Annotated in this window: 227 protein-coding genes, 1 tRNA gene, 3 pseudogenes and 1 CRISPR repeat array (2 of these 232 running past the window's edge); of the genes and pseudogenes, 120 read left to right on the top strand and 111 right to left on the bottom strand. The window is 66.1% G+C overall.

All coding sequences use genetic code 11. The features are described from left to right. The 6 genes from mihF to ACFC0O_RS03290 all read left to right on the top strand — a co-directional run. Positions 1 to 293 carry the 3' portion of an integration host factor, actinobacterial type gene (gene mihF, locus ACFC0O_RS03315; protein WP_067571887.1) on the top strand. 31 nt of this gene lie to the left of the window's left edge, so 293 of the gene's 324 nt are visible here — the last part of the coding sequence; its start codon lies off the left edge, out of view; it ends in the stop codon at positions 291 to 293. A 7-nt stretch (positions 294 to 300) separates the two neighbouring features. Next, on the top strand, positions 301 to 882 hold the full coding sequence (gene gmk, locus ACFC0O_RS03310) for a guanylate kinase (RefSeq protein WP_375953417.1): 582 nt from the start codon (positions 301 to 303) through the stop codon (positions 880 to 882). A gap of 89 nt (positions 883 to 971) precedes the next feature. Further along, entirely contained in the window at positions 972 to 1,238 is a 267-nt protein-coding gene (gene rpoZ / locus ACFC0O_RS03305; protein ID WP_375955921.1) for a DNA-directed RNA polymerase subunit omega, read from the top strand. 79 nt (positions 1,239 to 1,317) lie between these two features. Further along, positions 1,318 to 2,538, top strand: a complete 1,221-nt coding sequence (gene coaBC, locus ACFC0O_RS03300) for a bifunctional phosphopantothenoylcysteine decarboxylase/phosphopantothenate--cysteine ligase CoaBC (protein ID WP_364632498.1) — start codon at positions 1,318 to 1,320, stop codon at positions 2,536 to 2,538. 196 nt (positions 2,539 to 2,734) lie between these two features. Beyond that, positions 2,735 to 3,949: a methionine adenosyltransferase gene (metK, locus tag ACFC0O_RS03295; RefSeq protein ID WP_375953414.1), complete on the top strand. Its 1,215-nt coding sequence runs from the start codon at positions 2,735 to 2,737 to the stop codon at positions 3,947 to 3,949. Next, a complete protein-coding gene (locus tag ACFC0O_RS03290) occupies positions 3,950 to 6,877 on the top strand; it encodes a primosomal protein N' (RefSeq protein ID WP_375953412.1) in 2,928 nt (975 codons plus the stop codon). Positions 6,878 to 6,922: 45 nt separating this feature from the next. On the opposite strand, the gene ACFC0O_RS03285 is transcribed toward ACFC0O_RS03290, so the two are convergent. Genes ACFC0O_RS03285 through ACFC0O_RS03275 form a run of 3 tightly spaced genes read right to left on the bottom strand, consistent with a single transcriptional unit; the run spans position 6,923 to position 8,702 of the window. Then, positions 6,923 to 7,363 (bottom strand): MarR family winged helix-turn-helix transcriptional regulator, encoded by a 441-nt coding sequence (locus ACFC0O_RS03285; RefSeq protein WP_375953410.1) that lies wholly within the window; start codon positions 7,361 to 7,363, stop codon positions 6,923 to 6,925. A gap of 10 nt (positions 7,364 to 7,373) precedes the next feature. Then, a complete protein-coding gene (locus ACFC0O_RS03280; RefSeq protein ID WP_375953408.1) occupies positions 7,374 to 7,805 on the bottom strand; it encodes a hypothetical protein in 432 nt (143 codons plus the stop codon). 51 nt (positions 7,806 to 7,856) lie between these two features. Beyond that, a complete protein-coding gene (locus ACFC0O_RS03275) occupies positions 7,857 to 8,702 on the bottom strand; it encodes an SDR family oxidoreductase (RefSeq protein ID WP_375953406.1) in 846 nt (281 codons plus the stop codon). A gap of 74 nt (positions 8,703 to 8,776) precedes the next feature. On the opposite strand from ACFC0O_RS03275, the gene ACFC0O_RS03270 reads away from it, so the two are divergent. Next, a complete protein-coding gene (locus tag ACFC0O_RS03270) occupies positions 8,777 to 9,349 on the top strand; it encodes a TetR/AcrR family transcriptional regulator (protein WP_375953404.1) in 573 nt (190 codons plus the stop codon). 47 nt (positions 9,350 to 9,396) lie between these two features. Here the strand turns inward: ACFC0O_RS03270 and ACFC0O_RS03265 are convergent, their stop codons facing one another. After that, positions 9,397 to 10,197 (bottom strand): ABC transporter ATP-binding protein, encoded by an 801-nt coding sequence (locus ACFC0O_RS03265; protein WP_375953402.1) that lies wholly within the window; start codon positions 10,195 to 10,197, stop codon positions 9,397 to 9,399. Positions 10,198 to 10,284: 87 nt separating this feature from the next. Here ACFC0O_RS03265 and ACFC0O_RS03260 point away from each other — a divergent pair, with 87 nt between their 5' ends. The 6 genes and pseudogenes from ACFC0O_RS03260 to ACFC0O_RS03235 form a co-directional block, all read left to right on the top strand. Further along, positions 10,285 to 10,980, top strand: coding sequence for an HAD family hydrolase (locus tag ACFC0O_RS03260; protein WP_375953400.1), 696 nt, complete (start codon positions 10,285 to 10,287; stop codon positions 10,978 to 10,980). A gap of 117 nt (positions 10,981 to 11,097) precedes the next feature. Continuing rightward, the gene (locus ACFC0O_RS03255; protein ID WP_375953398.1) at positions 11,098 to 11,802 is read left to right on the top strand and encodes a PadR family transcriptional regulator; all 705 of its coding nucleotides are present in this window, start codon (positions 11,098 to 11,100) and stop codon (positions 11,800 to 11,802) included. A gap of 60 nt (positions 11,803 to 11,862) precedes the next feature. Then, complete coding sequence (locus ACFC0O_RS03250; RefSeq protein WP_375953396.1) at positions 11,863 to 12,903, top strand: lipase family alpha/beta hydrolase; 1,041 nt, start codon at positions 11,863 to 11,865, stop codon at positions 12,901 to 12,903. 86 nt (positions 12,904 to 12,989) lie between these two features. Continuing rightward, the gene (def, locus tag ACFC0O_RS03245) at positions 12,990 to 13,550 is read left to right on the top strand and encodes a peptide deformylase (protein ID WP_375953394.1); all 561 of its coding nucleotides are present in this window, start codon (positions 12,990 to 12,992) and stop codon (positions 13,548 to 13,550) included. Continuing rightward, positions 13,550 to 14,473 (top strand): methionyl-tRNA formyltransferase, encoded by a 924-nt coding sequence (gene fmt, locus ACFC0O_RS03240; protein ID WP_375953392.1) that lies wholly within the window; start codon positions 13,550 to 13,552, stop codon positions 14,471 to 14,473. The genes def and fmt overlap by 1 nt, the downstream gene beginning before the upstream one ends. 758 nt (positions 14,474 to 15,231) lie before the next feature. Further along, positions 15,232 to 16,551, top strand: a pseudogene (locus ACFC0O_RS03235) (RsmB/NOP family class I SAM-dependent RNA methyltransferase); the annotation flags it as partial. A gap of 64 nt (positions 16,552 to 16,615) precedes the next feature. Here the strand turns inward: ACFC0O_RS03235 and ACFC0O_RS03230 are convergent. The 3 genes from ACFC0O_RS03230 to ACFC0O_RS03220 all read right to left on the bottom strand — a co-directional run bounded on the left by ACFC0O_RS03230 (position 16,616) and on the right by ACFC0O_RS03220 (position 18,773). After that, entirely contained in the window at positions 16,616 to 17,242 is a 627-nt protein-coding gene (locus ACFC0O_RS03230; protein ID WP_375953390.1) for a hypothetical protein, read from the bottom strand. Between the two features lie 86 nt (positions 17,243 to 17,328). After that, entirely contained in the window at positions 17,329 to 18,117 is a 789-nt protein-coding gene (locus ACFC0O_RS03225) for a SigB/SigF/SigG family RNA polymerase sigma factor (protein WP_364632839.1), read from the bottom strand. Between the two features lie 233 nt (positions 18,118 to 18,350). Next, positions 18,351 to 18,773 (bottom strand): anti-sigma factor, encoded by a 423-nt coding sequence (locus tag ACFC0O_RS03220; protein ID WP_375953389.1) that lies wholly within the window; start codon positions 18,771 to 18,773, stop codon positions 18,351 to 18,353. A 194-nt stretch (positions 18,774 to 18,967) separates the two neighbouring features. Between ACFC0O_RS03220 and rpe the strand changes: the two genes are divergently transcribed. Then, positions 18,968 to 19,633 (top strand): ribulose-phosphate 3-epimerase, encoded by a 666-nt coding sequence (gene rpe, locus ACFC0O_RS03215; RefSeq protein WP_364632841.1) that lies wholly within the window; start codon positions 18,968 to 18,970, stop codon positions 19,631 to 19,633. On the opposite strand, the gene ACFC0O_RS03210 is transcribed toward rpe, so the two are convergent. Then, positions 19,619 to 19,930 carry a hypothetical protein gene (locus ACFC0O_RS03210; RefSeq protein WP_364632527.1) on the bottom strand — a complete coding sequence of 104 codons (312 nt, stop codon included), beginning with the start codon at positions 19,928 to 19,930 and terminating at the stop codon, positions 19,619 to 19,621. The two genes, rpe and ACFC0O_RS03210, sit on opposite strands and share 15 nt — an antisense overlap. A 579-nt stretch (positions 19,931 to 20,509) precedes the next feature. Between ACFC0O_RS03210 and ACFC0O_RS03205 the strand changes: the two genes are divergently transcribed. The 4 genes from ACFC0O_RS03205 (at position 20,510) to ACFC0O_RS03190 (ending at position 23,655) form a co-directional block, all read left to right on the top strand. Continuing rightward, positions 20,510 to 21,136: a riboflavin synthase gene (locus ACFC0O_RS03205; RefSeq protein ID WP_364632529.1), complete on the top strand. Its 627-nt coding sequence runs from the start codon at positions 20,510 to 20,512 to the stop codon at positions 21,134 to 21,136. 85 nt (positions 21,137 to 21,221) lie between these two features. Then, positions 21,222 to 22,481: a bifunctional 3,4-dihydroxy-2-butanone-4-phosphate synthase/GTP cyclohydrolase II gene (locus tag ACFC0O_RS03200; protein ID WP_364632531.1), complete on the top strand. Its 1,260-nt coding sequence runs from the start codon at positions 21,222 to 21,224 to the stop codon at positions 22,479 to 22,481. 37 nt (positions 22,482 to 22,518) lie between these two features. Continuing rightward, on the top strand, positions 22,519 to 22,998 hold the full coding sequence (gene ribH, locus ACFC0O_RS03195; protein ID WP_364632533.1) for a 6,7-dimethyl-8-ribityllumazine synthase: 480 nt from the start codon (positions 22,519 to 22,521) through the stop codon (positions 22,996 to 22,998). 3 nt (positions 22,999 to 23,001) lie between these two features. Beyond that, entirely contained in the window at positions 23,002 to 23,655 is a 654-nt protein-coding gene (locus tag ACFC0O_RS03190) for a PH domain-containing protein (RefSeq protein ID WP_375953386.1), read from the top strand. On the opposite strand, the gene aztA is transcribed toward ACFC0O_RS03190, so the two are convergent. Further along, positions 23,656 to 24,348, bottom strand: a complete 693-nt coding sequence (aztA, locus tag ACFC0O_RS03185; RefSeq protein WP_375953384.1) for a zinc ABC transporter ATP-binding protein AztA — start codon at positions 24,346 to 24,348, stop codon at positions 23,656 to 23,658. 51 nt (positions 24,349 to 24,399) lie between these two features. Here aztA and aztB point away from each other — a divergent pair, with 51 nt between their 5' ends. Genes aztB through aztD form a run of 3 tightly spaced genes read left to right on the top strand, consistent with a single transcriptional unit; the run spans position 24,400 to position 28,551 of the window. Beyond that, positions 24,400 to 26,433, top strand: a complete 2,034-nt coding sequence (aztB, locus tag ACFC0O_RS03180; protein WP_375953382.1) for a zinc ABC transporter permease AztB — start codon at positions 24,400 to 24,402, stop codon at positions 26,431 to 26,433. Then, positions 26,430 to 27,344, top strand: a complete 915-nt coding sequence (locus ACFC0O_RS03175; RefSeq protein WP_375953380.1) for a metal ABC transporter solute-binding protein, Zn/Mn family — start codon at positions 26,430 to 26,432, stop codon at positions 27,342 to 27,344. The genes aztB and ACFC0O_RS03175 overlap by 4 nt, the downstream gene beginning before the upstream one ends. A 43-nt stretch (positions 27,345 to 27,387) precedes the next feature. Continuing rightward, positions 27,388 to 28,551, top strand: coding sequence for a zinc metallochaperone AztD (gene aztD / locus ACFC0O_RS03170; RefSeq protein WP_375953378.1), 1,164 nt, complete (start codon positions 27,388 to 27,390; stop codon positions 28,549 to 28,551). 160 nt (positions 28,552 to 28,711) lie between these two features. Here the strand turns inward: aztD and ACFC0O_RS03165 are convergent, their stop codons facing one another. Continuing rightward, on the bottom strand, positions 28,712 to 30,676 hold the full coding sequence (locus tag ACFC0O_RS03165; RefSeq protein WP_375953376.1) for a gamma-glutamyltransferase family protein: 1,965 nt from the start codon (positions 30,674 to 30,676) through the stop codon (positions 28,712 to 28,714). Positions 30,677 to 30,905: 229 nt separating this feature from the next. Between ACFC0O_RS03165 and ACFC0O_RS03160 the strand changes: the two genes are divergently transcribed. Beyond that, positions 30,906 to 32,375: an amino acid permease gene (locus ACFC0O_RS03160; RefSeq protein WP_364632547.1), complete on the top strand. Its 1,470-nt coding sequence runs from the start codon at positions 30,906 to 30,908 to the stop codon at positions 32,373 to 32,375. Positions 32,376 to 32,787: 412 nt separating this feature from the next. After that, positions 32,788 to 33,114 carry a hypothetical protein gene (locus ACFC0O_RS03155; RefSeq protein WP_375953374.1) on the top strand — a complete coding sequence of 109 codons (327 nt, stop codon included), beginning with the start codon at positions 32,788 to 32,790 and terminating at the stop codon, positions 33,112 to 33,114. 55 nt (positions 33,115 to 33,169) lie between these two features. On the opposite strand, the gene ACFC0O_RS03150 is transcribed toward ACFC0O_RS03155, so the two are convergent. After that, on the bottom strand, positions 33,170 to 34,834 hold the full coding sequence (locus ACFC0O_RS03150) for an FAD-binding dehydrogenase (protein ID WP_375953372.1): 1,665 nt from the start codon (positions 34,832 to 34,834) through the stop codon (positions 33,170 to 33,172). Between the two features lie 80 nt (positions 34,835 to 34,914). Here ACFC0O_RS03150 and ACFC0O_RS03145 point away from each other — a divergent pair, with 80 nt between their 5' ends. Beyond that, complete coding sequence (locus tag ACFC0O_RS03145) at positions 34,915 to 36,165, top strand: winged helix-turn-helix domain-containing protein (RefSeq protein WP_375953370.1); 1,251 nt, start codon at positions 34,915 to 34,917, stop codon at positions 36,163 to 36,165. A 71-nt stretch (positions 36,166 to 36,236) separates the two neighbouring features. Here ACFC0O_RS03145 and ACFC0O_RS03140 read toward each other — a convergent pair whose 3' ends face one another. After that, the gene (locus ACFC0O_RS03140; protein ID WP_364632555.1) at positions 36,237 to 36,569 is read right to left on the bottom strand and encodes a hypothetical protein; all 333 of its coding nucleotides are present in this window, start codon (positions 36,567 to 36,569) and stop codon (positions 36,237 to 36,239) included. Between the two features lie 117 nt (positions 36,570 to 36,686). Continuing rightward, positions 36,687 to 36,899, bottom strand: a complete 213-nt coding sequence (locus ACFC0O_RS03135; protein WP_375953368.1) for a hypothetical protein — start codon at positions 36,897 to 36,899, stop codon at positions 36,687 to 36,689. 187 nt (positions 36,900 to 37,086) lie between these two features. On the opposite strand from ACFC0O_RS03135, the gene uvrC reads away from it, so the two are divergent. From uvrC to tpiA, 7 genes are all read left to right on the top strand, one after another. Further along, on the top strand, positions 37,087 to 39,087 hold the full coding sequence (gene uvrC, locus ACFC0O_RS03130) for an excinuclease ABC subunit UvrC (protein WP_375953366.1): 2,001 nt from the start codon (positions 37,087 to 37,089) through the stop codon (positions 39,085 to 39,087). A 171-nt stretch (positions 39,088 to 39,258) separates the two neighbouring features. Next, the gene (gene rapZ, locus ACFC0O_RS03125; protein WP_375953364.1) at positions 39,259 to 40,209 is read left to right on the top strand and encodes an RNase adapter RapZ; all 951 of its coding nucleotides are present in this window, start codon (positions 39,259 to 39,261) and stop codon (positions 40,207 to 40,209) included. Beyond that, on the top strand, positions 40,206 to 41,276 hold the full coding sequence (gene yvcK, locus ACFC0O_RS03120; RefSeq protein WP_375953362.1) for a uridine diphosphate-N-acetylglucosamine-binding protein YvcK: 1,071 nt from the start codon (positions 40,206 to 40,208) through the stop codon (positions 41,274 to 41,276). Before rapZ ends, yvcK begins: the two co-directional genes overlap by 4 nt. Further along, a complete protein-coding gene (gene whiA / locus ACFC0O_RS03115) occupies positions 41,267 to 42,250 on the top strand; it encodes a DNA-binding protein WhiA (RefSeq protein WP_364632565.1) in 984 nt (327 codons plus the stop codon). Before yvcK ends, whiA begins: the two co-directional genes overlap by 10 nt. A 227-nt stretch (positions 42,251 to 42,477) precedes the next feature. Next, positions 42,478 to 43,494, top strand: a complete 1,017-nt coding sequence (gene gap / locus ACFC0O_RS03110) for a type I glyceraldehyde-3-phosphate dehydrogenase (RefSeq protein WP_364632567.1) — start codon at positions 42,478 to 42,480, stop codon at positions 43,492 to 43,494. Between the two features lie 5 nt (positions 43,495 to 43,499). Next, positions 43,500 to 44,714: a phosphoglycerate kinase gene (locus tag ACFC0O_RS03105; protein WP_375953360.1), complete on the top strand. Its 1,215-nt coding sequence runs from the start codon at positions 43,500 to 43,502 to the stop codon at positions 44,712 to 44,714. Positions 44,715 to 44,717: 3 nt separating this feature from the next. Continuing rightward, positions 44,718 to 45,503 (top strand): triose-phosphate isomerase, encoded by a 786-nt coding sequence (gene tpiA / locus ACFC0O_RS03100; RefSeq protein WP_364632571.1) that lies wholly within the window; start codon positions 44,718 to 44,720, stop codon positions 45,501 to 45,503. Positions 45,504 to 45,581: 78 nt separating this feature from the next. On the opposite strand, the gene ACFC0O_RS03095 is transcribed toward tpiA, so the two are convergent. From ACFC0O_RS03095 to ACFC0O_RS03080, 4 genes are all read right to left on the bottom strand, one after another. After that, positions 45,582 to 46,196, bottom strand: coding sequence for a methyltransferase family protein (locus ACFC0O_RS03095; RefSeq protein WP_375953358.1), 615 nt, complete (start codon positions 46,194 to 46,196; stop codon positions 45,582 to 45,584). Between the two features lie 86 nt (positions 46,197 to 46,282). Continuing rightward, on the bottom strand, positions 46,283 to 46,660 hold the full coding sequence (locus tag ACFC0O_RS03090; protein WP_375953356.1) for a hypothetical protein: 378 nt from the start codon (positions 46,658 to 46,660) through the stop codon (positions 46,283 to 46,285). A gap of 141 nt (positions 46,661 to 46,801) precedes the next feature. Further along, positions 46,802 to 47,395 (bottom strand): DUF4291 domain-containing protein, encoded by a 594-nt coding sequence (locus ACFC0O_RS03085; protein WP_375953354.1) that lies wholly within the window; start codon positions 47,393 to 47,395, stop codon positions 46,802 to 46,804. A 7-nt stretch (positions 47,396 to 47,402) separates the two neighbouring features. Beyond that, a complete protein-coding gene (locus tag ACFC0O_RS03080; RefSeq protein WP_375953352.1) occupies positions 47,403 to 48,233 on the bottom strand; it encodes a TIGR02452 family protein in 831 nt (276 codons plus the stop codon). Between the two features lie 133 nt (positions 48,234 to 48,366). Between ACFC0O_RS03080 and ACFC0O_RS03075 the strand changes: the two genes are divergently transcribed. From ACFC0O_RS03075 to ACFC0O_RS03040, 8 genes are all read left to right on the top strand, one after another. Continuing rightward, entirely contained in the window at positions 48,367 to 48,855 is a 489-nt protein-coding gene (locus ACFC0O_RS03075) for a hypothetical protein (RefSeq protein ID WP_375953350.1), read from the top strand. Between the two features lie 4 nt (positions 48,856 to 48,859). Beyond that, positions 48,860 to 49,996: a sensor histidine kinase gene (locus ACFC0O_RS03070; protein WP_375953348.1), complete on the top strand. Its 1,137-nt coding sequence runs from the start codon at positions 48,860 to 48,862 to the stop codon at positions 49,994 to 49,996. Beyond that, complete coding sequence (locus tag ACFC0O_RS03065) at positions 49,963 to 50,619, top strand: response regulator (RefSeq protein WP_375953346.1); 657 nt, start codon at positions 49,963 to 49,965, stop codon at positions 50,617 to 50,619. The genes ACFC0O_RS03070 and ACFC0O_RS03065 overlap by 34 nt, the downstream gene beginning before the upstream one ends. Positions 50,620 to 50,721: 102 nt before the next feature. Continuing rightward, complete coding sequence (locus ACFC0O_RS03060) at positions 50,722 to 51,084, top strand: ACT domain-containing protein (RefSeq protein WP_375953344.1); 363 nt, start codon at positions 50,722 to 50,724, stop codon at positions 51,082 to 51,084. Between the two features lie 253 nt (positions 51,085 to 51,337). Next, on the top strand, positions 51,338 to 51,709 hold the full coding sequence (locus tag ACFC0O_RS03055; RefSeq protein ID WP_375953342.1) for a BlaI/MecI/CopY family transcriptional regulator: 372 nt from the start codon (positions 51,338 to 51,340) through the stop codon (positions 51,707 to 51,709). Positions 51,710 to 51,883: 174 nt separating this feature from the next. Beyond that, positions 51,884 to 52,309, top strand: coding sequence for a hypothetical protein (locus tag ACFC0O_RS03050; RefSeq protein ID WP_375953340.1), 426 nt, complete (start codon positions 51,884 to 51,886; stop codon positions 52,307 to 52,309). Positions 52,310 to 52,408: 99 nt separating this feature from the next. Further along, positions 52,409 to 53,533: a PLP-dependent cysteine synthase family protein gene (locus tag ACFC0O_RS03045; protein WP_375953338.1), complete on the top strand. Its 1,125-nt coding sequence runs from the start codon at positions 52,409 to 52,411 to the stop codon at positions 53,531 to 53,533. A 47-nt stretch (positions 53,534 to 53,580) separates the two neighbouring features. Next, positions 53,581 to 54,831: an MFS transporter gene (locus ACFC0O_RS03040; protein ID WP_375955917.1), complete on the top strand. Its 1,251-nt coding sequence runs from the start codon at positions 53,581 to 53,583 to the stop codon at positions 54,829 to 54,831. Here the strand turns inward: ACFC0O_RS03040 and ACFC0O_RS03035 are convergent. The 5 genes from ACFC0O_RS03035 to ACFC0O_RS03015 all read right to left on the bottom strand — a co-directional run bounded on the left by ACFC0O_RS03035 (position 54,740) and on the right by ACFC0O_RS03015 (position 61,164). Continuing rightward, positions 54,740 to 55,702, bottom strand: coding sequence for a M56 family metallopeptidase (locus ACFC0O_RS03035; protein WP_375953336.1), 963 nt, complete (start codon positions 55,700 to 55,702; stop codon positions 54,740 to 54,742). The genes ACFC0O_RS03040 and ACFC0O_RS03035 overlap by 92 nt on opposite strands. 288 nt (positions 55,703 to 55,990) lie before the next feature. After that, positions 55,991 to 58,204 (bottom strand): thiamine pyrophosphate-dependent enzyme, encoded by a 2,214-nt coding sequence (locus ACFC0O_RS03030; protein ID WP_375953334.1) that lies wholly within the window; start codon positions 58,202 to 58,204, stop codon positions 55,991 to 55,993. A gap of 139 nt (positions 58,205 to 58,343) precedes the next feature. Next, entirely contained in the window at positions 58,344 to 58,898 is a 555-nt protein-coding gene (locus ACFC0O_RS03025; RefSeq protein WP_375953332.1) for an exonuclease domain-containing protein, read from the bottom strand. 58 nt (positions 58,899 to 58,956) lie between these two features. Next, the gene (locus ACFC0O_RS03020) at positions 58,957 to 59,739 is read right to left on the bottom strand and encodes an META domain-containing protein (RefSeq protein ID WP_375953330.1); all 783 of its coding nucleotides are present in this window, start codon (positions 59,737 to 59,739) and stop codon (positions 58,957 to 58,959) included. Between the two features lie 18 nt (positions 59,740 to 59,757). After that, positions 59,758 to 61,164, bottom strand: coding sequence for a lipase family protein (locus ACFC0O_RS03015; RefSeq protein WP_375953328.1), 1,407 nt, complete (start codon positions 61,162 to 61,164; stop codon positions 59,758 to 59,760). 167 nt (positions 61,165 to 61,331) lie between these two features. Here ACFC0O_RS03015 and ACFC0O_RS03010 point away from each other — a divergent pair, with 167 nt between their 5' ends. The 3 genes from ACFC0O_RS03010 (at position 61,332) to ACFC0O_RS03000 (ending at position 63,902) form a co-directional block, all read left to right on the top strand. After that, positions 61,332 to 61,964 (top strand): TetR/AcrR family transcriptional regulator, encoded by a 633-nt coding sequence (locus ACFC0O_RS03010; protein WP_375953326.1) that lies wholly within the window; start codon positions 61,332 to 61,334, stop codon positions 61,962 to 61,964. An 85-nt stretch (positions 61,965 to 62,049) separates the two neighbouring features. Beyond that, a complete protein-coding gene (locus tag ACFC0O_RS03005) occupies positions 62,050 to 63,669 on the top strand; it encodes an MFS transporter (RefSeq protein ID WP_375953324.1) in 1,620 nt (539 codons plus the stop codon). Positions 63,670 to 63,828: 159 nt separating this feature from the next. Then, a tRNA-Met gene (locus ACFC0O_RS03000) sits at positions 63,829 to 63,902 on the top strand. A 13-nt stretch (positions 63,903 to 63,915) separates the two neighbouring features. On the opposite strand, the gene ACFC0O_RS02995 is transcribed toward ACFC0O_RS03000, so the two are convergent. Beyond that, positions 63,916 to 64,524: an NAD-dependent epimerase/dehydratase family protein gene (locus tag ACFC0O_RS02995; RefSeq protein ID WP_375953322.1), complete on the bottom strand. Its 609-nt coding sequence runs from the start codon at positions 64,522 to 64,524 to the stop codon at positions 63,916 to 63,918. A 33-nt stretch (positions 64,525 to 64,557) separates the two neighbouring features. Between ACFC0O_RS02995 and ACFC0O_RS02990 the strand changes: the two genes are divergently transcribed. Continuing rightward, positions 64,558 to 64,923 (top strand): HIT family protein, encoded by a 366-nt coding sequence (locus ACFC0O_RS02990; RefSeq protein ID WP_375953320.1) that lies wholly within the window; start codon positions 64,558 to 64,560, stop codon positions 64,921 to 64,923. A 3-nt stretch (positions 64,924 to 64,926) separates the two neighbouring features. Here ACFC0O_RS02990 and ACFC0O_RS02985 read toward each other — a convergent pair whose 3' ends face one another. The 6 genes from ACFC0O_RS02985 to ACFC0O_RS02960 form a co-directional block, all read right to left on the bottom strand. Beyond that, positions 64,927 to 66,123 (bottom strand): alpha/beta hydrolase family protein, encoded by a 1,197-nt coding sequence (locus ACFC0O_RS02985; RefSeq protein WP_375953319.1) that lies wholly within the window; start codon positions 66,121 to 66,123, stop codon positions 64,927 to 64,929. A gap of 418 nt (positions 66,124 to 66,541) precedes the next feature. Further along, positions 66,542 to 66,736: a hypothetical protein gene (locus ACFC0O_RS02980; RefSeq protein WP_375953318.1), complete on the bottom strand. Its 195-nt coding sequence runs from the start codon at positions 66,734 to 66,736 to the stop codon at positions 66,542 to 66,544. Positions 66,737 to 66,936: 200 nt separating this feature from the next. Continuing rightward, positions 66,937 to 67,194: a hypothetical protein gene (locus ACFC0O_RS02975; protein ID WP_375953317.1), complete on the bottom strand. Its 258-nt coding sequence runs from the start codon at positions 67,192 to 67,194 to the stop codon at positions 66,937 to 66,939. 99 nt (positions 67,195 to 67,293) lie between these two features. After that, a complete protein-coding gene (locus tag ACFC0O_RS02970) occupies positions 67,294 to 68,157 on the bottom strand; it encodes a helix-turn-helix domain-containing protein (protein ID WP_375953315.1) in 864 nt (287 codons plus the stop codon). Continuing rightward, a complete protein-coding gene (locus ACFC0O_RS02965; protein ID WP_375953313.1) occupies positions 68,154 to 68,684 on the bottom strand; it encodes a DUF6879 family protein in 531 nt (176 codons plus the stop codon). The genes ACFC0O_RS02970 and ACFC0O_RS02965 overlap by 4 nt, the downstream gene beginning before the upstream one ends. After that, positions 68,668 to 69,006 carry a hypothetical protein gene (locus tag ACFC0O_RS02960; RefSeq protein ID WP_375953312.1) on the bottom strand — a complete coding sequence of 113 codons (339 nt, stop codon included), beginning with the start codon at positions 69,004 to 69,006 and terminating at the stop codon, positions 68,668 to 68,670. The genes ACFC0O_RS02965 and ACFC0O_RS02960 overlap by 17 nt, the downstream gene beginning before the upstream one ends. A 463-nt stretch (positions 69,007 to 69,469) precedes the next feature. Here ACFC0O_RS02960 and secG point away from each other — a divergent pair, with 463 nt between their 5' ends. From secG to ACFC0O_RS02915, 9 genes are all read left to right on the top strand, one after another. Next, a complete protein-coding gene (secG, locus tag ACFC0O_RS02955) occupies positions 69,470 to 69,703 on the top strand; it encodes a preprotein translocase subunit SecG (RefSeq protein ID WP_067564549.1) in 234 nt (77 codons plus the stop codon). A 79-nt stretch (positions 69,704 to 69,782) separates the two neighbouring features. Next, positions 69,783 to 70,469, top strand: a complete 687-nt coding sequence (locus ACFC0O_RS02950; RefSeq protein ID WP_375953310.1) for a DUF1361 domain-containing protein — start codon at positions 69,783 to 69,785, stop codon at positions 70,467 to 70,469. A 123-nt stretch (positions 70,470 to 70,592) separates the two neighbouring features. Beyond that, positions 70,593 to 71,318, top strand: coding sequence for a response regulator transcription factor (locus ACFC0O_RS02945; protein ID WP_364632618.1), 726 nt, complete (start codon positions 70,593 to 70,595; stop codon positions 71,316 to 71,318). Continuing rightward, positions 71,318 to 72,106: a sensor histidine kinase gene (locus ACFC0O_RS02940; RefSeq protein ID WP_375953308.1), complete on the top strand. Its 789-nt coding sequence runs from the start codon at positions 71,318 to 71,320 to the stop codon at positions 72,104 to 72,106. The genes ACFC0O_RS02945 and ACFC0O_RS02940 overlap by 1 nt, the downstream gene beginning before the upstream one ends. A gap of 115 nt (positions 72,107 to 72,221) precedes the next feature. Continuing rightward, positions 72,222 to 72,764, top strand: coding sequence for a diaminobutyrate acetyltransferase (ectA, locus tag ACFC0O_RS02935; RefSeq protein ID WP_375955914.1), 543 nt, complete (start codon positions 72,222 to 72,224; stop codon positions 72,762 to 72,764). Further along, positions 72,764 to 74,035 carry a diaminobutyrate--2-oxoglutarate transaminase gene (gene ectB / locus ACFC0O_RS02930; protein ID WP_375955911.1) on the top strand — a complete coding sequence of 424 codons (1,272 nt, stop codon included), beginning with the start codon at positions 72,764 to 72,766 and terminating at the stop codon, positions 74,033 to 74,035. Before ectA ends, ectB begins: the two co-directional genes overlap by 1 nt. A gap of 1 nt (position 74,036) precedes the next feature. Next, positions 74,037 to 74,426, top strand: a complete 390-nt coding sequence (locus ACFC0O_RS02925; RefSeq protein ID WP_375953307.1) for an ectoine synthase — start codon at positions 74,037 to 74,039, stop codon at positions 74,424 to 74,426. Between the two features lie 23 nt (positions 74,427 to 74,449). Next, positions 74,450 to 75,328, top strand: a complete 879-nt coding sequence (gene thpD / locus ACFC0O_RS02920; RefSeq protein ID WP_375953305.1) for an ectoine hydroxylase — start codon at positions 74,450 to 74,452, stop codon at positions 75,326 to 75,328. A gap of 97 nt (positions 75,329 to 75,425) precedes the next feature. Then, complete coding sequence (locus tag ACFC0O_RS02915) at positions 75,426 to 75,806, top strand: hypothetical protein (protein WP_375953303.1); 381 nt, start codon at positions 75,426 to 75,428, stop codon at positions 75,804 to 75,806. 77 nt (positions 75,807 to 75,883) lie between these two features. Here ACFC0O_RS02915 and ACFC0O_RS02910 read toward each other — a convergent pair whose 3' ends face one another. From ACFC0O_RS02910 to ACFC0O_RS02895, 4 genes are all read right to left on the bottom strand, one after another. Continuing rightward, positions 75,884 to 76,312 (bottom strand): hypothetical protein, encoded by a 429-nt coding sequence (locus tag ACFC0O_RS02910; RefSeq protein WP_375953302.1) that lies wholly within the window; start codon positions 76,310 to 76,312, stop codon positions 75,884 to 75,886. Between the two features lie 200 nt (positions 76,313 to 76,512). After that, positions 76,513 to 78,120, bottom strand: coding sequence for a fatty-acid--CoA ligase FadD8 (gene fadD8 / locus ACFC0O_RS02905; protein ID WP_375953300.1), 1,608 nt, complete (start codon positions 78,118 to 78,120; stop codon positions 76,513 to 76,515). Between the two features lie 23 nt (positions 78,121 to 78,143). After that, a complete protein-coding gene (locus ACFC0O_RS02900; RefSeq protein WP_375953299.1) occupies positions 78,144 to 79,337 on the bottom strand; it encodes a beta-ketoacyl synthase N-terminal-like domain-containing protein in 1,194 nt (397 codons plus the stop codon). Between the two features lie 44 nt (positions 79,338 to 79,381). Then, complete coding sequence (locus ACFC0O_RS02895; protein WP_375953297.1) at positions 79,382 to 80,230, bottom strand: SDR family NAD(P)-dependent oxidoreductase; 849 nt, start codon at positions 80,228 to 80,230, stop codon at positions 79,382 to 79,384. A 54-nt stretch (positions 80,231 to 80,284) separates the two neighbouring features. Here ACFC0O_RS02895 and ACFC0O_RS02890 point away from each other — a divergent pair, with 54 nt between their 5' ends. Then, the gene (locus ACFC0O_RS02890; protein ID WP_375953295.1) at positions 80,285 to 81,268 is read left to right on the top strand and encodes an alpha/beta fold hydrolase; all 984 of its coding nucleotides are present in this window, start codon (positions 80,285 to 80,287) and stop codon (positions 81,266 to 81,268) included. Between the two features lie 141 nt (positions 81,269 to 81,409). Then, the gene (locus ACFC0O_RS02885; protein WP_375953293.1) at positions 81,410 to 81,958 is read left to right on the top strand and encodes a hypothetical protein; all 549 of its coding nucleotides are present in this window, start codon (positions 81,410 to 81,412) and stop codon (positions 81,956 to 81,958) included. 47 nt (positions 81,959 to 82,005) lie between these two features. On the opposite strand, the gene ACFC0O_RS02880 is transcribed toward ACFC0O_RS02885, so the two are convergent. Beyond that, a complete protein-coding gene (locus ACFC0O_RS02880; protein ID WP_375953291.1) occupies positions 82,006 to 82,677 on the bottom strand; it encodes a class I SAM-dependent methyltransferase in 672 nt (223 codons plus the stop codon). A gap of 73 nt (positions 82,678 to 82,750) precedes the next feature. Here ACFC0O_RS02880 and ACFC0O_RS02875 point away from each other — a divergent pair, with 73 nt between their 5' ends. Next, entirely contained in the window at positions 82,751 to 83,653 is a 903-nt protein-coding gene (locus ACFC0O_RS02875; protein WP_375953289.1) for a helix-turn-helix transcriptional regulator, read from the top strand. Between the two features lie 3 nt (positions 83,654 to 83,656). On the opposite strand, the gene ACFC0O_RS02870 is transcribed toward ACFC0O_RS02875, so the two are convergent. Beyond that, positions 83,657 to 84,802, bottom strand: a complete 1,146-nt coding sequence (locus ACFC0O_RS02870; protein ID WP_375953287.1) for an FG-GAP repeat domain-containing protein — start codon at positions 84,800 to 84,802, stop codon at positions 83,657 to 83,659. Between the two features lie 154 nt (positions 84,803 to 84,956). Further along, positions 84,957 to 86,117, bottom strand: coding sequence for an alpha-hydroxy-acid oxidizing protein (locus ACFC0O_RS02865; protein ID WP_375953285.1), 1,161 nt, complete (start codon positions 86,115 to 86,117; stop codon positions 84,957 to 84,959). 125 nt (positions 86,118 to 86,242) lie between these two features. Here ACFC0O_RS02865 and ACFC0O_RS02860 point away from each other — a divergent pair, with 125 nt between their 5' ends. The 3 genes from ACFC0O_RS02860 (at position 86,243) to ACFC0O_RS02850 (ending at position 88,667) form a co-directional block, all read left to right on the top strand. Continuing rightward, positions 86,243 to 87,253 (top strand): Lrp/AsnC family transcriptional regulator, encoded by a 1,011-nt coding sequence (locus ACFC0O_RS02860; protein WP_375953283.1) that lies wholly within the window; start codon positions 86,243 to 86,245, stop codon positions 87,251 to 87,253. Between the two features lie 211 nt (positions 87,254 to 87,464). Further along, a complete protein-coding gene (locus ACFC0O_RS02855) occupies positions 87,465 to 88,124 on the top strand; it encodes an RraA family protein (RefSeq protein WP_375953281.1) in 660 nt (219 codons plus the stop codon). Between the two features lie 99 nt (positions 88,125 to 88,223). Next, on the top strand, positions 88,224 to 88,667 hold the full coding sequence (locus ACFC0O_RS02850; RefSeq protein ID WP_364632650.1) for a hypothetical protein: 444 nt from the start codon (positions 88,224 to 88,226) through the stop codon (positions 88,665 to 88,667). A 49-nt stretch (positions 88,668 to 88,716) separates the two neighbouring features. On the opposite strand, the gene ACFC0O_RS02845 is transcribed toward ACFC0O_RS02850, so the two are convergent. Genes ACFC0O_RS02845 through ACFC0O_RS02835 form a run of 3 tightly spaced genes read right to left on the bottom strand, consistent with a single transcriptional unit; the run spans position 88,717 to position 91,058 of the window. Continuing rightward, positions 88,717 to 89,370 (bottom strand): L,D-transpeptidase, encoded by a 654-nt coding sequence (locus ACFC0O_RS02845; protein ID WP_375953279.1) that lies wholly within the window; start codon positions 89,368 to 89,370, stop codon positions 88,717 to 88,719. Positions 89,371 to 89,401: 31 nt separating this feature from the next. Continuing rightward, the gene (locus ACFC0O_RS02840; protein WP_375953278.1) at positions 89,402 to 89,875 is read right to left on the bottom strand and encodes an NUDIX domain-containing protein; all 474 of its coding nucleotides are present in this window, start codon (positions 89,873 to 89,875) and stop codon (positions 89,402 to 89,404) included. A gap of 13 nt (positions 89,876 to 89,888) precedes the next feature. After that, positions 89,889 to 91,058, bottom strand: coding sequence for a glycosyltransferase (locus tag ACFC0O_RS02835; RefSeq protein WP_375953276.1), 1,170 nt, complete (start codon positions 91,056 to 91,058; stop codon positions 89,889 to 89,891). Positions 91,059 to 91,119: 61 nt separating this feature from the next. On the opposite strand from ACFC0O_RS02835, the gene ACFC0O_RS02830 reads away from it, so the two are divergent. Further along, positions 91,120 to 91,758, top strand: a complete 639-nt coding sequence (locus tag ACFC0O_RS02830; protein WP_375953274.1) for a TetR/AcrR family transcriptional regulator — start codon at positions 91,120 to 91,122, stop codon at positions 91,756 to 91,758. Here the strand turns inward: ACFC0O_RS02830 and ACFC0O_RS02825 are convergent. The 9 genes from ACFC0O_RS02825 to tkt form a co-directional block, all read right to left on the bottom strand. Continuing rightward, on the bottom strand, positions 91,752 to 92,171 hold the full coding sequence (locus tag ACFC0O_RS02825) for a tautomerase family protein (protein WP_364632660.1): 420 nt from the start codon (positions 92,169 to 92,171) through the stop codon (positions 91,752 to 91,754). The two genes, ACFC0O_RS02830 and ACFC0O_RS02825, sit on opposite strands and share 7 nt — an antisense overlap. Positions 92,172 to 92,199: 28 nt before the next feature. Beyond that, on the bottom strand, positions 92,200 to 92,901 hold the full coding sequence (locus tag ACFC0O_RS02820) for an SDR family oxidoreductase (RefSeq protein ID WP_375953272.1): 702 nt from the start codon (positions 92,899 to 92,901) through the stop codon (positions 92,200 to 92,202). 88 nt (positions 92,902 to 92,989) lie between these two features. Further along, a complete protein-coding gene (locus tag ACFC0O_RS02815) occupies positions 92,990 to 94,483 on the bottom strand; it encodes a carboxylesterase/lipase family protein (RefSeq protein ID WP_375953270.1) in 1,494 nt (497 codons plus the stop codon). A gap of 760 nt (positions 94,484 to 95,243) precedes the next feature. Beyond that, positions 95,244 to 96,056: a CPBP family intramembrane glutamic endopeptidase gene (locus ACFC0O_RS02810; protein WP_375953268.1), complete on the bottom strand. Its 813-nt coding sequence runs from the start codon at positions 96,054 to 96,056 to the stop codon at positions 95,244 to 95,246. Between the two features lie 195 nt (positions 96,057 to 96,251). Continuing rightward, positions 96,252 to 96,986 (bottom strand): 6-phosphogluconolactonase, encoded by a 735-nt coding sequence (gene pgl, locus ACFC0O_RS02805; RefSeq protein WP_375953266.1) that lies wholly within the window; start codon positions 96,984 to 96,986, stop codon positions 96,252 to 96,254. Continuing rightward, entirely contained in the window at positions 96,979 to 97,887 is a 909-nt protein-coding gene (gene opcA, locus ACFC0O_RS02800; protein WP_364632848.1) for a glucose-6-phosphate dehydrogenase assembly protein OpcA, read from the bottom strand. The genes pgl and opcA overlap by 8 nt, the downstream gene beginning before the upstream one ends. After that, positions 97,884 to 99,449, bottom strand: coding sequence for a glucose-6-phosphate dehydrogenase (gene zwf, locus ACFC0O_RS02795; protein ID WP_375953264.1), 1,566 nt, complete (start codon positions 99,447 to 99,449; stop codon positions 97,884 to 97,886). Before zwf ends, opcA begins: the two co-directional genes overlap by 4 nt. Positions 99,450 to 99,451: 2 nt before the next feature. Then, complete coding sequence (gene tal, locus ACFC0O_RS02790) at positions 99,452 to 100,585, bottom strand: transaldolase (protein ID WP_364632670.1); 1,134 nt, start codon at positions 100,583 to 100,585, stop codon at positions 99,452 to 99,454. 6 nt (positions 100,586 to 100,591) lie between these two features. Then, the gene (gene tkt / locus ACFC0O_RS02785; RefSeq protein ID WP_375953263.1) at positions 100,592 to 102,736 is read right to left on the bottom strand and encodes a transketolase; all 2,145 of its coding nucleotides are present in this window, start codon (positions 102,734 to 102,736) and stop codon (positions 100,592 to 100,594) included. A gap of 392 nt (positions 102,737 to 103,128) precedes the next feature. On the opposite strand from tkt, the gene ACFC0O_RS02780 reads away from it, so the two are divergent. Beyond that, positions 103,129 to 104,115, top strand: a complete 987-nt coding sequence (locus ACFC0O_RS02780) for a heme o synthase (protein WP_375953261.1) — start codon at positions 103,129 to 103,131, stop codon at positions 104,113 to 104,115. Positions 104,116 to 104,172: 57 nt separating this feature from the next. Here the strand turns inward: ACFC0O_RS02780 and ACFC0O_RS02775 are convergent, their stop codons facing one another. Next, positions 104,173 to 104,742 (bottom strand): hypothetical protein, encoded by a 570-nt coding sequence (locus ACFC0O_RS02775; RefSeq protein ID WP_375953260.1) that lies wholly within the window; start codon positions 104,740 to 104,742, stop codon positions 104,173 to 104,175. A 131-nt stretch (positions 104,743 to 104,873) separates the two neighbouring features. Next, positions 104,874 to 105,566: an LppP/LprE family lipoprotein gene (locus ACFC0O_RS02770; RefSeq protein WP_375953258.1), complete on the bottom strand. Its 693-nt coding sequence runs from the start codon at positions 105,564 to 105,566 to the stop codon at positions 104,874 to 104,876. Between the two features lie 399 nt (positions 105,567 to 105,965). Here ACFC0O_RS02770 and ACFC0O_RS02765 point away from each other — a divergent pair, with 399 nt between their 5' ends. Then, the gene (locus ACFC0O_RS02765; protein ID WP_375953256.1) at positions 105,966 to 106,268 is read left to right on the top strand and encodes a hypothetical protein; all 303 of its coding nucleotides are present in this window, start codon (positions 105,966 to 105,968) and stop codon (positions 106,266 to 106,268) included. Here the strand turns inward: ACFC0O_RS02765 and ACFC0O_RS02760 are convergent, their stop codons facing one another. Beyond that, positions 106,269 to 106,979 carry a MerR family transcriptional regulator gene (locus ACFC0O_RS02760; RefSeq protein ID WP_375953254.1) on the bottom strand — a complete coding sequence of 237 codons (711 nt, stop codon included), beginning with the start codon at positions 106,977 to 106,979 and terminating at the stop codon, positions 106,269 to 106,271. It abuts the gene before it with no gap. Between the two features lie 62 nt (positions 106,980 to 107,041). Between ACFC0O_RS02760 and ACFC0O_RS02755 the strand changes: the two genes are divergently transcribed. Together ACFC0O_RS02755 and ACFC0O_RS02750 are read left to right on the top strand one after the other, a co-directional pair. Further along, on the top strand, positions 107,042 to 107,506 hold the full coding sequence (locus tag ACFC0O_RS02755) for a DUF6194 family protein (RefSeq protein ID WP_375953252.1): 465 nt from the start codon (positions 107,042 to 107,044) through the stop codon (positions 107,504 to 107,506). An 82-nt stretch (positions 107,507 to 107,588) separates the two neighbouring features. Further along, positions 107,589 to 108,098, top strand: coding sequence for an HD domain-containing protein (locus tag ACFC0O_RS02750; RefSeq protein ID WP_375953250.1), 510 nt, complete (start codon positions 107,589 to 107,591; stop codon positions 108,096 to 108,098). 35 nt (positions 108,099 to 108,133) lie between these two features. Here the strand turns inward: ACFC0O_RS02750 and ACFC0O_RS02745 are convergent, their stop codons facing one another. The 3 genes from ACFC0O_RS02745 to ACFC0O_RS02735 form a co-directional block, all read right to left on the bottom strand. Further along, positions 108,134 to 108,586, bottom strand: coding sequence for a flavodoxin domain-containing protein (locus tag ACFC0O_RS02745; RefSeq protein ID WP_375953248.1), 453 nt, complete (start codon positions 108,584 to 108,586; stop codon positions 108,134 to 108,136). 62 nt (positions 108,587 to 108,648) lie between these two features. Next, positions 108,649 to 110,160, bottom strand: a complete 1,512-nt coding sequence (locus ACFC0O_RS02740; RefSeq protein WP_375953246.1) for a hypothetical protein — start codon at positions 110,158 to 110,160, stop codon at positions 108,649 to 108,651. 211 nt (positions 110,161 to 110,371) lie between these two features. Beyond that, entirely contained in the window at positions 110,372 to 111,958 is a 1,587-nt protein-coding gene (locus ACFC0O_RS02735) for an FAD-dependent monooxygenase (RefSeq protein ID WP_375953244.1), read from the bottom strand. Positions 111,959 to 112,048: 90 nt separating this feature from the next. Here ACFC0O_RS02735 and ACFC0O_RS02730 point away from each other — a divergent pair, with 90 nt between their 5' ends. Next, positions 112,049 to 112,654: a TetR/AcrR family transcriptional regulator gene (locus tag ACFC0O_RS02730; protein ID WP_375953242.1), complete on the top strand. Its 606-nt coding sequence runs from the start codon at positions 112,049 to 112,051 to the stop codon at positions 112,652 to 112,654. A gap of 1 nt (position 112,655) precedes the next feature. On the opposite strand, the gene ACFC0O_RS02725 is transcribed toward ACFC0O_RS02730, so the two are convergent. Beyond that, positions 112,656 to 113,621, bottom strand: a complete 966-nt coding sequence (locus ACFC0O_RS02725) for a quinone oxidoreductase (protein WP_375953240.1) — start codon at positions 113,619 to 113,621, stop codon at positions 112,656 to 112,658. Between the two features lie 80 nt (positions 113,622 to 113,701). On the opposite strand from ACFC0O_RS02725, the gene ACFC0O_RS02720 reads away from it, so the two are divergent. Together ACFC0O_RS02720 and ACFC0O_RS02715 are read left to right on the top strand one after the other, a co-directional pair. Next, positions 113,702 to 114,052, top strand: a complete 351-nt coding sequence (locus ACFC0O_RS02720; RefSeq protein ID WP_375953238.1) for a hypothetical protein — start codon at positions 113,702 to 113,704, stop codon at positions 114,050 to 114,052. A 60-nt stretch (positions 114,053 to 114,112) separates the two neighbouring features. Beyond that, on the top strand, positions 114,113 to 114,808 hold the full coding sequence (locus ACFC0O_RS02715) for a GntR family transcriptional regulator (protein ID WP_375953236.1): 696 nt from the start codon (positions 114,113 to 114,115) through the stop codon (positions 114,806 to 114,808). A 64-nt stretch (positions 114,809 to 114,872) separates the two neighbouring features. Here the strand turns inward: ACFC0O_RS02715 and ACFC0O_RS02710 are convergent, their stop codons facing one another. Together ACFC0O_RS02710 and ACFC0O_RS02705 are read right to left on the bottom strand one after the other, a co-directional pair. Continuing rightward, the gene (locus ACFC0O_RS02710) at positions 114,873 to 115,322 is read right to left on the bottom strand and encodes a PTS glucose transporter subunit IIA (RefSeq protein WP_375953234.1); all 450 of its coding nucleotides are present in this window, start codon (positions 115,320 to 115,322) and stop codon (positions 114,873 to 114,875) included. Positions 115,323 to 115,327: 5 nt separating this feature from the next. After that, positions 115,328 to 115,558: a PTS glucose/sucrose transporter subunit IIB gene (locus tag ACFC0O_RS02705; RefSeq protein WP_364635894.1), complete on the bottom strand. Its 231-nt coding sequence runs from the start codon at positions 115,556 to 115,558 to the stop codon at positions 115,328 to 115,330. Between the two features lie 111 nt (positions 115,559 to 115,669). On the opposite strand from ACFC0O_RS02705, the gene ACFC0O_RS02700 reads away from it, so the two are divergent. From ACFC0O_RS02700 to ACFC0O_RS02665, 8 genes are all read left to right on the top strand, one after another. Then, on the top strand, positions 115,670 to 116,890 hold the full coding sequence (locus ACFC0O_RS02700; protein ID WP_375953233.1) for a PTS transporter subunit EIIC: 1,221 nt from the start codon (positions 115,670 to 115,672) through the stop codon (positions 116,888 to 116,890). After that, the gene (locus ACFC0O_RS02695; RefSeq protein WP_364635888.1) at positions 116,890 to 117,153 is read left to right on the top strand and encodes an HPr family phosphocarrier protein; all 264 of its coding nucleotides are present in this window, start codon (positions 116,890 to 116,892) and stop codon (positions 117,151 to 117,153) included. The genes ACFC0O_RS02700 and ACFC0O_RS02695 overlap by 1 nt, the downstream gene beginning before the upstream one ends. Further along, the gene (gene ptsP / locus ACFC0O_RS02690; RefSeq protein WP_375953231.1) at positions 117,143 to 118,798 is read left to right on the top strand and encodes a phosphoenolpyruvate--protein phosphotransferase; all 1,656 of its coding nucleotides are present in this window, start codon (positions 117,143 to 117,145) and stop codon (positions 118,796 to 118,798) included. The genes ACFC0O_RS02695 and ptsP overlap by 11 nt, the downstream gene beginning before the upstream one ends. Before the next feature lie 46 nt (positions 118,799 to 118,844). Further along, entirely contained in the window at positions 118,845 to 120,011 is a 1,167-nt protein-coding gene (locus ACFC0O_RS02685; RefSeq protein WP_375953230.1) for an N-acetylglucosamine-6-phosphate deacetylase, read from the top strand. Further along, positions 119,999 to 120,781 carry a glucosamine-6-phosphate deaminase gene (gene nagB, locus ACFC0O_RS02680; protein ID WP_375953228.1) on the top strand — a complete coding sequence of 261 codons (783 nt, stop codon included), beginning with the start codon at positions 119,999 to 120,001 and terminating at the stop codon, positions 120,779 to 120,781. The genes ACFC0O_RS02685 and nagB overlap by 13 nt, the downstream gene beginning before the upstream one ends. A gap of 67 nt (positions 120,782 to 120,848) precedes the next feature. Further along, positions 120,849 to 121,727 carry a serine hydrolase domain-containing protein gene (locus tag ACFC0O_RS02675; protein WP_375953226.1) on the top strand — a complete coding sequence of 293 codons (879 nt, stop codon included), beginning with the start codon at positions 120,849 to 120,851 and terminating at the stop codon, positions 121,725 to 121,727. A 27-nt stretch (positions 121,728 to 121,754) separates the two neighbouring features. After that, positions 121,755 to 122,369, top strand: a complete 615-nt coding sequence (locus ACFC0O_RS02670; protein ID WP_375953225.1) for a hypothetical protein — start codon at positions 121,755 to 121,757, stop codon at positions 122,367 to 122,369. A 55-nt stretch (positions 122,370 to 122,424) separates the two neighbouring features. Continuing rightward, entirely contained in the window at positions 122,425 to 123,399 is a 975-nt protein-coding gene (locus tag ACFC0O_RS02665; RefSeq protein ID WP_375953223.1) for a tellurite resistance/C4-dicarboxylate transporter family protein, read from the top strand. Here ACFC0O_RS02665 and ACFC0O_RS02660 read toward each other — a convergent pair. After that, positions 123,332 to 123,703: a DoxX family protein gene (locus ACFC0O_RS02660; protein WP_375953222.1), complete on the bottom strand. Its 372-nt coding sequence runs from the start codon at positions 123,701 to 123,703 to the stop codon at positions 123,332 to 123,334. The two genes, ACFC0O_RS02665 and ACFC0O_RS02660, sit on opposite strands and share 68 nt — an antisense overlap. Positions 123,704 to 123,828: 125 nt before the next feature. On the opposite strand from ACFC0O_RS02660, the gene ACFC0O_RS02655 reads away from it, so the two are divergent. Further along, a complete protein-coding gene (locus tag ACFC0O_RS02655; protein ID WP_375953220.1) occupies positions 123,829 to 124,704 on the top strand; it encodes a class I SAM-dependent methyltransferase in 876 nt (291 codons plus the stop codon). A gap of 77 nt (positions 124,705 to 124,781) precedes the next feature. Here ACFC0O_RS02655 and ACFC0O_RS02650 read toward each other — a convergent pair whose 3' ends face one another. The 4 genes from ACFC0O_RS02650 to mptB form a co-directional block, all read right to left on the bottom strand. After that, complete coding sequence (locus ACFC0O_RS02650) at positions 124,782 to 125,756, bottom strand: heme A synthase (RefSeq protein WP_375953218.1); 975 nt, start codon at positions 125,754 to 125,756, stop codon at positions 124,782 to 124,784. Between the two features lie 90 nt (positions 125,757 to 125,846). After that, entirely contained in the window at positions 125,847 to 126,629 is a 783-nt protein-coding gene (locus ACFC0O_RS02645) for an ABC transporter permease (protein ID WP_375953216.1), read from the bottom strand. After that, positions 126,626 to 127,558 carry an ABC transporter ATP-binding protein gene (locus tag ACFC0O_RS02640; RefSeq protein WP_375953214.1) on the bottom strand — a complete coding sequence of 311 codons (933 nt, stop codon included), beginning with the start codon at positions 127,556 to 127,558 and terminating at the stop codon, positions 126,626 to 126,628. Before ACFC0O_RS02640 ends, ACFC0O_RS02645 begins: the two co-directional genes overlap by 4 nt. Beyond that, positions 127,555 to 129,237: a polyprenol phosphomannose-dependent alpha 1,6 mannosyltransferase MptB gene (gene mptB / locus ACFC0O_RS02635; RefSeq protein WP_375953213.1), complete on the bottom strand. Its 1,683-nt coding sequence runs from the start codon at positions 129,235 to 129,237 to the stop codon at positions 127,555 to 127,557. Before mptB ends, ACFC0O_RS02640 begins: the two co-directional genes overlap by 4 nt. Before the next feature lie 352 nt (positions 129,238 to 129,589). Here mptB and ACFC0O_RS02630 point away from each other — a divergent pair, with 352 nt between their 5' ends. Both ACFC0O_RS02630 and ACFC0O_RS02625 read left to right on the top strand, forming a co-directional pair. Beyond that, positions 129,590 to 130,183, top strand: coding sequence for a TetR/AcrR family transcriptional regulator (locus tag ACFC0O_RS02630; protein ID WP_375953211.1), 594 nt, complete (start codon positions 129,590 to 129,592; stop codon positions 130,181 to 130,183). 41 nt (positions 130,184 to 130,224) lie between these two features. After that, a complete protein-coding gene (locus ACFC0O_RS02625; RefSeq protein WP_375953210.1) occupies positions 130,225 to 131,247 on the top strand; it encodes a zinc-binding dehydrogenase in 1,023 nt (340 codons plus the stop codon). A gap of 4 nt (positions 131,248 to 131,251) precedes the next feature. Here ACFC0O_RS02625 and ACFC0O_RS02620 read toward each other — a convergent pair whose 3' ends face one another. Beyond that, positions 131,252 to 131,923, bottom strand: coding sequence for a GAP family protein (locus ACFC0O_RS02620; RefSeq protein WP_375953208.1), 672 nt, complete (start codon positions 131,921 to 131,923; stop codon positions 131,252 to 131,254). Between the two features lie 184 nt (positions 131,924 to 132,107). Between ACFC0O_RS02620 and ACFC0O_RS02615 the strand changes: the two genes are divergently transcribed. The 8 genes from ACFC0O_RS02615 (at position 132,108) to ACFC0O_RS02580 (ending at position 139,414) form a co-directional block, all read left to right on the top strand. Next, positions 132,108 to 132,908 carry a helix-turn-helix transcriptional regulator gene (locus ACFC0O_RS02615; RefSeq protein ID WP_375953206.1) on the top strand — a complete coding sequence of 267 codons (801 nt, stop codon included), beginning with the start codon at positions 132,108 to 132,110 and terminating at the stop codon, positions 132,906 to 132,908. Continuing rightward, on the top strand, positions 132,905 to 134,341 hold the full coding sequence (sufB, locus tag ACFC0O_RS02610; RefSeq protein WP_375953204.1) for a Fe-S cluster assembly protein SufB: 1,437 nt from the start codon (positions 132,905 to 132,907) through the stop codon (positions 134,339 to 134,341). Before ACFC0O_RS02615 ends, sufB begins: the two co-directional genes overlap by 4 nt. Further along, on the top strand, positions 134,341 to 135,519 hold the full coding sequence (gene sufD, locus ACFC0O_RS02605; RefSeq protein WP_375953202.1) for a Fe-S cluster assembly protein SufD: 1,179 nt from the start codon (positions 134,341 to 134,343) through the stop codon (positions 135,517 to 135,519). Before sufB ends, sufD begins: the two co-directional genes overlap by 1 nt. Positions 135,520 to 135,558: 39 nt before the next feature. After that, positions 135,559 to 136,329, top strand: coding sequence for a Fe-S cluster assembly ATPase SufC (sufC, locus tag ACFC0O_RS02600; RefSeq protein WP_364635846.1), 771 nt, complete (start codon positions 135,559 to 135,561; stop codon positions 136,327 to 136,329). A gap of 12 nt (positions 136,330 to 136,341) precedes the next feature. Beyond that, positions 136,342 to 137,595 carry a cysteine desulfurase gene (locus tag ACFC0O_RS02595; RefSeq protein WP_375953200.1) on the top strand — a complete coding sequence of 418 codons (1,254 nt, stop codon included), beginning with the start codon at positions 136,342 to 136,344 and terminating at the stop codon, positions 137,593 to 137,595. 3 nt (positions 137,596 to 137,598) lie between these two features. Further along, positions 137,599 to 138,087 carry a Fe-S cluster assembly sulfur transfer protein SufU gene (sufU, locus tag ACFC0O_RS02590; RefSeq protein ID WP_364635840.1) on the top strand — a complete coding sequence of 163 codons (489 nt, stop codon included), beginning with the start codon at positions 137,599 to 137,601 and terminating at the stop codon, positions 138,085 to 138,087. Then, positions 138,080 to 138,496: a metal-sulfur cluster assembly factor gene (locus ACFC0O_RS02585; RefSeq protein ID WP_375953198.1), complete on the top strand. Its 417-nt coding sequence runs from the start codon at positions 138,080 to 138,082 to the stop codon at positions 138,494 to 138,496. The genes sufU and ACFC0O_RS02585 overlap by 8 nt, the downstream gene beginning before the upstream one ends. A gap of 66 nt (positions 138,497 to 138,562) precedes the next feature. After that, positions 138,563 to 139,414 (top strand): alpha/beta fold hydrolase, encoded by an 852-nt coding sequence (locus tag ACFC0O_RS02580; protein ID WP_375953196.1) that lies wholly within the window; start codon positions 138,563 to 138,565, stop codon positions 139,412 to 139,414. Here ACFC0O_RS02580 and ACFC0O_RS02575 read toward each other — a convergent pair. Both ACFC0O_RS02575 and ACFC0O_RS02570 read right to left on the bottom strand, forming a co-directional pair. Further along, positions 139,398 to 140,462, bottom strand: a complete 1,065-nt coding sequence (locus tag ACFC0O_RS02575) for a fatty acid desaturase family protein (protein WP_375953194.1) — start codon at positions 140,460 to 140,462, stop codon at positions 139,398 to 139,400. The two genes, ACFC0O_RS02580 and ACFC0O_RS02575, sit on opposite strands and share 17 nt — an antisense overlap. A gap of 98 nt (positions 140,463 to 140,560) precedes the next feature. Further along, entirely contained in the window at positions 140,561 to 141,553 is a 993-nt protein-coding gene (locus ACFC0O_RS02570; RefSeq protein WP_375953193.1) for an alpha/beta hydrolase, read from the bottom strand. 255 nt (positions 141,554 to 141,808) lie between these two features. Between ACFC0O_RS02570 and ACFC0O_RS02565 the strand changes: the two genes are divergently transcribed. Continuing rightward, complete coding sequence (locus tag ACFC0O_RS02565) at positions 141,809 to 142,336, top strand: hypothetical protein (protein WP_375953191.1); 528 nt, start codon at positions 141,809 to 141,811, stop codon at positions 142,334 to 142,336. A 12-nt stretch (positions 142,337 to 142,348) separates the two neighbouring features. Here ACFC0O_RS02565 and ACFC0O_RS02560 read toward each other — a convergent pair whose 3' ends face one another. Then, a complete protein-coding gene (locus ACFC0O_RS02560) occupies positions 142,349 to 142,975 on the bottom strand; it encodes a hypothetical protein (RefSeq protein ID WP_364635821.1) in 627 nt (208 codons plus the stop codon). Between the two features lie 88 nt (positions 142,976 to 143,063). Between ACFC0O_RS02560 and lexA the strand changes: the two genes are divergently transcribed. From lexA to ACFC0O_RS02545, 3 genes are all read left to right on the top strand, one after another. After that, positions 143,064 to 143,726, top strand: a complete 663-nt coding sequence (gene lexA / locus ACFC0O_RS02555) for a transcriptional repressor LexA (protein ID WP_375953189.1) — start codon at positions 143,064 to 143,066, stop codon at positions 143,724 to 143,726. 87 nt (positions 143,727 to 143,813) lie between these two features. Beyond that, complete coding sequence (locus ACFC0O_RS02550; RefSeq protein ID WP_364635815.1) at positions 143,814 to 144,269, top strand: DUF4189 domain-containing protein; 456 nt, start codon at positions 143,814 to 143,816, stop codon at positions 144,267 to 144,269. A 126-nt stretch (positions 144,270 to 144,395) separates the two neighbouring features. Then, entirely contained in the window at positions 144,396 to 145,019 is a 624-nt protein-coding gene (locus tag ACFC0O_RS02545) for a hypothetical protein (RefSeq protein WP_375953187.1), read from the top strand. Positions 145,020 to 145,024: 5 nt separating this feature from the next. On the opposite strand, the gene ACFC0O_RS02540 is transcribed toward ACFC0O_RS02545, so the two are convergent. Continuing rightward, the gene (locus ACFC0O_RS02540; RefSeq protein WP_364635809.1) at positions 145,025 to 145,597 is read right to left on the bottom strand and encodes a GNAT family N-acetyltransferase; all 573 of its coding nucleotides are present in this window, start codon (positions 145,595 to 145,597) and stop codon (positions 145,025 to 145,027) included. A 44-nt stretch (positions 145,598 to 145,641) separates the two neighbouring features. Beyond that, on the bottom strand, positions 145,642 to 146,559 hold the full coding sequence (locus ACFC0O_RS02535; protein WP_375953185.1) for a Ku protein: 918 nt from the start codon (positions 146,557 to 146,559) through the stop codon (positions 145,642 to 145,644). A gap of 36 nt (positions 146,560 to 146,595) precedes the next feature. Here ACFC0O_RS02535 and ACFC0O_RS02530 point away from each other — a divergent pair, with 36 nt between their 5' ends. Beyond that, a complete protein-coding gene (locus ACFC0O_RS02530; RefSeq protein ID WP_375953183.1) occupies positions 146,596 to 147,753 on the top strand; it encodes a lipase family protein in 1,158 nt (385 codons plus the stop codon). Between the two features lie 6 nt (positions 147,754 to 147,759). Here ACFC0O_RS02530 and ACFC0O_RS02525 read toward each other — a convergent pair whose 3' ends face one another. Next, positions 147,760 to 149,019 (bottom strand): hypothetical protein, encoded by a 1,260-nt coding sequence (locus ACFC0O_RS02525; RefSeq protein ID WP_375953181.1) that lies wholly within the window; start codon positions 149,017 to 149,019, stop codon positions 147,760 to 147,762. 78 nt (positions 149,020 to 149,097) lie between these two features. Beyond that, positions 149,098 to 149,739, bottom strand: a complete 642-nt coding sequence (locus tag ACFC0O_RS02520) for an SRPBCC family protein (RefSeq protein WP_375953179.1) — start codon at positions 149,737 to 149,739, stop codon at positions 149,098 to 149,100. A gap of 127 nt (positions 149,740 to 149,866) precedes the next feature. On the opposite strand from ACFC0O_RS02520, the gene ACFC0O_RS02515 reads away from it, so the two are divergent. Both ACFC0O_RS02515 and ACFC0O_RS02510 read left to right on the top strand, forming a co-directional pair. Then, positions 149,867 to 150,541, top strand: a complete 675-nt coding sequence (locus ACFC0O_RS02515; RefSeq protein ID WP_375953177.1) for a TetR/AcrR family transcriptional regulator — start codon at positions 149,867 to 149,869, stop codon at positions 150,539 to 150,541. Positions 150,542 to 150,567: 26 nt separating this feature from the next. Next, a complete protein-coding gene (locus tag ACFC0O_RS02510; RefSeq protein ID WP_375953175.1) occupies positions 150,568 to 151,374 on the top strand; it encodes a maleylpyruvate isomerase N-terminal domain-containing protein in 807 nt (268 codons plus the stop codon). A gap of 6 nt (positions 151,375 to 151,380) precedes the next feature. On the opposite strand, the gene ACFC0O_RS02505 is transcribed toward ACFC0O_RS02510, so the two are convergent. Next, complete coding sequence (locus ACFC0O_RS02505) at positions 151,381 to 151,788, bottom strand: nitroreductase family deazaflavin-dependent oxidoreductase (RefSeq protein WP_375953173.1); 408 nt, start codon at positions 151,786 to 151,788, stop codon at positions 151,381 to 151,383. A 273-nt stretch (positions 151,789 to 152,061) separates the two neighbouring features. On the opposite strand from ACFC0O_RS02505, the gene ACFC0O_RS02500 reads away from it, so the two are divergent. Then, positions 152,062 to 153,489: an amino acid permease gene (locus ACFC0O_RS02500; RefSeq protein ID WP_375953171.1), complete on the top strand. Its 1,428-nt coding sequence runs from the start codon at positions 152,062 to 152,064 to the stop codon at positions 153,487 to 153,489. Here the strand turns inward: ACFC0O_RS02500 and ACFC0O_RS02495 are convergent. The 4 genes from ACFC0O_RS02495 to ACFC0O_RS02480 form a co-directional block, all read right to left on the bottom strand. Further along, entirely contained in the window at positions 153,398 to 154,387 is a 990-nt protein-coding gene (locus ACFC0O_RS02495; RefSeq protein ID WP_375953169.1) for a DMT family transporter, read from the bottom strand. The two genes, ACFC0O_RS02500 and ACFC0O_RS02495, sit on opposite strands and share 92 nt — an antisense overlap. Positions 154,388 to 154,546: 159 nt before the next feature. Further along, the gene (locus tag ACFC0O_RS02490) at positions 154,547 to 155,215 is read right to left on the bottom strand and encodes a hypothetical protein (RefSeq protein WP_375953167.1); all 669 of its coding nucleotides are present in this window, start codon (positions 155,213 to 155,215) and stop codon (positions 154,547 to 154,549) included. 56 nt (positions 155,216 to 155,271) lie between these two features. Then, positions 155,272 to 156,309 (bottom strand): cupin domain-containing protein, encoded by a 1,038-nt coding sequence (locus ACFC0O_RS02485; protein ID WP_375953165.1) that lies wholly within the window; start codon positions 156,307 to 156,309, stop codon positions 155,272 to 155,274. Positions 156,310 to 156,369: 60 nt separating this feature from the next. After that, positions 156,370 to 157,668: an alpha/beta fold hydrolase gene (locus ACFC0O_RS02480; RefSeq protein WP_375953163.1), complete on the bottom strand. Its 1,299-nt coding sequence runs from the start codon at positions 157,666 to 157,668 to the stop codon at positions 156,370 to 156,372. A 65-nt stretch (positions 157,669 to 157,733) separates the two neighbouring features. On the opposite strand from ACFC0O_RS02480, the gene ACFC0O_RS02475 reads away from it, so the two are divergent. Beyond that, a complete protein-coding gene (locus tag ACFC0O_RS02475; protein ID WP_364635776.1) occupies positions 157,734 to 158,276 on the top strand; it encodes a helix-turn-helix domain-containing protein in 543 nt (180 codons plus the stop codon). 3 nt (positions 158,277 to 158,279) lie between these two features. Here ACFC0O_RS02475 and ACFC0O_RS02470 read toward each other — a convergent pair whose 3' ends face one another. Both ACFC0O_RS02470 and ACFC0O_RS02465 read right to left on the bottom strand, forming a co-directional pair. Then, positions 158,280 to 159,959, bottom strand: a complete 1,680-nt coding sequence (locus ACFC0O_RS02470) for a bifunctional metallophosphatase/5'-nucleotidase (RefSeq protein WP_375953160.1) — start codon at positions 159,957 to 159,959, stop codon at positions 158,280 to 158,282. A 78-nt stretch (positions 159,960 to 160,037) separates the two neighbouring features. Then, positions 160,038 to 161,546, bottom strand: a complete 1,509-nt coding sequence (locus ACFC0O_RS02465) for a PucR family transcriptional regulator ligand-binding domain-containing protein (RefSeq protein ID WP_364635770.1) — start codon at positions 161,544 to 161,546, stop codon at positions 160,038 to 160,040. Between the two features lie 162 nt (positions 161,547 to 161,708). Between ACFC0O_RS02465 and uraD the strand changes: the two genes are divergently transcribed. The 16 genes from uraD to alc all read left to right on the top strand — a co-directional run bounded on the left by uraD (position 161,709) and on the right by alc (position 177,461). Further along, positions 161,709 to 162,245: a 2-oxo-4-hydroxy-4-carboxy-5-ureidoimidazoline decarboxylase gene (gene uraD / locus ACFC0O_RS02460; protein WP_375953158.1), complete on the top strand. Its 537-nt coding sequence runs from the start codon at positions 161,709 to 161,711 to the stop codon at positions 162,243 to 162,245. Beyond that, a complete protein-coding gene (uraH, locus tag ACFC0O_RS02455) occupies positions 162,242 to 162,541 on the top strand; it encodes a hydroxyisourate hydrolase (protein ID WP_364635764.1) in 300 nt (99 codons plus the stop codon). Before uraD ends, uraH begins: the two co-directional genes overlap by 4 nt. Before the next feature lie 2 nt (positions 162,542 to 162,543). Then, positions 162,544 to 163,416, top strand: coding sequence for a factor-independent urate hydroxylase (pucL, locus tag ACFC0O_RS02450; RefSeq protein ID WP_364635760.1), 873 nt, complete (start codon positions 162,544 to 162,546; stop codon positions 163,414 to 163,416). 16 nt (positions 163,417 to 163,432) lie between these two features. Continuing rightward, complete coding sequence (locus tag ACFC0O_RS02445) at positions 163,433 to 164,305, top strand: FAD binding domain-containing protein (RefSeq protein ID WP_375953155.1); 873 nt, start codon at positions 163,433 to 163,435, stop codon at positions 164,303 to 164,305. Then, entirely contained in the window at positions 164,305 to 164,778 is a 474-nt protein-coding gene (locus tag ACFC0O_RS02440; protein WP_364635755.1) for a (2Fe-2S)-binding protein, read from the top strand. The genes ACFC0O_RS02445 and ACFC0O_RS02440 overlap by 1 nt, the downstream gene beginning before the upstream one ends. After that, a complete protein-coding gene (locus ACFC0O_RS02435) occupies positions 164,775 to 166,157 on the top strand; it encodes an 8-oxoguanine deaminase (RefSeq protein WP_375953152.1) in 1,383 nt (460 codons plus the stop codon). The genes ACFC0O_RS02440 and ACFC0O_RS02435 overlap by 4 nt, the downstream gene beginning before the upstream one ends. Then, entirely contained in the window at positions 166,154 to 168,487 is a 2,334-nt protein-coding gene (locus tag ACFC0O_RS02430; protein WP_375953150.1) for a xanthine dehydrogenase family protein molybdopterin-binding subunit, read from the top strand. Before ACFC0O_RS02435 ends, ACFC0O_RS02430 begins: the two co-directional genes overlap by 4 nt. 120 nt (positions 168,488 to 168,607) lie before the next feature. Then, on the top strand, positions 168,608 to 170,053 hold the full coding sequence (locus ACFC0O_RS02425) for an NCS2 family permease (RefSeq protein ID WP_375953149.1): 1,446 nt from the start codon (positions 168,608 to 168,610) through the stop codon (positions 170,051 to 170,053). A 1-nt stretch (position 170,054) separates the two neighbouring features. Beyond that, positions 170,055 to 171,263, top strand: a complete 1,209-nt coding sequence (locus ACFC0O_RS02420; protein WP_375953147.1) for an XdhC family protein — start codon at positions 170,055 to 170,057, stop codon at positions 171,261 to 171,263. Then, positions 171,211 to 171,561, top strand: a complete 351-nt coding sequence (locus tag ACFC0O_RS02415) for a gamma-glutamylcyclotransferase (RefSeq protein ID WP_375953145.1) — start codon at positions 171,211 to 171,213, stop codon at positions 171,559 to 171,561. The genes ACFC0O_RS02420 and ACFC0O_RS02415 overlap by 53 nt, the downstream gene beginning before the upstream one ends. Further along, positions 171,558 to 172,355 (top strand): hydroxypyruvate isomerase family protein, encoded by a 798-nt coding sequence (locus tag ACFC0O_RS02410; RefSeq protein WP_375953143.1) that lies wholly within the window; start codon positions 171,558 to 171,560, stop codon positions 172,353 to 172,355. Before ACFC0O_RS02415 ends, ACFC0O_RS02410 begins: the two co-directional genes overlap by 4 nt. Then, entirely contained in the window at positions 172,352 to 173,227 is an 876-nt protein-coding gene (locus ACFC0O_RS02405; RefSeq protein ID WP_375953141.1) for an NAD(P)-dependent oxidoreductase, read from the top strand. The genes ACFC0O_RS02410 and ACFC0O_RS02405 overlap by 4 nt, the downstream gene beginning before the upstream one ends. Then, positions 173,224 to 173,424: a hypothetical protein gene (locus ACFC0O_RS02400; protein WP_375953139.1), complete on the top strand. Its 201-nt coding sequence runs from the start codon at positions 173,224 to 173,226 to the stop codon at positions 173,422 to 173,424. The genes ACFC0O_RS02405 and ACFC0O_RS02400 overlap by 4 nt, the downstream gene beginning before the upstream one ends. 1 nt (position 173,425) lies before the next feature. After that, the gene (gene gcl, locus ACFC0O_RS02395; RefSeq protein WP_375953137.1) at positions 173,426 to 175,228 is read left to right on the top strand and encodes a glyoxylate carboligase; all 1,803 of its coding nucleotides are present in this window, start codon (positions 173,426 to 173,428) and stop codon (positions 175,226 to 175,228) included. Then, positions 175,225 to 176,400 carry a glycerate kinase gene (locus ACFC0O_RS02390; RefSeq protein WP_375953136.1) on the top strand — a complete coding sequence of 392 codons (1,176 nt, stop codon included), beginning with the start codon at positions 175,225 to 175,227 and terminating at the stop codon, positions 176,398 to 176,400. Before gcl ends, ACFC0O_RS02390 begins: the two co-directional genes overlap by 4 nt. A gap of 38 nt (positions 176,401 to 176,438) precedes the next feature. Then, on the top strand, positions 176,439 to 177,461 hold the full coding sequence (alc, locus tag ACFC0O_RS02385) for an allantoicase (RefSeq protein WP_375953134.1): 1,023 nt from the start codon (positions 176,439 to 176,441) through the stop codon (positions 177,459 to 177,461). Positions 177,462 to 177,495: 34 nt separating this feature from the next. Here the strand turns inward: alc and ACFC0O_RS02380 are convergent, their stop codons facing one another. Then, positions 177,496 to 178,350 carry a glycosyltransferase family 2 protein gene (locus tag ACFC0O_RS02380; RefSeq protein ID WP_375953133.1) on the bottom strand — a complete coding sequence of 285 codons (855 nt, stop codon included), beginning with the start codon at positions 178,348 to 178,350 and terminating at the stop codon, positions 177,496 to 177,498. Between the two features lie 93 nt (positions 178,351 to 178,443). Further along, a complete protein-coding gene (locus tag ACFC0O_RS02375) occupies positions 178,444 to 179,544 on the bottom strand; it encodes a lycopene cyclase family protein (protein ID WP_375953131.1) in 1,101 nt (366 codons plus the stop codon). Between the two features lie 93 nt (positions 179,545 to 179,637). Between ACFC0O_RS02375 and ACFC0O_RS02370 the strand changes: the two genes are divergently transcribed. Further along, positions 179,638 to 180,615, top strand: coding sequence for a hypothetical protein (locus tag ACFC0O_RS02370; RefSeq protein ID WP_375953129.1), 978 nt, complete (start codon positions 179,638 to 179,640; stop codon positions 180,613 to 180,615). A gap of 1 nt (position 180,616) precedes the next feature. Here ACFC0O_RS02370 and ACFC0O_RS02365 read toward each other — a convergent pair whose 3' ends face one another. From ACFC0O_RS02365 to ACFC0O_RS02270, 20 genes are all read right to left on the bottom strand, one after another. Then, positions 180,617 to 180,838, bottom strand: coding sequence for a hypothetical protein (locus tag ACFC0O_RS02365; protein WP_375953127.1), 222 nt, complete (start codon positions 180,836 to 180,838; stop codon positions 180,617 to 180,619). Positions 180,839 to 180,993: 155 nt separating this feature from the next. Beyond that, entirely contained in the window at positions 180,994 to 181,710 is a 717-nt protein-coding gene (locus tag ACFC0O_RS02360; RefSeq protein WP_375953125.1) for a 2-hydroxychromene-2-carboxylate isomerase, read from the bottom strand. A 16-nt stretch (positions 181,711 to 181,726) separates the two neighbouring features. Further along, complete coding sequence (fabG, locus tag ACFC0O_RS02355; protein WP_375953123.1) at positions 181,727 to 182,464, bottom strand: 3-oxoacyl-ACP reductase FabG; 738 nt, start codon at positions 182,462 to 182,464, stop codon at positions 181,727 to 181,729. Continuing rightward, the gene (locus tag ACFC0O_RS02350) at positions 182,461 to 183,303 is read right to left on the bottom strand and encodes a hypothetical protein (RefSeq protein WP_375953122.1); all 843 of its coding nucleotides are present in this window, start codon (positions 183,301 to 183,303) and stop codon (positions 182,461 to 182,463) included. Before ACFC0O_RS02350 ends, fabG begins: the two co-directional genes overlap by 4 nt. Continuing rightward, entirely contained in the window at positions 183,300 to 184,289 is a 990-nt protein-coding gene (locus ACFC0O_RS02345) for a beta-ketoacyl synthase N-terminal-like domain-containing protein (protein ID WP_375953121.1), read from the bottom strand. Before ACFC0O_RS02345 ends, ACFC0O_RS02350 begins: the two co-directional genes overlap by 4 nt. A 31-nt stretch (positions 184,290 to 184,320) precedes the next feature. Next, complete coding sequence (locus ACFC0O_RS02340) at positions 184,321 to 185,556, bottom strand: beta-ketoacyl-[acyl-carrier-protein] synthase family protein (protein ID WP_375953119.1); 1,236 nt, start codon at positions 185,554 to 185,556, stop codon at positions 184,321 to 184,323. After that, positions 185,553 to 185,813: an acyl carrier protein gene (locus ACFC0O_RS02335; RefSeq protein WP_375953117.1), complete on the bottom strand. Its 261-nt coding sequence runs from the start codon at positions 185,811 to 185,813 to the stop codon at positions 185,553 to 185,555. The genes ACFC0O_RS02340 and ACFC0O_RS02335 overlap by 4 nt, the downstream gene beginning before the upstream one ends. 33 nt (positions 185,814 to 185,846) lie before the next feature. Continuing rightward, on the bottom strand, positions 185,847 to 186,278 hold the full coding sequence (locus ACFC0O_RS02330) for a MaoC/PaaZ C-terminal domain-containing protein (RefSeq protein WP_375953115.1): 432 nt from the start codon (positions 186,276 to 186,278) through the stop codon (positions 185,847 to 185,849). Further along, complete coding sequence (locus ACFC0O_RS02325; protein ID WP_375953114.1) at positions 186,275 to 186,745, bottom strand: MaoC family dehydratase N-terminal domain-containing protein; 471 nt, start codon at positions 186,743 to 186,745, stop codon at positions 186,275 to 186,277. Before ACFC0O_RS02325 ends, ACFC0O_RS02330 begins: the two co-directional genes overlap by 4 nt. Positions 186,746 to 186,751: 6 nt before the next feature. After that, on the bottom strand, positions 186,752 to 187,645 hold the full coding sequence (locus ACFC0O_RS02320) for an ACP S-malonyltransferase (protein ID WP_375953112.1): 894 nt from the start codon (positions 187,643 to 187,645) through the stop codon (positions 186,752 to 186,754). Further along, complete coding sequence (locus ACFC0O_RS02315) at positions 187,642 to 188,358, bottom strand: hypothetical protein (RefSeq protein WP_375953110.1); 717 nt, start codon at positions 188,356 to 188,358, stop codon at positions 187,642 to 187,644. Before ACFC0O_RS02315 ends, ACFC0O_RS02320 begins: the two co-directional genes overlap by 4 nt. After that, on the bottom strand, positions 188,351 to 189,154 hold the full coding sequence (locus ACFC0O_RS02310) for an aminotransferase class IV (RefSeq protein ID WP_375953108.1): 804 nt from the start codon (positions 189,152 to 189,154) through the stop codon (positions 188,351 to 188,353). Before ACFC0O_RS02310 ends, ACFC0O_RS02315 begins: the two co-directional genes overlap by 8 nt. Further along, positions 189,147 to 191,240, bottom strand: a complete 2,094-nt coding sequence (gene pabB / locus ACFC0O_RS02305) for an aminodeoxychorismate synthase component I (protein ID WP_375953106.1) — start codon at positions 191,238 to 191,240, stop codon at positions 189,147 to 189,149. The genes ACFC0O_RS02310 and pabB overlap by 8 nt, the downstream gene beginning before the upstream one ends. A 38-nt stretch (positions 191,241 to 191,278) precedes the next feature. After that, the gene (locus tag ACFC0O_RS02300) at positions 191,279 to 192,268 is read right to left on the bottom strand and encodes a diiron oxygenase (protein ID WP_375953104.1); all 990 of its coding nucleotides are present in this window, start codon (positions 192,266 to 192,268) and stop codon (positions 191,279 to 191,281) included. Positions 192,269 to 192,303: 35 nt separating this feature from the next. Further along, a complete protein-coding gene (locus tag ACFC0O_RS02295) occupies positions 192,304 to 193,668 on the bottom strand; it encodes an aldehyde dehydrogenase family protein (RefSeq protein WP_375953102.1) in 1,365 nt (454 codons plus the stop codon). Then, on the bottom strand, positions 193,668 to 194,771 hold the full coding sequence (locus ACFC0O_RS02290; RefSeq protein WP_375953100.1) for an AMP-binding protein: 1,104 nt from the start codon (positions 194,769 to 194,771) through the stop codon (positions 193,668 to 193,670). The genes ACFC0O_RS02295 and ACFC0O_RS02290 overlap by 1 nt, the downstream gene beginning before the upstream one ends. 77 nt (positions 194,772 to 194,848) lie before the next feature. After that, positions 194,849 to 195,211 carry a nuclear transport factor 2 family protein gene (locus tag ACFC0O_RS02285; RefSeq protein ID WP_375953098.1) on the bottom strand — a complete coding sequence of 121 codons (363 nt, stop codon included), beginning with the start codon at positions 195,209 to 195,211 and terminating at the stop codon, positions 194,849 to 194,851. A gap of 50 nt (positions 195,212 to 195,261) precedes the next feature. After that, positions 195,262 to 196,170 carry a fumarylacetoacetate hydrolase family protein gene (locus ACFC0O_RS02280; protein WP_375953096.1) on the bottom strand — a complete coding sequence of 303 codons (909 nt, stop codon included), beginning with the start codon at positions 196,168 to 196,170 and terminating at the stop codon, positions 195,262 to 195,264. 72 nt (positions 196,171 to 196,242) lie between these two features. Further along, the gene (locus ACFC0O_RS02275; RefSeq protein WP_375953094.1) at positions 196,243 to 198,969 is read right to left on the bottom strand and encodes an AAA family ATPase; all 2,727 of its coding nucleotides are present in this window, start codon (positions 198,967 to 198,969) and stop codon (positions 196,243 to 196,245) included. Between the two features lie 350 nt (positions 198,970 to 199,319). Then, positions 199,320 to 200,084, bottom strand: coding sequence for an SDR family oxidoreductase (locus tag ACFC0O_RS02270; protein ID WP_375953093.1), 765 nt, complete (start codon positions 200,082 to 200,084; stop codon positions 199,320 to 199,322). Positions 200,085 to 200,863: 779 nt separating this feature from the next. Here ACFC0O_RS02270 and ACFC0O_RS02265 point away from each other — a divergent pair. Further along, positions 200,864 to 201,043: a hypothetical protein gene (locus ACFC0O_RS02265; protein WP_375953091.1), complete on the top strand. Its 180-nt coding sequence runs from the start codon at positions 200,864 to 200,866 to the stop codon at positions 201,041 to 201,043. Then, positions 201,040 to 201,639, top strand: coding sequence for a DDE-type integrase/transposase/recombinase (locus ACFC0O_RS02260; protein WP_375953090.1), 600 nt, complete (start codon positions 201,040 to 201,042; stop codon positions 201,637 to 201,639). The genes ACFC0O_RS02265 and ACFC0O_RS02260 overlap by 4 nt, the downstream gene beginning before the upstream one ends. Before the next feature lie 77 nt (positions 201,640 to 201,716). Here ACFC0O_RS02260 and ACFC0O_RS02255 read toward each other — a convergent pair whose 3' ends face one another. The 5 genes and pseudogenes from ACFC0O_RS02255 to ACFC0O_RS02235 form a co-directional block, all read right to left on the bottom strand. Continuing rightward, positions 201,717 to 203,573 carry a UvrD-helicase domain-containing protein gene (locus ACFC0O_RS02255; protein WP_375953088.1) on the bottom strand — a complete coding sequence of 619 codons (1,857 nt, stop codon included), beginning with the start codon at positions 203,571 to 203,573 and terminating at the stop codon, positions 201,717 to 201,719. Positions 203,574 to 203,582: 9 nt separating this feature from the next. After that, on the bottom strand, positions 203,583 to 205,688 hold the full coding sequence (locus ACFC0O_RS02250) for an ATP-dependent endonuclease (protein WP_375953086.1): 2,106 nt from the start codon (positions 205,686 to 205,688) through the stop codon (positions 203,583 to 203,585). A 257-nt stretch (positions 205,689 to 205,945) separates the two neighbouring features. Next, positions 205,946 to 206,261: pseudogene (locus ACFC0O_RS02245) on the bottom strand (DUF4192 family protein). A gap of 87 nt (positions 206,262 to 206,348) precedes the next feature. Beyond that, positions 206,349 to 206,777 (bottom strand): DUF4192 family protein, encoded by a 429-nt coding sequence (locus ACFC0O_RS02240; RefSeq protein WP_375953084.1) that lies wholly within the window; start codon positions 206,775 to 206,777, stop codon positions 206,349 to 206,351. A 28-nt stretch (positions 206,778 to 206,805) separates the two neighbouring features. Next, positions 206,806 to 206,916, bottom strand: coding sequence for a DUF4192 family protein (locus tag ACFC0O_RS02235; protein WP_375953082.1), 111 nt, complete (start codon positions 206,914 to 206,916; stop codon positions 206,806 to 206,808). 314 nt (positions 206,917 to 207,230) lie between these two features. Here ACFC0O_RS02235 and ACFC0O_RS02230 point away from each other — a divergent pair, with 314 nt between their 5' ends. Genes ACFC0O_RS02230 through cas2 form a run of 3 tightly spaced genes read left to right on the top strand, consistent with a single transcriptional unit; the run spans position 207,231 to position 208,826 of the window. Beyond that, complete coding sequence (locus tag ACFC0O_RS02230) at positions 207,231 to 207,710, top strand: hypothetical protein (protein ID WP_375953080.1); 480 nt, start codon at positions 207,231 to 207,233, stop codon at positions 207,708 to 207,710. Next, entirely contained in the window at positions 207,688 to 208,536 is an 849-nt protein-coding gene (gene cas1, locus ACFC0O_RS02225) for a CRISPR-associated endonuclease Cas1 (protein WP_375955908.1), read from the top strand. Before ACFC0O_RS02230 ends, cas1 begins: the two co-directional genes overlap by 23 nt. Beyond that, entirely contained in the window at positions 208,521 to 208,826 is a 306-nt protein-coding gene (cas2, locus tag ACFC0O_RS02220; protein ID WP_375953078.1) for a CRISPR-associated endonuclease Cas2, read from the top strand. The genes cas1 and cas2 overlap by 16 nt, the downstream gene beginning before the upstream one ends. A 426-nt stretch (positions 208,827 to 209,252) precedes the next feature. Here cas2 and cas7c read toward each other — a convergent pair whose 3' ends face one another. From cas7c to ACFC0O_RS02190, 6 genes are all read right to left on the bottom strand, one after another. After that, the gene (cas7c, locus tag ACFC0O_RS02215) at positions 209,253 to 210,128 is read right to left on the bottom strand and encodes a type I-C CRISPR-associated protein Cas7/Csd2 (RefSeq protein ID WP_375953077.1); all 876 of its coding nucleotides are present in this window, start codon (positions 210,126 to 210,128) and stop codon (positions 209,253 to 209,255) included. A 25-nt stretch (positions 210,129 to 210,153) separates the two neighbouring features. Beyond that, positions 210,154 to 211,911, bottom strand: coding sequence for a type I-C CRISPR-associated protein Cas8c/Csd1 (cas8c, locus tag ACFC0O_RS02210; protein ID WP_375953075.1), 1,758 nt, complete (start codon positions 211,909 to 211,911; stop codon positions 210,154 to 210,156). Between the two features lie 4 nt (positions 211,912 to 211,915). Continuing rightward, on the bottom strand, positions 211,916 to 212,596 hold the full coding sequence (cas5c, locus tag ACFC0O_RS02205) for a type I-C CRISPR-associated protein Cas5c (protein WP_375953073.1): 681 nt from the start codon (positions 212,594 to 212,596) through the stop codon (positions 211,916 to 211,918). Continuing rightward, the gene (cas3, locus tag ACFC0O_RS02200; protein ID WP_375953071.1) at positions 212,593 to 214,815 is read right to left on the bottom strand and encodes a CRISPR-associated helicase Cas3'; all 2,223 of its coding nucleotides are present in this window, start codon (positions 214,813 to 214,815) and stop codon (positions 212,593 to 212,595) included. The genes cas5c and cas3 overlap by 4 nt, the downstream gene beginning before the upstream one ends. A gap of 383 nt (positions 214,816 to 215,198) precedes the next feature. Then, a CRISPR array of direct repeats spans positions 215,199 to 216,195; the repeat unit is 22 nt; unit sequence GCAGCGTTGGACCGCAGGGTCC. Between the two features lie 163 nt (positions 216,196 to 216,358). Then, positions 216,359 to 217,450, bottom strand: coding sequence for a tyrosine-type recombinase/integrase (locus tag ACFC0O_RS02195; protein WP_375953069.1), 1,092 nt, complete (start codon positions 217,448 to 217,450; stop codon positions 216,359 to 216,361). Further along, the gene (locus ACFC0O_RS02190) at positions 217,447 to 217,785 is read right to left on the bottom strand and encodes a hypothetical protein (RefSeq protein ID WP_375953067.1); all 339 of its coding nucleotides are present in this window, start codon (positions 217,783 to 217,785) and stop codon (positions 217,447 to 217,449) included. The genes ACFC0O_RS02195 and ACFC0O_RS02190 overlap by 4 nt, the downstream gene beginning before the upstream one ends. A gap of 385 nt (positions 217,786 to 218,170) precedes the next feature. Between ACFC0O_RS02190 and ACFC0O_RS02185 the strand changes: the two genes are divergently transcribed. Continuing rightward, positions 218,171 to 220,114: a potassium transporter Kup gene (locus tag ACFC0O_RS02185; RefSeq protein ID WP_375953066.1), complete on the top strand. Its 1,944-nt coding sequence runs from the start codon at positions 218,171 to 218,173 to the stop codon at positions 220,112 to 220,114. A gap of 124 nt (positions 220,115 to 220,238) precedes the next feature. Continuing rightward, a complete protein-coding gene (locus ACFC0O_RS02180; RefSeq protein ID WP_375953064.1) occupies positions 220,239 to 220,997 on the top strand; it encodes an SDR family oxidoreductase in 759 nt (252 codons plus the stop codon). Positions 220,998 to 223,030: 2,033 nt separating this feature from the next. On the opposite strand, the pseudogene ACFC0O_RS02175 reads toward ACFC0O_RS02180, so the two are convergent. Next, a pseudogene (locus ACFC0O_RS02175) lies at positions 223,031 to 224,152 on the bottom strand (BTAD domain-containing putative transcriptional regulator); the annotation flags it as partial. A gap of 130 nt (positions 224,153 to 224,282) precedes the next feature. Here ACFC0O_RS02175 and ACFC0O_RS02170 point away from each other — a divergent pair. Beyond that, positions 224,283 to 225,044, top strand: coding sequence for an SDR family oxidoreductase (locus tag ACFC0O_RS02170; RefSeq protein ID WP_375953063.1), 762 nt, complete (start codon positions 224,283 to 224,285; stop codon positions 225,042 to 225,044). 24 nt (positions 225,045 to 225,068) lie between these two features. Further along, positions 225,069 to 225,566: the 5' portion of an NAD(P)H-binding protein gene (locus tag ACFC0O_RS02165; RefSeq protein WP_375953061.1), read on the top strand. It continues 333 nt past the right edge of the window; only the first 498 of its 831 coding nucleotides appear in the window; the start codon lies at positions 225,069 to 225,071; its stop codon lies beyond the right edge, outside the window.

Raw genomic sequence — 225,566 nt, 5'->3', positions numbered from 1 at the left:
GCGCCGCTGCTTTGGAGAAGGCGGCTGCCGCTCGCCGTGCTCGGGCGGAGCTCAAGGAGCGCCTGAAGCGTGGCGGTACCGATCTGAAGACGGTCCTTGCTGATGCCGAGAAGGACGAAGTTCTCGGCAAGATGAAGGTGTCGGCACTGCTCGAGGCTCTGCCGAAGGTGGGCAAGGTCAAGGCAGCCGAAATCATGAGCGAGCTCGAAATCGCTCCCACTCGCCGCCTGCGCGGACTGGGTGACCGGCAGCGTAAGGCGCTGCTGGCCCGGTTCGACTTCACGGCAGATTAATCCGAGGGTGGTCGAACACACTCGGAAGGGACGACTGGTAGTACTGGTCGGCCCCTCGGCCGTCGGCAAGTCCACTGTCGTGCGCTGCGTGCGCGAACGACTGCCCGAACTGGTTTTCAGTGTTTCGGCCACCACCCGGGCCCCCCGGCCCGGGGAGGTCGACGGTCGCGACTACCGGTTCGTGTCCCGCGAAGACTTCGACGCCATGATCACGGCGGACGAGCTCCTCGAATGGGCCGATATCCACGGTGGACTACAGCGGTCGGGTACCCCGGCCGCACCTGTGCGTGAAGCGCTCGCGACCGGACACCCGGTCCTGATCGAGGTAGACCTCGAGGGAGCGCGCTCGATCCGCAAGGCGATGCCGGAAGCCACCCTGGTCTTCCTGGCCCCGCCCAGCTGGGAGGAATTGGTCTCCCGGCTCACCTCGCGAGGCACTGAATCGCCCGAGGTCATAGAGCGAAGGCTGCTCACCGCCAAGACCGAATTGGCGGCCTGTGACGAGTTCGACATCGTCATAGTGAACGACGAGGTGACGACTGCCTGTGAGCAGTTGGTATCCTTGTTCGTTAGCACAATTTCGAGGTAGTTCTCGAAAGAACAACCGGCTCATCTTCGAAGTGAGCCGGTTTCACCCTTTCAAACCAACCCGCAGGAGCCTTCCTAGTGAGTACGGACATGAAGACCGTCCCCGCCTACGACACTCCGGTCGGCCTCACCAACCCGCCGATCGACGAACTGCTGGAACGGACCTCGTCCAAGTACGCGCTGGTCATCTACGCAGCCAAGCGGGCCCGGCAGATCAACGACTACTACAACCAGCTCGGCGACGGCATTCTCGAATACGTCGGCCCGCTGGTCGAGCCGGGTCTGCAGGAGAAGCCGCTGTCGGTGGCCATGCGTGAGATCCACGCCGATCTGCTGGAGCACTCCGAGGGCGAATAAGCCCCCGAGAGAGTAAGAGCCAGGCAACTCTCTACGGCGCTGGAGGCGTAGTGACGACAGAATCCACCCGGGGCATGCGGTGACCCGGGTCATCGTCGGTGTCGGCGGCGGTATCGCCGCATACAAGAGTTGCGCCCTCGTGCGCCGGTTCACCGAAACCGGCCACGAGGTGCGCGTCATCCCCACCGAGGCGGCGTTGAATTTCGTCGGCAAGGCCACCTTCGAGGCGCTGTCCGGCCATCCCGTGCACACCGGAGTCTTCTCCGATGTGCCCGAGGTGCCGCATGTGCGACTCGGTCAGGAAGCCGAATTGGTGGTCATCGCCCCCGCGACGGCGGATCTCATGGCGCGTGCCGCTTCCGGCCGCGCGGACGATCTGCTCACCGCCACACTTCTCACCGCCCGATGTCCCATCCTGTTCGCGCCCGCGATGCACACCGAAATGTGGGAGCATCCCGCGACGATCGCGAACGTGGCCGCCTTGCGCGCGCACGGCGCCACCGTGATGGAGCCCGCGCACGGGCGGCTCACCGGATCCGATTCCGGCGCAGGGCGTTTGCCCGAACCGGAGGAGATCTACGCGCTCGCGGCACTGCTGCTCGAGCGCAAGGACGCGATCCCGCGTGATCTCGAGGGCCGTCGCGTCGTCGTATCCGCCGGCGGCACTCGTGAACCCCTGGACCCGGTGCGGTTCCTCGGCAATCGCAGCTCCGGTAAGCAGGGGTATGCGATCGCCCGGGTGGCCGCGCAGCGCGGTGCCCAGGTGACGCTCATCGCGGGCAACACCATCGGTATGCCCCCGCCCGCCGCGGTCGAAGTCGTGCACATCAATACCGCCGAGCAGTTGAAGGTGGCGGTCGACAAGCATTCCATCGGTGCGGACGCGGTCATCATGGCCGCCGCCGTCGCCGACTTCCGGCCGGTGAACGTGGCCGCCGCGAAGATCAAAAAGGGTGCGGACGAACCGAATTCGATCGAACTGACCAAGACCCCGGACATTCTCGCGGGTCTGGTGCAGTCGCGCCGGGACGGTCAGCTACCGGGCACCGCGATCGTGGGCTTCGCCGCCGAAACCGGTGATGAACACGCCGATGTGCTCACCCACGCGCGCGCCAAACTCGCCCGTAAGGGCTGTGATCTTTTGGTGGTCAACGCAGTTGGTGAAGGCAAAGCCTTCGAAGTAGACCATAATGATGGTTGGCTGCTCGGTGCCGATGGCACCGAGATCGCCTTGGACCACGGATCCAAGGCACTGCTGGCCAGTCGAGTGCTGGATGCGCTCGGCCCCTTGCTCCGCTGAAGCCTCGGCACCGCAGGGTTCGGACGGCTGCCACATGACGGCAGCTGTCTGAGTCACGATATGTTCGTCACCGGAGCGTCCTCGCGCCTTGTGACGAATTTATTGGCATAACCTGAGACAAAGGGTTGTGCGGTGGTGGAGAAGCGCTACCGTGGCAGCCCGATACGAGAAACCCGTTGAGGGAGAGGGAACAACTGTGCGCACGACTGGCAGCCGCCTATTCACCAGTGAGTCCGTGACCGAAGGTCATCCGGACAAGATCTGTGATGCCATCAGCGATTCCATCCTCGACGCGTTGCTCGCGGCCGATCCGCGCAGCCGTGTCGCGGTGGAAACCCTGGTGACCACCGGCCAGGTGCACGTGGCCGGTGAGGTCACCACTTCGGCCTACGTCGATATCCCGACGATCGTCCGCGAAAAGGTGCTGGAGATCGGATACGACTCCTCCGCAAAGGGTTTCGACGGCGCGTCCTGCGGTGTGAACATCGCCATCGGCGCGCAGTCGCCCGATATCGCGCAGGGCGTGGACACCTCGCACGAGGCCCGCGTCGGCGGCGAGGACGATGACATCGCGCGCCAGGGCGCGGGCGATCAGGGTCTGATGTTCGGTTACGCCACCATCGAGACCCCCGAGCTCATGCCGCTGCCGATCTCGCTGGCGCACAAGCTTTCCCGTCGCCTGACCGAGGTCCGCAAGTCCGGTGTGCTGCCGTACCTGCGTCCCGATGGCAAGACCCAGGTCACCATCGAATACGAGGGCGATATCCCCAAGCGCCTGGACACGGTCGTCATCTCGACCCAGCACGCGGCCGATATCGACCTGGACAACCTGCTCACCCCGGACATCCGCGAGAAGGTCGTCGACTCGGTGCTCGCCGAGCTGTCGCTGCCGAATCCGTTGGACACCTACAACATTCGGCTGCTGGTGAACCCGACGGGCAAGTTCGTGCTCGGCGGTCCGATGGGTGATGCCGGCCTGACCGGTCGCAAGATCATCGTCGACACCTACGGCGGCATGGCTCGCCACGGTGGCGGTGCGTTCTCCGGTAAGGATCCGTCGAAGGTGGACCGTTCGGCCGCCTACGCCATGCGCTGGGTCGCCAAGAATGTCGTCGCCGCCGGTCTGTCCGAGCGCGTCGAGGTTCAGGTCGCCTACGCCATCGGCAAGGCCGCCCCCGTCGGCCTGTTCGTGGAGACCTTCGGCACCGAACTGGTCGATCCGGCCAAGATCTCGGCCGCCATCGGCGAGGTCTTCGACCTGCGTCCCGGCGCGATCATCCGCGATCTGGACCTGCTGCGCCCCATCTACGCGCCCACCGCCGCGTACGGCCACTTCGGCCGCACCGATGTGGATCTGCCCTGGGAGCGCACCGACCGCGCGGAGAAGTTGCGCGCCGCCGCCGGTCTGTAATTGGCCGACACGGGACAGGCATCGACGGGAGCGCCGAGCACGGAGACCATCTCCGAGCCCGGCGCTCCCGCCGTCGTAGCCGCCCCCCGCCCCATCGCCCGGGTCCTGCCCCTGCTCGAACCCGCGCACCTGGACCGGGATTTCGACTACCTCGTTCCCCCTGAGTTCGACGCCGACGCCCAACCCGGCGTCCGAGTCCGAGTCCGCTTCTCCGGCCGCCTCATCGACGGCTACATTCTCGAACGCCTCGAAAAGACCTCCCACACAGGCAAACTCGTCCGCCTCGACCGAGTGGTCTCCCCAGAGAAGGTCCTCACCCCGGAGATCCTGCGCCTCGTCACCGCCGTGGCCGCCCGCTACGCGGGCACCCGAGCCGATGTCCTGCGCCTGGCCATCCCACCCCGCCACGCCAAAGTCGAATCCGAGGGCGCGACCCCCAAACCCGCAGCTCCGAAGAAGCGCCGCGGTAAGGCCGCCGCGAAAGCCGTTGCCGCCGAACCCGCCCCGATCGACCTCGACGACCCGGCCGACCCGATCCCGGACAGCGCGCCCGATCAACACGACGCTCTCCCGGAAACCGCTCCGGCAGCAGTCGAATCATCACTGGACACGGGAATCACCGAGCAGCCCACGACTGCTGTTGCGCTGGAGGTACATTCACCGGCCGCGTCCGGGTCGGACGTGGTGGAGGGCGACGCGGAATCGGACCCCGGTCTTGCTGAAGCTGTGGCGGGGCAGGAAGTTTCGGAGTTGTACCCCGAATGGGGTCGGTATGCGCATGGGCATTCGTTCCTCGGTGCGGTGGCTGCTGGGCGGGGGCCGCGGGCGGCTTGGCAGGCGCTGCCGGGGGAGGATTGGGCGCGGCGGTTGGCGGAGTTGGCGGCTACGACCGTGGGGAGTGGGCGCAGTGCGATTCTGATGGTGCCGGATCAGCGGGATCTGGATCGCGTGCTGACGGAATGTGTTGCGCTGGTGGGGGAGTCGGCGGTTGGGTTGGCGGCCGGGTTGGGGCCTTCGGCGCGGTATCGGCGATGGCTGGCCGCTTTGCGCGGGACGGCTCGGGTGGTCGTCGGCACTCGCAGTTCGGTGTTCGCGCCGGTGAAAGACCTCGGGCTCATCGCTATTTGGGATGACGGGGATGACACCTACGCGGAGCCTCGCTCGCCCTATCCGCATGCGCGGGAAGTGGCGATGTTGCGCGCGCATGAGACCGGGGCGGCATTCGTCGCGGCCGGGTTCGCGCGCACCGCCGAGGTGCAGGCCATCGTCGAATCCGGTTGGGCCCATGACCTACTCGCCGAACGCAGTCTGCTCCGCCAGGTGATGCCCCGCCTCATCGCGCCCGGCGACACCGATGCCGCACTAGAGCGGGATCCGATGGCGCGCGCGATCCGCATCCCGGCCGCTGCCTTCATGGCCGCCCGCCGCGCCCTGGCCGCAGGCGAACCCGTCCTGGTCCAGGTCCCCCGCCGCGGCTACATCCCCGCCCTGTCCTGCTCGAAATGCCGCACCCCGGCCCGCTGCCGCCACTGCAACGGCCCATTGGCTCTGCCGGACAACAACATCCGCGCTTCGACGGCGGCTAAAGCCACGACGGCGCGCGGTACCGCCGCCGCATCGGATGCGGGCCGAGGTGCCGGTCGCGGGACGACCTCTGATCAGCGCGGCGCGAGTCCGGCCGGTCGGGGCCGCGCCGCCTCGCAGGGAGCGTCGGGCGCGCAGGGCCGGGGACCCCAGCAGAGCGGCGAGTACGAGCAGCAGGGGCTGAATTTCGAGAACGATTGGGGTGCGCCCGGTCCCGGCGCGCAAGGACGCGACGGCCGAGCGCGCACGCACGGTTCCGGTGGGCGCGGAAATACCACCGCGTGGGCGCAGACGGATGATCGCGGGGCCTCCGGCGCGTGGAGCGACCCGGGTGACCGCGGGGTTTCCGGCGGCCGGGCCGCCGCGGGCGGCTGGGGCAACCCGGGTGACCGCGGATCTTCCGGTGGCCGGACCGACGCGGGTGACCGTGCGGCCGCGGGCGGCTGGGGGAATCCCGGACGCGATGGTGGCGGGCGCGGTCACGGCACGGGAGCGCAGGCCCGGGGTGCGCGGGATCGGGTTGATCTGGGCGTGGCGGTGGGGGTTGGAACACCGCGTGGCGGTTCGGAAGTGGCGCACAGTCCGGCGTGCCGGTGGTGTGGGATCACCGAGGCGGCATTCCGGTGCGGGGCTTGCGGTTCGAGGGCATTGCGGGCGGTTGTCATCGGTGCCGCGCGAACCGCTGAAGAACTGGGACGGGCCTTTCCGGGTGTGCCGGTGCGGGGGTCGGGTGGGTCGACCGTATTGAGTTCGGTGCCGGAGGGGCCACAGGTGGTGGTGTCCACTATTGGGGCGGAACCGTCTGTGCCGGGCGGGTATTCGGTGGCGATGCTGCTGGACGGGTGGGCGCTGCTCGGGCGTGAGGATTTGCGGGCGGCGGAGGATGCGATGCGACGGTGGATGTCGGCCGCGGCGTTGGTGCGTTCCGGTGGGCAGGTGATCGTCATGGCGGATCCGGCGTTGGCGACCGTGCAGGCGTTCTTGCGCTGGGATCCGGTGGGGCACGCCCAGTTCGAACTGGGGGAGCGGATCGATGTGCGGTTCCCGCCCGCCGTTCGGCTGGCCGCCATCGACGGTACCGCCGATTCGATCGCCGAATTGCTCGCCGAGGCAAAGCTTCCCGACGTGGTCGAGGTGCTCGGCCCGGTGCCGCTACCGCCCGGTGCGCGAAAGCCGTTCTCCTCCGGCGATTCTCCCGCTGAAGTGGAGCGGATGATTCTGCGCGTGGACCGCTCGGCCGGATCCTCGCTGTCCAAAGCATTGAGCATCGCCCAGGCCGTGCGCAGCACCCACAAGTCCGACGACCCGTTGCGCGTGCAGATCGATCCGGTCGATATCGGCTGAGAGCCCGTGCCGGACAGTGGAATACGGCCGCTGCCGCATTCGGCGCTACTCGCCGGTGACCTCGTGACGTGGAAGCGCGGCCAGCGCGGTCAGCGCGTTGAGGAAGCCACGGCGGTCGGCGGCCGGGATGCGGTCGAGCAGACGGTCTTCGCGAGCCTGGATATCGGCTTGGGCCGCATCGCGTAGTCGGCGTCCGGCCGGGGTGAGGGCGAGTAGGCGGGCGCGGCGGTCGGCCGGGTCGGGGGTGCGTTCGATGAGGCCGCGGGCTTGCAGGTCGTCGAGTACGGCGATGATGCGGGTCTTGTCCGCGCCGATCTCCTGGGCGAGCACCCCCTGTCCGCGTGCGGGTCCTTCGCCGAGGGCGAGCAGTACGACGTACGCCCACATGCTCACCCCGTGTGCCGCCAGGATCGGCTGCTCGGCCGCCATCAGCGCGCGGCCGAGGGGAACGATCATCGCTGCCAGATCCGGGCGGGTTGTCCTCATGCGGACAAGATTATGCGGCGGTGCGGTGCGGCCGTTCGATCGTGTCCGCGGCGCGGGTCAGAATCTGTTCCGCGTCGAACCGTTCGGCCGGCCACGAATCGGTTCCGATACCGACCCTGCCTCGCCACGCCTTGACGATCGCGGTGTGCACCGGCCAGCGCACGAATCGCCGCATATCGCGTTCGGATTCCCACACCGTGATGGATCCGCCACGCCGTTCGGCGGGCCTGCCCCACAGCCACAGCCCGACCGCGCCCTGCATGACCGGCCAGGTCCGGCCCAGTTCCAGCCCGATCTCGTAGATGGTTCGAACCTCCTCGTCCGACCCCGCCAGGAAGTCGGTCACGCTGACGAAAACGTCACCGGAGAGGTCTTGGCGGGGTCCGGGATTCCACGGCATCAGCACGGTGCCGTCGGAGAAGAGGTCAGATTTAGTATGCATGTGTAGACGATAAGCGCGTGCATACTAAATCGGCAAGGGGTTGTGTCGGCTTCAGCGGTACGCGGGCGCGACGCGCCGAGCCCATTCGGCATAGCTGGTCGCCGGGCGGCCCAGGACGCGCTGCACGTCGGAGCTGACCTCCTGCTCGGCCGCGGTCGGCTCACCGAGAATCGAAAGCGTGTGATCCGCAACGGATTCCGGCATGAAGCGCAGCATGTTGACCTTGGCCTCGTCGCGCGTCAACTCGACGAACCGCAACGGCTCCCCGAGCGCGGCCGCCAGCGCCTCCGCCTGTTCCCGCGGCGTGATCACCGCGGGCCCCGTCACCGTGTACGCCTGCCCGTGATGCCCGTCCTCGCGCAGCGCGGCCGCTGCCACCGCCGCGATATCGCCCGGATCGACCACCGGCAGCCCCACATCCCCGAACGGTGCGGGCACCATGCGCTGGGTCCGCACGGGTTCGATCCACGCGAAGGTATTGCTGGCGAACGCACCCGGCCGCACCGAGGTCCACTCCAGATCCGATGCCGCCAAAGCCTTTTCGAATGCGATGGTGCGGGCATAGCCCGCGCTCTCGGCCCGTGTCACCGCACCCTGTGAGGACAGGAACACCACCCGCCGAACACCCTGCGCGGCAAGGGTTTCGAGAATCTCCTCCGGTTCGGGCCCGGACGCCAGCTGCTCACCGGTGATGAGCAGGAACAGTGCGTCCGCTCCGGCCGCGACCTCGGCCAGACTGGCGAGATCGCCCACATCGCCGGTGCGGTGCTCGACGCCTTCGGGCAGTTCCACCGGCTTGGTGCCGCGCGATACCGCGACTACCTTCTCGCCCGCATCGGCGAGGATCCGCACCACTGTGCTGCCGACATTGCCCGTTGCCCCGGTTACCACGATCATCTTTGCTCCTGAGTTAGTTGACTGACTAATAAGACCGTAGGGCATTCGACCGGCGATTGTCTATAGTGAGTTGTATGACTAACTCAGTGGGTCGCGGCGCGGGTAAACGCGAGCGGCTGGCCGATGCGGCCGCCAAGGTCTTCCACGAACAGGGCGTGGAGAAGACCACCATCGCCGATATCGCGCGCGCCGCCGAGGTGCCGGTGGGAAACGTCTACTACTACTTCAAGACCAAGGATCAGCTGGTCCAGGCGGCGATCGGCGCGCACGACCGCACCGCGAAGGAGATCATCGCCGCGCTGGAACAGTTCGACAGCCCGGCCGAGCGACTCAAGGCGCTGGTGCGCGGCTGGGTAGACCAGCGCGATACCGCCGTCCAATTCGGTTGCCCTTCCGGCAGTCTCGCCACCGAACTGGATAAGCGCGCCGACGGCCTGGATCGGGAACTCGCCGATGTCATGCGCGCCCTGCTGGACTGGATCGAATCCCAGTTCGCGGCAATGGGTCGCGAGGACGCCCGTGAACTCGCGGTCGCGCTCTTCGCGTCCTATCAGGGAATCTCACTGCTCACCAACACATTCCGTGATCCGGACATGATGGCGGGGGAGGGGCATCGCCTGGAGCGCTGGATCGATTCCCTGGCTTGAGCGCCGCAATCCTCCGAGCCCTGGAATTGGGTTGTGGGAGAGTCGGCTCAGCTCAGCGCGGGTTGCGCCGGGCGCACACTCCAGCGGCCGTCCGAGCGAACGATCCGCACGGGGTGATCGAAGGCGTCGCTGATGTGCTCGGTCGTGACCACCTCATCAACGTGTCCGCTCACCAGCGCGCGACCATCGCGCAGCAGCATGGCATGCGTGGTCCCCGGCGGGAGCTCTTCGAGATGGTGAGTGACCAGCACCGACGCGAGCTCGGGGTGCGCATGCTGAAGCACGTCGATCCGCTCCAGAAGTTGTTCGCGCCCAGCGAGATCGAGCCCGGTGGCGGGCTCGTCCAACAGCAGCAGTCGCGGTCTCGGCATGAGCGCGCGTGCGATGAGCGCTCGCCCGCGCTGCCCCTGCGACAGAATCGGCCAGGGCGCGTCATGTCGATGTGCGAGGCCGAGCATCTCGATCAGCCGATCGGCTTCGGCGAGCTGTTCGGCGCTGGGCTGCCAGCGCGGCACCAACTCCGCGGTGTTGGTGATGCCGGTGAGCACGACCTCGTGCACGGTCAGCGGACTGCGCGGCGCATGCCGCGGATCGACATGCCCGATGGCCGTGCGCAATTCGCGCATATCCACCCGCCCGAGTCGTTTGCCGAGCACTTCGACGGTCCCGCGCGTGGGATGCTCGAACGCGCCCAGCATGCGCAGCAAGGTGGTCTTACCCGCCCCGTTCGGCCCCAGCAGCGCCCAGTGCTCGCCCGCGCGCACGGTCAGTGAAACCGCTTGCAGGATAGCGTTTCCATCCCGCACGACATCGACCGCGTCGACCTGGAGCACCGGGGAGTCCGTCATCCCTCCACCGTAGCAAACTCCTCAGACAAGTTGAGGAGTGCGAGCAACGCCACAGTGCGCCGGAAACCCGCTGTGTAGGGTGGCGATATGGCGATCGAGGCGGTTCTCTTCGACTTCTCCGGCACCGTATTCCGATTCGAGGAATCGGAATACCAGAACGCCGATCTGACCGACGGCGACGGTCGTCCCCTCGATACCCACGAGGTCGCCGCGATCATGCGCGCGATGACCGCCCCGGTCGGCCAATTCGTCGAACTCGACGAGGAGGGCCAATATGCCTGGGAGCGAAGGGATCTCGATCCCGCCCTGCATCGCATCGCCTATATGCAGACGCTCATCCGCAAGGGTGTGCCGGAGGTGCCGGCCACGCAGATCTACGAGCGGATGCTCGACGCGGTGATGTGGACCCCCTATCCCGATACCGGTGAGGTCCTGCGCGCACTGCATGAGCGCGGCGTGCCGGTGGCCATCGTCAGCAATATCGCCTGGGATATCCGCCCGGCATTCAGCAGCCGGGGCTGGGACGGCTATATCGACGAGTTCACCCTGTCCTTCGAAGTGGGTGCGGTGAAGCCGGACCCGCGCATCTTCGAATCCGCTCTCACCAGCCTGGGTGTTGCCCCCGAGAAGGCCCTGATGATCGGTGACAGCGCCGAAGCCGACGGCGGCGCAACGGCTCTCGGCTGCGAGTTCGCGCTGGTGGATCCGGTGTCGGTGCTGGATCGCCCGAGCGCCCTGCGCGATATCGTCGCCTCGCGCGGTTTGATCGCCCGTCCCGCCTAAAAGACCAAACCGGCAGGTTCGTGTCCCACGACACACTTGCTGTCGACAGATTGCCGATATATCGTTGATAGCGTCAAGAACAACGACGAAGCCTTTAGGAGGCACACCATGGAACGCATGGAGAACTTTGACAACAGGGGCCGCGGGCCCTGGCGGCGACTGCGTAGCGATGAGCAGCAGGGCCCCGAACACCCGCGGATGCGACGCGGTGGACGCGGCGAATTCGGCCCGCGTGAGAACGGTCCGCATCGCCACGGTCACGGCCGTGGTTTCGGCCCGGAATTCGGTCCCGGCGGTTTCGGCCCGGGCGGTTTCGGTCCCGGTGGCGGCCCGCACTTCGGTCGTGGACGCGGTCGCGGTGGACGTGGTCGTCGCGGTGATGTCCGCGCCGCCATCCTGCTGCTGTTGCAGGAGCGGCCCATGCACGGCTACGAGCTGATCCAGCAGATCCGCGAGAAGAGCCAGGACGTATGGCGTCCGAGCCCGGGTTCCATCTACCCCGCGCTGTCGCAGCTCGAGGACGAGGGTCTGGTCATCATTGAGAAGGTGGCCGGTCGCAAGACCGCCAAGCTCACCGAGGCCGGTACCGCGTACCTGGAGGAGAATCGCGCTGAACTGGGCGATCCCTGGCAGGACGTCAAGGACGGCGTCGGCGATCAGGCGCTCGATCTGCGCGCGCTGATCGGTCAGCTCATGGGTGCGGCCGCACAGGTCGCCGCGGCGGGCACACCGGATCAGGCCGCCAAGGCCGCGGAGGTACTCACCGAGGCGCGCCGGTCGCTCTACCGGATCCTCGCCGAAGACGACACACCCGAAAAGTAGTGGGGTCACAACACCGCAACCAGGTAGGCATTGTGACCCCTCACAAGCGATCATTCCTATATGGGAATTCGGAGGAGCCGGTCGCGAAAGTCGCTGTTGCGCAGCGTCGCACCGGTCGGGGTGATGGTGCTCGGGGTTATTGCGGGTATGACGGCGATGCCGGTCGAATCGGCGGCACAGCCCTCGGGGCAGCCGGTGGCAGGGACGATCTTCTTTCTGCCGCCGGTGGTGCCGACCGAACCCGGCCCGCCGCAGGACGGTCCGCTCGCCGCGGCCAACTATTTGAAGCTGCATCCGAACGCCACGCCGGAGGGGACGAACAACTTCGCGTGCAAGCCGAACGCTGACCATCCGCGTCCGGTCGTTCTGGCACACGGCACAGATTCCTCGGCCTATTCCGACTTCTCGGTCATCGGCCCGCAACTCGTACAGGCCGGATTCTGCGTTTTCGCGGTGAACTACGGCGGTAAGCCGGGCGGTAAGAGCTACGGCACCGAGGATGTGTGGGCCAGTTCGGCGCAGATCGGCGCGTTCGTCGATCAGGTGCTCGCAGCGACCGGGGCCGCCAAGGTCGATATGGTCGGATTCTCCCAGGGCGCCAGCGTAACTCGCTATTTCATCAACAAACTCGACGGCGCGGCGAAGGTCGGCCAGTGGGTCGGCGTGGCCTCACCCAGCTACGGCGGTGTCATGTACGGCCTGGTGCCCGTGGCCCAGCAGGTGCCCGCGCTCTACACCGTCGCCGAACTGTTCAGTTCCGTCGCGGCGGTCCAGCAGGCGGCCGGTTCGGCATTCATCAGTGAGCTGAACGCGGGTGGCGACACCGTCCCCGGCGTGCGCTACACCACAATCGGCAGCCGGGTCGATGAGATGATCCAGCCCTTCGAGAACATCGCCCTGCGCGGTGCCGACGCGACCAATGTGGTGTTGCAGGACCTGTGCGCGGTGAACAAGACCGGACACTTCCACGAGGTCTACGACCCATACGTGCAGCAGTTGGTGCGCAATGCGCTCGATCCGGACCATGCGGTGACACCGGCCTGCGTGCCCGTCGCGCTGGGCACCGGTATCAGTGAAGTGGTGCTGGCGGCACATTCCTGAGGTGGTCGCGGCCCGGTGCGCGGCGTGGCGGTTCGTTCTTATCCGTAAAATGAGACGACCGTATTCGTTCGCACCGGGAGTAGTCCGTGACCATCCAGCCCGTCCGCCTGTTCGGCGATCCGATCCTGCGCGCTCGCGCGGCGGAGGTCGAGACCTTCGATCCGCAGGTGCGTCAGTTGGTGACCGATCTGCTCGACACCATGTACGAGAGCGGTGGGGTCGGCATGGCCGCGCCGCAGATCGGGGTGGGGTTGCGGGTGTTCGTATACGACACCGGGGACGCGCAGGGGCATCTGATCAATCCGGTCTTCGAGGTGATCGGCGATGAGACGCAGATCGGGCCCGAGGGCTGCCTGTCGATTCCCGGTGTGCGCGAGGATGTTTCGCGAGCGAATACGGTGATCGCGCGCGGCGTCGATATGGACGGCGCGGCGGTCGAGTTCCGGGCGGAAGGGCTGCTGGCCCGATGCGTACAGCATGAGACCGATCATCTCGACGGTGTGCTGTTCCTGCAGCGGCTGGATCCGGCCGTTCGTAAGGAGGCGATGCGCACCCTGCGTGAATCGTCTTGGTTCACACAGGGAATCACGGTGCTGGCCGCGTCCGAGATCGGCGGCGGCCGTCGCACCAGGGAACGGAGTCGTTGATGCGCTTGGTCTTCGCTGGCACGCCCGAACCGGCGGTGCCGTCGCTGCGGCGGCTCATCGAATCGGAGCGGCACGAAGTGGTCGGGGTGGTGACCCGGCCGGACGCGGTGGCCGGGCGCGGGCGCAAGGTGACGCGTTCGCCCATCGGACTGCTCGCCGATGAGTACGGGATTCCGGTGTTCACGCCGCGTAAGCCGTCCGAACCCGAATTCATCGAGCAATTGACCGAGCTCGCGCCGGACTGCTGCCCGGTGGTCGCATACGGTGCGCTGCTGCCCGAGCGGGTGCTGGCGATTCCCCGGCACGGGTGGATCAACCTGCATTTCTCACTGCTGCCCGCCTGGCGCGGCGCGGCCCCGGTGCAGGCGGCGATCCTGGCCGGTGACGAGATCACCGGCGCGTCCACCTTCCTGATCGAGAAGGGACTCGACACCGGGCCGGTGTTCGGCACCGTCACCGAAAAGGTCCGGGTCACCGATACTTCGGGCATTCTGCTCGAGCGCCTCGCCGAAAGTGGCGCGCACCTTTTGGAATCCACCCTCGACGGGGTGGAAGCCGGTGCGCTGCACTCGGTTCCGCAATCCGCCGATGGCGTTTCCTACGCCCCCAAGGTGGAAGTCGAAGCGGGCCGCGTGCGCTGGGACGAACCCGCCCTCGCCATCAACCGCCGTATTCGCGCGGTCACCCCCAACCCCGGAGCCTGGACGGAGGTCGACGGTAAGCGCATCAAGCTCGGCCCCGTCGAAATGGTGGAGGAAACCCTCCCCGTACGCGAGATCGAGGTCCGCAAGTCGGGCGTCTTCATCGGCACCGCCACCACAGCCGTCCGCCTCACCGAGGTCCAACCCCAAGGAAAGCGCATGATGCCTGCCCTCGACTGGGCGCGCGGCGCCCGCCTCCAGCCCGGCGCGGTCACCGAATGACCCGCCCCGAGCGGGACGATTCCACCGGCAAACGCAGCCTCCGCCAAAGCGCAAGCCGCGCCGACGGAAACAGCCAGCGCCGCGACAACGGCACTCCCCGCACCGGCGGCACCGACCGCCGAGACAGCGGCACCGCCCGCACCGGCGGCACCGACCGCCGCGATACGGGCACACCTCGTTCCGCCGGCACCGACCGTCGCGATAACAGCGGCGCTCGCGCCGCTCGCGACGACCGCCCCGCCAAGCCCGTGCGCCGCGACTGGCGTCCACGCGCGGCCAACGCGCCATACGGCAAGCCCGCCACAGCATCCGGCGAGCCGACCCGCGGCGACAACACCGGCGGATCCCGCCAATACAAGTCGGCGCGCCCCGACAGCGACACCAAGCGGCCCTACAGCGCGGGCAAGCCCGATTCTCCGCGCGGCACCTCCGAACGCTCCGGCTCTGGCCGTGCGTCCGGCGAGCGTACGGCTCAGTCCGGCCGCCAGGACTCCCGCGCAACCGGCGGAAAGTCCGGTGGTGCGGGTGCCGGATTCACTGCCCCGAGCGGTAAGCGCGACGATGCCGGACGTCCTCGTGGTAAGCGGGAATCTGTTGCGGCGCCGCGTGATCAGCAGCGCGGCAAGGCCGTTTCCAGTGGGCGTGATTCCGCTGGGTCGGGTGCGAAACCGCGTGCGGCCACTGGCAAGTCCGGTGGGTCCAAGTCCGGTGCTGCGGGTGGGAAAGCCGCTGCGGCCGTGCACGGGGTGGATCCGGTGCGGGTTGTGGCGCGGGATGTGTTGCGGGCGGTGCGGGAGCGGGATGCTTACGCGAACTTGGTGCTGCCGGGGTTGTTGCGGGAGCGGAAGATCAGTGGGCGGGATGCTGCGCTGGCCACCGAGTTGACCTATGGGGCGGCGCGGTCGCTGGGGTTGCTGGATGCGGTGATCGAGGCGGGTGCGGGGCGGTCGGTCGAGGAGATCGATGGGCCGCTGCTGGATGCTTTGCGGTTGGGGACCTATCAGCTGTTGCGGACCCGGATCGGGGCGCATGCGGCGGTGGATACCTCGGTCGCGTTGGCTCGGGCCGAATATGGCGCGGGGCGTGCGGGTTTCGTGAACGCGGTGCTGCGGCGGGTGGCGGAGAAGACGGCCGAGGAATGGGTCGAGCAGCTCGCGCCGCAGGACACGCTGGGGCACTTGGCTTTCGAGTACGCACATCCGGTGTGGATCGCGCAGGCGTTCGCCGATGCGCTCGGCGCGCGGGCGGGGGAGTTGCAGGAGGTGCTCGCGGCCGATGACGCCCGGCCCACCGTGCATCTCGTCGCCCGGCCGGGTGAGATCAGTGCCGAGGAGTTGGCGCTGGTCAGCGGTGGCGAGGAAGGTAAGTGGTCGCCGTACGCCGTCTATCTCGAGAGTGGCGATCCGGGCAAGCTGGAGCCGGTGCGCGAGGGTATGGCCGCCGTGCAGGACGAGGGCAGTCAGCTTGTCGCGCTTGCGGTAACGCGCGCACCCCTGGAAGGCCCCGATGGCGGCCGCTGGCTCGATCTGTGCGCCGGACCCGGCGGTAAGACCGCACTGCTGGGCGCGATCGCCGATATCGACGGCTTCCACATCGATGCTGTCGAACCCGCCGAACATCGCGCCGACCTGGTGCGGCAGGCGGCTCGTGGACTGCCGGTCGATATCCATATCGCCGACGGCCGCGAGAGCGGACTCACCCCGGGATACGACCGAATCCTGGTCGACGCCCCGTGCACCGGACTAGGCGCGCTGCGCCGTCGCCCGGAGGCACGCTGGCGCAGGCAGCCCTCGGACGTCAAGGATCTGGTCAAGTTGCAGCGCGAATTGCTGAGCGCCGCATGGGATCTGGTCCGCCCCGGCGGCGTGGTCGTCTACTCGACCTGTTCCCCGCACCTCCCAGAGACGGTCTCGGTGGTCTCCGATATGGTGCGCCGCACCGGCGCGGAACAGCTGGACACCCGCGAATTGCTCCCGGGCGTACCGGATCTCGGCGACGGCCCCGGCGCACAGCTGTGGCCGCACCGCCACGGCACCGACGCCATGTTCGTCGCGGCCCTGCGCAAACCGCTCGAATGAATCGGATGTAGTCGAGGAATGCGGCCCGTGAATCGCGGGCCGCATTTTCAGTCCTGCGCCTTCCTCATTGCCGCGCGGGCGGATTCGGCCGCCATGACACCCATACGCCCGCCCGCGGCGCGCGGCGGCAGCGGATCGCCATCCACTGCGGCCGCTCGGTGTCATCCGGTCCGAGATCGGTGCGCCCGAGCATGCAGCTGCCATCGGAATCCGGTATCAGCTCGATGGTTTCGCCATTCACCTCGAGGAACCGCTGCGGCCGCCCACTGCCGTACCGAATCACCGAGTTGATGGTCAGATCCGCGATATGGAAGCAGCACCACCATTGCGGCTGGGTCCGGGTGCGCCGGGTGATGGTGCGCGCCGCCGACACCGTATGCCGCAGCTCGGCCAGCGCCCGGAATCGATCGGCGGGTGTGAAATCGCCCGGATCATCGGATCCGGGGCACAGTACCGGCGACTGATCATCGGGATATCGATATCCGGGATCCACCTCACCGCGCCATCGCATTTCGGCCATGCGCGTGGTGATCGGCAGCCCATGCCATTCCTCATCGCACCAGGGGTGCGGGCAGCGTGGGAAATCCGGATCGCCGTAGTCGTAGCCGGTGCGTGGTTCTCCGTCGGCCAGCTGTTCGTTCACGAGCTGGTCGATCTGATTCACGATGTGCTGATCGCGGTACTGCGTCATGGTCCCGCCAGGTTGCGGTGCGTGCCGAGTGGCCTCGATCGTTCCACCGGCGGCGGGCGCAGGCAAGCCCATTGCTTGCCCGGCACTCATTCGCGGGCGGACTGCTCCCGCAGGCGCGCAAGGGTTTTCGCGAGGATTCGGGACACATGCATTTGTGAGATCCCCATCTGCTGGGCGATCTGGGTCTGGGTCATGGATTCGAAGAACCGCATGGTGAGGATGCGCCGCTCGCGTTCGGGCAGTCCGGCGAGCAGCGGCCGGATGGCCACGTACTCCTCGACCCGATCGAATTGGGATTCCTCCTCGCCGAGGGTGTCCAGCAGTGAGGCTTCGGTATCGCGGCCGACCGAGACCGCGTCGATGGAGCTGGGCTGGTAGGCGTTTCCGGCGATGACGGCCTGGGTCACCTCATCCGGATCGATGCCGAGTTGGGCGGCGATCTCCTTGGCGGTGGGGGAGCGGCCGAGCTGCTGGGAGAGCGCGTCGATGGCCGCGCCGATGCGCAGGTGAGTTTCCTTGACCCGCCGCGGAACTCGCATGGCCCAGGTATTGTCGCGGAAGTATCTGCGGACCTCGCCCATGATGGTGGGCACCGCGAAGGACAGGAAGTTGGAGCCGCGCCCGATATCGAATCGATCCACCGCGTGCACCAGGCCGACCCGGGCGACCTGGGTGAGATCGTCGAAGGGTTCACCGCGCCCGCTGAATTTGCGGGCGATGTGATCGGCAAGCGGTATGCACCGATTGATCAGCTGGCCGCGTAGTGCGGCGCGGCGCGCGGAATCCGGTTCGGTGGCGGCCAATTGCTCGAACAGCGCCGCCACATCGTCGTATCCGGAGCCGCTGCGCGCGACTTCCTCGGCGACCTCTTCGATTTCCTCGGCGTCGACCGCGTCATCGTTATCGGCCGCTTCGTTGTTCTCGGTGTCGTCCTCGGTGCCGGTCGACGCGTCCTGCGCGGCGGCGGCAGCCGAGGCAGCGTCCGCTGCTGTGGTGTCCTGCGGGGATTTCGCTGCGGTGGCAGCGGTTTCGGGGGCGCTGTGCCCGGAATCGGGCGAATCGGGCTGCGACGCGTCTGGCGAGGCGAACACCATGTCCTCGTCGGTCACTACGCCTTCCCCCGGACCCGCCGGAACTCCACCGTCGTCGGGTATCCGGAGATTGCCGGATCGTATGCGCCCTGGTTGGCCGTCACCTCATCGGCCAGGGTGCGCAGTACGTGCCAGCCGAAGCTGTGCTGGTTCGGCAACCCTTCCGAGCCCGCGATTCCGCTGACCCGAATCACCAAATCGCTGTCACCCACGGTGAACACGCACTGCAGTGTCGACCCGGGTACGGCCAGCGCGATGACCGTGGAGGCGGCCTCGTCCACGGCGAGCCGGATGTCGGCTACCTCGTCCAGGGTGAATTCGCTGAGTAGCACCAGGGTTTCGGCGAGTCCGCGCACGATGGGCAACTGGGAGACGGACGCGGCGACACCGATCTCGACCGGTGTGGCGCGGACCCCTTTTTCCGCCGAAATGTTGATCACCTGCACTAGGCTACCCATTTCCGCGCCCCGCAATCAGCGCAATGGCCGCGATCCACCACCCGGATCCGTACTCACCCCGCTCGATCGAGTTCGCCGGCGGGCTGCCACGCGACTATCCGGGGTTCGAGGGTGCGGCGACCGTTAGACTGCCGCGTGTGTGCACCCCATCCTCTCCTTTCACGCGGCCCGCGCCCATGATCGCGCCGTCCATCCTGTCCGCCGATTTCGCGCGCCTCGGGGATGAGGTGAAGGCCATCGCGGGAGCCGATTGGGTGCACGTGGATGTGATGGACAACCACTTCGTGCCGAACCTGACGCTGGGTCTGCCGGTGGTGCAGAGTCTGTTGAAGGCCACCGACATTCCGCTGGACTGCCATCTGATGATCGAGGATCCCGAGCGCTGGGCGCCGGGCTATGCGGAGGCGGGCGCGTACAACGTCACCTTCCACGCCGAGGCGACCGATAACCCGATCGCCGTTGCCCGCGATATCCGCGCGGCCGGTGCGAAGGCCGGGCTGTCGGTGAAACCCGGCACCCCGATCGAGCCGTACCTGGAGATCCTGCGCGATTTCGACACCCTGCTGGTGATGAGCGTCGAACCCGGTTTCGGCGGTCAGTCCTTCATCGCCGAGGTGCTGGAGAAGGCCCGCATCGTGCGCCGCCTGGTCGATTCCGGTGAGCTGCGCCTGGTGGTGGAGATCGACGGCGGCATCAATATGGACACCATCGAGCAGGCGGCCGAAGCCGGAATCGACTGTTTCGTAGCGGGTTCCGCCGTCTACAACACCGCCGATCCGGCCGCGACGGTGGAAGCCTTGCGGCAGAAGGTGATTGCGGTGGAGGCGTCAGCGGCCCAGTAGGGCCTCGACCACCGCTTCCAGCGGCGGCACCGAGCTGACCGTCTCGGGCGGCTGAATCCAGGTGCGGTAGCCCGTCCGCTCGTCATCGGCGGACGGCAGCACCACCTGGGCTCCGGCGCACGCGACGGTGGCGTACATCCGGAACAGTGCCGCGCCGACCGGGGTGCTGAGGGTCTCCGGCCGGGCGGGACCGGTGATGAAGGTCCAGCGCCGCGCGCGGGGATGATGTACGACCGGCCCGGCCAGTTCGGCCTGGGTGAGCCGTGCGAGCACGCGTTCGCCTAGTTCGGCGGGCATGGTGACGGCGCCGTAACGGCTGCCTATCTCCAGAAGAATGTGTCGTGACGTGGGATCTATCGATGCCGGGAGATGAAATTCGCGCCGGTACTGCACGCAACGAACTTCGAGGGTGGTATCGAGAAGCGTGGTCACGCTGCACTCCCAATTGTGTTGTAGTCCACCTGGATCCGACCCGCGCGGGGTCCAACCTTCCTTCGGTTCGACGTGGCGAAGATTCACCCGCGCCGGACACGGCGGCGGATGCGGGACTGTTCTGCGCTGAACTGCTCGCGAGATGTAAAACTGAGCGAAGTTGAACTGTAGGAATCAGCTGCATAACAATCTTGCGACCATTTCGTCAGATGCGCAAGATTCTGGTGTAAGCGAGTCGGAATTGGGTACGACGCGCCGACGATCTCGGGACACAGCTGTCTGAAGTGTGATGTTCGGGCGAGTGAGGCGCTCTGCCTCCTACGACCGCCTGTCGTTAGGCTGGTGTCGAACGCCCGCTCATCGGGGAATATCACCGATGGTCCGGGCTGTTGGCGCAAGCGAAGGGCCGGATGCACGGTCCGAGGCGACTGGGAGAGGTTGGGCATGTTCACAGGCATCGTTGAGGAGCTGGGCGAGATCGTCGCCACCGAGCAGCTGGCCGATGCGGCCCGGCTCACCATTCGGGGCCCGCTGGTGACCTCCGATGCCGGACACGGTGATTCGATCGCGGTCAACGGCGTCTGCCTCACGGTGGTGGACCAGCAGGTCGAGGGCGACACCTTCACCGTCGACGTGATGGCCGAGACCCTCAATCGCTCCAGCATCGGCGGCCTCGCCAACGGCGCTCGGGTCAATCTGGAACGCGCCGCCGCGGTGAACAGCCGCCTCGGCGGACATATCGTGCAGGGCCATGTCGACGGCACCGGCACCGTGCTCTCCCGCACCCCGTCCGAGAACTGGGAGGTGGTGCGAATCTCGTTGCCCGACAGCATCGCCCGCTATGTCGTGGAGAAGGGCTCCATCACCGTCGACGGCATCTCGCTCACGGTCTCGGGTCTGGGCCTGGCCGATGAGGTCGCCGCGGACGGCAGCAAGGACTGGTTCGAGGTCTCGCTCATCCCGACCACCCGCGAACTCACCACGCTCGGCACCGCTCCGGTGGGCGCCACGGTGAACCTGGAGGTGGACATCATCGCTAAGTACGTGGAGAGGCTCGTTCAGCGCGGCTAGCGCAAGACGAAGCCGGAGGCGGCGCAAAACGGACGCTGGCCTACTGTAGGTAGCGGCACCTAATTCGAGATGGAGCACAACAGACGTGACCAGGTTCGACACCATCGAGCGCGCAGTCGCCGACATCGCAGCCGGTAAGGCCGTTGTCGTCGTCGACGACGAGGGCCGGGAGAACGAGGGCGACCTCATCTTCGCGGCGGAGAAGGCGACACCCGAGCTCGTGGCCTTCATGATCCGCTACACCTCCGGTTACATCTGTGTACCTCTCACGGGTGAAGACTGCGACCGCCTGGGCCTGCCGCCCATGTACGCGGTCAATCAGGACAAGCACGGCACCGCGTACACCGTGTCCGTGGATGCCCGCGAGGGCATCAGCACCGGTATCTCCGCCGCCGATCGCGCCGCCACCATGCGGGTGCTGGCCGATCCGCTGGCCAAGTCCGATGACCTGACCCGCCCGGGCCACGTGGTTCCCTTGCGCGCCAAGGACGGTGGCGTACTGCGCCGCGCCGGGCACACCGAGGCCGCGGTCGACCTATCCCGGATGGCCGGGCTCAGCCCCGCCGGCGTCATCTGCGAGATCGTCAGCCAGAAGAACGAAGGCGATATGGCGCGCACCGAGGAGCTGCGCGTCTTCGCCGACGAACATGATCTGGCGCTCATCTGCATCGCCGACATGATCGCCTGGCGGCGCAAGAACGAGAAGCACGTCCGGCGTGTCGCCGAGGCCCGCATCCCCACCTCGTTCGGTGACTTCAAGGCCATCGGCTACGAGAGCGAATACGACGAGTCCGAGCATGTGGCCCTGGTCATGGGCGATATCGCGGGTGCGGACGGCAAGGGTGAGGACGTGCTGGTGCGCGTGCACTCCGAATGCCTCACCGGCGATGTCTTCGGTTCGCTGCGCTGCGACTGCGGTCCGCAGCTGAACGCGGCATTGCAGCTGGTGGCCGATGAGGGCCGCGGCGTGGTGCTGTACATGCGCGGTCACGAGGGCCGCGGTATCGGCCTCATGCACAAGCTCCAGGCGTACCAGGTGCAGGATGAGCAGCAGCTGGACACCTATGACGCCAATATCGCCATCGGCCAGCCCGCCGACGCCCGCGATTACGGTACGGGCGCACAGATTCTGGTGGATCTGGGCATCACCTCGATGCGGCTGCTCACCAATAATCCGGATAAGCGCGCCGGGATCGAGGGCTACGGCCTGAGCATCACCGAACGCGTGCAGATGCCGGTGCGCGCCAATTCGCACAATCTGCACTACCTGCGCACCAAGCGGGATCGCATGGGCCACGACCTGGTCGGCCTGGACGATCTCGACCTGGGCGAAACCGCGAACTGACCGACTGTTCCCGAGCACTGAGAAGGGCGGAAAACCGATGAGCGGCACGGGCGTACCCACGTTCGAGCTCGCCGATGCCAAGGATCTCAAACTTGGCATCGTGGCGTCGCGCTGGCACACCACCATCTGCGATGCGCTGGTCGCCAACGCGGAGCAGACCGCGCGGGACGCGGGGGTCTCCGATATCACCGTGGTCCGCGTCGCGGGCGCGATGGAATTGCCGGTGGTGGCGCAGGCGCTGGCCCGCAGCCATGACGCGGTGGTCGCCCTTGGCGTCGTAATCCGTGGCGAGACACCGCATTTCGAGTACGTATGCGATTCGGTCACCGCCGGGCTGACCCGGGTCTCGCTCGATGAGAGCGTCCCGGTCACCAATGGCGTGCTGACGGTGAACACCGAACAGCAGGCCCTGGATCGCGCCGGGCTGCCCGGTTCGTTCGAGAACAAGGGTGAGCAGGCGTCCGCCGCCGCCCTGGATGCCGCGCTCACCCTGCGCGAACTCTCGCAGACAGTCTGAGTCATGCCAGTCGTCCGGATCTGGAAGCGGGACGGCGGAGCGGAAGAACCGCCCCGCCGCACCGAACCGTCCGCGACACCGGCGACCCCACCGTCGGCACCCGAATCGAAGGCCGGTGAAACCGAAGTGTCTGGCACCGAAACCGCTGGCGCGCAGTCGAAATCGACCGCGGACGCCGCCGAGGAGACCGAGAACCCCGCGCCATCGGGCGGCGAATGGGATCTCGAGGTGCGCCCGCAGCACGCCATCATGACCGCGCGCATCGTCGCGGCGGTGCTGGCGCTCATCTTCATCGTCGCGGGCATTCTGCTGCGCCGGGGATCGACGGGCGTGAATTTCCGTCTCGCCGATCAATTGGGTCTCGCGGTCTTCGGCCTGCTGCTGGGCGGTGCGGTCCTGCTGCTCACCAGGCCCCGGGTGCGAGTCGGTAAGCGCGGCGTCTCGGTCCGGAATATCCTGGGCGACAATGAGTTCCGCTGGCAGGATATTCGCGGCATCTCCTTCGCGGATAAGAAGTCCTGGGCCCGGCTGGAATTGGTGCACGACGAATACGTGCCCATGATGGCCATTCGCACCAATGACAAACTGCGCGCGGCCGGTGCGATGGATCGTTTCCGTGAACTGGGTGCGAAATACACTGCCGCGAACACCAACTGACTAATTCCGTCCGGTGGCGCGGGCATTCATGACATCGTGCGGTAGGCCGATATCGGCCACCGTGCCGTCGCGAAGCAGTACGCAGTGATCGGCGTCGAGTGCCTCGGCTCGGTCGTGCGTGGCGTGCACGACCGTGACACCGGCGGCCGCCGTCTCGCGTAGCGTCCGCGAGATCTCCTGCTGCGCTTCGATATCCAATCCCGTCGTGGGTTCATCGAGCAGCAGCAGGTCCGACTCCTGAGCCAGGGCCCGGGCGAGCAGCGCGCGCTGCCGCTGCCCGCCGGAGAGATCGGTCAGGCGGCGATCCGCGAGACCGGCGATCCCCATGCGATCCATACAGTCGCGCACCACCGCTCGATCATCGCGCGTGAGTCGCCGCCACGGACCCCGATGCGCCCAGCGGCCCATGGCGACCGTGTCGCGCACGGTGATCGGCAGCGTCGCGGGGACGCCGCTGTGCTGGACGACCAGTGCGGGCCGCCGTGCGCCGGTGCGCGCGATAGTGCCTGCGGCCGGGCTGATTACGCCCGCCAGCACGCCGAGCAGGGTCGACTTGCCGGACCCGTTCGGCCCCACCAGTGCCGTCACTCGCCCCGCCGGAATCTCGGCGGTGATCTCGCGCAGCACCGTGCGCGATCGGTATCCGGCGGTCAGAGCGTCCAGCCGCACGGCCGGGGTGGATGAACTGTGCACTGCGTCACCTAACTTGTATTGAAAATCGTTTTCATAATAGCGTGCCGTCCCATGGAGTGGCTGATCGCCCCGTTGGAGGTTTCATTCGTACAGCGCGCGCTGTGGGGAGGACTGCTCGTCTCGGCCGTCTGCGCGGCGGCGGGGACCTGGGTTGTGGTGCGCGGCATGGCCTTTCTGGGCGAGGCGATGGCGCACGGGCTGCTGCCCGGCGTGGCCATCGCCTCACTGCTGGGCGGAAATCTGGTGCTGGGCGCGGCTTTCAGCGCCGGAGCCATGGCGGCGGGGGTGACCGCGCTGGGGAGGAGTCCGCGATTCGCGGCGGATACCGCGATCGGGCTGCTGTTCGCGGGCATGCTCTCGATCGGCGTGCTCATCGTCTCGCGGTCACAGTCCTTCGCCGTGGATGTGACCGGGCTGCTGTTCGGTGATGTGCTCGCGATCCGTGCTCGAGATATCGCGTACCTTGCTGTCGCGCTGGGTGTTTCGCTGACCGTCGCGGTGCTCGGTCACCGCGCGTTCGTGGCCCTGGCCTTCGATCCGCGCACCGCGCATACGCTCGGGCTGCGACCTCGCTGGGCGCAGGCGGCGCTGCTCGGACTGCTGACGCTCGCGATCGTCGCGTCCTTTCACGTCGTGGGAACGCTGCTGGTCTTCGGGCTGCTCATCGCACCGCCCGCGGCGGCCACCTATTGGTCGCATCGCATTCCGGTGATCATGGTGCTGGCCGCTCTCTTCGGCGGATTCGCCACCGTCGCCGGACTATTGGCCTCCTGGCATGCGGGGACCGCGGCCGGGGCGACCATCTCCGCGCTCGCGGTCGCGCTGTTCTTCCTCTCGGCGGTCGCGGCGCGATTGCGTGCGCCGGTCGTCGCACGGATGGCGCGACTTCGGGGGACGGTGCCCGTACCGAGTGCGAACGGCGTTGTGCTGCTCATGGTTCTGGCCACAGCGCTGCCATTGGCCGGGTGTGGTGCGGATGCCGAGGAACCTGCGCCTGCCGAGCCGCCGCCGCACGGGTATGTGGCGGGAGCCGAGGAAACCGATTCGCCTCAGTCGCGATTGGTGGTGGCCGATGCCGAGGGTGCGATTCGGGTGATCGATCTGATCACCGGGCAGATCTCCGAGGCAGGGCGTGTACCCGGCACGGTGCGGCTGGCCGGTGACGATCGCTTCGGATATCCGGTCACCGCTGATACCACCCGGGTGGTGGACGGCGGCGGTTGGACCGTCGATCACGGCGACCATATGCACTACTACCGCACCACGATTCGCGATATCGGCGGCGTGGCACACGGCGGCGTGACCGCCGTGAACAGCGACAAGATGGTCACCGCCATGGTCGTGGGCTCCGGGGCGGCGGCGCGGACACTGCTCCTGGACCGTGCGGCATTGGATACCGGCACCGTCACCGTGCGCGGAATCGTCGACGGCATCGCGGTCCCGTACGCGGAGCACCTCATCGCGGTAACCGGTTCCGGGAGTCCGGAAGTCCGCGCACGCGACGGCGGCGTTGTCACTCCGCTCACCGAACAGTGCCTCGAACCACGCTCACCGGTCGTGACCCGTCGTGGCGTCGTATTCGGTTGTGCCGATGGGGCTTTGCTGATCGTGGCGGACGGCGGGTTCGCCGCGACCAAGATCGCCTATCCGACCCCGGTGCCCGCGGCCGAACGCGCGACCGAATTCACCCATCGCGCGACCAGCACCACGCTCGCCGCGCGGGCCGGTGATCGCGGTGCCTGGGTGCTCGATATCGATGCCCGCGCTTGGCGTTTCGTCGAGACAGGTCCGGTGCTCGCGGTCAACACGGCGGGGTCGGGCAGTTCACTGCTCGCCTTGACCCGTGACGGTGTCCTGCACGCCCACGACATCGCGACGGGCGCGGAAACCGCACGGGCGCAGGTACTCATCGAACCCGTCTCCGGTGCTGTCCGCCCCGTGATCGAGATCGACACCAACCGCGCCTACCTCAACGATGCGACCGGACGCGCGATCCATGAGATCGACTACCGCGACAATCTGCGTCGCGCCCGCACCTTCCCCCTCGATATCGCCCCCGCGCACATGGTGGAGACCGGCCGATGAAATCCCTGTTCCGCCTCTGCGCCGTCAGCCTGGTCGCCCTCGCGGCGCTGCTGCCGGTGTCCGGTTGCTCGTCCTCCGATACCGCCAAGGTTCAAATCGTCGTCACCACGAACATTCTCGGCGATATGACGAAGGCCATCGCCGGTGCCGCCGCCGATGTCCTGGTGCTCATGCCCGCCGGTGCGGATCCCCACCAGTTCGCCATCTCCGCCCAGCAGGCGGCTCGAATCGAGCGGGCGACACTCCTGGTCCACAACGGGCTCGGGCTGGAGACCGGCGTGCAGCGTCAGGTGATCGCGGCCCAAGACTCCGGTGTCCCTACGCTTTCCGTGGGCGAACGGGTTGACCCGATCACCTACCGCAACAGCGACCGGCCCGATCCGCACTTCTGGACCGATCCGGCCCGGGCCCGCCGCGCCGCCGAAGTGATCAGCGCCCGCATGCTCGAGATTCCCGGCATCGACACCGACGCGGTGCGCGGTAACAGCGCCCGCTATCTGACCGAGCTCTCCGCCCTCGACACCTGGATGACCCAGCGCTTCGCCACCCTTGCCCCGGAGCAGCGCCGACTGGTCACCAATCACCACGTATTCGGCTATCTGGCACAGCGTTTCGACTTCCGGGTGATCGGCGCGATCGTCCCCAGCGGTACCGCGCTCGCCTCTCCGAGCGCCTCGGACCTGGCCGAGCTGGCCACCGCGGTACGGGAGTCCGGGGTACCCACGATTTTCGCCGACTCCTCCCAGCCGGACCGTCTGGCTCGGGTCCTGGCCGAACAGGCGGGCGTGCACGTGAAAGTCGCAGCCCTGCATACCGAATCGCTGACCGCGCCGGGCGGGGGAGCGGCGACCTACCTGGAAATGATGCGCGCCAACACCGAAGCCATTGTCACCGGCCTGACCCCGCCGTGACCCCTATGCGTTGCGCAACAACCGAAGATGATGAGGAGCAATAATGACGACCCGCACCAGAGTCGCCTCCGCGACGGCGCTCACCGGCCTCCTGGCATCGGTGGTCGCCCTGAGCGGCTGTAGCACGGACAGCAAGGACGATCGGCTCGTGATCGCCGAACCGCTCGCGGTGACGTATGACGGCGGTATCTACCTGCTGAACGGCCGAACCCTCACGGTGGCAAAGGATCTCCCGCTGGCGGGGTTCAACCGTGTCAATCCGGCCGGTAACGACACCCACATCATGGTGTCCACCAAGGAGGGTTTCCAGGCCCTCGATGCGGTGCGCGGCGAGTTCACCGATATCAAATTCCCCGGGGCCAAACCCGGCCACGTGGTGCGGCACGCCGATCGCACCGTGTTGTTCACAGACGGCACCGGCGAGGCCACCATCTTCGATCCGCGCGAGCTCGACCACGGTCAGCCCAAGGCAGAGATATACAAATCCGCCGCCGCGCATCACGGCGTCGCCGTCGAACTCGCGAACGGGCAATTGGTCACCACCCTCGGCACCGAGGAAAAGCGCACCGGCATAGTGGTTCTCGACAAGGAGCGCCGCGAGATCGCGCGCAATGAGGACTGCCCCGGTGTGCACGGCGAATCCACAGTCGCGGGCGAAGCGGTCGTCATCGGCTGCCAGACCGGCGCGCTGGTCTACCGCGACGGTGTCATCACCAAGGTCACCAGCCCGACGCCGTACGGCCGCATCGGCAATCAGGCGGGCAGCGACGCCTCACCGATCGCCCTCGGCGATTACAAGCAGGACAAGAACGCCGAACTGGAACGCCCGCAACAGATTTCCCTGATCGACTCGCGTAACGGAAGCATCCGCCTGGTCCCGATCGGCACCAGCTACACCTTCCGCTCACTGGCCCGGGGCGCACAGGGCGAGGCCCTGATCCTCGGCACCGACGGCCGCATCCACGTGGTGGACCCGTTGGCGGGCACCGAAACCCGCAGCTTCCCGGTCCTGCGCGCCTGGGAGGAGCCCCTCGAATGGCAGCAGGCCCGCCCGTCGATCTTCGTGCGCGGCGCGAACGTCTTCGTCAGCGATCCCGCCACCAAACAGATTCACCACATCGACCTGGCAGCGGGCACCATCGCCGCCTCGGTAACCCTGGACCACGCGCCGAACGAACTGAGCGGCGTCGTGGCCCAGGCACACTGATCGCTAGCACCACAGGTGCCGTGTCCAGGCGCGTTGTGTGGCAATCCTTTCACCACCCCGGACACGAACGCGCCTGGATGATGGGCCGGTGTAGTGCGGTGTTTCCTGGACGCGGCACCAGCGGCGACGTCGTGGCGGTGGGATCAGGGTGAGGCGAGGGTCAGTTGGGGTCGCCCAGCACCGCGCCTTCGCGGCGTGGATCAGCTCCGCCCACCCAGCCGTTCCCGTCGCGCACCAATGCGGACAGGCCGCTGGATTGCGGCAGCACTGATACCTGGTGCCCTAGTTGGCGTAGCTGCTGGACGAGTGCGTCATGATCGCCGTTGTCGGCGGCATTGATCGCCGGATGCTCCCCACCCACGTTGGTGGTGGGGGAGTTGGCCGCGCCGAATGCCACCATGGACACCGCCTGCTGCGGGTTCAGGCCCCAATCCAGCATGGCCACGAGGGTTTTCACCACGAACTGAATGATCACCGCGCCGCCGGGGGATCCGGTGACGTACGTCAGCTGTCCACGAGAACCGTCGGCGGCGCGGTCGAAGACCAGCGTCGGAGCCATGGAGCTGCGCGGCCGCTTCCCCGCGTCGATCCGATTCGCCACGGGCAGGCCATCTTTGCCGAGCGGTTCGGCGGCGAAGTCGGTGAGCTGGTTGTTCAGCACGAACCCGTCCACGATATGGAAGGAGCCGAACGCCGATTCCACCGTCGTGGTCATGGACGCGGCGTTGCCGTACTCGTCCACGATGGAGATATGGCTGGTGCCGTGCTCGGGCTGCGGTGCGGCGGTGCCCAGCGGCACCGGCCCGAAGTCGCCGGGCTGTGCGGTGCCCATGCTGTGATTGCGATCGATCAGCCCGGCACGCTGCTTCAGGTAGTCCGGATTCAACAGTGCCTGCGGTGAATTGCCCGGCATCGGAATGAAATCCGAGTCCGCGATGTACTTATCGCGATCGGCGTAGGCGAGCCGCTCCGCCTCGGAGATGATGTGCACCGCCTCCGCGGTGGGCTTACCGCCATTGCGGGCGGTGTCATTGTCGCCGGTGGTGTCCGTCGGCTTCATGGACGCCAGATCGAAGTTCGACAGAATGCCCAGCGTCGCCTCGACGGTGATCCCGCCCGAGGACGGATTGGGCATACCGCAGACCTCGTGCGTGCGATACGGCGCGCACACCACGGTGCGCTTCTTCGGCTGGTACGCGGCCAGATCGGCGAGCGTGGTCAGACCCGGCGTGCGCCCGCCCGAGGTGGTGTTGATGGCGTCGACGATGTCCTTGGCGATGGCCCCGGTGTACAGCGCGTCCGCGCCGTCGGTGGCAATCGCGTTGAGCGTCTTGGACATCGCGGGATTGGTGAGTGTCGTCCCGGCGGTCTTCGGGCTGCCGTCGGGCTGCAGGAAGTACGCGCTCGCGTTCTCATCGCGCTTGAGATCCGCTGCGCTGTCGGCGATTTGGCCCGCCATCCGCGGACTGATCTGGAAACCCTGATCCGCCAAGGCGATCGCCGGGGCGAACAGATCACGCCAGGTTTGCTTACCGTGTTCGCGCTGCGCCAGCTCCAGCATGCGCAGTGCGCCCGGGGTGCCGATGGAGCGGCCGCTGGCCCGCGCATTGGGTTGCGGTGTGGTGCGGTCGGTATCGCTTATCCAGCGCAGATAGTCCTGTGTCGCCCCCGCCGGCGCGGTTTCCCGGCCGTCGTAGGCGTCGATCTGCTTACTCGCGGCGTCGTAGTAGAGCAGGAACGCGCCGCCGCCGAGTCCGGACGCCTGCGGTTCCACCAGGCCGAGCACGGTCTGCGCCACGATGAGCGCGTCCGCGGCCGTTCCGCCGTCGTGCAGCACCTTGCAGGCTGCCGCGGTGGCGATGGGATTGGCGGTGGAGACCGCGAAGGTCTTGGTGTGCACCGGTTTCATACCGGTCCGGTACCCGGTGGCGATCTCCGGGTGCAGGCTCAGATTCGTGCTGGTGGGGCCGCTACCCGCACTGGCACTGATGGGGGTGCCGTTGGGGGAGGTCTCGCACACGCCCAGTTTCGAGTCCGAATCGGACGAACAGGCCGTGGCCGCTCCGAGTAGCAGCAGCAGGGCGGCCGCGGCGCCGCTCCAGGTATGCCGTCGCATGCGCCTCATGGTCGGACTCTAGCGCCGGGGCGCGATGCCGACAGGATTTTGCGTTGCTCGGGCGATATGCCGACTATCGGCGTCGCGCTGGTTATCAGCACTGGGAAGCCGGTCATATCGGCTGAAGTGCCCTGACCATGAGTAACTCACCCAGCTCGGAGCGGCGATGTGGTTCTCAGTTATTTGCAAGGTACTGTCGGACCGCCTCAACACACGATTGCGGAGGGTTAACCGGCATATGACCGAGATCCGGACACAGGCCACAAATCTGACTGCCGAGGACAGCGGCTATCACAAGGCGCTCAAACCTCGTCAGTTGCAGATGATCGCCATCGGCGGCGCCATCGGCACCGGCCTGTTCCTCGGTGCGGGCGGTCGCCTGCACAGCGCGGGCCCGTCGCTGTTCGTGGTGTACCTGGTCTGCGGAGTTTTCGTCTTCTTCATCCTGCGCGCCCTGGGCGAGCTGGTACTGCATCGCCCCTCCTCGGGATCGTTCGTCTCCTACGCTCGCGAATTCTTCGGTGAGCGAGCCGCGTTCGTCGCGGGCTGGATGTACTTCCTGAACTGGTCCATGACCGGCATTGTCGACACCACCGCGGTGGCCACCTATCTGCACTACTGGGGCCCGTTCGAGCCTGTGGCGCAATGGATTCTGGCCCTGGGCGCACTGATCATCGTGCTCGGCATCAACCTCGCCTCGGTGAAGTGGTTCGGCGAGATGGAGTTCTGGGCCGCCATGATCAAGGTGCTGGCTCTGGTCACGTTCCTGGTGGTGGGCACCGTCTTCCTGGCCGGGCGCTTCGATGTCGACGGCGCGGCCACCGGATTCCGGATGGTCAGCGATGCGGGCGGCTGGTTCCCGACCGGTGTGCTGCCGCTCATCACCGTCACCTCGGGTGTCGTATTCGCTTACGCCGCGGTCGAAATGGTCGGCATCGCGGCGGGTGAGACGGAGAATCCGGCCAAGATCATGCCGCGCGCCATCAACTCGGTGATCGTGCGTATCGCGGTGTTCTACTGCGGTTCGGTCATCCTGCTGGCGCTGCTGCTGCCGTACACCGCCTACAAGGCCGGTGAGAGCCCGTTCGTCACCTTCTTCAGCAAAGTCGGTGTGGCGCACATGGGTTCGATCATGAACTTCGTGGTGCTCACCGCGGCGCTGTCCTCGCTGAACGCCGGTCTCTACTCGACCGGGCGCATTCTGCGATCGATGGCCATGAACGGCAGCGCGCCCAAGTTCACCGCGCGCATGTCCAGTGCCGGTGTGCCCTACGGCGGCATCCTGCTCACCAGCACCATCGCGCTGTTCGGCATCTGGCTGAACTACATCGTCCCCGAGGACGCCTTCGAGATCGTGCTGAATGTGGCCTCGCTGGGCATTCTGGCGTCCTGGGCCACCATCGTGCTGTGCCAGCTCAAGCTCTGGTACTGGTCGCGCGACGGCCGCGCCGAGCGACCCGCCTTCCGCATGATCGGCGCGCCCTACACCGGTATCGCCACGCTGGTGTTCCTGTTCGCGGTGCTGGTGCTGATGGCCTTCGACCGGCCGGTGGGTACCTGGACCGTCGCCAGCCTGGTGATCATCGTGCCCGCCTTGATGATCGGGTGGAAGTTCGCCGCACCGCGGGTGCTGGCCATCGCGCAGGAGCGGGCCGGATACACCGGGGAATTCCCGGTGATTCCGCCGATCCCGATGGACGACAAGTAGTTTCCGGCTTCCGGCGCTATACTGGAAAATCGCTGGGGGACCTGCGCTTACAACGGCCGCACACGCAATTCGTGTGCGGCCGTTATGTGTTCGATATCACTGTTTGCCGTGCGTGCTATGCGCTGTGGCCATGGTCATAACTTCCCGAACTCGATTGTCTCGCAGCAAAACATTTGGTTAGCGTCAGGTTCTGCGCGTTCGCAGGGGGCGCGCAACCAGGGGTTACTCGATGAGGAGTGCTGTGAGTTCGACTTCGGCTGTGGTCGACGAGGTGGACATCTCGTCGACGGGTGCCGGGAACAGTGTTCCTGCCACGATTTTCGAGCGATTGACACAGGTTCTACGAATTATTCGCCGTAATAGTTCCGAGATCGAGTTGCCCGCACAGGTGCGGGAAACTCGGAACGCGGCTTTGTTCGCTGCGGGATTCGCGTTTCTGCACGTGCTGCTGGCGGCGACCGACGGATTCGGCGAGATGCTCGGCAGCGCCGGGCACTTCTGCGCCGCCTGGATAACCGGTGGTGTGGCACTGTTTTTCGGCCTGCGCTCGCAATGGGTCTGGATCGCGGCGCTGGGAGTGGCCAGCCTGCAGGCGTTCTTCGGGGTCTTCACGCTGGTATCGGCCGAAATGCCCACGGGGGTCGGGCCTTTCACCGTGCTGTTCGGCGTGATGGCGTCCAGTGTGGTGCTGGCGCTGCTGCTGCGCCGGGACTGCTATCGGTGGTTCGTGGCGGCCTGAGACGGAATTGCCGCCCACGCATCGGCCTGGGCGGCAAGAACTTCCGATCGGTGCGCTACTTCAGGCTGCGGCCCAGCGCTCGTCCGGCGGCGCGGCCGGAGAAGATGCAGCCGCCCAGGAAGGTGCCTTCCAGGGCGTTGTAACCGTGTACGCCACCGCCACCGAAACCGGCGACCTCACCCGCGGCGTAGAGCCCCGGGAAGGCGGTGCCGTCCGGGCGCATGACCTGGGAGTCGAGGTTGGTCTGCAAGCCGCCCAGCGTCTTTCGGGTCAGGATGTTCAATCGCACCGCGATGAGCGGGCTGTGCGCGGGGTCGAGGATCTTGTGCGGGGTGGCGACGCGGCCCAGTTTGTCGCCGAGGTAGCGGCGGGCATTGCCGATGGCCATGAGCTGGCCGTCCTTGCTGAACTTGTGCTCGGCATCGCGATCGCGGGCCACGATCTGGCGTTCGATATCGGCCGCGTCCAGATGCGGTCCGCGGGCGATCTTGTTCATGCCAGCGACGAGATCCGAAAGGGTATCGGCGACAATGAAGTCCACGCCGTGCTGCTTGAAGGCTTCCACCGGCCCCGGCGCGCCCTTGGCCACCCGGCTCTTGAGCGTGAGCTTGAGATCCTTACCGGTGATATCGGGATTCTGCTCCGAACCCGAGAGCGCGAACTCCTTCTCGATTATCGACTGATCCAGGATGAACCAGGAGTAGTCGTAGCCGGTCGAGAGGATCTGCTTCATGGTGGCATTGGTGTCGAAACCCGGGAAACACGGTGCGGGCATACGCTTTCCATTGGCATCGAACCACAGCGACGACGGACCCGGAATGATGCGAATGGCGTGATCGGGCCAGATCGGATCCCAGTTGTGAATGCCTTCGGTGTAGTGCCACATGCGATCCCGGTTCACGATGCGCCCGCCCGCGGCCTCGGTGATGCCGAGCATGCGCCCGTCCACGTGCGCGGGCACACCCGAGATCATGTGCTCGGGGCAGGGGCCCAGGCGATCCACCGGCCAGTTGGCGCGAATCAGGTCGTGATTGTGGCCGATGCCGCCGGAGGTGACGATCACGGCCTTGGCGGCGAGTTCGAAGTCGCCCACCACATTTCGTGAGGATGCCACACCGCGCGCTTCGTCCGAGGGCTCCAGCACGCTGCCGCGAATACCGGTGACCGCGTCATCGGCGACCACCAATTCGTCCACGCGATGGCGGAAGGCGAAGCCGACCTGCCCGCGCTGTTCGGCAGCCAGCACCGGCTCCAGGAATACCCGCACCACCTCCGGCCCGGTACCCCAGGTGAGATGGAAGCGCGGTACCGAATTGCCGTGCCCGTCGGCGAATTCGCCGCCGCGCTCGGCCCAGCCGACCAGCGGCGTCACCCGGAGTCCGAGATCGTGCAGGTACTGCCGCTTCTCACCGGCCGCGAATTCCACATAGGCGCGCGCCCACTGGCGGCCCCAGTGGTCCTCGTCCTCGCGGTCGAAGCCCGCCGAGCCCAGCCAGTCCTGCATGGCCAGCTCCAGGGAGTCCTTCACGCCCAGGCGGCGCTGCTCCGGACTGTCCACGAAGAACAGGCCGCCCAGCGACCAGAACGCCTGCCCGCCCAGGTTGGCGCGGTTCTCCTGATCCACCACCAGCACCCGGCGTCCCGCCTTGACCAGTTCGTGGGTCGCGACGAGACCGGCCAGACCGGCGCCGACGACGATGACATCCGGGTTCTCGATCATGCCCAATTCCTAGGGTTGTAGAAGTTCGATACACGAGTGTATCGAACTGATCTGTCGGTGCGGCGTGGCATTGTTCTACTGTGCCGATTTCCTCCAATGGATCTGCTGCTCTGACCGTCGCTGCGGCGCGTCGCATCGCCCTGGGCGCACAGGGCTTCGCCACCGCCCGCCCGAGCGGTCCGCCCACCCGCCGCACGCTGGCCAAGGTGCTGGACACCACCAAACTGCTACAGATCGATTCGGTCTCGGCGGTGGTGCGCGCGCACTACGCACCGGTGTTCAGTCGCATCGGTGCGTACGACCGGGCGCTATTGGATGAGATGGCCTGGAGCGATACCGCGCGGCGGCCGCGCAAACTGGTCGAATACTGGGCGCACGAGGCCGCGCTGCTCCCGGTCGAGGATTGGCCGCTCATGCGCTGGCGCATGATCAAATACCGGCACGGCCGCTGGGCGGGCCTGGGCCGCCACCGCGATGAGAAGCTGGCCGACGAGGTGCAGAGCGTACTGCGCGAATTCGGCCCCAGCACCGCCGGTGAGATCGAGAAGCATCTGGAGCTGGATCGGCCACGCGCCAAGGACAATTGGGGCTGGAACTACAGCGAGACCAAGGTGGTGTGCGAGCAGCTCTTCGCCTCCGGTGAACTCTCGGTCCCCAAACGCGTTGCCTTCCAACGTCATTACGACCTGACCGAACGCGTCCTGCCCGCCGAGGTCTGCGCCCGCGAGATCGATGAGCCCGACGCCGTCCGCGAACTCGTCCGCCGCTCGTCCGCCGCGCACGGCATCGCCACCGAAACCGACCTGCGGGACTACTACCGCCTCAAGCGCACCCAGACCGAGCCCGCCATCGCCGACCTCATCGCCGCGGGTGAACTCGAACAGGTCGCCGTCGAAGGCTGGGACAAACCCGCGTACCTGCACACCGCGGCCCGCATCCCGCGCCGCGTCACCGGCTCGGCCCTACTGTGCCCCTTCGACCCGCTGATCTTCTTCCGCGCCCGCACCGAACGCCTCTTCGACTTCCACTACCGCATCGAGATCTACACCCCCGAGCACAAACGTGTGCACGGCTACTACGTCTTCCCATTCCTCCTGGACGGCGAGATCGTCGCCCGCGTGGACCTGCGCGCCGACCGCACCACCGGAATCCTCCGCGTCCCAGGAGCATTCCTCGAACCGGGCCACGACCGTACCCGCGTAGCGGTGGAACTCGCTGCGGCACTTCGCGAAATGGCCGACTGGCTCGAACTCGACACCCTGGAAATAGGCACCCGAGGCGACCTCGCCACCGCCCTGTCCAAGGCAGCCCGAATCCGCGTCAGCGCCTGACAGGTGTGCAACCACACCCTCTGCGCCGCAACATGTTTCGGCGCAGAGGGGGTGCGACGGCTAACCGAGTGTCAGAACGGCCCGTCCGTATAGGCGTTCAATACGATGCCCTGCTTGCCCTCGCCATTGCATTCGATGGTCATGGGAATCATGGGGCGCGGTGAGTCGCCGACGATGTACGTCGGGGACTGGAAACCGTGGCCGACCTGGCGGGTGCCGAGGCATTCGACGACGGCGGCGTACCACATACCCTCCGGGCAGGTGTAGGTCGCGGTGTCGAGGGTGCGGTCGATCCGGCAGGGCGCGTCGGCCTGCGTGGCCGGTGCGCCCAGGGTGACCAGGGCCGCCGCGCCCAGGCTCAGGGCCGAGCCGGTGGCGAGCGAACGGAGGTGGGGACGGTTCATCTTCAATACTCTCCCGTTGTTGCGTGGACAGCTGGTCCGATGACAGTGCGCACCCATACTGGCCTCAGTCGGCGGCGGTACGTGGGAGTACGCGCGCGAGCGGTCGGCGTGGCGCGGTTATGCGACGAGCAGGGGCGCGGGCGCGGTGAGCACCGGACCGCCGCAGATCACGACGGTCGATTCGTGAATCAGGTAGTCGCCGTACACGAATATGGTGCCGTCCGCGGACTCGGCGGCCGCCGGTACGGAGACCCCGACCAGCGCGGCGGCGGCCAGCGTCAGTGCGGCCCCTATCGCGAGCGACCGGCGCCGGCGGCGAAGGCGAATCATGGTTCTGCTCTCCTCTGGGTTCGCTGATCAGGCAGTTCGGTGATCTTGCCCGTACCTTCGGAGCCGTCGTGCCCGCGGATGAGTCTTCCGGCGTGGCGCGTCCTACATGAGTGTCGTGTCGCGTTCGCCGGATTGGTCGTGTGATGGGCGCGGGGGAGCTGTCGGAGGGGCTCGTTAATCTGGGTGCGTGCCAGATCCCGCGACGTACCGGCCCGCGCCGGGGACCATTCCTGTTGAGCCCGGCGTCTACCAGTTCCGGGATGTCCACAAGCGGGTCATCTACGTCGGTAAGGCGAAAAGCCTGCGCAGCAGGCTGAACTCGTACTTCGCCGATATCTCCGGATTGCATCCGCGCACCCGCCAGATGGTCACCACCGCCGCCAGCGTGGAGTGGACCGTCGTCTCCACCGAGGTCGAAGCGCTACAGCTGGAATACAACTGGATCAAGGAATTCGATCCGCGCTTCAATGTCCGCTACCGGGACGACAAGTCGTATCCGGTGCTCGCGGTCAGCCTCAACGAGGAGTATCCGCGGGTATTCGTCTATCGCGGCGCGCGCAAGAAGGGCGTGCGGTACTTCGGCCCGTACGCGCACGCGTGGGCAATTCGCGAAACCCTGGATCTGCTGCTGCGGGTCTTCCCGGTGCGCACCTGTTCGGCCGGAGTCTTCAAGCGGCACAACCAGATCGGCCGTCCCTGCCTGCTCGGCTATATCGACAAATGCTCCGCGCCGTGCGTCGGCCGGGTGAGCGCCGATGAGCATCGGCAGATCGTCGAGGACTTCTGCGACTTCCTCTCCGGTAAGACCGACCGATTGGTCAAGGAGCTGGAGAAGCGGATGCACGCCGCCTCCGAGGAGCTCGATTTCGAGACCGCCGCACGCCTGCGCGATGACGTCCAGGCACTGCGCCGCGCGTTGGAGAAGCAGGCCGTGGTGCTCGGCACCGGCACCGATGCGGACGTAATCGACTTCGCCATAGACGAATTGGAAGTCGCCGTGCAGATCTTCCACGTCCGCAACGGCCGCGTGCGCGGTCAGCGCGGCTGGGTGGTCGACAAATCCGGCGATGCCATCGACGAGGTCGAATCGGGCGGTGAACTGCCCGCCCTGGTGGAGCAGTTCCTCACCCAGTTCTACGGTGAGCAGTCCACCCTGGCCGAGCAGACCGGTGAGGAACAGCCCGGCAATGTGGTGCCGCGCGAAGTCCTGGTCCCCGCCCTGCCCCGGGACGCCGAACAGGTGCAGCAGTGGCTCTCCACCCTGCGCGGTTCGGCCGTGCAGCTCCGCATCCCGCAGCGCGGCGATAAGAAGGCCCTCGCCGAGACCGTGCAGCGCAACGCACAGGAGGCGCTGCAACAGCACAAGTTAAGGCGCGCAGGCGATCTCACCGCCCGCTCGGCCGCGCTCCAGGAGATCCAGGACGCCCTGGATCTGGACAGCGCACCGCTGCGCATCGAATGCGTCGATATCAGCCACGTGCAGGGCACCGATGTGGTGGCCTCGCTGGTCGTGTTCGAGGACGGCCTGGCCCGCAAGTCCGAGTACCGGCACTACGCCATCAAGGAGGCCGCCGGTGACGGCCGCTCCGACGATGTGGCCAGCATCGCCGAGGTCACGCGCCGCCGCTTCGCCAAACTGCGCCGCGACCTGGATGCCGCCGAAGCCGCCGAGCTCGCCGAATCCGATTCGGACGCAATGGAACCCGGCCTGCCCGGCATCGACCCGAAGACCGGTAAACCGCGCCGCTTCGCCTATCCGCCCAACCTGTACGTGGTCGACGGCGGCGCGCCGCAGGTGAGCGCCGCCGCCGAGATCCTGGACGAACTGGGCATCACCGATGTCGCGGTCATCGGCCTGGCCAAGCGCCTGGAAGAGGTCTGGGTGCCGAACGAACCCGATCCGGTCATCATGCCGCGCACCAGTGAGGCGCTCTATCTGCTCCAGCGGGTCCGCGATGAGGCACACCGTTTCGCCATCACCTTCCATCGCAGCAAACGTTCGCGCCGGATGACCGCCTCGGTGCTCGATACCGTGCCGGGCCTGGGCGAAACCCGGAAAACGGCGCTGGTGACGCACTTCGGATCGGTCGCGAAGCTGAAGGAGGCTACGGTGGAGCAGATCACCGAGGTCCCGGGCATCGGGATGGCTACGGCCAAGGCAGTGCTCGCTGCTTTGCATACCGACTAGTTCATCCCCGGTCAGTGGCGCGACACGCCGAGAGCGAGTCGCGCGACACGCCGACTGTGCAGGTCGGGAGGGAGAATTACATCTGTGTCTCTCCTCGAGCGTGCGCCTGCGCGGCAATCGGGTATCGGTGCAGGATGATCGAGGGACCCTCAGAGACGAACCCGGTAGGACATGACGCGCGTCGAAGCCAGCAGCAATGCGGTCGCAGAATCCAGCAGTACGACCGAGATCGGTGAGCAACCGGTGGAGGTGGTCATCGTCACCGGTTTATCCGGAGCGGGGCGTGGTACCGCTGCGAAGGTGCTCGAGGATTTGGGCTACTACGTGGCCGATAATCTGCCGCCCGAGTTGATCGGCCGCCTGGTCGAACTCGGCGAGAGCGCCGATCCGCCGATTCGCAAGCTCGCCATGGTCATGGATGTGCGCAGCAGGTTCTTCACCGGAAATCTCTCGGCGGTCACCGAACAATTGCGCGCCGCGGGCGTGCCCACCCGCATTCTCTTCCTGGAGGCCTCCGACGATGTCCTGATCCGTCGTTACGGGTTCGCCCGGCGGCGCCATCCGCTGCAGAGCGAGAGCGCCGACGGCACGCTGACCGCGGGCATCGCGGCCGAGCGGGCGCGGCTTTCCTCGGTGAAGACCGCGGCCGACCTGGTTATCGACACCACCGCGCTATCGATTCATCAGCTGCACCGAAAGCTGGAAGAGGCCTACGGCGGGGCCACCCCCACCGCCCTCCAATTAACAATCCAATCGTTCGGTTTCAAGTACGGAGTACCACTGGACGCCGATATGGTGTTGGATTTGCGTTTCCTGCCCAATCCGCATTGGGTCCCGGAACTCCGCGAACAGACCGGACAGGATGCCCCGGTCAGTGAGTACGTGCTGTCACGTCCGGGTGCCCAGGATTATCTGGGTACCGGCCGCCACCTCATCGATCTCACCACCGAGGGCTACCGCCAAGAGGGGAAGCGATACATGACCGTGGCAGTGGGCTGCACCGGCGGTAAGCACCGCAGTGTGGCAATAGCGGAGGCCCTGGGTGAACTACTCGGCGCCGGCGCGAACAACGGATCGGGGGACGTTGTTCGCGTGGTTCATCGGGATTTGGGGCGGGAATGAGTGCGCGCGACACCGACACCGCGGCGAGCCGGGGCGCCAACCCCGCGATCGTCGCGCTGGGTGGCGGACACGGTCTGTACGCGACGCTGACGGCGGTGCGGCGGCTGACCCGCAAGATCACGGCGGTGGTGACGGTCGCCGATGACGGCGGGTCCTCCGGACGGCTACGGGCGGAACTCGGCATGCTACCGCCGGGTGATCTGCGAATGGCGTTGGCGGCCTTGGCCGAAGAGTCCGACGGGGTCTGGGCGCGGACGCTCCAGCATCGCTTCGGCGGCTCCGGCGCGCTCGCCGGGCATTCGGTCGGCAACCTGATCCTGGCGGGCCTCACCGAGGAGCTCGGGGATCCCGTTGCGGCCCTTGACGAAGCGGGCAGGATCCTGCGGATCACCGGTCGCGTGCTACCCATGTCGCCGATCGCGCTGACCATCGAAGCCGATGTCGCCGGCCTGGAGGGCGACCCCCGGGTGAGCCGTTGCATTCGAGGTCAGGTGGCCGTGGCGACGACGCCGGGCAAGGTGCGGCGGGTGCGGCTGATTCCGTCGGATCCGCCCGCGTGCACCGAGGCTACCTCGGCAATCGAGCATGCGGACGTGGTGGTGCTGGGCCCCGGCAGCTGGTTCACGAGCGTGATTCCACACGTACTCGTGCCCGATTTGCACGAAGCTCTACTGCACACTCGGGCGCGGAAAGTGTTGGTGCTCAACCTAGCTGCGGAACCGGGCGAAACGGCCGGATTCTCCGCGGAACGGCATCTCCATGTATTGTCCCAGCACGCACCGGATTTCACGGTCGACCATGTTTTGGTGGATTCCGGATCCGTACCCGAGGGTAGGGAGCGCGAACATGTGGCAAGAGCTGCCGAACAGCTGCGAGCACGAGTAACCTTCGCTGATGTCGCCGAGGCCGGGACAGACCGGCACCACCCCGGAAAGCTTGCCGCCGCACTGGATCAGGTGATCCGGCAACCTCGGCCGGAATCAGCAGGGCTTCGAGTCGAAGGACGGCATATGGGCCAACATGTGCGCACCGGGTTGGGTGGAAAGGAGCGCGTCTCGTGGCGATGACAGCGGAAGTGAAGGACGAGCTGAGCCGGCTCACCATTTCTCAGGTGAGCTCGCGCAAGGCGGAACTGTCCGCGCTACTGCGGTTCGCCGGTGGATTGCACATCGTCGGTGGTCGCGTGATCGTTGAGGCAGAGGTGGACATGGGTTCCATCGCACGCCGACTGCGACGCGAGATCTTCGAGCTGTATGGATACGGCTCCGATGTGCACGTCCTGGGTGCGGGCGGACTCCGGAAAACCTCCCGGTACGTGGTACGGGTTTCCAAGGAAGGCGAGGCGCTGGCGCGTCAGACCGGCCTACTCGATGTGCGCGGTCGCCCGGTGCGGGGTCTACCCGCCCAGGTGGTCGGCGGCAGCATCGGTGATGCCGAAGCCGCCTGGCGCGGAGCGTTTCTCGCGCACGGTTCGCTCACCGAACCGGGCCGCTCCTCCGCGCTGGAGGTCAGCTGCCCCGGACCGGAGGCCGCGCTGGCCCTGGTCGGTGCGGCTCGCCGCATGGGCATTTCGGCCAAAGCGCGCGAAGTGCGCGGTACCGATCGCGTCGTGGTGCGCGACGGTGAGGCCATCGGCGCCCTGCTCACCCGGATGGGCGCGCAGGACACCCGGCTCACCTGGGAGGAACGGCGCATGCGCCGCGAGGTCCGGGCGACGGCCAACCGGCTCGCGAACTTCGACGACGCGAACCTGCGTCGTTCGGCCCGGGCCGCGGTCGCCGCCGCCGCCCGCGTGGAACGCGCGCTGGAGATATTGGCCGACGATGTGCCGGATCATTTGGCCGCCGCGGGCAAACTGCGTGTGCTGCACCGGCAGGCGTCGCTGGAGGAGCTCGGCCAGCTGGCCGATCCGCCGATGACGAAAGACGCTGTGGCAGGCCGTATTCGACGCTTGCTGTCGATGGCTGACCGGCGCGCCAAGGAACTTGGCATACCGGACACCGAATCCGCTGTTACCGCGGAGTTGTTGGAAGAGGCGTGATCATGTCCTGAAATCGGACATAATGATCCGATGGCGCTGCACCTCGAAAAGGGTGCGGTGCCATCGGTGTTTCAGTGCACCCTCGCAGACCGTTCCGTATGGACTGTGCCACCTGCTCACACCGGGCCCTACGGCCGTGAGAGGGGCCTGTCCGTTACATCCTCGTGACGGTCTAGGGTGAGGGGTGCAACAGAATAAGTTCCGCGACACAACTGAGGAGCGATAACGTGACTGTCCGGGTAGGTATCAACGGCTTCGGCCGCATCGGACGTAACTTCTTCCGGGCCGTAGAGGCGCTGAAGGCCCTCGGCACCACCGACATCGAGATTGTCGCGGTGAACGACCTGACCGACATCCAGACCCTGGCGACGCTGCTGAAGTACGACTCCATCCTGGGTCGCCTGCCGCAGGACGTCTCGGTCGACGGTGACTTCATCGTCGTCGGTGAGCAGCGCATCAAGGCGCTCGCCATCAAGGAGGGCCCGTCCGCCCTGCCGTGGGCCGAACTGGGTGTCGACGTGGTCGTCGAGTCCACCGGTATCTTCACCGACTCCGCCAAGGCGAAGGGTCACCTGTCCGCCGGCGCCAAGAAGGTCATCATCTCCGCCCCCGCCTCGGGTGAGGACATCACCATCGTGATGGGCGTGAACGATGACAAGTACGACGGTTCGCAGAACATCATCTCCAACGCGTCGTGCACCACCAACTGCCTGGGTCCGATTGCCAAGGTGCTCAACGATTCCTTCGGCATCGAGCACGGCCTCATGACCACCGTGCACGCGTACACCCAGGACCAGAACCTGCAGGACGCCCCGCACAAGGATCTGCGTCGCGCCCGCGCCGCCGCGCTGAACATCGTGCCCACCGGCACCGGCGCCGCCAAGGCCATCGGCCTCGTGCTCCCCGAACTGCAGGGCAAACTCAACGGTTACGCGCTGCGCGTGCCGGTTCCGACCGGTTCGCTCACCGACCTGACCGTCGTGCTGAAGAAGGCCGCGACCGTCGACGAGATCAACGCCGCCATGAAGGCCGCCGCCGACGGGCCGCTCAAGGGCATCCTGAAGTACAACACCGATCCGATCGTCTCCACCGACATCGTGACCGACCCGCACTCCTCCATCTACGACGCGCCGCTGACCCAGGTCATCGACAACCAGGTCAAGGTCGCCTCGTGGTACGACAACGAGTGGGGCTACTCCAACCGCCTGGCCGACCTCATCGGTCTCGTCGGCAAGTCCCTGTAAGCGCGATGGCGATCAAGACACTCCAGGATCTGCTGAGCGAGGGTGTCGAGGGTCGGGGCGTACTCGTGCGCTCCGACCTGAACGTTCCCCTCGACGACAACGGTGTAATCACCGATCCGGGCCGCATCATCGCGTCGGCTCCGACCATCAGGGCGCTCGCCGAGGCGGGCGCGAAAGTGGTTGTGACCGCGCATCTGGGCCGCCCGAAGGGTGAGCCGGATCCGAAGCTCTCGCTCGCTCCCGTGGCGGCGCGTCTGGCCGAAGAGCTGGGCCGCAATGTGCAGCTCGCCGGTGATGTGGTGGGGCAGGACGCGCTCGCGCGGTCCGAGGGCCTCACCGACGGTGATGTGTTGCTGCTGGAGAACATTCGCTTCGACGCGCGTGAGACCAGCAAGGACGACGCGCAGCGGGCCAAGCTGGCCGCGGCGCTGGTCGAGCTGGTCGGCGATGACGGCGCGTTCGTCTCCGACGGTTTCGGTGTCGTGCACCGCAAGCAGGCGTCGGTTTTCGATGTGGCCAAGCTGCTTCCGCATTACGCGGGCGGACTGGTCGCGGCCGAGACCGAAGTGCTGCGCAAGCTCACCGAGAACGCGGAGCGCCCGTACGCGGTCGTGCTCGGCGGTTCCAAGGTCTCCGACAAGCTGGCGGTCATCGAGGCGCTCGCGCCGAAGGTCGACACGCTGGTCATCGGCGGCGGCATGTGCTTCACCTTCCTTGCCGCGCAAGGGCTTCCGGTCGGCGGTTCGCTGCTGCAGGAAGAGATGATCGACACCTGCAAGGGTCTGCTCGACAAGTACGCCGATGTGATCCACCTGCCGCGCGATATCGTGGTGGCGGATAAGTTCGCCGCCGACGCGGAGTCGAAGGTGGTGCCCGCCAACGAGATTCCCGAAGGCTGGATGGGTCTGGACATCGGTCCGGAGTCCACCGATCGGTTCGGCGCACTGCTGACCGAGGCCAAGACGGTGTTCTGGAACGGGCCCATGGGCGTGTTCGAGTTCGAGAAGTTCGCGGCCGGTACCCGCGGCGTTGCCGAGGCGATCGTGGTCGCCACCGGTAAGGGCGCGTTCACCGTGGTCGGTGGCGGCGATTCGGCCGCGGCCGTGCGCACCCTCGGCCTGCCCGATGAGGGTTTCTCGCATATCTCCACCGGTGGCGGCGCGTCGCTGGAGTACCTGGAGGGCAAGGAACTCCCCGGCATCGCGGTACTGGAGGACTGAGCAATGGCACGTAAGCCGCTTATCGCGGGCAACTGGAAGATGAATCTGAACCACCTGGAGTCCATCGCTCTGGTGCAGAAGATCGCTTTCGCCCTGCCCGAGAAGTACTTCGCGAAGGTCGATGTCACGGTGATCCCGCCGTTCACCGATCTGCGCAGCGTGCAAACCCTCATCGAGGGCGATCGCCTTCTGCTCACCTATGGCGCGCAGGATGTCTCGACCCATGACGAGGGTGCCTACACCGGCGAGATCAGCGGTTCCATGCTGGCCAAGCTGGGTTGCACCTACGTGGTCGTCGGTCACTCCGAGCGTCGCCAGTACCACCTGGAAGATGACGCGACAGTGCTGGCCAAGGCCAAGCAGGCGCTCAAATACGGCATCACCCCGATCGTCTGCATCGGTGAGGGCCTGGGCGTCCGCGAATCCAAGACCCACGTCGAGTACAACCTCGAACAGCTCCGCGGTTCTCTCAAGGGCCTGACCGCCGAGGAAATCTCCAAGGTCGTCATCGCCTACGAGCCCGTCTGGGCCATCGGCACCGGCAAGGTAGCCACCCCCGCCGACGCCCAAGAGGTCTGCGGCGCCATCCGCAAGGAACTCGCCGACCTGGCGAATCCCGAAGTGGCAGCCGGAGTCCGAGTCCTCTACGGCGGCTCGGTCAACGCCAAGAACGTAGGCGAACTGATCAGCCAAACCGATATCGACGGAGCCCTCGTAGGCGGCGCCTCCCTGAAGGGCGACGAATTCGCCACCCTCTCAGCCATCGCCGCCGGCGGCCCCCTCCCGTAACGGTCGCTACACCCCCCGATGGGGCCGGACATCACCAGATGTCCGGCCCCATCGGCATTTTCACGTCGTTCGTCGGGCTCACTGGTGAATCATGCGGTGGGGCAGGGGGATCAGGGTATTGACCTGTTGTTGGTAGGTGCGGTAGTCGTTGCCGAAGGTGTTGATCAGGATGCGGTCTTCCTCGTGGACTCGGTGGAGCAGCCAGGCCAGGACGAAGGCGAAAGTCACTGTGGAGGGGCCGAATCCGGCCATGAGGGTGAGGCCGAACATGACGCCGAGGATGCCGGTGTAGATCGGGTGTCGTACGAGCTGGTAGGGGCCGCCGGTGCGTAATTCGTGTTCCTGCTGGATCATCGGGCGTCCGGCCCACATATTGCCCAGGGCCAGTCGTGCCCAGATCATGAGGGCGGACGAGGCGATTACCAGGACCGATCCGAATTCGGTCAGGGCGGGGTTGTGCCAGCTGATCGGGTGCCAGATCGAGGCGGGGAGCAGGTTCAGGATGATGATCAGGGCGGCCAGGCCGATGATCATCCAGGGTTCGGGGAGCAGGGTGCGCGCGAAATGCCAGAGTTTGCCGCGCAGCGTGTCCCGGCGTTGCGCCGCGAACCAGACGGCGGTGACGAGCCAGACGATCCCGACCGCCTGCAGGCTCCAGCCCGCGATATTCGGCAGTAGATGAATGATGACCATGTGTTTCAGCGTGCTCCCGGACCGCCGTCGCGACCACCACCTCGGGGCCGGACCGTGTCCACCCGGGGGTGGACACGGCGGGCAGCCTAGGACGAGCCGGTCCCGGATCCGCTGCCGCCGGACCCGGTGGAGATATTGGTGGTGGTCTGCAACTTCCAGGTGCCGCAGCCGGTGGTGAAGAACGCGATATCGCCGGATTTGATCTCGACGGTGACCTTGCCGTTGATCGCGCCGCCGCTCTCCAGCACCGCGCTGAGATCGTCGGTGATGGCCGAGAGCCGCGCCCAGGCGCAGATGGTGGCGGCGGTGGTCGTGGTGTAGACGCCGGGCTTGATATCGACGCCGACCTTGAAGGTGGAGTCGTAGCCCATGGTGTCGGACACGGTGGCCGAGGCGGGTCCGGCGGCGCTCATGAGCGCGGCGGCGGTGAGGGCAATGCCATTGACCCACAGGGATTTACGCATACAGCAGGGTCCTTCCGGCGGATCCGCCAGCACGAAACCTGACGACTGTCGCGACCCACGTCGAAACTGAAATGAAAACGTTTCGCAGGGTAATCGGCGCGCGCCCGGACGGTGGCGCTTTCGCCGGATCTCACGCGGCGGTCAGCGCACTCCGATTCGGTGTGCCAGCTCGGCATCCAGCGGATACGGCCGTTCCGGCGGCAGTAGCGCCTTGGCGCGATCGACGTGGCCCGCGCGCAGATGAGCCGACATCTTGTGCACCAGCGGCGTCACATCGCGGATCTCCACGGTCCACTCGTCGACGTAGCGATCGATAATGTGCCGGGACAGTCCGACCTGAATACTGCGATGGTCGAGCTTGGCGGCCCGCAAGGAGTACTCCGGATCCCACTGCACGTGAACCACCGCGTGCGAGAACGCTTTTCGCCAAGCCGTCGAGTCGGCGTACACCCGCCGGTCATGACCCGTGAGCACCGCCTGTCCCAATGCCTCCTCCCAACCGGCCCGCGAAATCCGCACCGCGAGAATGCATTCCTGCCCGGGCTTGCGCGCCCAGTTGCTCCGATGCATCAGCCATCGGAAGGACGGTTTGATCCAGGTCATGCGATTGGTGGAGAACGGCGGCACGAACCGCTGCGCCGCCACGGCGGGTGCGGCGATCTGCTCCCGGAATGCCTGATAGACGACGATGCTGTCGCGGTCGTAATCGGCCCTGATCTCGAAGTTGTTCGTCATTGTCCTGCTATCCCGATTGTCTTGTGGGGGAGAGGAATCTGTCCTCGAACGCGGTGCGATTGGCGGAGACAGCGGCCCGATCCCAGACGGCGAACACCACCCGGTCGAAGGCCGCGCCGTGGATATCGAGCGCATGGGCGAATGCGGCGGCGACCTCGGCGGGATCATTGCGGAAGACCCCGCAACCCCACGCGCCGAGCACCAGATCGCGGATGCCATGCCGCGCCGCGACGGCAAGGACCTTGGCCGCACGCGTATTCAGCACCTCGCGCACCGAAACGGGTTGTTCCGAACGCAGATTCAGCTGACCGGCATTCGGTGCGGGCGAGGTAAGGAACGAAACCGGGTACGGATCCGTGCGCAACTCAGCACTCCGATCGCGAATAACCGGCACACCGGGCGAGAAGATCACCCGATCGCTGTATCGAAGATCCGTCGAATCACGATGCGCCGCATAATAATCCGGTGCCTCCAGCAGGCATCGGTACAGCAGCGCACTGCGGCACAGATCCTCCTCCTGTGCCCGCGCGCCACGCAGATACCCACCGCCCGGATTCCGCGCCGATGCGAAATTCAGCACCCCGACCGATCGCCCGCCACTCTCGAACAACCGTCGTGCCGCGTCGATACTGCCCTCATCGGTGACTTCGGGCCGCCCGGCGAAACTTCCGCGTTCGACCCCGGCGACGACGTCTTCCGGTGCGTACGAAACGGTTCCGGCCCGCGCCGCCGCCAGCGCCGCGCGAATATCGACCTCGACGCCGCCGGCCGTCCGATAACCGCCCGCGTCCGCGATCTCCTCGTTCCGCACCGCCATTTCCCTGGGACTACTACTCATGACCCAAGACCGTACGGCGCGCGCCGCACCCCGTCATTCGAATTTTGGTCACCACTACTAAATCCCTGGATTTCCACCCGCACTCCACCCCGGGGTGGTGGGACGCGACCCGCTTCTGACCGACGCTCGAATCATGAACTTGCAGAACGCGGTAGTCGAAGGCGCGATCATCGTGCTGGTGGTCGGTTGGATCATGCTCCGCCAGACCCGCTGGCAGGACCTGGACCCGATGCGCATGTGGCGCGGCCCCATCATCCTGGGCGTCGTCGGATTCGTTCAACTGAAATCCGCGATCCCCGCGGCGGGCATCAGCGCAGTCGCGGTCGTCCTGCTTGCGGTGTCGGCCGTACTGAGCATCGCGGTCGGACTCGCCATGGGCGCGCTGTCCCAGGTCCGCCGGACCGGTGATGGATGGCAGGCGCGCACCGGCTGGCTCGGCTCGGCCCTGTGGCTGATACTGCTGGCGGTCCGCATCGGCGTCGATATCGGAGCCAAGCACCTCGGCGCGGATGTCGTGGCCTCGGTGGGTGCGATCCTGATCATGCTCGCCCTGAATCGCGCGGGCCGCGGCGTCGTCCTGGCCCGTCGCGCCGCACACCCGCACCTGGTTACGGCAGACTGACCGAATGCTGCTCGGAACGCCCCCGACTCGCCTGACCAGGCTCTTCCGCCTGATCGGGCTGGTCGCGGTGATCGCGACCTCCTGGCATGATGCGAGCCTGCACCAACCGTGGGTCGCGGTAGCCGCGATCGTGTCCTGGATCGGCTGGACGGGTTGGCTGCTGACCCCGTTCGATGCCCGGCGCACGGAGCGAATCTTCCTGTGCGCCATGGCCATCGGCGGCGGATTGACCGCCGTGCAGCTGACCGGATCGATGATCACGGCCCTGGTACTGGTGGTCCTGTCGGTGGCGGTGCTGACCGACCCCCTGTGGTTCGGTATCACCATGGCGGCGGTGACCGTGACCGCCATGTGCGTGTCCGCGGTGCTGGCCGGATCCACCGCGACCGGTTTCCTGGGCATTGTCATCTCCATCGTGGTCGTCGCCCTGATGGGCTGGAACCGGCGGCAAACCCGCATCACCAATGAGCAGAATCGACTGCTGCTGGAGCAGAGCCGGGTGATTCGCGCCGAACGCGATCGCGCCGCCGCGCTGGCCGAGCGCGGTCGCATCGCCCGCGATATCCACGATGTCCTCGCGCATACCCTGGGCGGCTTGGTGTTACAGCTCGACGCCGCCGACGCCCTGCTCGAGGCGGGACAGGCGGATCAGGCCGCGGAACGGGTGAAAGCCTCACACGCACTGGCGGTTTCGGGCCTGGCCGATGCTCGCCGGGTCGTGGGCACGCTCCGATCGGAGGATATCGACCTGGGTGCCGAACTGCACCGGCTCGCGGCCGAGCATCGCGCCGCGGGCGGGGCGGTCGAGATGCCCGGTGGGAGTGAGCAACCCGCGGTCGGCACCGATGCCGTGAGCGAACAGGTGGCGGTGGCGCTCGCGCGGGCGGTGCAGGAGGCGCTGACGAATGCCCGCAAACACGCTCCGGGACAGCCGGTTACGCTCATTCGGCGTGACGATCCGGCGGAGCTCGAATTGACGGTGTCGAATCCGATCACCACGCAATTCGGCGCACTGGCCCGATCCGGTTCGGGTGCCGGTCTGCTCGGTATGCGCGAACGCATCGCCGCGGTGGGCGGCACGGTGACGGCGGGGAAGGAGGACGGTCGATGGACGGTGCGAATCCTGGTGCCGCGCAGGTGATCACGGTGGTGGTCGCCGATGATCAGACCACGGTGCGCGACGGTCTCAGCACGGTGCTGTCACTGCTCCCGGATGTCGAGGTGGTCGGCGAGGCCCGCGACGGCGCGGAAGCCGTCGAGCTGGTGCGCCGCCTGTCACCCCGCGTGGTGCTGATGGATCTGCGCATGCCGGGCATCGACGGCGTATCCGCGACCGCGACGATTACCGCCACCCATCCCGAGACCGCGGTGCTGGTGCTGACCACCTACGCCGATGACGCCTCCATCGCGGGCGCACTGCGTGCCGGTGCGCGCGGTTACCTCACCAAGGACGCGGGCCGCGCCGAGATCGCCGCCGCGATTCGCTCGGTGGCCAGCGGTCACACCACCCTCGCCGCCGATGTGGGCGCACGCCTGGTCGCGGCCCTCGAAACCCCCTCGGCTCCCGCCGCCGATCTCACCGATCGCGAACTCGATGTGCTGCGCCTGATGGCGAAGGGCCGCAACAACACCGAGATCGCCCGCGAATTGTTCATCGGTGTGAGCACCGTCAAGAGCCATATCAATTCGCTCTTCGGCAAGCTCGGGGTGAGAGATCGTGGACAGGCCATCGCCTACGCGCACCGCGCCGGTCTGGCTCGCTGAGCCCGTACGCCGTCACCGGCCGCCCGGGCGACACGCCACCTGGCTGCCGGTCGGTCCGCGACCGCCCGGTATTCAGTCGGTGGTCGCCTCTACGATGCAGCTATGTCAGCCCGCCAGCGTCTGCGCATAGTCCCGTCCCAGTTCGTGGTCGAACATCTGCCGAATTCGACCTTCCCCGAGGATGACGACTGGATCGCGCTGGTGCGAGCGCCGGAGGGCCTCACCGCGATTCGCGAGGCGCCGGGCTGGGTCGAGGGTGAGCGCTGGAAGGGTTTCTACGGCGACGGCTCGCACGCCCTGGACAAACCCGGCATGCTGGCCGCGCTCGTCGGCCCGCTGGCCGACGCCGCCATCCCGGTGTTCGTGGTCTCGACCTATCACGCGGATCTGGTGCTGGTCCCGGATCATCGGCTGGTGGAAGCCTCCGAGGTGCTGCGCGAAGCCGGGCACCGCATAGCCGACTAGACACTCCCGCCGGGGTGTTCGCTGTCCAGTAGGTGAACCACGGGTGTACATTTCCCGCCCAGTTGCGTGGAATCCCGCACGGGTGCACGATACTACTGTCTACGTACGTAGAACGTATGTGAGGGCATACGCTGCGGACCAGTGGACACCGGCTCGAGCAGGTACGGGCGTCCCCCCTATTCCAAGTACCACGCACCAGGACTTCGAGCCCAGGCACGGCGTATGAGGCGTCGTGAGATGAGGAGTGACACGCATGGGTGCGCGAGGTTTCGGCGACCTGGAAGCGGTCGTGATCGAACGGATCTGGGATCGCAATGAGAAGACAACCGTCCGTGAGGTGTTCGACGGCCTGGCCGCCGAACGCGATATCGCCTATACGACCGTCATGTCGACCATGGACAACCTGCATCGCAAAGGCTGGCTGGAGCGCGAACGCGCAGGTAAGGCCTACCGCTACTGGCCGACCCTGAGCCGCGAGGAATACAGCGCCCGGCTCATGCGCGAGGCGCTGGGTAGCGGAGGCCGATCCGATTTGGTACTCGCCCATTTCGTCGAGCAGATGAGCGCGGAGGAGTCCGAGGGCCTGCGCGCCGCGCTGCGCAAGCTGACCCGCGGTAAGCGTTGACCCGCCACGCCGATCCCCGCCGCGCCGCCGCCACCGTCTGCTAGCTCACACCGTTCCGACTAAGTACGTACGGAGATAGTAGATTGTTTCCGGACGGTGTCGATCATGTCGCCACGGCGTACGTGATCCCTCGGAACCAGCATCCGGTCAACCGGATTCGAGTCGGGAGGTGGTGTGCGGCGAGCCCGGTTGCGGCCCTCGGTGGTGCTGACGGCACTGCTGGCCGCCGTACTGCTGCTGGTGGCAGTGGCCGCCGACTGCACGCTCTCGCACCGCGACGCACACCACCACGGCGGCACGCCGCTCGCCGAGGAAGCGATCGCACCGGCGGCCTTCATTCACCTCCCGGGCGAATTCCGGAGTCCCGCCGCGCAAGTCATGGATTGCGGACCGCATCAGGAGCACTGTCTCAAGGTCTCGCTGCCCGCCAGCCCGGAGATCTCGCATTCGCAGCTGATGCTGCTCATCGCGGCCGCGCTGGCGGTGCTCGGCACGGCGCGATCCTCCGGCGCGGATTCCGGGCGCGGCCCGCCGAATCCGGTCTTCTCCGTCGTCAGCGGCCGAATGCTGTTGACGCGCCTGTGTATCGCCCGGCGCTGATCGGTCAGCGTCAGGCCGGTGTGTGTTCGCCATCGGCCGGTGTCCGCTGCCCGCGTCCTTCGGCCGCCCCCGGCGGCTCGATACCGAAAGCGATACGCAATGGACAAGATCATGCTCGGCAAGATCGCCGCCCTGGTCGATGAGCAGGTGATCGCCGCACCCGGTGCGGCGCGCCGCCCGCGCGGCCTGGTCGGCAATACCCCGGTGCTGTGGGTGGGGGAACCGTTCGCGCCCGGCGGCCTCGGCTTCTGGGCGAAACTCGAGGGCTTCAATCCCGGCGGTATGAAGGATCGTCCGGCCCTGCACATGGTGCGGCGCGCCGAATTGCGCGGTGATCTCGCGCCCGGTGCGCGGATCATCGAATCCACCAGTGGGACTTTGGGTCTCGGACTGGCACTGGCCGGACTGGTGTACCGGCACCCGGTGACCCTGGTGACCGACCCGGGACTGGAACCGATCGTCGCGCGCATGCTCACCGCCTACGGCGCGCGGGTGGAAGTGGTTGCCGCCCCGCATCCGGACGGCGGCTGGCAGCAGGCGCGCCGCGATCGGGTCGCCGAACTGCTTGCGGCCGAACCGGATTCGTGGTGCCCGGATCAATACAGCAATCCCGACAATGTCGACGGCTACGAATCCCTGGCTCTGGAGCTCATCGAACAGCTCGGCACCGTCGATGTGCTGGTGTGCGCGGTGGGCACCGGCGGGCATTCAGCGGGTGTGGCGCGAGTACTGCGCCGGAGCAATCCCGCACTGAAGCTCATAGGCGTGGATACGGTGTCCTCCACCATCTTCGGGCAGCGGGCCGGGACCCGGCTCATGCGCGGACTCGGTTCGAGCATCTATCCGCGCAATGTGGATTACGCCGCCTTCGCCGAAATCCATTGGGTCGCACCGGCCGAGGCGGTCTGGTCCTGCCGCACCCTCGCCGCCACCCACCTCGCCAGCGGTGGCTGGAGCGTCGGTGCGGTCGCGCTGGTGGCGGGCTGGGCGGCCCGCACGTACGGTCCGGACGCCACGGTCGCGGCGGTGTTCCCCGATGGCCCGCACCGTTATTTCGACACCGTCTACAACGACGACTACTGCGCCGAACACGGCCTGCTGGATGTCACCCCGCCCACCGAGCCCGACGTCCTGACCCATCCGGCGCAACGTCAGGTCGAGTCCTGGACCCGCTGCGACACCGTGCTCGATCCCAGCGCGTTCACCGTGGAGCGCGTCCGGTGAGCGTGCTCACCAAGTTCCGCGGTTTCGACCGCGCTGCACAGCTGCTCATGGTCAACCAGTTCGGCATCAACCTCGGCTTCTACATGCTGATGCCGTACCTGGCCGGATACCTCGCCGGGCCACTGGGTCTGGCGGCGTGGGCGGTCGGATTGGTGCTCGGGGTGCGCAATTTCTCCCAGCAGGGCATGTTCCTGCTGGGCGGTACGCTCGCGGACCGGCTCGGTTACAAACCCCTCATCGTGGCCGGATGTCTGCTGCGCACAGGTGGTTTCGCGCTGCTGGCCTTCGCCTCATCGCTGCCCGGTCTGCTGATCGCCTCGGCCGCGACGGGATTCGCCGGTGCGCTGTTCAATCCGGCGGTGCGCGCGTATCTGGCCGCGGAGGCGGGGGAGCGGCGCGTGGAGGCGTTCGCGGTCTTCAATGTCTTCTACCAGGCGGGCATTCTCGCGGGACCGCTGGTGGGACTCGCGCTGCTGGCCTTCGATTTTCGCGTCACGGCGGCCGCGGCGGCGGTGGTCTTCGCGGCGCTGACGATGGCGCAGCTCTTCGCCCTGCCCACGCGCAAGGCGGCGGCTCCGACCGGTGCGTCGGTACTCCAGGATTGGCGCACCATCGTCGGCAATCGCCGTTTCCTGGCCTTCTCCGTGGCCATGATCGGCTCGTATGTGCTGTCGTTCCAGGTGTATCTGGCGCTCCCGTTGCAGGCGGGCTATATCGCCGGTGCGAGTGCGCAGACGGTGACCTCGGCACTGTTCGTCATCTCCGGCGTGGTCGCCGTCGCGGGGCAGTTGCGCATCACCGCCTGGTTGCGTGCCCGCTGGGGTTCGGGCCGCAGCCTGGTGGCCGGTATGGCAATGCTGTCGGTGGCCTTCTTGCCGCTCGTAATCGTGCCCGGCACACAGCCTTTCGGTCCGGTGGCCGCCATTGTCGCGTTGCTGGTCGCGGCGGCGCTGCTGGCGGTCGGCACGGCGGCGGTCTTCCCCTTCGAGATGGATACGGTGGTCTCGCTGTCCGGAGACCGCCTGGTGGCCACCCACTACGGCTTCTACAACACCATCGTGGGCGTCGGCATCCTGATCGGCAATCTGGCCACCGGCGTCATCGTGGGCGCGGCCCGGGCCGCGGGTATGGATCGCGCGGTGTGGATCGGCCTGATCGTCATCGGCGGTATCGCCGCGACGGCGCTGTATCGGCTCGACCGGAGCATCACCCCACCGGCGGGCAGATCACCAGACCGATTACCCCCACACCCACCGCTGCCAGCGGAATCAGCACCGCCGCTCCCGCCGCGGCGGTGAGCGTGACCCGCGCCCGGGTGCGCTGGGCCGGAGCGGCTGGCTCGGCCAGCCGTTCCACCCGCACCGCCAGCCCGACCTCGGCGACGCCGAGCGCGCCCGCCGGTCCGTCGGCGATGCCGGAGAGGGTGAGCAGCGCCTGAAGTACGGTGCCGCGGCCGTGAATTCGCGCCGCGGCATCATCAGCGATCATCTCCAGCAGACGCGCCACCTCGGCCGCACCGTGAGTGAACAATTCGATGCGCGGCATGACGGTGGCCAGGCCCCGGGTGAGCGCAAGGACCAGGTGATGCCTGCCCTCCAGGTGTGCGCGCTCATGAGTGAGCACCGCTTCGAGATGATCGTCCTCGAGCGCGCTGAGCACGCCGCGACTGACCACGACCGTATGTGGTTTGCCCGCAACGCAATACGCGGCGGGCTGATCGACCTCGAGGATGACCGCGTCCAGTCCGGCATGGTGCCGGCCCGCCAGACGCGCCATCCGCGCGTGCTCATGCGTGGTGCGCCGGGCCTTCAGCAGCGTCCGCACCAGTCTGGCCGCCACCAGCCCGGCGGCCAGGGCGGCGAATCCGGAGAGCAGCAGCAGTCCGGTCTGTACCGGCAGGCCGTAATCGCCGAGCACCGCATCGTGCAGATGCACCAGGCAGCTGTCCATGAAGCGGTGTGGCGCACTCGAAACCCGGTGTGTGGCAAGGTCGAGAATGAGAATCGCGAGCGCCACCGTCCACGCCAGGACGGTCGACGCCATCGCGGACAACCAGGCGGCCAGGGCCACCCGGGGTGTGGCACCCCCGTGTTCCACCAGGCGCAGTAGTCGCGGCGCGAGCACCGCGACGGCGAATCCGTAGAGCGCCAGGCACGCGGCGACGCTCACCGGACCGACCACCGTCCATCCGCCCGCATCGAACTCCTCCCGTTGGTCGGCCCGAGTGTACGGACGAAACCTGAGGGAACCCTTACTGTCACACCCGGGTATTGCCATGTAGGACCCTCGTACGGTAATACTATCTACGTACGGAGATAGTAGATAAAGCTTGTGCCGCCCCCTCATCGGCACAGGGGCGCCGACCGGACCGGCGCCGGCAACGAGCGGACGGGGGACCACCCCTCATCGGGCTCGCTCCGCTCGTTGCCACCCTCCGTATCCGAGGAATTCTGGCCGTCAGAGCGCCGCGAGCAGTTTGTCCGCCGCCGCCTCGATACGGTCCTCATCGAGCAGTACGACATTCGCCGCGGGACCCAGTGGAATGAAGCTGTCCTCGCTGGTGACCCGCGCGATACGGCCGTCGAATCCGGCATCGAGCAACGCCGTGCACACCGCCTCGGAAACGCCTCCGCCGCGCCTGGTTTCATCGGCGACCAATACTCGCCCGGTGGCGCGGGCATTATCGAGCAGATCCTCGACCGGCAGCGGCGAGAGCCAGCGCAGATCCAGCACCCGCGCGTGCACGCCGCGCTCGGCCAGCCGCCGCGCGACCCGCAGGCTCATGGGCACGCCATTGGCGAAGCTCACAATCGTGAGATGCGTCCCGGTGCCGTGCACCCGCGCTCGGCCGATCTCGGCGTGACGCACCGCCGCGGCGGGGGCGAGCCAGCCGCCGTCACCGCTGCGATGCAGATCACGGGTGTGATAGAGCGCGATCGGCTCCAGATACACGCAGACCCGACCGTCCACCCGCGCCGCCGACACACAGGTGCGCAGCATGGCCGCCGCGTCATCGGCGCGAGACGGCGCGGCGATCACCACGCCGGGGATATCCCGCAGTGCCGCAATGGAATTGTCATTGTGGAAGTGGCCGCCGAAGCCCTTCTGATAGGCCAATCCGGCGATGCGCACCACCAGCGGATTGCGATACTGCCCATTGGAGAAGAACGACAGCGTCGACGCCTCACCGCGTAGTTGATCCAGGGCGTTGTGCACGTACGCCAGATACTGGATCTCCGGAATCGGCACGAAGCCCGCCAGCCCCGCGCCCAGGGCCGTGCCGAGCACGCTCTGCTCATCGAGCAGGGTGTCGAAAACCCTTCGCACACCGAAGGTCTGCTGCAAACCCTTGGTGACGCCGTACACCCCGCCCTTGCGGCCGACGTCCTCGCCGAAGACCAGCACATCGGAATCGCGGGTGAGCAGCTGTGCGAGGGTGTGATTCACGGCCTGCGCCAATGTCATTGGGGTACCGGCGTCGGTTTCCGCGGTCGACGGGGCCGCCGGACCCGCGCTGCCGCGCAGGGCGTCGGTGCGGACCACCGTCGGCCGCGCGGGCGCGAGCGGGGCCATGATCGCGGCGGCGGAGGTGAGTTGTGCTTCGCCCCTGACGCTTTCGGCGGTCGCCGTGACCCGCAGACCGATATCGGAGTACCTGCGCAGCATTTCTCCCGGCGTGGCGAAACCCGCGCCGATGATCAGTCGCGCGGTACGCGTCACCGGATCGCCGCGCAGATCGGCCGCGATGTCGGCGGGCCGCCGGTACGCCGATTCGACATCGGAGCCCGCGTGTCCGAGCAAGCGCACGGTACGCAAGCGCAGAAATGCCGGTTTGCGGTGTGCGCGAACCCAATTCGCGGCCTCCCGGGCGGTGGCGAACGCATCGGTCAGTTCGGCCCCGTCGGCCTCGAAATACCGCAGTCCCGGGCGCGCGCCGTAGGCCTGTTCGATCCAGGTGCGCGAGGTGGGCACGCTGATGCCGATCCCGTTGTCCTCGCAGACGAACAGGATGGGCGCGGGGACGCCCAATTGCGCGGTGTGTACGGCGGTATTGATCGCCCCGGTGGCGGTGGAGTGATTGGCCGACGCGTCACCGAAACTGCACACCACCACCGCGTCCGACGGCCACGGGCAGGCCACCTTCATTTGCGCGGCGCGCTCGAGCGCGAACGCCAGCCCGACCGCGCGCGGCAGATGCGAGGCGATGGTGGAGGTCTGCGGAATGATGTGCGCGGCCTTACTGCCGAAAACCTTGTGCCGCCCACCGGAAATCGGATCCGCGATCGCCGAGGTGATGCCCAGCAGCACATCGCGTATCGGATCGATGCCGCCCACCTGCCGGGTGCGCTGGACGAAGAACCCGCCGGAGCGATAGTGCAGCAGTGCGGGGTCGTTCACACGCAATGCCGCGGCTACCGCCGCATTGCCCTCATGCCCGGAGGATCCGATGCTGTAGTACCCGACCCCGTCGCGGGCGAGCTGTCGCGCCGCCAGATCCAGATGTCGCGAGGTGGCCTGCGCCTCGAATAATTCGAGCGCCCGCGCACCGGTGAGCTCGCTGCCCGGTTCGAGCGATTCCTGTTGTGGCCGTGTGGGTCCCGGTCGCGTCGCCGCGACTTCCGCCCGGAACCAGCCGTCGAGTTCGGCCTCCCGCTCGTTGATGCGACCCACCCTCTCCCGTATGTCCGATATGTCGCGTACGCCGGGTCATCAGAGTAGAGGTGGAATGCGCAGGTCCGGCGCAATTCCGGTGGCCTCGGCTGGTCGCGAACCTCCCTCGATTGTGCCGCGTCGGCGAACTTCCGGCGGGCTATTCGGGCCAGCGGTCGCGGCGCATCATGTCGAGGATCAGCGCGGCGATATTCCAGGCGTCATCGCCGCCTCGATGGTGGGTACCCTCCAGCGGGATATCCGCGGCCTTCAGCGCACCCGCCATGCCGAAGCGATGCCCGGTATCGCGGGACTCGGAGAACGCGATCTTGGCATTGGTGTGCTTCGATCCGAACGGATAGCGCACTTGGGTTGCGGCGCACTGGCGTTCGAACTGCTGCCGGTCGTACGCGCCCCAGCTGGCCCACGGGCGGGAATCGGCATGGAATTCGGTGCGCAGCAGCTCGCAGGCTTCGGCGAAGGACACGCCGGTCGCCACCATTTCGGGCGTGAGGGTGGTCAATTGGGTGCAGAACTCGCTCACGGTGGACCGATCCGGGCGCACCAGAATGCTGTGCTTGGACACTCGCTCCCGGGCCTCGAGGTCCAGCACGCACAGGCCGATCTCGATGATCTCCATCGGCTGTCCGGGTGGATTCGGGCCCTGCCAGCAGGTGGCCTCCACATCCACCACATTGAGGTATCTCGTATGCATAGCGCCGGACGGTACCGCTCCGATACCGTCCGGCGACAACGAATTTCGGCGTGTGCGCCTACTCCGCGCGCAGGTTCAGGCCGGTGCCGTTGCCTGCGTTGCGCAGCGTCAGGGTGTTGGAATCGACTGTGGCGGTGACGTTTCCGTCCAGTGCCTGGAGTACCGCCCGTTCCACGTCCATCACCTGCGGATCGCACATCATCTTGGTGGTGGCGATATGGAAGCTGATATCGGAACCGGTGATCTCGGCACGGCCGGTCATGCTGTTGCAGCCCGCGCTGCCGGACACGCTGCCATCGGGTGCGATGGTCAGGGTCGGGCGCACCTCGTCGAGGGTCTGGGAGCGTTCCACGCCGTTATTGCGCACGAGCGCGTCGACGATCCACGGGGTGCCGGTGAGTGACTTATCCGGATGCGCGACCTTGCGGTCGAGCATGGTCACCGTATTGCCGTTTCCGGTGAGGGTGAGATCCGATCCGTCGAGTTTCCAGGTGGGGGAGGAGTGCAGCAGTCCCGCCACCCAGCCATCCGCCCCGGCGACATCGCCCGGGCAACCCATCATGGTGGTCGCGAGTTCGCCGACCTTCAGGGTGTTCCCGTCCAGGGTGACCGGTCCGGTGGCGGTATTGCAGCCCGCGTTCGCGGTCACCCGCCCGTCCTGGAAGCGCAGGGTCAAAGGCCCGCCGCCGGGAATGGCGGTGCCTTTGACCTCGGTCGATACGAACGCTCGTCCCATCGGCGTCACCGTCGGCTGATCACTGGCCTGCTGGGAATTCGTGCATCCGGCCATCGCGCCCGCCGTCAAGACGAGCAGCGCACACCACCTGCGAGTTGCTGACATGTAGCCGATCGTACGGATTCAGACGGGCATACCGAGTGCGGCCGCGAGCGTGCCGCCGATCGCGTTGGCGAACGCCGCGAACGCGCCCGGATCGGTGATCTCGGTCGGGACATCGCGCTGATGGCAACCGGTGGGGACGGGGACGCCGTTCAAACGGTCGTCGAGCCAGAGCACCGCGCTGGCCGTTCCGGCGACGGCCGCTATGCCGTGCTCGCTGAGCAGGTCCCGGGTGTAGGCGACGCGGGCGTTGGGATCCTGGCAGTAGTTGTCGTAGAGATTGTTGACGGCGTTGATCGGCATGACCTCATCGAGCGGCGCCTCGTAGATATAGATGGGCGCGGTGGGCGTGCCGCGTCGGCCGAGACTGAGTTCGTCCAGCACCGGCTGCATTTCGGGCGAACGCATGGGATCGCCCGGATAGTCGAACAGGCCCTTGATGTTGATGAACGGGAATCCGGCGAATTGCAGTGCGACGCACTGGCCTTCGTGCACCAGGCGCACGGCCTTGCCGAGCGGGTTCATATGCTGGTCGATGAACTGGGCGACCTGCGGATACTCGCGGGCGACGCCGAACAGTCCGCCCAGCACCGCGCCGCCGAAGGTGGAGGTGCCGTTGTTGTAGTCGACGGCCATGCGGATATCGGCCATCAGGCCGCCCGCGGCCGAACCGGTCAGGTTCAATTCCGGCGCGTACTCGGCCTGGAGTTCGGCCGCGTGCGCGGTGGGAATCGCGCCGCCCGAATAACCCCACAGCGCAACGCGAGTCGCGGTGCCGGGCAGTCCGGCGGGTTCGAAATTCTCCGCCGCGCGAATGCCGTCCAGGGTGATGCGCCCGCCGAGCGGACCGACCGCGTATGCCGCGTTCGGGCCCTGATGATCCGGGATCACCACCGCGTGGCCACGCTGCAGCATGGCCTGCACTTCGATGAATTCGGCCGAGATGACCGGGTTCAGCGGATTGGGCAGTGAACCCATCTGAAGGGTGTACGAGGGTGCGCAGTTCTGGGACAGCGAATCCTCGGCGAACTGGAAGGAGAGCAGTCCGCGCGCACCGCTGGGTGCGGGGCGGTGCGGCACGATGACGGTGGCGACGGCGGCGATCGCCTCGCCGCGGGTATTGGTGCTGCGGTAGGACAGCTGCCAGGCATTGGTATTGAGCGGCAGCAGCCAGAAATTGGCCAGGTTCACCTGCCGCGCGGCGAGGATCTCGCCCGGCTGCGCCGCCGCCACCCGGGCCGGATCGGGTTGGTAGAAGCCCGGATCCAGATACGGCGGTGCGGGCGGCACCGGGAACGGCAGTGCGGGTTCCACCGTAACCGGTTCCGCCGCAGCCGTATTGGTTACCACCGGGCAGATGGTCACCGTCAGTCCCGCCGCCAGGGCCAGGGTGGCCCGCGCGATCGTGGTTCGAGTCCCCGCTGTCATTTCGAACTCCTTCATGCCGCCCCTGACGGCAGAGCGCTCACCATAGATAGAGAGTGCTTAGTTTCTAAGTTGCGATGCAGACCATATGATGCGGAAATGGAATGTGTCAACGGTCACCCCGGGGCACTGCTTCGCCCGCGGTCACCGGCACGGCAGGATGGTGCGACGTGAGTGAAGTTTCGCGCCCGCGCCGCACCCAACAGGAGCGCCGGGCCACGACGGTGGCCAAGCTGGTCGACGCGACCATTGCCGCGATCGGTGAGGTCGGCTATCAGCGGGCCACCGTGCAGGAGATCTGCGGCCGGGCGGGATTGTCCGCCGGTGCCATGTTCCGGCAGTTCGACACGCGCCTGGATCTGATCGTGCGCACGGCGCAGGAGGCGTTCTCCCGGCAGCTCGACGCCTATCGCGCGACCATGGAACACCTTGGGGCGCAGGAGAATGCGCTCGATGCCGCGCTACGGTTCCTGCGGGCGGCGCAATCGTCGAATCTGATCCACGCGCTGCGCGAGATCTTTCTCGCGGCGCGATCGGACACCGAACTCCGCGAGCGCATCGCGCCCATCGCGGAGGGGTACTACGGCGATATCGTCGCCACGCTCAATCGGACCGGGCTGCTCGATGATTTTCCCGCTGAGCTGCGTGAACCCATCTTCTTCATGATGCTCCACCTGTTCTCGGGCGAGGCGGTCGTGCGGGGGGTGTATCCGCGGCCCGATCTGGATGTGGCGATTCTCGGGTTGGTCGAGGACATGCTGGCCACGTACGCGGCGCGGGTGCGGACCGCGGCGGAATCGTGACAGGCGTTTCGGGCGGTTGGCGACATGCGGTGGGGAGGCGGCCCGCGTAGACCGACCGGTTGGTTGCTGAGACTAAGCTGATCCGGTGACAGCCGTACGCACCGAGACGCCCGGATCGCCGTGGGCACCGCTGGCGTCCAAGGTCTTCCGCGCGCTGTGGATCGCGCAGCTGGTGTCCAATCTCGGCACCTGGATGCAAACCGTTGGCGCGCAATGGATTCTGGTCGATCAGCCGAATGCCGCGACCCTGGTCTCGCTGGTGCAGACCGCGACCACGCTGCCGGTCATGCTGCTGTCCATTCCGTCCGGGGTGCTGGCCGATCTGGTGGATCGTCGTCGGCTGCTGATCGTGGCGCAGACCGCCATGGCCATCCTGGCGACGCTGCTGACGGTGTTCACCGCGACCGGCCACACCACCCCGGTGCTGCTGCTCACGCTGTTGTTCCTGCTCGGCTGCGGACAGGCGCTGACCGCACCCGCCTGGCAGGCGGTGCAACCGGATCTGGTGCCGCGCAGTCAGATTCCCGCCGCCGCCGCGCTGGGCAGTATGAGCAACAATATCGGCCGCGCGGTCGGTCCCGCGATTGCCGGTGTGCTGGTATCGCTTTCGGGTCCGACGCTGGTGTTCGCGTTGAACGCGGTGTCCTTCACCGGGATTCTGCTCGTGCTGTTGCGCTGGAAGCGTCCGCGATTGGATGACGATCTCCCCGTCGAACGGCCCATCGCCGCGCTGCTGGCGGGCCTGCGCTTCATTCGGGCCGCTCCTGCCGTACGCCGAGTGCTATTGCGCTGCTTGCTCTTTCTCGCCCCCGGCAGTGCGTTGTGGGCGCTGCTGCCCTTGGTCGCGCATGGCCGACTCCAGCTCTCGTCCTCGGGTTACGGTCTGCTGCTAGCCGCTCTCGGTGCGGGTGCGGTCTTCGGCGCGACTCAACTCAGCCGGGTGCGCCGGTTTCTTGCTCCGACCGGCATGCTGGCGGTCGCCGCCCTGGCCTTCGCCGCCGCCACCTTGGGTGCGGCTCTGGTGCCGAATATGCCGGTGGTGCTGGCTCTCCTGGTGGTCGGCGGTTTCGGCTGGATGATCGCCATGTCCACCATGAACTCGACCATGCAGCTGCTGCTCCCCGGCTGGGTGCGAGCGCGGGGTCTGTCGGTCTACCAACTCGTCTTCATGGGCGGCCAGGCCATCGGCTCCCTGGCCTGGGGCCTGGTGGCCGAACGCCACGGCACCGTCACCGCTCTCGTCACCGCGACCGTCCTACTCGTGGTGTGCGCCATCAGCACTCGCTGGTGGCCGGTCCGCATCTCCTCCCTCGACACCACCCCGTCGACCCACTGGCAGGACCCCGTCCTCGATTTCGAACCGGCCCCCGCCGACGGCCCCGTCCTGGTCCTCGAGACCTACCACGTCCCCGAGGAACTGACCGCCGACTTCACCGCCGCCATGACCAGGGTCGGCCGCTCCCGCCAGCGCACCGGCGCCACCGAATGGCGCCTCTACCGCGATGTCGGCCACGCCGACCGCTTCATCGAAGCCTTCACCGTCCGCTCCTGGTCCGAACACATGCGCCAGCATCAACTCCGCCTCACCGCCACCGACGCGGCCGCCGAGGCCCGGGTAGCCGAATTCACCATCGGCGAAGGCCGCACCCTGCACCTCATAGCCGTAACCCCGCCCGACCCGGCCCGCTCCTGGTGGCGCACCTGAGTGCCCACCTAATAATCGGTTGCGCCAGCCACTCGGATTTGCGAGTGTTCTTCTACCACAAGCCCGTTCGGGGCATGGAGGATAAACCGGCCAGGGGCCGGGACTCGTTGCTAGCGAGATCGAGGCGCTGCCTTGGGATTCGATTTCTCTGTCCTCCGCGGCGGTGTAGCGCAGCCTGGCAGCGCAACGGACTCATAAGCCGTGGGTCGTCGGTTCGAATCCGACCACCGCCACAAATGTTCGCCTTTACTCGATCGGGCTCACCGCAGAAGTTGATCCGTCGGTGACTTCGTAGGTACCCGATGCGAGATCGAGGGCCTGAGCGGTGCGCGCCGCTGCTTCATCGACGGCGATGCGAGGCGCTGGCGGAAGGTTGTCCGGATAGTACGTTCCGGGACCGTACAACTGCCCGTATCGAAGCACCACGCCATTCGCGGCGAGCACCGACTGTTCGAGAAAATCCTTGGCTGCCAAGCCTTCTCCGGTCATCTCCCAGGCCACGCTCTGAGCGATGAACCGTTTCGCGCCCGCGGCATCGGCGGCCGCCAGCAGATTCGCCGTGCCCTCGCGGCGAATGCGGGCATTGGCCGCCCGGCCTTCGGCGAGGCGGGCCGGGTCGTCGGGGAGGTCGGTGAGTTGGTGCATGACCAGGTCCGGGGCGTAGGCGGTGACGGCATCGACGAGGCCGTCCGGGTCGAAGGCGTCGCAGACGACGGGCTCGGCTCCGGCCGCAGCGAGCAGCTGCGCCTTTTCCGGCGAGCGGGTCATGCCCGCTACCTGGTGGCCTGCCGCGATGAGCAGTGGGACGAGCCGGGTGCCGAGGACGCCGCTGGCGCCCGCCAGAAAGATCCGCATAGTTTTCCAGGCTAAGGGATCGAGAATGGGGTCATGTCTGCCCCCGGAAGAACCCCGGCCATTCTCGATGCGGATTGCCCGTTCTGCGATCGCATCGAACGCGGAGACTACGCGGAACGCGTCAGTGCGCAGGCCGTGCGTTTCGAACCGCTGAACCCTGTCACCCCGGGACACATGCTGATCATCCCGGATTGGCATGCCGAGCATCCGAATCACCTCGCGGTGCGGGCCGCGATGAGTGATGCCGAGGTCTACGCCGGTCGTCAGCGCGTCGACTTCAACCTGATCACCTCATCGGGACCCGTTGCCGCTCAGACGATTCCGCACATTCACGTGCACTATGTGCCACGCACCGCAGGTGATGGACTGCTGCTGCCCTGGTCGGGGACGGCGGGATGAGGGCTAGGGATGCGGGAGCATCTCGGGCTGCGCGAGCCGCGTGATGGTTTCCGCGGGATTGGCGACGCCGCGGCCGAACGCGGCATCGAAGTAGGCGAGTAGATAGGCACGCTGGAGGTCGACCGATCGGGTGGCATCGATCGTGCCGATCGCGGTGTCCTTCAGTTCGGGGCTGATGAGTCCCGCGGTGGCCAGCTGCGCCGCGATCACCTGTTCATCGCAGAGCGACATATGTCGCGTGCCCGCGATGCGCAGCGGCAGCTTCACACCGCTATTGGTCGCCCAATACGGCTCCCACCCGGCGTTTCCGAACCAGGGCGAGGTATCGCTGGCAAGCATCAGCATCGGACGATCGAGACCCTCGGCGGCCACCGAGCCGAGTATAGGCCCGTCCAGATTTACCCCGGCCGCGATTCGCGGATCGTCATGCATGGTCTGCGCGGTGGTCGATCCGCCGAGCGAATGGCCGAACATTCCGACCTTCGTCAGGTCCAGATCTTCGGCGAGATGCTGCGGCAGCGCGGCATCGCCCGGGTGCGCCGCCGCGGCCGCGAGCTGATCGAGCACGAATCGCGCATCGGCCACCCGGACGGGAAGCAGCAGATCGGGGAGCACGTTCGGCGGCGAATCCATCGGCACCACACCGCGTTCGGTGCGCCCATCCGGGAACTGCACCGCGAACGACTCATGCGTGTGGTTGATGGCGACCACGATGTAACCGTGGCTGGCGAGATCCTCGGCCTGAGCGGTGCTGAAACCGGTGGTGTCACCCATCCCGGGAGAATTCAGCAGAATCGGAAACCGCCCGCCGACCCGCGCCGACGCACTGTCCCGGCTATGACTCGGCCCCAATTTCCAACTGTCCGCTGCGACTCCGAACTGCCCCAGCCCGAACTGCTGCTCCTGCACTCCACCCGGCGGCATCCACGCAGCCACAGGCGCACTACCGGCGTCGCCGGCCGGATACCAGATCTGCACCATCAGTTCGCGCCGTCGCGTGCCATCCCACGGGTCGGCGCGCGCGTCATCGACGAGATGCCATTCGGTCATGCCGACCGCGTTCGCCCCGGTCGGAGCGGGCAGCGAGATCGTGACAACAGGCGTGCCGGGGCTCGCCTCGGCAACACCGACAGCGGCGGTGGCAGCCATCGAAATCGCGGCGAAAGCCAGGATATGCCGCCGTAAACCCTTGTGTTCCAAGATAATTCCCCCGAGAAGCGATGAGACTCGGTTAGCCACCATACAAGATCGAAAACAGGCGTGGGTCACAAACGTCGACTCCGCGATGTGCCGGTCGGGTCGTCCGAGATCCCTATCGGCCATGGAGAACTGCGATAGAGGCAACCCGGGCGAGTAGGATCGCGCTCGGCCTCCTTTGTTGTGGCGGTTGTGGTTCGGACCGGCGGGGTCTCTCAGATGTACCTCCGCCCCGCCGGTCGTCAGCGCTTTCGCTGCGGTCGCAAGTCGGCTTCATCGACGGATTTGTCGATACGCGGCCCGCGCTAACTCTGATGCCGCAAACTACGCCCGTGAACTCACCACACTCGACCATGTGCACCAGGTGTTGCGTGACTCAACGTTGCTGTGTCGCAAAGACTTTCGGAGCAGTATTCCGTGCCTAGATCGCCTCGGATTCGGCGTGCGAGTACAGATCCACGGCGGCGATGCCCATTTGGTGCAGCTTGTAGCGTTGCGCGGTGTCCAGGAAGATCACATCGGCGACGGTGAGTATGTCTGCGACGGCGGCGCTGGGGAGATGTAGTGCGCTGGGCGTGATGACCGCTGCAGCGTCCTGGCTCCACACGATGCCCATGAGTTGCATGTGTGGGGTAGTGCGCCGAGAGAAGTCGTAGACGATCGCGGCGACGTCGCATCCGAGTTTCGCGGCGGCGCGGTGTATGGCGGCTTCATCCTGGTCTCGGTGCGTCCCGGATACTTCGCGTGCAATGTAGCCGATTACCGGTTGAGGCCTGGAAGGCCCAACCGCGAGCGCGGGAACGAACTTGCGTGCCTTCATCGTCGCCCTCCCGCGTACTCGCGGTAGGACGGCAGCGCGATAGCCAGTCGGCCGCGCCGGGTCGGTCGCCACCGAGACGGTCCTTGAACCGTGCCCAGCGCCAGTCCCGAACGAGACAGGCGCATAAGCGCTTTGCGGATCGAGGACTCCGTCAGTCCCGTGCACCTGCCGAGTTCGCGTACGGACAGCGCGCTCGCGACGTCGAGACAGGACAGTGCGCCTAAGACCTTCGCCTCGTGTTCGGTGAGAGCCATCGATGCTCCTTCGCCGTCTTCTCGCCGTGGGTGGCTGCTTGGGGCGGGACGGTGAAGACCGGCCCCAAGCACCTACCTCGAACGTTAGAAGCCGGGACCCTATTCGCCGTAGGTTGTTGACCGATGTTGGCGCAGTTCGGCGATGGCGCGATGGATCAATTGCCGTGCGCGCCGGCCATAGACGGCCCGTTGGGCGTAGTGGTCGAACACCTTGGCGTACACCGCGATCTCGCTGGGCTGCTCGATTCGCAAGATCGCCGAGTATGTTTCGATCTCAACCTCGGCCCCATCGGTGATCCAGAACTCGCACACCGGCATGTACTGGCGTATCGCCGTCGGCAGAATGCCAAGGCGCACATGCGGATAGTCCATCACCGCGAGCAGGTGTTCGAGCTGGGCCATCATGATCTCTGGTGGGGCGATGCCGATCCGTATGACGTTCTCGCACAGGATCATGTGGAAGATGCGCGACGACCGCAGCAGCTCGGCGCGTTTCATACGGACCGCGACTGTGTCGGCGATATCCGCAGTCGGATAGCCCGACAGCGCAGCGATATCAGTCAGGACCGCGGTGGCGTAATCCGCAGTCTGCGCGGGCCCTGGAATCAGTGAAACCGAGAACACTCGATGCCGTTGTGCATGTTGTTCCTCGTCCAGGACTTGACGCTGGTAGCGCGCGGTCCCCGAGTCGTGTAGTCGACGAAGCTGTACATACATCTGCTCGATTTCACGCGTGGCAGCAACAAGGTCGGGCAGCAGATCGCTTGCATCGCAGAGACTGCACCACGTTTCGAGGTCGGTCAGGGTTGGAGTCCGGTGCCCATTCTCAAACTTCGAGACCTTCGTGAAATGCCACCCGGCGCGAGAGGCAAGCTCTCGCGCCGAGAATCGCGCGTCCAATCTGATCTCACGAAGCCGGTTTCCCAGTCCCTCACGAGCTTGTTTGGCGCTGGTGCTGTTCACTTGAGAGCAGGCCGGTATTCGCTATGCGGAGTTCCCAATCTCCAAACCGACTCGAACGCAGCGCGATAGCGGGCCACCGTTTCTGGGTTGTCGGACTGTTCATTCCCCGCCCATCTGCCATCACCATCGAAATGGTTGAACAGCACTAGGCGATCATCGAACAGCCAGAAGTCGACCGGGGGCAGAGTCAACTCCATCGTGTGATGACGTGGCAGCCAGCGAACTTGCTCGCCACCTTCGGGGTTTCGGGTGGTCTCCCATTCGTAGTGGATGTACTCCGAAACTGGTTCGGAGACAACGCGCGCGCGGCGCATATCCACACCACGGCCGGTCATTTCGCGGGTCATCGCCAGCCACGGCGCCCACCATTGTCGGTCCTCGGCTTCACTGAGCGCGCCGGACCTCCACGCCGATATGCGCTCTACCTCGTCGGGCACGGCATACACGTCGCGCAACTCCAGGTGCAGCGCCGACCGGGCGCACGATGCGTACAGCGCGGACCACTGCTCGTCAGTCAGCAACTCCATGCGGCTCGTCTTTCGGTAGGAACTGGACCACAGCCTTCGGTACCCGCACAACGATCTCGCCCTCGGGAATCTTCAACTGTTCCAGCAGGTCTGGATCGTCAACTGGATACCCCTGCCAGATGTAGTCGCCATCGAGTTCGTATACGCAGGGCGAGCCGTTCTTCCCGCTCGGCCCACCAAGGAACTGTAATGCCATAGCCCCCAACCCCTTTAAATTGTGTTGGCATGTGTTGACATTTTGAGTATGCGCTTCGGCGCCGAGTGGGACGGCGTAATCCAGGTTTCGGTGGCGACAACACGCGTCAACTTGGATCTGCGACATCCGTCCTCATCCGAGCGGCTTTGGGCCACAGCTGCGACGAGGGACCACGGCTTGGCGCGGACATGCGGACGGCGGCCACTCATGGCGCCGAACGTGGGGGAGTGAGTGGTACCGCGATGCTGAGATCTATGGTGACCGGCCGCGGCGGTGCATCCCGTGGCGCACGGCCAGAGTTCGAACATATTTGCGAGTACTGGCTCGTCGGGGCACTCCATTGGTCGATTGCGGCCGCGTTGCTGATTGGAGCGCTGTGAACGGCCGAGGTCACCGAAGATCCTGGGGAAATGATCTTGTTCGGCCTGCAGCGGCAAGGACGTCGCGGGACGCAACATGTCAGATCTCGTGCCAAGTTTTTGCGGGACGTGGTGGGATCGTCAGAGACGGCCCAGCGCGCGCCGAAACGGCATGCCCCTCACTAGGGGGTTGGTAATCGTCCCCCTGACGACCGCCTATACTCGCTGAAATGCGGATGTTCCTCGATATCCTCCTGATCATCACCAGCGTGCTGCTGGTGCTGCTGGTGCTGTTGCACCGCGCCAAGGGCGGAGGTTTGTCGAGCCTGTTCGGTGGTGGCGTGCAGTCGAGCCTTTCCGGGTCGACGGTTGTGGAGAAGAACCTTGATCGGATCACCATCTTTCTCGGGGTGATCTGGTTGATCTCGATTCTGGGAATCGGGCTCGAGATCAAGTTCAGCTAGTTCGGTCAGCGCAAAACGCCCGGGTCTCGCTTTCAGCGACGCCCGGGCGACTTGTGCTGTCTACGTGCATCATGGATCCATGGACGTGGTGAACGCGGTCACACCGAGTCTGGCGGGGCTGTTGCGGCGGGATCTGTTGTGGATGACGTGGAACTCGGTATTGGCTTGGGTGCCTGTTGCGCTGGCGCTGCTGGTGTTTCGGTCGAACCCGCAGGTGGGGAAGCGATTGCCGGTATCGCCGGTGTGGTGGGCGGGGGTCGTGCTGCTCATGCTGTTCCTGCCCAACGCGCCCTACGTGGTGACCGATCTGGTGCATTTGCGCGATGACATCAAGGCCATCGGCAATGGGCCGGTGGTGAGTACGGTGCTGCCGGTGTACGGCGTTTTCATCGTCTCCGGATTCGTCGCCTACTACCTGGTTCTCGCCGAGCTACGCGCTTTCCTGGAGCGTTCCGGGCTGGCGTTCTGGCGCGTGCCCGTCATTCTCACCATCCATTTCCTTTGCGCCATAGGCGTTTTCCTGGGCCGCTGGGTGCGGCTGAACAGCTGGGAACCCATGGTCGAGCCCCGGGGCGCGTTCGAGCGCATGGTGCTGGCGCTGACCTGGGAGTGGGCTCCCATCCTGATCGCCGCGGTCTTCGTGGCGACCGCACTGGGGCATTTCGTCACCCGCGCCGTGGTCGAGGCGAGCGTGGCCAGCGCCCGCCGCGGCGTCCGGGTGGTGCGCGCGGTCCGGCTGACGCCTCCGAGCGCTGACCAGGTCTGAATCGCTCGCCTGTTTGGGTTCCGCACATCCGGGTAATCGCGGGGGTGTTCGTGCGCGCCCGCTCGGGCGCGCGTTGGAGAGGATGCGGTTCGCCGCATTCGCGCGCAGGTGAGGGATGTGGGTATGGGTGCGAACCTGATGATCGTGGAGGACGACGACCGGGTTCGCGGGGCGCTGCGACTCGCCATGGAGGACGAGGGCTACGACGTCGCCGAGGCCGAAGCCGCGGAGACCGCGCTCGAGCATCTGCGCGATCACGGCGTGCCCGATGTCATGATCGTGGACCTCATGCTCGGCGAGATGGACGGCTTCACCTGTATCCGTGAGGTACGCCGGGACCATGATGTGCCGATCATCGTGGTGAGCGCCCGCGATGACACCCACGATGTGGTGGCGGCGCTGGAGGCGGGCGCGGACGATTTCGTCACCAAACCCTTCGAGATCAAGGAGATCACCGCCCGCATGCGGGCGCTGCGCCGCCGCGCGCGATTGGCGAACGCCCAGGACGAACCCGCGCCGGAACAGCCGGAGGAATTGGTGCTTGACGCGGATCCCGATGCCCCGCTGATGCTTTCGCCCGACGGCGGCACGGTGCGGCGCGGCGATGAGGAATTGCACCTGACCATCACCGAATTCCGAGTCCTGTGCGAACTGGCCGCCAGCCCCGGCCGCGTGCTCAGTCGCACGGCATTGCTCGAACGCATCTGGGACCGTGGCTTTTTCGGCGATGAGCGCATTGTCGACGTGCATGTGCGCCGACTACGCACCAAGATCGAGCACGATCCCTCGGATCCGCAACTCGTGGTCACCGTGCGCGGTCTGGGCTACCGGCTCGACACCCAGCGGTGATGCTCACCCTGTTGGTCGGGGCGATCGCGGCCATTCTCGGTGTGGCGGTGGGAGTCTGGGTGACGCGGCGACGGCTGTCGACCACCGTCGAAGAGTTCAACACCATGGTCGATTCGCTACAGCGCCGGGTCGATCGGGAACGTCGCCTGGTCGGTGATGTCAGCCATGAACTCCGCACCCCGCTGACCACGTTGATCACCAGTGTCGGTGTGCTGAACCGGCATTCGGGCGAGTTGCCCGAACGATCGCGTCGCGCCCTCGAATTCGTCAGCGTCGAACTCGAACATCTGCGCCACATCCTCGACGATATGCTCGAACTGGCCAGGGTCGAGGCCGGAGTGCATCGCGGCGATACCGAACCACTCTGTGCCGCAGAACTTCTCACCCATATGCTGGCCGATCGCGGCTACGCCCCGGATCTGCTGACCGCGCGCGAGGAAATCATCATCTCGGGCCGGAAACTGGAGCTGGAGCGCGCGATCGGCAATCTGCTGGACAATGCCGACCGGCACGGCGGCGGTGTGGTCGCCGTGACCGCCGTGCGCGCGGGCGCGGAGGTGGTGATCACCGTCGATGACGCCGGTCCCGGTGTCCCCGTTGCCGAACGTGAACGCATCTTCGAACGCTTCGCCACCGTGCGCAATGCCCGCCGCGCCGCCAGCGGCACCGGCATCGGCCTGGCACTCGTCGCGGAAACCGTTGCGGCCCATCGTGGTCGGGTGAAGTGTGACGAAACTCCCAGTGGCGGTGCGCGATTCACCATCAGATTGCCGAGCGCCACCCGATGACACCGGATCGTCACACGATCGTAACGAAGCGACAAGAAGACCTCAAAGTTCGTTCGGCAATCTGAATTGGGTCATGCAAACCCAATTCATGAAATTCGACGCCCTAGTTCAGCAAATCACTCCGGAACCCCCTACCGCGCTGATTCCCCTGCACTCGGTACGCGGCGAGAATGCGGCGCTCCTTCGAACTCCTACCCTGGAAGACGGAGCCCGATTGTGGCAGATCGCCGCGAATTCGGGAGTGCTCGACACCAATTCGAGTTACGCCTATCTGCTGTGGTGCCGTGATTTCGCGGCCACTTCGGCGGTCGTCGAAATCGACGGTGAAGTGGGCGGATTCGTCATCGGCTATGTCCGCCCGGAACAACCCGGCACCTTCTTCGTCTGGCAGGTCGCGGTGGAGCGCAAACACCGCGGTCAGGGCCTCGGTGTGGCCATGCTCGACTTCCTGCTGGAGAACCTGTCCCAGCACGGTGTCGAGGAGTTGGAAACCACCATCTCGCCCGATAACACCGCGTCACGGGCCATGTTCGCCTCGCTCGCCGTACGGCGCGACTGCCGGCTCAGCCACCGCGCGCTCTTCGATCCCAGCCATTTCCCCGACGGCCACGAACCCGAGCATCTGTTCCGCATAACCCCTCACCAGGAGGTTGGATGATGACTACCCTCGATATGAACATTTTCGACGAAATCGAATCGAATGTGCGTGGTTACTGCCGTGCCTGGCCGACGGTTTTCGATACCGCGTCGGGCTCGTGGCTGCGCGATGAGGACGGCCGGGACTACCTGGATTTCTTCGCCGGTGCCGGTGCACTCAATTACGGGCACAACAATCCGGTGCTCAAGCAGGCGCTGGTGGATTATGTGATGCGCGACGGCATTACGCACGGACTGGATATGTCGACCGTCGCCAAACGGCGATTGCTGGAGACGATTCAGACCACACTGCTGGAACCGCGTGACCTCGATTACAAAGTGCAGTTCCCCGGGCCGACCGGAGCGAACGCGGTCGAGGCCGCATTGAAACTGGCGCGCAAGGTGACCGGGCGCACCACGATTCTGAACTTCACCAACGCTTTTCACGGTATGACGCTGGGCGCGCTGGCCGTTACGGGCAATGCCGCCAAGCGGGCCGGTGCGGGTGTGCCGCTGCTGCACGCCACCCCGATGCCGTTCGACGGTTATCTGCCTGAGGGCGGGGATGACCCGTTCGTGTGGATGGAGACCATCCTCGACGATGCGTCCTCGGGCGTGGACAAGCCCGCCGCCGTGATCGTGGAAACCGTGCAGGGCGAGGGCGGTGTGAATATCGCCAGCGTGGAATGGCTGCGCAGTCTGGCCCAATTGTGCGCCGACCGTGAGATTCTGCTCATCGTCGACGATGTGCAGATGGGTTGCGGCCGCACCGGGCCGTTCTTCTCCTTCGAGGCGGCGGACATCACCCCCGATATCGTCACGCTGTCGAAATCCATTGGTGGCTACGGACTCCCGATGGCGTTGGTGCTGATGAAGCCCGAGCTCGATCAGTGGGCTCCGGGTGAGCACAACGGCACCTTCCGAGGCAACAATCCGGCCTTCGTGACCGCGCAGGTGGCGCTGGAACACTACTGGTCCGACACCCTGCTCAGCACCGGCACGCTCGCCAAAGGTGAACTGGTGCATCGCAATCTGAGCAAGCTGACCGAGTCGTTCCAGGGCCTGTCCACCCGCGGCCGCGGTCTGGTGCACGGCCTGGTCTTCGATGAACCGTCCCAGGCGGGCAAGGTATGCCAGGCGGCGTTCGAGCGCGGACTGCTCACGGAGACCTCCGGCGCGTCCGATGAGGTGGTGAAACTGCTTCCGCCGCTGACGATCACGAGTGCGGAACTGGAGCACGGTCTGGGCATTCTCGCCGAATCGGTGGGCGTGGTCTGCGAAGGAGCGCACTGACATGATCGTTCGTACCACCTCGGAGATCACCGGTACCGATCGTGATGTGGCCGAAGCGGGTTGGCGCAGCAAGCGCATCGTGCTCGGCGGTGACGGCGTCGGTTTCTCGTTCCACGAGACCACCATCGAAGCCGGGACCGAGCACGAATTCCACTACCGCAATCATGTGGAGGCGGTGTGGCTCGTCGAAGGCGACGGGACCCTGGAAGATCTCGACAACGGCGTCACTTACGACCTGGGTCCGGGTTCGATGTACCTGCTCAACGGCCATGAGAAGCATCGGCTGCGCACCCGCACCAGGATGCGCATGCTGTGCGTGTTCAATCCGCCGGTCACCGGCAAGGAAGTGCATGACGAGCATGGCGTCTACCCGCTCGTCGCCGTCGACTAGCCGAAGATGGGAGTTCGCAAGGAATGTCGTCGCACGCGTTGATCGATCGATACCCCACCCGCACCGCCGGCCCGGCACCGCATCTGGAGCGCATCGATCCCACCGTCTGGGGTGAGATCGGGACTCCGGCGCTGTCGAATTTCGAGTCGGATGGCTTCGCGATCCTCGATGATCTGCTCGAGCGGGAGGAGGTCGCCGATGTGGCGGCCGAGCTCGGGCGCATGACCCGCGATCCCGAACTCATGCTCGATGAGCGCGTTGTCATCGAGAAGGGTTCGAATCGGGTCCGCTCCATTTTCGAGGTGCACAAGCTCAGTGCCGTCATCTCGAATCTGGTGCGGGAGAGCCGAATCGCCGGTTTGGCGCGGCAGGTGCTCGGCTCGGAAGTCTACATCCATCAGAGTCGCATCAACTACATGCCCGGCCTGCGCGGTGCGGGGTTCTACTGGCACTCCGACTTCGAGACCTGGCATGCCGAAGACGGAATGCCCGCGCCCCGCGCGGTGAGCCTGTCCATCGCGCTCACCGACAATTACCCGTTCAACGGCAGTCTGATGGTGATGCCCGGCTCGCACCGGACGTTCGTCCCCTGCCAGGGTGAGACGCCAGACGCCAACTACCGGAACTCCTTGCGGGAGCAGGAGATCGGCGTCCCATCGGAATCCGACATCACCGAACTGGCCAATAAACACGGCATCGCCCAGTTCACCGGCCGCGCGGGTTCGGCGCTGCTGTTCGATTCGAACATCATGCACGGCTCCTCCAACAACATCACCCCGTTCCCGCGCTCCAACCTGTTCATTGTCTTCAACAGCGTCGAGAACACCCTCACCGCACCGTTCGCGGCTCCCGCACCCCGCCCGATCCATATCGGAAACCGAGACTTCCGCCCGATCGCGTGAGTTCCCCAGATTTGGGGCACATGACCGATGCAGCCGGGAGTGCTTGACCGGCAGCATGGTTCGGGTCCAATAGAGCAACTAGAGGAGTCGGTATTCGATGCGAAATCTTCGGAACGCCCTGCCCGTCACCATCGCCCTGGCCGCCGCCGGTCTCGCCCTGGCCGCCCCACAGGCCTCAGCCGAGATCGGTTCCCAGGTCATCATCGCGGGCGGTGGCCTCAGCAACGGCTACGGCACCGGCTGCACCTACGCGGTAACCGCGAACAGCACCTCCACCGCGGGCATGGACTTCTACGACAACGGCGTCTGGTTCGCCGCCACCCAGGGCAGCCCCACCCCGAAGACCCACGTAGCCAACTGGACCCCCGCCACCCCCGGCACCCACGTCCTCCAGATCGTCCAGAACGGCGACACCAAGTCCATCCCCCTCACCGTAGGCACCGGCCTCAACGGCGGCAGCTCCTGCCTCGTGATCTAGCTTGTAGCGCAACGGCTTTCGCGGCACGCCCCGTCGACCATCATGGTCGACGGGGCGTTCGCCTACCCGGACACCTCTCAGCGGGTGACCTTGCCCTGCCACAGGATCTGCGTCGCGCCTCCGACCTGAGATTGCTGTTTCGCGTTGGCGGCCACGACCTTTCCCGCGCTATTGCAATCGGTTGCGGTCATGGTCAGTTGATCGCCCGATTGCGAGGCCGTCAGCGTGGTCCCGCTGACCGAGACCGTAGCGATCGGATAGTAGACGGCGGTGACGAATCCGCTCTGGGTCACCGTGGCCGTGATATCGCTGGCGCGTGTCAGGTCGATCGCGGCGGTCCCGTATGCCTGATTGGACCCGGTGTAGTGCGCGGTATTCGCCGCCGGACCCCAATCCGCGAGCTGATTGCCGCAGCCGTTCGCGGCCGCCGCGGGTCCTGTCGTGAGGGCGGAGAGGGTGGCGACGGCCAGTAGCGGTAGGACTGCGAACAGGTAGGTCTTGCGCATGGAGGCTCCTCGCCGGTGAATCAATTGCCTTGGGGCGCAGCCGAATATACGGACTTCGACGCGTCCGCGCGGACAATTTGACCTACGTCTGTTTCTAAAAGCTTGCGGCTCGGTTACTGCAGGGTCGGCGATGCCCCCGCACGAACAGAGCGCCCCGCCGACCGGATCGAGGTGGTCGGCGGGGCGCTCTGGGTGGTGAGTCAGGCGAGGCCGAGGCGTTCGGCTGCCAGGATGCGGATGTTTTTCTTGTCGGGCTTGCCGAGGCCGGTGAGGGGGAGTTCCTCGATGATGATGACGTGCTTGGGGACCTGGACGGAGCCCTTGCGCTGTTTTACGGCGGCTTGGATTTCGGCGGTGACCACTTCGATGGCGGCGGGGTCGGCGGCGGTGGCCGGGTCCAGGACGATTACGGCGGTGACCGCTTCGCCGTAGTAGGCGTCGGGGACGCCGACGACGGCCACGTTGAGGACCTTGGGGTGTTCGGAGACAACGTCTTCGACTTCGCGGGGGAAGACGTTGAAGCCGCCGGTGACGACCATGTCCTTGCTGCGACCGACGATGAAGAGGAAGCCGTCTTCGTCCTGGCGGGCCAGGTCGCCGGTGTGCAGCCAGCCGTTGGTGAAGGTTTCGGCGGTGACCTCGGGGAGGTTGAGGTAGCCGCCGGCCAGCAGTGGGCCGGAGACGCAGATTTCGCCTACTTCGCCCTGGGGGACCTGGTTGCCTTCCTTGTCCAGCAACGCGACTCGGATGGCGGTGGAGGGGCGGCCGCAGGAGGTGAGGCGTTCCTTGTCGTGCTCCTCCTTGCCGAGGTAGCTGATCGCCATGGGAGCCTCGGACTGGCCGAAGTACTGGGCGAAGATCGGGCCGAAGCGATCGATGGCTTCCTGCAACCGATTCGGGTCGATGGCGGCAGCGCCGTAGTAGACCGTCTCCAGCGAGGACAGGTCGCGGGTCTTGGAATCGGGGTGATCCAGCAGCGCGTAGAGCATGGACGGCACCAGCATGGTGGCGCTGATCTTGTGCTCTTCGATGGCCTTGAGCACCTCACCGGGCTCGAAACGCGGCACGACCACGCACTGCCCGCCGAGCAGCACCACGGGCAGGAAGAACGCCGCACCAGCATGCGAAAGAGGTGTGCAGATAAGGAATTTCGGCCGCGTCGGCCATTCCCACTCCGACAGCTGAATCTGCGTCATGGTGGCCATGGCCTGCGCGGTGCCGATGACACCCTTGGGCTTACCGGTGGTGCCACCCGTGTACGCGATGGAGATGACGTCATCGGGCAGCAGTTCCACGGCCTCGACCGGCCGCGGCTCGTACTTGTCTGCTGCCGCAAGCAGATCCACGCCCACATCGGCGAGCTCCTCGGGCACGGGCCCGAGCGTCAGCACGCGGTTCAGTCCCTCCACGCGATCTACCAGCTCCCGCGCACGCTTCACGAACGCGGGCACCGGATCCAGGATCAGCGTCGTAATCCCCGCGTCGGCAAGCACATACGCGTGATCGTCGAGCCCGCCGATGGGATGCAGCGCGGTGCGCCGCTGTCCCACGATCTGACCCGCGCCGATGGTGAACAGCACCTCGGGCCGGTTCAATGCCAGCACGCCGATGGGCGTTCCGGTGCCGACGCCGTACTCCTCGAACGCCGCGATATACCGGCTCACGGCGTCCAAAACCTCACCGCCGGTGAGGATATGGTCGCCGAGCGTGAGCACCGGCCGGTTCTTGTGCCGCCGCAGCCCCGCCACCAGGGCGTGCCCATTGTGCACCGGGAGCCGCAGCAGGGTGTCGGGATCGATTGCAGTCATAGGGATCTCACTCCGTCCGGGAATCAGAGGGTGTTGGCGGCGTACAGGGTGACAACCACCGCGCCGCCTAGGCCGAGGTTGTGTGCGAGCGCGGTGCGCGCGCCCGGCACCTGCCGGTCGCCCGCGAGTCCGCGCAGATGCCAGGACAATTCGGTGGCCTGCGCCAGGCCGGTCGCGCCGAGCGGATGCCCCTTGGAGATCAGCCCGCCCGACGGATTCACCACCCAGGTGCCGCCGTAGGTGGTCGCGCCGGATTCGATCAACGCGCCGGACTCGCCCTCACCGCACAGTCCGAGCGCCTCATAGGTGATGAGCTCGTTGATGGTGAAGCAGTCGTGCAGCTCGATCACATCGACATCATTCACGCCGATTCCCGCGGTGGCGAACACCTTCGAGGCCGCCGCGCGGGTCATGGGCGCACCCACCACATCGATCATGGACCCGGTCGAGAACGAGGTCCCGTCATCGGTGGCGAGCTCCTGCGCCAGGATCTCGATGGCCTGCGCCTCGAGGCCGTGCGCCCGCACGTACTCCTCGCTGACCACCACCGCCGCCGCCGCGCCATCGGACATGGGCGAACACTGCGAACGCGTCAGCGGCCCGTGCACCGGCTTATCGGTGAGCACCTGCTCCAGGGTGTACGCATCCTGGAACTGCGCCAGCGGATTCCGCGTCGAATGCTCATGGTTCTTGACCGCGACCGCCGCCAACTGCTCGGGCGTGGTGCCGTACTGCTTCATATGCTCGATGGCGGCATTGCCGAAGAACTGCGTGGTGATCGGCGCCTGGCTGAATTCGTACTGCCCCCGCATCACACCCAGGTGATGATCCACGGTGGTGGCCTTGGGCCGGGTCGCCGGACCCGCCATGGCCTCCTTGGTCATCTGCTCGAACCCGACCGCCAGGGCCACATCCACGATCCCGCTGCCGACCCATTCGCGCGCCAGCATCAGCGCGGTGGATCCGGTGGCGCAGTTGTTGTTCACGTTCACCACCGGAATCCCGGTCAGCCCCACGTCGTACAGCGCGCGCTGACCGGCGGCGGACGGCTGGAACACATAGCCGACGGCGGCGCGCTGCACCTGGTCATAGGTGACACCCGCATCGCCGAGTGCCCCGCGCACGGCCTCACCGACCATTTCGGGGTAGGTCCACTCGCGGGACCCGATCTTGACGAACGGGGTCATGTTGACACCGACGACGAAAACGCGACGCATAACTTGCTGTACTCCTCTTGTCCGGAAACGTTTTTCGGTGGTGACTAGTCCGCGCGCGGTACGCGGCCGTCGATATCGGTGAAGCCGTACGCCTCGGCGAGGTCGGCGACCTTCCAGGCTTTTCCGCCGCGCGCCTTGCGATTCGGATCCGCGGCCAGAGCGGTGACGGCGCGGCCCGGGAAGCGCGGGGATTCGGCGTCATTGAGATCGAAGCTGCCCTCACCGGGCAGGGTGACGATGCGATTGCCGTCGGCATCGGCCGGAACCATCTGCAGCAGTTCGGTATCCACGATGCCCGGCCACAGCGATACTGCCGTCGCCCCGGTATCGGCGAGATCGTGCGCCAGATCGACGGTGAGCCGATCGAGTGCGGTCTTGCCGACGCCGTAGACGGCATTGTGCATGTACCGCACCGCGCCCGGCGAGGACACGTTCACGATCAGCCCGCCGGATTCGATCAGCAGCGGTGCGGCGAAAACGCTTGCCACATAGTGCGATCGCACCCCGATGTCGAAGGTCTCATCCCACGCCTTGGCGGGCACCTCCCAGAACTTGCGGCCCAGCCAGCGCGCGGCGGCGGGGGAGTTGTAGACATTGTTCACCAGCACGTCCAGGCGGCCCTGCTCATCGCGCACCTGCGCGAACAGCTTCTCCACCGCCCCGTCGTCCTTGTGATCGCAGACCACCGGCACACCGACGCCGCCGAGCGCGTCGATCTCGGCGGCGGTGCCCGCCACCGTGCCGGGCAGATGTCCGGGCACGGTGGTGCGCCCGGTGACGTAGACGGTCGCACCGGCCGCGCCCAGCTCCAGGGCGATGCCCTTGCCGATGCCACGGCTGGCTCCGGTCACCACGGCGACCGTTCCGGCGAGAATCTTGGGTATTTCGCTCACGACCTCTGGACACTACCTTGAAATAAGAACGTGTTCTAGAAATTGGAGGCGGTAGTGGAGCTGACGCATCGGACGGTGGATACCGGGGAGATCCGTATGCACGTGGCGGAGCAGGGACAGGGGTATCCGGTCATCTTCTGCCACGGGTTCCCGCACACCTGGTTCATGTGGCACAACCAGCTGGAAGCGGTGGCCGCGGCCGGGTATCGCGCGATCGCGCCGGACCTGCGCGGGTACGGGCGCACCGACGCGCCCGCCGGGCTGGAGTCGTACACCAATGCGGCCGTCATCGGTGATCTGCTCTTCCTGCTCGACGATATCGGCGCGGACAAGGCCGTCTTCGTCGGTCTGGATTTCGGCGCGCAACTGGTGTGGGAGCTGTCGCTGCGCGCGCCCGAACGGGTCGCGGCGGTGGCGGTGCTGAACAATCCGTTCAGCCCGCGCCCGCCCCGCGCGCCCTCGGCCTTCTGGACTCGGGCAGCCGAGAAGCACTTCCTGCACCTGTCGTACTTCCAGACCCCCGGTATCGCCGATGCCGAACTGGCGGCCGATACGCGCGGCTTCCTGGCCCGGGTCTACTACTCGCTCAGCGGCGAGTACCACTACCTGGACACCTGGAAGAACCCGCCCGGCCTCGGCTATCTGGATGTGCTGCCCGAGGCCCCGCCGCTGCCCTGGTCGTGGCTCTCGCAGGAGGAATTCGACACGCTCGTAGCCGATTTCGAGCGCACCGGATTCACCGGCGGCCTGAACTGGTACCGCAATCTGGACCGCAACTGGGAACTCACCGAGGCGTTTGCGGACGCCAAGGTCTCGGTGCCCGCCTTCTTCCTGTACGGCGAGAAGGATCCGGATATGGAGGGCTTCAGCGGTCGCGATCCGCTGGCGACCATGCGCGCGGGGGTGCCCGATCTGCGCACGGTGATCGAGGTGCCCGCCGCGGGCCATCTGGTCCAGCTGGAGCGACCGGACGCGGTGAACGCTTTCCTGGTCGACACCCTGCAGGCGCTCGGCCTGCCCGCGACCGTCACCTCATAGCGTCGGCAGGTGGCCCGCCCGTGCGCGAGCGGGCCACCTATTCGCGATCGACCGCGAAATCCGTCCTGTGCCAAGAGAAATCAGCCGCGTCACGCCCCGATATCGGCCCCCGGCCCGGCGATTCTTCTATCGTCTCCAGGTATGGACAGCACTGCGCTGCGCAAGGAAATCGATCGCCGCCTCGAACCGTGGTCCGCACAACTGGGTCCCGATCGAGTCGCCTACACCAACCACGTCCTGCGAGTCATCTCGCTCAGCGACCTGATCGCGAAGGGGACGGGACCCGCGCCGAGCGATCGCCCGGAGTTCCTGGCGGCGGGCGTATTCCACGATCTCGGCATCTGGACCGCGGGCACCTTCGACTACCTCGCGCCCTCGGAGGAACTCGCCGGGCACTGGCTCGAGGGCAACGGCCAGAGCGAACTCACCCCGCTGGTCACCCGGATGATCGACCAGCACCACAAACTCCGTGCGGCGGGCGACGCCGACGACCCGGTGGAGATCTTCCGCCGGGCCGACGCCGTCGATGTGGAGATGGCGGTGCTGGGGCGCTTCGGTGTTCGGCGAGCCGCCTATCGGGATTTGACCGAGGAATTCCCGGATGCCGGATTCCATCGCCGCCTGCTTCAGCTCGGCGCGGAACGCCTTCGCACGCACCCGCTTTCCCCGCTGCCCGTGCTCAAGTGGTGAGCGGTCCGAGAGCACCGCGCTGAGGTGACGCCGCGCGGATCCGTTGCTCAGGACGGCCGGGTCGCGCGGAAGTAGGTGACACGGCTGACATGCCGGTAGACGCGGGAATCCACTTCCTCGCAATCGAATCCGGCCTTGCGCAGCAGGCTCGGAATGCCATCGCCGAGGTTGGCGGCCACATGCGGATTCTTCAGCATGCGGCGGGCGCTGAATCCATCGGCGGCGGTGAGGTTTCCGCCGATATCCACCAGGTGCAGTTGCCCGCCCGGGCGCAGCACACGGAACACTTCCGCAGCGGTGGCCTCCTTCACCTCCGGGTCGAGGTGGTGCAGCATGAAAGCCGAGAGCACATGGTCGAAGCCGCCGTCGGGGAAAGGCAGCGCCTGACCGTACGCACGCTCGTAGCGAAGCCCGTTGCGGCCTTTGCTCTTCCGCTCCGCGCGGGCCAGCGCCAGCGGATCCGGATCGGTGCCGATCACCTGCGCGCCGGGCTGGATGTTCTTGGCGGCGATAGTGAGGTTACCCGTGCCACAGCCGATTTCGAGCACGCGATCACCCGGTGCGAGGCTCGCCTGTCGCAACAGCGCGCCGTGCACCTTGCGTACGCCGAGCGCCCGTGTCATCACGTCGTAGAAGGGCAGCATGCCATCGCGTCCGGCGGCCGGAAGATAGTCGTGCTCATTGCCCATGGCTTGCGAAAGTGGAGTATTTTTCGTCATGTTCTCCATGTTCGCCGCTTCGCGTTCACCATAATTGGGAGATTTTCGGTAGTACTGGGATTATCTTTGGTTCATGTCCGAGCGCACGCACCCCATCCGATATCAGGCGGGCGTTCCGGTGTACCGCTACTCCGCCGACCCGGCGGTCCCGCCACTGTCGGTCATGCGCTTCACGGCCGAAATGCGGCCCGCGCACGGGGTGCCCCATATTCACGACTTCCCGGTCCTGATGTACATCGACGCCGGAGCCACCGACAATGAGCCGCCTGCGGAATCCGGTGACGTGTATGTCGTCGCGCCGGGCGCGGTCATCGACGCGACGAGCCTGCGGCTGGAGAGCGCGGTCGGAGTGCTCTTCGATCCCGCGGCGCTCGGTGACGACGCCCGCGCGCCCTGGCCGGTGTGGCGCTCGCATCCGCTGCTGTTCCCCTTCCTGCACGGAATCTCCAGCGGACTGCTCCGCCTGCGAGTTCCGCCGGAGCGACAACCGTTGTGGGAGTACACGATCGCCGCGATCGAGGCCGAGTTGGCCGCACGTCGCCCGGGATACCGCCAAGCCGCCGCCGCGCACCTGACCCTGCTGCTGGTCGATGTCGCCCGCCTGGCCGTCGATGTGGTCGGCGATCTGCGCCGCAGCAATGAGACCGTGCTGGCCGAGGTATTCGAGGTCATCGAAGAGCGGTTCGGCGAGCCGATCTCACTGCGCGATATCGCCCGCTCGGTCGGGCTCACCCCCGCCTACCTCACCACACTGGTTCGCCGCCGCACCGGGCGCACCGTGCAGGATTGGCTGATCGAGCGCCGCATGGCCGAGGCGCGGCGGCTGCTGACCGATTCGGACCTGTCGATCGCCGAGATCGCCAGGCGCGCGGGCATCGCCGATCCGGGCTACTTCACCCGCCTGTTCCGCCGCGAACACGGAATGACCCCGCGGGCCTGGCGCGAACGCCTGGATCCCGCGAGGTCATTCGGATGACGATCAGGAATTGTTGCCCAGGAATGACACCGCGTTGGCCGCACCCGCGACCGCGATATCGGGTTTGCCGTCGCGATTGAAATCGGCGATCACCGGCGTCTGCGGCTGACCGGTCACCGGATAGCTGTTGGCGGTGGTGAGCGTACCGTCACCATTTCCGTTGAATACCACGATCTTCGAACTCAATACCGCCGACATCGCCGCGTCGAGCGTGCCATTGTGATCGAAATCCGCGACCGCGATACTGGTCGGGCCGAGGCCGGACAGATTCACCCGATTGGTCTTCTTGAAACCGCCCTGGCCATCGGAGATCAGCACGGTGGTGCTGAACGAGAACGAATCCGCGGTCACCACATCGTCGATGCCGTCACCGTTGAAATCACCGGCCCGGACATCCTCGGTGATCAATCCGCTGGTGCTGGCACCGCGGCGGGTGAACCCGCCATCGCCATTACCGGTGAACACCTCCACCTGTTGCAGCAGATCATTGTTCACGGCAATGTCGATCTTATTGTCGCTGTTGAACTTTCCCGTGGTGAACGCCGCCGCCGGTCCGGCGATGATCGCGGACGGACCCGACTTCAACGTCCCGTCACCCTGCCCCAGCCAGGTCTGCACGCCGGTCGGAATCAGGCTCAGCACATCGGCTTTCCCGTCACCGTTGGCATCGGCGACGATGACCTCCTGCTGTGCGCCCTCCAGGGTGGTGTACTTCTTGCCCACCTTGAAGGTGCCGTCGCCATTGTTGAGGAAGACCGCGATCTGCGTCCACGCCTGTGCGACCACATCGGGCTTGCCATCGCCATTGAGATCGCCCGCCCCGATAGCGCCGTATCCGATACCCACCGACCCGACACGTTTTCCGGGCGAGAAAGTGCCATCGCCCTTGCCCGCCATGATAATCGGGCCGTCGCCTTGGAAATCGGCGGCGACGATATCGGGCACCCCGTCCCCGGTGAAATCCGCCCCCACCATTCCGATCGGCGACGGTCCCGGCCCCCAGGACGGAAACGATCCGCCCGAGGGCGAGTCGACCGCAGCCGCGAATTGAATACTGCCAGCCGCCAAGGCCGTTCCCGGTAGTGCGAGAACAATGGCCGAGCTGACAGCGGAAAGGGAGAGGAAGGCGCGCAAAGTGCGAAGTTGCATAGGTGTTCCTGATTCGCAGTAGCACCACCGTGTGGTGGTGGCCACGGACTTTAGGACACCCGCAAGCGGCATTCTCACGGCTTCAACACTTTTCGGCCGATTGCCGCACTCGCGCGCATTCCCTAGTGCACTCCACCAAGGACGCGCCCCTGCCTCACAGCACCCGGCGCAAAGCCTCCGGCGTCAGATCCGCGAGGGTCGGATACCCGTCCACGGCCATGATGAGATCGGCCTCGGCGAGCAGCGTGCGCAGCACGTGGACGATGCCTTCCGCACCGCCGAGTGCCAGCCCGTAGGCGTACGGGCGGCCGATGCCGACGGCGGTGGCCCCGAGCGCCAGCGCCTTGATGATGTCCGCGCCCGACCGGATGCCGGAGTCGAACAGCACCGGCAGGCCCTCGGCCGCAGCCACCACATCCGGGAGCAGATCGATGGCCGGAATACCGCCATTGGCCTGCCGCCCACCGTGATTGGAGCAGTAGATGCCGTCCACCCCGCCATCGCGGGCGCGCCGCGCGTCATCGGGATGCGAGATGCCCTTCACGATCAGCGGCAGTTTGGTGAGCGACCGCAGCCACGGCAGATCGGCCCAGGTGAGCGGATTTCCGAAGACCTGGATCCAGCGCAGGATCGCCGTCTGCGGATCCTCGGCGGGCGATTTCGCCAGACTCTTCAGGAAGACCGGATCGCTGAAGTAGTTCGCCAGGCAGTGCCCGCGCAACTGCGGGAAGTTACCGGTGGCCAGGTCGCGGGGCCGCCAGCCCGTCACCCAGGTGTCCAGGGTGACCACGATGCCCTTGTAACCCGCCTGCTCGGCGCGCTCCACCAGACTGGCCGCGAGATCGCGATCGGTGGGGGTGTAGAGCTGGAAGAACCCGGGGGTGTCACCCAATTCGGCCGCGACATCCTCGAGCGGATCGACCATGAGCGTGGAGGCCACCATGGGCACCCCGGTGCGGGCGGCGGCGCGCGCGGTGGCCAGATCGCCGTGCCCGTCCCGGTCGCAGATGCCGATCACACCGATGGGAGCCATGAAAACCGGTGCGGGCAGGGTCATTCCGAACAGATCGACCGAGAGATCGCGCTGTGCCGCGCCGACGAACATGCGGGGGATAAGACCCCAGTGATCGAAGGCGGTGACATTGGCGCGCTGGGTGCGCTCATTGCCCGCGCCGCCGGCGACATAGGACCACACCGACGGCGGCATGGCGGCCTGTGCGCGCGCCTCGAGCTCATCGAAGCTCACCGGGAGCGTGGGCACCACGCCGCGCAGGCCGTTGAAGTAGATCTCGTTCTGATAGTCACCGAATGCCATGCCGCAGTCTCCAGCTCTCTCCGCATCGAGGGTCGTATCGATTGTGCGAGACTGACCGATGTGGACGGGTATTTCGCAGGATGTCGCCAGGAAGACGGGTTCGAATGCAGGATGATGCCAGGCGCTTGAGCGAGGAAGACCTCGCGCTCATCCACGCCCTGCAACTGCGCCCCCGTGCCTCCTGGACCGAACTCGGGGGAGTGCTGGGGGTCGATCCGGTCACCGTGGCGCGGCGCTGGCAGCGGCTGGGTGAGCGCGGCGAAGCCTGGGTGTGCATGTCACCGGGTCCGGCGCTCTACGATCACGTCTGCGCCGCGTATGTCGATATCGATTGCGCCGCAGGGGAAACCGCGACCGTCGTGGCCGCGCTCGCCCGGCATCCGCATATGCTCACCCTGGAGCGCGCCGGTGGCAGCAATCGCATCTTCGCCACGGTCGCGACTCGGGATTTCGATCAGATGGCGCGCTACACCCTGGACCTGCTCCCGGCCGTCCCGCATATCGCCGCCATTCGCACGCAGATCGTCACGCACTGGTTCGCCGAGGGCGGCAGCTGGCGCATCGACGCCCTCGCCCCGGATCAGCGGCAGCGCCTGCGCACACCCGCCATCGCGGCCACCCGCGCGCACGACCGCCGCATCACCGACGTCGACCGCGCCATGATGGGACAGCTCTCGCTCGACGGCCGGGCCTCGCACCGCGCGGTCGCCGCCGCCCTCGGCACCAGCGGGGCCACCGTGAAGCGGCGCATCGATGAACTCACCCGGCTCGGCATGCTGAAATTCCGCTGCGATTTCGCGCGCCCGCTGGGCGGCTGGCCGGTGGCGGTCACCTATCGGGCGACCGCACCCACCGCCGCGCTGCCCGAGATCGGATACGCCCTGATCCGGCTACCGCAGACCCGCAATTGCGCGGCCGTGAGCGGTACCCACAATCTCATTCTGCAGGCCGGACTGCACTCGGTCGCCGAGGTGACGCGTTTCGAAAATCAGCTCACCACCGCACATCCCGGCCTGGTCGTCGCCGAACGCACTGTGACGCTGCGGCATGAGAAACTGCTCGGCCGAATTCTGGACTCGCACGGCCGATCCCGCAATATCGTGCCGCCCGATATCTGGGCCGACACCACTCGGTAGTTCGCGTTCGGATAATCCGCCGCACAGGTGATCACGCCGATCACGATCATCTCCGCGACGGCGTTGGAACTGGTCAGTGTGCGAAACGCGAGCGGCGCACAGCTCGAACCCACTCGCACTCGCGCCCGATTCCCGCGACACACCTAATTGCCCGGGCGCTGGTCGGTAGGGTCGAAGGATCCACCAGCATTCGACTCGAAAGGCGTCGCTCATGCTCGCCGACCGATATGCCGCCGCATTCCAATCCGTTGATACGACCGCACTCTGTGACGCCGACAAGTCATTACGGGTGATGGACAGTGCGATTCGACCGCGTTCGGCGGGTATCGGAATCCTGGGACCCGCCTTCACCGTTCGTTGTCAGGACGACTTCTTCGGAGCATTGCGTGCCATCGAGGCGGCCGCGCCCGGCGATGTGGTCATCGTCGACGGTGGCAGTAGCGAAATCGCCCTCGCGGGTGAGCTTTTCGCGCGCGGTGCGCTGGTGCGCGGGCTCGGCGGCATCATCGTCGACGGCGGGTACCGGGATATCGGCTATGTCCGCGAATGCGAACTGCCCATCTACAGCCGCTTCATCACGCCCATGTCCGGTTCCACCACCGAACTCGGTGAACTCCAGGTGCGGGTCACCTGCGGCGGCGTGCCGGTCAGCCCCGGCGATATGGTGCTCGCCGATCAGGAGGGCATCGTGGTGGTCGAACCGGCCGCACTCGACGGACTGCTGGCCGCCGCGGCGGCGGTGAAACAGGCCGAATCCCGTGTCATCGCGAAACTCGACGCCGGTGCGACCCTGAGCGATTGCCTCAATATCGCCGCGCATACCGAGGCGCTGGAGAACGAGGCCGAATCCGCGCTGACCTTCCTGGTCTGATCGGCCCGCCTACCGGGTCACCGCCCCCGAATCCGGTACCCTGCCTCCGGTTCGATGATCTGTCCACGATTGGTCCGGAAATCCGAAAGACGGGGCACGATGAGCGGATTGGAAGTTTCGCGCGGCATAGCCGGTACGGCGGTCGCGGCAGCATGTCTGGCGGTGACGGTGGCCGTCATCGCACCGCAGGCGGGTGCGGCGGCGACGCCGAACCTGTCGGTCTCCATGTCGGGGGCGCCGATCGGGCCGGTCAAGGTGGCCTCGGTCGGCTGCGGGCAGACCGCGGTGGCCTCGGTGAAGATGGCGGACGGCACCCCGGTATCGCACGGGTTCGTCGAATTCACCAGCCACCTGCCGAATATGGGCGGCAATGTGGTGGGCACGGTGCCGGTCACCGACGGCACCGCCAGCATCTTCTGGGTTCCGGGTGTCGAGGGCACGCATACGGTGAGCGCGTTCTACTTCGACGATTCGTCGGATATGCGTCCCGCGGTCGGCCAGACCACCATCAACGCCGTGAACCTGAACGGTATGTGCGTCTGATTCGTACGACGGTTGCTCCGGCCCGAGTCACTGTGGGCCGGAGCGCTTTTCAACTCGCGTACAGGCCGATCACCGGTTTCCGGGACGGTTGCAGGGTGGCGAGCAGGGTGCGTACCACATCCTCCGAGACGGCCACGCAACCCGCCGTCGGCCTGCCGACATCACCGTGTACGAAGAAGGCCGAACCCGCGCCGGGCAGTGCCGGAGAACGGTTGTAATCGATGACCAGCGCGTGGTTGTACTGCGGCTCCGTGCGCCCCAGATTCTCGCTCAGCGAGGTGTCGAACGGGCAGTCCGGGGAGGCGCAGCGGAAGCTCCGGTTGTACAGCGGACTTTCCGCATCCGAGACCCACCACCAGGTATTGGATCGGTCGATCGCGATGTAGGGCAGCCGCGCCGCCGGATCCGGAATGCGTCCGAATCCTTCGGTCAAAGCGAAAGTGCCCTTCGGAGTGAAGGACCGGCCCTCCGCGGCGAGTTCGGAGATCCCCTCCGCACCGACCCACGCGGGCGTCGCGAAGCTGCGCTTCCAGTCCCGCAGGCGATTTCGCTGCCACAACTCCAGGGTTCCGCGCGCTTCACCGGCCGGGGCGGTCACCCACACCACCTGGGTGCCGGGGATCGAATCCGGATCGAATGGCGGCTTGTCCGTAGTGACGCGCGGCAAAAGCGCAACGCCGAGCCCAACGACGAATACCGCCATGATCCACCGCCCTGCTGTTCGAACGCCGATATCAGCCAATCTCACTCGAGTCCCCGGCTGTATCGGCCGTCGGTGTCCAGCCTGACACGCTGAAATGCTCACCGCGCCGAAACAGATCCAATCCGGCATTTGTATAGGGGACCGTGTCCGGGGGAATCTCATCGAACCCGAACCAGCGCAGATCGGAGCACTTGTCCGGTTCGGCATTGAAGGGTTCACCGGACCAGCGATCGGCGTGAAAGAAGAATCCGACGCGGGCCTGCCCATCGGGCGGGAGATAGTGCACCGCGGCCGCCATGCGAATGTCCTTGCGGCGGAGTCCTATACCGATCTCCTCGGCCGCCTCGCGAATCATCCCGGCTTCCAGATCCTCACCGGATTCCAGCTTGCCGGACGGCAGATTCCACAATCCGTCCGAATAGCCGGTATTCGCCCGCCGCGCGAGCAGCACCTCATTGCCGCGCGTCAGAATGAGCAGGACATCGACGTAGCTCGTATACGGCACAGGGCATCTCCGTTCACGGCGCGGCTCGGGGGTCGAGCGCGAAGCGGTGCAGTAGCTCATCGACCGCCGCGGCCGGTGCGGGCATACGGGCAATCTCCGAGCGAATGCGTTCGGCGGCACTACGATACGCGTCCCCGGTAAGCAGCAGGCTAACTTCCTCGGCAACGGCAGCCGGGGTGATGCGGTCCGGCGGCAGTACGCGCGCCGCACCCGCCTGACGGACTGCGGCGGCCGTGGGGAATTGGTCCGCGCCGCGCGGGGACAGCAGCAGGGGGATGCCGTGCGTGAGGGCGGCCAGGGTGGTGCCCGCGCCGGCGTGGCAGAGCACCGCATCGCAGTGGGGGAGTAGTGCGGCCAGTGACAACCATTGCGCGACATGGATATTGCCGGGTTGCGGGCCGATCGCCGCGGGGTCCGTATCGCTGCCGAGTGTCACGACGATGTCGGCGTCGAGGTGGGCGAGTCCCTCCAGTAGCGGGCCGAAGGCCGCGGGCTGATTGAAGATCGGCACGGTGCCCAGTGATACGTAGACCACCGGCCGATCGCCCAGTCGGGTTGCCCAGTCCGGGAGTTCGTCATCTTCGTGTCCCGGGACCGCCGGGCGGATCGGCAATGCGATTCGCTGCGCGGGGCCGAGCTCGGATTGCAGGCTGACGGGGACCGGATCGATATAGCCATGCCGGTATAGGCCCGCGTACTCATCGGGTTCGATGCCGGATGTATGCCACAGCGGGGCAACCCAATCCGCCATCGCGGTGATCAAGTCAGGTTCGAGGAGCAGGCCGGTGCCGTACGTGACCGAGGGAATGCCGAGTTCGGCCGCCAGTAGCGGCGCGGCCAGATCCACGGGTGCGTGCACGATCAGATCGGGGGCGAATCCCCGTGCGATCTCGCGTAATTCGGGCAGTTTCGCCGGTGCCATGACGCGGCTGAACATCACCGCGCCGATGCGCCACGGCTGCGTCCCGGCGCTGAACTCCGGCAGCGCCACCGCCTGCGCCGCGGCGTCCGGTGCGTTCGGGCCCGCCTGCGCCGCCGGTAATCCGGCCGCTTCGACGCGGGGAATCAATTGCGGTGCGGTCGCCACCAGTACATCGTGTCCGCGGGCGCGCAATGCTCGCGCCAGCGGGACCACGGGGGCGAAGACGCCTTCCATCGGAGTTGTCGAACAGAGCACTCGCATATCGCCGAACCTCTCTCAGCTATAGTGCGCTATATAGTGAACTATAGATAGGATGGCAGGCATGTCAACCGCTCCCGCTCGCGGCGGTCGCCGTGCTCAGACGCGTCGTCGCATTGCCGAGGCCGCCGCCGTGCTCTTCGCCGAGCGCGGGTACGCGGCAACCACGCTGCAAGCCATCGCCGATGCCGCGGGCGTGCACGTGCAGACCGTCTATCAGGCGTTCGGGACCAAGGTCGCGGTGCTGGCCGAGACTGCGGCGGTGCTGGTCGCCGGGCCCGATGAGGAGTCCTCGACGCCGCCGCCGGAGCGCAAATGGGTTCGGGAGCTCTTCGCCGAGCCCGATCCGGTCCGTCAGCTGTTGCTCTATGCCGTGCACATGCGGACTGTTTCCGAGCGGTACATGTCGCTGCTCGATGTCATGCGGGTGACCGCCGCGGTGGATCCAGAGGTGGGGGCCTTCCTGGCCACCGCCGAACGCGGCCGGTATGACGGTCCCGCCCACATCACGCCCGAGCTGGCCGCCAAAGGCGCTCTGCGCCAGGATCTCACTGCCGAGCGCGCGGCGGACATCATGTACGCGCTCACCGCGTACGACGTCTACCGCTCGCTCATGGTCGACCGCGGCTGGTCCGCCACCGATACCGAACGGTGGGTGGCGGAAACCCTGGCCTCGGCGCTGCTGGCTCCCGTCGCTCAGTAGGGAAGTGGCTTATTCGCCTCGACCCAGCCGCGCTCGATATCGGTACCGGGGAGCGGCGGGAACTGGCCCGCGATCATCCAGGTGTCTCGCGGTACTTCCGTGACGTTGAATTCGAGGTGCAGGCCGCGATCGTGGGTGTACGGGGCGATCAGGGCGTGCAGGCGTTCGGTCATTCGCTTGCGCATTTCGGGATCGTCGAGTTGGCGCGCCAGATGGTCGATGGTGATGCGCACCGCTGGAATCGCTTGGCCGCCAACGTAGAAGGAGTCGGCCGGGATCTCGTGGAACAGCACCACCGCGTAGAACTCCGGCAGCCCGAACCGCGCGTAATAGTCGGTGATGTCCTTGGCGAAGCTCTGCTTGTCTTCCGCCGTGAAGGTGTCGGCGGGATGATGGATATGCCACAGCGGCATGATGAATTCCTTTGAACGAAGGGGAATTTCAGCGACTGAACGGCAATGCGAGGCCCTCGACCGGCCCGGTCAGCGAAGCCTTGACGCTCCTGGTGAACTCATCCACCAGCACCTCCGCCGCACCCTGCTCCAGCCCATCGGCCACCGCCCCCGCCACTTCCGCCGGACTGATCTTCGGCGCACTGATCGCCTTCACCATGTCGGTGTCGGCGAACCCCAAATGCACCCCCAGCACTTGAGTTCCCTGCCCCGCCAATTCGATTCGCAGCGAATTGGTGATCGACCACAGCGCCGCCTTCGACGCCCCGTAGGCTCCCGCCCCCGAACTCCACGACAGCACCGAATGAATATCCACCAACGCCCCACCCCCGTTCGCCGCGAGTATCGGTGCGAACGCCCTGGCAATCAGCAACGGCCCGAAAACGTTCGTCTCGAACGTCTCCAACACATCCCCCATCTCCCCGCGCAACAGCGATCCCGACCGCAAAACCCCCGCATTATTCACCACAATCCCCACATCCCCCGCCCGATCCGCCACCGCCGCAATCGAATCCGGATCGGTAACCTCCAACTCCACCGCCACAACCCGCGAATCCTCACTAACCTCCGGCTTCCTGGCGGTCACATACACCTTCGCCGCCCCCCGCTCCAGAAACTCCCGCGCGAACGCCCGCCCCAACCCCCGCTGCCCGCCGGTCACCAACACGTTCGCACCCTCGATCGCGGTCATGTTCGCCTCTCTAACCCTCGGAATTATCTGACTATATAAAACTATAGCCATCTAGGGTGCGCAGCGCACCTGTTTCCTTCCGAGCGGATCAGGAGCGTGGCAGATCCAGCGTCCCGAACCGATGCGCGGCCCAGATGCGCCGCGATCGATCCTCGGGGTAGGGCCGCGTAGTCGGCTGAGCGTCGTACACGCGGGTGGTGCGTGCGCGCGAATCGTAGGGCGCCCACCCCGGTGAACCGTCCGCGGCGAAATTAACCCAATCGGCCCGCATGCGGGCGCCGACACCGGTGATTTCGATAGCGACGTCCGGATGAGCGGAGCGATGGGCACTCGCCTCCTCGGGCCCGAGCGTGCCGAAGATGAGCAGGAAGTCCAGGCAGTGCGAGGCACCCTGTTCGGAGTTGAAACTCCAGCCCAGTTCGTAGAACCACACCGGCCCGCCACCAGAGTGTGCGGCATCTGCCAGGTGCAGGCTCGGCATCCGAAACAGCGAGTCGGCGTTCAGATATTCGTAGCGTTGCAGGGACGTGGCATGCGGATAGGCCGTGCGATAAGCCGCGTCGTGCCCGCCGGGAGCGAGGTGCGCGAATGCCTCGGCGATTCGTGCCCGATTAGGCACGCCATCGGGTTGCGTTGTGTAGAGCCGATATTCGTCGCGGGTATGCCCGATGAGTAGTTCGACATCTCGTGCGGCGCCATTCGCGAGCGCGTGCCACGGAGCGGACGGCAGGATCTCACCGTCGATGATCGGCGAGAAGGGTGTCGGAGTGAGGGCCATCGGTCCCCAGGACTCGACCAGCCCCGGCATCGACCGGATTACCGCGGTCGTCGCATCGATCAGGGCGCGTGGCGGAAAGCGGCTCAGCTCGTCGACGGTCGCGTGGACGCCGAGTCGTGCGGCGATCGTCGCCGAGATCGCGCCTGCCAGCCGACCGGAGAAATAGGTACCCAGCATGCTCTGGCAGATCGCCCGCCGAAACAGCCCCGCCGCCTTCGGCATAACCAGCAGCGCGGCAATACACGCCGCACCCGCCGACTGGCCGAACACCGTGACGTTCCCCGAATCGCCCCCGAACGCGCCGATATTCTCCCGCACCCATCGCAACGCCTCGATCTGATCGAGAATCCCGCGATTGTCCGGCGCGCCGCTTATCCGAGCGAACCCATCCGCCCCCACGCGATAGTTCATGCTGACCACAACCACACCGCATCCAGCCAGCACAGCGCCGTCATAATGCGGATTCCGACTGTGATTCTCCAGATACGTCCCGCCCTGAATCCACACCATAACGGGCAGCCGCACCCCACCGAGATCCGGCGACCAGACATTGACCGTCAAACAGTCCCCGGAGCCGTCCCCGCTGTCCCCCGACACCGACGACATCACAGACCCGATATGCCCCACCTGCGGAACCGACGGCCCGAACTCCAGCGCATCCCGAACGCCGTCCCAACGCCGCACCGGAACCGGTGCGGCGAATCGTCGCTGTGCGACAGGCGGTTCCGCATACGGAATGCCCCGAAACACCGCAACAGCGCCCTCCCATCGCCCCCGCACCGCCCCGAGGCTGGTCTCGACCACACCAATGCCTTGCCGAACCCGCTCATGCCCCACCATGGCCCCCGCCCTAGCTACGTCGCCCCGACCTTACCGCCGCCCCGATGTCGAGAGTCACCCTCACGCAACCGAATCCGGTGAACCGACTACTTTGCCGACTTTCAGCCGCGCACACAAAGTGTCACCGGACTCGGGAACAGGCAGTTCAACACATTCCCCAGATCCTGTGCACTCCCGCTCACGAACGGCGTACTACTCCCCGCCAACAGCCCAGCCAACGAATGTGCACTCCCGGACAGCGCCCCACCCCCTGACCCCGTAACCGCCTGCGCGGAACCCAAATTCACCGGAACATCCGCGGACCCCAATGGCAGCGCGGACGCCGACCCGGCTCCGACGGCGGAAAGTGCTGCGGCACAAGCAAGAACGGTCAAACTCTTCTTCATCATGGACTGCGACGGTAGTGAACACGACTGTCATTCGGTCGCCCCCATTTGCTTGGGCGGGAAGACTGCGGGCAGCCAAGGTTTGGTGTCGGACCTATGCGGGATGCTGTGTGGCATGGGTGTGGGTGATGGGCGGGCGGAGCCGCCTCGGTTGGCGGGGGAGTTGATTGTGCGGTTGGTGGAGGCTCATTTTCGGGGGTCGGCGCATTTGCCGATGTGTCATGCGGATGATGTGTTGCCGCTGTTGCGGGGAGATGATCGCGAGTATCGGGCTGCGGCGGCGTTGTTGGAGGCTGGGAAGGTGTTCTATCCGTTGGGGTATGAGTCCTGAGGGTGGGTTAGGGGTGGGCGCGGGTTGAGTGGAAGTGGTAGGTGGTTACAGCTGCGGCGGTGATGGCGGCTGCGACCGCGGTGAAGATGACCTGGGGGTGGTCGAGGGTGTTGTCGCCCGTGAGGAGGCAGGAGGCGATGTTGATGAGCCAGTGGCCTACTGCGGCGATCAGGACTCTTTGGCGGAAGGTGCCGGTGCTGAGGTAGCCGAGGATGGTGGCGAAGGATAGGACGCCCAGGAAGAAGCAGAGGGCGGTTATGGGGCCTGCGGTGAAGGCTTGGACGTGCCATAGGGCCCAGGTGGTTCCGGTGGTGAGGATTGCTGCGAATTTGGTCAGGCGGGATTCGAGGAGGGGTTGCATTAGGCCGCGCCAGCCGGTTTCCTCGCCGAATGCGCCGATCAGCTGGAGGGGGATGAAGATCGCGAAAGGTACGCCGCCTACCGGGGCGGGGCCTACCAGGGCGGTGTTCGTGAGCAGGGCGGCTGCGGTGATGAGTAGGTAGAAGAGTGTGCAGGCTGTTACTACCGCCAGTAGGTTTTTGGTTAGTTGGCGGGAGGAGGTCGCCGGGGGGAGTGCGGCGGTGATGGTTTTTCTGAATAGGAGCCAGGTTGTCAGTGCGCCCAGGGCGGGGGCGAACTGGACCAGGGACAGGGCGGCGGGGTCTATGCCCGAATGAGGTTGTGCCGCAAGTAGAGCGACCGAGGCGGTGAGGGTCGCGAGGATGTAGACACCCAGGGCGGACCATAGCTTTGCGGCCGTTGGTGATCGCGGAACGCGGGCGGGGCCGGGGTTCGCGTTGCTGATACCGGTGGGGCTCACAGGCATCACCCTGGCAGGCGATATCCCATTGAGGGATCACCCTGGAGTACTGGATTTCGGGTATGAGCAGGGGGCGCGACGCGAAAGTCGAGTCACCCTAAGGGGACTCGGCTTTCGTGGGGCTATAGCCGCCGTCAGGAGTCGCTTCGTCCGAAGACGACTCGGCCGTGCAGCGCTACCGGTGGACGGCTGCCGTCAGCGGGGGAGATCCGCCGCGGCGGCTTCGTCGAGCAGCCAGGTGGTGGATTCGGTGCCGATGGCACCGGCCGCCGGGATATCCAGGGGGGACGCGCCGTTCAAGGCTGCGGCTACCGCCGCGGCCTTGGCCTCACCCGCGGTGATGATCATGACGTGCCGGGACTTGCGGATGGCGGGCAGCGTCAGGGTGATGCGGGCCGCCGGGGGCTTGGGCGAATGGGTTTCCGCCACAACGAGATCGTGCTCCTCGCGGGTGGCGGCGGTATGCGGGAAGAGCGAGTTGATATGGCCCTCACCGCCCATGCCGAGCAGGTGGAGGTCGAAGGCCCCGTGTTCGGCGAGGTGCGCGTGCACGGTGGCCGAGTACTCGCCGGTGGCTTCGAGAATGTCCGGGTAGTCGCCACTGGAGGTCTCGGTGGGGTGCACGCGGGACGGATCCACGGGGACGTGATCCAGGAGCGCCTGGCGGGCCTGCAGGTCATTGCGCTCGGGATCGCCGGTGGGGACGAAACGCTCATCCCCCCAGAAGATGTCGAGCTTGGACCAATCGATATCGCCCGGTGCCTTACGCACCCATTCCAGCAGCCCGATACCGGTACCGCCGCCGGTGAGGATCACCGAGGCGGACCCGCGCAGCCGTTGCGCCTCGACAACCTGAACCACGAAACGCGCGGCGGCAGCCTGAACGAGTTCGTCGGGCCCGCTGAAGGTTTCGACGGTGGGCTTACTCATAGGTCACCTTCTCGATTCCGGTCAGCGCCTCGGCGTAGATCTCATCGGCGTCGAGGTGGCGCAGTTCCTCGGCGAGGCAGTCACGAGTTTCCCTGCGCGCCAGCGCGAATCGCTGATCGGGCTCGCCGGTGCGGGTCAGGGTGGCGGTACGCCCGTGCTGCGGGCGGGCGATGGAGATGGACACCGACGATCGGCGCATCTCCACCTTCAGCTCACCGGTCTTGCGCACCACCGGGCAATCCAGCCGGGCGGCCAGCCACCCTGCCAGCATGTCCAGCGCGGGCTCATCGCGCAGACCCGAAATCGTCACGGACTCAACGGCTTCGAACGGCGCTTCGTCGAGTGCCGCCGCCAGCAGCGCCCGCCAGTAGGTGATCCGGCTCCACGCCAGATCGGTATCGCCGGTCGCGTACGAATCGCGACGCTTCTTGATCGTCTCCTGCGGATCCGCCGCGAACGTGGCATCGGTGATACGCCGAGTCGCCAAGCGCCCCACCGAATCCTTGGACGGGAACTCCGGGGCCCCACGCGGCCACCACGCCACCACGGGGGTGTCGGGCAGCAGGAACGGCACCACCACACTGCTCTCGTGCGCCACCAGATCACCCTGCAACCGCAGCACGATCACCTCCGCCGCACCGGCATCCCCGCCTACTCGGATCTGAGCGTCCAAGCGCGTGCCCGCATTGCGGTCACCGCGTGCGAGAACTATTACCCGGCAAGGATGTTCACGCGAGGCGTCATTGGCCGCATCGATCGCGTCCTCGGCCTCGGAGCTGTCCAGGGTGCACACCACCAGGGTCAGCACCCGCCCCACGGTGACCACGCCATTGGCCTCACGCAGTTGAATCAGCCGCTTGGACACCTCGCGGGTATCGGTATCGGGCATATCGATGATCACGGTCGCCGCCATTCCCGCCCGCTGCGCGCGAGCATCTCGTCAGCGGATTCCGGGCCCCAGGTCCCGGCCTCGTACGGATCCGGTTTCCCGGTCGACGCCCAATGGTCGAGGACGGGATCCAGGATGTTCCAGGACAATTCGACTTCCTCATTGACCGGGAAGAGCGACGGAACACCCAGCAGCACATCGAGAATCAGCCGCTCGTACGCCTCGGGGGAGTCCTCGGTGAAGGCTTCGCCGTAGCTGAAGTCCATATTCACATCGCGGACCTCCATGCTGGACCCGGGCACCTTGGACCCGAATCGCATGGTGATGCCCTCATCCGGCTGCACCCGAATCACCAGCGCGTTCTGCCCGAGTTCCTCGGTCATGGTCTGATCGAACGGCAGATGCGGTGCGCGCTTGAACACCACCGCGATCTCGGTGACGCGGCGACCCAGGCGTTTTCCGGTGCGCAGATAGAACGGCACCCCCGCCCAGCGCCGCGTCTCCACGGCCAGGGTGATCGCCGCATAGGTCTCGGTGCGCGAATTCGGGTCGAAACCCTCCTCCTGCAACAGCCCCACCACGGGTTCACTGCCCTGCCACCCGGAGGTGTATTGCCCGCGCGCGGTCGTCTCGTCAAGCGGCTCAGCGAGTTTCGTCGCCGAGAGCACCTTGATCTTCTCGATCTGCAATTGCTTGGGCTGGAAGGACACCGGCTCTTCCATCGCCGTCAGCGCCAGCAGCTGCAGCAGATGGTTCTGGATCACATCGCGGGCCGCGCCGATACCGTCGTAATACCCTGCGCGCCCGCCCAATCCGATGTCCTCGGCCATGGTGATCTGCACATGGTCGACGTAATTGGCATTCCAGATCGGATCCCACAGCTGGTTCGCGAAGCGCAGCGCCAGAATATTCTGCACCGTCTCCTTGCCCAGGTAGTGGTCGATGCGGAAGACCGACGACTCCGGGAACACCCGATTGACCAGCGCGTTGAGATCGCGCGCACTCTCCAGATCGTGCCCGAACGGCTTCTCGATCACCACGCGCCGCCAGGCCGGAGCCTGTTCGGTCTGCGCCGGATTCGGTTGCGCCAGACCGTTCTTGGAGAGCCCGTCCAGCACGATCGGGAACTCGGTCGGCGGAATCGCCAGGTAGAAGGCGTGATTGCCGCCCGTCCCGCGATCCCGATCGAGATCCTTGAGCGTGGTGGCCAGCCGATGGAAGGCGGCGTCGTCCTCGAAAGTGCCTTGGACGAACCGCAATCCCTCGCGCAGCTGCTCCCACACTTCCTCACGGAAGGGGGTGCGCGCCGACGAGCTGACCGAATCCTTCACCAGGGTCGCGAATTCCTCATCGGAGAAATCGCGCCGGGCGAACCCGACCAGGGCGAAACCGGGGGGCAGCAGCCCCCGGTTCGCCAGGTCATAGATGGCCGGCAGCAGTTTGCGCCGCGACAGGTCACCGGTCACCCCGAAAATCACCATGCTGCACGGTCCGGCGATGCGGGGAACCCGGCTGTCCCGCCCATCGCGGAGCGGGTTCCCCTTCGTGACCGTTGTCGCCGCGCGGGCTGTCACCGTCAGTTTCCTCCGGCTACCTGGAGCTGCTCGGTCGTGGCGACCAGCAGTTCCTCCCAGGACTTCACGAATTTGTCGACGCCCTCGACCTCGAGCACACCGAAGACCTCGTCCAGGTTGACGCCGGCGGCGGCGACCTGATCGAAGATCTCCTGCGCGGCCGGACCGGTACCGGACAGCGTGTCCCCGGTGATCTCGGCATGATCGGCGGCGGCCTGCAGCGTCTTCTCCGGCAACGTGTTCACCGTGTTCGGACCCACCAGCTCGGTCACGTACATGGTGTCCGGGTAGTCCGGGTTCTTCACACCGGTCGAGGCCCACAGCGCCCGCTGCGCGTTCGCGCCACCGGAGGCCCGCAGCCGCGCGTACACCGAAGTGTGTGCGCCGCCGTCGAAGACATCCTGGTAGGCGGCATAGGCCAAGCGCGCGTTGGCGATTCCGGCCTTACCGCGCAGCGCCAGCGCCTCCTCGGTGCCGATGGCCTCGAGGCGCTTGTCGATCTCGGAGTCCACGCGGGACACGAAGAACGAAGCGACGGAATGGATCTTGGCCAGATCATGCCCGGCGGTCAGCGCGTTGGTCAGACCGTCCAGGTACGCGCCCATGACCGCGCGGTACCGCTCGACCGAGAAGATCAACGTCACATTCACGCTGATGCCCTCGGAGATCACCCGCGTGATGGCCGGGATACCGGCCTCGGTCGCCGGAATCTTGATGAGCAGGTTCGGGCGGTCGACGATCTTCCACAGCTCGATGGCCTGCGCCACCGTGCCGTCGGTGTCGAACGCCAGGCGCGGATCGACCTCGATGGAGACGCGGCCGTCCTTACCGCCCGAAGCGGTGAACACGTCGGCGAAGATATCGCAGGCCGCGCGCACGTCATCGGTGGTGATGGTGCGAATCGCGGAATCCACATCGGCGCCGCGGGCAGCGAGCTCGCGCACCTGGGCGTCGTAATCGTGGCCCTGCGACAGCGCGCCCTGGAAGATGGTCGGGTTCGTGGTGACACCGACGACACTGCGGGTATCGATCAGGTCCTGGAGGTTCCCGGACTTGATGCGATCACGCGAGAGATCGTCGAGCCACACCGAGACCCCGGCGGCCGACAGGGCCGCGAGGTTGGTGTTCTGAGTCATGGTGGCTTATCCCTTCACCTTGGTGAGCGAGCGGTTGGCGGCGTCGACCACAGCTTCGGTGGTGATGCCGAACTCGCGGAACAGCGTCTTGTAATCGGCGGAGGCGCCGAAGTGCTCGATGGACACGTTCTCACCGGCGTCACCGGTGAATCGGTGCCACGGCATCGCGATCCCGGCCTCGACCGTGACCCGTGCGCGCACCGACGGCGGCAGCACCTGATCCCGGTAGGCCTGATCCTGCGCGTCGAACCACTCCACACACGGCATGGACACCACGCGGGTGCCGACACCCTGCGCCTCGAGCGTAGCGCGGGCTTCGACCGCGAGCTGGAGTTCCGAACCGGTGGCGATCAGGATCACCTGCGGTGTGGCGGTGGATGATTCGGCCAGCACGTAACCGCCCTTGGCGACACCCTCGTACGAGGTGCCCTCCTGGATCGGCAGATCCTGACGGGTCAGCGCCAGCGCGGACGGACCGTCCTGATGCGGGGCATCGGCGGGCACGAAATGCGAATGCCGTTCGGCGGAGTCACGTTCCAGGATGGTGCGCCAGGCGTACGCGGTCTCGTTGGCGTCACCCGGGCGCACCACGTTCAGGCCCGGGATGGCGCGCAGCGCGGCCAGATGCTCGATCGGCTGATGCGTGGGACCGTCCTCGCCCAGGCCGATGGAGTCGTGCGTCCACACGTAGGTGACCGGGGTGCGCATGAGCGCGCCCAGGCGCACCGCGGGGCGCATGTAATCGGAGAACACCAGGAAGGTGCCGCCGTAAGGACGCGTCGGACCGTGCAGCGCAATGCCATTGAGGATGGAGCCCATGGCGTGCTCGCGGACACCGAAGTGCAGCGTGCGGCCGTACGGGTTGGCCTTCCACATACCGGTGGAGATGTCCTCCGGGCCGAAGCTCGGGGTGTTCGGCATGGTGGTGTTGTTGGACTCGGCGAGGTCGGCCGAACCGCCCCACAGTTCCGGCAGCACCGGCGCGAGCGCGGCGAGCACCGCACCGGACGCCTTACGGGTGGCCATACCCTTCGGATCGGCGGGCCACGACGGCAGCGTCTCGGCCCAGCCCTGCGGCAGCGCGCGGGTCTGCAGGCGATCGAACAGCGCCTTGTTCTCCGGGTTGGCCGCGGCCCACGCGTCGAACTGATCCTGCCAAGCGGCCTTGGCGGCCTTGGCGCGATCGGCGACCTGGCTGCGGGTGTGCGCGATGACCGATTCGTCGACCTCGAAGTTCTGCTCCGGGTCGAAACCCAGCACCTTCTTGGTGGCGGCGACCTCGTCCTTGCCCAGCGCCGCGCCGTGCGCGCCACCGGTGTTCATCTTGGTCGGAGCCGGGAAGCCGATGATGGTGCGCAGCACGATGATCGACGGCTTATCGGTCACGGCCTGCGCGGCGGTGACGGCCTCTTCGATACCGGTCACATTCTCGCCGCCCTCGACGACCTGCACATGCCAGTCGTACGCGCGGTAGCGCGCCGCCACATCCTCGGTGAACGCGATGCGGGTGTCATCCTCGATGGAGATGCGGTTGTCGTCGTAGAAGACGATCAGATTGCCCAGCTGCTGGGTGCCCGCGAGCGAGGACGCCTCGGAGGTGACGCCCTCTTCCAGATCGCCGTCGGAGGCGATGACGTAGATGAAGTGATCGAACGCGCTCTCGCCCTGTGCCGCAGCCGGATCGAACAGGCCGCGCTCACGCCGCGACGCCATCGACATGCCGACCGCCGACGCCAGACCCTGACCCAGCGGACCGGTGGTGATCTCCACACCGTTGGTGTGCCGGTACTCGGGGTGGCCCGGGGTCAGCGAACCCCACTTGCGCAGGTTCACCAGGTCATCGAGCTCGAGACCGAAACCGGCGAGGTACAGCTGGACGTACTGGGTGAGGCTGGAGTGGCCGCAGGACAGCACGAAACGGTCGCGCCCCACCCACTCCGGATCACTCGGATCGATGCGCATCACACGCTGAAACAGCGTGTACGCCAACGGCGCCAGGCTCATTGCGGTACCGGGATGGCCGTTTCCGGCGTTCTGCACCGCATCGGCGGCGAGGACACGGGCCGTGTCAACGGCCCTGGTGTCCACTTCGGACCAGTCGGTGGGGTGATGCGGCTGCGTGAGGGCGCGGATGTCGTCTGTGACTGACACGACCGAGGTTCTCCTGACCTTCTCGTGAACACTGAGGTTGTCGGCGGGCTCGCTGGCGGGGGCGTGCGCGATGCGCCGACTCAATCATCCGACAGCGCACCGGACTAGCCACCACCCTAGAGGTGGCGGTTTCCGCTCCACGCGGGAACCCGCGTTCACCGGCCGACGTGTCGACGTTCGTGTCCTCGCGCGGACCCTTTCGTGATGCCCCGTAGACCCGATTTCGAACCGGTTTCGGTGCGTCCGGGCCGGACCTGGGCGAGAGCACGGTCGGCGTGGGTCTACCATGCTCTGTAGTAGTAGCCGCGCCGGCACAGTCATGTCTCCAAGGGGGATAGCAGAGCGCGCTGCTTTCCAGACCGGATCAAGTGCACGGCGTGCGAGGAGAAACAGTGCGGATTGGGCAACAGCCGGGTGGCGCTCACGGCTCCTCCGGGACGGTGCTGGCCGACCGCGTCACGGGTAGTGGACCGCTCGCCGCGGGCACCCGGCGGGTGCTGGCGTATATCGCGCTCACCAAGCCCCGGGTGATCGAGTTGTTGCTGGTGGCAACGATTCCCACCATGCTGCTGGCCGACCGCGGGCACGCGGATCTGCGGCTCATCCTGGCCACGCTGTTCGGCGGGTGGATGGGCGCGGCCTCGGCCAACACGCTGAACTGCGTGGCGGACGCCGATATCGACAAGGTGATGAAGCGGACCTCCAAGCGTCCGCTGGCACGCGAGGCCGTGCCGACGCGCAATGCCGCGGTCTTCGGCATCGTGCTCGGGCTCGGCTCGTTCGCGTGGCTGTGGTGGCAGGCGAACCTGCTCAGCGGTGTGCTGGTGGTGGCGACGATTCTGTTCTACGTCTTCGTCTACACCCTGGGCCTCAAGCGGCGCACCTCACAGAATGTGATCTGGGGTGGCGCGGCCGGATGCATGCCCGCGCTCGTGGGCTGGTCCGCTGTCACCGGCAATATCGGCTGGCCCGCCATCGTGCTGTTCCTGATCATCTTCTTCTGGACGCCGCCGCACACCTGGGCGCTCGCCATGCGCTACAAGGAGGATTACAAGGCGGCCGGCGTGCCGATGCTGCCCGTGGTGGCCACCGAGCAGGTCGTCACCAAGCAGATCGTCATCTACACCTGGTTGACGGTGCTGGCGACGCTGGCACTGGTTCCGGCGGCCGGAGCCATCTACGCGGCCGTGGCCATCGCGGCGGGCGCGTGGTTCCTGCTGATGGCGCACCAGCTCTACTCCGGCGTGCGCCGGGGCGAGCCGGTGAAGCCGCTGCGCCTGTTCCTGCAGTCGAACAATTACCTCGCCGTGGTCTTCTGCGGCTTGGCGGTCGACTCGGTCATGGGCTGGAACACCCTGGGCCACATCGCCTTCGGCTGACCCGCGACAATTCGAAACATCACCGCCGCCGGACCCCGTGTCCGGCGGCGGTTTTCGTTATTCGACGGCCTGGCGCTCGGCGACCGAATTGAGGTATTTCAGTTCGGCTTTGAGCTCGGCGACCTCGGCCGCGCGCTCATCGCGGACCTCCTCCTGCTCGCGCAGACTTATCCGCAGACTCTCGATCACATCGTTCACCGTGCTCAGCTTGCGATCCGCCCCCGCCAGCAGCCATTCCACGACATCGCGCCGGTCGACCTCGCCACTGACATCCGACACCCACCGCACCGCGTACTCCACCCACTCCTGCGGCTTGGGCATCTTCTCCTCATCCCACCCCTTGCGCAGCGCGGTCTTGGTGGACAGGACCTTCTCCCCGTCCCCACCCTTGACCAGCGAATTCACATGCACCAGGCTGATTTTCCCCGCACTGGTCACCACCACCAGCAGTCGATACTTCCCCGCCAAATGCATCCGCAGTTCCGCGGCCCCCCGCCCATCGGCGTCCATGGCCCCCAGCCACGGCCCCTCCGCCGCCTCGATAATCGACTCCAAAATCCCCAACTGCCCGATCCCCCTGCGCAACCGCGTCGCCCGCCTGCGCAAATCCTCGGGCGTATCTCTCATCTGATCCCAGTGCATCGAACCCGCTCTCTCCTCACCAGCCCCAAAACCTGCACCAATGAAGATATATGCGGATTGCCTCTCAACCCGACAGCGACGGCTGCCGGGTACCGGAGACCACTGACGCGGGTGTGCTACTTCGGCGGGAACTGGCCGTTGGCTTGGACCGTGGTGCCGCTGAGGGTGAAGGTGACCGTGCTGGGGCCGCCTTCGGGGCAGCAGAGGGCTTCGTTGCCTTTGAGCCAGCGGTAGTCGACGGAGACGGCGGTGCGGGTTTTGCCGGTGACGCTGGTGTAGCCGTAAGGCTGGGAGGTGGCGGTGCCGAGGTAGGTGCCGTTGGTGAAGAAGAGGATGTGGGTGTAGGGGTGGATATTGCCCGAGGTGGCTACCAGGTAGGACAGGACGCCGGTGCAGCCGTCCGCTATCGCGTCGTTGCTGCCCGATTCGACCTGCCAGGGGCCGGAAGCGGTTGCGGCGAGGCGGTTCAGGGATGTGTTGGCGAGTGCGGAGTTGACGTCGAAGCAGAGGCCGTGGCCGCTGCCGTTCGGGGCGGCGACGGTGGTCGCGGGCGGGTTGTTCGGTGCGGGGCTTTCGGTGATGGCGGTGCCGGGCGCGGTTTCGGTGCTGACGGGGGTCTGCTGACCGGGTTGCGTGCCGGGCTGTTGGGACTGGTCGGCCGGTTGTGTCGCCTTGGTGGGCTGGGTCGCGGCGGAGGTGGAGACCGAACGGGAGGTGGAGCTCGCACCGCTGGAGTCCGTTGTGGTGGAACCGCATCCGCTCAGCAGCAACGCCAGTCCAGCGGCGAGTACGGCCGTGGTGGTTTTCATGTGATCCCCTCGAAGTTGGTCCGGCAATCATCCGGAGAACAGCGTCCTCGCCGCATATGCCAACCCTGCCGGTGGCATTCGGATCGTGATCTCGATTATCGGGAGAACTACTTGGTCATCGGACCGGCTACTTGTCCTGTTATCCGCAGGACCTCGGCGGGTCTGCCCAAAGATCCTGTGCCCCAAGAAATATGGGCATCACGAGGAGTTACGGCGACCACCCGGCAACGCCAGCTGAACGCTTGGTTGAGAACCACCTGGTCTGCGATTCCCTTCCGCCGGAACCCGACTCGCCGCAGCAGGAGTACACCCGTAGCAAACACCATGAGGGACAATGCGTTATCCAGCGGCGTGACCGATACCAGTGACCGATGAGGGTTGGGGACCGAAACCTTGGGCGTGACGTACGAACAGGCGCGGCAGACCATTCGGGCGTTCTTCGAGTCCGATTGGCGTTGGGGCACATTCTGTCTCGACGACCGGACCATCACCGAAAACGATGAGATGTACGTGTTCAACGTGGGTGCGCGCGAATATCTAGTCGAACGGGACCGCGCCTACGCCATCCTCGCCGGTATGCCGGTGGTCTACAAGGCGGACGGCCGCCTGGGCGCATGCGCGTCCTCTCAGGTGGCCACCGACGCCACGGTCCGCTCCCGCCCCAACCCCAATCCGACCCTGACGATCACCGTCGAACCCTGATCAGGAGGCTGTGAGCAGGGCGTGGAGTTCCGCCGCGCCCGCCAGCAGAGCCCTGGACCGCGCGCGGATAGTCGCTTCCCGGGCATCCAGGCCCGTGAGCACATCATCACGGCGGTGTGCACCGCGCAGCTCCGGCATCAGCCCCCGCAGCAACGTGATCCCGTATCCGGCCAGTCGCAGCTGATGCACGATCCGGGCCGCCCGCACATCCTCCGGGGAGTAGGTGCGCGCCCTGGTGCTGCCCCGCCCCGGACTCACCAATCCCATTGCGTCCCAATGCCGCAGCGTCGACGGCCGAATCCCGAGCGCGTCGGCCAACTCGGAGATCGTCATCGCATCCGAGTCGCGCACCTGCGCGACCGGCTCCGCACTGATAAACCGGACGGCCGCCTTGGCAGCGGCGAGATCCCGCCGCTCCCGATCGAGCCCGGCATGCGTCGCATCCAGCAACTCCAGCAATGTCACCTCGGGATCCGCATGCGCTGCTCGCATGATCCGTTTCGCCTCGACCGGCCCCGTCCCCGCCGCGAGCGCTCGATACGCTCGCGCCGACAACACATGCGACCGGTCATAAACCCGATACCCGGCGGCAGTGCGCCCGGCAGGCGGCAACACGCCGTCACGTTCGAGATTCCGCACCTGCTGTACGGAATACCCCGCCAGCCGCCCCACCTCGGCAGTACGCAACACCCCCGAGTGGAGACCTGCCACGCAGTCACCTGCCCATTCTCGGCGAAACCCTCCACAAGCACATGAATGTAACGCTAGAACCCATGACCATCGACGAACTCATCACCCTCCTGGATTCCCTACCCGGCACCCTGCGCCTGTCACCCGCCCCCGGCGACCCCGCCTACCCCGAAATCTCCTGGGGCGACTCCTTCGTCTACTACGCCCCCAACGCCGAAATCCCCACCGCAACCCAACCCTTCGCAACCATCGTCACCAAGGACTACCCCGACGACAATTCCTCGAACCTGAACCGCCCCAACACCTTCCGCCTCAACATCCACGCGGGCAAAGACGCCTTCACTACCCACCTCGGCTACCCACCACGTGAGTCATCCGCCCACCCCACCGACCCGAGCGCCCTCGACACCCTCATCCCACACCCCACCTACGCGGGCGCGGGCTGGCTCGCGGTCCTCAACCCCGGCCCCCGAACCGAACCCGTGATCGACGAACTGCTGCGAACGGCATACGACCGAGCCCGCGCCCGATACGCCCGGAATCGCTGATCTGCGCACGGGCGAGTTCGTGTGCACCCCAGTTGTTTTCGTCGCCAGTGCCGCGTTGATCGTGGTGTGGCACGGTGGGCCCATGGAGAATGATTCGAGATCTGACGCTCAGGCGTTCGCAGCGAAGGCGCATGGCGGGCAGTTGTATGGGGTGCGGCCGTATACCTATCACCTGGCTGCTGTCGGGGCGGTGCTGCGTGAATTCGGGGTCACTGATCCGGAGTTCGGGGCGGCGGCGTGGCTGCATGACGTGGTGGAGGATACCGGGGTCGGGATCGAGGAGGTCGAAGCCGAATTCGGGGTGCGGGTGGCGGGGTTGGTGTGGGCGGTTACGGGGGTGGGGGAGACGCGTAAGGAGCGGAATGTCAACGCTTACGGGAAGATTCGGGCTACGCCGGAGGCGGTGAAGCTGAAGTTGGCTGATCGGATTTCTAATGTGCGGGCGTCGGTCGCGAGTGAGCCGCGGTTGTTGGAGATGTACAGCGGTGAGTACGCCGGATTCCGGGAGCAGTTGCATGGACTGCTCGCGGAGGATCCGGTGGTGCGGGAGATGTGGGCGCGGTTGGACGAATTGCTCGGCTGGACAGACTGATTCGAGTCGAGCGTGACCGGGCGATCCCGTAGGGCTCAGGTGTTCAGCAGGGTGGGGATCGGGAGGGTGTTGGCCCAGTCGCGGGCCATGTCCTTGGGGCGGATATCGGTTGAGGAGTCGTGGCGGGCGTGCTCGCCGATCTGGATCGCGCCCAGGGCGGTGAGCTTTTCGGCGGCTATTTCGCCGCCGCGGTTGAAGGTGTCGCCGTAGATGATGTCGCCGAGGCCGAAGACGGCGAAGCGCAGGCCGGTCAGATCGGGGACGGTGGCGTCGAGGGTGTTGAAGAAGGGTTCGGCGCCGGTGGGGAGTTCACCGTCGCCGTAGGTGGAGCAGACGATGATGTGGAAGTCGGCGACGTCGAGATCGGCCGGGTCGAAATCGGTCATATCGTAGACCGAGACGTCATGGGCGGTGAGTTCATCCGCGATGGCTTCCGCGGCGTTCTCGGCCGTGCCCATTTCGGATCCGAACAGAATGACTACGCGCACGCAAAGACTCCCTTCAAGGTATGTAAGCCAAGCCTAACCTACATTGAAGGGCGGGAGGGTTGTCAGCAACCCGGCTGCATCGGGAAGCACGGGGGAGCGATGGTGGTCTTGGGGATGGTCGGGTCGGTGGTCGTGGTCGCGCCGCCGCTGCTGCTCGACGGGCGATGCACCGCGGAGGTCTGCTGGCCGGGGGCGGGCTTCTCATCGGTGTGGGTGGTGCGGCCGGTGCACATGGCGGCCACCGCCAGCACCAGCACCACCAGAATCAGCCCGAGCAACACCGGAAGATCCTTGCGGCGGCGCGGACGCTGCGCCATCTGACCCTGGTTCTGCTGATTCGGCCAGAGCGGGAAGCCGGGGGCCGCCGGTTGCGAGGGTGCGGCGGAATAGCTTGCCTGCGGATGGGATTCGACCGGGGGCGGGCCCTGCTGAACCTGTTGCTGACGCGGCGGTGGATTGCCTTGCGGGCCGACGGGCTGCGGCGGCCGGGGCTGTTGCGGCGGCGGACCCTGCGGTGCGCCCTGCGGGACATTGGGGCGCGGTTCGTGGGGTTCGGAGGATCCCGTGACGGCACGATAGGCGGCCGCCGCCGCGGCGGCTCCCGCGACACCCGCGCCCGCCGCGGCGACCTTGCCCGCGCGCGAGGACCGCTGCGCGGGTTCGGCGGCTCCCGGACCGCTCGGCGCACCGGATTCGCCACTCGCACCGGCTGTTCCGGCGGCCGCCGCACCCGCCGCCGCGCCCGCCGCCGCGCCCGCGCCCGCCGCCGCACCGCGCCCGCCCGGCTGGTCGGCCGGACCGCCTTCGCGGGCCCCTGATCCGGAAGTGCCGGAGCCGCTGACCGATTGGATGCCGGACGCTCCGGCGACGCGCTTCGGCAGTGCCGCCGGGGCCTCGGTCTGCACCGGCACCGAGGGCACCACGACCGTCGGCGCGGCCGACATCGGCAGCGCCGAACTGCGCGCTGATTCCGGCGGCGGGAAACCCTCCGATACGAGATCGGAATACGTTGCGGCGGCGGCGAATCCGAGCGCCCCGAGCGCCTGGCCGACCTGCGCGGCATCCCAGGACGGCGTCGCGCCCTCGGCGATCGTGGTGAAGTAGCTGCGCAGCGACGACGGCCCGTCCCCGATGAGGACGTCGATACCCGGTGGGAGCGTCCCCTTTTCGAGCTTCACCCGGCTGCCCAGCTGCGGCACCAGCAGCACGAGGCCGCTGACCGGAACGTTCTCCCGTCCGGGCGCGGAACGGAGCTGACGGGCCAGATCCATCGTCTGCCGCCGGACCCGTTCGAGCGGATCGGCGTCACCGTCGATGGGCGCGGGTTTGCCGTCGATCGTCCAGGGCTCGCCCTCGGCGCAGGTGAGTGTTCCGGTGACGCGTTCGGCGAAGGCGTGCACGCCCAGCACCACACTGGTCTGCGGCGTCCACACCACGATATCGGCGTCCTGGCATTGCACGATCGCGATTCCGGGTACCGCGTGCGGACCGCTCCAGGATTTGAGCCAGTTCACCACGGTGCGTTCGGTGCCCGACAGCCGCGACGGGTCGTCGTTGCGGACCTTCACCAACATCCAAGACCACCTCTGACCGATGCCTTCACCTGCCGGCCGCCCGAACGGTCGCCGCGACTACCTTACGGTGTTCCGCCAGGGGGTCGCGATGAATCGTCTTGCGCGGCAGCAAGATCATTCTGCACGGTTCCCGATGTTGTCGCTCCCGGGGCGGCCTACCGGCTGGTTCCGGACCAATCCGACCAACCGCCCGGGATGTCCCCGGCACGGCTCACCGGTTCAGCGTCGCGACATAACCATCGGGCCGAATCAGCACCCGCGCACCCTCGGAAACGCCGTATGCGCGGTAGGCGTGACCATCCGGATCGACCAGCTCCACGCCGGTATCGGCGCGGGCGGATGAAAGCCCGGACCGATTTCCGGGGACGATAGCCCGCGTGTCCGGCGCGGCCTCGCCGTGATCGGGCCGCGTCACGACCACGGTCCGCGCCCGAATGCCGAACGCCTCGAGCGCGCCGGTCTCGGCCGTGCTCGCACCCCCGTCCGCCGCATCCGAGTTCGCCTCGTGTGTGCCACTGCCGAACATCAGCAGCGTCGCGTGTGGTCCCCGGAAGACCTCGAACAGACTGATCGCACGCCCGTCCGTATCGATCAGCGGCGCGTCCGGCGCGCGATCCCCGGCGACGAGATCGGCCCGGACCAGACCTCCGGAGTCATTGCCCGCGACGACATCCCGATAACTGATATCGAGCTGCTGTGTGCCCTCGCGGTCCATGGCATCGGGATCGCCCTGCACGGTCTTCTCCAGCAGTGCCGCGCTCAAACCCAGCACCCGCGCCGCCACCGAACGCCGCTCGGTCTCATAGGAATCCAGCAGCGCATCGGTTTCAGCCCCTGGATTGTGCAGTGCCGCAGCGAGTTTCCAGCCCAGATTGAACGCATCCTGGACACCGGTGTTGAGTCCCTGCCCGCCGGTCGGCGGGTGCACGTGCGCGGCATCACCCGCGATGAACACCCGGCCGATTCGGAAGCGTTCGGCCAGGCGGATATTCGGCCGCCACACGGTCGACCAGCTCAGCTCGGACAGCACCAGATCCGTGCGCCCGGACCGCGCTTCCAGCAGCTTCTGCAAGGCCGTCAGATCGGTATCCGAGTCCTGCTCCAGGGGTGCGCCGAACTGGAACTTGCGCCCGCCGGGCAGCGGCGTCATGGCGATGCCGTTCATCGGATTCGCCGCATCGGCGAACCAGTACCCGAACTCGTGATCGAGTGCGTCGGCCCGCACATCGCCGAGCAGCATGCGAATCGACTCATCGGTGGTGCCCTCGAACGCGATACCGAGCGCCTTGCGCACGGTGCTCTTCCCGCCGTCCGCACCCACCAGATAGTCCGCCCGCACGGTCTCGGTCACGCCGTCGTGCGCCAGCGTCACGGTCACCCCGCCGGCGTCGGCGGCGAAATCGACCACGCCCGTACCGAGTTCGACCCGCACCCCGAATTCGGCCAGCCGATCGCGCAGCAGTCCCTCGGTATCGGACTGCCCCAGCACCCACGGATTCGGATGCGGCACATCGGGAGTGGCCTCCCGGATCGGCGTCATGCGCCGCGCCATCACGAATTCCCCGCCCATGTGCACCCGCATCAGCGGCTGCGGCATTCCGGCCGCCAGCACCGCGTCCAGCACGCCCAGATCGTCGAAGACCTCGAGCGTGCGCGGCTGGATGCCGTCGCCGCGCGATCCGTCGAAGAAGGTTTCGGCGTGATCGACGATGCGGACCGCGACCCCGCGACGCGCCAGATCGATGGCGAGGGTGAGGCCGGTCGGACCGGCTCCGGCGATGAGTACCTGCGTTGACATCGCAACTCCAATTACTGAATCGAGATTCACTGAATGTGGATTCAGTATTGTGGGTGGTAGTTTCCGCTGTCAAGGAGGTGGTCGAAGAACATGGCAGGGCGACGTCAGGAACGGTCGACCGAGACCGAGCAGGCGCTCAAGGCGGCGGCGCGCCGCGTATTCGCCGAACGCGGATACCTCAACACCAAGATCACCGACATCACCGCGGCGGCCGGTCGCGCGGCGGGCTCGTTCTACAACCACTTCGCGAGCAAGGAAGAGCTACTTCAGTCCCTGCTGAAAGACCTTGCGGTGGAAGGGGATTCCTCGGCGGAGGCACCCGGGCACAAGTCGGACTTCACCGATCCCGAGGCGGTCCGGTACCACGTCGAGCAGTACTGGAACTTCGCCCGGCGCAATTGGCCGGTACTGCGCGCCATGAGTCAGGCGGCGCTGGTCAACGAACAATTCGCGCAGATGGTGGCCGGTTACGGCGCGGAACAGCGCGCCGATATCGCCGACCACCTGGACGGATTCCCCGCCGCCGGGCTGAAACTGCCCGGCAGCGTCGACGCCAGCCTCGCCATGATGTTCATGGCGACCACTGGCGTATTGCAGGCCATCGAGGAGGGTGGCCTGGAACTGACCGATGAACAGGCCGTCGATTCGCTGACCCTGTTCATCTATCGCGGTCTCACCGGCCGCGATATGCCCTGAGTCAGGGCAGCAGCACGACCGAACCGGTCGTCTTGCGTGCCTCCAGATCCCGATGCGCCTGCTCGGCATGGGCCAGCGGATAGCTCGCCCCCACCCGCACATTCAATGATCCGTCGGCGATGGCGTTCATGATATCGCCTGAGCGCCACAGCAATTCGGCGCGATCGCGGACGTAGTGCGCCAGCGTCGGCCGCGTCACGAACAGTGATCCGGCCGGATTGAGCCGTTGCAGATCGAACGGCGGCACCGGCCCGCTGGCCGCCCCGTACAGCGCCAGCATGCCGCGCACCCGCACCGAGGCCAGACTTGCCTCGAAGGTGCTCTTGCCGACGCCGTCATAGGCCGCCGCCACGCCCACCCCGGCTGTGAGTTCCCTTACCCGCGCGGCGATCTCGTCGTCATAGCGCAGCACCTCGGCCGCCCCCGCGTCCCGGGACAGCTTCTCCTTGTCATCGGTCGACACGGTGGTGATCACCCGCACCCCGCGATGGGCCAGCAACTGCGTCAGGATCAGCCCGACACCGCCCGCCCCGGCGTGCACCAGCACGGTCTCATCCGGCTCCGGCTTGTAGATCGACTCGATGAGATAGTGCGCCGTCATCCCCTGCAACAGCGCCGACGCCGCGACCGGCGCGGACACCCCCGCGGGCACGGGAACCGCGAATTCGGCTGACACCAGCACCTTTTCGGCATAGCTGCCCGGAGCGGTCGCCCACGCCACCCGATCCCCGACCTGGAAATCACTCACGCCCGCCCCGAGCGCGGTCACCACACCCGTGCCCTCGGCCCCAGGAATGTAGGGCAGCGGCGTGGGATAGAACCCGGTCCGGATATAGGTGTCGATGAAGTTCACACCGATCGCCTCGGTCTCCACCAGCAGCTGTCCCGGCCCGGCCTGCGGGTCCGGAACCTCGGTGAGCCGCAGTACTTCGGGACCGCCGTTTTCGGAAACCTGAATGGCGCGCATGAACCGTTTCTACACCCGCGCCACTGTGAGCTGTACGGCGGCTCATCGACTCCGTTTTACCGATGGGTAAACTCCTGGGCATGAGCGCTACCACTGCCGAGGCACCCGCCAAGCTGTCGCCGTCCGTCGTGGATTCCGTCAAGGGATTCCTGGCTGAGCACGGTGGTTCCGCCACCGCGGTGCTGCAGCCCATCGGCCGCGTCGGCGTCCGCGTCACCCTGGTCGGCGCGGACGGCGTGCTCGGCGATCGGGTAGTGGGCGATCTCGAGACCGCCAAGACCCTCGTCGCCACCGTCGACGGGCTCACCGAGGCCGATGAGTGGAACCGCGAGCTGGTTTCCATCGTCACCCCGGCCAAGGGCCACTGGGCCAAGATGGCGGGCTGGGTCGCCAAGCAGAAGCGATTCCCCAAGGCGCGCAACGAGAAGTAGGTCAATGAGCCCGCAATCCGCGGGGGACGTACGCACCCAGAGGACGATGTGTCGGTCCGAGTGACGAAACAGGCGCAGCTGCGCTCCGCGCTGACGACGCTGTGCGCGCAGTTGCGTCCCGGTGAGATGCTGCCCAGCGAACGCCAGCTCTGCGATGACTACCGGGTCAGCCGCATGACGGTGCGAGAAGTGCTGGGGCAGCTCGAAACCGAGGGCGTCATTACCCGCATCCCGGGTAAGGGGACCTTCGTCGCCGAGCGGGTCGCGCGCTCACGCCTGCATATGGCGTCCTTCAGTGACGACATGCGCAGGCTCGGTCGCACGCCGAGCACCGTGGTGCTGCACACCGAATACGCTGTGCCACCGCCGGCTTCGATCAACGCGCTCGCGATCGGGGCCAGCGAGAAGGCTTTTCACCTGGTGCGGCTCCGATTGGCCGACGGGCTGCCGATTTCCATCGATGACGGCTGGTACCGGGCCGATCTGCTGCCCGGCCTGCTCGATCACGATCTGACGCAATCGCTGTATTCGCTGCTGGAGAAGCAGTACGACTGCCCGATCGATCGCGCCGATCAGACGGTGCGCGCGGTCGCGGCCGATGAGCGCGGCGCGGGCTGGCTCGGCACCGATGTGGGTTCACCGCTGCTGGCGTTCGATCGCATGTCCTACTCGCGGGACCGCTGTATCGAGCACGCGCATTCCTGGTACCGCGCGGACCGCTATCAGGTCTACATGACCGTCTCCGCGGCCGACTAGTACACCAATGCGACTGAGCCCCAGCCTGATTCAGGCCGGGGCTCAGTTCATGTCCGCCGCTGGTTCAGATGGCGAAAAGCTTATCGCCCACGGCGACCGCGCCGGTGACGGCGTCCTGCGCCGATCCGGGCGCGGTATCCATCACCACGACCGGCACCGCGGCGCTGAGCCCCAGTCGTCGAACGGCATTCGGCGAGAAGATAACCAGCGGTTCGCCCACCTCGATGCGCTCACCCTCGACGGCCTTGACCTCGAACAGATCGGGCTTGCCGACGGTATCGATGCCCACGTGCAGCAGCACCCCGAGACCGTCATCGGAGACGATGACCGCGGCATGCGGATGCAGCTTCACGATCGAGCCGGAGATGGGCGCGACGACCGTGATCGGCTCATCGGTATCGGGCGGTTCGATGGCGACGCCGGAGCCGACCATCTCCGCCGAGAACACCGGATCCGGGACTTCGGACAGCGGGATGGCGGTGCCCGGCAGGGGCGCGAGAATCTGCGTGCTCATGGCGATCAGAGCAGATCGTTGATGTCTTCGGCCAGGGCGTCGGCGGTCGGCCCGACCACGACCTGCACGGCCGCGCCCGCCTTGACCACGCCGTGCGCGCCGGCGGCCTTGAGGTCCTTCTCGTTCACCAGTGAAGCGTCCTTGACCTCGACGCGAAGCCGGGTGATACACCCCTCGACCTCGACGATATTGCCGGTACCGCCGAGACCGGCGACGATTTGATCGACTTTCGACATCTTTCCTCCGTGCGTGTCGAGTGGACAAAGCTGGTTATAACCAGTTTACTGTGGTTATAACCAGTCACCATACCTCCGGGTGACCCTATTCACAGACTGAGGACCACCGCTATGGCCGATGCCGCCCAGAGCGCGCGCAAGAAAATCGACCTGTCCGGACTGCAGAAGCTCGGCCGCAGCTTGATGCTGCCGATTGCCACGCTACCTGCCGCTGGCCTGTTGCTACGACTAGGACAGGACGACATGCTCGGCCGGTGGTCGGCGCTCAAAACCGTCGCCAACGTCCTCGCCGGAGCAGGCGGCGCGCTCATCGACAATCTGCCGCTGCTGTTCGCGGTCGGCATCGCCATCGGCTGGGCCAAGAAGGCCGACGGATCCACGGCCTTGGCCGCGGTCGTCGGATACCTGGCCCTGGGTGGCGTTTTCAAAGCCATGTCCCCGGTGGTGCTCGACGGCAAGGTCGACGCCAAGGGCGGACAGCTGATGATCAACTTCGGTGTCCTCGGGGGCATCGTCATCGGCATCACCGCGGCCATCCTCTGGACGCGCTTCCATCGCACCCAGCTGCCCGATTACCTCGGCTTCTTCTCCGGCCGCCGCATGGTCCCGATCCTGACCGCGTGCGCCGCCGTCGTCATCGGCGTGATCATGGCGTTCATCTACCCGGCCTTCAACTCCGGCCTGACCTGGCTCGGAAACACCGTGGCGGACAACGCCGTCGCCGGTGGCGGGGTGTTCGGCTTCGCCAACCGCCTGCTGCTGCCGCTGGGCCTGCACCACATTCTGAACTCGGTCGTCTGGTTCGTGATCGGCGACTACAACGGCGTGCACGGCGATATCCCGCGCTTCCTGGCCGGTGACCCGAACGCCGGCACCTTCATGACCGGCTTCTTCCCGATCATGATGTTCGGCCTGCCCGCCGCCGCGCTCGCCATCTGGCGCAACGCGAAGCCGGAGAACCGCAAGATGATCGGCGGCATCATGCTGTCCACCGGTCTGACCGCGTTCGTCACCGGTATCACCGAACCGCTCGAATTCGCCTTCATCTTCGTGGCCTGGCCGCTGCTGCTCATCCACGCGATCTTCACCGGTTCCGCACTGGCGCTGACCAATTGGCTCGGCATCCACGACGGGTTCACCTTCTCCGCGGGCGCCATCGACTATCTGCTGAACTTCGGCAAGGCCACGCATCCGCTGCTGCTGATCCCCATCGGCCTGGGTTACGCGGTGCTGTACTACGTCACCTTCAGCTTCATCATTCGACGCTGGAACCTGCCCACCCCGGGTCGCGAACCCGACGAAGAAGAGATCGAGAAGGAGAACGTCGCGTAATGATCAATCGCACAGCTGTAGTCGCCTCGAAGACCGGTCTGCACGCCCGCCCGGCAGCCATGTTCGCCCAGGCCGCCGCCAAATCGCCCGCCCCGGTGACCATTTCGGCCGACGGTAAGGCTCCGGTCGCCGCCGGGAGCCTGCTCCAGGTGATGACCCTGGGCGTCAAACAGGGCGACGAGGTCATCCTCTACACCGAGGAAGGTAACGAGGACACCCTGGACCAGCTGGTCAAGCTGCTGGAGACCGATCTTGACGCATGAGGTGCGCGGCGTCGCCGCCGCTCCCGGAATCGCCGTCGGACCGGTGAAGTGGCTGGCGTCCGCGCCGGTCACCAGCGCCTCCGACGCGCCCGGCAGTGATGTCGACGCCGAAATCTCCCGTGCCGAAGCGGCTTTCGAGGCGGTGGCGGCGCGGTATTCGGCGCAGGCCCTGGACGCCAAGGGCCCGGCCGCCGACATCCTGTTCATGACCTCGGCGCTGGCGGCCGATCCGGCACTGCTGGATCAGGTGCGCGCGGGCATTCGCGCGGGCGGTCCCACCGCGCATTCGGTCACCGAGGCCGTGCGGCATTTCGCCGATCAGCTGACCGCGCTCGGCGGGATGATGGCCGAGCGCGCGTCCGATCTGCGTGATGTGGGCCAGCGCGTGGTCGCCGAACTGCTCGGTGTGGATCCGCCCGGAATCCCGGACAGCACAGAGCCTTTCGTGCTCGCCGCGCAGGATCTCGCGCCCGCCGATACCGCGACGCTGGATCCGGCCGTCGTGGTCGGATTGCTGACCGTCGCGGGCGGACCCACCTCGCACACCGCGATTCTGGCCAAGGCCCTGGGGATTCCGGCCGTGGTCGCCGCTCCCGGCGCGGCCGAGATCGCCGAGAACACCGTCGTCGTGGTCGACGGGACGACCGGTGTGGTCGAGCTCGAACCGGATGCGGCGCGTCGCGAGGAAGTGGCTGCCGTGCGCGCACGGCAGGCAGACGCGCCCACCGGTCCCGGCCGCACCGCCGACGGGCACGCGGTTCCGCTGCTCGCGAATGTGGGCAGCGTGGCCGACGCCGAGCTCGCGGTGGAACTCGGCGCGGAGGGCGTGGGCCTGTTCCGCACCGAATTCCTGTTCCTGGGCAGGCAATCCGCGCCGACGGTGGCCGAGCAGACCGAGCAATACGCGGATATCTTCCGCGCCCTGGGCGACCGGCCGATCACCGTGCGCACCCTGGACGCGGGCTCGGACAAGCCGCTGCCCTTCCTCAACCTGCCGGATGAGGAGAACCCCGCGCTGGGCGTGCGCGGGCTGCGGTTGAGCAGCGTCGATGAGGGGACGCTGCTCGATCAGCTCACCGCGATCGAGGCCGCGCGCGCGGCCACCGGGGCTACCGTGAACGTCATGGCACCGATGGTCGGCACGGTCGAGGAAGCGAACTACTTCGCCACCCGCGCGCGCGAGGCCGGGGTGCGCTCACCCGGCGTGATGATCGAGATCCCGGCCGCCGCCATCCGCTCGGAACACCTTGGCGCGGAAGTGGATTTCTTCTCCATCGGCACCAATGACCTGTCCCAGTACCTGTTCGGCGCGGACCGCATGTCCTCCACGCTGGCCGCGCTGCACAATCCGTGGCAGCCCGCGCTCGCCGCGACCATCGCCATGGTCATCGCCGGGGCGGGCAAGAACGATGTGAAGGTCGGCGTCTGCGGCGAATCGGCCTCCAATCCCGAATTCGCCTGCGTCCTGGTCGGTCTCGGCGTCGATACGCTGTCCATGGCACCGCGCTCGCTGGCCGGTGTGCGGGCTCAGCTCGCGGCGGTCACGCTGGAGCAATGCCGGGCCGCCGCGGCAGCGGTGCTGGCCGCGCGCACCGCCGACGACGCGGTCCAGGCCGCGCGATCCGCACTGGGACAGGCGAAATGACCGCGGGATTGCTCCGCATGACGCCGCGATCGAGGGCGATAGCGCGTTGAGGACGACACTGCGCGGCCGGGTCGTCACCCTCACCGAGGCGGGCGAACTCGCCGACGGTGTGGTGTCGTTCGACGGACCGCTGCTCGACTATGTGGGCCCGGCAACGGGATTCGCCGGTGAGCTCCCCGAGAGCGCGGGGGAGTCGCCGGTGATCCTGCCCGGGCTGATCGATGTGCACTGTCATGGCGGCGGCGGATTCGGCTTTCCGGAAACCGATTCCGACGGTGTCGCGGTGGCGGCGGACTTCCACCGCCGCCACGGCACCACCACGCTGATCGCCTCGCTGGTCTCGGCCACCGAGGCCGAACTGCGTGAGCGCATCGACGTGCTCGGCAAGGCCATCGATGCCGGACTGCTCGCGGGCATTCACCTCGAAGGCCCGTTCATCAGCGAACATCGCAGGGGCGCACACAATCCCGACCGGATCATCGACGGTGATCCGGCGATGCTGGCACGGCTCATCGACTATGCGAGCGGCCGCATTGTCTCGGTCACCATCGCCCCGGAGACCGCGCATTTCGACGCCCTGGCCGATGTGCTCGCGGACGCGAACGTGATTCTGTCCCTGGGGCATACGGTCGCCGATTACGAGCACTCCGTGCATGCCATGCGGCGTGGCAGGCGGGTGTCCATCACCCACCTGTTCAACGCCATGCCCGAACTCGCGCACCGCGACGCGAACTTCCTCACCGCCGCCATGGCGGCCGCCGGTCGCGGCGATGTGGTGGCCGAAGTCATCGGCGACGGTGTGCATTTGGCCGACGGCACCGTGCGCATGGTGTTCGACACCATCGGCCCGGACAATCTCGCCCTCATCACCGATGCCATGGCCGCCGCCGGGGAACCCGACGGCCGCTATCACCTCGGCAGCCTCGATGTCGTGGTGAAGGACGGCGTATCGCGACTGTACGATCCGCACGGCGAAGGCGCCATCGCGGGCGGCACCGCCTGCGCCGCGGATGTCCTGCGCCGCACCGTATTCCACGCCGGGGTCGATCTCACCGCCGCCGCGACGGCGGCCTGCGCGACCCCAGCCCGCCTGCTCGGACGCGCCGGTGAACTCGGCGTGCTCCGCCCCGGTATGCGAGCCGACCTGCTCGTCACCGATTCCCATCTGACCCCACTCACCGTGTACAAGGACGGAACCCAATGGAACTCGTGATCACCGATAACGCGGCCGAAGCCGGAGTACTGGCGGGCCGCATCATGGCCGACCACGTACGCCGCGGCGCCCGCGCCATCGGCCTGGCCACCGGCTCCTCCCCACTCGGCGCGTATCAGGAACTCATTCGCCAATATCGGGCCGGTGAGGTGAGTTTCGCGGGCGTGCAAGCCTTCCTGCTGGACGAGTACATCGGCCTGCCGCCGGGGCATCCGCAGTCCTACGCGCAATTCATTCGCGACGAGTTCACCGCGCACGTCGATTTCACCGACTCGAATGTGCACAGCCCCGACGGCAATGCCGCCGATATCCCCGCCGCCGCAGCCGATTACGAGCGCTCGATCGCCGAAACCGGACGCATCTCGGTGCAGATCCTCGGCATCGGCGCGAACGGCCACCTCGGTTTCAACGAGCCCGGCTCCTCCCTGCGCTCCCGCACCCGCGTCAAGACGCTCACGCCGAAGACCCGCGAGGACAACGCCCGCTTTTTCGAGGACGACCTCACCCAGGTCCCCACCCACGTCCTCACCCAGGGCCTCGGAACCATCAGCGACGCAGACCATCTGCTCATGATCGCCACCGGCGAAGGTAAGGCCGACGCGGTAGCCGCCGCCGTCGAAGGCCCCGTCTCGGCCTTTTGCCCCGCCTCGATCCTGCAAATGCACCCGCACGTCACGGTCATCGTCGACCCGGCCGCCGCCGCGAACCTGAAGGCCGTCGACTACTACCGCTTCGCGGTCGAGAACAAGCCCGGCTGGCAGAGCTTCTGATTCGAACCCCCGCGAACGCGGCCCGGTAAGCTCGTCCCTGTTCGATCTACCTGGGGGCGGGGATACCTTGAATAGCAGTCTGATCGGCAGATTCGGCCGTGCCTGCGTCGTAGCGCTGGTGCTGACGACGGCCATGGTGGGGTGCGGCCGGAACGGTGGGGATGAAACCCCTTCCTTCCCGGCGGAATTGGCGACCAAGATCGATGAGATCGCCGCCGCCAATATGGCGGCGGCCCTCATCCCGGGCATGATGGTGGCCGTGATCGACCCGCAGCGGGGCTCCTACGTGCACGCGTACGGGGTATCGGATCTCGCTACCGGTCGCCCCGCCACCGTGCACGATTCGGTGCGAATCGGCAGTGTCACAAAGACATTCACCGCCACCGCGATTCTGCGACTGGTGGACGAGGGCAAGCTCGGCCTCGATGATCGGCTCGGTCGCTACGTCGACAACATCCCGTACGGGGACACAATCACGCTCCGGGACCTGCTCGATATGCGCGCCGGTGTCTGTCCGCTCGATGGATTCGCCGCTCACGGCGAGCAGCTCTATTTGAAGACCCCGGCGGTCGAGTGGCGCGACGGTGACTATTTGCGTGCCATCGTCGACAACCCGGGCCGCGCGACACCACCGAATGTCCGTACCGTGTACTCGAATTCAAACTACTACCTGCTAGGTCTGGTGCTGGAGAAGGTATCGGGTAAACCGGTTCGGGACGTGCTCGGCAACCTCGCGGCCGACTATGGACTGCGCGAAACCCAATATCCCGCGGACACCACCATGTCCGATCCGGTGAGTCACGGATATTCCTATTTCGATGAGAACCCGACCGATGTCACCGCCCGCACCACGCCCGCGCTGTTCGGTGCGGCGGGATCCATGGTGTCGACCATTTCGGATCTGGCGGAGTACGCGGGCAAGCTGGGTCGTGGTGACCTACTGTGACCTGACACCTTCCGTGAGCGCGCCCGAGTGCAGGACACCGCCGCGGACGCGCAGCTGCCGTACGGGCTGGGATTGATGGTCACCGACGGCTGGCTGGGGCACAACGGCTCAGTGCCCGGCTACACCACCGAGATTCGCTACCTGCCGGAACGGAAACTCACCGTCGTTGTCGCGGTCAACCAGTACACGGTCTCCAGTATGTTCTGGATCCAGGCCCAGACGATCTGGGGTCAGATCGTGGCCGCGTTATATCCGGGTGCGCAGGGCGAAGGCGACAATGTGTGGAATATCCCCACCCCCGGGGTGCCCTCGGTCGATGAGCTGAACGCGCAGTTGCGACAGACCTTCGATCCCAATGTTCCGGTGGCGCAGCGTCCACTGCGGGTTCGGGGTGATGCGAAGGACCCGGATCTGACCACTCGGGTCGGGTCGTTCTTCACCAAGTTCCAGCTCGGTTTTCGGGTCGAGAAGGTGACCAGGAGCGGGTCGGCGCTCTATGCCACCGCCACATCGGACTTGCCGACTGGGAAATCCCGAATGGTCTTTCCGCTGATTGCGGACGACGGCCAGTGGAAGATCAACCGGTTGTGGGCCTGCACCTACGTGAAACTGGTGGGCGAGAGTTCGCCCGCATGCCCCTGACCGAATAGCCGCGCGTTTGCTTGACTAGCGCCGATGCTGCCGATGTGATGAGCGCATGACCCTGCGACGCGACTGGACCGAGATGCCCCCGGTGGCGGGCGCGTTCGTGATGGCTACCGGAATACTCTCGGTCGGACTGCATCTCACCGATTTCGAGGCGCTGTCCCGGATCGCACTCGCGGTGGCGGGCGTCGTCTGGGTGCTGTTGGCGGTGGACTTCGCCACCCGGCTGCTGTGGGATCGGTCGCGCTGGGAGACCGAATCCGATACGCCTCCCGCTCTCACCGCCGTCGCGGCGACCACGGTCGTTGGTACGCGAATCGCATTGCTGGGCTGGCATGTCGTGGCAGCGGGGCTGCTCGTGATCGCAGCGGTTGTATGGCCGGTACTGCTGGTTTCGGTGCTCCGGCACTGGAATCGGCGGATGCCGGGCGCGGCATTCCTGGTGTGCGTATCCACCCAGGGCCTCGCCGTCCTCGGCTCGACGCTCGCACTGGCGCATATCGCCGATTGGCTCATGCCCGCCGCGCTGGTGTTCTTCATCCTCGGACTGATCCTGTACGCGGCGGCATTCACGCACTTCGACTTCACCCAGATCTGGAAGGGCGCGGGGGATCAGTGGGTGGCGGCGGGCGCGGTGGCGATCTCGACGCTGGCCGCCACCAAACTCACCGCCTGGCCACACTGGACCGGCAACCCGCACAACACATTACGTGTGGTGACCGCGATCCTGCTCACCGTCACCCTGCTCGCCTACGCGGTGCTGTGCGTCGCCGAGATCGTGCACTACCGCCCGGGCTACGACATTCGCCGCTGGGCCACCGTCTTCCCGCTGGGCATGACCGCCGTCGCGACGCTGTCCACCGGCGCGGTACTCGAGGTCCCGTGGCTGCACGCGCTCGGAAAAGCCTTGTTGGCCTTCGCGATCGCCGTCTGGATCATGGTCGCCGTCGAATGGATGATCAGTACGCGTAAGGGCCGAATCGCCCCCACGCCACGAACACCGCCAGCGCGAACATCACCGCGTTGATCGGCAGCGCCACGTACTCCTTGCGGCGCACGTGCACGACCACCGCGAGCGCCATGATGAGGGCGATACCGCTCGCCGCGATCGGCGTGAGCACCGGAGCGATGCCGGTCCACGCGGGCAGGATCAGCCCGAGCCCGCCCAGGAATTCGGTAATCCCGATGAGCCGCAGGGTATTCGGGGAGACATCCTCCACCCACGGCATCTTCTCGTTCAGTTTCTCCTTGGACTGCGTACTCTTGGCCACGCCCGCGGCGGTGAACGCCAGCCCCAAGACGATCGCGACGATCCACAGCGCAACATTCATGGTGGTCAACCCTTTCGATCTTTCCCGCCCGGGAGAAGGCTAGGGCCGAAACCGCGTACCCGCGCGTCGGAAGACTCGCGCGTCCGCGATGCCGCCTCCCCGGCACCTGCTGAATAATGACCCGCATGGCCGAGCGCAAGGCAAGTCGGACCGCGGTATTGGTATGCCAGGGCCGCGCGGTGGCGGATGGGCGATTGGCGGTGGGGCGCTTCGCCGATCCGATCGCGCTGGAACTGCTCACCGAGAGTGAGCGGGAACTCGTGGCGACCGTGCGCGCGGGGGAGATGCCGAGCGCGCTCGGACCGCGTATGGAGTTCGAATTGGTTGCGGGCACTTCGGAAATCCTCGCCGCACGGACCGTCACCATTGATGACGCGGTGCGCGATCGCGGCAATCCGCAACTGGTGATTCTCGGTGCGGGGCTGGACGCGCGCGCCTGGCGGATGAAGGAGCTCGCGGACGCCACGGTGTTCGAGGTGGATCAGCCTGCCTCGCAACAGGAGAAGCGAGAACGGCTGGGGGAGCGGACCGCGGTGGCGGGTGCGGTGCACTTCGTGGCAGTGGATTTCGCCAAGGACTCGCTCGGTGCCGCGCTCGCCACCGCGGGGCATGATGCCGCCGTTCCGACCACCTGGATCTGGGAGGGTGTCGTTCCCTATCTCACCCCGGATCAGGTGGCGGCCACCGTCGCGATTGTCGGCGAGCACAGTGCGTCCGGCAGTCGGCTGATCGTCACCTATGCCACGCATTCGCGCCTGAATGCGTTCGGGCGCAGGGCGGTTCAGCGGCTGCTGACCCTGACCGGTCGCGACAACCCGATGGCCGATGAGCCCTTCCGATCCTCCTGGGGGCCGGAGAGCCTCGCAAAGCTGTTGGGTAAGAGCGGATTCGACGTCACCATGGACGTCGATCTGCTCACCGCGGCGCAGGGCCTGGATATGCCGATCGAGCGCACCCGCTTCCTGGGCAGCGGCAGAATCGCCGTGGCCGACGCGCGCTGAGCCGCGCCGACCCGACTCGGCTCAGGAGGTCATGACCTACCCGGCGAAGTTCGTCGGGCAGGCATCGAATCGCGCTGTCAGGCGGCCTGTGTCGCGGGTTCGGTGACCTCGGCGGTAACCGATTCCCGGGTGCGCATGGCGGCCCACAGCGCGGCGGTCGCGGCGACGCAGGCGGCCGCGCCACCGACGTGGATCGCCACCAACGCGGCGGGTACATCGGTGAAGTACTGCACCAGGCCGACCAGCGCCTGACTGCACACCAGCACCAGCAGCACGATCATGCGGGTACGGATCGCCTTGTTCATACCGATCGCGGCCAGCCCGCAGGCCAGGCCCACCAGCAGCGCCAGATAGGCGACCAGCAGCTCGGCGTGCAGATGCACCAGCGTCACGATTTCGACCTGGAGCCGCTCGACCGGCTTCTCGATGCTCTTGTCACCGGCGTGCGGTCCGGCGCCCGTGACGAGAGTGCCCGCGATCAGTGTTCCGGTCAGTGCGATCGCGCTCAGCCCGGTCAGCAGCCGGAGTGGCTTGGGAACCCGCACCGTCTCGATTCCGGCGTCCGGTTCGTTGATCTTGGCGTACAGCAACACCGACAGCCACACCATCAGCATCGATGCCAGCAGATGCAGCGACACCGTCCACCACAGCAGTCCGGTGCGCACGGTGATACCGCCGAGCACCGCCTGCAATACGGTGCCGCCCGGCATCAGCCAGGCGTACCCCTGCACCTCGCGCCGCCGCCGCGCCCGGGTGACCGCGATCACCACCGCGGCCGCGCACAATGTGACCGCGAAAGTCAGCATGCGATTACCGAACTCGACCGCCTGATGGATCGCGGGCACCTCGGCCACCGCGGTCGGCGTGAAGCTGCCGGGGAAGCACTGCGGCCAGGTGGGGCAGCCGAGCCCCGACGAGGTGACGCGAACAATGGCTCCGGTCACCGAGATTCCGGCCTGCGACAGGATCACCGCGAAGGCGATGATGCGCTGCGCCCGCAGGGACGGCATCGGGAACAGGTCGGCGAATCGCTGGAAGGCGCGAGATAGCACGGCAACGATGGTAGCCGGGTGGTGCGGGCGCTCCGCACCCGGCCTACTACAGCGTGTCGTGGAGGGAACGGCTCTGGTGACTTCCGGGTGTCAGTCGAAGCGGAAGAAGCGGGTGGCGAGCCAGCCGCTGACCGCGCTCCATGCAGCCAGGACGGCCAAGCCGTACCAGTCGATGCTGGTGCGCAGTGCCTGTTCGAGGCATTCCGACAGCGCGCCCGACGGGATGATCCGGGCGATCAGGCTGACCGCGTTCGGCAGATCATCGGACATGAAGACCAAGCTGGCGGTGCCGAGCATGACGAACCACAGGATATTGGCAAGCGCCAGTACGATTTCGGCCTTGAGGGTGCCGCCGAGCAGCAGCCCCAGCGCACCGAAAGCGACTGTGCCCAAGGCGATGACGACGGCGCCGAGCGCCAAACCGGCGAGCGACGGCCGCCACCCGAGCGCGAATCCGATGGCCCCCAGCAGGATCGACTGCAACACCACCACGATCAGCACGGCCGAGCATTTGCCCGCCACAATGCCCCAGCGGGGGAGTGGTGTCGCCCCAAGGCGTTTCAGCGCGCCGTAGCGGCGATCGAAGCCCACGGCGATGGCCTGACCGGTGAACGCGGTGGACATGACCGCCACCATCATCACCGCGGGCACGACGCGATCGACCCGATGTTCGCCCAGTCCGCTCATCGGCAGCAGCGTCAGGCCGATCAACAGCGTGATCGGAATGAACATCGTGAGCAGCAGTTGTTCCCCATTGCGCAGCAACAGGATCAGCTCCATACGCGTCTGCGCCATGAGCATCTTGGCGCGCGTGGTGGGCTGCGGCGCGGGGGCGAACGTCCCGGGTGCGAAGCGGTTGGTGGTCTCGGTCATCCGCGGATTTCCCGTCCGGTCAGTTCCAGGAAGACATCCTCCAGGCGACGCTGGTCGATGCGAATATCGGTGGGCAGCACATTGATTCGCGCGCACCAGGCGGTCACGGTGGCCAGCACCTGCGGGGTGATATCACCGTGCAGCTGATAGGAGCCCGGACTGGATTCCTTGGGCGTGAAGCCTTCCGGCAGCGCCTGGGCCAGCAGTTCGAGGTCCAGATTCGGCGGGGCGGTGAAGGCCAGACGGCCCTCGGCCCCGTGCGAGGTGACCTCGGTGGGCGTGCCCTGGGCGACGATGCGGCCGTGATCGATGATGACCAGCTGATCGGCGAGCTGTTCGGCCTCATCCATGAGGTGGGTGGTGAGCAGCACGCTCACCCCGTCGCGGCGCAGCGCGTCGATCAGCTCCCACACCAAATGCCTTGCCTGCGCGTCCAATCCGGCGGTCGGCTCATCGAGGAAGACGATTTCGGGCCGTCCGACCAGGGCGCAGGCCAGCGCCAGTCGCTGCTGCTGACCGCCTGATAGGCGGCGATACGGCGTGCGGCGCGCGTCCTGCAAACCGAGTGTCTTGAGCAGCCAGTTGGGATCGAGCGGATTCGCCGAATAGGAGGCGACCAGATCCAGCATCTCCCCGGCGCGCGAACCCGGATACGCCCCGCCGCCCTGCAACATCACCCCGATGCGCGGGCGCAGTTTGTCCGAATCGGCGATCGGATCGAGCCCGAGCACGCGCACGGTTCCGGCATCGGGGGCGACGAATCCCTCGCACATTTCCGTCGTGGTGGTCTTGCCCGCCCCATTGGGCCCGAGCAGCGCCAGCACCTGTGCGCGTTGCAGTTCGAAGCTGAGGCCGTCGACCGCGGTGGTATCGCCGAAGCGTTTGACGACGCCGTCGACTCTGACGGCGGGTTCGGAGGCTGCGGTCACGATGAGACACCGTAAGCCGTGGGTCGCTGTGACGGAGCCGACACCCCCGGCTGATTGCGCCACGGCAGCACATTCCGGGTCAGGAAAATGAACAGCACGCCCACGAGCACGGTGGCGATGGCGGATTCGACGATCTGGAAAACATAGAAGTCCGCACCGCGCGGCATGACGATCATGCTCACCACCACCGAGAGCACCACGGCGGGAACGCGGAACGCGGGCCGGTTCGCCCAGGCGGCGAGGGGAACGATCGCCCACAGCAGATACCAGGGCTGCACCACGGGGAACAGCAGTACCAGCGCGCCGAGGCCGACACCGAGCGCGCCGATGGGATTGAGACGTCCGGTCCAGGTGGCGACGAGCATGCGGATGATCACGAACCCGGCCACGATCTCGGCCATCGGGCGAATGAGATCGAGCAGTGCCGTGGTGTGATCGCCGAGACCGAGCAGCACGCCGCCGAATCCGGTGATGATGCTGACCGCGGTCGGCAGCGACAGATAGCTGCGCACGGTGCTGGCCTGATTCAGCGTGTACACCCAGCCGAATCCGAGCCCGCTGAAACCACTGACGAAAGCCGTTGTGGCAATGGCGAGCGCGCCCAATATGGCACCGGCCAGCAGCACCGATCGAATGCCATTGTCCCAGCGCCGGGCGAGCGCCATTCCGACGAAACCGAGCGCGACGATCGAGGTGATTTTGATCGATGACGACAGCGTGATGACGACCGCACCGAATATCAGCGTGGCCCAGGCATTCCTGTCGAATACCGGCGAATCCTCAATGGCCCGCAGGCAGAATTCCAATCCGGCCAGCATGAGCCCCAGCATGATCGCGTCATTGTGCACGCCACCGACCAGGTGGAACAGCACCAGCGGATTGGCCGCGCCCAGCCACAGCGCGCTGACCGGGGCGACTCCGCAGCGCCGGGCCAGCCGGGGCAGCGCCCATACGATCAAGGCCACGCCCGCGAGCGCCAGCAGCCGGTGCATCCAAACCCCGGCGATGATATTGCTGCCGGTCAATTCCGCGATACCGCGACCCATCCACAGGAACAGCGGCCCATAGGGCGCGGGGGTCTCGCGCCAGATATTCGGCACATTATTGGTCAGCACATTGCTGAGCCCGAGCCCGTCGACCGGACCCACCTGATAGGGATCCAATCCTCGCGCCGCGATTTCACTCTGTGCCAGATACGAATACACGTCATTGCTGAACATGGGCGGCGCGACACTGAGTGGAATGATCCACAGCAGCAATGTTCGATCCATCTGCGATCGCGTGAGCCGATGCCGCGGATTGCCGCCCCAGCCGCCCACCGCGAACCGCCCGAGCAGCAGCCACGCCATCACCACCAGCGTCGCGCCGATCATGCACATGGCCAGCGTCGAGGTGTGCGCTCGCGCGAAGAATCCCAGCACCCGCAGTCCGGAGGTCGGATTCTGATGTACCGGTTGCGCCCCCACGCCCAGCGCCGAAATCGCCATGGTGACCACCCCGGTCGCCCCCAGCAACCGGATCCGCATCAGCTGCAGCGTTTCTCGCCGATCGAGCCCCGGTACCTCGGACTCATTGGTGTGCAACACCGCGATCGTATGGTCGGACGGCCGCACGTCCAGGCCCAGCACCCGGCGACCCAGCTCCATTACCTTGCGCCCCGCGCCGTCCGCTACCGCCACGGTGGTCAAGCCTAGTAGGGCGGGTACCACCGGACTCTGATCGCCCGGCTGTGCCGAGTGGTGAACCCGCCCGCGGGGACGCGGTGCACGCCCGGAGCGGCGAGGGCGGTTGTCCCGCGGCCACCACCCGGCTGTCCTTCGAACCCTCGGAACCGGAATGCCGTGCGGTGGACCCGTCGGCGGAACCGAACAGTCGGCGGCGTATCCCACCGCCGGGCCCCGCGTGGTTCGGCACGGCGGGTGATGGCGCACGGCCTGCGAAAGTGCGCATCGTGCAAAACAATTGAGTGATCTGTGCCGGTTCGGATCGATTCGCGCTGCCGGTGTCGGACCTCGCTCATACGCTTGACGCATGGTTTCCGAGTCGAAGCGGCGGATCGAGGTGGCGGCGGCCGGGCTTTTGGCGCGGCACGGCTATCACGGGTTCGGGTTGAAGAAGCTGAGCGAGGCGGCCGGGTTGCCGTACGGGTCCATCTATCACCACTTTCCGGGTGGGAAGGAGGAGATCGCGGTATCGGCCATCGCGGGGACCGGACTGCTGGTGGGACGCATGATCCAGGACGCCCCGGCGGATGTGTTCAGCACGGCGGCAAGCCTGTTCGACTTCATGGCCGCGAAACTCGCTGTCTCGGAATGGACCGACGGTTGTCCGGTCGGAACTCCGGCGCTCGACGGCGGCAGCGATGTGGAGGCGGTGCGCACCGCGTGCGTTTCGGCATTCGATGCCATGGCAGCGGGTTTCGCGGAGCTGCTCACCGAAATGGGCCTGCCCGAGGCGGAATCGCATGAGCTGGCGACCACTGTCGTCGCGGCCTATGAGGGGGCGACCCTGCTGGCGCGGGTGCGGCGGTCGCAGGAGCCGCTGCATACGGTGTCGGCGGCCATGGCCCGGCTCATCCGCTTGAGCCTGGCGGAAATCGCTGTCGCGGAGCAGAACTCACCCTAGGTGGGGTTGTCTAGAACGATCGTTCTAGGGATGATCGAAGCATGCAGCGACTCATGCTCGACGGCCCCGGCGCACTGCGCTGGGAAGACTGCCCCGAACCCGTCCTCGATTCCCCGGATCAGGCGCTCGTCCGCCCGATCGCCCTGGCCACCTGCGATATCGACCCCGCCGTATTACAGGGCAGGTTCCCGTTGCCGGGGCCGTACGCCTTCGGTCATGAAGGCGTCGCGGAGGTGGTCGCCGTCGGCGATGACGTCCGCACCGTACGTCCCGGCGACACCGTGGTCGTCCCCTTCCAAATCTCCTGTGGCGCATGTCCCGCGTGCCTGCGCGGCCGCACCGGAAACTGCACCGCACACCCCCTCATGTCCACCTTCGGACTGGGTTCCATGGGTGGCCTGAACTGGGGTGGCCTCTGGGCGGATCTGGCGCTCATCCCGCACGCGGACGCCATGCTTGTACCCGTCCCGGCGGGCGTCGACCCGGCCGCCGTCGCAAGCGCCAGCGACAATATTCCGGACGGATTTCGTGCCGTCGCACCGCAATTGGCGGCGGATCCGGGCGTGGAAGTGCTGATTCTGGGTGGCCCCGCGGCTGCCTCCATCGGCCTCTACGCCACCGGTCTCGCGGTCGCGCTGGGCGCGTCCCGCACCGTCTACCTCGACACCGACCCCGAAAGACTCGCCATCGCAGCCAAATTCGGCGCGGAGGTCATCGAGGGTAAGCCCGATACCCGGGTCGGCCGCTTCCCCATCACGGTGGAGGCCGCCGGTGGTGCCAAGGCGCTCATCGCCGCCGTCAACGCCACCGCGAACGACGGCTGGTGCACGAGTGTCAGCGTGCAGGCCAAGGACGTCGCATTACCCATGCTGGCCATGTACTCCCGCTGCTGCACCTTCCATACCGGCCGCGCCCACGTCCGGCCTGCCGTCCCGCGGATCCTCGATCTGGTCGCGACCGGCCGTTTCGATCCCTCGATCGTCACCACGAGTGTCGTCCCGTGGTCCGATTCCATCGATGCCCTGCTGGAAGGACCCACCAAACTGGTCGCCGTCCGCGCCTGAACCGCTACGCCAGCCCGCTGATGCCATCACCCAGTGATTTCGCGCTGAGCAGTGCGAACAGCACCGCCATGATCACGTAGTGATTGCGCACCGTCCATTCCTTCCAGCGTTCGAGGGTGCCCGTCGCGGTCTCGCGTCGCACGAAGTGCAGGGATAGCGGCACCAGCACTCCGGCCGAGGCGATGGCGATGAAAATCAGTGCCGCGCCGACTCTTCCGGCGATATGCGCGGTGGATTCGGCCGTGGTCACCGCGCCCGCGGCGATCTGCGTGACGTTCTTGGGATTGGCCAGCGCCAGCACCACGCCCAGCGCCAGGCAGTTCCCGCCCCGGAACTGCTCGAGATGCGCCAGTCGCGCGGGCAGCATGCCCGCGTTCTCCGCCCGGGCCAGTCGCAATTGCCGCAGCGTCATGAGCGCCAGCAGCACGCCGAGAATGAGCCGGAACCACGCCACCCAGGTGCCGGGCTGCCCATTGTGTTCGGCTCCCGCCACGATTCCGATCGTCAGCAGCACTACGAAAAGCCCGCTGATCGCGAGCACCCAGCCGATCATGAAGGCCACCGCGTTCGAGCGCCCGCGCGGTGTGGCGATCAGCAGAATCACCGCTATCAGCGCGAGCGGGCTGATAGCTACGCCCACCGCATGGCTGAGGAACTGGCCGACCGCGTGTCCCATGGGGTGTCTCCTGTGGGTCGATCCGTCTGCTCAATCGGTCAGGTTTGAGAGTAGCCAGAAGATTGCCGAACTTTGCGCCGGTCGGACCGCGTGTGGATGGTGTGCAAAGGTTCACACCCCCGGCACCCCCAAAGTCAGGTGACCCTTACTGGAACGCGGGAAGTAATTCCGTCACACTGATGTTGTGAAAACAGTGGGTTTGCGGAACGCGAAGGCGGAAACCGGGCGCCAGCTGGGCGCCCGGCCTGCTGTTGTGCCCGCACCGGCCGGTGAAGGCCACACCCGCGAGGCCGTGATCAAGCTACTGCTGGAGGAGGGTCCGATCACCGCGACCGCCATCGGCAAACGGCTCGGCCTCAGCCCGGCGGGTGTCCGGCGGCATCTGGACGCGCTCATCGAATCGGGTGAGGCGCGGGCCGCGCGATCGGCGTCCTGGCAGCAGCAGGGGCGTGGTCGTCCGGCCAAGCAATACCAGTTGACGGCCACCGGTCGCGGCCGTTTGGGCCATGCCTACGATGACCTGGCCGGCGCCGCGATGCGCCAGCTGCGCGAGATCGGCGGGGATAAGGCCATCGTCGAATTCGCGCGCAAGCGGGTCGCCGCGATTGTCGCCGGTATCGGACAGTTGGAGCGGCATACGCCGGAGGCGACCACCGATAAGGCCGATGAGATCGCGGACGCGTTCTCCGAAGCCGGGTTCGCCGCCTCCACCCGGAAAGTCGGTGCGGGAGTACAGATCTGCCAGCACCACTGCCCGGTTTCGCATGTCGCCGAGGAATTTCCGGAATTGTGCGCCGCCGAGTTGGAGGCGTTCAAGGAAATCCTGGGTACCCATGTACAAAGACTGGCGACCATCGCCAATGGCGACTGCGCGTGCACCACGCATGTGCCGCTGATGCTTACCCCCAAAACAAAAGACGCAAAACCCCACGTTGCCCAGCCCGCAACGACTTCTACACACGACTCCGGAAGGAGTGCCGAATGACGACTACGACTGACCAGGTGCAGCCGCTGTCCCAAGAGGAGACCATTGCCTCCATTGGTACGTACGGGTACGGCTGGGCCGACAAGGATGTCGCCGGTGCCAGTGCCAAGCGCGGCCTCTCCGAGGAGGTCGTACGCGACATCTCGGCGAAGAAGAGCGAGCCCGAATGGATGCTCGACTTCCGCCTGAAGGCGCTGCGCATCTTCGAGAAGAAGCCCATGCCGAACTGGGGATCGGACCTGGACGGCATTCACTTCGACAACATCAAGTACTTCGTGCGCTCCTCGGAGAAGCAGGCTGCCACCTGGGAAGACCTGCCCGAGGACATCAAGAACACCTACGACAAGCTGGGCATCCCGGAGGCGGAGAAGCAGCGCCTGGTGTCCGGTGTCGCCGCGCAGTACGAGTCCGAGGTCGTCTACCACTCGATCCGCGAGGACCTCGAGAAGCAGGGCGTTATCTTCCTGGACACCGATACCGCGCTCAAGGAGCACCCGGAGCTGTTCCAGCAGTACTTCGGTTCGGTCATTCCCTCGGGTGACAACAAGTTCTCCGCGCTGAATTCGGCCACCTGGTCCGGCGGTTCGTTCATCTACGTGCCGAAGGGCGTGCACGTGGATATCCCGCTGCAGGCGTACTTCCGCATCAATACCGAGAACATGGGTCAGTTCGAGCGGACGCTGATCATCGTCGACGAGGATGCCTACGTGCATTACGTCGAGGGTTGTACCGCACCGATTTACAGCTCCGATTCGCTGCACTCCGCGGTTGTCGAGATCATCGTGAAGAAGGGTGGCCGCTGCCGGTACACCACCATTCAGAACTGGTCGAACAACGTCTACAACCTGGTCACCAAGCGGGCCAAGGCCGAGGCGGGCGCGACCATGGAATGGGTCGACGGCAATATCGGCTCCAAGGTCACCATGAAGTACCCGGCCGTGTGGATGACCGGTGAGCACGCCAAGGGCGAGGTGCTCTCCATCGCGTTCGCCGGTGCGGGTCAGCACCAGGACACCGGTGCCAAGATGCTGCACCTGGCGCCGCACACCTCCTCGAACATCATCTCCAAGTCGGTGGCGCGCGGCGGCGGTCGTGCCTCGTACCGCGGCCTGGTGCAGGTGAACAAGGGCGCGTACGGCTCGAAGTCGACCGTGAAGTGCGATGCGCTGCTGGTGGACAACATCTCTCGCTCGGACACCTACCCGTACGTCGATATCCGCGAGGACGACGTGACCATGGGTCATGAGGCGACCGTGTCGAAGGTGTCGGCCGATCAGCTGTTCTACCTGATGAGCCGCGGCCTCACCGAGGACGAGGCCATGGCGATGGTGGTGCGCGGCTTCGTGGAGCCGATCGCCAAGGAACTGCCGATGGAATACGCGCTCGAGCTCAACCGCCTGATCGAACTGCAAATGGAAGGAGCCGTCGGCTGATGACGGTCGAGAATGTAGCCGTTGCTGCCGAGGCTCGTCCTCCGGCGCTGAACAAGGGCGAAGTCTTCGCCTCGTTCGACGTGAACGCGTTCGAGGTGCCTTCGGCGCACGACGAGGCGTGGCGGTTCACCCCGCTGCGCCGCCTGCGCGGGCTGCACGACGGCACCGCCGTTCGTGACGGGCAGGCTGTCGTCGAGGTGAACTCCGTCGAGGGCGTCACCGTCGAGACCGTCGATCGCACCGACGCGCGCCTGGGCGTCGCCGGCACCCCGACCGATCGTGTTGCCGCACAGGCGTACTCGGGCTTCGAGCAGGCGACCATCGTGTCCGTCGGCGCGGAAACCGAAGTGGCCGAGGCGGTTACCGTCACGGTCACCGGTCCGGGCGAGGGCAAGACCGCCTACGGTCACACCCAGATTCGCCTGGGCAACTTCGCGCACGCCAATGTGGTCATCGACCAGCGCGGCAGCGGAACCTACGCGGAGAACGTGGAATTCGTGCTCGGCGACAGCGCCAAGCTGAATGTCATCGTCATCCAGGACTGGGCCGACGATGTCGTGCACGCCGTCGCGCATCACGCCAAGCTGGGTCGCGACGCCACCCTGCGCCATATCAATGTCACCCTCGGCGGCGATCTGGTGCGCCTGACCGCGACCGTGCGTTACGCCGGTCCGGGTGGCGATGCCGAAATGCTCGGCGTGTACTTCGCCGATGACGGCCAGCACTTCGAGCAGCGGCTGCTCATGGATCACTCCGAGCCGAACTGCAAGTCGAACGTGCTGTACAAGGGTGCGCTGCAGGGCGATCCGACCTCGAAGAAGCCCGATGCGCGCACGGTGTGGGTGGGCGATGTGCTCATTCGCGCGGCCGCCGAGGGCACCGAGACCTACGAGGCCAACCGCAACCTGGTGCTCACCGATGGCGCGCGCGCCGATTCGGTGCCGAACCTGGAGATCGAGACCGGCGAGATCGTCGGCGCCGGACATGCCTCGGCCACCGGGCGTTTCGATGATGAGCAGCTGTTCTACCTGCGCTCGCGCGGTATCCCGGAGGAGGTGGCGCGGCGACTTGTCGTGCGCGGCTTCTTCTTCGAGATCATCTCCAAGATCACGGTCCCCGAGGTCCGGGAGCGGCTCGAGGCGGCCATCGAGGCCGAACTCGCCGCCGTCGGCGTCTGATCACCCATACTTCCCATCCCGCAAAGGAATTCGAATTCGATGACCACCCTGGAAATCAAGGACCTGCACGTCGAGGTCGCCAACCCCGACGAGTCCGGCGAGCCCATCAAGATCCTCAAGGGCGTCAACCTGACCGTGCGCTCGGGTGAGACGCACGCGATCATGGGCCCCAACGGTTCGGGCAAGTCGACGCTGTCGTACGCCATCGCCGGTCACCCCAAGTACACGGTGACCTCCGGCTCGATCACCCTCGACGGTGAAGACGTGCTGGAGATGACGGTCGACGAGCGTGCCCGCGCGGGTCTGTTCCTGGCCATGCAGTACCCGGTCGAGGTTCCGGGCGTCTCGGTCTCGAACTTCCTGCGCACCGCCGCCACCGCCGTCCGCGGTGAGGCCCCCAAGCTGCGCACCTGGGTCAAGGAACTCAAGGAGTCCATGACCGAGCTGGAGATCGAGCCCAGCTTCGTCGAGCGCTCGGTCAACGAGGGCTTCTCCGGCGGTGAGAAGAAGCGCCAGGAGATCCTGCAGCTGGGTCTGCTCAAGCCGAAGATCGCCATCCTGGACGAGACCGACTCCGGCCTGGACGTCGACGCGCTGCGCATCGTCTCCGAGGGTGTCAACAAGTACAAGGAGCGGGAGAACGGCGGCATTCTGCTGATCACCCACTACACCCGCATCCTGCGCTACATCGAGCCCGATTTCGTGCACGTGTTCGTGAACGGCCGCATTGTCGCCGAGGGCGGCAAGGAGCTGGCCGAGGAACTCGACTCGAACGGTTACGTGCGCTTCACCTCCGCTGCTGCTGTTTAGGAGCCCCTGCTGATGACCACTACGGTGCCTGCTTTGGACGTCGCCCGCATCCGCGCCGACTTCCCGATCCTGAGCCGCACGGTGCGAGACGGTAAACCCCTGGTCTACTTGGACTCGGGCGCCACCTCGCAGCGGCCCACGGCGGTGCTGGACGCGGAACACACCTTCCTGACCCAGCACAATGCGGCGGTGCACCGTGGTGCGCATCAGCTGGCCGAAGAGGCCACGGACGCTTACGAAGACGCGCGTGCGGATATCGCCCGCTTCGTCGGTGTCGACGCGCGCGAGATCGTGTTCACCAAGAACGCGACCGAATCGCTGAACCTGGTGACCTACGCGTTCTCCGATTCCCGGTTCCCGTACCACGTGGGACCGGGTGACGAGATCGTGGTCACCGAGCTCGAACATCACGCGAATCTCGTTCCGTGGCAGGAACTCGCACGCCGCACGGGCGCGACACTCAAGTGGTACGGCATCACCGATGACGGGCGCATCGATCTCGATTCGCTCGAATTGTCGCCCGCCACCAAGGTCGTCGCGTTCACGCATCAGTCCAATGTGACCGGCGCGATCGCCGATGTGCCCGAAATGGTGCGTCGCGCAAAGGAAGTCGGCGCGCTCACGGTGCTCGACGCCTGCCAGTCGGTGCCGCATATGCCGGTGAACTTCCGCGAGCTCGGCGTGGACTTCGCCGCGTTCTCCGGTCACAAGATGCTCGGCCCGTCCGGTGTCGGTGTGCTGTACGGCCGCTACGCGCTGCTGGAAGAGACCCCGCCGTTCATCACCGGCGGCTCCATGATCGAGACCGTCACCATGGAGGCCACCACCTACGCGGCCCCGCCGCAGCGATTCGAGGCCGGTGTGCCGATGACCTCGCAGGTCGTCGGATTGGGTGCCGCGGTGCGGTATCTGGAAGCCATCGGTATGGATGCGGTTGCGGCGCACGAGCATTCGCTCGTAGCCGCCACGCTCGAGGGGCTCGCCAAGATTGACGGTGTTCGCATTGTCGGCCCGGCCGATACCCTGAATCGCGGTGGCGCAGTATCTTTCGTGGTGGACGGTATTCACGCCCACGATGTGGGCCAGATCCTCGATGACGCGGGCGTCGCGATCCGCGTCGGGCACCATTGCGCGTGGCCGCTCATGCGCCGCCTCGGCGTTCCGGCCACCGCCCGTGCCTCGTTCGCCGTCTACAACACCCTCGACGAGGTGGACGCGCTGCTGGCGGCGGTGCGGAAGGCTCAGAGCTTCTTCGGAGTTGCATAGATCATGCGCATGGAGCAGATGTACCAGGAAGTGATCCTGGACCACTACAAGCACCCGCACCACCGCGGCCTACGCGAGCCGTTCGGTGCGGAAGTGCATCACGTCAACCCGACCTGCGGTGACGAGATCACGCTGCGCGTACAGCTGGACGACAATGGCGATGTCACCGATGTGTCCTATGACGGCCAGGGCTGCTCGATCAGCCAGGCGTCCACCTCGGTGCTCACCGATCAGGTCATCGGCCTGCCGGTGCAGCAGGCGCTCAAGGTGGTCGACTCGTTCAACGAGATGATCTCCAGCCGCGGCACCCTCGAGGGTGATGAGGACATGATCGGCGACGGCATCGCCTTCGCGGGCGTGTCCAAGTACCCGGCGCGGGTGAAATGCGCGCTGCTGGGCTGGATGGCGTTCAAGGACGCGGTGGTGCAGATCGCCTCCGCCGAGGAGACCAAGCTGCCGATGTCGAACGGGGAGAAGAAGAACGATGAGTGAGACCACCGGAACTCCGGCCGACGGCTCGGTGAAGGACGCCGACGCCGTGGTCGAGACCACCGAAACCGTTGCGCCGCAGGAACTGAGCGCGGAGGACGCCGCATTCCTCGAGGACCTCGAAGAGGCCATGCGCGATGTCGTCGACCCCGAGCTCGGCATCAATGTGGTCGATCTGGGCCTGGTCTACGGTATGACCGTCACCGACGGCATCTGCAAACTGGATATGACCCTGACCTCCCCGGCCTGCCCGCTCACCGATGTGATCGAGGACCAGTCCCGCAATGCCCTGGTCCGCAGCGGCCTGGTCGAGGACCTCCAGATCAACTGGGTCTGGATGCCGCCGTGGGGCCCGGACAAGATCACCGACGACGGCCGCGAGCAGCTGCGCGCGCTCGGCTTCACCGTCTAGTCGGACAGCCTGTCATCACCCCCGCCGGAATCCGGTGGGGGTGATTTCGTGTGGTAGGCATACCGTATGCGGCTTGATGAGTGGATCGCCGGTGGCGGGCATATACAGCTTGGTGGGCATGACATCTTCTACCGGCAGGACGGTCCGGTGGATGGGCGGCCCGTGACGCTGGTGCACGGATTTCCGACCTCATCGCACGACTGGGCGCCGATCGTCCCGGCACTGGTCGAATCCGGTTGCCGGATAACGACTTTGGACCTGCTCGGGTTCGGGGCCAGTGCCAAGCCCGCGCGATACGACTATCGGCTCACCGAGCAGGCGTCGATCATCGAGGAGCTGTGGGAGCGGTTCGAGATCGACAAGACCGCGCTGGTCTCGCACGACTACGGCGTGTCGGTCGCTCAGGAACTGTTGCACCGCAACGCGAATCGCATTACCGCGGCGGCATTCCTCAATGGCGGTCTGTATCCGGACCTGCACCGGCCGATCCGGATACAACGGTTGCTCCACGGACCCGCGGGCGCGGTGCTGCAACATCTGTCGAGCGAGCCGATGTATCACCGGTCGCTGCACGAGGTATTCGGCCGACCGGTCAGCGATGAAGCCGTGCACGATATGTGGCTGTCCACCACTATGAACAACGGTAAGCGAGTACAGCACCGGCTGCTCCGCTATATCGACGAGCGGCGCACGCATTCCGACCGCTGGCGCACCGCCCTCGAGAGCTATCCGGGTCCGATCCAATTCATCTGGGGCCCAGCCGATCCCGTGAGCGGTGCGCATGTGCTGCCGCGGCTGCGCGAACGCCTCCCCGATGCGCGAGTCCTCGTCCTCGACGAGGATCCGGCGACCGGCCACTACCCCCAGGTCGAGAATCCCGCCCCGGTGGCGGCGGCCCTGGTCAGCTTTCTGCGCTGACTTCCGACTGTCGCAGCGGTGCGCCGACGTGATGCAGGTGCCGCAGCGCCTCGCGGTAGGACGAGACCAGCCCGGTCTCGTGGTACGCCACACCGATTTCGGCGCAGTAGTCGCGCACGATGAGCCGGGCATGCCGCAGATTCGGCGTCGGCATGCTCGGGAACAGGTGGTGCTCGATCTGATAGTTGAGTCCGCCCAGTGCGATATCTGTCAGCACACCACCGCGCACATTGCGTGAGGTGAGCACTTGGCGGCGGAGGTAGTCCGGCCGTTCGTCACCGGTCAGGGTCGGCATGCCCTTGTGGTTGGGGGCGAAGATGCATCCCATGTAGAGACCGAACAGGCCCTGATGCACCGCGATGAACGCGAGGCCCTTATCCGCGGGCAGCACCGCGAACACCGCTATCAGGTAGAGCGCGAAATGGGTGAACAGCAGCGCACCCTCCATGCGGCGATGTTTGACCGATCGATTTCCGAGCGCGCGGACGCCCGCCAGGTGCAGGTTCAACCCTTCGAGCAGCAGCAGCGGGAAGAACAGATACGCCTGCGCCCGCCCGACGATCCTGGCGATCCCGCGACTGGACCGCGCCTGCCGCTGCGACCAGACCAGAATGTCCGGTGCGACATCGGGATCGAGATCCTCGTGGTTCGGATTGGCGTGATGCCGGGTGTGCTTGTCCTGCCACCACCCGTACCCCAGGCCGATCCCGGCATTGCCGACAATCCGTCCCACCAGCTCGGTCGGCTTGCGCAGCCGGAAGACCTGGCGGTGCGCGACATCATGCATGACCAGCGCGACCTGCGCGAACGCCACCGCCATGAATCCGGCGACCAGCAGCGTCCACCACGAATCGCCGACGAGCAGGAACGTCGCCCATCCGCCGATGAACGCGAACCCGACGAGTCCGAAGCGGGCAACGTAGTAGGCGGGCCGCCGATCCATCAGTCCCGCATCGGAAATCCGGCGCAGTAGCCGGGCGTAATCACCGTCGGCACCGCGTCGCGATGTCCGTGAAGCTGACTCGGGAACCAAGCCGGATGTCGTCATGCCCCGAAGCTATCGGCGTATCTCTCGTTCGCCGTAACCCGTTGGTACGGCATGGAATAGCTCTCCGGAGTGATACCGGTGGGACTATCGTCCGGGATTCACGCCTCGATGCCGAGGCCCTCGGCCAGCACCGGCCAGCTCTTGATCAGCTGATCACGCCAGTACTGCCAGGCGTGTCCGCCGTCCGGGGGCAGATCGTACGTCACCGGAATTCCGAGCTGGAGGAGCCGATCGACCATATTGCGCGTGCAGTAGCCGGTCGCGGCCTCGGTCACGCCGTCCACGATCAGATGGTCCACCACATCCGCCCCGGTGCGGAATTCGTCGCTGAACCCATCGTAACCACCGGGAACACCGGTGCCGCTATAGAGATAGAGTCCCACACCGCGCAGCTTCTCGGCGTTCACGTACGGATCGTTCTCCGCCCACAGCGGATTGTCCGGCGCACCGTACATATTGTCGAGATTGCCGCCCGCGACGAATTCGACCACCACGCGCACGAATTCGTGCCCGATCGGATCGCTGATCTGCGGGCAGCCGCTGTAGGCCGCCACCGCGCGGAACAGTCCGGGTGCGGCGATGGCCAGGTTCAATACCGCGGTGGCGGACCCGGATACGCCCGCGATCGCATTGATCCCATTGGCGCCCAAGGCTTTATCGATCAGCGGTGGCAGTTCGGCGGTGAGAAAGGTCTTCCATTTGTTCACGCCCAGCACCGGATCGGGTGCGCGCCAGTCACCGTAGAAACTGGCGATCCCGCCGATGGGCTGGACGACGTTCACCTCCTTGGTCGCCAGGAAATCGAAGACCTCGGGCGCGCGATCCTGCCAGCTCTTACCGCCGTATCCGCCGGACGCGCCATTGAGCAGATACAGCGTCGGATGCGGCCGGGTCCGATCGGCGGGCCGCAGCACATCCACTCGAATCGGCTTGGCCATCGCCGCCGAATACACCTGGAATGACAGTTTGCGATCGTCGACGATGTGGACGCTCACGATCTCGGACTGCTCGGCCCGCGCCGCCACCGGTATGACCGCCGCCGGTATCGCAAAGCACGCGGCTACCAAGATGATTCGAATCCGATGCCGCATGCCGCCTCCGCTGAGAAAGCTCGCCGGTCCCGTCATCACGATCGTAGCCGCCGCGGTGTGCCGATCGAGGAATTCGCCCATCTCGGGGCCGTTCCGGGCTCGGGATCGGAATGAGGTGTTCGTCCTCCAGATCTCGGGGTGATATCGACCCCGGCGGCGGGCGGGCGGGTGCTGTTAGGGTGTGCGCGTCGCGCCGGAAGGGGAGCCTTGTCCTACATTGTCAGCCCGTATGCCGTTGACCTGGAAGGGATCCGGTTGGTCGGATCCTATGGCCAGGAGTTCGCGGATGCCGTGGTGCGGTCGACGCCGCAGCATGTGCTGGATCGGCTCGATGAGGCCGAGGAGCTCGGGCTCACCCCGCGCGATGTGATGCGGCAATTGCTGCTGGGCGAGCCGATGGAGCAGGATTTCGGGCCCACCTACGGGCATGCGCTCGAGGTGCTGTGCCACCACTCCGGCAAGCTGCTCGGCAATGCGCACTGGGCGGGTATGCGATTCCGGTACTTCGCCATGGTGGAGCAGGCGCTGGCCGATATCGGCGTCGAGTTCGATCCGGCGGAGCTGGTGCTCGGCGGTGCGCCCATCGATCTGCCGCCGATCGATGACTTCCCGAGCATCGGTTTCGTGGAGGGCTACCGCATCGATGCCATGGCGGACACGTTGAACGCCGTCGATCTGGAGCTGCTCACCGATGACTCGATCCGCGGCTCGGTGGCGGAAATGCGTGAATGGGCGCGCACCTGCCAGGCCGAGGGCACCGGCCTGGTGTGCTTCTACTACTGAATCGCGCCGGAATCAGGGACGTTTGGTCCAGAACAGTTTGTCGAGGTTCTTGCGGCGATCATCGGCCCAGTCCCACATGTAGTCGGCGATGCGCGTCGGATTGTCCAGGGTGGTGCTGAACATATGCCCGCCGTCGCGGTACTCCAGCAGGAATTCACCGGTCGGCTGCCGGTAGGTCTGGATGAAGGTGTCCGGATCATCCGGCTCCTGGACAATCAGAAAGGGTGTGCGGGCGACCGTCGTCAATTCCGGTATCCAGGAGTGTAATTGGCGCTGGGTGAGCACATTGAAATACCGCGCGCCGCCGACATTGACGCGGAAGTCCCGCATTTCCGGTCCGGCCAGACTGCCGTCGCGCGGATCGTAGAGCGCGAATTCGGTTCCGGCGATGAGTTCTTCGATCCATAGCAGCGCGCGCCAGGCCGCGTGATCGGGCACCGTCACCCGGACGCAATCGCCCACCGCGGCCAGCGTGATGCGCCCGTTCCAGACCGGGATCTCGGTATTCCAGCGCCACAGCCCGGCCAGTACCGGGCCCAGACTCACCGCCGGAATGCCGCCGCTGGCGGCTGCATACGCTTCGACCTCATCGGCGGAAGCAACGGAATCTGCCGGTAGTACGACGAATTCGCAACTCACCGCACCAAACTAGTGCACGGCGGCGACACACGCGGACCGTTGGCCGCAGTCGGCGAGCAACCGCGTCGCCGCACCGTAGGATGCGCGGGTGACCGGATACGACGACTTCGACGGGTTCGCCCACCTCGACACCTCCAGCCTGCACCCGCGCCAGCAGCAGATTCTCTGCACGATCCGCGATTGGGTACAGCGGCACGGGTATTCGCCCAGCACCCGCGAGATCGGTGACTCGGTCGGGCTCAAATCCGGTTCGTCGGTATCGAAGCATTTGAAGGCGCTCGAGGATCGCGGATTCCTCACCCGCAGCGAATCGGTCACCCGTCCGATGGATGTGCGGCTGTTCCTCAAGTCGGCCGCGCCGCAGCAGACCTCCGGCGATTCGGTTCCGGTGCCGGTGGTCGGCGATATCGCGGCGGGCACGCCGATCCTGGCCGAGGAGCACACCGATGACGTGCTGTCGCTGCCGCGCGAATTGGTCGGCCGCGGCACCGTCTTCGGACTGCGCGTGCGCGGTGATTCGATGATCGACGCGGCCATCTGCGATGGCGACATCGTGGTGATCCGCAAGGAGAGCGAGGCGCACTCCGGGGAAATCGTGGCGGCCATGATCGACGGTGAAGCCACCGTCAAGGTCTATCGCCGGCGTAACGGCCATGTCTATCTGGAGCCGCGCAACCCCGCCTACGACGTGATCGATGGTGACAAGGCAGTTGTGCTCGGCAAAGTCGTCTCGGTAATGCGCCGCGTTTGATTCCGTCCGGTAAGACCGGATTGGACAATATGGGGTCCCTCGACAAGGATTCGACCCGTTCCAATAATTCATCACGGGGAGTATCGAATGTCGTTGCTGCGCAAGGCCGGAATAGGCCTCGCCATCACCTCGATGGCCGCGATGGGCATCATGGCCGCCGGTCCCGCCAACGCGGCGGAAGACGCGCCGGGCTTCACGGCCGCTTCCGGTGATCTGTACGGCGCCCTGGCGCTGTCTCGGAGCACCGGAAATGTCGCATACGCGGTCAACTATGGCAGCTGGGGCGGTGCCGATGGCGCCGCCGTCAGCAAGTGCGGTGGCGGCGACTGTGAGGTCGTCGTGCACTTCGCCAACGCGTGCGGCGCTGTCGCACAGGGCGCCGACACCCGCTTCGGCTGGGCGTGGGCGGCCACCAAGGTAGACGCCGAGAAGGGCGCCATCGACGTGCTGGGCAACAGCGCGCCGAAGTTCCCGGACGTCGGTTCCGCATCGCCGCGCGGAGCCAAGGTGATTCTGTCGGCGTGCACCGATAACGCGCGTTGACACTGGCGAGTACGCGCTAGCGCACTCGCCGCCCGTGCGCCGTACCGGATTTCCGGTGCGGCGCACTTTTGTTTGCCAGGGCCCGTTTTCCAGCAAACCACCTGTCCGGCCGGAGATGATTTCGAGGTGGACGACATCACCTATGAGGACACCCGGTTCGCGATGCACGCGGCGGCGGAACTGCTCATCGCGGGTCCGCAGTATCGGCGGTTCGGCAGTATTCGCATGCGCATCGTGCTGGGTGGTTTCACCGGCGTGAAGTGGCCGGTGTCGGTGACCGGGCCCGATCTGGTCTGGCCGCAGGGCCGAATCCGATTACACGGCAGCTATACCGAACTCGCCATCGCCGCCGGGTTCGAGGCCGACGGCCCGCCCAACGGGTTGTATTGCGAAGGTACGGGTATGGACCCGGACGAGCCCTTCGCGGTGGACACCGAGGCGGCGGTGTCGGTGCACGACTGGTTCGCGGTGGGGGACACCGCATTACGGCGTTTCGCGGCCGAACAGCCGGTGCTGTGGCCGGAACACTTCGATCTGTCGGTCGCGGTGGGCGAGGTGAATTACGGTGTGTCGCCGGGGGATTGGGAGAATCCGCAGCCGTACGCCTATGTCGGCCCGTGGACGCGGCGGCACGGCGAATTCTGGAATGCACCGTTCGGCGCGAAACGCTCCCGGGCCGAGGCCGGCACGGTGGAGGCGTTGCTGGAATTCTTCCGGGAGGGCCGGGCCCGTGCCGCCGCCGACGCCTAGGGGAGCTAGCGGCCCACGCGCGGGCGGCCGCCCTCACCGGCGATGCGGCCCTTGCGAATGAGTTCGCGTTTGGTGCCCGGGGTCAGCGTGACCTGATCACTGTCACCGGCGGCGACGGTCTCCTCGAGCGGGACCGGATTCGGCCGCACGAACAGTGTGACGGTGGTGCCCTCGGTGAAGCCGTTGCGCTTCATCAATGACGCCGAGGCGGTGTTGTGAATTTCCACATCGGTGACGATCCGCCGCGCGCCGCCCTCGAAAAGGGTGTCGCAGCAGGCGGACATGAGCCGTCCGGCGATACCGCGGCCCTGCATATCCGGCGCGACCGCGATCCATTCCAGATAGCCCCAGTCATCGCGCAATTCGAATTCCATGGAACCCAGTACGAATCCCACCACCCGATCCGAATCCACCGCCACCCAGCAGGAGCGGCTGGGGCTGTCCATATGCTCGGCCACCGAGGTGAGCGACCAGGAGGTGTAGGGCTTGGTGGAGGTGTCGAAGACCTCGTAACCCAGATCCAGGACCTGGCGTAGATGTCCGAGTCCCATGGGGACGATGGCTATGGCGGGTTCCATACCCGACAGTTTGCCAGGTGGATGCGGTTCTCACCCGCCCGGTCTCACGCGCCCTTGCGGGTTTGCTTGGCGGGAGCCTTCTTCGCCGCGGTCTTCTTGGCGGGAGTTTTCTTGGCGGCGGTCGTGGCCTTGGTCGCCTTCGCGGCCTTGGCGGGGGCCGATGCGGCCTTCCCGGTGCTGCGCCCGGATGCCTCCAGACTGCGTTGCAGCGCCGCGACCAGGTCCACCACCTCGGCATCCATCTCGGGCGCGGCCTTCTCGGGCGCGCGGGTGACCTTGCCGCTACCGCTGGCTATGGCCTCGTCCAGCATCTTCTTCAATTCGATCTGGTACTCGTCCACGTACTGCGAGGGATCGAAATCGTCCGAGAGCGTATCCACCAGCGTCTCGGCCATCTGCAATTCCTGCGGTCGCGGCTCGGATACCCCGTCGAGTTTGTCGAACGCCACCGCGCGCACCTCATCGGGCCACAGCAGCGCCTGCAACACCAGCACCCCGTCGCGCACGCGCAGCGCCCCGAGTCGCGTCTTCTGCCGCAGGGTGAAATGCACCAGCGCCACGCGATCGGTGTGTTCGAGTGTTTTCGCCAGCAGCACATAGGCTTTGGGCGTGGTCGAATCCGGTTCCAGGAAGTAGCTCTTATCGAAGAGCATGGGATCGATCTGCTCGGCCGGCACGAATTGCAATACCGGAATCTCATGCTTCTCGGCGGCGGGGAGTTTGGCGAAATCCTCATCGGTGAGGATCACCCGATCTCCCTCGGGGGATTCGTACGCCTTGTCGATATCGGCATACTGCACGGGTTGCCCGTCCACCGTGCAGACCCGCTCGTATTTGATCCGCCCCCCGTCGGCGGCGTGTACCTGATGGAATTTGATGTCATGGTCTTCCGTGGCGGTATAGACCTTCACGGGGACGTTGACCAGCCCGAACGCGATGGAGCCCTTCCAAATGGACCGCATGGTCTGATCGTAGCCAATCTCGGAAGCAGGAGTGGTATGCGAACGCGAATTCTCTTCCCGATCGTGGCCGCCGTGATCGTGGCGGCCTGCGGTACGGCCTCCGATACCGGGAAAACGACGGCGGATACTCCCGGTGCGCTGATGGCGCAGAGCCCGCTGACCAATCTGGACCCGGCATTGTCGGCGGCCGTTTCCACGGCGACCTATATCCGGTATGAATCGACCTCTCCGGCCGGAAAGCCGATCGAGGTGTCGGGTGCGGTATTCCTGCCCAAGGGTGACGCGCCCGCCGGGGGCTGGCCGGTGATCGCCCTCGGGCATGGCACCTCCGGGGTGGTCAGCTCGTGCGCGCCGACCAATTCACCGAACCTGTTCGGTTCCGCGCCCGCGGTGGCGGCGATGCTGGCGGGGCACCGGGCGGTGGTGATGACCAACTATCAGGGGCTGGACGGACCGGGGGCCGCACCGTATGTGGACACCCCGTCGTCCGGATACGACATCTTGAACTCGGTGCGAGCGGCACGGTCGACCGGTGCGCCACTGGCGGGCGAGACCGTGCTTGTCGGGATCTCGCAGGGTGGACGGGCTGCTGAGTCGGCGTCGGAAACAGCGAAATCCTATGCGCCGGAACTGAATATCCGCGGCGTGGTGCTGTTGTCACCGGCTCTGGAGATCAAATTCGCGGATGCGATCCGGGCGGGCACGCTCAATGTTCCCGATCAGTATCTGATCCTGCCGTATCTGGTGGAGGCCGTGCGGTACCACTATCCGAACTACGACTACGACCGGGTGATTCACGGTGATCTGCTCGGTGCCGCACCGCGTTTGGAGGCGCAGTGCACCGGCGATATGACCCCGGCCGATCTCGCGCTGGCCGACGCGGCGACGCCCGCCGATGCCCGATTCGTGGATGATGCCGCCGCACAGGCCGTCGTGGATCTGGAGGGTCGCACCAATCTGCCGAAGGTGGCGAGCACAGTGCCCACCTATATCGCTCGCGGCGATGCGGACAAGCTGGTGAGTACCGAATGGTCGAACGCGGCTGTCGCGAAGATGTGCGCGCTGGGGACGCCGGTGCACGATGAGGTGGTCCCGGGTGGTCACGATGCGCCGGACCAGATTTCGGAGCGGTGGCTGGGATGGATCGATGACCTCTTCGCCGGCGCGTCCTTCACCTCGACCTGTCAGCGGTGATCGAGATCAGTCGACCGGGCGCGGGTTGGGCGGCCGCAGGGTCCAGCGGATGTGCGTGGTCTTCCACCGGTGCTCGGGTTCCTGTTTGACGCCCGGATCATTGTCCGGCGGTCCGAGGGGTATGCGGAGGTCGTCGATCGGCTGCGGTGCGCCAGCGGCGTTGGGACTGGCCTGATCGGCGGTGTGTTTGTGGATGATTTCGGCGGCTTCGCCTGTGGTGCCGAGGTTTTCGGTGGGCCGGTCGTTGTAGAAGTAGTCGTGGAAATCGGCGGGGACGGTCTTGCCGAGGATGCGCAGGGTGGCGTCCCAGCCGTGATCGGGACCGTTCCAGAGGTCGATGAGCGAGGTCGCCACCCGGCCCTCGACGGCATCGCCGAGATCCCAGCCGCGGGTATTCGCGTCATTGGTGAGATCGGCGGAAAAGCCCGAGCCCCAAACAAATCGGTAATCGCCGACGGCATGCATGGCGACCGCGTCGGCGAACCCCTCGGTGAACGCGCACGACGGTGACGAGGCGAGATTGATGTAGTGCGGACTGCAATTGGTGACATCGGCCCACCTGCGGTGCTGCCACAGCCATTGCAGGTTGTGGCCCGCCTCGTGCAGGGTCACATGCCTGGTGTTCGCGTCGTCCTGAGTGAGATACACGAATCCGGCCGTGGTGAAATAGGAACTGCCGGACTGCGCGGGCCAGACGAATGACATTGGTGTGCAGTGGGATTCGGGTAGCCAGCAGTCACCCGCGGCGGCCGGGCGCTGCCACCACAGCAGATTGACGGAGTCGAGCACCTTCCACGCCCCGGCCATCTCGTCCGGAACGGCCACCGCGCCGAGATCACGAGAACCGGTGACGGCGGGGGCCGCGACGGTGAAGGTGTACGGCGCTTCGGTATCCCCGGCCTGCGGCAGCACCTGCCACAGCCCCGAACTCTCGGCGATGAACATCAGATACAGATCCGCCCCGGCCGCATGTTCGGCGCAGGCGTGGAAATTTCCGCTCCCGTCGGTCATATCCGCGGCCAGCGGCCGGTCGAACAGTCCGGGCCGTGGTGTGTCGTACAGCGCCCAATTGGCATTGCGGGCCGGGGAAGTCACCTCGGGCAATTCCGTTCCGGCTTCGGCATCCGGCCGGGTGTAACTGAGATTCCCGCTCAGGCAGGCCGGTTCGCGCTGTGCGGCCGCGATACCGGGCCAGACGATCACCGTGCTCAACGCCATCGCCGCGACGAAGGCCGCCCGCCAGGTCCCGCCGCCGCTTCGCGTCATGAATCGCAATGAAATCGGACAATTCAGATTCGCTCCGCATCGACACGCCGAAGCTGCCGAACTGCGCCCGGGCGGGTTTCAGGAGTGCGCCTCGGCGGCTGCTTTGAGGTCCTTCAGCCAGGCTTCCAGCCCCGCGCCGAGGAAGGCGGTGGAGGTGGCGACGTCGGCCTCGACCTGGGAACCGCTCCAATTCTCCTCGGTGCGGACCAGGACGCTGTCGCCCTGCTGGGTGAAATTCCAGACGTGCACGCCATTGTCGATGCGCAGGCCGTCGCCGACCGCCGGACCGCTCCAGCGAATGCAGCTCTCAGGCTGGATCTGATGCACGGTCGAGGTGATGACCAGGGTGGTGGCCGGTGTGGTGGCGGAGGCGGGAACCGGTGTGCGCCACTGGAATTGCGAGCCGTCCCGAAGCTGCCCCTGATCGAGGCGCTTATTGCTCTCGACCGGCTGCTGCCATGCCGGCCAGTTCTCGACATCGGTCTGCAGCTTCCAGATGGTGCTCAGGGGCGCCTTGATCAGGGCTTCGGTGCGGTACTTGATCTGGGCCTTCTCATCGATTCCCGCACCGCCGCAGCTCAATCCGGCCGGGGCCGCGGCGGAGGTGGCAGGGCTCGAGGTGCTGCTGCTCGCGGCCGTGTCATCGGTGCCGCATGCGGTGACGGTCGCCAGGACGACGGCGGCCGCCAGGGGGATCAGGGTCAGGTTCCGGTGAGACATGGTCTTGCTCCCTCGTGGTTGTCTACTGCTACTTGATTTATTTAGAGGCTATAAGTGAACACATCGAGTGTCAATCGGGAATCTGAGCGCGGGTAAATATGCTGATAGGCTCTAATCGGATCCCGGCATGGCGGGATCCGCGACGAAAGGGCTGATCGTGGCACCGAACCGGACGGGTTCCCGCGAGCGCTATCGGGCGCAGGTGCGCGAGGAGATCAAGGAGCACGCCCGCGAGCAGATCGCGACCGCGGGCGTCTCGGCGCTATCGCTGAACGCGATCGCCAAGCGTGTGGGTATGAGCGGACCGGCGCTGTACTGGTATTTCGCCAGCCGCGACGACCTCATCACCGAACTCATCCGCGACGCGTACCGCAGTCTCGCCGACACCCTGCGCGCCGAATTCGATTCCGGCGCGGACATTTCCGCGATCGCGCACGCGACCCGGGCCTGGGCGCTCGCGGATCCGCAGCGCTACTTCCTGATCTACGGGACGCCGGTGCCCGGCTATCACGCGCCCGATGACACCACCGCCATCTCCTCGGAGATCATGGCGGTGCTGATCGATGCATTCGCCGCGCAGCCGCCCGATGCCGCGGCCACCCCGTTCGACGCCCACCTCGAGAACCATCGCGAGTGGGCGGCCGGACATGAGGTTCCGGTCGCGACCCTGCATCGCGCGGTGTCGTTCTGGACGCGCATGCACGGGGTGCTGTCCCTGGAATTGGCCGGTCATTTCGCCGGGATGGGCTTCGATCCGGCCCTGCTCTTCGAAGCGGAACTGAACACCCTGCTGGCTCACTGACAGTTGGGCGTGGCAGTGTTGGCGGCGTGGTTACTTCGCGATCGAGCCGGGCCGATGCGCTGGCTGCGCTGCGCGCCGAGCGGTCCGCGGTGCTCGAGTTCTATCGTGCGCTCGACGCCGGGGAGTGGGCCGCGCCCAGCGCGGCCGCCGGGTGGAATGTGCGAGATGTGCTGGTGCACATGACGGGTGCGGTGCGCGCGGCGATCACCCCGGCGGCGCTGCGTGCCATGACCACGGGGCAGATCGAGCGCGTCAACGATCGGGTGGTCGCCGAAAACGCCTCCGGCACACCGGAACAGGCGCTCGCGGACTTCGAGATCTGGAGCGCGCGCGGCATCACCGGCCTGACGGCGGCGACCGCACCGGGTGTGGCCGGACTCCCGCTGCGCGTCGGTGAACTCGGCTGGTTTCCGCTACGGCTGTTCCCGGCGCTCTACGTCTTCGACTGGCACACCCATCTGCGGCATGACATCGCACCGGCGCTGGACCGTCCCGCGCCCGAGACGGACGCGCGCCGCATGTCCACCATTCTCGATTGGCTGCTCGCGCTCCTGGAACAATCGCATCGCGCACCGCTGCGATGGCTGGATGCGCCTGTCGCGCTGACCCTTTCGGGTCCGGGCGGCGGTACCTGGCGGATCGAGCCCGCGCCCCGGAACCGGCTGCGGGTCGCCCCCGGTGACGAGACCGGGACCGCCGCGCGCATTCACGCCGTCGTGCTGGAGTTCCCGCTGTGGAGCACCACGCGCCGCCCCTGGACCGAATGCGAGGTGAGCGTCGACGGTGATGCCGCGCTGGGCGCTCGATTCCTCGATTCGATCAATCTGGTGTGATCGGCGTCAGCCGACAGGGGAGAGCACCCCGTGCAGGGTCGGCGGCAATTGCGGGGAGTCGGCGGGGGCGATGCGCGGTTCGGTCATCCGGTAGCGCCTGCCCCGGTGGATGACATCGGCCGAGCCCGCGGCCTGAATATTGCGCACCCAGTCCGAATTCGCGCCGTAGTTCAGCGTTATCGCGAGCGCACCGTGTTCGATGAGCGCCACGACCGGTGTGCGATAGGTCTTGCCGGAGCTGCGCCCGGTGTGCTCGACGATCGCGTAATTGGGTAGGTGCGGGGCCCATAGCCGCTGCACCGGATTCGTCACGTACTTGTTGAAGCGGGCGATTCTGCGCATGGTGTTCGGCCCCAGGAAGGCCGATATCCGCATGGCGACCGTGACCAGCGCGTTCCCGAACTTGCTCGGCATGTGTTCCCCCATCCAAAGCGCTTGTGCCCGAATGACTCTGCTCGGGCGGGACAGGGGTGTCAACAGCCGACCCCGAAGTTGGCGGCCGAACTCGCTGTACATCGGCCCTGAATCGGGTCCGTTATGGGCCGGTGGTGCGGTGCGGGTAGTTACCGGGCGATAACAGCGGCCGGATATCCGGACAAATGCCCGGGGTCCGTGATCGGATGGGCTGATCTCGGACGAGTCGGGCCTGCGCCGCGAAGTCGGTGCGGCGGGACGGAAGGACGCGGTATGTCCATTGCGGAATTGCGTAGTCAGATCGTGCGGCGCAAACCGATCGGTGAGGTCGAGGGCGAGACGGCCGATGATCAGCAGTTGGCGCGGCATTTGGGTTTGTGGCAGCTGACCGCCATCGGGGTGGGCGGGATCATCGGAGCCGGGATCTTCTCCCTCGCCGGCTCGGTGGCGAATAAGACGGCCGGACCCGCGGTGCTCATCTCATTCCTCATCGCCGGTGTGGCCAGTGCCTGTGCGGCACTGTGCTATGCCGAATTCGCGGGCATGGTGCCCAAGGCGGGATCGGCGTACACCTACGGCTATGTGGCGCTGGGGGAGTTGGGCGGCTGGTTCATCGGCTGGGATCTGCTGCTGGAGTACACGGCCGTGGCGGCGGTGGTCGCCATCGGCGTCTCCGGATATTTCAACTTCCTGCTCGATCAGATCGGGATAACGCTGCCGGATTGGATGCTGGGCGCGGCGGGCACCGGTGAGGGGCATGTGATCGATGTGTTCGCGGTGCTGTTCTGCCTGGGCACGGCATACATGCTGACGCGTGGCATCAAGAGCGTCGGGCGCTTCGAGACCTTCTTCGTCGGCGTCAAGGTCGCGGTGGTGCTGTTGATCATCGGCCTGGGCGTATTCCATATCGACAGTTCGAATTACACGCCGTACTTCCCGTACGGACATGCCGCGGTGTGGACGGGCGCGGCCACGGTGTTCTTCGCGGTCTTCGGCTATGACGCCATGAGCACCGCCGCCGAGGAGTCGCACGAGGCGAAAAAGCATCTGCCCAAGGCGATTCTGTATTCCTTGGCCATCGCCATGGTGCTGTACGTGCTGGCGACGCTGGTGCTGACCGGTATGCAGAAGTACACCGAGATCAACCCCACCAGCGGTTTCTCCAGCGCCTTCAAATCCGTTGGGCTGCCGGGCATCGCGAATATCATCGCGGTCGGCGCGATCGTCGGTATTGCCACGGTGGTGCTCGCGTTCATGCTGGCCGTCACCCGCGTCTGGTACGCCATGAGCCGTGACGGCCTGCTGCCCGGCTGGTTCGCCAAAACCCATCCCACCCGCAAGGTGCCGACCCGGGTCACCTGGATCGTGGGTGTCGGGTCGGCGATCCTGGCGGGTGTGCTGCCGATCAATACCGTTGCGGAACTGACGAATATCGGCATTCTGATGGCCTTCATCGTGGTGAGCGTCGCGGTGATCGTGCTGCGCTACACCCGCCCCGAGGAGCCGCGCGAATTCCGGTTGCCGCTCATGCCGGTGGTCCCGGTGGTCGGCATCGGCTTCTCGATCTATCTGATCTGGTCGCTGCCGTGGGAGACCTGGCTGCGCTTCGCTATCTGGCTGGTCGTCGGCCTGATCGTGTATTTCGCCTACTCGCGAAAGCATTCCAAGCTGGAGCGGCCCGGACCGGTGACGGCAGCGTGAGCACCGCCAAACCCACTGCCAGCACGGCCATTCCGCACCAGGACGGCAGTGGCAGCCGCTCACCGACCACGGTGACGCCCAGCACCGCGGCCACCGCCGGTTCGGCCAGGGTCAGCGTGGTCGCGGTCTCGACCCCGGTGTGCCGCAGGCCGTAGCCGAACAGTCGATAGGCGAGGAAACAGGTGAACACCGCGAGGTGCAGCGTGACCAGCGCACCGCGCGGTGTTGCCAGCCAATCGATTCCGGCGTGCAGCACCACAGGTGCGACCAGCACCGCGGCCACGCCGAACATGGTCCCCATGACCGCGTTCGAAGGATGCCCGCGCGCAATGAGTTTCGCGCCCGCCAGCGAGTAGACGGTGTAGGTGAACCCGGCACAGGCCGCCAGCGCGATGCCGATCGGATCGATCGGCGCACCCGCACCGGTCAGTTCCGGCCCCAGCACCAGTACGGCACAACCGATTACGGCGAGCACGGTGGCGAGGAGCCAGCGGCCCGAGGGCCTGCCCCGGCCGATGATCCAGGACGTCAGTCCGGCGAATACCGGTGCGCTCCCGAGCGCGGTCACCGTCGCCACCGCCACCCCGGTGCGAGCGACGGCGGGATAGAAGGTGACCGGATAGACCGCGACGGCGATAGCGCCGACGCCGAAGAATCCCCAGTCGAACCTGTTGTGCGGTAACCGATTACCTCGCGAGCTGAGCCATAGCAGCAGCCCGCCGAACAGCAGTCCCGCCGCTCCGACCGCGCCCGCGGGCACCCCGGCGGGCGCGAAGGACGCGGCGGTTCCGGTACTACCCCACAGCACCGCCGCGAGCAGGATGGCCGCGGTTCCGGAACCGCTGGATCGCCGTATCGGCCGTAAGGCGGACAGGCGGGTGGACAAATCTTCTGACATGGTCGTGTACTCCGTCATCGAATGCGGTGAGCAAGGATTCGAAAACGGGCGCACGACAATCCGGGCTGCCCGAGGGGGTCAGCCGGAGCGTGCGGCGAAAGTCAGCCGGTGCGCCCGCTCAGCGCGGCGGCGGCGGAGTGACGCGATGCCAGTAGGTGCTCACCCGGCGATGGTATCCCCGATCCCGGGGGCCGGGTCGAGCGGTTCGGGCCGATGCAGCACGCGGGTGGCGTAGGCGGCCAAGCCGACACAGGCGAGTGCGGCCAGAATCAGCAGTTGCAAGGTGAGCGGCACCTTGTAGTTGAAGCGCGTCCAGGCGGTGATCTCGCTGCTCGGCGCGCTCGGGGCGTGGGCCTGACCGTAGGTGGCCTGGGCGACGGCGCGCAGTTCGTTGGTGCTGACATCGGGGCCGCAGCCGTGTGCCTGCCAGTCCGCGCCCATGGCGTGCGGTGTCGCGGCGAGCAGAATGCTCGGGCGGCCGATGGTGAATCCGGCGGCGCAGTCATTGCCGGAACTGGTGGCCACGGTCGTGGTCGAACCCACCTCACCGTGGAAGACCTCGGTCACCTGGAATTCGTACAGATCCGAATCGCGGCCGTGCAGCACGCTGGTCGGGGTGCCGATGAATACCCCGGGCGCGGCGGTGACGGCCGCGTTGGGATCGACGATCGCGCAGGAACAAGCGGTCTGCGGTGCTCCCTGTAGGAAATATCCGACCACCGCGAGCAGTGCGAGCACCAGACCCGCGAACGCGGCCCGGCGCATGAGTCGCCAAAGGCGCTGAGAACGAACATATTTCGGATCCGGCGGACCGTGGCTTGTGCTCACGCCGCAGACGGTAGCAGCGTGCGCGGTCCGGCGCGCCGGGTGTCGTACGGGCGATCCTAGGGTGCGAGCGGATTGTTCCTGGTGACGATGAGCGGATCTTCCGGGGTGAACGGGAAGTCGGGCAGGTCGGCCAGTGCCACCCCGAAGGTGGCGGCCAGCACCTTGCGCGAATAGGCGCTCATCGAGGCGCGATATCCGATATCCCCGGGTGTGGGCTGGTCGAAGAAGATGAGCAGCTGGATATCGGGCGATTCCATGACCTCGATGTGATGCGGGTAGGCGCGCGGCACGAAGTACACCTCGCCCGGACCGACCACATAGGTGTCGAGGTGGCCGTCCGGATCCATGATGGTCATGCGCGCCGACCCCCGATGCACATAGCCCATTTCGGCGGTGACCGGATGCCAATGTGGTTCGCGCATACCGTCTTCGCGAATGCGCAGCGAGTACATGGAGATGTCGTGCAGTGCGGGCCAGAACTGCTGCCTGGCGGTGCGCGCGGATCCGACCGGCGAATCCACCGGCGCGGCCATGGCCTCGACCGCGAAATGGTGCGGATCCCCGAAATGCGCGCGGGCCGGAATCTCCGGATCGCCTTCGCGGGCGACCAGCAGTTTCGCCGTGGTGTCCCGCCGAATCCGGGCGAAGTCCGAAGCGGGCAGGTCATAGGTATTGCCCAGCACCGAATCGGTCATGGCTCCCAGGGCGGCGCTGAAGCCGAAATCCTCGGGCCGTTCATGCCGGAAGGCGACGATGAATTCCGCCTCGGTCTCACCGATGTTCTCGACATGGTGCAGCGCCCCGGATTCGATATGGAACATCTCGCCCGCCCCGACCAGGAACGAGGAGAACTCACTGCCGTTATCGAGCACGGACACCAGCGCCTGTCCGGCGGTGCAGTAGGTCAGTTCGGTGGCATTGGCATGCCAGTGCGGTTCGCGAATCGCGCCCGGTGCGAGGGTGAGCCGTTTGATCGACAGCCCGGACAGAATGGGGAAGTTGTCCGCGGTGAGCCTGGTGATGGACCCGAGGTCACTGCGATGGATCTCTTCGCCGTGCAGCAGCGAAGCGGTATGGATCGATGGATGTGCCAAAGCTCCTCCTTGATCGACGCTCCTATTCGATCATGCTCCGCGGCTTCGGCGGGCTGTCCGTCAGCGCCCGAATTTCCATGCCAGCCGAGCCAGTGGGCCCGGGCGACGGCCCCCGTTGAGCCAGTCGGCGATATCGGCGACGGCGGCGGCGTCGAGGTGGTTCGGAACCTGATAGCCCGCGGGGCTGGAGGGGCCGGTACCGGGAAAGAGCATGTGATCGTCGGCGTCATAGATCTTGATTTGTACGTCGGCGCGTTCGGCCAGCCCGGACCGCCAGCCGCTCAGATCATCCTCGACCGTGACCTGATAATCGCGCCCGCCCTGTACGACCAGCACCGGTTTACCCAGCGCCGCAGCGGTTTCGACGGGGTCGTAATCGCGCAGATCGAGCCAGTACGCGGCGGGCCACCCGAACAACAGCTCCGAGGTCGCCGTCGCGGGGGACAGCTGCGGACTCTCGACCGCCGCGGCCTGGCGGCCGATCGACTCGACGGTGGCGGTGGTGTGCGGCCCGGGATCCAGTGCCGCAAGATAATTCGCCACTCGGACGGCGGCGCGCGGCAGCGGAACCGTATCTCCCGCCATGACCACCACCCCGGCGATGGACGGCTCCGCCGCCGCGACCCGGGGTGCGGCCTTCCCGCCACCGCTGTGCCCCACCACGAACACCCGCTCCGAGTCCACCCTCGAATGCTGTTGCAGCGCATGCACCGCAGCGATGGTCGTGGGCAGATACTCCGACACCATGGTGAACTCGGGTTCGCCCGCCAGCTCCCCGTGCACGTAGTTCACCTTGTCGAACCGCAGCACCGCGATCCCGCGACTGGCCAATCCCCAGGCCAGATCCTTGAACGGCTTATTCGGCCCGACCGTCTGATCGCGATCGGTCGGCCCCGAAGCCAGTAGCACAGCCCCTGGAAACGGCCCTTTCCCGCGCGGCAGCGTCAGCGTCCCCGGTACGGCCGTTACCCCGTCGCCCACCGTAATCTCCTGCTCGGCAAAGCGTTTGGGTGTCGCATAGTCGGGCGGTGTCCAGCTGCCCGCCGGTGGCGCGAGCCGAAATCCGTGCAGTTGCCCCGCACCGTCCACCGAGACGATCAGCGTCAGCCCGCCCCGTTCACACTCGACGGGCACGCTCACCCGAACCAGTTCGGCGTCAATGGATTCGGTGCCGGGTGACCCGATCTCGCGTACCGCGCCGATCCTGGCGATCTCGGTATTCCAGCCCACCCGAACCGTTTCACCCGAGACGACCGCTCGTAGTCGCGGTGCGAAGAGTTCTTCGATCGCGCTGAAGCGTTCCGCCCGTGCGAGTTCAGCCACCGTGGTGGCGATCGCCGCCGGATCTGTCCCTGCCATTGTTCCCGCCCTAACGACCATTCGCATGTTTTGAGAACAATAGCAGGATGTGAGAACGTTGCGAAGTGGAATCCTTCGAGCTGCTGGCCCATCCGGTGCGGTTGCGCATGGTGCACGCCATGCGCGGGGGCCGCGTCCTGACCACCGCCGAACTGTGCGCCCGACTGCCCGATGTCTCGAAGGCGACCGCCTACCGGCATGTCGAACTGCTGGCCAACGCGGGGGTGCTGGAGGTCGCCGAGGAGCGGCGGGTGCGCGGCGCGGTCGAACGCCGCTATCGGCTGCGGCCGGAACGGGCGGTCATCGACCAGACTGCCGAGCTGACGATCGAGGATCAGCGCGGTATCTTCGCCACCGCCATGGCGGTGCTCATGGCCGAGTTCAATACCTACCTCGATCGTGAGAACGCGGACCCGGCAACCGATCTCGTCGGTTTCCGGCAGCACGCGCTATGGCTCGACCCCGCCGAACTGCTCGAGCTGATCGATGAGCTGCGGCGCGTCATCGCGCCCCGGCTGGGCTATGCACCCACACCCGAGCGCGGCCAATATCTGCTCAGCCCAATCCTTTTCCCGATCGAGGAACGATCCGAGCCCGATCCGGAATGACCGTCAGCGGCGTTCGATGCGAGAGGGCGCGGGGGTCACCGCACCATGTGCGCGCAGGTAGGACTCGAAGGCGTCGAGATCGATGGGACCCACCTGGAGGCCGGTGGCTCGGGTGAAGGTGGTGAAGCCGTCGCCGCCGGAGGCCAGGAAGTTGTTGGTCGAGATGCGGTAGGAGGCAACGGGGTTGAGTGGTTGCCCGGCGATCCGGACGGAGTCGGCGACGACGCGGTGCCCCTTGGGCGCGGCGTCGGAGTAGGCGTAGGTCAGGCCCGCTATGGACAGCACGGCGGGTTTGCTGACGTTATCCCACTGCTGTTCGAGCAGTTCGATGATCTGCTGACCGGTCAGGCTGACGGTGACGACCTGGTTGCCGAAGGGCTGGACCGTGTAGGCGTGTTCGTAGGTGATCGGACCGGAGGGCAGGCCCGCGCGCACTCCGCCCGGATTCATCACGGCGGCAACGGCTCCGGCGGGGGCCGCGCCCTCGAGCATGGTGTCGGCCAGCAGATCGCCGAGGGGCGAATCGCCCGCCGGGGCCGGATCGGCGGCCAATGCGGCCGTGGCGGTGCCGATTACGCGTTCGGCGAGGGGTTTGGCCTGTGCCGCGAAGAAATCGACCAGCCGCGTCGCGGCCGGATCCGGTGTGATGTCGCGGGTGACAACACGATTGACGGCCTTGGCGTCGACCGTGCCGTCGTGGAAGCGCAGCGTGATATCGGTGATCAGGCGGCCGTAGGAGTACGCCTGGGTGACGACCTTGCCATTGATGGTGCAGTTGTACGGCTGATGCGTGTGCGCGGTGAGCATGACCTTGACCGCGGCATCGGTGCGCGTGGCCAGATCGGTGACCGCCGGGGTGATATCGGCGCACCCGTTGTAGTCCAGGGGCGCGCCCTTGGTGCGCTGCGCGCCGCCGTCATGCAGCAGCGCCACGACGGTCTCCGCACCCGCGGCCTTCATCTCCGGCACGTATTTGTTGATGGCATCGGCCTCATTGCCGAAGGTGTAGCCGCGAATACCTTCGGGCAGAACGATATTCGCGGTATCGGCGGTGACGGTGCCGACCACGCCGATCTTGTGCCCGCCCAACTCCAGCATGGTCCAGGGCCGCAATCCGTTCGGCAGCTTGCCATTCGCATCGGTGACATTGGCGGCCAGATAGGCGAACTTCGCCCCGGTGAACGCATCGCCGGGCACGCAGCCGTCCAAGGCACAACCGCCCTGTTGCAACCGCGCCAATTCGACCACGCCGTGGTCGAATTCGTGATTGCCGACCGAGGACGCGGACACCCCGATCGCATTCATGAAGTCGATGGTCGGCTCATCGTGGAAGAGCGCGGAGATGAGCGGACTGGCCCCGACATTGTCACCGGCGGCGAGGATGGCACTGGCCGGATATGCCGCTTTCAATTTCGCCAGATGCGCCGCCAGATAGGCCGCGCCACCCGCCTGCACGCTGCCGACCTGACCGTTGCTGCCCGTCGGCGGTTGCAGATTGCCGTGCAGGTCGTTGAACCCGAACAGGTGCACCTCACCGGGCTGTGCGGCGGGCAGATCCGCGGTCGAAACCACCTGCGCCACACCGGAGCCGGTGGGCGCGGGGGTATCGCCGCCGCTGCCGCATCCGGCCACCAGCAGCACGCTGAACAGGACCGCGCAGAGTCCACGGGTGCGTCGAGTCATGAACCCGACTGTGTCAGACGCGGTTGGCACCCGCACTACGGCCGGGTGAATTCGCCGGTGCACCCGGCGCGGGGCCGGTCAGCGCAGCGCCAGCGCCAGGAAGAAGTCGACCCGGTCCTCGAGCCGGGACAGATCGCGATCGGTGAGCTCTTCGATCCGCTGGACGCGATAGCGCAGCGTATTCACGTGCACGTGCAGCAGTTCGGCGCATTTGGACCAGGAGCCCGAGACCTGGAGGAAGGTCTCCAGGGTGTGCACCAGATCGGCGCGATTGTCCCGGTCGTAGACCGCGAGCGGATCCAGCAGTCGCACCCGGAACATGCGCCGCACCTCATCGGGCACGCTGGCCAGCAGCAGCATATGGGTGGCGAGTTCGTCATGGCGCACCACGCTGGTGGGCTGATTGCGCTCGGCGGCCATGCGCCGGGCGTAGCGGGCCTCTTCGACTGCGCCGCGCAGACTTTCACCGTCCACGCCGCCGCTGATGCCGACGGCCAGGCGGCTGCCCTGCAAGCCGGGTTCGAGCGCCTCCACGGCCCGCTGAATGCGATCGTCGAGATTGTCGTCATCGCCGATCGGCACCAGCGCGATGGCCTCACCGTCGATCACACCCGCGGCCGGGCTTCTGCCGTAAAGGATTTCGCGCAACAGCGACCGTAATTCCCTGGGCCGCACCGCACCCGAGTCCGCGGTGGCGGCCACCGCGAGATAGCGCTCGGACAGCGCCAGTCCGGTGAGTTCGAGCCGGGACACGATCTCGGCCGGTTTCGCGTCCGAGACCACCAGTTCGATGAGCTCCTGGGCCAGCCGCCCCTCCGCGTTCTGCCGGTCGTCTTGTCGGACACGCTCGAGCGCGACGACTGCGGCGAGTTCGCCGATGATGGCGCGGTGCTCTTCCGGCCAGTCCTTGTAGTCGCTCTCGAACACCATGAACCAGTCCGCGACCCGCGAGGTGCCGTCCGCGTCCACCGCGAAAAGCGAGAACAGGCTACCGTCCAGCGAACTAGTCGCCGGTAGTCGCTGAGCCGAGAGGCACGCGGCCTGGACCTGCGCCGACAGCGGCTGCTGCGGTCCGGCCACCACCCGCCCGGTGGAGGACACCACCCAGCACGGCGTGCCCAGATTGCGATGGATGAGTTCGAGCACCGAATCGAGCCCGCCGCCGGAGACGAGCTGGCGATGCCGGTCCAGAATCGCGGCGAGATCGGCCGCGCGCCCGGTCGACAGATTGCGATTGACCTGTTCGGTGACGGTCGCGAAGGCAATGTGCTCGGGCACCCGGAACAGCGGAACCCGATGGCGGCGGCACGCTTCCACCAGATCCGCAGGTGGTTCGCCGTATTTGGCGTCGCCCGCCGCCACCGCCGCGACCTTGGCCCGGGCCAGTGCGGCGATGAACGCCTCGGTATCGGCGGGATCGCGCCGGAATTGCAGTCCGGTGAGGACCAGTTCCCCGCCGGAGAGGTACCGGCTAGGGTCGAGCATGTCTGTAGTAACCACCCAGCGAACGAACCTTTCGAGTTCGTCTTCCCCGGTGACGAGTTCCAGACCGGCTTCGGTGAGGGCGAGCAGAGAACGCAACCGCATGATTGCCCACGCTAACAGCCAATGACCTCCGGGTTACCGGCTTGGATGTATCTACAAAACCCGTGTTGTGAACTGGACCACAGATTCGGAGGTCTCGTCCCTGCCGCCGGCGCCGCCCGAGGGTTGTACTTACCGGGCAAGTCGCCAATGGATGGAGGTCGGATGTCGGGTCGCCTGGAATGGCTCGGGTCGCTGCCCCTGGAAGAGGCCGAGGCCCAGCTGCTCAGCTGCTGCGCCTCGCGGGAATGGGCTCGGAAGATGGTGGTCGGACGGCCGTACATCGATGAGTCCAGCCTCATGCAGGCCGCGCTCTGGGGCCTGGACGCCCTCGACTGGACGGATATCGAGGAAGCCCTCGGGGCGCACCCCCGCATCGGCGAGCGCGCGGAAACCCCACGCGCCGAAGGTGTTTCAGGGGAGGTCGCACAGCGTGAGGCGCGGTGGTCGCAGGATGAACAGTCCGGTGCGGCCGTCGCCTCCGATAAGGTGCGCGCTCTGCTCGCGGATCGGAATGTGGCCTACGAGAACCACTTCGGTCATGTCTTCCTGATTCGCGCCACCGGCCGCACCGCCGAGGAGATGCTCGCGGAGCTGGAGCGCCGGCTGGGCAATTCGGTCGAGGCCGAACGCGCGGTGGTGCGAGCGGAATTGGCCGCCATCACCCGGTTGCGGTTGCGCAAGCTGCTGGGGTTGATATGAGTCTCTCCACTCATGTGCTGAATGCGGCCACCGGTCGCCCCGCGGACGGCGTGTCGGTTCGGCTGGAAGCCGCCGACGGCACTCTGCTCGCGCAGGGGAAAACCGACGCCGACGGCCGCATCAAGGATCTGCCCGCCCCGGAACCCGGGGTGCACCGGCTCATCTTCGACACCGGCGACCTGAGTCCGTTCTATCCCGAGGTGACCATCGCGTTCACCGTCACCGATCCGGCGCAGCACTATCACGTGCCGCTGCTGCTGAGCCCCTATTCCTTCTCCACGTATCGAGGTAGCTGACAATGTCGATCAAGCTCGGTCCCAACCGCTATGGCAAGGCGGAGACCCGCGTCGTCCGGGTCGAAAAGAACGGGACCAAACACCAGATCCGCGATCTCAATGTCAGCGTCGCGCTGTCGGGCGATATGGAGCAGGTGCACCTGACCGGCGACAACGCCACCGTGCTGCCCACCGATACGCAGAAGAACACGGTGTTCGCCTTCGCCAAACAGCACGGCATCGCCTCCCCGGAGGATTTCGGCCTGAAACTGGCCCGGCACTTCGTCGATTCGCAGCCCTCCATCGAGCACTCCCGGGTGGAGCTCGAGGAGTACGAGTGGGAGCGAAATGTGGTGGGGCTCAACAGCCATCCGCACTCGTTCGTGCGCTCGGGCCGCGAAACCCGCACCGCGCTGGTGCATTACGACGGCCGCCGGGCCTGGGTGGTGAGCGGTCTGAAGGATCTGACCGTCCTGAACACCACCAAATCCGAATTCCACGGCTTCATCAAGGATCGCTACACCACGCTGCGCGAGACCCGCGAGCGCGTGCTGGCCACCGAGGTGAACGCGCAGTGGCGGCACAGCGGTGAGAACGTCGAATGGGATAAGTCCTACGAGGTCGTGAAGCGTTGTCTGCTCCAGGCTTTCGCGGACACCCACAGCCTGTCGCTGCAGCAGACCCTGTTCGAGATGGGGGAGCGGGTGCTCGAGACCTGCCCCGATATCGCCGAGGTCAAGCTGGTGCTGCCCAACAAGCATCACTTCGAGGTCGACCTGTCGCCGTTCGGCCTGGTCAATGACAACGAGGTGTACTGGGCCGCCGATCGCCCGTACGGGCTCATCGAGGGCACCGTGGTGCGCGAAGTGCCTCCCGCCGGACCGGCCTGGTCCTGAATCCCGGAGTAACGCAATGGATTTCCTACGACCCGAGAGCTGGGCGGACGCACTCGCGCTCCGCGCCGAGCGCCCCGACGCCGTGCCGATTCAGGGCGGCACCGATGTGATGGTCGAGCTGAACTTCGACCGTCATCGCCCGGGCGCACTGCTCGATCTGAACCCGTGTCGCGAACTCTTCGACTACGAGGAGACCGGCGACGCCCGGCTGCGCATCGGTTCCGGTGTGCCGTACGAGCGCATCATCCGCCGTCTCGGCGATCGCCTGCCCGGTTTGGCACAGGCCTCGCGCACCGTCGGCTCCCCGCAGATTCGCAATCGCGGCACCGTGGGCGGCAATCTCGGCGGCGCCTCACCCGCCGGTGACGCGCATCCGGCCCTGCTGGCCGCGAACGCGACCGTCGAGGTGGAGTCCGCCGCGCGCGGCACCCGGATGATCCCGATCGACGATTTCTACGTCTGGGTCAAGAAGAACGCGCTCGAGCCCGATGAGCTGATTCGCGCCGTCTGGCTGCGGCCCGCCACCGGCCCGCAGTACTTCACCAAGGTCGGCACCCGCAATGCCATGGTCATCGCGGTCTGCTCCTTCGGTATCGCCCTGCACCCGGACACCCGGACCGTCGGCACCGGTATCGGCTCGGCCGGGCCGACCCCGCTGCGGGCGCATGACGCCCAGGATTTCCTTGCGGCACAACTGCCTTGGGAGAACCCGCGCCCGCTGAGCGACAGCCTGCTGCGCGAGTTCGGCACCCTGGTGGCCGCCGCCGCCAAACCCATCGACGATGTGCGCGGCACCGCGGACTACCGCAAGCACGCGCTTTCTGTCATGGCCCGCCGCAGCCTCGGCTGGGCCTGGAACGACTACACAGCGGAGAGGAGGGCCGCCTGATGCGCGTGAGTTTCACCGTCAATGGCACCCCGGAGAACGTCGACGACGTCTGGGAGGGGGAGAGCCTGCTGTACCTGCTGCGTGAGCGGGCCGGGCTCCCCGGTTCCAAGAACGCCTGCGAGCAGGGCGAATGTGGTTCCTGCACGGTCTATTTGGATGGCACGCCGGTCTGTTCGTGTCTGGTGGCCGCCGGTCAGGTGCACGGGCGCTCGGTGCGCACCGTGGAAGGTCTGGCCGAGGGCGATCGCCTCGATCCCATGCAGCAGGCGTTCGTCGAGGCGGGCGCGGTGCAATGCGGTTTCTGCACACCGGGTCTCATCGTGCAGGCGCACGATCTGATCGAGCGCAATCCGGATCCCTCCGATGTGGAGATCCGTGAGGCGCTGGCCGGAAACCTGTGCCGCTGCACCGGATACGAGAAGATCCTGGACGCCGTGCGCCTGGCGGCACAGCGAAAGGCGGTCGCCCAGTGACCACTACGAACTTTTCCCTACCCAATGCGGGCAAGATCGTCATCGAGAATGCCTACATCGCACCGGTCGTCGGTGATGAGATCGAATCCGGATACCTCGTCATCGACAATGGCCGCATCGAAGCCCTCGGCGCCGGACCGGCGCCGACGGTGGTGGGCGCCGAACGCGTCTCCGGCACCGGTTGCCTGGTAACCCCGGGCCTGGTGAACACCCACCACCACCTCTACCAGTGGGCCACCCAGGGCCTGTTCCAGGATTCGACGCTGTTCGAATGGCTCACCGGGCTGTACCGCACCTGGGCGGGTATGGACGCCGATGTCGTATACGGCGCCGCCACAGCCGGTTTGGGCTGGCTGGCGCTGACCGGCTGCACCACCTCGAGCGATCACCACTACGTATTTCCCAAGGGCCGCGGTGATCTGTTCGAAGCCGAGGTGATGGCGGCCCGCGAGATCGGCCTGCGCTTTCACCCGTGCCGCGGTTCCATGGATCGCGGGCAGTCCCAGGGCGGACTGCCGCCGGACGAGGTGGTCGAGAACCGCGAAGAGATCCTGCTGAACACCGCGGAGATCATCGATCGCTATCACGACGCCTCCTTCGATTCCATGCTGCGCGTGGCCGTCGCGCCCTGCTCGCCGTTCTCGGTGAGCGAGGGCCTGATGATCGACGCGGCCGAGCTGGCCCGGGCCAAGGGCGTACGCCTGCACACCCATCTGGCCGAAACCCTCGACGAGGAAGAGCACTGCGTCGAGCAGATGGGGTGCACCCCGGTCGAATACATGGAGAAGCTGGGCTGGCTCGGTGATGACGTGTGGTTCGCGCACGCCGTGCATCTGCACGATTCCGATATCCGCCGCTTCGCCGAAACCGGTACCGGCTCGGCGCACTGCCCGAGCTCCAATGCCCGGCTCGGCGCGGGTATCGCCCGCGTCTCGGATCTGCTCGCCGCCGGCGCTCCGGTCGGCCTGGGCGTGGACGGCGCGGCCTCGAGCGAATTGACCTCGATGGCGGGCGAAATGCGCCAGGCCATGCTGTTCCAGCGCGCCGTGCACGGCCCCAAGGCCCTCACCGCCCGCCAGGCCCTGGAAATGGGCACCCTCGGCGGTGCCCGGAACCTGGGTCGCCAGAACGAGATCGGCAGCCTCGAACCCGGCAAGCTCGCCGATATCGCCATGTGGCGAGTCGACGGTTTCCGTGCCGCGGTGGCGGATCCGGTGTGCGCCTTGGTCTTCGGCCCCACCCCGCCGCTGGCCCGGCTGCTCGTCGGCGGCCGCACCGTCGTGCAGAACGACGAACTGCGCACGCTGCCGCACGATCAGGTCGGCCGCGCGGGCGTGCTCGCCCGTAAGCGCCTGCTGCGTCAGGAGGGTGGCCGATGACCACCGCACGCACCACTCGGTTCCCGGGCGAGGTGGCGGCCCCCGGTCGCGGCGGCGTCGGCGACAGCCCGCTGCGACCGGACGGCACGCTGAAGGTCAAGGGCGAGTTCGCCTATGCCTCGGATCTGTGGATCGACGGCATGCTGTGGGGCGCGACCCTGCGCAGCCCGCATCCCCGGGCCATCATCAAGAGCATCAATATCGCCCCGGCGCTGGCTCTGACCGGTGTGCACGCCGTGCTCACCCATGAGGATGTGCCCGGCCGCAAGGTGTACGGCCTGGACCACACCTGGGATCAGCCGGTCCTCGCGATCGGCGAGGTGCGCCATCACGGTGAGCCCATCGCCCTGGTCGCGGCCGATCATCCCGAGATCGCCCGGCGCGCACTGGCTCTCATCGATATCGACTGGGAGGTGCTCGAGCCCATCACCGATCCGATGGCGGTGCTCTCGGCCCCGACCAAGCTCAAGGTGCAGGAGCGCGGCGGTATCGCCCGGCATCAGCCGGTGCGGGTCGGCGATATCACCGTCGGCCGGGCGCTGGCCGCGGTGGTGGTCGAGGAGGAATTCGAGGTCGGCATTCAGGACCAGGCGTTCCTGGGACCCGAATCCGGCATGGTGATTCCGGCCGAGGACGGCGGACTCGACTTCTACGTCGCCACCCAGTGGATGCATAACGATCTCTCGCAGATCGGGCCGTGCCTGGGCCTGGCCGACGATCAGATCCGCATGACCATGGCCGGTATCGGCGGTGCGTTCGGCGGCCGCGAGGACCTGTCCATGCAGATCCACGCGGGCATGCTGGCCATGCACACCGGTAAGCCGATCAAGATGATGTACAACCGCGAGGAATCCTTCTTCGGTCATGTGCATCGCCATCCGGCGAAAATGCTCTACGAATTCGGGGCCACCGCCGCCGGAAAGCTCACCTACGCCAAGGTTCTCATCGTCCTGGACGGTGGCGCGTACACCTCCGCGACGCTGAACGTGACCGGCAATGCCTCATCGCTGGCTGTAGGACCATACGAAATCCCGCACATCGAGATCGACGCCTACGGGGTGTACACCAACAACCCGCCCTGCGGCGCCATGCGCGGTTTCGGCGCGGTGCAGGCGTGCTTCGCGCACGAGTCGATGATGGACAAGCTCGCCGAGGCCCTGGATATGGATCCGGTGCGGGTGCGCCAGCTCAATGTGGTCTCGCAGGGGTCGAAGCTGGCCACCGGTCAGATCGTGCACGCGCCCACGCCGCTGAAGGAAATGCTCACCACCCTGAGTGAGATGCCGCTCCCGGATGCCATGGACGCCAGCGATATTCGCAATCTCCCGGGCGGTGCGTCGCAGACCACCCACGGTGAGGGCGTGATGCGCGGGGTCGGTTACGGCGTCGGCATCAAGAACATCTGCTTCTCCGAGGGTTTCGACGATCTGTCCACCGCCCGGGTCCGCCTGGAGGTCATCGGCGGCGAACCGGTCGCCATGGTGCATACCGCCGCGGCCGAGGTCGGTCAGGGTCTGGTCACCGTCGAAGCGCAGATCGCCCGCACCGAACTCGGCATCGAACGGGTGGTCATCCACCCGGCCGATAACGGAGTCGGCGATTCGGGCTCCTCCTCGGCGTCGCGGCAGACCTATATGACCGGCGGCGCGGTGAAGGCCGCGTGCGAAGCGGTGCGCCAGCGCGTACTCGCTCTCGCGCAAGGCAAGCACGGTGCGCATCGCGGTCTGCAACTCATCGGCGGCAAGGTGGTGGCGGGCACCGGTGAGGTGCTCTCGGCCATCGCCGATGTGCTCGGCGACGAAATCATCGAGGAGACAAGGGAATACCACCACAAGCCCACCACGGGCATGGATCCGGTGACCGGACAGGGCAATAGCCACACCCAGCTCGCGGTCTGCGTGCACCGGGCCGTGGTCGATGTCGATGTCGAACTCGGATTGGTGAAAGTCGTTGCCCTGGACGCGGTCCAGGACGTTGGCAAGATCATGAACCGCCTGTCCCTCGAGGGCCAGATCCACGGCGGATCGATTCAAGGACTGGGTCTGGCAGTGATGGAGGAAATCCAGGTAAGCAATGGCAAGGTGCGGAACCCGTCCTTCACGGACTATCTGATCCCCACCATTCTCGACACACCCCCGCAGCGGCTGGAAATTCTGGAGAATCCGGATCCGCACGCCCCCTACGGGTTACGCGGTGCGGGCGAACCGCCCACCCTCTCCTCGACACCCGCGATCGCCGCAGCCATTCGCGACGCCTGCCGCAAGCAGGGCGGTACCGGGCACATCACCCGCGTACCGGTACGACCGGAAGACATCATCCGGGGCAGTTGATCAACAGGGGCAGACCGGATCTCACCCGGTAGGGACTCCACAACGCAGCAACCGAATCCGCGGTCCGGAGGCGATGAATCCCGGACCGTAGGTCGGCTACGCCCAACAGGAGGGCATGCCATGACCCAAATCCAAGATCCGACTCCCACGGCGACCACCACAATCGCCCGGGGTTCGGCACTCGACCGGTTCTTCAAGTTGAGTGAACGACATACCACCGTCTCACGCGAAATCCGCGGCGGAATCACCACATTCGTCGCCATGGCCTACGTTATCCTGCTCGTCCCGCTGATTCTCGGCGGGGTCACCGATATCGACGGCAACCATCTGAGCATCGCCCAGCTCACCACGGCCACGGCGTTCTCCGCCGGACTCTCCACGGTCCTGATGGGATTGGTCGGCAACGTACCACTGGCCCTGGCCGCCGGTCTCGGGGTGGTCCCGGTGGTCGCCTTCCAGGCCGCCCCGCATATGACCTGGCCGCAGACCATGGGCCTGGTCGTGCTGATGGGCGTGATCATCGTGATCATGGCCGCCACCGGCCTGCGAACCATGATCATCAACGCCATTCCGACGGCGCTCAAGAACGCCATCGGCGTCGGCATCGGCATGTTCATCGCCATGATCGGCCTGGTCTCCTCCGGGGTGGTCGGGCACGGTGCGCCCGGCGGGCCGCCGGTCACGCTCGGGGTCGACGGACATCTACAGGGTTGGCCCGTGGTGGTTTTCGCGGTCGGGCTGCTGCTCATGCTGGCGCTGTACGTCCGCAAGGTGCCCGGCGCGATCCTGATCAGCATCGCCGTCTCCACGCTGCTGGCCATCGTGATCAACGCCATCGCCACCATCGATCCCAAGGCGTGGGGGACCGTCGTACCCAAGCGGCCCGATTCCTTCTTCGCCGCACCGGATTTCGGTCTCATGCTCAATGTCGACCTGTTCGGCGGATTCGCCCGGGCGGGTGGTCTGGTGGCGAGCGTGGTGCTGTTCACGCTGGTGCTGACCGGCTTCTTCGATGCCATGGGAACGGTTTTCGGCGTCTGTGACGAGGCCAAGCTGCTCGATGAGAAGGGCACCATGCCCGGGATCGGCAAGATCCTGACCGTCGACGGTATCGCCCAGGTGATCGGCGGCGTCAGCGGTGGTGCGGGCAGCACGGTGTACGTGGAATCCGCGACGGGCGTCGGTGAGGGCGCTCGTACCGGACTCACCAGCGTGGTGACGGGCGGTTTGTTCGCCGCGGCGGTGTTCTTCACCCCGCTCGCGGCGGTGGTGCCGATCCAGGCCGCGGCTCCGGCCCTGGTGCTGGTGGGCGCGCTCATGATGACCCAGGCCCGCAAGATCGACTGGACCGATCTGGAGATCGCGGTCCCGGCTTTCGTGACCATCGCGCTCATGCCCTTCACCTACTCGATCACCAATGGCGTCGGCGCGGGCCTGATCTCGTACGTGGTGATCAAGGCGGCGCGCGGCAAGTTCAGTGAAATCCATTGGCTGGTGGCCGTGGTGAGCGTGGTCTTCGCCGCCTACTTCGGCATCAACGCCATCGAACTGGCCCTGGGAGGCTGATATGCGCGACATCGCGGCACAACTCTTGACCTGGCATGCGGCGCAACAGGATTACGCCGTCGCCTCGATCATCGGCATCGGCGGCAGTGCGCCCCGGCCGGTGGGCGCGGCCCTCGCGGTGAACACCGAAGGCGTTGTCGTCGGGAGCATTTCCGGCGGATGCGTCGAGGGCGCGGTCTACGAGCTGTGCCGCGAGTCGTTGCGCACCGGCGAACCCGTGCGGGAAACGTTCGGGTACAGCGATTCCGACGTCTTCGCGGTCGGATTGACCTGCGGCGGCACCATCGAGGTGTTCGTACAGCCGGTCACGGCGGCCAATCGCACCGCCTTCGAAGCACTCCTGCGTTCCGAGGAACCCGTCGCACTGGTCCGCGACTTGAACACCGGGGCCGCCATGGCCCTGGGATCGTGGTGGACCGTCGGGGCCACCTTCGACGAGACCGTCGTGGCCGAGGCACGAGCCATGCTCGATACCGGCGCGACCGGAATCCGCGTCATCGGTTGTGACACAGCCGAATCCACCGTCTTCGTGGAATCAGAGGTACCGCCGCCGCGCATGATCGTGTTCGGGGCCATCGATTTCGCCGCCGCGGTCGCCCGCATCGGCAAATTCCTCGGCTACCACGTCACCGTCTGCGATGCCCGGCCCGTATTCGCCACGCCCGCACGGTTTCCCGAAGCCGACGAGGTCGTGGTCGAATGGCCGAACACCTACCTCGCGAACACTCGCGTCGATGCCCGCACCGTGCTGTGCGTGCTCACCCATGACGCCAAATTCGATGTGCCGCTGCTGGAAGTGGCGCTGCGCCTGCCGGTGGCCTTCGTCGGAGCCATGGGCTCGCGGCGCACCCATGACGACCGGCTCGCCCGCCTGCGGGCGAACGGTATGACCGAAGCCGAACTGGCCCGGTTGCGCTCACCGATCGGCCTCGATCTGGGCGGGCGCACCCCCGAGGAGACCGCGGTCTCCATCGCCGCCGAAATCGTGGCCGTGCGCCGCGGCGGCTCCGGAATCCCCCTGGGCGTGAGCGGTGGACCCATACACCGCGACACCGTCCCCGTCCCCGACATCCACATCCCGGATGCGCTGGAACCCCCTCGAAATGACCGAAAAAGGATAGACCCCAATGCCTTTGATCTTCTTGAACGGGGGAGCCATGCGCGGCGGACCCCTGAATCACCTGCTCGACGGCGCACCGTTCGCCGGTGAGGTGACCACCGCGCCGCAGTACCGCTTCTACTCCATCGGCGACCGCTTCCCGGGCCTGCACCCCGTCCCCGACGGCGGCGCGCCCATCGCGGGCGAACTCTTCGAGGTCTCGATGGAGGTATTGCGCAAGAGTCTGCTCCCGGCCGAACCGCCGGAGCTCGAACTCGGCGTGATCGAACTCGACGACCATCGCTCGGTGCTGGCCATGCTGCTGCGCCGCCCGCCCGTCTCGTACCCGCAGCTGATCGACATCACCGAATTCGGCAGCTGGTCGACCTATCGCGAAGGAACCCGATGAAATACACCGCCGGGGGCGCGCTCCGGAAATACGACGTCAACTGCTCCATCCTGTTCACCGATCTGCCGCTGCTGGAGCGGGCGGCGGCGGCCAAGGCGGCCGGGTTCGACGCGGTGGAATTCTGGTGGCCGTTCGGCGCGGATCCCACGCCCGCCGATGCCGATATCGATGCCTTCGTCGCCTCCATCGAGGACGCCGGGGTACAGCTCGTCGGCCTGAATTTCATCGATCTGATTCCGGCGGGCCGGGGCCTGGTCTCCATCCCCGGGCAGGAGACCAGGTTCCGGGACAATATCGACATCGCGATCGGCATCGCCGAGCGCACCGGATGCAAGGCGCTGAACGCGCTGTACGGCAACCGGATCGCCGCCGAGAATCCGGAGAAGCAGGACGAGCTGGCGCTGGAGAATCTGCGCCTGGCCGCGACGGCCGCGCAGCGCATCGGTGCGACGGTACTGCTCGAGGCGCTCAATGCCTATGAGTCGCAGGACTATCCGATCGTCTCGGCCGCGCACGCGGTGCGGATCATCGAGGCCGTCGGCGAACCCAATGTGCGGTTCCTCTGCGACCTGTACCACCTGGCCCGCATGGGCGAGAACCTGCCCGCCGTCATCGACACCTACGGCGGCTATATCGGCCACGTCCAGATCGCCGATTCGCCCGGGCGCGGACGCCCCGGCACCGGCGCACTCGACTTCGCCGAGCTGTTCGCGGCGCTGGACGCGAGCGGTTACGACGGCTACATCGGCCTGGAATACAAAGACCCCGAACTGAACTGGGAGTGGATCAAGTGAGCACCATCGGATTCGTCGGCCTCGGCATCATGGGCGGCCCCATGGCCGGACACCTGGTCAAGGCCGGTCACGACGTCACCGGCTACGACCACAGCGCCGCCGCCGTCGAACGGCTCACCGCCGCCGGCGGCAAGGCGGGCGCGGACGCCGCGGAGACGGTGCGCGACAAGGACATCGTCATCACCATGCTGCCGCAGGACGAGCATGTGGAATCGGTGTTCGCCGAGGTGCTCGAGCACGCCGCGCCCGGCACGCTCTACATCGACTTCTCCACCATCACCCCGCGCACCTCGGAGTGGACCGCCACCGAAGGCGCGAAGAAGGGACTGCGTGTCCTGGACGCCCCCGTGAGCGGTGGTGAGCCCGGTGCCAAGAACGCCGCCCTGTCCATCATGGTCGGCGGCTCCCGCGATGACTTCGAGTCCGCCCGAGAGGTTTTCGAGGCGGTCGGCAAGACCATCGCCCTGGTCGGCCCCAATGGCGCGGGCCAGGTCGTCAAGGCCGCCAACCAGCTGGTGGTCGGCGGCACCTACGCCCTGGTCGCCGAGGCCATCCTGCTCATGGAGAACCTGGGCGCGAACGCCGAGGCGGGCCTGGACGTGCTGGCCGGTGGCCTGGCGGGCAGCAAGATTCTGGAGCTGAAGCGAAAGTCCATGCTGGAGCGCAGTTTCCAGCCGGGCTTCCGCATCGATCTGCACCACAAGGATATGGGCATCATCCTGGCCGCCGCCCGCCAGGCCGAGGTCGCCATCCCCATGGGCGCGCTCACCGCACAGCTCATCGCCGCCGCCCGCGCCATGGGCCACGGCTCGCTGGATCACTCCGCGCTGCTGCTGGTCGCCGAGGCGCTGTCCGGTAAGGGGACCGCGTGAGGGTCGCCGCGCAGGAGCTGGAGTCCGGCTTCGGACCGAATATGGCGCACGGGCACGGCATTTGCGCCATCGGCGTTCCGGCGGGCTGGGTGGTGGAGCGCTGCACCGTCGAGCCGCGCACACCGCACGTCCGCACCTTCGCGCCGACGGCGAATTCGACCGATCGGCCGCTGACGCTGATCCGGAAGGGGATCTGATATGACACGCATGCGGACAGTGGACGCGGCCGTCCTCATTCTCGAAAAGGAAGGCGCGACACAGGCTTTCGGGCTACCCGGCGCGGCCATCAACCCGTTCTACAGCGCCATGCGCGCACACGGCGGGATCGGCCATATCCTGGCCCGGCACGTGGAAGCGGCCTCGCATATGGCCGAGGGCTTCACCCGCGCCGCACCCGGCAATATCGGCATCTGCATCGGCACCTCCGGTCCGGCGGGCACCGATATGATCACCGGATTGTATTCCGCCAGTGCGGATTCCATTCCGATCCTGTGCATCACCGGGCAGGCGCCGGTGGCCAAACTGCACAAGGAGGATTTCCAGGCCGTCGATATCGCCTCGATCGCCGCCCCGGTGAGCAAGTGGGCGGTGACCGTGCTCGAGCCCGCGCAGGTGCCGGGCACCTTCCAGAAGGCGTTCCAGCTCATGCGATCCGGGCGTCCCGGACCGGTGCTGATCGATCTGCCGATCGATGTGCAGCTGGCCGAGATCGAATTCGATATCGAGACCTACACGCCCCTGGACGTGCATCGGCCCACCGCGACCCGGGCGCAGGCCGAGAAGGCCATCATGATGCTGAACGCGGCCGAGCGACCGCTCATCGTGGCGGGCGGCGGCATCGTGAACGCCGACTCGGCGGATCTGCTGCTCGAATTCGCCGAGCTCACCGGAATTCCGGTGGTGCCCACGCTGATGGGCTGGGGCACCATCGCCGATGACCATCCGCTGCACGCGGGCATGGTCGGATTGCAGACCTCGCACCGCTACGGCAATGCCACGCTGCTGGAATCGGATTTCGTGCTGGGCATCGGCAATCGGTGGGCCAACCGGCATACCGGTGGCGTCGAAACCTATACCAAGGACCGCACTTTCGTGCACGTGGACATCGAGCCGACCCAGATCGGGCGGGTGTTCGCGGCCGATTACGGCATCGTCTCCGACGCTGGCGCGGCCCTGGCGGCGTTCCTGGATGTCGCACACGATCTGAAGCTCACCGGACAGCTGCGCGACCGCTCCGAATGGGCCGGGAAATGCCGGGACCGCAAGCGAACCCTGCTGCGCAAGACGCACTTCGACACCGTGCCGATCAAACCGCAGCGGGTGTACGAGGAGATGAACGCGGCCTTCGGGCAGGACGTCCGCTACGTCACCACCATCGGACTGTCGCAGATCCAGGCGGCGCAGCTGCTGCACGTGTACAAGCCGCGGCACTGGATCAACGCCGGACAGGCCGGACCGCTGGGCTGGACGCTGCCCGCCGCCATCGGCGTCGCCACCGCGCTGCCGGAGGAGACCGTGGTCGCGCTCTCGGGCGATTACGACTTCCAGTTCCTCATCGAGGAATTGGCGGTCGGCGCGCAGTTCAAGATCCCGTACGTGCACGTGGTGGTGAACAATTCGTACCTGGGTCTGATCCGTCAGGCGCAGCGCGCGTTCGATATGGACTACTACGTGCAGCTGTCCTTCGACAACATCAACAGTCCGGAGGTCGGCGGATACGGCGTCGATCATGTGAAGGTCGCGGAAGGGCTGGGCTGCAAGGCCGTTCGCGTCACCGAACCCGAACAGCTGGGCTCCGCGTTCGCCGAGGCCAAGCGGCTGATGGCCGAACATCGGGTGCCGGTGCTGGTCGAGGTCATTCTCGAACGTGTCACCAATGTGTCCATGGGGCTCGAGATCGACAGCGTCAACGAGTTCGAGGAACTCGCCGAATCGTTCTCCGATGCCCCGACCGCCATCGCCGCGCGGGCGGAGTACGAATCGGCCGGGAGCCCTTCGTGATTCACGCGCGCGGTGGTTCGGGCCGGGGCTGGCGCGATGGGCAGGTGATCATCGCCCCCGACAAATTCAAGGGGTCGCTGACCGCCGCCCAGGTCGCCGAGCATCTCGCGGCCGGACTGCGGCGGGTGCGCCCGGAACTGCCCGTGGTCTCGGTCCCCGTCGCCGATGGCGGGGACGGCACCGTGGACGCGATGGTGGCAGCGGGCTTCGCCGGCCTGCAGACCGCCGTCACCGGGCCGGTCGGGAATCGAGTGGTCGCCTCGTTGGCAATGAGGGGCGAGACGGCCATCATCGAACTCGCCGAAGCCTCCGGGCTCCGGCGTCTACCCGACCGGCCCACCCCGGTCACCGCGCGCACCGCCACCAGCACGGGCACCGGCGAGCTGATGCGCACCGCGGTATCGCGCGGTGCCCGGCGCGTGGTGCTCGGGCTGGGCGGCAGCGCCTGCACCGACGGCGGGGCGGGGATGCTCACCGCGCTGGGCGCGCGCCTGCTGGACGCGGACGGTGCGCCGCTGCCGCCGGGAGGCGTCGCGCTGCAACGACTCGAGCGCATCGATCTCGCCGATCTGCTGCGCGTGCCGGTCACGGTGGCCTCGGATGTGGACAACCCACTGCTCGGTGAGCGCGGGGCCGCCCAGGTGTACGCGCCCCAGAAGGGCGCGGACGCGGACGATGTCGTGCAGTTGGAGCGCGGTCTGGCGCGCTTCGCCGAGATCGCGCGCCGGGATCTGGGCGTGGATCTGTCGGATCGGCCCGGGGCCGGTGCGGCGGGCGGTGTCGGATTCGCCGCCATCGCCTTCCTCGGCGCACGCAGCGAACCCGGTATCGAATTGATCCTGCGGCAGCTGGATTTCACCGATCGGCTACAGGGCGCGCGGCTGGTGATCACCGGGGAGGGCTGCCTGGATCGGCAGACCCTGCACGGCAAGGCCCCGATGGGGGTGGCCAAAGCCGCCGCGGCGGCGGGCATTCCGGTGCTCGCGGTCGCGGGGCAGCGACTGCTCACCCGGGATATGCTGCGCCGCTTCGGATTCGAGGACGCCTATGCGCTCACCGATATCGAGCCCGATCCGCAGCGCTGTATCGACAATGCCGGGCCGCTGCTGGAACAGCTGGCCGTGCGCATCGCCGAAACCCGCCTGGGTGAATTGCTCTCCCGCAACGCCTGAACTCTCCACCGACCTGAACATCGACCGAAAGGGAACTGATGTCGGACTTCACCAGCCTGCCGAATCTGGCGCTGCGCACCTACCGCGCGAGCGTGATCGCCGCCAGCGACGAATCCTTCGAAGAGCGCGAGAATCTCATCCAGCCGTGGGAACCGCGGTTCTCCGCCGAGACCTTCGGCACCAAGGGGCAGGAATACGACGGCTGGGAGACCCGGCGGCGGCGCGGCGCGCCCGGACACGACTGGGCGATCGTGCGGCTCGGCATGCCCGGCATCGTGCGCGGGGTGGTGATCGACACCGCCTGGTTCAAGGGCAACTATCCGCCGTTCGCATCGGTGGAGGCGTGCCGGGTCGCCGGTTATCCCGATGTGGCGCAGCTGGATTCGGCCGAGTGGGTGGAGATCGTGCCGCGCACGGCGCTACAGGGCGACGCCCGGCACGAACTGCCCGTCGACGAGGAGCGGATCTTCACCCATGTGCGCCTGAATATCCATCCGGACGGCGGTGTGGCCCGTTTCCGGGTGCACGGTGACGTGGTGCCCGATCCGGCGCTGCTGACCGGGCTGACCGTGGACCTGGCCGCACTAGAATACGGTGGCCGGGCCATCGATTGCTCGAATCTGTTCTACTCGGGCGCGGACAATATGCTCGCCCCCGGCCTGGCCCGCAATCAGGCCGAGGGCTGGGAGACCGCCCGCCGTCGCGATGACGGCAATGACTGGGCCGTGATTCGCCTTGCCGCCCAGGGTATTCCGGAGCTCATCGAAATCGACACCACCAACCTGGTGTTCAACTCCCCGGCCGAGGTGCGACTGCTCGGCATCGATCTGCCCAGTGGGGCACCGATTCCCGGTCCGGACGCACCGGACTGGTTCGACCTGCTGCCGACCGTGCCGATTCAGCCCGATACCCCGCACCGCTTCCGGGTGCAGGGTGCGCGGCCGGCCACCCACGTGCGTCTCGATATCTATCCGGACGGCGGCATCGCCCGCCTGCGGCTGCTGGGTGCTCCCACCCCGGCGGGTCTCGAGGCGCTCGTCACCCGCTGGGGCGCGGCCTGACCGGTACACCCACGCGCCCCGGCGGGTGCAACCGTCAGTGGCCGATCGACGAGATCCGGGTTCCGGTGCGGCGCAGCGTGAATCGCCGCGCCTCGAAGTCCCAGAACAGGTAGATCGGCCACTGCACGGTATGTGCCAGCCACGCTCCCACGATCACCCTGCGGTGCAGCGGCAATACCCAGAATCCCTGTCCGCGCAGCGTATTGAGGCCGGTCTGCTGGAACCGCCACCATTCGCGCGGGGTGGCGCGCCGCCGCCGGGCCGAGGTATCGGCCCGCAAATCCTTCAGCTGCTGGATCGGTAATTGTTTCTTGATCAGGCAGAGCGCCAGATCGAGATCCTCGGCGACCGGAACTCCGGTGATGGTCTGATCGCGCACTTCGAGCCAGGCCGTGCGCCGGATTCCCATATTCGGCCCGTGCAGATTTCCCACCCGATTGCCGAGTGCGCCGCGCCGGTCCTGAATCCAATATCCCAGGCGCAGCAGGAATCCCACCGGCGAATCGTGATAGGTCGTGATTCCGGTGACCGCGCCGACCTCGGGATTATCTGCGAGATACGTTCTGATGGTTTCACCCCAGTTGGGAAACACCAGGGTATCGGCATCGGTACGCCCGATGAATTCACCTCGGGCCGCATCGAAACCGGTGTTCCGGGCGAAGGGCAGACCGCGTCTGGGTTCGTCGACGAGCCGCACTTTGGGGCTGGTCACAATGTATTTCTCGACTAGATCGCGGGTCTCGTCGGTGGACCCGTTGTCCACCACGATGATCTCGTCCACCGCATCCTGGTCGACCAGGCGGTCGAGGGTCGCGAGAATCGATTTCTCCTCGTTCAGAGCGGGAATGACGACGGACAGGACAATGGGGCTTCGGTTACCGTCTGGCATGGTGATTCGGTACTCCGGTTAACGAGTTCTGTTATTGCGGCGCAGGAAGTCTCGCACTCGGCCGCAGCCCGCCCCAGCCCGCAATAAAGGGGGCTAGGAACCGGTTGTGGCGCGAGCGAGTGTACGACGCGAACGCCACGGAAGCGCGGCGAACAGAGCCGTCATGGCGGCGGCGGTACCGGCCAGATCATCACGACCGGAGAGATATGCGCGCTGGCGTTCGGGTGTCAGCTCGAAGAATTTGTCGAAGAAAAGCGGCAAATCCTGTGGTGGGAGCGCCAATAGGGCCTGTAATCCGATGTGCCGCAGGCGATTGACCGTGCGGGATGAAATGTTCCAGATCGAATCCCCGGCGGCGAGAATATCCGCGGTGCGCAGCGCGGCCGCGACGCTGTATCCGGTCGCCGGATGGATGAGCGCGCCCGCCGCACCGAAGGCGGCGGGGTGCGCCCGGCCGCCTTCGACGGGGAATCGGACGCGTTCGATGCGCTCGGAACCGTCGAGAGTCACTCCGCGAGAACGCAATCGGGTTGCAAGACGATCGCGCAGCACCTCGGTGCGCAGGGCCGGGCGGCCCGCCAGACAGGTCTCCTCGAGCAGAATCGTATTGTCGCCCAAGGGAACCGCGTAGAGGAATGAGCGCGGCTCATCGGGCCGTGCGCCATTGTCGATGCGCCAGTCCATGAACAGGGTGTCCGGATCGGCCCAGCGGTCGCGATCGAGCACCACACCGAACGCGGTCTGCTCGGCGAGACCGGGGGAGCGGGACACACCCCGGGCATCGATGACGCGACCGCCCGGCACATCCGTCCCCGATGCCAGCCGCGCCACCGGCAGTTCATCCTTGCGCGTGCCGAAGCGCGGCGGCGCGACGATATCGATCACCCGGTCCGTGATGATCCGCGCGCCGGTCAGATCGAGGGAATCCCGCAGGGCCGCGGTATCGAAAACGCTATAGCGGCGATCCAGTTCGATACGCCGGGTGGTCCATACGGCCGGACGGTCCACGGTCGCCGCGAACACCCCGGGATCCAGCCACTCCGGCAGTTCATCGGCCCAGGCCGCGTAGGTGGCGCTCCACCGGCGTTCGGGTCGTGGATCGATGATCGTGACCGACTGCCCCCGCACCAGTGCGCGATGCGCCAGCGCTCGCCCCGCCGGACCGGCGCCGCACACCACGAGATCGGAAGTCACACCGTGATTGGATCATGATCGGCCGCCGTTCTACGCTTCGGTGACATTTCGCCGGGTCGGGAGGTCCCCGGTGCGCCGTGAAAGGTTGACTACATGAGCTATCCCCCCGGCCCGCCATCCGGATCCGGATTCGGTGGCGATCCGCACGGCCAGGGCGGACAGCCCGCGGAGGACGCGGCCGCGGCCTGGTGGGACCAACCGGCGGCGCCGACCCAGCCCGGCCAGCCTGCCCAGCCCGCGCAACCGGCCTGGCCGGGGCAGCAGGGCGACGCCTGGCAACAGCCCGGATTCGCGGCACAGCCGGGCGGATATCAGGCACAGCAGAGCGAGCCGACCTGGCAGCAGCCCGTCGCCCAGCCGGGATGGCCTGGGCAGCAAGGATATTCGCAGCAGCCGGGCTATGGCGCGCCGCCGCCGCAACCACCGCGTTCGAATACCGGTCTGATCGTCGGCATCGCCCTGGCGGCGGTCGCGGTGCTGGCCGTCGGAGTCGGCGCGGTCGTGGTGCTCACGGGCGGCGACAGCTCCGATCAGGCGACGGTGACGACCAGCAGCGTCGAACCGCCCATCGAAATCACCTCCACGCGCCCGAATACGACGACCCAGGCCGCACCCGCCGGAAACCGCTTCACCTACACCGAATTCGGCGAGGCCTGGAATTTCAAGCTCGGCGATGTCGCGTTGCAGGCCGATTGGGTCCAGGGGCGCGACTACGACACCTGCGGTCCCGTCGAGGAGAACGGCAAACTCACCGGCCTCGGCTGCCAGTACGCCTCGGAACTGGTGTGGAAGTCCGAGAACGGCGGTCTCATGCTCACCCAGTTCGTGCTCACCATGAGCGATGCCGCCAAAGCCGCCGCCGCCGAGGATCATTTCGACGACGGCGATATCAACCTCCCCGCCGGGACGTACATCTCGCACTTCGAGACCGGCAAATGGCGCGACGGCAGTGAAGCCGAATTCCTGGTGATCACCCTGGCGACCGCCGACACCACCGTGGATTCGGACACCGTCGAGAAATATCTGCGCTACCGCCACACCGACACCATCGGCGCGCTGGCCTTCCGCTGAGCTATCTGCGCCCGTGCACCGCGCTGTCGAATCCGGCGGTGAGCCGGCACCGCAGGCACAGCGGTTCGGCCTGATGGTGTTTGTTCACCATCCAGCGGGCGCATTGACGGCACCAGGTGGAGGGCGGCGGATCGGTGAGGTCGGTGAAACCGACCGCCAGGATCGCGACCACCACGGTGAGAAGTAGTGCGGCCAAAGAGAAAGCCACGATGTCCAACGCCATGGGACTCAGCTCCTACTCGACTCCGGCCACCCCGGCCCCATGTTTGCCGCAACGCTCGTACCGGGTGTGATCCGAGGAGGGAGTACCCAGGCGCGAACCCGTCCGAACGTGATCGAACATCACGTTCGGACTGTCACGCCGGGTGTTCGCGCTCGTCAGCCGCAGCCACCCGCGTGGCCGATCTCCGCGGTCGCCTTGGGTACCGGTATCTCGGCGAGGCCGTCCGGCGCACCGGTGGCGGCGATCGATTCGGGCTGGGCGGTGGACGATCCCGGCAGGGCGGCGAGGAAATCCGCCAGCCGGTCGATGCCCCAGTACTTCTCGCGCCGGTGAATGAACATCGGGACGCCGAAGACATCCTCCTGACAGACCGCCTGCAGAGCGTCCAGGGCGCGCTTTTCGATCGCCGGTGAGCGCAACAGTTCGCCGACATCGGCCGGTATGGCGAGCTCGTCCAGGATCGACTGGATCACCTCGGTGCGGCAGATGTCGAGACCGGACAGCCAGCGCGCGGTGTACACGCGGTCGGTGTACTCGTGCGCGAGTCCGTGATCGGCGGCCGCGAACCAGCCGAGATGCGATGGCTCCCAATGCATCTGCTCATCCAGAGGCCAGGAATTGGTGAGGCCGCGCCGACCCGCGAGGCGGCGGACGTCGCGCAGTAGATAGAAGTGTTTGGCGCGGCTCATCGGCGTGTACGGGAATTCGTGGCCGCTGTCGGCGAGCAGCGCGCTGAAATGTTCGTCCGGCTCCCAGAAGGGCCGCCATTCCAATGCCGAGACCAGCTCGGGGTGCTCGCGCCGCAGATCGTGGAACGCCAGCCAGGAGTACGGGCTGCGGAATGAGAAGTACACGCGGGGTGCGGTTTTCATGAGTCTGCTCCCGTTCTCACAGGGTGATGCCGCCGTCGACGTGCAGTACCGCGCCGGTGATGTAGCGGGCCCGATCCGAGACCAGGAATCCCACCAGATCCGCCACATCGGCGGGTTCGCCGAATCGTCGCAGGGCAATGGACTTTTCGAGGGCGGCGCGCTTGGGCCCGGTGAGATGGCCGGTCATATCGCTGTCGATATAGCCGGGCACCACCGCGTTGACCCGGACACCGAACCGCCCGACCTCCTTGGCGAGGGATTTGGTGAAACCGACGGTGCCCGCTTTGGCCGCGCTGTAATTGGTCTGCCCGGGATTGCCGTACACCCCGGAGACCGAGGCGATGGTGACGATCGCGCCCGAACGCTGTTTGACCATTCCGAACGCGGCCCGGCGGCAGACATTGAACACACCGGTCAGGTTGGTGTCGATGACCCGATGCCAACTCTCGCTCGACATGGACACCAGGGACTGATCGTCGGTGACGCCCGCCGAGGTGATGACGCAGTCGGGGCTGCCGAATTTGGCTTCGGCGGCCTCCAGGAATTCGTCGACCTGCTGCTCATCGCGCACATCGGCGCGAATGGGCAGTACGCTGCCGCCGGTCGAGGCCGCGACGACCTCCTGCGCCGCGGTGCTATCGCTGTTGTAGCAGAAGGCGACGTCGTAGCCGCCGCGCGCGAGGTTCAGGACTATCTCGCGGCCGATGCCACGGGAGCCGCCGGTGACGACGGCGACGGGACGATGATCGTTCACGAGGAACTCCGAAGCTGATCGAAGGGGCGCAAAGTGGCGGTGAGGCGGTCGATGTCGAGTACGGTGCGCTGTCCGGCCCGCGCGTAACCGGTGAAGGTGCTGGCATCGGGGAAGCGTTCGAGCAGCCGCACCGACAGTTCGAGGGTTTCGCCCATCTCGACCTCGGCGCGGGTGCGCACCGTGGCCAGACGGCTGATGAGTACCGCGGGAGTCGTGAATTCGGGCTCGAGGGTCATCATCAGCACGGCCGCGGCCTGACACCACGCTTCGAGCATGAGTGTCGCGGGCCAGATCGCGGCGGGGTCCGGACTGCTGAATGTGGTGCTGTAGCGGTGGAATTCGATGCTCTCGCGGTGGCAGTGCGCCGTCAGCCGACCGTCGCCGACGGTAATGGCCTCGTCTAGGAACGCCATCGGCGGGCGGTGCGGCAATCGCGATACGACCGGCTCACCCGAGGGGTGCTGCGCTACTTCCCGCGTCTCCAGCGGCTCGGAGTCGTCCGGCCGCAATCGAATCGACGCGGTCTTGCGTCCACCGCTCGACACCGCGATCCGCACCTCACCGTCCGCTTGAGTATCGACGGTCAGCGTGACCGGTGTTCCCGGGTGCACGGGCGAGGAGAACTGCGCCGAGTGAATCTGCCACCGGGCACCGCCCGCCAGCTCGGTGGCGAGTAGACAGGCGATATCGATCAGCAGCACCCCGGGCACCACCGCGAGCTCCGGGTAGTGACCGGCGAAGATCGGCGCGCCGGGATCGAAATCCACCGTGGCGGTGAGTGTTCCGCCCGAGTGTTCCGCCCGTGCGAGACGGTACGCGGCGGCGGTGGCCGATCTCACCGGAACTCACCGTGGATATGCAGCACCGCCGCGACCACGGTGTGCTCGTCGTAGGCCAGTACCAGCGCGGGACCGGGGCGGCTCTGCCTGGCCAGCAGCGCCATGGCGAAAACGCTTGCGGCGGCGCCGGTATCGCCGAGATGCTGTTCGGGCCGGAGCACCGGATCGGCCGCCGGGAAGGTCGCGGTGAGGCTGTCTCCGAGCTCGAGGGGTCCGGCCACCGCGACCGCGACCACGGCATCGGGGGTGATTTCCGCCGCGTCGAGTGCGGCCAGCCCTTCTCGAAGGGCGACCGCACCGGCGTTCGAGTCCGATACCGCCGCGCTTCGGACCGGACCGGCCAGCTCCAGACCGGTTGCGGTGGCACCTGTTTCGTGCCGATGCAGCAGGAATACGCCCGCGCCCTCGGACAGCGGCGCACCCGTCGCGCCCGAGGTGTGCGGATCGATGCGCATCCGCTCACTGGACAGCTCCTCGGCCGCGCCGACCACGACGGTGTCCGCGCGATCGGTATCGAGCAGGCGGCGTGCGTAATTCAGGGCGAGCAGCCCGGCGGTGCGACCGCCCGCGATCGTGGCGTTCGGCCCCCGGAGCTTATGCCAGATGGCCGATCGTCCCGCTGCGCAATTCATCACGGTGTTGGGGAAGCGCGCCGGATCGACCAGGTACGGCCGCTCCTCGGTGAGCGAATCCCGGGTGAACCGCATGGTGCTGGCGACGCTGCCCGCCGTGGTGCCGAGCACGATGGCGGTGCGGGAGCCGATCACCTCGGCGACACCGGGCTGGGCGATGAGATCGCCGATCGCCTGCACGGCCAGCGCGGTGACCCGGTCCATACTGCGGGTCCCGGCCTTGCCGAGCGCGGTGCGGATATCGAAGTCCGGCACCGGTCCGGCGACCAGGGTCGTTCCGCCGGAATGGAAGTGGCCGCTGGTCGGACCGTACGGTGACAGCGCCGACCAATGGGTGAGACGGGTGGTGGTCATGGGTCTATCCGTTCTGCCGATTCGCGACCGGTCATGCGTTGGCGGGCACGGGTTTTCCGAAGATGACCACGGCGTTGTTGCCGCCGAACGCGAGCCCGTTGTTCTGCACCACGGTGAGGTCGCGCTCGACCGCCGCATTGGGCACGCAGTCGAGCCCGCACTCCGGATCGGTCTCGATATGGTTGATCGTGGGCGGAATGAATCCGTTGTCGATGGCGAGCGCGCAGGCGATGGACGCCAGTGCGCTGGCCGCGCCCATGGTGTGCCCGATCATGGATTTGATGGAGATGGTGCTGGGTGCCGCGCCGCCGTATACCGAACGGATGGCGCGTGATTCGGTGCGATCATTGGCGACGGTGCCGGTGCCGTGCGCGGAGATCAGATCGACCGCCTCGGGTTCGAGACCGGCATCGGCCAGGGCCAGGCGCATACATTCGGCGATGCGCTCCTCATTGGGGGCCACCGGATGATCGCCATCGCAATTGAGGCCGAAACCCAGCACCTCGGCGTAGATGTGCGCACCGCGCGCCATCGCCGCGTCCCAGGGCTCGAGCATGACCACGCCCGCACCCTCGCCGGTGAGAATGCCCTTGCGGTTCACATCGAAGGGGCGGCAGACATCGGGTGCGACGGTCCCCAGTCGATAGAATCCGGCGAAGGTCTTCTGGCACACCGAATCCGCGCCGCCGCAGAGCGCGATATCGGCCTCGCCGAGGCGCACCGCGTCGTATCCGTACCCGATGGCGTAGTTGCCCGCGGCGCAGGCCGTGGTCAGGGTTACCGCCTCGACGGATTCCAGCTCCAGTTCGGCCGCGACCGCCGCGGACAGCCGCGCGGCCGGAATCCGGTGTGCCAGTGTCGGATCGAAGGCCGATTCGCCGCCCGCGGCGACATCGCCGCGGACCAGATCGTCGAGATCGCGGGATTCGCCGTCGGTGGTGCCGATGGCCACCACCGACCGCTGGGCGCGCAACGCGTCGGGTGCTAATCCACTGTCTTCCAGCGCCATGCGCGCCGCCGCGGCCGCGAACAGGCTGGAACGCCCGTACTCCTTCGCCGAAATGCGGGTGACCGCGTCGGCCGGATCGAAATCGACCACCTCGCAGCCGATGTCATGGTCGAAGCCGGTGGTGTCGAAGGCCGTGATGGGTCGTGCGCCGGAGGCCCCCGCGCGGAGTCCGGCCAGAAAGGCTTCCGACCCGGATCCGATACTGCTGATCGGCCCGATTCCGGTGATCGCCACCCGGCGCGCGTGCGGCAGGCTCACGACGGCACCCCCACCGAATCGGACTCGGCGAGCACCTCGTACACGCCGTCCATATTTCCCATGCGCGCCAGTTCGGACTGGGCGATCTTCACGCGATACTTCTTCTCCAGCGCCGAGAGGATCTCGATCGCGAGCAGGGAATCGGCCCCGTGATCGTCGACGAAATGGCTGGTGTCGGTGACCTCTTCGGTATCGAGTTCGAGGATGTCGCAGACCAGGTCCTTGATATCGGCCCGGTCGGTGTCGGTGAGCTGCACGGTGGAACTCCTTCTAATGAGAAATGGTGTCGCTCAGGCCAATCGAACGGTGACGCGCGCGCCACCCATGACCTGTTTGCCGTCCGGCGTCTTGGCGGTGATCCGAATGACGGCGCTGCGGTCCTCGCCCTTGCCCTCCACGACGGCGCGCACGATCAGGTGCCCGCCCTCATCGTCATCGGGCACCACCAGCGGGTGCGAGAACCGGGTGACCTCGTAGCCGAGTACGGCGGCGGGGTCGTCGAGCCAATCGCTCACCATCCGGGTGGCGACGGCGATATTGAGGGTGCCGTGCGAGATGACGTCCGGCAGCCCGACGGATTTGGCGATGCGCTCATTCCAATGCGTCCCGGTGAAATCCGAGCACGCGCCGCAGTAGCGCAGCAGATCGACCCGGCGCAGCGTGATGACCTCTTCGAGGATCTGCTGGCCGACCGTCACATCGTCGTACGCGATGGCGCTCATACCGCCTCCGCCAATGCCGTGATGTGCCGGGAGATGATCGAATTGGTCACCACGGCAACGTCATTGGCGTCCGTGTCGACGATGGTGTGGGTCATATCGAACTGGTCGTGCGGCCCCACCTCGCGGATATCGGTGACCTCGGTGGTCATCAGCAGCAGATCGCCGGGGTGGATCGGGCGCAGGGTGCGCACCGACTGTGCCCGGTGCACGCAGATCGGCTGCTGCTTCTTGCCGAATTCCGGATCGTAGAGCGGCCAGCCGCCGAATCGGAAGAACAGCATGACCGGAAAGCTCGGTGGTGCGATGACATCGGGGTATCCGGCGGCCTCGGCGGCGGCGCGGTCCAGATAGAGCGGATGCGGGTCACCCGTGGCCAGGGCGTAGTCGCGGATCTTCTCCCGGCTCACCTCGTACGGGCCGACCGGGCCGAACCTGCGGCCGATGAAATCGCGATTGAAAACGGCCATGGTGGTCTACCTTTCGAAATTCCGCCGCATCTGGGCGAACATTCGGGTCAGCGTGTTGGAGTACATCTCGGTGAGGTGCACCCCGGGCGCCGCGAGCAGTGGATAGCAGGATTCGCCCCAGCGCACCGGGTGGTCGATCTGCATGGCCAGCAGCGTGCCGATGGTGTCCGGCTCGTACGGCCGGGCGGTGGCATTGGCCAGGACGGTGCGGCGGGGCGGATGAAAGTCGGTGGCCGCCAACGCCTCGGTGAGTTTCATGCGCGCCGGTGTCATGTAGCGGGAGTGGAACGGGCCGCTGACCCGCAGCGGGCGAACCATTTTCGCGCCCGCGGCCACCAGCGGATCGGTGGCCGCGGCGAGTTCGTCGACCGGTCCGGACAGTACAACCTGCTGCGGTGTATTGAGATTGGCGATATCGAGGCCGGTCAGCCGCGCGGCACCGAGGGTGTAGCCGATGGTGTCCGCGTCGAGTCCGACGACCGCCGCCATCGCGCCGCCGTCGATGGCGCTCATCGCCCCGGCCCGGGCCGCGACCAGTCGCAGCCCGGTCGCGAAATCGAAGACCTCGGCGGCGTGCAGGGCGTTGTATTCGCCGAGGCTGTGCCCCAGCACTATTCGCGGTGGCGGCGCGGATTCCAGGTGCGCCGCGTAGTGCAGCGCGTTCACCACATACAGTGCGGGCTGGGTGAATTCGGTGCGATCGAGCCGCCCGTCCGAATCGTCCGAGCACAGTGCCCGCACGCTGTATCCGAGGACGTCATCGGCCTGCGCCACCAGGTCTGGATAGCGGTCGAAGAGCTCACCGCCCATACCCGCCCGCTGACTGCCCTGCCCGGGGAACACCACGATATCCACCGGATCGACCGTCTCGCCGAGCGATTCGCCCGGTGCGGTACTCATTTGCCCACGTCCACGAGTAGGGCCGGGCGCACCCGGGTCGATTTGATACCGCGGTCGCGCCGTCCGAGTCGATGCCGCACGGTGCCGTGCAGCACGGTGCCCGAGGCGGCCTGTTCGCCGAGCAGACCCTCACCCGGGAACAGCGAGAACGTCCAGCTGGCCCGGTTTTCGCAATCGGGCATCTCGGTGCCGCATTGCAGCGTCAGCGCTCCCCAGAGCTGGCGGATCATCAGGTCGCGGGTGTCGGTGCCCTCGACCACGTAGAAATCCGGATCGGCGTCCTCGGTGATATCGAGGTAGCTGCCCAGTGCGAGGCCCGCGGGGCCGACCAGCGATACGGCCAGCGTCCAGTCCGCGCCGGCGGTGGCGACCGAAACCCCATCGGGGAGTTTGTCATCCACGAAATCCGGTGTGGTGACCTCGGTCTGGTCGGCGCGCACCGCCGGATCGACCGCACCGCGCACATCGAGCCGGTCCGGATCCGGAATGAGTACCGGCCCGTAATCGACGGTATCGGCGAAGCGCGCCTTGGCGAATCGATCCCGCAGGGTATCGGCCAGGCGATGCGCCTGCTTCCAATCGGCGGCGCTGAAGGCCCCGCGCAGATACTTCTCATCCGGAATCGGCAGTCCGGCCGCGTGCAGGCCGTCTCGGACGGAGGCCAGCTCATTCCAGCCCGAGGCGGCGAGATCGGTCACGAATGGTTCACGCATGTTGAATCTCCCCTGGATATGGCGTCGCACGATCGATACGGGTGGCGAACCGGCCGAGCGCGTCCTGCCACTCGTCCCGCGCGCCCTCGGTCGATGCGGGCGCGGGATTGCCGGTCCAGTGCACAGCCTCCCGGATTCCGTGCAGTGCGCTGAGTACCCACACCGGTAGACCGGTGATATCGGCCGGGCGGACCCGTTCGTATTCGACTGCGACCCCGCGCATTCCGGCGACGGCCTCGATCAGCTGACGGGTCACGCTCGGCAGCACCGGAGCATCGGGGTCGGGGAAGCACAGGGTGCCGTCGCGCCACCAGCCGATCGCGCTGAACGCGCCCTCGCGGAGATAACCGTCCGGATCCAGCAGCACCGGCTCCTCCGACCCGAAATGGGTGGCGATGCGGCGCAATTCGGCGAGGCGGCCCTGATCCGGCCCCTTGACCCGCGGTTCCGCTCGCGGATCGGGCACCGTCGCGGTCCACAGTCGGACCGTGTCCGACAACTCCGGCGCACGGCGCACCCGCAGGCCGAGATCGCCCAGCCGGGAGCATTCGATGCGCGGGAACCAGTGCCCGCGGGTCGGGAGCATGTCGCGCATGCGGAGCAGGAAGGCCGCGATCGTCTCCTCCGGAATGTCGTGGCGGAGCGCGACCGAGGCGGTGAAGCGTTGTTCGTGCAGTTCCAGACAGCGCACCCGGCCATCGACCAGCAGCCAGGAATCCATCACGTCCGGACCGTCCAGACTCGGGGCCGGGACCAATTCGCCGGTATCGGGATCGAACAGCGTCAACTCATCCACGGGGACCGTCTCCCGCCGCGACGGGCTGCGCCGCACCGAAAACCCGTACCAGCGCCGCCGCTTTGAGCAGCATCTCCTCATATTCGGCGGTGGGATCGGAATCGAGCACGATCGCGCCGCCCGCACCGATCAGCAGTTCCTCGCCGACCCGCACCGCGGTGCGAATGACGATATTGAGATCCGCCGTACCGCCCTGGCCGAGATAGCCGAGCGCACCCGAATAGACCCCGCGCGCTTCGGTTTCCAGAGTGTCGATGATGTCGGTGGTGCGCAGTTTCGGCGCACCGGTCATGGATCCGCCCGGGAAACAGGCGCGCACGCAGTCCAGTGCGCTCACTCCGGCGGCCAGTTCACCGCGGATGGTGGAGACCAGCTGATGCACGGTGGCATAGGTCTCGGTGGCCATATAGCTGGGCACCGACACCGAGCCGATGCGGCAGACCCGGCCCAGATCATTGCGCAGCAGATCGACGATCATCAGGTTCTCGGCCTGCGTCTTCGGATCCGATTGCAATGCGGCGCGCAGGGTTTCGTCCTCGTCGGCGGTGAGGCCGCGCGGGGCGGTGCCCTTGATCGGTTTGCTCTCCACCACGCCGTCGCGATTGATGCGCAGGAATCGCTCGGGCGAGGAGCAGAACACGGTGACGTCATCGGCGCGCAGGAAGGCGGCGTAGGGGGCCGGATTGATCGCGCGCAACCGCAGATACGCCTCGAGATCGCTGTCCGCGTCATGTGAGATCGCGGGCAGGTGCAACATATTGGTGAGGCAGACCTCGTAGGTGTCACCCGCGAGCAGCCGCCGGTGGATTTCGTCCAGCGCGGCGAGGTATTCGGCGCGCGGGCGGGCGTACTGTTCGACGTCGGCGAATTCGACCGCGCCCAGTACGGTGTCGAGGTCGATATCCGCACCGCGCGGGTCGATGGTGGGCGCGGACCGCAGCCGTTGCGTGGTTTCGGCCAGCCACCGCTGTGCCGCAGGGGCATTCGCGGGGGTGGCGATCGCCACGATGTAGGTCTGATGCCGCTCGTGATCGATGACCACCAGGTGATCTGCGCGAATCCAGAGGGCGTCCGGGGTCTGGGCGCGGTGATCGGCGTTGAGACCGCATTCGGATTTCAGTTCGTAGCCGAAGTAGCCGACATAGCCGCCGGTCAGATCGAAGGGCAGTTCGTCGGCTCCGGAGACGGGAATGGCCAGGCGGCGTTCGAGCGCGTCGAAGATGGTTCCCGATTCGGTATGCGATCCGGTCTCGGTGAGCACCCGCACCGAATCGTCATGCACTCGGGCACTGAGTGTTTCGCCCGCCGCGCCCAGTTGCGCGCCCAGGAAGGAGAACCGTCCCATACCTTCCACCACCCGCGCGCTGTCCAGCCAGAACACCCGCCGCTGCGAGCCAAAGATATCGCGCGCCACCGTGATCGGGTCGACCTCATGATCGAGCCGCAGCCAGTCCGCGTGTAATCCGTTGTCGGCGGGGGCTTCTCGGACCTCGATGGCCTCGGACGCCGATTCGCGGGCCAGGCGCAGGAAGTTCGAGATCAGCTCGCGCCCGTTCTCGGTGGAGATGGACTCCGGATGGAACTGCACGCCCCAGCGCGGCAGCGTCCGATGCCGCAGGCCCATCACCACGCCGTCCTCGGAGGTCGCCAGGCTCAGCAGCTCCGGCGGCAGCGGTTCGGGCACATGCAGCGAGTGATAGCGCACCACCTGGAACGGATTCGGAATTCCTTCGAAAAGGTCCTCCTCACAATGCCGGACGACGCTGATATGCCCGTGCCGGGCCCGGGGTGCGGATTCGATACGGCCGCCGAAGAACGCGCCGATGCCCTGATGTCCGAGGCAGACGCCGAGCACCGGTAAATCCCGGCGGCGCAGCAGGGTCGCGCTGTGCCCGAAATCCTCGGTGTGCTGCGGATTTCCGGGCCCGGGGGAGATCACCGCGGCGTCGAATTCGTCGAGATCCAGATCGTCCCAGCGCGGATCGTCATTGGTGATGACCGTGGGCGGGACCCCGGACGTCGCCGCGATGAGCTGGAATAGGTTGTAGGTATAGGAATCGTGATTGTCGATCAACAGCGTTCGCATGGTGACCAGAAACTCCGAACCATTTCTTCGAGGGAGAACTACTGGGAAATCGTGGTGGACCAGTCGAATGGCAAGGCGTCGACTACATCCCACGACTGACAGAGTTTCCGCAGACCACGGAAGTCCTGAAGGATCCGCTGCCGGTTTCCGGCCGCACGCACATCGGCGATGATGCGGTCGGCCTCGGGAATACCCTCCCGCTGCAGGACCGCGGTCCAGGTGGTGAAATCGGTGGCCGCGAACGCCTCCATGGCCCGGGCCATGCTGTGCAGCAGCGTCGTTCGATCCGCGGGGTCCAGGTCCTCGAAGACGATGGTGGCCAGTTCGGCCGCCACCGAGGAGTGGCAGTACTCATCGCGGCTGTGCAGTTCGGCGGTGGTCCGGTTGATCGGCTGGATGGTCTTATCGCCCGCCACCAGCTCCAGGAAGGCATTGATGGAGATCTCGGCGACGGTCATATAGCCCAGCCCGGTCAGTGCTCGGTCGCGTGCTGAACCGGCCTCGTCCAGGGCTCGGGCGTGCGAGCGGACCTTGTGCGCGAGCGGCAGATCGCGCTCGGGCAGATCCCAGCCGCGGCCGGCGCGGGTGGCGGCGCTGGCATTGAAATGCATCAGCGTGTGGTACTGCTCGTCCACCATGGCCTGGGTGGCGGCGACGGTGAGTTTATCGCCGAGACCGGTGCCGAAGGCATCCTCGGCGAGCACCGCGAATCCCGGATTCACCACGTGCTGTTCGATATCCATCACATTCTTGTTGAATGCGATCCAGCCCCAGGCGTGCAGGCGGCGCTGGGTTTCCTCGGGGAGCCGCAGATAGTCGGGGTGATCCCGGAAGGGCAGCAGGGATTCGGGACAGTCGAGCCGATCGGGTTCGAAGAATTCGAGCAGATCGGATTCGGGGCGTTTGACCGCGGCTCGTTTACCCCAGTTTCCGGAGAGCCTGGTGATGACCGCGTTCTCGATCGGTACGTCGGGATCGTGCAGGGGTAGATCCGGTGGGCTGATCGGCGGCCGATGTTCGATACTCACGGCCACTTCCTTTCATGCATTCATGCTGGATGCATTCACGAAATGAATTGCCGCGCCACAGCTTTGGAGCGCATGAGAAATTCGCCGAGGAATCCGTCGTGCGGGACGCCGAATTCCACTCGATAGGTCGGCACGCGGCCGAGGTAGACATTGCGAATCGAGGGATCATCGACCAGGGCGGTGATGAGCTCCTCGTCATCGGTGACCGCGCTGACGACCAGGCTGTCGGTCAGGACCGACGCATCGCCGGGTGTCCACGGCAGCACCCATCCGCAGGGGTAGGGCATTTCGAGCCCGGCCTGCGGTGCGTCGGGGCGATCACAGGCGTACACGGTCGGGCGCAGCACCACGCTGCCGTCGCCGAGCGAGGTGACCGTGTCCTGTTCCGGCAGCATGGCGGTGGCGGACCCGACCTGGCTCCGAACGTATTGCGCCACGGCGTTTCCGGTGGATTCGGTCCAGCAGGGCAGCACCGCGGCCGGATCCTCCGGCGGGAGCGCGGGCAGTTCGGCGAGCAGTTCGGCGATCCGCCGGGCCACCTCGCCATGGTCGTGTTCGACGTAGACGGCGGTCGCGTTCACGCACGCCGTACCGCCTTGGTACGCAATGGAATCCGCGGCGAAGCGAATATCCTCGTCGGTCACCGTGCCGGTGAGCAGGACCTTGGCCCGGCCCGGTCCCTGCGGTAGTACCGTCGGATCGTCGCGATAGCGGTTGACCACATCGTCGCCGCCGTAGACCAGGCCGAGATCGGCGGCCGACAGCATGGATCCGGCGATTTCCTGTCCACCGGGTAGCAGTGCGATCTCCGGACCGGTGAATCCCGCTTCCCAGAGCGCGGATACCAGGCGGTGCGGGGTGAACGGTTCGCGCCGCGACGGGCGCACCGCGACGCCGTAGCCGAGTGCGAGCGCCTCCAGCCAGAGCGAATGCACGCCGGGGTGATTGCCCGCGGCATTCACCGCGAGCGAGCGGCCGCGCCTGGTCCATACGGCGCTGGCATCGGCTACTTCGCTCCAATTCGCCTGTGCCCGAGTCGGTATGGCGGCATAGGCGGTATCGACCGCGCGGGTCGCGGCTTCGGCGATGACATCGGCGGCGGCGCGCACCACGCCGATCGGCAGACCGGAGACGACCGCCACCAGCTCGTGATACTCGGCGGGGGAGATTCCGGCAATGGTGCTGTCCCGGAAGAGTTCACCGGCGACCGCGAGCATCTTGGCACGCTCATCGAGTGACCGAGCCGTGTGCGTGCCCGTCTCCGCCATCGAGCGTTTGACGAAAAGGTCCGGCACCAAACCCAATTCGGCTCGCACGGTGCCGCGTACATCGGTGATCTGCTCGCGCCGGATCGGGCTGTACGCTCCCCGGCTTCCCAGCGCGCCGAGTACGGGCACCATCAGTACACGCCCTCGATGACGGTCGCCTCGTCGAACGACTGCAGCGGCTGGACATCGGCGACCGCGTCACCGGGCATTCCGGGGCGCGCCTCGAAACGCAGTGCGGTATCGCGCTCCGGATTGTTCGGCAGGAACATGCCTTTGGAGACCAGGTTCATCACGACCTGGCCGCGTTCGCCGTAGGGGACCGGTTCGCCGCTCTGCTGGTCGATGACATTGAAGGAGATGAACGGGCCGAGCGGATCGAAGATGCAGGGCTCGTCATCGGCCAGGCCGATGCGCTCCATCGAACCGCCGCACACCATGGTGCTGCCGTAGCCGCCCTGGAGTGTGATGCCCGGGAACACCTCGGTGCGGAACAGATGCCGGGTGTCGGCGTCCATATGCATTCCGCCCCACTGGATGTACTCGACCTTCTCGGTGATCAACTTCGCCAGGCGCGGATCGGCGGCCAGTCGCTCCAGCAGCGCGGGCGTGGTGACCATGACGGCGATGTCCTGGGTTTCGAGCAGATAGCTCGCCTGCTCGACAAGATGCGCGGCGTACTGCCCCGCACCCTCCATATCACCGGCGGCAATGCGCTTCTTGACCCAGCGCGGATCCATATCGATGGTGAACAGCAGTCCGCCGCCGCGATGCGCCTGCTCCTTGAGGGCCGCGCCGAAGATATGCGGGCCGGACGGCATGATGCCGAGCCAGTTTCCGCCCGGCTGCTGGCCGCGCAGCTGGAACTGCTGCTCGCTGAAGGCGATCCAGCGATCGAGCCACTCGTTCGTGCAGATGACCCGCTTGGGCGAGCCGGTGGTGCCGCCGCTCTCGTAGACGCCGTAGACATCGGCGGCGGTGAGGCCGCGCGGAATCAGATCCTCGGCGGGGACATCACGCAGTTCATTGATCACATAGGGGAATTTTTTGAGATCGGCGAAAGTGGTGATCTCTTCGATCGGATCGAACCCCAATCTCGGGCGGCGATCGAGCCAGAATCGGGAACCGGTCTCCGGATCGAAATGCCAGCGCACGGCTTCCCGGAGCAATTGATCCGCATCGGGATACTCGCCGATCGGGCAGTCGAGGGCGGAGCTTTCGACTGATGAAACAGACATGAAAATTAATCCTCTGAAGGGTATGGCTCAGCGCCGGCGCGGTCGAACCGCGCCGTTGCCGAGAATGCGAATTCAGGCTATTTGTTTGCGGCAGTGGAGAATTCGATGACCAGGTGCGGATCGTAGAACAGCTCCGCCTTGTGGATGATCCCGTCGCGCACCGTGAGCAGTTCCGCGGCGCTGGTGGTGCCCTCGACGCCGGGCAGCTCCCATTCGACGATGGTGGTCACCGCACCGGGGGCGACGAACTGCTCGCGAACCCGGAAATCGACTGCGGCGGGGCCGAATTGCGCCGCCATGGCCTGTACCTGTTCGCGGCCCTGGAGCGTGGCGACCGGGCTCACGAAGAGGAAATCGTCTGCCAGCGGGACCTTTCCGAGGTCGCCGCCGAGTTCGGTCCAGGCCTGGTAGTAGCTGTCGACTGCTTCATGATCCTGCATGAGTCTTCCTTCCATATTCGTGAATATTTCCGGTTGCCGAGCATTTTTCACTACGCGCGTTTGAATCTGGTGCATTGCCGACCGAGAGTCGTTGTCACCGCTTCGATTTCATCGCCCGGCACCAGCCAGTGCCCCCGGCGGGTGCCATTGCCCGACCGGCTCCCGGTCAGCAGCACATCGCCGGGCAGCAAACGGGTCAGATGTGAGGCGTGCGAGACGAGTTGGGCGATATCGACGCATCGGTATTCGGCGGTATGCGGCAATTCCTGTCCGTTCAAACGGACGGTCAGGCGCAGCCGCTGCGGTTCGGTGAGGAAAGCCGCCGGGACCAGGTACGGGCCCAGCGGGGTGAAGCCGGGAAAGTTCTTGCGCCGCAGCCAGTCCGGATCCGGTCGGCTCGGATCGGACCGCGCGTGCGGATCGTGCGCGGTGAGGTCGTTGGCGATCGTGTAGGCGGCGATATGGTCCAGCGCCTGGTACGGCGCGACCTGGAAGGTCGGGCGGCCGATGACCACGCACAGTTCCAGTTCCCAATCCAGCTGCGCCGCCCACGCGGGGATCGCGACGACATCGAAGGGACCGGTCAGCGCCGAGGTCAATCCGGGTACCAGGGCGGGCTCGGGTGCCCGGGCCCGATCGTCGTCGATCTGGAAGACCTGACGGGGTTGCACCGGCGGATACACCCGGACATCGTCGGCATCGAACCAGTCGTAGTGCGTACGGCGGTCGACTACCGCGCTCAGCAGTTCGAGCGACTCGTCCCAGCTCTCGAGCAGGCCGCGGATCGACGGCCGGTCGATCGCCGTCTCCCACAGTTCGGGCACGAACCGCAGATCCAGCACCGTCCCCTCGGCCAGCAGCCCCGGAAACGGGCGGTCACCGGGAAAACCGAAGGTACCCAGTGCGAATGGTCCCGCGACGTGGTCGCTGGTCCAGTTCGTATCGCCCGGGTAGGTCATACCTCGACTATTGCCGCATCGGGCGGGCGGGTCATCACCCGGACGGGTGAAAGGGGCTACGGCCCGTCACCCTCACACCTTCACCCTCGCACCGCTGACCAGGCCGAGGGCGCGACTGCGCTCGATGGCCGCGATGCGCGAGGTGACGCCGAGCTTGCGATAGACCGCCTGCAACTGCGATTTGACGGTGTTGACCGAGACGAAACGGCGCGCCGCGATCTCCGCGTAGGTCAGCTCCGCGGACAGATACGGGATCAGCTCCGACTCGGTCTGGGTCAGCGGTTCGATGGGCGCGGGCGGGCTCTGCGGACCACGCGCGGCGCGCGCACCCGTCTGAAGCGCCGCATTGCGGTCCAGGGCGGCGTGCACGGCTGCGACGAACGGCGCGTGCACCTCATCGGCCGCGGCATCGTGCAGCAGTTGCTCACAATCGGTGCCCGCGCCCTCGATCAGCGTGCGCACCATGAACTGTGGCGCGGCCAATTCGAGCGCGGTGCGGGTGTGCTGACGGCTCTCGTCGAGGTCACCGGTCAGGCGCAGTGCGCGAGCGATGATCAGGTGCAGTTTGAGGGTCGCCTGCAATGGGCGCTGGGACGTGTTGTGCAGCAGATCGTTCGCGGTGTCGTGCACCAGGTGCGGGTCCGCGCCGTCTTCGCAGTCGAACCAGACCTGTAGGCCCCGGTGCATCGGGGCGTCACCGATGAGGCGGTGCAATTCGGACAGCCAGCCGTGCGCGCCGCTCAGATCGCGATTCATCAGCCGCAATCGGATCTGCTGTCCGGCGACTCGATGCCGCACGAATTCGGGCAGGCCCGCGCGGGTGTCGATGCCCATCACCTCGTGCAACACCTCGAAGGCCTCACCGACCCGGCCCTGGAAGAACACGCTGCGGGCCAGGCCGAGCATGCCCCGGGCGCGGATCGGCACCCGATCCGGCACCGGGCCGACCGCGGCGGCGATCCGGAATTCGCGCTCCGCGCCGACGAGATCGTCTCGCTCGCACTGCAATTCGCCGAGTGCGACGCGGGCCTCCAGAATGGCGGGCTCATCGGACTGCCCGGCCTGCGCGGCGGCGGACAGCGATAATTCGGCGTATTCGCGTACCTGTTCGAGGTTTCCGAGATGGCTCAACACGGCTGCCTGTTTGCCCGGCAGTGTCACGAACGCGGGCGGGTGCGCGCCCTCGCGGGACCGGTCCAGTCCGTCGCGCAGAACTTCCAGTGCGGCATCGAAACGATCGATGCTGTCGTATGCCTCGGCGAGCGTCTCGAGCACGGTCAGGCGCGGCAGCGTATCGCGATGGCGGCTGGTCGCCTCGCGCTCATCGAGCACCCCTCGCGCGCGCTCACCCCAGATGATGGTCTGCTCCAGCGCGCCCAGGTTCCAGTACGCGACCGTGCGCAGCCAGCTCGCCTCCATGGTGAAATCGCCGTCGTCGCAGAGCTCTTCGGTGCGTTCGCACCACAGCAGCGCCTCGGCCGGGCGGCCCGCCCACAGTGCCGTGGAGGCCATTCGAATGGCCAGCGCGGGCTCGCGCTCGATGACATGGCGGGGCAGTTTCGCCAGCAGCGACTCCACCTCCGAATCGGGCCAGCCGGAATCCACCGTATCGATGATCTCGGTGAGAAGTGTTGCGGCGCGGGAGAAGTCGCGGGCCACCACGGCATGATCGACGGCCTCGGGCAGGCGGTGCTGATCGGCGAGCCAATCGGCCGCGCGCAGATGGGATTTGCGGGCGCGATCGGGCTCGGTGCGATGCAGTTCGCCCCTGAGGAATTCGCCGAACAGGGTGTGGAAGCGGTAGGACTCCTCATCGTCGAGAGCGAGCAGGAAACCACCCTCGGCCTCCAGCTCCCGCAGGATCGCGCCGCTGTCGGCCCGGTCGGTCACGGCCTGGCAGATATCGGCGGAGAGCACATCGAGCACCGCGGTATCGAGCAGGAAGTCCCGCACCTCCGGTGACCGGTGATCGAGGAATTCGTGGCCGAGGAAATCGGCCACATCGCGGGTGCGGCCGGTGAAGGCCAGCAGGAAGGCTTCCGGGTCCTGATGCGCGGCCAGGGCGCGCCCGGCCAGATGCAGTCCGGCGATCCAGCCCTCACACCGTTCGATGATCGATTCGGTCTGCCGCTCCGACAGCGACGGGGCTTGATCGGCGAGATAGGCGCGGGCCTCGGCGGAGGTGAAGGCCAGATCGCTCGGGGACAGTTCGGTGAGCTGTCCGCGCACGCGCAGGGTGGCCGCGCGCCGCAGTGGCGTCGAGGTCCGGCTGGTCACCAGCAGATGCATCGGGGGCGGCAGCACCTCGGCCAGATAGTCGAGCAGGGCCAGCACGTTCTCCCGGCGCAGATGGTGTGCGTCCTCGAGAATCAGCACCGAGCGTTGCGGCACATCGTCGAGGGTATCGCGCAGCGCGCGCAGGAACGCTTCCGGGGCCTCGCGGGAGGAATCGCGAATCTCCTTGTGCGCCAGTGCTTCCAGACTCGCGGTGCGCCGGGGATCCGCGCCGAGTCGCTCTACCGCCTCGATCAGGTGCCGGGCGAAGCGTCCCAGATCGTCATCGCGTTCGTGCAGGGTGTGCACCACCGCGCGCGGCCGGCGCGGTTCCGGCGTCTCCAGCCACTGCGCGATGAGGGTGCTCTTACCGTATCCGGGCGGGGCCACCACCGAGGTGACACGCCCGGCGAGCGCGGCCTGGAGTCGATTGGTCAGCCGCGAGCGCGCCACTGGCGGGGCCGCCGCGTGCCGGGGCCACCGTCGATTCGGCTCGCCCAGAGTGTGGTCGTCGGAGTCGATCATTGCGGACCAGCCCTAACCACCGCCCGCGACGTGCTCGGGCGGCTGTGTAATGGTGGGTCGTAATGGGGACGGCTGCATGGCGCCCTCGGGCAGAGCTTTTCGAGCGCGCCGGTCGCCAATGTACACGGGCAAGGCGAATTGCCGGGTTCGGGCAAAAGCGACCGCTCGTCCTGAAATCGATTGTCCAGCAGTCGAACTCCCGGAAATCCGCGGCGTTTGATGCCTCGCCGTTCGGGTAAGCGGCCGCCCCGTTCGCGTATGCGGGCGAGTGGCGGGCATGTTCGCTCCGGGGCCGTACATGATTCCGCCCCGCACCGAATCACGGTGCGGGGCGGGTGTTTTCGGCTCTGTCAGATACCGCCGGTAGCCAGTAGCCCGCCATCCACCCGAACGGTGGTCCCGGTGATCCACGCCGACTCATTCGACGCCAGGAACCCGATCAGCCCCGCGACATCCTCCGGCGACCCGAGCCGCTTCATCGGATACACCGCCGCCGCGGCCTCCTCATCCGCCGAGTACAGCGCATCCGCAAACTTGGTCTTGATCACACCCGGAGCCACCGCATTCACCCGGATCTTCGGCCCGAGCTGCCAAGCAAGCTCCTCGGTAAGCCGAATCAAAGCGGCCTTCGACGCGCCATAAGCGGCAATAACCCCGGTGGACCGCAACCCCGCAACGCTGGCCACATTGACCACCGCCCCACCGTTCTCACCCATCCAAGCCTTATAGGCTTCCTGCACATACCCCAGCGCCGCAACAACATTCACATCGAAGATCTTGCGCACCCCATCCAGGTCGGCCTCCATGAGCGACCCGTACACCGGATTGATCCCGGTGTTATTGATCAGCACATCCAACGACCCGAACTGCGCCACGGCAGCCGCAACCTGCTCCGCCCGAGCCTCGGCCTCCCCGGAATTCCCCGCCACCGCGACAACCTTGCCGGAGTACCCGAGCCCCCGAAGCTGCTCGGCAGCCTCCTCCAACGGCCCCTGCTTCCGAGCGGTCACCACAACATTGGCTCCCCGCCGCAGCAACTCCGAAGCCACCGCGAACCCGATACCCCGGCTCGCCCCGGTAACCAGCGCACTCTTCCCAACCAGATCTTCGCTCATGTGAAGGCACGCTACTTCAGTCCCAAGATCTGATCGAATTTGCCCCAAATGGGGTTCATGCCGTCACGCGATACCGTTGACCGGCTCCGCTCGCCGCGGTGGGGCTCGCGCAGCTGCTATGCGCTGAGCGTTGCGGGCCAGCGGGTGTGGTTGCCTAGTGATAGCCGAGAGGGCTTCAGCGACTTCGGGAAGGCTCGCCTGTACGTAGGTGAGAGTGACGCCGGAGCCGCCCGGCGTGCTGTGGCCCGCGTATGCTCTGGCGACGGCGTAGCCGAACTCCCGCTCGACGAAAGTCAGTGTGGTGTGGCGTATCCAGTGTGCGCTTACCTGAAGTGCTGCGGCCCAGGGTAAGTGATCGCGGAGTCTCTTGTATATGTAGTCATAGCGGCGGCGGCCCATCGGGCGTCCATTGCGATACCGTAAGACCTGGTTGGTCGCTCGAACACAGCCGCAGTCTGAGACAGGCTCGACGAGCCGAGTTATCAGTTCTGGCGAAACAGGCTGCTAGCGTTCGGTGTCGCCCTTTTCTCGAAGCAATATGAGGCGGTCGTCGACATTGAGATCATCGATCGTCAACCCGAGAAGGGGCTGCTGCAGGGGCAGGTGGCACCGAGATGGCTTGCTGAGGAGCAGGCTCGAGAGGATGTCGCAGTGCCCAAGCCGTATCCGAAAGAGTTCCGCGACGACGTCGTGCGGGTCGGCTGTAACCGTGACGACGGGTCACGCTCGAGCAGATCGCGGCCGATTTCGGGGTTCATCCGACGACACTGTCGAAATGGATGCGCCAATCCGATATCGATGACCGGAACAAGCCCGGAACCACGCGCTGCGAAGCAGCCGAATTACGTGATGCCCGACGCCGGATCCGCCTGCTGGAGCAGGAGAACGAGGTCCTGCGCCGCGCGGCGGCGTATCTGTCGCAGATGCAGATCCCGGGAAACGGCTCTACCCGCTCGTGAAAGAGGCTGCCGCCGAAGGGATTCCCGTGGCGGTGACGTGCCGGGTGTTGCAGCTCGCTCGTCAGCCCTACTGCCGGTGGCTGGCCGAACCGGTCACCGACGGCGAAGTCACCGAGGCGTATCGGGCCAACGCGTTATTCGATGCCCATCGCGACGATCCCGAATTTGGCTACCGATTTCTCGCCGATGAGGCCTGCGAGGCCGGTGAAACGATGGCCGGGCGGACCGCGCGGCGGAACTGCTCGACGAACCGGTCGTGGAGCGCGTTCGGCAAACGGCGACGCGCTAGGACCGGCAAACCCGGGCCGCCTGTCCATGGCGATCTGGTGCAGCGGAGCTTCCGCAGTGATGCGCCAAATCTTTTGTGGCTCAGCGATATCACCGAACATCACACCAGCGAAGGAAAACTGTATCTTTGCGCGGTCAAGGACATGTTCTCCAACCGGATCATCGGTTACTCGATCGATTCGAGAATGAAGTCCCGGCTTGCGGTGACCGCGCTGAACAATGCCGTCGCCCGGCGCGGTGATCATGTTCCCAGCGGCCCGACAGGCCGCTTAACCACTGTCACCCGATCCTGCAGCAGCCCCGGATGACTCGGGTAACCAGTCGCAAAGATGGTATCGAATCGGGCGCTGACCCTGGTTGAGTGGGTCGCCGAACAATGTGCGGCTTATGGGATGGCTACATGTAATCGGTCTGCCAGTTCGAGGGCGAATCGGGAGTACCCGCGGTCGATCCGTTCTCCTCGGTTGTCGACGCCAGACGTCGCCGCATATAGCAAGACGGCACCACTGCTGCGCGTCAACGCGACATAGAAATTGCGGCGCTCTTCTCGGACCTTCATTTCATGCGGCGGGACGGGCCGACCGAAATCTCGTCCCCACGGTGGTACGACCCCTTCGGTCAGCGCAGGGAGGAGCACCGCGGTGAACGTTCGCCCCTTCGCACTGTGATAGGTCCCAACCGACACGCGACCAGTGGAAGCCAGGTCATTAGCGATCTCTTTCAGCGGCTGTCCCGCTGGTGCACTCAGAAGAAGACTGAGCTCATCAAGGTTACGGCTGTCACCGAGTAAGGCACATAGTCGCTTAAGGTCAAGGCTCGCAGTGAGTCGTGAGGTCCACGTCGGGACATCATAGGGTTCGCCTCGCGGACCACATACGGTAAGGATCGCGTGCAGGGAATGGATCTGTTCGAGTAAGGGGGCGGTGCTGCGGGCGTAGCCCGCGCGAGAGCGAAGCCGGTCCAGTTGATCGAGCAGGTCATCGACACCTTTTGGCCAGGGTGCCGAAGAAGAATTATTCCCCGCCTGGGCCAGACGACTCCCGTACAGTGCACACGACGAGATCCACTTCCCCACCAGGCTCTGCAGAGAAGCTGAGCTGCCTTCCAGACGTACCTGAATCCCCACGCCCGTAAGTTCTGCGCAGATGAGCGGTGCGAGGGGCGCACGGAACCTCAGCAGGACCCCGATCTCATGGGGCGGAACTCCGGCGGCGAGAAGCTCCGACACCGCAGCGCACACTTGTCGTGCCTGCTCGTTCTGGTCACCACTGGCGATCTTGACCTCGATTGTGCCAGGGTCGCGGCGCGATGGGTCCGCGCGCCAACCACGACTCTGGGCCAGGGCAACCTCAGCGGCCGCGATGACCGCCGACCCGCAGCGGTAATTCGTGGTGAGATCGACCTTTTGGAAGTCCTCGTGATTGGACAGCTCCTCCAGGTATCTCGGATCACCGCCGGTGAATCCGAATATGCTCTGGTCCGCATCACCTACCGCGGTCACATTCACCCCGGCACAAATCAGTGATTCGACGAGGCTGTGCAGTGCGGCGCCGAGATCTTGGTATTCATCTATCAGGATCGTGGGGTACTTCGCCTTGATGATCGATGCGACCTGGGGAACGTCTCGCAACAAAGCGACTGACTTGAAGACGATGGCATCGAAGTCCCAGACCCGCATGCGCTGGCATTGGCGTTCGTACTCTTCGATCGCGGCCACGTTGGCAGGGTTCTCCTGGCTCACGTCCTCCCCTGCTACCACGCGTCGCCTCAGGGTCGTGAAGACCTCCTTCAGTGCGTAGCGGTTCGCGCCCGCCTCATTGGCGCATTCATCCCGCAATCTGTTGATTTCCGTCATGGACATCAGCGAGTCCATCGCAGGTAGATCCATGCCCGCCAGCTCGGCGTAGGTCAATACCTGTGTGAGACAAAAGGAGTGGAGTGTGCCGACGAACAGTCGATGTAAATCCGAGACGCCCAGGAGCGCAAGACGTTGTTGCAGCTCCAATGCTGCCTGGTTGGTGTAGGTGATGGCGGCCAGCCCTCGCAGAGGGCTGATCTGTGTGCAGAGTAAGTAACCTGCGCGCGCGACTAGTGTTCGTGTCTTGCCGCTGCCGGGACCGGCGACGATGACAACGTTGCCAGGTGTCGTCACAGCTTTCTGCTGGTCAGAGTCCAGGGATCGAATGTCGGCAGCCAGTAGTGGGGGAATCAGCAACGTAGAAACCGGGTTGCGTCGTGGCACAGCGCACCCTCACTTCTTCGCGTCGAACAATGGCTGTTCACGGGCTTGTCGGCTCGCCCAATCCAGGATCTGCAAACACGCCTGCGCGCTACTGGCCTTACACAGCAGGTCGATGCCGATCGGCTTCTTCCCAGCTTTGACATCGGCATCGACAGCGACGCCGAGAGCTTCCAGTAACCCTAGAACTCGTTGTTGCAAGTCGAGATCGCCGACGTGGTCTGCTACTCGTTGAGCGACCCGCCCTTTGCCTCGCTCTTCGATACGGTTGAGGACCCGTTTGACACGATGCGTCCCGGTAACCTCGTCAGCATCCTCGGTGCCGGCCGACTTGACGAGGTCGGCGGCCTCGCCCTGCTCGTGCAGAAGCCTCACTTTACCGATGGGCAACAATCGGAGGATGTCTCTGGCCATATTGGCTGCGCGTCGTTCATGCCCGGAGGACAGCTCACTGTATGCGCTGATCATCTCGCTGCCGATCAGTGCAAGCAGGTCGATTTCGAGTGTCTCGTCGCCGACGAAAATCAGGTCGTTGGCGCAGAGGCGTTGCAGTGATCGGCGGAGAACGATCGCAGCGTCGGGATCATCCTTCTCGAGTTTAATAAGGTCCTGTACTGCCTCGTAGACCTGCGTGCGTTGTTGCTGGTCACTGAGCAGCTCCGCGGCTCGGCGGAACCCGAGTTCGGGCGATTCGCTTGTGCGCAGAGGATCGCCGTCGGTGAGGACGGCGTATGGGATATCGAGTCCGTTCTTGCTGAGGAGTTTGGCGTAGGGCGAGAAGTCGGTTCCCGCGACGTTGACGATGACGACCCCGTACTCATCGAGATCGAATCCCGTCGCTGCCGCCAGTGCGGGCAGCAGGAAAACCTCCGCCGTCCCTTCGACCAGCAATACGACGCGAGCGAAAAGAAGTTCAGCTCGAGTGACGTCGAGGTACCGACTGATGTCTTGTACTTCATTGGCGTCGAGGCCCACTTGCAACGTTGTGGTCGCAACGGTCTCGTTTGTCATGGCGCGCAGCAATAGCAGAGACTTCAGCGGTGCGACTGCGGCGATATGAGGACTGTGCGTGGTCAACAGCATAGTGGGTTCGGTGGCCAGCAAATGTCGGAAGAGTCGCCGCTGAATGCCTACATGGAGGTGCGCTTCAGGTTCTTCTACGCCCATCATGGTGGTGACGAAGGCGCTCGCGGCTCTCCGGACGGCCAATGCCTCAATCAGCATACCCAGGTACAGCACGTTTGCTGCCCCGAGGCTGGTGTCGGCGACACTCCGCGTTCGAGCGGCATCGATGAACAGCTGCAGACTTCGCAGGAGAGAATCGGGACGACTCGAGGTGACACCAACGGTGGGTTCAACGGGCAGCCGTGTCCCGACCAGCGCATGCAAACGAGTCGCCAACCGCACCTGAAGGCCGTCGACTTCCGGCTCCAGAGCGAGCTTGCCGGCCGCCGCATCGATATCGGCGGCCACCGCTGCTAACTTGGCGGGATCCAAGTCGAGGTCTTCGAGCAGGGTCCGCAACGGACTGCGGTTCCACCGAGCCAGATCCTTTTCGGCATCGCGAAGAGCAGGCAGAACGTGCAGGCTCACCAATCGGCGAGTACGCGAGGCATCGGTGGTCGGGTCGTCCCGCTTCATTACGCGAAAGTCGTAATCACTGGGGCCGTACACGTGCTGGCCCTCAATGTCGCTGTCTTTGTCTGTACCTGAGCTGACGGCGTCGCCGGGCATCTCCAGCATGGACCGAGGTGCGAAGCGATAGGTCAGGGCAGCTCTCATCGGTGGATCCAGGCGAGTCAACGCACCGGACAGCGCAGCAACCGCCTCCTCGTCATCATCGAAGCCGCTGAACTCCACTTCGACCACGACTTGAGCCCCGCCCGGCATACCGGGTCCGAACGGACCGATTGCTCCGTCGTGGATGTCCTCGGCTTTGAGTTCGCGTGCTGAGTCGGGTAGGTCCGGGTCCAGTACCAGGCGGAGCGCGTACAGGAAGTTGCTCTTGCCGACGCCGTTCTCTCCCACAATCACTGCTGGGGAGGGGAAAGGGTCGATATCGAGATCACCGAAATTCCGAAAGTTGACAATCCGAACCCGGCTTATGTGTAGCGTCATTTCCGCCTAATCCCAGTCACGGTCAATCCGAACGACATTCGGCATTCTCCGTGCAGATGGTAATGGCGCACGGGGTGCGCCAGTGACCAACTTTTGAGGAAGGCACAGACAGGTAGTTCATATGGCACGATCGGTCAGCTGAAAGATAGCTCCATGACAGGATCGCAACCCCAATGCCAGTCGATGTTAACCAGTGATCCCCTCGTGGTCCCGCACTTGACCGCATACCGCGGCGGAGCCGACCAGCAGCACGCTGGCTATAGCAGCTGTGTCGTTCGATTCTTGGGATCCGCGTTGAGCGCTGCGTTCAACGCGATCCTGGCCGACGGCTCGTCGCTGCGCAGATAGGGGCTGAACGCCAACTGTGTCGCCGGATCGGCGCGATGCGGATCGGGCACTGCGGGTCATCATCGTCCAGAGCTGTTCGGCCGCAAAGGCAGAGACGCCGCCCGCGACTCCGAAGAGGTAGTCACGAACGACCGAGTCGCGCAGCGCAATCGAGGAATCGGCCAGATCCACTGGCGTCACCTTACGACGGCCGTGGAACTGTTTTTCGCGCGCATCATCCGCCATAGCGCTCGGCGACTGTAGGCATCGGGATTACCGATCTGGATATCGCGAACTAGACGCCGTTGCGCCTCGGCTTCCAAACGTGGCAACTCAGCGGCGACTCGTTTGCGCAGCATAACGTCGACCTCGGCGACCCCCGACAAGCTCTATCCGACTTCGATACGGAGCCTTGCGGGCCAGAATTCTACCGGTCGCGAGAACCGAAGCGGCAGGATCGGATTGGGCGCCGAGCTGAGTCGATTCGAGCAGACTCCACCACGGCGAACCCGCCTGAATAAGGGGGACTGCCCAACCCCTAGCGGGCGTGGTCCTTACCTGGTGTAGAGACAGCTCGAGAGTCGCCAACAGGCCACGATGTCCTTCCTTGGCATCAAGGATCCGAGCCGACCCAGCCAGGCGTTCGTCCACGACAATGGCAAGCACCGCAACAATTTCTGTGCGCGAAGCGGTCTCGACGATTCGCTGGGCGATCTCGCGGTTGGACGGCTTACCCTCGCGCGGTACGTCGGTGGGGATCACTGCCGCTACCTTGCATCTGCCCGTCGTCCTACTCGGTAAGCATGAGGACGACCAGGGACCGTTCCGGGATGAAGCCAAACATCGCGGGAATGGCGGCGATGAGAGCACCCGTCTCGGCGATATGTATTTCCGGCGGCATGTCAGCCTCCTTCGATCGAAGAAAGCCTCACGGACACAACGCATTACCAACTGGACAGAGTACGCGCCGTGCCGTTCGGGGCGGTGAGCGCAAACGCGTCGACACCGGCGGCGAGAGAAGGCGGTCAAGGCGAACCAGCTATGCGTACGATCGCAATTGCAGAGTTCGTCGCGTAGGTTCCGAGGTAGTCGCGGCTTGACCGCGCACGCCGCCGGTGTAGCATGCACCCGCCCACCGCCCCACAGGAACCGGTGGTAGGACTTATGGTTGACAAGGATCGGTACTGACTGTCAGGCCCGTTCCAGACCTTCGGTTTGGTCGATTTTGTGATGTGGCGCAAGAGGTTCGGAACGCCTAGTGCGACCGATTCCCTGGAGGGTTCCGAACCAGTCATCAGGCAGAATGGATGCACGACGGACCGGTTCGCATCCACACATACACCGATTGTTCGGGAAATCGCGAGTCATTCAGGGCAGCGCTGGACCTTCGGGACCGGCGAGAATCGCAACGGTATCAAGCCGGTGGAGCTGGGCCGCGACCCTGAGCAGCGCTGGACCTTCGGGACCAGCGAGAATTGTAACTACGACCAGTCGGAAGGTTCGATGACTGAGCTGCTCAAAACCCTCTATGTCACCACGCCGGGTACCAGCTTGCACCTGGATGGTGACGCGCTTCGTGTATTTCACCCTGACCGACCGGGCCGGCATCTGCTGCCATTGATCCGGCTCGAGCATCTGGTGGTGTTCAACGGTGTCACGGTGACCGACGGACCTGCTGCATCGGTGCGCAGCTGACGGCCGAGGTGTCACCTGGCTGACTCGTAACGGCAAGTTCTTGGCCAGGGTGAGCGGGCCGTCTACTGGCAATCCGCATCTGCGTATCCAGCAACTTCGTGCTCACGATGATCAGCGACGGTGTCTCGGAATCGCCAAGTCCGCGATAGCGGGCAAACTGCACAACTACCGTCAACTGCTGCTGCGCGCCGCGCGCGATCTCAGCGGCGAACGACAAACGATACTCCGTAGTATTGCTGAGCGACATGCCACCGCTCTGATCGCATTGGGCGAAGCGACCGATCTGGACCAAGCACGTGGTATCGAGGGTCATGCTGCCCGTGACTACTTCCAGGCACTTCCCGCGATCACGCCTGCTGCTGTACCGGGTCGTAGCCGTCGGCCACCCACCGATCCGGTCAACTGCTTGTTGTCGTTCGGATACGGCATGCTGCGTTCCTCCGTCCGCGGCGCTCTGGAACAGGTAGGTCTTGATCCGCATATCGGATACCTTCATGGTGTTCGGCCAGCGAAACCTGCTCTGGCACTGGACCTCATGGAGGAGTTCCGGCCTTTGCTGGTAGACCGATTCGTGCTGACACTGTTCAATCGAGAGCAGGTAAAGTCCGCCCATACCGAGTTCCTGCCAGGCGGGCAGATTCAGCTTACCGACGAGGGCCGCAAATTCTTTCTCGAACAGTGGTCGATCGCGCGCGAAAGGCTATGGCCGCACGCCTATCTCGACCGCGACGTTCCAGCGGGATTACTGCCGTTGATTCAGGCGCGGTTGCTTGCGCGCCATCTCCGCGCCGACCTGGAAATGTATGTGCCATGGACGGTTTCGTGATGGAGCTGCTCATCACCTACGACGTCGAAACCGTAACACCCGCCGGTGCCCGTAGGTTGCGACGTGTCGCCAGAATCTGCGAAGGTTACGGGCATCGAGTCCAGAAATCGGTGTTCGAAGTGACCTGCACACCTAAAACTCAGCTGATGCTCGAAGCCGCCTTATCCAAGGCAATCGATCATGCTCGTGACAGCATCCGCGTCTACCATCTCGACCGCGGAAGTTTCGGCAGGGCCCGGCATCTCGGCGCCGCGATCTCCCCGCCCCACAATGAACCACTCGTCTTGTGACACACCGGGTTCGGAACCCCAAGTGCGGTAAGTTCTCCAGGAACGTTCCGAACCGCCCACCAGGGATCGTTCAGTCAGTGACGGTCTGGTTCTCTCCCAATGTGACTCCGCGCATCGGGAAGTCCCAGGTCATCCAGGGCAGCGCTGGGTCTGCAGGTCCAGCGAGAATCGCAACATTTGGGCGCGGTTGGTCGCGATCTTCGGACTCGCGCAGCGCTGGGTCTGCAGGTCCAGCGAGAATCGCAACTTCGCCCGAGGTGAGCGCTCCCGGGGCCATATCGAGCAGCGCTGGGTCTGCAGGTCCAGCGAGAATTACATAGGAGCATGCCGGCGGAGTTTATGGTCAGATCCGGTAGCCCAAGGGGCGGAAGCCTTTGAGCTACCGGATTCTCGGCGCTTCTTGCGTCAGCGGGGCAGGTTCTAGGGTTACCCGACAATTCGAGTGAGTGTGACTTTGTCGGGGAGTGCTGCTTCGTCAATGGCAATTTGGTAGTCGGTGAAGGCTCGGATCGGTTGAATGCGTGGTTCGTTCGATGTTTCTGCCAGTTCGGCTTTGACCATGTCGGTAAGCATGTGTGCTGGGCAGTTGCCGAAGCTGTCGGAGTGGGTGAAGACGTAGAGTCCGCGCAGCGCCATCTCGCCGCGGGTGGAAGCGCGGTCGTGTTCGAACATCAAAGTCATGGCGTGCCAGAGCATTTCAAGGTCGGCGGAGGTGACGCCGGTGCGGGCGGCCAGCGGGGCGCTGAAGTGACCGATGCCTCGGTAGAGGCCGTAGGGGACGGCGTGTTTGCTGCCCATCTCGGTTTCTTTGGTGTCGCCTTCTTTGGTTCGGGTGACGCGGGTGATGCCGTGCTCTTGGGCGAAGACGGGGTGGATGCTGCGGGAGAAGGTGAGCTGGAGTGGTCCTTGTACGCGTCCGGCGTTGTGGTTTCCGGTGGACATCACCGCACCGAACATGCGGACGTCGAAGAATGTCTCGCACATCCATTGCTGGGCGGCGCGTTCGGGGGTTTTGCTGGCGGGCAGTCCGAGTGCGTCGTAGGCGCGCTTGTGTTGGGAGTTGAGGGAGGTGCCGGCTTCGACGTAGATGTCGTTGCCGGGTTTGCCTTCGCCGAGCAGAGTGACCATGTTTCGGATCTTGCGTTTGATGGCGACGTCGGTGACCAAGCCTTGCATGGTTTCGGGGTCGGTGCGGGGCATGCCCGCGGAGTCGGGATCGCCGTTGGGATTGCCGTCGGTGACATCGAAAAGGAAGACGAAGTCGTGCTTGCGAGCGGGGTCGGTACGCAGAGCGTCGTTCATTTCGGTTGCCTTCTGGGAGGACGGGTCACGCTGTGACGGAGGCGGTTTCAGAGATGGCTTCGGTGGTGGCTTTGGCTGCTTTTGCGGCGCGAGCTGCCGATATGTCGGCCGCGCGTTGGTGGTCGTATCCGAGGATGAATCGGATCTGGCCGTGATTGTCGAGGCGTGCGGGAAGGTCGTCGACCAGGCTGCTGAGCTGCATCAAGCGGGAGTCCAGGGCGTATCCGGCGCTGCGGGTCACCTCGTTCCGGGTCAGTTTCTTGAGGTGTTTGTTGGCGTTGAGCCGGAGCATCCGCATAGTCGCGGCGGGTTGGCCCATGGCTAGGGTGAAGTATTTGTCCTGGATGGTGGTGTTGATGTCTGGAATGGCTTTGCGCTGAATGGCTTCCAGCACCGAGAAGATCCGGCCCCACACGTAGCCGGGGTCGGTGGCTGTGTCGTCGAGGCCGGGCATCGTTGTCTCCTTGAATGGGGGTCGGGCCAGGGCGAAACGGAGCATCGCAACACGTGCCAGGTCGATCTGGTGGTCGTTGCGGATTCGGTGCAGTAGTTGCGGGATGAGAGTCGGTGGCGGGGCTCCGCCGTACAGGGCGCATCGAAGCAGGTCACGCTCGAGACCTCGAATACCGCTGCCCGGCACGTATTTTTCGGTCCGTCGGTCCCATCGACCGCTGGCAAACGCCATTCGCCACAGTTCTACGTGGCGAACACCGTCTGCCCATGTGTGAGTGCAGGCGTGATCTGTGAACCATTGCGCGAGGTGGGCTTTGATGTGGGGGAGTGGGACGTCGATCCAGTCGCGGACGACGACACGGCTCTGGTTGGCCGACAACGTCAAACCGTAGAACTCGTTGTCCTCCGCGGTTGCTTCGGTTCGAGTTCTGTTGACCTCTGCCAGTAGCGCTTTGACATCTGTCGGGTGGGGTGCGTCGAGGATGAACGGATTGAAGGCGGCGGGTTCGCGCAGCCACCAGACGAAGACACTGTCGTTGCTGCGTCGGCGGTGATTCTCGTCGGCGAGCATGGTGTTGAGTGTGGCCATCGCTTGGCTGCCGCAGTCTTCGCAGAGCGGGGTGTTGACCAGCTGTAGCTTGCCGGCCCTGCCCTGGGCTGCGGTGTTCACCGAGACCAGCGCGGCGTCGCGGCCCGGTTTCGGGCGGCCCGTCGTGCTGACACCTACTGGGATGAGGTTGCCTTTGACCATGTCGGGCACGGTTTTCAGCAGAGTTCCGACGTTTCCGCAGGACAAGCAGAGGCCTTCGGTTCCTGAGCTCTTACGGGCGCGTGCCACCTGCGCCCAATAGTCGACCGCCGAGGGACGCATATGTACCGGCTCTCCGCCGACGACAAAGCACACCAGCTCGGATGCGATGGCGCCACGCACCTTGGCTTCCTCGACGAGCTCGAGAGAAGCAGGGGCCGACGCGAATTCGGCAATCACGGTTGCGATCGGATCCTCGGTTGCCTCCCGCCATGCGATGAGAAGCTCACGAAATGCGTCGCGGCGCTTGCCTGCATCGTCTTGTGCTTTGGGTGTATCGCTCTTAGAGATGCCGAGGACGTACTCCATGCTGTCGACCAGCAGCATGGCGGCGACGCCGCTGGTGCGCCCCACATAGGGGGTGGCCATCGATGATCCGGCCTTGTGATCGGCGTCTGCGCGGTCGATCAGTTGAGGTTTGCCATCACCATCGAGGTGGATTGCCCACCGTACTGTCCGAGTCCGGTAGTAGCGAGGAGTCTCGGTGTCGCTGTGGCGTGCGGCGAGCTGTCTGATCAGCATGTGCTCACCGCCGTTCCGACGAGGACGAGGGAAGCACCAGTCCATGGTGCGGCACGGTGAGGACACCGTTGACCAGGGACGCCGCGAACCAGCTGTAAGACTCGCCACCGGTGGGGTCGTATTCGATGCTGTGCAGCATGATTCCCAGGTCCTTGGTCACCGCGATTGGTGTTGCGTCCGTGGGGTTTCCGAAGGTCGCAGAGAACTCCCGCACTCCCAGGAATGGTTGGCTGAAGCACGCGCCCCTGTTGACACGGCGACGGAATTGCTCGCGGTATTTCACCGGACTGTCGGTTGCGTGCGGGAACAGCTCCACCTGAGCGAAGATCCGATACGACACATCCCGCAGGCACACCGCGTTGCGCTGGTCGCGGTCGGTCTCCACGTCATAGCGCATCGTAGTGTCGGACGCGGCCTTGCGGACCCAGTCCTCCGAGAGCACCGACTTGACCTCGTTACGACGAATCGAGAACCACGTAATCGGTTTGAGGACTTCGATTTTGGTGATGACGTAGTCGAACTCCGGCTTCCAGAAGATCGCGTGCAATACCCCTCGGGCGGCCGAGGGCGTCATGACTTCGTAGCTGAGCCGTTCGGCCTTCATCTCGGGCCGGGTGAAGCAGGCGAAATCGCCACTCACCTCGACGACCAGCGGCGGATTCCGATGGCTGGGTTGGTCGTTCACAACACACATTCCTCCGGCTCGATATCAGTGAGTTCGATGCCGCGCTGTACGTGGTAGCCATGGATCAGCTCGTACAGACGGGCTTCTTGCGGTTTGCCAAGGTCGCCGATAAGCACCCTGGCGTTCCCTGCGGTGACAGCCTTTGCGGCCACCCGTTTCGGTAGGGCGGCCAAATAGGGCTGCAACCGCCGATACACCCAGGGCTCAACAGGATCCGGGCCGACCAGCCGGGTCCGCAGATCCTCACGCTCGGACTCGTTGCCGTAGGGGACCAGCACCGGGACCGTGTTGTCCTCGATCATGGTGAAGAGTTCGGCGACCTTGATGAAATCGAAGGCAGCACGGTGCTTTTGGATTCTGGTGCCGACACTGGACTGCTCGATGTTCTTCACCGCGTAGCGGGTGCTGTAATAGTCGGCCAACAGATCCAGCCGGTCCGGATCGCGGCCCGGCCCGAAGAACGAGCGCGTCGTATCCAAAGCCGCCCCGTACACCATCTTGGCCGCCTTCGTGCTCCCGTCGGCGGGCTCGAACACGACTACCCGACCTTCCTCGAGCCGACCATTGCGATTACACCGTCCGGCAGCCTGCAGCAATGCCTCCGCCGGCGCGAATGCGCGATACACCACCGGAAAGTCGAGATCGACCCCCGCTTCTACCAGCTGGGTACTCACCACTACCACCGGCGAGTCCGCCGCCAACAGGTCGCAAACCCTCTCGAGCGCATCGCGTCGATGAGCTCCGGCCATGCGTGTCGACAAGTGAATGACCGGACCCCCGCGGCGGCGCGCTTGGACAACAGCTTTGTGTAGGGCAGCAGCATCACGAGTCGTGTTGACGATGAGCAGCACCTGCTCCTCGTCAGCTACGTCCCGGGCGATCTCGGCGAAGGTGGGCTTGGGATCGCACCGCCACTCGAATCGCACCCGCCGCAGCCGGTCATACAACGGTTGCGGCTCTGCGATCACCGGCCGCGCCTTCAAGTCCCGAAACACCCTCAGGCCGAAGAACTCCGGCTGCGTCGCTGACGCCAGCAACACGGTCGTCCCGAAGTGCTCGCTGAGGTGACGCAGCGCCGACAGAATCGGCAGCAGCATCTCGTCAGGTAGTGACTGCACCTCATCGAGCACGATCACCGCTCCAGCCAACCGGTGCAGCTTCCTCATTGCCGAGGGTTTGCGGCTGAACAACGACTCGAACAGTCGGACCGTGGTCGTCACGACCACCGGAGCATCCCAGTTCTCGGCAGCGAGCCGATGCCAACGTTGTTCTGGCGCAAGATCATCCAAGTCCACCCCACTGTGATGCTCCAGAACGTTCGCAGCCCCGAACAACTTACGGTAGACCTTGGCGTTCTGTTCGGTGATCGACAGGAACGGCACCGCGAAAATTACTCGCGCCAACCCGTGTTGCGCGGCGTGATGAACAGCGAATCCCGCTGCGGCAATGGTCTTTCCAGCGCCAGTCGGTGCCGGAAAAGGAAAGATCCCTCGCGGCTGGGCCGCCGCGGCCACCGCCTGTCGATAGACCTGGTCACGAATCGCATCGACCTTCGACACCTCGACCGCGGCGAGGTATTCGCGTCGATGCCGTTCGAACATCTCGACCATGCCCGACAACCGCGGAGGCGAAACGGGCACAACGCCACTGAAATGACCTGCGGTATCGAGAAAGTCGGCGTCAACCAGCGTGCTGTACACCAGCCTGAGCAAGAGCTCCAAGACACAGGGATCCGACGCGTTCACCATCGAATCAGGCAACGGCGATGTAGGCGCCCGCAGAATCGCAGGCAACTGCGCCGCCACACGAGAGATAGCTTCCTGCACCGCATCTCGCGCCTCACCGTCCGCTCGCCGCAACGCCTGCTTCAGAGCCTGCTGATCGCCGAGACCGCCATGATGCCCCAGCACCGCCAGCGCGAAATACCCCAGATTCGCCCTACGTGCAGCAAGCCATGCACCCGCCAACTTGTGATCCACGCTCCGCCCGTGCTGATCGACAACCCGGCCGCCGGTCATCTCCGCCCGATCCAGACCGTCCTGCCAGGCGCACCCACCCTTGCCGACGTCATGAACCAAACCGAAGTACTCGGCAACCGCTCGCGCGCCGAAGACCTCGGCGAAGTCACCAGCCTTCGAGGCGGTCCCCTCCAAATGATCGCAAAGGCGATCCCGAACCCCCGCCGAGTTCTTGCTGTGTGCCCATAACCCCTGCGTCATGAAACCTCATCCAGCTGCACGTATTTGATTGATCGCGAAGCGTACGCGAGGGGTCCGACAAACCCCGAAGCTAGCGCGGACTGGCAATGTTGGAACGGTTGTTACAGGCACACAAGATGATTGAGGTGAGGTCCTGCATCATGACAGCGTCCGCTTCTCTTACCTTGCTCGTGAAAGCTTCGGCGGATGCGGGGACGCCCAGGTTACGCCGACGCTGTGCCCCATTGTGATCCACTCGTTCATGAAACAATTCAGGTTCGGAACCCCAAGCGCGACAAATTTCCCAGGAACGTTCCGAACCGGCCACCTGGCATTCCTCACTCGACGTGTGTCAGAATCCGTCCGTCCGCGCGCAGCTCTCGAAAGACTGCAGGCCATCCAGGGCAGCGTTGGACCGCAGGGTCCCGCGAGAATCGCAACAATTCCGCGAGCTTTGCGGGGCCGCCTACTCCGGCGGCAGCGTTGGACCGCAGGGTCCCGCGAGAATCGCAACAGCGAGGAGCAGGCGCGCCGCGGCAGCATCGGCGGCAGCAGCGTTGGACCGCAGGGTCCCGCGAGAATCGCAACAGCTATCCCGTGTTCGCAGGTCCGCCCACCGCCCGCAGCGTTGGACCGCAGGGTCCCGCGAGAATCGCAACATCCCGCATATCACCGCCGGATACGGCATGGACGTGGCAGCGTTGGACCGCAGGGTCCTGCGAGAATCGCAACGCCCTCGAACAGGTCCACGGGCTACTCCCGGACGATGCAGCGTTGGACCGCAGGTCCCGCGAGAATCGCAACGACCGATACCGGGTCGTGTGGTTCGGCGTGGATCGCAGCGTTGGACCGTAGGGTCCCGCGAGAATCGCAACACCGACCCGAGCAAGGCGCGGAAGTGAAGCGGCCCGGCAGCGTGTCGGGCTGGGCAGCGTTGGACCGCAGGGTCCCGCGAGAATCGCAACCTGATTCGCCGCAACCTGCCACTGGCCTGGGCGAACTGGGCAGCGTTGGACCGCAGGGTCCCGCGAGAATCGCGACTATGTGGTGGATTGGGCGACCAGCAAGGTCCCGAACGGCAGCGTTGGACCGCAGGGTCCCGCGAGAATCGCAACGATGCCCAGTCCGAATATGAAGCGGCGTACGGGAGCAGCGTTGGACCGCAGGGTCCAACGAGAATCGCAACTATGAGGCCCGCCTGGTCATCGATCGGGAGATCACGCAGCGTTGGACCGCGGGGTCCAACGAGAATCGCAACTGGTACTTGATGTCCGCTGCCGGCTTGTCCGCAGCAGCGTTGGACCGCAGGGTCCAACGAGAATCGCAACTCGGACTCATCGACGTACAGCAGCTCCCTGGGGAGCGCAGCGTTGGACCGCATGGTCCAACGAGTATCGCAACGTCTACGGCAATCTCTACCAAGGTGCGTGCTAGCGCTGTCTCAAGTTCGTCCGGTTACAGTGACGTCTGAAATCCCCTCCGATCTGGCGGAGGGGATTTGCCTATTGCGTGCCGCCCTAGGAGGTCTGTACCGGTATGGACTGCAGGCGCTTCCTTAGTCGGGCTACTGGTCGGTTTGGTGCCAGGACAATCCGGGGTCGGATGCCAAGGGATGTGCTTCGCCGGTCATCGCGGCGAGCGCTTCTGCAACCTCTTCAATTCCGGCGCGGGTGTAAATGGTTGTCGCTCCGCGGCTGTGTTGATGTGCATGTCCTGCATAGGCCTTGGCGACTGAATGCCCAAAATTTCGTTCGACCCAACGTAGGGTGGTGTGGCGGAGCCAATGTGTGCTAATTCCATGGGTTGCGACCGCCGGTACGGCGACGCCGATTCTCTCCCACAGGATTTGGTACCGCCCTCTGCTCATCGGCATGCCGTTGCGATAACGCAACAACCGCTGTCTGGCATCAGCGGTCAGCGGACGACCATTGATGGTTGTCGTTCGGCGTGGGTCGAAGTAGAGAATCCGTTCCGTGTATTGCCTTCGCAGTGCTGTCATCAACGTGGGTGTCACGGGTTGCCAGCGTTCCTTCTGACCCTTTTCTCTGAGCAGGATCACTGACTGAGCGGGGTCAAGGTCCTCGGGTCGAAGAGCCAATGCGCCTCCGAGTCGGCACGCGGTTTCAATGTGCAGGCGCAGCAGCAATGTGTCGAGCGCAGGATCGTTACCTCCCTCTGCTGCTGCCTGATTCACTGCCGCGAGCAAGTCAACCGGCAACGCCCGTCGGTTGGAAGGCAACGGTTTGGGTGCCTCGAGTCGTGTCGAAGGGTCCTCCTCCTTGGTGATGAATCTGTCGTCTACGGCGAATCGGTAGAGGCAGCGCAGCGCGTTGACGAAGTGCTCAACCGCATACTGGCCGCCGCGGTCGCTGCGGCAAATTCGTCGGTTCTGACGAGCTTCCTCGATGAGGGTCTTCAGCTCGGTCACTGTGGGCTCATCGAGCCGTTTATCCGGCCACAACTTGGTCCAGTAACACATGTATGTGTCGCGGGTAGCGGTCGCTGGCATCGCGTTATAGATGACAGGGATGTATTCGCCAAAGGTCGGGACGGGACGCTTTTCCATTGCGGCACTGCGGAGATCGTCGATGCTGACGCCAAGCCGATCGATCAGCAGCATCGCTGCTTCGATGTTGCCGGTTGATTGAACGGTCACTGGGCACCACCGGACAGGCGGCTGCTGAGCTGGTGAGTGACCATGGCGTCGACCGAGTGCTCAGGGAATATCGTCAGCGACTTGTCGAGAGTGTTTGCGGTCAGCAATAGACCGTCGCCAGCGCGAATGTCCGCAGCCCGCAGGATTTCGGCCGGAACTCGGAGATGGCCATCTCGATAGAGTCGCCTGCCCTCGTCGTCAGATTGGCCGACGGTGATGAGTCCGTCACACACCTCGAATACGAGCAGATCGCCGGGCTTCCATTCGAGTGCGGTGAGGATCGGTTTCGCCGCGATGCGCCCGGTTCGGTCGACGGGTCTGAGTCCGTGGATCATGATCCGCTCCGGACGTCGCCGAGAGGCCCGGAGTTGTGCGATGGGCAACGGCATTCGTCGGCGTGCCGAGTAGGCCGTCATAGATCCCGATTGCTCAGGGTCCGCTGAGCTGGGCTGAACCGGCACAATCGGCTCGAGTTGAGGTCCTGGAGCCCTGTCCTGGACCAGTCTTGGAGCCAACGGAGTCGTGCGATATGTACGTAGGGCAGGAGCAAGGTCAGGTGTCAGTGCAGTGGTTGTGAGCCGGTGGTCTGGCAAATGTGGATCGGATTCGTGACCGTCCGCTACTTCAGTCGCTTGATCTGCGTGGCTTCGGCCCGCTCCGCCGCGTATCGCGGTCCTCACGGCAGGATAGGGGGCGCATCCGTACGCGAGGAGACCGTTGATGGCCGCAGTACCCGAAGTCAGTCCGCCGATACACGCGGGACACCGTAGTGCCGGGCCCGTGCGGGCCGCGGTGGTGGTGGGTGCGCTGGGGGTGGTGTTCGGGGATATCGGGACCAGTCCGATCTACACCATTCAGACGGTGTTCAATCCGAGTGATCCGCATCCGGTGCCGATCAGCACGGACAATGTGTATGGGGTTGTGTCGCTTATCTTCTGGTCGGTGATGATCATTGTCACGCTGACCTACATCACGCTGGTGATGCGGACCGACAATGACGGTGAGGGCGGGATCATGGCCCTGATCACGTTGCTGCGGAGGTTGGCGGGGAAGCGGGATTTGCGGGCGGCGGGGGTGTTGGCCGGGGTCGGGATCTTCGGTGCCGCACTGTTCTTCGGGGACGGGATGATCACACCGGCTATCTCGGTGTTGTCGGCGGTCGAGGGGTTGAAGATCGTATCGCCGGGGTTCGATGATCTGATCATTCCGATCACGGTGGTGATCATCGTCGGATTGTTCTCGGTGCAGCATCGGGGGACGGCCGCGGTGGGGCGGTTGTTCGGGCCGGTGATGATCGCCTGGTTCACCACGATCGGGGTGCTCGGGATCAGCGGTATCGCACGGCATCCGGAGATCCTGAAGGCGCTGTCGCCGACCTATGCGCTGGGATTCATGTTCGGGCACTTCGGGATCGCGTTCTTCGCGCTCGCCGCGATCGTGCTGGCGGTCACGGGGGCAGAGGCGCTGTACGCCGATATGGGGCATTTCGGCCGCAAGGCGATCACTCGCGGCTGGCTGGGGCTGGTGCTGCCCGCGTGCGCGTTGAGTTACCTCGGGCAGGGTGCGCTGATTCTCGGTGACGAGAGCGCGGTGGGCAGCCCGTTCTTTCTGCTCGCACCCGGCTGGGCTCGACTTCCGTTGGTACTGCTGGCGACCGCCGCGACAGTGATCGCCTCGCAGGCGGTGATCACGGGGGCGTTCTCGGTGGCCTCGCAGGCGTCACAATTGGGCTACCTGCCGCGCCTGCGGGTGGAGCACACCTCCGAATCGACCATCGGGCAGATCTACGTTCCGCTGATCAACCGGATCCTGATGGTCGCCGTGCTCACGCTGGTGTTCACCTTCCAGAGTTCGGCGGCGCTGGCATTCGCGTTCGGAATGGCTGTGACAGCGACGATTTCGATCACCACGCTGCTGTTCTTCTATGTCGCCCGGGTCAAGTGGCATACGCCGCTGTGGCTGGTTCTGCTGGGTGCGATTCCGTTGCTGGGCATCGACGCGCTGTTCGTGGCCGCGAATCTCACCAAACTGGTGCACGGGGCGTGGCTGCCCCTGCTGATCGGTCTCACCGCGTTCACCGTGATGATCACCTGGGCGCGCGGACGCGTAATCGTCACCGCCGCAAGGGAAGAGGTGGAGGGACCGCTGCGGGAGTTCGTCGACGAATTGCAGCAGCGCCGCCCGCCGCTGATTCGGGTGCCCGGCACCGCGGTATTCCTCAATCGCGGCAGCGAGACCACACCGCTGGCCATGCGCGCCAACGTCGAACACAACCAGGTGCTGCACCAGCACGTGGTCGTCCTGTCCATCGATACGCTGCCGGTGCCCCGGGTGCCGGACGAACACCGCACCGAGATCGACGCGCTCGGCTACGCCGATGACGGCATCATCCACGTACTCGCGCACTACGGATACATGGAGCGCCCCAACGTCCCGCACGCCCTACGCCTGCTCGACCCCGCCCGTACCGAAGGCCACCTCGATATCGACGGCGCCTCCTACTTCCTGTCGAAGATCGCATTGAAGAAAGGCAAGGCGCACACCATGGCTCGCTGGCGCAAGAGCCTGTTCATCGCCACGTCCTACATCACCACCGATGCCGCCGCGTATTTCGGCCTGCCCGGTCAGCGAACGGTGATCATGGGGGCGCAGGTCGAGGTGTAAACGCGCTCGATCGCCCCGAATCAGCCTCGCTGTCATCGGATATCAGCGGGTTGACAGCGGCGTGCACCAGCGTGGGGGAGCGGTGGCGATGGGCCGCCGATCCGAGTGGTGCAGGGAGAGTTCGATGTCCGATGTGAGTGGTAGCCGGGATCTGGCGGGCAAGGTGGCCCTGGTGGTGGGCGGGAGCCGGAATCAGGGTGCGGCTTTCGCGGAGAATCTCGCGGCGCGCGGGGCCACGACCGTCATCACCTATCTAGGTGATGAGCACGCGGCGGAGCGGACGGTGAAGCGGCTGGCCGAGTACGGGGTGAGCGCGGAGGCGGTGCGCTCGGATGCCACCGTGTCGGCGGATGTCGACGCGCTGTTCGCGAAAGTCGTTGCCGAGCACGGGAAGCTGGACATCGTGATCCACACCCCGGGCGCGGTGATCAAGAAGCCGCTGGTGGATTTCACCGACGCGGACTTCGATCACCTGATCAACCGCAATACCCGCAGCGCCTTCAACACCTTGCGCGCGTCCGCGCGTCACCTCGCGGATAATGGCCGCTACGTGGTGCTTTCAACGACGCTGACCGCCATCATGACCGGCACCTACGGACTGTATTCCGGTTCCAAGGCGGCGGTCGAGCGGATGGTGCTCGCCGCGTCCAAGGAATTGGGTGATCGCGGTATCACCGTGAACGCGGTCGCGCCCGGACCCATCGACGACGATTTCTATCGGGGCGCGGAAACACCCGAATCCATCGAGGCGGCAACGCATCACAGCCCGCGCGGACGACTCGGCACCCCGGAGGATATCGCCCCGGTCGTCGGCTGGCTGGTGAGCGACGGTGCGGCGTGGGTGTCGGGCCAGACGATTCGCGCCAACGGCGCCATGTTCTGACCTCCGCCCGATCGGCATTCGGTGAGCAGCGCCCGCAGGTCGTCGAACGAGAGCGCGTGACCGGCGCCCGACGCCCGGTCGAAGGCGGCGGTGTCGAGTTGTGCGCGTGCGGTATCGATGATCCGCTGCGGCCCCGGTCCGCGCTGCGGGCCGGAATGCAGCCGATCGTGGGCGGCGATAATCGTCACCGCGAGTTCGACATCGCCGTCGGCCAGTGCGACCGATGCGTATCCGACGGCGATCCCGAACAGCAGTGGCGGGTTGCCGCCGATCATCTGCCGCTCCAGCTCGAAGGCGGTCGCCAATTCGGTGCGGGCGCTGTGCCGGTCGCCATGGTCGACCAGAGCCAGGGCGTACGCGATGCGGCCCCAGATCTCGACGGAGATCGCGATGCCCTCGACCGGGCGATCGGACCGCATTCGATGCGTGGTCAGCGGGGCGAGTGCCTCGTGGAAAAGCCGGATTGCCTCTCCGAGTTCCCCGCGGCGGCAGGCTATTTCGGCCTCGACCACGCCGAGCCAGGTTCGCGTGAACGCCGATACGGTGGCGTCCAGCCGGACGCGAGCGGCGGCGGTCTCGGCCGCGGCCGCGGTGATATCGCCGTGCCAGACCCGGAGTTGGCCGAGCCAGGCGCGCACTCCGACAACCTCATCGGTGCCCAGCCAGGTGCGGGTCAATTCGGCCGCCTCGGTCAGCAGGGGCAGCGCGGCCGGTAGCCCGACGGTGCCGGTGCGATACTTGGCCAGAATCAACAGTGCCCGGACCAGTCCCCGGGGTTCGCCGATGGCACGCAGTTCGGCCAGTGCCCGCTCCAGATCGCCTACGGCCGTAGCGGATCGGGCATTGTCGAGCGCTTCGAGCCCACGCCGGAGACGCGCGTTGGCCGCGAGCCAGGGGTCCGCGGAGCGGACGGCCTCGTCCAGCGGGGCGAGGTCTCCGTCCCGGCCGCGGCGCACCGCGAGCATCAGGACGAAGACCGGATTGGGTTGGCGCTGTTCGGTGTTCGCCGTGCGCACGAGCCGGTCGAGGTCGCCGTGGTCTGCGGTCGGTCCCCACCACAGGATGTCGTAGTGCGCCGGCAACAGGTCCGCGTACGCGCACGCCAGATAGTCGGCCGCCGATCCGGGCGGGGGTGGTCCGGCCAGGGTGAGCACCTGGCCACGCCAGTGCGCCGATTCCGCGCGGAAACCACGCAGGGACCAGTACCAGACCAGGCTGCCGCACAGTCGCAATGACAGGTCGATATCGGCGGTGCGCACCGCCCAGCCCAGGGCCGCAACGCAATTGTCGTGTTCGACGGTCAGCCGGTTGACCCATTCGCACTGGCGGGTGGTGCGCAACGCAGGCTCGGCCCGCTCGACCAGTGCGAGCACATAGTGCGCGTGTGCTCGTTCGAGCGCGGCGCGTTCGCCGGTGGCCGTGAGTTCTGCCGCGGTGTACGCGCGGATCGTTTCCAGCATGCGGTAGCGCGCACCGTCGAACTCCACGAACGATTTGTCCACCAGCGCGGCGAGCGTGCCGAGATCGCCCCCGCACACCCGTTCGACGGCGTCGAGGGTGGCGCCTCCGGCGAAAACCGAGAACCTGCACGCCAATTCACGTTCGGCGTCGTCGAGCAGCCGCCAACTCCAGTCCACCACCGCGTGCAGGGTGCGGTGCCGGTCGGCCTCGGTGCGAGAGCCATTGGTGAGCAACAGGAATCGGTCGTCGAGCCGTTCCAGGATCGCGCCGGGGGACAGGGCGCGCATGCGTGCCGCGGCGAGTTCGATGGCCAGTGGCAAACCGTCGAGTCGGCGCACGATACCGCCGACGGTGTCGCGATTGTCCTCGGTGAGAACGAAGTTCGGCCGCACCGCCCGTGCGCGATCGATGAACAGTTGAACGGCGGCGGGTGCTGCCGGGTGCTGCCCGGTGGGCAGTGTCAGCGATGTCACCGGGTAGAGCGACTCACCGGCTATGCCCAGTGGTTCACGGCTGGTCGCCATGATCGTCAGCGCGGGGCAACGACGCAGCACGGCATCGACGAGTTCTGCCGTGGCGGCGGTGAGGTGTTCGCAGTTGTCGATGATCAGCAGTAGGCGTTTACCGGTCAGCACCGAGCAGAGCTGCGCGATCGGATCGGGCTCGGCCTCATCTCGATTCGCGGGAACGGCCAAGGCGGCCAGCACCGCGTTGCCGACCAGGCTCGGAGTGCGCACCCCGGCGAGTTCGACCATATGCGCCCCGTGCGAGAAGCGGGTCGCCACCCGGGCCGCGGTCTCCTCCGCCAGTCTGGTTTTTCCCGCGCCGCCGGGACCGACCAGGGTGATCAATGCGTTCGAGGTCAGCATGTGGTCGAGCCGGGCGATATCGTCATCGCGGCCGACGAAGCTGGTGCGGTGGATCCGGATCTGCGCGGTGCCCACCGCGGCAGCCGGTCGCGGTGGCGCGGTGTGGATTTCGCGCAGTACGTCGGTCAGCGCCGGTCCGGGATCCGTGGCGAGTTCACTGTCGAGCAGGTTTCGGGTTCGTTCATAGGCGCGCATCGCCTCGGCCGGACGGCCGGACGCCGCCAGTGCGCGAACGAGGCAGGCGGCCAGCGTCTCTCGATAGGGGTGTGCCGCGGTCTCCCGCGTGAGTTGCTGGATCAACTCCCCGGCTCGGCCCAGACTCAGATACGCCTGCGCTCGGGTCTCGATCGCCATGAGCCGCTGTTCGGTCAGTGCTGCGGTGGCGGAGTCGAAGACCGCGAAGGCCGAGAGATCGGCCAGCGCCGGTCCACGCCAGAGCCCCAGCGCCGAATCGAGCAGTGCGGCGGCATGTTCGGCGCGGCCGTGCTCGAGCTGCCAGGCTCCTTCGGTAGCGAGCCGGGTGAACAGCGCGGTGTCGACGGCATCGGTAGGGAGGGTCAGAACGTATCCGGCGGTGCGCGTCTCGATCGCGTGCACCGGTGCGATCACCGCTCGCAATCGTTTGACCAGTGATTGCAGCGCGTTCACCGATCCGCCCGGTGGTTGTTCGCCCCAGATGCCGTCGACGAGCCTGCTCGTGGACACCACGCGCCCGTGTTCGAGTGCCAGCATCGCGAGCAACGCGCGGAGGCGCGGACCGCCGACGGGCACCGTTACCTCATCCGTGGAGACGACAGCGAGCGGCCCGAGAAGGGCTACACGCATGAATGATTCCCGTCCACGGCCGACATTCCACTGTTGTACCAGCTGTGGGCTTCCGGTGCAGTCGAGGTCTCACAGCGAGCTGACAGGCGATGACAGCGGTTCGCCAGCGCGGGGATGGACACTCCCGATCATGAGCTACGACAACCTCACCGGGCGGATCGCCGTCGTCACCGGAGCGGCGAGCGGAATGGGCGAGGCCACCGCCCGCACACTGGCGCGATCGGGTGTGCGTGTCGCACTGCTCGCGCGGCGGGCCGATCGGCTGGCCGAGCTGGCGGCGAAAATCACCGCGGACGGTGGCATCGCGACCGCGGTCGCCACGGACGTGACCGATGCGGACGCGGTGGCCGCCGCGGCCGACCGGGTGCACGAGGTGTTCGGTCCGGCGAGTCTGGTCGTGAATGTCGCGGGTCTCATGCTGCCGAATCCGATCCTGGCCGGGCGGGACGATGAGTGGGCGCGCATGGTCGACACGAATATCACCGGGGTGCTGCGGGTGATTCGGGCCTTCACGCCGGATCTCGTCGCCGCCGCGGACGCCGGGCATTCGGCTGATCTGGTCAATGTCTCCTCGATCGCGGCGCACGTCGCCTTCCCGGACTACGCGGTCTACGGTGCGACGAAGGCGGCGGTCACCCAGCTCTCGGCGATGCTGCGTACCGAGTTGGGGCCGCGGCGAGTTCGCGTCACCAATATCGAGCCGGGTCTGACCGATACCGAATTGGGCAGTCATATCGACAATCCCGGGCTCACCGATCAGCTCGGCGAAATGTTCAGCACCATCGCGGCGTTGAGCGCCGATGATGTCGCCGATCTGATCGCGTTCACGGTCAGCAGGCCGGCGCACGTCAACCTGCGCCAGATCGTCGTGCTGCCGACCCAGCAGGCGTGATCGGGCCGGACCGAAAGGAAAACAATGATCCTGGTAACGGGTGCCTCGGGCAATGTCGGCGGGGCGTTGGTGCGGGAGTTGGCAGCGCAGGGACGTCCGGTGCGCGCACTGGTGCGTGATGTCGCGAAAATTCCACCGCAGCAAGGGGTTCAGTTCATCGCCGGGGATTTGAATCGACCGGAGAGCCTCGGTGAAGTGTTCGCCGATGTCGAGGGAGTGTTCCTGCTGGGCGGTTTCCGCGATATGCCGGGGGTACTTGCCCAGGCGCGGGCGGCGGGAGTCGAGCACGTGGTGCTGCTGTCCTCGCGCTCGGTGATCGGTGGTCACGCCGACAACGCCGTCGTCCGCATGCATCTGACCGGTGAGGCAGCGGTCCAAGCATCGGGTATCGCCTGGACCCTGTTGCGGCCCAGCGGCTTCATGTCCAACACCCTCGAATGGCGCGACCAGCTCAGGGCCGGTGATGTGGTGCGAGCACCATTCGCCGGCGTCCCGATCGCGGCCATAGATCCGCGCGATATA

Origin of the sequence: Nocardia sp. NPDC056100 (genome assembly GCF_042266325.1) — a bacterium.
Taxonomy (GTDB): domain Bacteria; phylum Actinomycetota; class Actinomycetes; order Mycobacteriales; family Mycobacteriaceae; genus Nocardia.
The sequence above is the reverse complement of the archived record's forward strand: the minus strand, read 5'-3'. Positions and strand labels throughout refer to the sequence as shown.

Bases quoted from the DNA above. Each gene is read 5' to 3' on its own strand.
- yvcK (WP_375953362.1), top strand. From the start codon at position 40,206: ATGAGTGCGCGCGACACCGACACCGCGGCGAGCCGGGGCGCCAACCCC.
- ACFC0O_RS02550 (WP_364635815.1), top strand. From the start codon at position 143,814: ATGTCGTTGCTGCGCAAGGCCGGAATAGGCCTCGCCATCACCTCGATG.
- ACFC0O_RS02655 (WP_375953220.1), top strand. From the start codon at position 123,829: ATGGCCGAGCGCAAGGCAAGTCGGACCGCGGTATTGGTATGCCAGGGC.
- ACFC0O_RS02585 (WP_375953198.1), top strand. From the start codon at position 138,080: ATGAGTGAGACCACCGGAACTCCGGCCGACGGCTCGGTGAAGGACGCC.
- ACFC0O_RS02180 (WP_375953064.1), top strand. From the start codon at position 220,239: ATGTCCGATGTGAGTGGTAGCCGGGATCTGGCGGGCAAGGTGGCCCTG.
- ACFC0O_RS02885 (WP_375953293.1), top strand. From the start codon at position 81,410: ATGGACAGCACTGCGCTGCGCAAGGAAATCGATCGCCGCCTCGAACCG.
- ACFC0O_RS02865 (WP_375953285.1), bottom strand. From the start codon at position 86,117: ATGGCATTCGGTGACTATCAGAACGAGATCTACTTCAACGGCCTGCGC.
- ACFC0O_RS02700 (WP_375953233.1), top strand. From the start codon at position 115,670: ATGGCCGATGCCGCCCAGAGCGCGCGCAAGAAAATCGACCTGTCCGGA.
- ACFC0O_RS02570 (WP_375953193.1), bottom strand. From the start codon at position 141,553: ATGCGGCATCGGATTCGAATCATCTTGGTAGCCGCGTGCTTTGCGATA.
- sufC (WP_364635846.1), top strand. From the start codon at position 135,559: ATGACCACCCTGGAAATCAAGGACCTGCACGTCGAGGTCGCCAACCCC.
- ACFC0O_RS03065 (WP_375953346.1), top strand. From the start codon at position 49,963: ATGGACGGTGCGAATCCTGGTGCCGCGCAGGTGATCACGGTGGTGGTC.
- thpD (WP_375953305.1), top strand. From the start codon at position 74,450: ATGTCGTCGCACGCGTTGATCGATCGATACCCCACCCGCACCGCCGGC.
- ACFC0O_RS02365 (WP_375953127.1), bottom strand. From the start codon at position 180,838: ATGGCGTTGGACATCGTGGCTTTCTCTTTGGCCGCACTACTTCTCACC.
- aztD (WP_375953378.1), top strand. From the start codon at position 27,388: ATGACGACCCGCACCAGAGTCGCCTCCGCGACGGCGCTCACCGGCCTC.
- tal (WP_364632670.1), bottom strand. From the start codon at position 100,585: ATGACTCAGAACACCAACCTCGCGGCCCTGTCGGCCGCCGGGGTCTCG.
- ACFC0O_RS02505 (WP_375953173.1), bottom strand. From the start codon at position 151,788: ATGCCGAGCAAGTTCGGGAACGCGCTGGTCACGGTCGCCATGCGGATA.
- ACFC0O_RS02530 (WP_375953183.1), top strand. From the start codon at position 146,596: ATGCGAACGCGAATTCTCTTCCCGATCGTGGCCGCCGTGATCGTGGCG.
- ACFC0O_RS02980 (WP_375953318.1), bottom strand. From the start codon at position 66,736: ATGGGCATCGTGTGGAGCCAGGACGCTGCAGCGGTCATCACGCCCAGC.
- ACFC0O_RS02695 (WP_364635888.1), top strand. From the start codon at position 116,890: ATGATCAATCGCACAGCTGTAGTCGCCTCGAAGACCGGTCTGCACGCC.
- ACFC0O_RS02250 (WP_375953086.1), bottom strand. From the start codon at position 205,688: ATGACGCTACACATAAGCCGGGTTCGGATTGTCAACTTTCGGAATTTC.
- ACFC0O_RS02845 (WP_375953279.1), bottom strand. From the start codon at position 89,370: ATGGCGGTATTCGTCGTTGGGCTCGGCGTTGCGCTTTTGCCGCGCGTC.
- ACFC0O_RS02940 (WP_375953308.1), top strand. From the start codon at position 71,318: ATGCTCACCCTGTTGGTCGGGGCGATCGCGGCCATTCTCGGTGTGGCG.
- ACFC0O_RS02770 (WP_375953258.1), bottom strand. From the start codon at position 105,566: ATGAAAACCACCACGGCCGTACTCGCCGCTGGACTGGCGTTGCTGCTG.
- ACFC0O_RS02740 (WP_375953246.1), bottom strand. From the start codon at position 110,160: ATGTTGGTGAAGGTCCGCAACGACGACCCGTCGCGGCTGTCGGGCACC.
- ACFC0O_RS02235 (WP_375953082.1), bottom strand. From the start codon at position 206,916: ATGCCGCCGGAAATACATATCGCCGAGACGGGTGCTCTCATCGCCGCC.
- ACFC0O_RS02625 (WP_375953210.1), top strand. From the start codon at position 130,225: ATGCAGCGACTCATGCTCGACGGCCCCGGCGCACTGCGCTGGGAAGAC.
- ACFC0O_RS02315 (WP_375953110.1), bottom strand. From the start codon at position 188,358: ATGCGTGAACCATTCGTGACCGATCTCGCCGCCTCGGGCTGGAATGAG.
- ACFC0O_RS03080 (WP_375953352.1), bottom strand. From the start codon at position 48,233: ATGAGTAGTAGTCCCAGGGAAATGGCGGTGCGGAACGAGGAGATCGCG.
- cas2 (WP_375953078.1), top strand. From the start codon at position 208,521: ATGGACGGTTTCGTGATGGAGCTGCTCATCACCTACGACGTCGAAACC.
- ACFC0O_RS02945 (WP_364632618.1), top strand. From the start codon at position 70,593: ATGGGTGCGAACCTGATGATCGTGGAGGACGACGACCGGGTTCGCGGG.
- ACFC0O_RS02480 (WP_375953163.1), bottom strand. From the start codon at position 157,668: ATGGCAGGGACAGATCCGGCGGCGATCGCCACCACGGTGGCTGAACTC.
- ACFC0O_RS02495 (WP_375953169.1), bottom strand. From the start codon at position 154,387: ATGTCAGAAGATTTGTCCACCCGCCTGTCCGCCTTACGGCCGATACGG.
- ACFC0O_RS02720 (WP_375953238.1), top strand. From the start codon at position 113,702: ATGAGCGCTACCACTGCCGAGGCACCCGCCAAGCTGTCGCCGTCCGTC.
- rpoZ (WP_375955921.1), top strand. From the start codon at position 972: ATGAAGACCGTCCCCGCCTACGACACTCCGGTCGGCCTCACCAACCCG.
- ACFC0O_RS03045 (WP_375953338.1), top strand. From the start codon at position 52,409: ATGGACAAGATCATGCTCGGCAAGATCGCCGCCCTGGTCGATGAGCAG.
- ACFC0O_RS03085 (WP_375953354.1), bottom strand. From the start codon at position 47,395: ATGACGAACAACTTCGAGATCAGGGCCGATTACGACCGCGACAGCATC.
- ACFC0O_RS02290 (WP_375953100.1), bottom strand. From the start codon at position 194,771: ATGTCTGTTTCATCAGTCGAAAGCTCCGCCCTCGACTGCCCGATCGGC.
- ACFC0O_RS02440 (WP_364635755.1), top strand. From the start codon at position 164,305: ATGCGCGTGAGTTTCACCGTCAATGGCACCCCGGAGAACGTCGACGAC.
- ACFC0O_RS02730 (WP_375953242.1), top strand. From the start codon at position 112,049: ATGGCAGGGCGACGTCAGGAACGGTCGACCGAGACCGAGCAGGCGCTC.
- cas7c (WP_375953077.1), bottom strand. From the start codon at position 210,128: ATGAACGACGCTCTGCGTACCGACCCCGCTCGCAAGCACGACTTCGTC.
- ACFC0O_RS02520 (WP_375953179.1), bottom strand. From the start codon at position 149,739: ATGTCTCACCGGAACCTGACCCTGATCCCCCTGGCGGCCGCCGTCGTC.
- ACFC0O_RS02910 (WP_375953302.1), bottom strand. From the start codon at position 76,312: ATGCGCAAGACCTACCTGTTCGCAGTCCTACCGCTACTGGCCGTCGCC.
- ACFC0O_RS02965 (WP_375953313.1), bottom strand. From the start codon at position 68,684: ATGGAGTTGCTGACTGACGAGCAGTGGTCCGCGCTGTACGCATCGTGC.
- ACFC0O_RS02370 (WP_375953129.1), top strand. From the start codon at position 179,638: ATGAGCTATCCCCCCGGCCCGCCATCCGGATCCGGATTCGGTGGCGAT.
- ACFC0O_RS02190 (WP_375953067.1), bottom strand. From the start codon at position 217,785: ATGATCCACGGACTCAGACCCGTCGACCGAACCGGGCGCATCGCGGCG.
- cas3 (WP_375953071.1), bottom strand. From the start codon at position 214,815: ATGACGCAGGGGTTATGGGCACACAGCAAGAACTCGGCGGGGGTTCGG.
- ACFC0O_RS02525 (WP_375953181.1), bottom strand. From the start codon at position 149,019: ATGACGCGAAGCGGCGGCGGGACCTGGCGGGCGGCCTTCGTCGCGGCG.
- ACFC0O_RS03285 (WP_375953410.1), bottom strand. From the start codon at position 7,363: ATGAGGACAACCCGCCCGGATCTGGCAGCGATGATCGTTCCCCTCGGC.
- alc (WP_375953134.1), top strand. From the start codon at position 176,439: ATGTCGGACTTCACCAGCCTGCCGAATCTGGCGCTGCGCACCTACCGC.
- uraD (WP_375953158.1), top strand. From the start codon at position 161,709: ATGTCGGGTCGCCTGGAATGGCTCGGGTCGCTGCCCCTGGAAGAGGCC.
- tpiA (WP_364632571.1), top strand. From the start codon at position 44,718: ATGGCACGTAAGCCGCTTATCGCGGGCAACTGGAAGATGAATCTGAAC.
- ACFC0O_RS02515 (WP_375953177.1), top strand. From the start codon at position 149,867: ATGGCGGGATCCGCGACGAAAGGGCTGATCGTGGCACCGAACCGGACG.
- ACFC0O_RS03075 (WP_375953350.1), top strand. From the start codon at position 48,367: ATGAACTTGCAGAACGCGGTAGTCGAAGGCGCGATCATCGTGCTGGTG.
- ACFC0O_RS02280 (WP_375953096.1), bottom strand. From the start codon at position 196,170: ATGACCTACCCGGGCGATACGAACTGGACCAGCGACCACGTCGCGGGA.
- ACFC0O_RS02420 (WP_375953147.1), top strand. From the start codon at position 170,055: ATGCGCGACATCGCGGCACAACTCTTGACCTGGCATGCGGCGCAACAG.
- ACFC0O_RS02425 (WP_375953149.1), top strand. From the start codon at position 168,608: ATGACCCAAATCCAAGATCCGACTCCCACGGCGACCACCACAATCGCC.
- ACFC0O_RS02755 (WP_375953252.1), top strand. From the start codon at position 107,042: ATGACCATCGACGAACTCATCACCCTCCTGGATTCCCTACCCGGCACC.
- ACFC0O_RS02825 (WP_364632660.1), bottom strand. From the start codon at position 92,171: ATGCCGCTGTGGCATATCCATCATCCCGCCGACACCTTCACGGCGGAA.
- ACFC0O_RS02445 (WP_375953155.1), top strand. From the start codon at position 163,433: ATGGATTTCCTACGACCCGAGAGCTGGGCGGACGCACTCGCGCTCCGC.
- ACFC0O_RS03270 (WP_375953404.1), top strand. From the start codon at position 8,777: ATGACTAACTCAGTGGGTCGCGGCGCGGGTAAACGCGAGCGGCTGGCC.
- ACFC0O_RS02270 (WP_375953093.1), bottom strand. From the start codon at position 200,084: ATGAGCGAAGATCTGGTTGGGAAGAGTGCGCTGGTTACCGGGGCGAGC.
- ACFC0O_RS03280 (WP_375953408.1), bottom strand. From the start codon at position 7,805: ATGCATACTAAATCTGACCTCTTCTCCGACGGCACCGTGCTGATGCCG.
- gcl (WP_375953137.1), top strand. From the start codon at position 173,426: ATGACACGCATGCGGACAGTGGACGCGGCCGTCCTCATTCTCGAAAAG.
- ACFC0O_RS02265 (WP_375953091.1), top strand. From the start codon at position 200,864: ATGCGCCAATCCGATATCGATGACCGGAACAAGCCCGGAACCACGCGC.
- ACFC0O_RS02645 (WP_375953216.1), bottom strand. From the start codon at position 126,629: ATGACCGAGACCACCAACCGCTTCGCACCCGGGACGTTCGCCCCCGCG.
- ACFC0O_RS02925 (WP_375953307.1), top strand. From the start codon at position 74,037: ATGATCGTTCGTACCACCTCGGAGATCACCGGTACCGATCGTGATGTG.
- sufB (WP_375953204.1), top strand. From the start codon at position 132,905: ATGACGACTACGACTGACCAGGTGCAGCCGCTGTCCCAAGAGGAGACC.
- ACFC0O_RS02295 (WP_375953102.1), bottom strand. From the start codon at position 193,668: ATGGTGCCCGTACTCGGCGCGCTGGGAAGCCGGGGAGCGTACAGCCCG.
- ACFC0O_RS03070 (WP_375953348.1), top strand. From the start codon at position 48,860: ATGCTGCTCGGAACGCCCCCGACTCGCCTGACCAGGCTCTTCCGCCTG.
- fadD8 (WP_375953300.1), bottom strand. From the start codon at position 78,120: ATGACTGCAATCGATCCCGACACCCTGCTGCGGCTCCCGGTGCACAAT.
- ribH (WP_364632533.1), top strand. From the start codon at position 22,519: ATGAGCGGCACGGGCGTACCCACGTTCGAGCTCGCCGATGCCAAGGAT.
- ACFC0O_RS02990 (WP_375953320.1), top strand. From the start codon at position 64,558: ATGTCTGCCCCCGGAAGAACCCCGGCCATTCTCGATGCGGATTGCCCG.
- ACFC0O_RS03250 (WP_375953396.1), top strand. From the start codon at position 11,863: ATGGGAATTCGGAGGAGCCGGTCGCGAAAGTCGCTGTTGCGCAGCGTC.
- ACFC0O_RS03190 (WP_375953386.1), top strand. From the start codon at position 23,002: ATGCCAGTCGTCCGGATCTGGAAGCGGGACGGCGGAGCGGAAGAACCG.
- ACFC0O_RS02630 (WP_375953211.1), top strand. From the start codon at position 129,590: ATGGTTTCCGAGTCGAAGCGGCGGATCGAGGTGGCGGCGGCCGGGCTT.
- ACFC0O_RS02710 (WP_375953234.1), bottom strand. From the start codon at position 115,322: ATGAGCACGCAGATTCTCGCGCCCCTGCCGGGCACCGCCATCCCGCTG.
- ACFC0O_RS02620 (WP_375953208.1), bottom strand. From the start codon at position 131,923: ATGGGACACGCGGTCGGCCAGTTCCTCAGCCATGCGGTGGGCGTAGCT.
- ACFC0O_RS03095 (WP_375953358.1), bottom strand. From the start codon at position 46,196: ATGGTCATCATTCATCTACTGCCGAATATCGCGGGCTGGAGCCTGCAG.
- ACFC0O_RS03140 (WP_364632555.1), bottom strand. From the start codon at position 36,569: ATGAACCGTCCCCACCTCCGTTCGCTCGCCACCGGCTCGGCCCTGAGC.
- ACFC0O_RS02275 (WP_375953094.1), bottom strand. From the start codon at position 198,969: ATGATCGACTCCGACGACCACACTCTGGGCGAGCCGAATCGACGGTGG.
- ACFC0O_RS03255 (WP_375953398.1), top strand. From the start codon at position 11,098: ATGGAGAACTTTGACAACAGGGGCCGCGGGCCCTGGCGGCGACTGCGT.
- ACFC0O_RS02960 (WP_375953312.1), bottom strand. From the start codon at position 69,006: ATGTCGCAGATCCAAGTTGACGCGTGTTGTCGCCACCGAAACCTGGAT.
- ACFC0O_RS02320 (WP_375953112.1), bottom strand. From the start codon at position 187,645: ATGAGTACCGCACCGGGCGAATCGCTCGGCGAGACGGTCGATCCGGTG.
- ACFC0O_RS03060 (WP_375953344.1), top strand. From the start codon at position 50,722: ATGTCAGCCCGCCAGCGTCTGCGCATAGTCCCGTCCCAGTTCGTGGTC.
- pucL (WP_364635760.1), top strand. From the start codon at position 162,544: ATGTCGATCAAGCTCGGTCCCAACCGCTATGGCAAGGCGGAGACCCGC.
- ACFC0O_RS02850 (WP_364632650.1), top strand. From the start codon at position 88,224: ATGAGCGGATTGGAAGTTTCGCGCGGCATAGCCGGTACGGCGGTCGCG.
- ACFC0O_RS03160 (WP_364632547.1), top strand. From the start codon at position 30,906: ATGACCGAGATCCGGACACAGGCCACAAATCTGACTGCCGAGGACAGC.
- ACFC0O_RS02360 (WP_375953125.1), bottom strand. From the start codon at position 181,710: ATGAAAACCGCACCCCGCGTGTACTTCTCATTCCGCAGCCCGTACTCC.
- ACFC0O_RS03275 (WP_375953406.1), bottom strand. From the start codon at position 8,702: ATGATCGTGGTAACCGGGGCAACGGGCAATGTCGGCAGCACAGTGGTG.
- ACFC0O_RS02660 (WP_375953222.1), bottom strand. From the start codon at position 123,703: ATGAATGTTGCGCTGTGGATCGTCGCGATCGTCTTGGGGCTGGCGTTC.
- ACFC0O_RS02535 (WP_375953185.1), bottom strand. From the start codon at position 146,559: ATGCGGTCCATTTGGAAGGGCTCCATCGCGTTCGGGCTGGTCAACGTC.
- ectB (WP_375955911.1), top strand. From the start codon at position 72,764: ATGACTACCCTCGATATGAACATTTTCGACGAAATCGAATCGAATGTG.
- ACFC0O_RS02665 (WP_375953223.1), top strand. From the start codon at position 122,425: ATGACCCTGCGACGCGACTGGACCGAGATGCCCCCGGTGGCGGGCGCG.
- ACFC0O_RS02995 (WP_375953322.1), bottom strand. From the start codon at position 64,524: ATGCGGATCTTTCTGGCGGGCGCCAGCGGCGTCCTCGGCACCCGGCTC.
- ACFC0O_RS02870 (WP_375953287.1), bottom strand. From the start codon at position 84,802: ATGCAACTTCGCACTTTGCGCGCCTTCCTCTCCCTTTCCGCTGTCAGC.
- ACFC0O_RS02820 (WP_375953272.1), bottom strand. From the start codon at position 92,901: ATGACCGCGATCGAGGGTGCGAACGTGTTGGTGACCGGCGGGCAGCGG.
- ACFC0O_RS02750 (WP_375953250.1), top strand. From the start codon at position 107,589: ATGGAGAATGATTCGAGATCTGACGCTCAGGCGTTCGCAGCGAAGGCG.
- pabB (WP_375953106.1), bottom strand. From the start codon at position 191,240: ATGCGAACGCTGTTGATCGACAATCACGATTCCTATACCTACAACCTA.
- ACFC0O_RS02185 (WP_375953066.1), top strand. From the start codon at position 218,171: ATGGCCGCAGTACCCGAAGTCAGTCCGCCGATACACGCGGGACACCGT.
- sufD (WP_375953202.1), top strand. From the start codon at position 134,341: ATGACGGTCGAGAATGTAGCCGTTGCTGCCGAGGCTCGTCCTCCGGCG.
- ACFC0O_RS02950 (WP_375953310.1), top strand. From the start codon at position 69,783: ATGGACGTGGTGAACGCGGTCACACCGAGTCTGGCGGGGCTGTTGCGG.
- ACFC0O_RS02345 (WP_375953121.1), bottom strand. From the start codon at position 184,289: ATGACCACCACCCGTCTCACCCATTGGTCGGCGCTGTCACCGTACGGT.
- ACFC0O_RS02470 (WP_375953160.1), bottom strand. From the start codon at position 159,959: ATGACTCGACGCACCCGTGGACTCTGCGCGGTCCTGTTCAGCGTGCTG.
- sufU (WP_364635840.1), top strand. From the start codon at position 137,599: ATGCGCATGGAGCAGATGTACCAGGAAGTGATCCTGGACCACTACAAG.
- ACFC0O_RS03055 (WP_375953342.1), top strand. From the start codon at position 51,338: ATGGGTGCGCGAGGTTTCGGCGACCTGGAAGCGGTCGTGATCGAACGG.
- rapZ (WP_375953364.1), top strand. From the start codon at position 39,259: ATGACGCGCGTCGAAGCCAGCAGCAATGCGGTCGCAGAATCCAGCAGT.
- ACFC0O_RS03175 (WP_375953380.1), top strand. From the start codon at position 26,430: ATGAAATCCCTGTTCCGCCTCTGCGCCGTCAGCCTGGTCGCCCTCGCG.
- nagB (WP_375953228.1), top strand. From the start codon at position 119,999: ATGGAACTCGTGATCACCGATAACGCGGCCGAAGCCGGAGTACTGGCG.
- ACFC0O_RS02285 (WP_375953098.1), bottom strand. From the start codon at position 195,211: ATGCAGGATCATGAAGCAGTCGACAGCTACTACCAGGCCTGGACCGAA.
- ACFC0O_RS02170 (WP_375953063.1), top strand. From the start codon at position 224,283: ATGAGCTACGACAACCTCACCGGGCGGATCGCCGTCGTCACCGGAGCG.
- ACFC0O_RS02410 (WP_375953143.1), top strand. From the start codon at position 171,558: ATGAAATACACCGCCGGGGGCGCGCTCCGGAAATACGACGTCAACTGC.
- ACFC0O_RS02900 (WP_375953299.1), bottom strand. From the start codon at position 79,337: ATGCGTCGCGTTTTCGTCGTCGGTGTCAACATGACCCCGTTCGTCAAG.
- secG (WP_067564549.1), top strand. From the start codon at position 69,470: ATGCGGATGTTCCTCGATATCCTCCTGATCATCACCAGCGTGCTGCTG.
- ACFC0O_RS02835 (WP_375953276.1), bottom strand. From the start codon at position 91,058: ATGCGAGTGCTCTGTTCGACAACTCCGATGGAAGGCGTCTTCGCCCCC.
- ACFC0O_RS03205 (WP_364632529.1), top strand. From the start codon at position 20,510: ATGTTCACAGGCATCGTTGAGGAGCTGGGCGAGATCGTCGCCACCGAG.
- ACFC0O_RS02880 (WP_375953291.1), bottom strand. From the start codon at position 82,677: ATGACGAAAAATACTCCACTTTCGCAAGCCATGGGCAATGAGCACGAC.
- ACFC0O_RS02500 (WP_375953171.1), top strand. From the start codon at position 152,062: ATGTCCATTGCGGAATTGCGTAGTCAGATCGTGCGGCGCAAACCGATC.
- pgl (WP_375953266.1), bottom strand. From the start codon at position 96,986: ATGAGTAAGCCCACCGTCGAAACCTTCAGCGGGCCCGACGAACTCGTT.
- aztB (WP_375953382.1), top strand. From the start codon at position 24,400: ATGGAGTGGCTGATCGCCCCGTTGGAGGTTTCATTCGTACAGCGCGCG.
- ACFC0O_RS02380 (WP_375953133.1), bottom strand. From the start codon at position 178,350: ATGCCAGACGGTAACCGAAGCCCCATTGTCCTGTCCGTCGTCATTCCC.
- ACFC0O_RS03230 (WP_375953390.1), bottom strand. From the start codon at position 17,242: ATGACGCAGTACCGCGATCAGCACATCGTGAATCAGATCGACCAGCTC.
- ACFC0O_RS03265 (WP_375953402.1), bottom strand. From the start codon at position 10,197: ATGACGGACTCCCCGGTGCTCCAGGTCGACGCGGTCGATGTCGTGCGG.
- ACFC0O_RS02465 (WP_364635770.1), bottom strand. From the start codon at position 161,546: ATGCGGTTGCGTTCTCTGCTCGCCCTCACCGAAGCCGGTCTGGAACTC.
- ACFC0O_RS02775 (WP_375953260.1), bottom strand. From the start codon at position 104,742: ATGAGAGATACGCCCGAGGATTTGCGCAGGCGGGCGACGCGGTTGCGC.
- ACFC0O_RS02875 (WP_375953289.1), top strand. From the start codon at position 82,751: ATGTCCGAGCGCACGCACCCCATCCGATATCAGGCGGGCGTTCCGGTG.
- ACFC0O_RS03210 (WP_364632527.1), bottom strand. From the start codon at position 19,930: ATGCCCGCCGAACTAGGCGAACGCGTGCTCGCACGGCTCACCCAGGCC.
- ACFC0O_RS02430 (WP_375953150.1), top strand. From the start codon at position 166,154: ATGACCACCGCACGCACCACTCGGTTCCCGGGCGAGGTGGCGGCCCCC.
- ACFC0O_RS02580 (WP_375953196.1), top strand. From the start codon at position 138,563: ATGCGGCTTGATGAGTGGATCGCCGGTGGCGGGCATATACAGCTTGGT.
- ACFC0O_RS02830 (WP_375953274.1), top strand. From the start codon at position 91,120: ATGTCAACCGCTCCCGCTCGCGGCGGTCGCCGTGCTCAGACGCGTCGT.
- ACFC0O_RS02415 (WP_375953145.1), top strand. From the start codon at position 171,211: ATGCGCGGCGGACCCCTGAATCACCTGCTCGACGGCGCACCGTTCGCC.
- ACFC0O_RS02725 (WP_375953240.1), bottom strand. From the start codon at position 113,621: ATGCGCGCCATTCAGGTTTCCGAAAACGGCGGTCCCGAAGTACTGCGG.
- ACFC0O_RS03165 (WP_375953376.1), bottom strand. From the start codon at position 30,676: ATGAGGCGCATGCGACGGCATACCTGGAGCGGCGCCGCGGCCGCCCTG.
- fmt (WP_375953392.1), top strand. From the start codon at position 13,550: ATGCGCTTGGTCTTCGCTGGCACGCCCGAACCGGCGGTGCCGTCGCTG.
- cas8c (WP_375953075.1), bottom strand. From the start codon at position 211,911: ATGCTGATCAGACAGCTCGCCGCACGCCACAGCGACACCGAGACTCCT.
- ACFC0O_RS02735 (WP_375953244.1), bottom strand. From the start codon at position 111,958: ATGTCAACGCAGGTACTCATCGCCGGAGCCGGTCCGACCGGCCTCACC.
- ACFC0O_RS03150 (WP_375953372.1), bottom strand. From the start codon at position 34,834: ATGATCGAGAACCCGGATGTCATCGTCGTCGGCGCCGGTCTGGCCGGT.
- ACFC0O_RS02915 (WP_375953303.1), top strand. From the start codon at position 75,426: ATGCGAAATCTTCGGAACGCCCTGCCCGTCACCATCGCCCTGGCCGCC.
- ACFC0O_RS03260 (WP_375953400.1), top strand. From the start codon at position 10,285: ATGGCGATCGAGGCGGTTCTCTTCGACTTCTCCGGCACCGTATTCCGA.
- ACFC0O_RS02705 (WP_364635894.1), bottom strand. From the start codon at position 115,558: ATGTCGAAAGTCGATCAAATCGTCGCCGGTCTCGGCGGTACCGGCAAT.
- ACFC0O_RS02325 (WP_375953114.1), bottom strand. From the start codon at position 186,745: ATGGCCGTTTTCAATCGCGATTTCATCGGCCGCAGGTTCGGCCCGGTC.
- uraH (WP_364635764.1), top strand. From the start codon at position 162,242: ATGAGTCTCTCCACTCATGTGCTGAATGCGGCCACCGGTCGCCCCGCG.
- ACFC0O_RS03105 (WP_375953360.1), top strand. From the start codon at position 43,500: ATGGCGATCAAGACACTCCAGGATCTGCTGAGCGAGGGTGTCGAGGGT.
- ACFC0O_RS03015 (WP_375953328.1), bottom strand. From the start codon at position 61,164: ATGACAGCGGGGACTCGAACCACGATCGCGCGGGCCACCCTGGCCCTG.
- ACFC0O_RS03090 (WP_375953356.1), bottom strand. From the start codon at position 46,660: ATGCGTAAATCCCTGTGGGTCAATGGCATTGCCCTCACCGCCGCCGCG.
- ACFC0O_RS02540 (WP_364635809.1), bottom strand. From the start codon at position 145,597: ATGGAACCCGCCATAGCCATCGTCCCCATGGGACTCGGACATCTACGC.
- ACFC0O_RS02595 (WP_375953200.1), top strand. From the start codon at position 136,342: ATGACCACTACGGTGCCTGCTTTGGACGTCGCCCGCATCCGCGCCGAC.
- ACFC0O_RS03040 (WP_375955917.1), top strand. From the start codon at position 53,581: ATGGTCAACCAGTTCGGCATCAACCTCGGCTTCTACATGCTGATGCCG.
- ACFC0O_RS02975 (WP_375953317.1), bottom strand. From the start codon at position 67,194: ATGGCTCTCACCGAACACGAGGCGAAGGTCTTAGGCGCACTGTCCTGT.
- ACFC0O_RS03025 (WP_375953332.1), bottom strand. From the start codon at position 58,898: ATGCATACGAGATACCTCAATGTGGTGGATGTGGAGGCCACCTGCTGG.
- rpe (WP_364632841.1), top strand. From the start codon at position 18,968: ATGATCGCGCCGTCCATCCTGTCCGCCGATTTCGCGCGCCTCGGGGAT.
- ACFC0O_RS02330 (WP_375953115.1), bottom strand. From the start codon at position 186,278: ATGAGCGCCATCGCGTACGACGATGTGACGGTCGGCCAGCAGATCCTC.
- ACFC0O_RS02855 (WP_375953281.1), top strand. From the start codon at position 87,465: ATGCTCGCCGACCGATATGCCGCCGCATTCCAATCCGTTGATACGACC.
- ACFC0O_RS03020 (WP_375953330.1), bottom strand. From the start codon at position 59,739: ATGTCAGCAACTCGCAGGTGGTGTGCGCTGCTCGTCTTGACGGCGGGC.
- ACFC0O_RS03135 (WP_375953368.1), bottom strand. From the start codon at position 36,899: ATGATTCGCCTTCGCCGCCGGCGCCGGTCGCTCGCGATAGGGGCCGCA.
- ACFC0O_RS02575 (WP_375953194.1), bottom strand. From the start codon at position 140,462: ATGACGACATCCGGCTTGGTTCCCGAGTCAGCTTCACGGACATCGCGA.